Annotated in this window: 140 protein-coding genes, 2 tRNA genes and 2 pseudogenes; 70 read left to right on the top strand and 74 right to left on the bottom strand. The window is 70.9% G+C overall.

Annotation, left to right across the window (positions count from 1 at the left end; all coding sequences use genetic code 11):
- Positions 1-1,202: 1,202 nt before the first annotated feature.
- Positions 1,203-1,856, bottom strand: coding sequence for a TetR/AcrR family transcriptional regulator (locus tag MXD61_RS01575; protein WP_248811048.1), 654 nt, complete (start codon positions 1,854-1,856; stop codon positions 1,203-1,205).
- Between the two features lie 195 nt (positions 1,857-2,051).
- Between MXD61_RS01575 and MXD61_RS01570 the strand changes: the two genes are divergently transcribed.
- The 4 genes from MXD61_RS01570 (at position 2,052) to MXD61_RS01555 (ending at position 6,089) form a co-directional block, all read left to right on the top strand.
- Entirely contained in the window at positions 2,052-2,477 is a 426-nt protein-coding gene (locus MXD61_RS01570; protein ID WP_248811047.1) for an organic hydroperoxide resistance protein, read from the top strand.
- A gap of 284 nt (positions 2,478-2,761) precedes the next feature.
- The gene (locus MXD61_RS01565; RefSeq protein WP_248811045.1) at positions 2,762-4,213 is read left to right on the top strand and encodes a glycosyltransferase; all 1,452 of its coding nucleotides are present in this window, start codon (positions 2,762-2,764) and stop codon (positions 4,211-4,213) included.
- A gap of 9 nt (positions 4,214-4,222) precedes the next feature.
- Positions 4,223-4,963: a class I SAM-dependent methyltransferase gene (locus MXD61_RS01560; RefSeq protein ID WP_248811043.1), complete on the top strand. Its 741-nt coding sequence runs from the start codon at positions 4,223-4,225 to the stop codon at positions 4,961-4,963.
- Positions 4,950-6,089 carry a hypothetical protein gene (locus tag MXD61_RS01555; protein ID WP_248811041.1) on the top strand — a complete coding sequence of 380 codons (1,140 nt, stop codon included), beginning with the start codon at positions 4,950-4,952 and terminating at the stop codon, positions 6,087-6,089. Before MXD61_RS01560 ends, MXD61_RS01555 begins: the two co-directional genes overlap by 14 nt.
- Here the strand turns inward: MXD61_RS01555 and MXD61_RS01550 are convergent.
- From MXD61_RS01550 to MXD61_RS01535, 4 genes are all read right to left on the bottom strand, one after another.
- A complete protein-coding gene (locus MXD61_RS01550) occupies positions 6,072-6,689 on the bottom strand; it encodes a class I SAM-dependent methyltransferase (protein ID WP_248811039.1) in 618 nt (205 codons plus the stop codon). The genes MXD61_RS01555 and MXD61_RS01550 overlap by 18 nt on opposite strands.
- 50 nt (positions 6,690-6,739) lie before the next feature.
- Entirely contained in the window at positions 6,740-7,417 is a 678-nt protein-coding gene (def, locus tag MXD61_RS01545) for a peptide deformylase (protein ID WP_248811037.1), read from the bottom strand.
- 598 nt (positions 7,418-8,015) lie between these two features.
- Complete coding sequence (locus MXD61_RS01540) at positions 8,016-8,396, bottom strand: roadblock/LC7 domain-containing protein (RefSeq protein ID WP_163549515.1); 381 nt, start codon at positions 8,394-8,396, stop codon at positions 8,016-8,018.
- Between the two features lie 52 nt (positions 8,397-8,448).
- The gene (locus tag MXD61_RS01535; RefSeq protein ID WP_163549516.1) at positions 8,449-8,814 is read right to left on the bottom strand and encodes a hypothetical protein; all 366 of its coding nucleotides are present in this window, start codon (positions 8,812-8,814) and stop codon (positions 8,449-8,451) included.
- A 144-nt stretch (positions 8,815-8,958) separates the two neighbouring features.
- Between MXD61_RS01535 and MXD61_RS01530 the strand changes: the two genes are divergently transcribed.
- A complete protein-coding gene (locus MXD61_RS01530) occupies positions 8,959-10,098 on the top strand; it encodes a hypothetical protein (RefSeq protein WP_248811035.1) in 1,140 nt (379 codons plus the stop codon).
- Between the two features lie 28 nt (positions 10,099-10,126).
- Here MXD61_RS01530 and MXD61_RS01525 read toward each other — a convergent pair whose 3' ends face one another.
- The 3 genes from MXD61_RS01525 to MXD61_RS01515 form a co-directional block, all read right to left on the bottom strand.
- On the bottom strand, positions 10,127-11,005 hold the full coding sequence (locus MXD61_RS01525) for a Dam family site-specific DNA-(adenine-N6)-methyltransferase (RefSeq protein ID WP_248811033.1): 879 nt from the start codon (positions 11,003-11,005) through the stop codon (positions 10,127-10,129).
- Between the two features lie 513 nt (positions 11,006-11,518).
- A tRNA-Ile gene (locus MXD61_RS01520) sits at positions 11,519-11,592 on the bottom strand.
- Positions 11,593-11,657: 65 nt separating this feature from the next.
- Positions 11,658-12,155 carry a DUF3566 domain-containing protein gene (locus MXD61_RS01515; RefSeq protein WP_248811031.1) on the bottom strand — a complete coding sequence of 166 codons (498 nt, stop codon included), beginning with the start codon at positions 12,153-12,155 and terminating at the stop codon, positions 11,658-11,660.
- Positions 12,156-12,180: 25 nt separating this feature from the next.
- On the opposite strand from MXD61_RS01515, the gene MXD61_RS01510 reads away from it, so the two are divergent.
- Entirely contained in the window at positions 12,181-12,927 is a 747-nt protein-coding gene (locus tag MXD61_RS01510; protein ID WP_248811030.1) for a hypothetical protein, read from the top strand.
- 466 nt (positions 12,928-13,393) lie between these two features.
- Here the strand turns inward: MXD61_RS01510 and gyrA are convergent, their stop codons facing one another.
- From gyrA to dnaA, 6 genes are all read right to left on the bottom strand, one after another.
- Positions 13,394-15,898, bottom strand: a complete 2,505-nt coding sequence (gyrA, locus tag MXD61_RS01505; RefSeq protein ID WP_248811028.1) for a DNA gyrase subunit A — start codon at positions 15,896-15,898, stop codon at positions 13,394-13,396.
- A gap of 67 nt (positions 15,899-15,965) precedes the next feature.
- Positions 15,966-17,900, bottom strand: a complete 1,935-nt coding sequence (gyrB, locus tag MXD61_RS01500; RefSeq protein ID WP_163549569.1) for a DNA topoisomerase (ATP-hydrolyzing) subunit B — start codon at positions 17,898-17,900, stop codon at positions 15,966-15,968.
- Positions 17,901-18,100: 200 nt separating this feature from the next.
- Entirely contained in the window at positions 18,101-18,808 is a 708-nt protein-coding gene (locus MXD61_RS01495) for a DUF721 domain-containing protein (protein WP_248811026.1), read from the bottom strand.
- Complete coding sequence (gene recF / locus MXD61_RS01490) at positions 18,798-19,964, bottom strand: DNA replication/repair protein RecF (protein WP_248811024.1); 1,167 nt, start codon at positions 19,962-19,964, stop codon at positions 18,798-18,800. The genes MXD61_RS01495 and recF overlap by 11 nt, the downstream gene beginning before the upstream one ends.
- Position 19,965: 1 nt before the next feature.
- The gene (dnaN, locus tag MXD61_RS01485; RefSeq protein WP_248811016.1) at positions 19,966-21,147 is read right to left on the bottom strand and encodes a DNA polymerase III subunit beta; all 1,182 of its coding nucleotides are present in this window, start codon (positions 21,145-21,147) and stop codon (positions 19,966-19,968) included.
- A 1,177-nt stretch (positions 21,148-22,324) separates the two neighbouring features.
- Entirely contained in the window at positions 22,325-24,100 is a 1,776-nt protein-coding gene (gene dnaA, locus MXD61_RS01480; RefSeq protein ID WP_248811013.1) for a chromosomal replication initiator protein DnaA, read from the bottom strand.
- A 663-nt stretch (positions 24,101-24,763) separates the two neighbouring features.
- Here dnaA and rpmH point away from each other — a divergent pair.
- The 9 genes from rpmH to MXD61_RS01435 all read left to right on the top strand — a co-directional run bounded on the left by rpmH (position 24,764) and on the right by MXD61_RS01435 (position 32,875).
- Positions 24,764-24,901: a 50S ribosomal protein L34 gene (gene rpmH / locus MXD61_RS01475; protein WP_163549387.1), complete on the top strand. Its 138-nt coding sequence runs from the start codon at positions 24,764-24,766 to the stop codon at positions 24,899-24,901.
- Between the two features lie 30 nt (positions 24,902-24,931).
- Positions 24,932-25,312, top strand: coding sequence for a ribonuclease P protein component (rnpA, locus tag MXD61_RS01470; protein WP_248811011.1), 381 nt, complete (start codon positions 24,932-24,934; stop codon positions 25,310-25,312).
- Entirely contained in the window at positions 25,309-25,866 is a 558-nt protein-coding gene (gene yidD / locus MXD61_RS01465; protein WP_248811009.1) for a membrane protein insertion efficiency factor YidD, read from the top strand. Before rnpA ends, yidD begins: the two co-directional genes overlap by 4 nt.
- A gap of 5 nt (positions 25,867-25,871) precedes the next feature.
- Positions 25,872-27,152, top strand: coding sequence for a membrane protein insertase YidC (gene yidC / locus MXD61_RS01460; protein ID WP_248811007.1), 1,281 nt, complete (start codon positions 25,872-25,874; stop codon positions 27,150-27,152).
- A gap of 180 nt (positions 27,153-27,332) precedes the next feature.
- Positions 27,333-27,860, top strand: coding sequence for a protein jag (locus tag MXD61_RS01455; RefSeq protein WP_372511919.1), 528 nt, complete (start codon positions 27,333-27,335; stop codon positions 27,858-27,860).
- Positions 27,853-29,781 carry a hypothetical protein gene (locus MXD61_RS01450; RefSeq protein WP_248811005.1) on the top strand — a complete coding sequence of 643 codons (1,929 nt, stop codon included), beginning with the start codon at positions 27,853-27,855 and terminating at the stop codon, positions 29,779-29,781. The genes MXD61_RS01455 and MXD61_RS01450 overlap by 8 nt, the downstream gene beginning before the upstream one ends.
- Positions 29,782-30,088: 307 nt before the next feature.
- On the top strand, positions 30,089-30,931 hold the full coding sequence (gene rsmG, locus MXD61_RS01445; protein WP_248811003.1) for a 16S rRNA (guanine(527)-N(7))-methyltransferase RsmG: 843 nt from the start codon (positions 30,089-30,091) through the stop codon (positions 30,929-30,931).
- 28 nt (positions 30,932-30,959) lie between these two features.
- Entirely contained in the window at positions 30,960-31,889 is a 930-nt protein-coding gene (locus MXD61_RS01440; RefSeq protein WP_285223115.1) for a ParA family protein, read from the top strand.
- A complete protein-coding gene (locus MXD61_RS01435; RefSeq protein WP_248811001.1) occupies positions 31,886-32,875 on the top strand; it encodes a ParB/RepB/Spo0J family partition protein in 990 nt (329 codons plus the stop codon). The genes MXD61_RS01440 and MXD61_RS01435 overlap by 4 nt, the downstream gene beginning before the upstream one ends.
- Before the next feature lie 55 nt (positions 32,876-32,930).
- Here the strand turns inward: MXD61_RS01435 and MXD61_RS01430 are convergent, their stop codons facing one another.
- The 9 genes from MXD61_RS01430 to MXD61_RS01390 all read right to left on the bottom strand — a co-directional run bounded on the left by MXD61_RS01430 (position 32,931) and on the right by MXD61_RS01390 (position 47,506).
- Positions 32,931-33,569: a GNAT family N-acetyltransferase gene (locus MXD61_RS01430; RefSeq protein ID WP_248810999.1), complete on the bottom strand. Its 639-nt coding sequence runs from the start codon at positions 33,567-33,569 to the stop codon at positions 32,931-32,933.
- Positions 33,570-33,976: 407 nt separating this feature from the next.
- Positions 33,977-35,311, bottom strand: coding sequence for an N-acetylmuramoyl-L-alanine amidase (locus MXD61_RS01425; RefSeq protein WP_248810997.1), 1,335 nt, complete (start codon positions 35,309-35,311; stop codon positions 33,977-33,979).
- A 335-nt stretch (positions 35,312-35,646) separates the two neighbouring features.
- A complete protein-coding gene (trxA, locus tag MXD61_RS01420; protein WP_163547971.1) occupies positions 35,647-35,973 on the bottom strand; it encodes a thioredoxin in 327 nt (108 codons plus the stop codon).
- 118 nt (positions 35,974-36,091) lie between these two features.
- Complete coding sequence (trxB, locus tag MXD61_RS01415; RefSeq protein WP_374628250.1) at positions 36,092-37,162, bottom strand: thioredoxin-disulfide reductase; 1,071 nt, start codon at positions 37,160-37,162, stop codon at positions 36,092-36,094.
- Between the two features lie 215 nt (positions 37,163-37,377).
- Positions 37,378-38,685, bottom strand: a complete 1,308-nt coding sequence (locus MXD61_RS01410) for a hypothetical protein (RefSeq protein WP_248810995.1) — start codon at positions 38,683-38,685, stop codon at positions 37,378-37,380.
- A gap of 276 nt (positions 38,686-38,961) precedes the next feature.
- Positions 38,962-40,956 (bottom strand): protein kinase family protein, encoded by a 1,995-nt coding sequence (locus MXD61_RS01405; protein ID WP_248810993.1) that lies wholly within the window; start codon positions 40,954-40,956, stop codon positions 38,962-38,964.
- A gap of 363 nt (positions 40,957-41,319) precedes the next feature.
- Positions 41,320-44,262, bottom strand: coding sequence for a murein biosynthesis integral membrane protein MurJ (murJ, locus tag MXD61_RS27445; protein ID WP_248810991.1), 2,943 nt, complete (start codon positions 44,260-44,262; stop codon positions 41,320-41,322).
- Positions 44,259-47,039: a DUF6049 family protein gene (locus tag MXD61_RS01395; RefSeq protein ID WP_248810989.1), complete on the bottom strand. Its 2,781-nt coding sequence runs from the start codon at positions 47,037-47,039 to the stop codon at positions 44,259-44,261. Before MXD61_RS01395 ends, murJ begins: the two co-directional genes overlap by 4 nt.
- The gene (locus MXD61_RS01390) at positions 47,036-47,506 is read right to left on the bottom strand and encodes an NUDIX hydrolase (protein WP_248810987.1); all 471 of its coding nucleotides are present in this window, start codon (positions 47,504-47,506) and stop codon (positions 47,036-47,038) included. Before MXD61_RS01390 ends, MXD61_RS01395 begins: the two co-directional genes overlap by 4 nt.
- A gap of 110 nt (positions 47,507-47,616) precedes the next feature.
- Here MXD61_RS01390 and MXD61_RS01385 point away from each other — a divergent pair, with 110 nt between their 5' ends.
- Positions 47,617-49,098, top strand: coding sequence for a CCA tRNA nucleotidyltransferase (locus tag MXD61_RS01385; protein ID WP_248810985.1), 1,482 nt, complete (start codon positions 47,617-47,619; stop codon positions 49,096-49,098).
- Between the two features lie 33 nt (positions 49,099-49,131).
- Here the strand turns inward: MXD61_RS01385 and MXD61_RS01380 are convergent, their stop codons facing one another.
- From MXD61_RS01380 to MXD61_RS01370, 3 genes are all read right to left on the bottom strand, one after another.
- Complete coding sequence (locus MXD61_RS01380; RefSeq protein WP_248810983.1) at positions 49,132-50,505, bottom strand: MFS transporter; 1,374 nt, start codon at positions 50,503-50,505, stop codon at positions 49,132-49,134.
- 199 nt (positions 50,506-50,704) lie between these two features.
- Entirely contained in the window at positions 50,705-51,778 is a 1,074-nt protein-coding gene (locus tag MXD61_RS01375; protein WP_248810981.1) for an inositol-3-phosphate synthase, read from the bottom strand.
- 119 nt (positions 51,779-51,897) lie between these two features.
- Positions 51,898-52,623, bottom strand: a complete 726-nt coding sequence (locus tag MXD61_RS01370) for a PadR family transcriptional regulator (protein ID WP_225438128.1) — start codon at positions 52,621-52,623, stop codon at positions 51,898-51,900.
- A gap of 442 nt (positions 52,624-53,065) precedes the next feature.
- Here MXD61_RS01370 and MXD61_RS01365 point away from each other — a divergent pair, with 442 nt between their 5' ends.
- Positions 53,066-53,473, top strand: coding sequence for a DUF5318 family protein (locus tag MXD61_RS01365; RefSeq protein WP_248810979.1), 408 nt, complete (start codon positions 53,066-53,068; stop codon positions 53,471-53,473).
- A gap of 471 nt (positions 53,474-53,944) precedes the next feature.
- Here MXD61_RS01365 and MXD61_RS01360 read toward each other — a convergent pair whose 3' ends face one another.
- A complete protein-coding gene (locus MXD61_RS01360; RefSeq protein ID WP_248810977.1) occupies positions 53,945-54,385 on the bottom strand; it encodes a hypothetical protein in 441 nt (146 codons plus the stop codon).
- A 250-nt stretch (positions 54,386-54,635) separates the two neighbouring features.
- Between MXD61_RS01360 and MXD61_RS01355 the strand changes: the two genes are divergently transcribed.
- The 12 genes from MXD61_RS01355 to ilvD all read left to right on the top strand — a co-directional run bounded on the left by MXD61_RS01355 (position 54,636) and on the right by ilvD (position 70,078).
- Positions 54,636-57,452: a transglycosylase domain-containing protein gene (locus MXD61_RS01355; RefSeq protein ID WP_308222660.1), complete on the top strand. Its 2,817-nt coding sequence runs from the start codon at positions 54,636-54,638 to the stop codon at positions 57,450-57,452.
- 19 nt (positions 57,453-57,471) lie between these two features.
- Complete coding sequence (locus tag MXD61_RS01350; RefSeq protein WP_248810974.1) at positions 57,472-59,571, top strand: glycosyltransferase family 87 protein; 2,100 nt, start codon at positions 57,472-57,474, stop codon at positions 59,569-59,571.
- 106 nt (positions 59,572-59,677) lie between these two features.
- On the top strand, positions 59,678-60,808 hold the full coding sequence (locus tag MXD61_RS01345) for a glycosyltransferase family 39 protein (RefSeq protein WP_248811067.1): 1,131 nt from the start codon (positions 59,678-59,680) through the stop codon (positions 60,806-60,808).
- Between the two features lie 129 nt (positions 60,809-60,937).
- Entirely contained in the window at positions 60,938-61,243 is a 306-nt protein-coding gene (locus MXD61_RS01340) for a hypothetical protein (RefSeq protein WP_248810972.1), read from the top strand.
- Positions 61,244-61,529: 286 nt separating this feature from the next.
- The gene (gene rpsF / locus MXD61_RS01335; RefSeq protein ID WP_263864012.1) at positions 61,530-61,856 is read left to right on the top strand and encodes a 30S ribosomal protein S6; all 327 of its coding nucleotides are present in this window, start codon (positions 61,530-61,532) and stop codon (positions 61,854-61,856) included.
- 63 nt (positions 61,857-61,919) lie between these two features.
- Positions 61,920-62,504 carry a single-stranded DNA-binding protein gene (locus MXD61_RS01330; protein WP_248810970.1) on the top strand — a complete coding sequence of 195 codons (585 nt, stop codon included), beginning with the start codon at positions 61,920-61,922 and terminating at the stop codon, positions 62,502-62,504.
- A 50-nt stretch (positions 62,505-62,554) separates the two neighbouring features.
- Complete coding sequence (rpsR, locus tag MXD61_RS01325) at positions 62,555-62,791, top strand: 30S ribosomal protein S18 (RefSeq protein ID WP_009741495.1); 237 nt, start codon at positions 62,555-62,557, stop codon at positions 62,789-62,791.
- A gap of 11 nt (positions 62,792-62,802) precedes the next feature.
- Positions 62,803-63,252, top strand: a complete 450-nt coding sequence (gene rplI, locus MXD61_RS01320) for a 50S ribosomal protein L9 (RefSeq protein WP_175087939.1) — start codon at positions 62,803-62,805, stop codon at positions 63,250-63,252.
- Between the two features lie 479 nt (positions 63,253-63,731).
- On the top strand, positions 63,732-66,374 hold the full coding sequence (gene dnaB, locus MXD61_RS01315) for a replicative DNA helicase (RefSeq protein WP_308222659.1): 2,643 nt from the start codon (positions 63,732-63,734) through the stop codon (positions 66,372-66,374).
- A 201-nt stretch (positions 66,375-66,575) separates the two neighbouring features.
- Positions 66,576-66,935: an antibiotic biosynthesis monooxygenase family protein gene (locus MXD61_RS01310; protein ID WP_248810968.1), complete on the top strand. Its 360-nt coding sequence runs from the start codon at positions 66,576-66,578 to the stop codon at positions 66,933-66,935.
- A gap of 28 nt (positions 66,936-66,963) precedes the next feature.
- A complete protein-coding gene (locus MXD61_RS01305; protein WP_248810966.1) occupies positions 66,964-67,932 on the top strand; it encodes a hypothetical protein in 969 nt (322 codons plus the stop codon).
- A 295-nt stretch (positions 67,933-68,227) separates the two neighbouring features.
- The gene (ilvD, locus tag MXD61_RS01300; RefSeq protein ID WP_248811063.1) at positions 68,228-70,078 is read left to right on the top strand and encodes a dihydroxy-acid dehydratase; all 1,851 of its coding nucleotides are present in this window, start codon (positions 68,228-68,230) and stop codon (positions 70,076-70,078) included.
- A 115-nt stretch (positions 70,079-70,193) separates the two neighbouring features.
- Here the strand turns inward: ilvD and egtD are convergent, their stop codons facing one another.
- From egtD to egtA, 4 genes are read right to left on the bottom strand one after another with little or no spacing between them, the layout of a single operon-like run.
- A complete protein-coding gene (gene egtD / locus MXD61_RS01295) occupies positions 70,194-71,276 on the bottom strand; it encodes an L-histidine N(alpha)-methyltransferase (RefSeq protein ID WP_248810964.1) in 1,083 nt (360 codons plus the stop codon).
- Positions 71,233-72,210, bottom strand: a complete 978-nt coding sequence (gene egtC / locus MXD61_RS01290; protein ID WP_248810962.1) for an ergothioneine biosynthesis protein EgtC — start codon at positions 72,208-72,210, stop codon at positions 71,233-71,235. Before egtC ends, egtD begins: the two co-directional genes overlap by 44 nt.
- A gap of 19 nt (positions 72,211-72,229) precedes the next feature.
- On the bottom strand, positions 72,230-73,654 hold the full coding sequence (egtB, locus tag MXD61_RS01285) for an ergothioneine biosynthesis protein EgtB (RefSeq protein ID WP_374628242.1): 1,425 nt from the start codon (positions 73,652-73,654) through the stop codon (positions 72,230-72,232).
- The gene (gene egtA / locus MXD61_RS01280; protein ID WP_248810960.1) at positions 73,636-75,132 is read right to left on the bottom strand and encodes an ergothioneine biosynthesis glutamate--cysteine ligase EgtA; all 1,497 of its coding nucleotides are present in this window, start codon (positions 75,130-75,132) and stop codon (positions 73,636-73,638) included. The genes egtB and egtA overlap by 19 nt, the downstream gene beginning before the upstream one ends.
- Positions 75,133-75,532: 400 nt before the next feature.
- On the opposite strand from egtA, the gene MXD61_RS01275 reads away from it, so the two are divergent.
- The 3 genes from MXD61_RS01275 (at position 75,533) to arfB (ending at position 77,076) form a co-directional block, all read left to right on the top strand.
- Positions 75,533-76,324 carry a nuclease-related domain-containing protein gene (locus tag MXD61_RS01275; protein ID WP_248810958.1) on the top strand — a complete coding sequence of 264 codons (792 nt, stop codon included), beginning with the start codon at positions 75,533-75,535 and terminating at the stop codon, positions 76,322-76,324.
- 115 nt (positions 76,325-76,439) lie between these two features.
- Positions 76,440-76,586, top strand: a complete 147-nt coding sequence (locus MXD61_RS01270) for a DLW-39 family protein (RefSeq protein WP_163548719.1) — start codon at positions 76,440-76,442, stop codon at positions 76,584-76,586.
- A 55-nt stretch (positions 76,587-76,641) separates the two neighbouring features.
- Positions 76,642-77,076 (top strand): alternative ribosome rescue aminoacyl-tRNA hydrolase ArfB, encoded by a 435-nt coding sequence (gene arfB, locus MXD61_RS01265; RefSeq protein WP_248811059.1) that lies wholly within the window; start codon positions 76,642-76,644, stop codon positions 77,074-77,076.
- A gap of 39 nt (positions 77,077-77,115) precedes the next feature.
- On the opposite strand, the gene MXD61_RS01260 is transcribed toward arfB, so the two are convergent.
- Both MXD61_RS01260 and MXD61_RS01255 read right to left on the bottom strand, forming a co-directional pair.
- Positions 77,116-78,180 (bottom strand): ParA family protein, encoded by a 1,065-nt coding sequence (locus tag MXD61_RS01260; RefSeq protein ID WP_308222658.1) that lies wholly within the window; start codon positions 78,178-78,180, stop codon positions 77,116-77,118.
- Positions 78,181-78,342: 162 nt separating this feature from the next.
- On the bottom strand, positions 78,343-79,227 hold the full coding sequence (locus MXD61_RS01255) for a maleylpyruvate isomerase N-terminal domain-containing protein (protein ID WP_248810956.1): 885 nt from the start codon (positions 79,225-79,227) through the stop codon (positions 78,343-78,345).
- 167 nt (positions 79,228-79,394) lie between these two features.
- Between MXD61_RS01255 and MXD61_RS01250 the strand changes: the two genes are divergently transcribed.
- Together MXD61_RS01250 and MXD61_RS01245 are read left to right on the top strand one after the other, a co-directional pair.
- Positions 79,395-79,742, top strand: coding sequence for a molybdopterin oxidoreductase (locus MXD61_RS01250; RefSeq protein WP_163548713.1), 348 nt, complete (start codon positions 79,395-79,397; stop codon positions 79,740-79,742).
- Between the two features lie 201 nt (positions 79,743-79,943).
- Positions 79,944-80,016: transfer RNA gene (locus MXD61_RS01245), tRNA-Ala, on the top strand.
- An 801-nt stretch (positions 80,017-80,817) separates the two neighbouring features.
- Here the strand turns inward: MXD61_RS01245 and MXD61_RS01240 are convergent.
- Both MXD61_RS01240 and acpP read right to left on the bottom strand, forming a co-directional pair.
- Positions 80,818-81,438 (bottom strand): hypothetical protein, encoded by a 621-nt coding sequence (locus MXD61_RS01240; RefSeq protein ID WP_248810954.1) that lies wholly within the window; start codon positions 81,436-81,438, stop codon positions 80,818-80,820.
- A 535-nt stretch (positions 81,439-81,973) separates the two neighbouring features.
- Positions 81,974-82,210, bottom strand: coding sequence for an acyl carrier protein (gene acpP, locus MXD61_RS01235; RefSeq protein ID WP_248810952.1), 237 nt, complete (start codon positions 82,208-82,210; stop codon positions 81,974-81,976).
- Positions 82,211-82,529: 319 nt separating this feature from the next.
- Here acpP and MXD61_RS01230 point away from each other — a divergent pair, with 319 nt between their 5' ends.
- The gene (locus MXD61_RS01230; protein ID WP_308222657.1) at positions 82,530-82,958 is read left to right on the top strand and encodes an HIT family protein; all 429 of its coding nucleotides are present in this window, start codon (positions 82,530-82,532) and stop codon (positions 82,956-82,958) included.
- 93 nt (positions 82,959-83,051) lie between these two features.
- On the opposite strand, the gene MXD61_RS01225 is transcribed toward MXD61_RS01230, so the two are convergent.
- The 5 genes from MXD61_RS01225 to MXD61_RS01205 form a co-directional block, all read right to left on the bottom strand.
- Positions 83,052-83,513 carry an anthrone oxygenase family protein gene (locus MXD61_RS01225; RefSeq protein WP_248810948.1) on the bottom strand — a complete coding sequence of 154 codons (462 nt, stop codon included), beginning with the start codon at positions 83,511-83,513 and terminating at the stop codon, positions 83,052-83,054.
- Positions 83,514-83,756: 243 nt separating this feature from the next.
- On the bottom strand, positions 83,757-84,491 hold the full coding sequence (locus MXD61_RS01220) for a class I SAM-dependent methyltransferase (RefSeq protein ID WP_248810946.1): 735 nt from the start codon (positions 84,489-84,491) through the stop codon (positions 83,757-83,759).
- A gap of 9 nt (positions 84,492-84,500) precedes the next feature.
- The gene (locus MXD61_RS01215; RefSeq protein WP_248810943.1) at positions 84,501-85,715 is read right to left on the bottom strand and encodes a hypothetical protein; all 1,215 of its coding nucleotides are present in this window, start codon (positions 85,713-85,715) and stop codon (positions 84,501-84,503) included.
- Between the two features lie 64 nt (positions 85,716-85,779).
- Positions 85,780-86,451: a phosphoribosylanthranilate isomerase gene (locus tag MXD61_RS01210; RefSeq protein WP_248810941.1), complete on the bottom strand. Its 672-nt coding sequence runs from the start codon at positions 86,449-86,451 to the stop codon at positions 85,780-85,782.
- A gap of 861 nt (positions 86,452-87,312) precedes the next feature.
- Positions 87,313-87,627, bottom strand: coding sequence for an antibiotic biosynthesis monooxygenase (locus MXD61_RS01205; protein ID WP_248810939.1), 315 nt, complete (start codon positions 87,625-87,627; stop codon positions 87,313-87,315).
- A 1,045-nt stretch (positions 87,628-88,672) separates the two neighbouring features.
- Between MXD61_RS01205 and MXD61_RS01200 the strand changes: the two are divergent.
- Together MXD61_RS01200 and shc are read left to right on the top strand one after the other, a co-directional pair.
- Positions 88,673-89,329: pseudogene (locus tag MXD61_RS01200) on the top strand (TetR/AcrR family transcriptional regulator); the annotation flags it as partial.
- Between the two features lie 626 nt (positions 89,330-89,955).
- Positions 89,956-92,202, top strand: coding sequence for a squalene--hopene cyclase (gene shc / locus MXD61_RS01195; RefSeq protein ID WP_248810935.1), 2,247 nt, complete (start codon positions 89,956-89,958; stop codon positions 92,200-92,202).
- A 181-nt stretch (positions 92,203-92,383) separates the two neighbouring features.
- Here the strand turns inward: shc and MXD61_RS01190 are convergent, their stop codons facing one another.
- Positions 92,384-93,949, bottom strand: coding sequence for an MFS transporter (locus MXD61_RS01190; protein WP_374628262.1), 1,566 nt, complete (start codon positions 93,947-93,949; stop codon positions 92,384-92,386).
- A 307-nt stretch (positions 93,950-94,256) separates the two neighbouring features.
- On the opposite strand from MXD61_RS01190, the gene MXD61_RS01185 reads away from it, so the two are divergent.
- Positions 94,257-94,913 (top strand): TetR family transcriptional regulator, encoded by a 657-nt coding sequence (locus MXD61_RS01185; RefSeq protein WP_248810932.1) that lies wholly within the window; start codon positions 94,257-94,259, stop codon positions 94,911-94,913.
- A gap of 53 nt (positions 94,914-94,966) precedes the next feature.
- Here MXD61_RS01185 and MXD61_RS01180 read toward each other — a convergent pair whose 3' ends face one another.
- The 4 genes from MXD61_RS01180 to MXD61_RS01165 form a co-directional block, all read right to left on the bottom strand.
- Positions 94,967-97,225 (bottom strand): MMPL family transporter, encoded by a 2,259-nt coding sequence (locus MXD61_RS01180; RefSeq protein WP_248810930.1) that lies wholly within the window; start codon positions 97,223-97,225, stop codon positions 94,967-94,969.
- A gap of 416 nt (positions 97,226-97,641) precedes the next feature.
- The gene (locus tag MXD61_RS01175; protein WP_248810928.1) at positions 97,642-98,196 is read right to left on the bottom strand and encodes a TetR/AcrR family transcriptional regulator; all 555 of its coding nucleotides are present in this window, start codon (positions 98,194-98,196) and stop codon (positions 97,642-97,644) included.
- A gap of 180 nt (positions 98,197-98,376) precedes the next feature.
- Positions 98,377-98,982, bottom strand: a complete 606-nt coding sequence (locus MXD61_RS01170) for a TetR/AcrR family transcriptional regulator (RefSeq protein WP_248810926.1) — start codon at positions 98,980-98,982, stop codon at positions 98,377-98,379.
- Between the two features lie 134 nt (positions 98,983-99,116).
- Positions 99,117-99,554 (bottom strand): hypothetical protein, encoded by a 438-nt coding sequence (locus MXD61_RS01165; RefSeq protein ID WP_163550868.1) that lies wholly within the window; start codon positions 99,552-99,554, stop codon positions 99,117-99,119.
- Positions 99,555-100,393: 839 nt separating this feature from the next.
- On the opposite strand from MXD61_RS01165, the gene nifV reads away from it, so the two are divergent.
- The 17 genes from nifV to MXD61_RS01080 all read left to right on the top strand — a co-directional run bounded on the left by nifV (position 100,394) and on the right by MXD61_RS01080 (position 119,414).
- Positions 100,394-101,611 (top strand): homocitrate synthase, encoded by a 1,218-nt coding sequence (gene nifV / locus MXD61_RS01160; protein ID WP_248810924.1) that lies wholly within the window; start codon positions 100,394-100,396, stop codon positions 101,609-101,611.
- Between the two features lie 245 nt (positions 101,612-101,856).
- Entirely contained in the window at positions 101,857-102,720 is an 864-nt protein-coding gene (gene nifH, locus MXD61_RS01155) for a nitrogenase iron protein (protein WP_248810922.1), read from the top strand.
- Between the two features lie 56 nt (positions 102,721-102,776).
- Positions 102,777-104,237, top strand: coding sequence for a nitrogenase molybdenum-iron protein alpha chain (nifD, locus tag MXD61_RS01150; protein ID WP_248810920.1), 1,461 nt, complete (start codon positions 102,777-102,779; stop codon positions 104,235-104,237).
- Positions 104,238-104,519: 282 nt separating this feature from the next.
- The gene (gene nifK / locus MXD61_RS01145) at positions 104,520-106,079 is read left to right on the top strand and encodes a nitrogenase molybdenum-iron protein subunit beta (protein ID WP_248810918.1); all 1,560 of its coding nucleotides are present in this window, start codon (positions 104,520-104,522) and stop codon (positions 106,077-106,079) included.
- 349 nt (positions 106,080-106,428) lie between these two features.
- Positions 106,429-107,838 (top strand): nitrogenase iron-molybdenum cofactor biosynthesis protein NifE, encoded by a 1,410-nt coding sequence (gene nifE, locus MXD61_RS01140; RefSeq protein ID WP_163547954.1) that lies wholly within the window; start codon positions 106,429-106,431, stop codon positions 107,836-107,838.
- A complete protein-coding gene (locus MXD61_RS01135) occupies positions 107,838-109,619 on the top strand; it encodes a nitrogenase component 1 (protein ID WP_248810916.1) in 1,782 nt (593 codons plus the stop codon). Before nifE ends, MXD61_RS01135 begins: the two co-directional genes overlap by 1 nt.
- On the top strand, positions 109,613-110,047 hold the full coding sequence (gene nifX / locus MXD61_RS01130) for a nitrogen fixation protein NifX (protein ID WP_248810914.1): 435 nt from the start codon (positions 109,613-109,615) through the stop codon (positions 110,045-110,047). The genes MXD61_RS01135 and nifX overlap by 7 nt, the downstream gene beginning before the upstream one ends.
- On the top strand, positions 110,044-110,487 hold the full coding sequence (locus MXD61_RS01125) for a NifX-associated nitrogen fixation protein (protein ID WP_248810911.1): 444 nt from the start codon (positions 110,044-110,046) through the stop codon (positions 110,485-110,487). The genes nifX and MXD61_RS01125 overlap by 4 nt, the downstream gene beginning before the upstream one ends.
- Positions 110,477-110,695, top strand: a complete 219-nt coding sequence (locus MXD61_RS01120; RefSeq protein ID WP_163547950.1) for a CCE_0567 family metalloprotein — start codon at positions 110,477-110,479, stop codon at positions 110,693-110,695. The genes MXD61_RS01125 and MXD61_RS01120 overlap by 11 nt, the downstream gene beginning before the upstream one ends.
- A complete protein-coding gene (nifW, locus tag MXD61_RS01115; RefSeq protein WP_163547949.1) occupies positions 110,692-111,102 on the top strand; it encodes a nitrogenase-stabilizing/protective protein NifW in 411 nt (136 codons plus the stop codon). The genes MXD61_RS01120 and nifW overlap by 4 nt, the downstream gene beginning before the upstream one ends.
- On the top strand, positions 111,099-111,608 hold the full coding sequence (locus tag MXD61_RS01110; protein ID WP_248810909.1) for a nitrogen fixation protein NifZ: 510 nt from the start codon (positions 111,099-111,101) through the stop codon (positions 111,606-111,608). The genes nifW and MXD61_RS01110 overlap by 4 nt, the downstream gene beginning before the upstream one ends.
- Positions 111,605-113,134 carry a nitrogenase cofactor biosynthesis protein NifB gene (nifB, locus tag MXD61_RS01105; RefSeq protein WP_163547947.1) on the top strand — a complete coding sequence of 510 codons (1,530 nt, stop codon included), beginning with the start codon at positions 111,605-111,607 and terminating at the stop codon, positions 113,132-113,134. Before MXD61_RS01110 ends, nifB begins: the two co-directional genes overlap by 4 nt.
- Positions 113,131-113,751, top strand: coding sequence for an iron-sulfur cluster assembly accessory protein (locus MXD61_RS01100; RefSeq protein WP_248810907.1), 621 nt, complete (start codon positions 113,131-113,133; stop codon positions 113,749-113,751). Before nifB ends, MXD61_RS01100 begins: the two co-directional genes overlap by 4 nt.
- Before the next feature lie 208 nt (positions 113,752-113,959).
- Complete coding sequence (locus MXD61_RS01095; RefSeq protein WP_248810905.1) at positions 113,960-114,790, top strand: HesA/MoeB/ThiF family protein; 831 nt, start codon at positions 113,960-113,962, stop codon at positions 114,788-114,790.
- Entirely contained in the window at positions 114,787-116,160 is a 1,374-nt protein-coding gene (locus MXD61_RS01090) for a cysteine desulfurase family protein (protein WP_248810903.1), read from the top strand. Before MXD61_RS01095 ends, MXD61_RS01090 begins: the two co-directional genes overlap by 4 nt.
- A 120-nt stretch (positions 116,161-116,280) precedes the next feature.
- Positions 116,281-118,329, top strand: a complete 2,049-nt coding sequence (locus MXD61_RS01085) for a 2-oxoacid:acceptor oxidoreductase subunit alpha (RefSeq protein WP_248810901.1) — start codon at positions 116,281-116,283, stop codon at positions 118,327-118,329.
- The gene (locus MXD61_RS01080; protein ID WP_248810899.1) at positions 118,326-119,414 is read left to right on the top strand and encodes a 2-oxoacid:ferredoxin oxidoreductase subunit beta; all 1,089 of its coding nucleotides are present in this window, start codon (positions 118,326-118,328) and stop codon (positions 119,412-119,414) included. Before MXD61_RS01085 ends, MXD61_RS01080 begins: the two co-directional genes overlap by 4 nt.
- 842 nt (positions 119,415-120,256) lie before the next feature.
- Here MXD61_RS01080 and fdxA read toward each other — a convergent pair.
- Together fdxA and MXD61_RS01070 are read right to left on the bottom strand one after the other, a co-directional pair.
- A complete protein-coding gene (gene fdxA, locus MXD61_RS01075) occupies positions 120,257-120,592 on the bottom strand; it encodes a ferredoxin (RefSeq protein ID WP_248810897.1) in 336 nt (111 codons plus the stop codon).
- Between the two features lie 179 nt (positions 120,593-120,771).
- Complete coding sequence (locus MXD61_RS01070; RefSeq protein WP_248810896.1) at positions 120,772-121,728, bottom strand: low temperature requirement protein A; 957 nt, start codon at positions 121,726-121,728, stop codon at positions 120,772-120,774.
- Positions 121,729-122,052: 324 nt separating this feature from the next.
- Here MXD61_RS01070 and MXD61_RS01065 point away from each other — a divergent pair.
- Positions 122,053-122,481, top strand: a pseudogene (locus tag MXD61_RS01065) (response regulator); the annotation flags it as partial.
- Between the two features lie 238 nt (positions 122,482-122,719).
- On the opposite strand, the gene MXD61_RS01060 reads toward MXD61_RS01065, so the two are convergent.
- Together MXD61_RS01060 and MXD61_RS01055 are read right to left on the bottom strand one after the other, a co-directional pair.
- Complete coding sequence (locus tag MXD61_RS01060) at positions 122,720-125,446, bottom strand: GNAT family N-acetyltransferase (protein WP_248810893.1); 2,727 nt, start codon at positions 125,444-125,446, stop codon at positions 122,720-122,722.
- Positions 125,443-126,666, bottom strand: coding sequence for an acetoin utilization protein AcuC (locus tag MXD61_RS01055; protein WP_248811056.1), 1,224 nt, complete (start codon positions 126,664-126,666; stop codon positions 125,443-125,445). Before MXD61_RS01055 ends, MXD61_RS01060 begins: the two co-directional genes overlap by 4 nt.
- Before the next feature lie 242 nt (positions 126,667-126,908).
- On the opposite strand from MXD61_RS01055, the gene MXD61_RS01050 reads away from it, so the two are divergent.
- Complete coding sequence (locus tag MXD61_RS01050; RefSeq protein WP_248811054.1) at positions 126,909-128,903, top strand: acetoacetate--CoA ligase; 1,995 nt, start codon at positions 126,909-126,911, stop codon at positions 128,901-128,903.
- Between the two features lie 194 nt (positions 128,904-129,097).
- Here MXD61_RS01050 and MXD61_RS01045 read toward each other — a convergent pair whose 3' ends face one another.
- Positions 129,098-130,372, bottom strand: coding sequence for an RNA polymerase sigma factor (locus MXD61_RS01045; RefSeq protein ID WP_163547427.1), 1,275 nt, complete (start codon positions 130,370-130,372; stop codon positions 129,098-129,100).
- A 615-nt stretch (positions 130,373-130,987) separates the two neighbouring features.
- Between MXD61_RS01045 and MXD61_RS01040 the strand changes: the two genes are divergently transcribed.
- The 4 genes from MXD61_RS01040 (at position 130,988) to MXD61_RS01025 (ending at position 134,845) form a co-directional block, all read left to right on the top strand.
- Positions 130,988-132,325 (top strand): amylo-alpha-1,6-glucosidase, encoded by a 1,338-nt coding sequence (locus MXD61_RS01040; RefSeq protein ID WP_248810891.1) that lies wholly within the window; start codon positions 130,988-130,990, stop codon positions 132,323-132,325.
- Positions 132,326-132,788: 463 nt separating this feature from the next.
- Positions 132,789-133,112: a helix-turn-helix domain-containing protein gene (locus tag MXD61_RS01035; RefSeq protein ID WP_248810889.1), complete on the top strand. Its 324-nt coding sequence runs from the start codon at positions 132,789-132,791 to the stop codon at positions 133,110-133,112.
- Entirely contained in the window at positions 133,105-134,337 is a 1,233-nt protein-coding gene (locus tag MXD61_RS01030) for a type II toxin-antitoxin system HipA family toxin (protein WP_248810887.1), read from the top strand. The genes MXD61_RS01035 and MXD61_RS01030 overlap by 8 nt, the downstream gene beginning before the upstream one ends.
- Positions 134,338-134,530: 193 nt before the next feature.
- The gene (locus MXD61_RS01025; protein WP_308222656.1) at positions 134,531-134,845 is read left to right on the top strand and encodes a hypothetical protein; all 315 of its coding nucleotides are present in this window, start codon (positions 134,531-134,533) and stop codon (positions 134,843-134,845) included.
- Between the two features lie 151 nt (positions 134,846-134,996).
- On the opposite strand, the gene MXD61_RS01020 is transcribed toward MXD61_RS01025, so the two are convergent.
- The 3 genes from MXD61_RS01020 to MXD61_RS28280 form a co-directional block, all read right to left on the bottom strand.
- Entirely contained in the window at positions 134,997-137,900 is a 2,904-nt protein-coding gene (locus MXD61_RS01020) for a vitamin B12-dependent ribonucleotide reductase (protein WP_248810885.1), read from the bottom strand.
- Between the two features lie 290 nt (positions 137,901-138,190).
- Positions 138,191-138,817: a transcriptional regulator NrdR gene (nrdR, locus tag MXD61_RS01015; RefSeq protein ID WP_248810882.1), complete on the bottom strand. Its 627-nt coding sequence runs from the start codon at positions 138,815-138,817 to the stop codon at positions 138,191-138,193.
- A gap of 346 nt (positions 138,818-139,163) precedes the next feature.
- On the bottom strand, positions 139,164-139,622 hold the full coding sequence (locus MXD61_RS28280; RefSeq protein ID WP_248810880.1) for a LysM peptidoglycan-binding domain-containing protein: 459 nt from the start codon (positions 139,620-139,622) through the stop codon (positions 139,164-139,166).
- Positions 139,623-139,932: 310 nt separating this feature from the next.
- Between MXD61_RS28280 and lexA the strand changes: the two genes are divergently transcribed.
- The gene (gene lexA, locus MXD61_RS01005; protein WP_163547422.1) at positions 139,933-140,697 is read left to right on the top strand and encodes a transcriptional repressor LexA; all 765 of its coding nucleotides are present in this window, start codon (positions 139,933-139,935) and stop codon (positions 140,695-140,697) included.
- A 74-nt stretch (positions 140,698-140,771) separates the two neighbouring features.
- On the opposite strand, the gene hflX is transcribed toward lexA, so the two are convergent.
- Positions 140,772-142,232, bottom strand: coding sequence for a GTPase HflX (gene hflX, locus MXD61_RS01000; RefSeq protein ID WP_248810878.1), 1,461 nt, complete (start codon positions 142,230-142,232; stop codon positions 140,772-140,774).
- Between the two features lie 262 nt (positions 142,233-142,494).
- Between hflX and MXD61_RS00995 the strand changes: the two genes are divergently transcribed.
- Positions 142,495-143,307: an AraC family transcriptional regulator gene (locus MXD61_RS00995; protein ID WP_248810876.1), complete on the top strand. Its 813-nt coding sequence runs from the start codon at positions 142,495-142,497 to the stop codon at positions 143,305-143,307.
- 30 nt (positions 143,308-143,337) lie between these two features.
- On the opposite strand, the gene MXD61_RS00990 is transcribed toward MXD61_RS00995, so the two are convergent.
- The 7 genes from MXD61_RS00990 to miaB all read right to left on the bottom strand — a co-directional run bounded on the left by MXD61_RS00990 (position 143,338) and on the right by miaB (position 150,298).
- Positions 143,338-143,754 (bottom strand): VOC family protein, encoded by a 417-nt coding sequence (locus MXD61_RS00990; RefSeq protein WP_248810874.1) that lies wholly within the window; start codon positions 143,752-143,754, stop codon positions 143,338-143,340.
- Positions 143,751-144,749, bottom strand: coding sequence for a diaminopimelate epimerase (gene dapF, locus MXD61_RS00985; protein ID WP_248810872.1), 999 nt, complete (start codon positions 144,747-144,749; stop codon positions 143,751-143,753). Before dapF ends, MXD61_RS00990 begins: the two co-directional genes overlap by 4 nt.
- Before the next feature lie 41 nt (positions 144,750-144,790).
- Positions 144,791-145,732, bottom strand: coding sequence for an EAL domain-containing protein (locus MXD61_RS00980; RefSeq protein ID WP_248810870.1), 942 nt, complete (start codon positions 145,730-145,732; stop codon positions 144,791-144,793).
- Positions 145,733-145,833: 101 nt separating this feature from the next.
- Positions 145,834-146,733, bottom strand: coding sequence for a tRNA (adenosine(37)-N6)-dimethylallyltransferase MiaA (gene miaA, locus MXD61_RS00975; protein ID WP_248810868.1), 900 nt, complete (start codon positions 146,731-146,733; stop codon positions 145,834-145,836).
- A 253-nt stretch (positions 146,734-146,986) separates the two neighbouring features.
- A complete protein-coding gene (locus MXD61_RS00970; protein WP_248810866.1) occupies positions 146,987-147,895 on the bottom strand; it encodes an alpha/beta fold hydrolase in 909 nt (302 codons plus the stop codon).
- Complete coding sequence (locus MXD61_RS00965; protein WP_248810864.1) at positions 147,876-148,730, bottom strand: hypothetical protein; 855 nt, start codon at positions 148,728-148,730, stop codon at positions 147,876-147,878. Before MXD61_RS00965 ends, MXD61_RS00970 begins: the two co-directional genes overlap by 20 nt.
- On the bottom strand, positions 148,727-150,298 hold the full coding sequence (gene miaB, locus MXD61_RS00960; RefSeq protein ID WP_308222655.1) for a tRNA (N6-isopentenyl adenosine(37)-C2)-methylthiotransferase MiaB: 1,572 nt from the start codon (positions 150,296-150,298) through the stop codon (positions 148,727-148,729). Before miaB ends, MXD61_RS00965 begins: the two co-directional genes overlap by 4 nt.
- A 303-nt stretch (positions 150,299-150,601) precedes the next feature.
- Between miaB and MXD61_RS00955 the strand changes: the two genes are divergently transcribed.
- The 4 genes from MXD61_RS00955 (at position 150,602) to MXD61_RS00940 (ending at position 154,053) form a co-directional block, all read left to right on the top strand.
- Positions 150,602-151,336 carry an amino acid ABC transporter ATP-binding protein gene (locus MXD61_RS00955; RefSeq protein WP_163547414.1) on the top strand — a complete coding sequence of 245 codons (735 nt, stop codon included), beginning with the start codon at positions 150,602-150,604 and terminating at the stop codon, positions 151,334-151,336.
- 112 nt (positions 151,337-151,448) lie between these two features.
- Entirely contained in the window at positions 151,449-152,375 is a 927-nt protein-coding gene (locus tag MXD61_RS00950) for a glutamate ABC transporter substrate-binding protein (protein ID WP_248810862.1), read from the top strand.
- 164 nt (positions 152,376-152,539) lie between these two features.
- Positions 152,540-153,187, top strand: a complete 648-nt coding sequence (locus MXD61_RS00945) for an amino acid ABC transporter permease (protein WP_372512032.1) — start codon at positions 152,540-152,542, stop codon at positions 153,185-153,187.
- Positions 153,184-154,053: an amino acid ABC transporter permease gene (locus tag MXD61_RS00940; RefSeq protein WP_248810858.1), complete on the top strand. Its 870-nt coding sequence runs from the start codon at positions 153,184-153,186 to the stop codon at positions 154,051-154,053. Before MXD61_RS00945 ends, MXD61_RS00940 begins: the two co-directional genes overlap by 4 nt.
- Here MXD61_RS00940 and rny read toward each other — a convergent pair whose 3' ends face one another.
- The 4 genes from rny to MXD61_RS00920 all read right to left on the bottom strand — a co-directional run bounded on the left by rny (position 154,054) and on the right by MXD61_RS00920 (position 158,588).
- Positions 154,054-156,102, bottom strand: coding sequence for a ribonuclease Y (gene rny, locus MXD61_RS00935; protein WP_248810856.1), 2,049 nt, complete (start codon positions 156,100-156,102; stop codon positions 154,054-154,056).
- 383 nt (positions 156,103-156,485) lie between these two features.
- The gene (recX, locus tag MXD61_RS00930) at positions 156,486-157,166 is read right to left on the bottom strand and encodes a recombination regulator RecX (RefSeq protein ID WP_248810854.1); all 681 of its coding nucleotides are present in this window, start codon (positions 157,164-157,166) and stop codon (positions 156,486-156,488) included.
- Positions 157,167-157,169: 3 nt separating this feature from the next.
- Positions 157,170-158,228, bottom strand: a complete 1,059-nt coding sequence (gene recA / locus MXD61_RS00925) for a recombinase RecA (protein WP_248810852.1) — start codon at positions 158,226-158,228, stop codon at positions 157,170-157,172.
- A 168-nt stretch (positions 158,229-158,396) separates the two neighbouring features.
- Positions 158,397-158,588, bottom strand: coding sequence for a DUF3046 domain-containing protein (locus MXD61_RS00920; protein WP_248811050.1), 192 nt, complete (start codon positions 158,586-158,588; stop codon positions 158,397-158,399).
- Between the two features lie 103 nt (positions 158,589-158,691).
- Between MXD61_RS00920 and MXD61_RS00915 the strand changes: the two genes are divergently transcribed.
- The 3 genes from MXD61_RS00915 to MXD61_RS00905 are packed head-to-tail and all read left to right on the top strand — an operon-like array spanning position 158,692 to position 165,741.
- Entirely contained in the window at positions 158,692-163,389 is a 4,698-nt protein-coding gene (locus tag MXD61_RS00915) for an ATP-dependent helicase (RefSeq protein ID WP_248810850.1), read from the top strand.
- Positions 163,386-164,786: an MFS transporter gene (locus tag MXD61_RS00910; RefSeq protein ID WP_248810848.1), complete on the top strand. Its 1,401-nt coding sequence runs from the start codon at positions 163,386-163,388 to the stop codon at positions 164,784-164,786. The genes MXD61_RS00915 and MXD61_RS00910 overlap by 4 nt, the downstream gene beginning before the upstream one ends.
- Positions 164,773-165,741 (top strand): DNA-formamidopyrimidine glycosylase family protein, encoded by a 969-nt coding sequence (locus MXD61_RS00905; protein WP_248810846.1) that lies wholly within the window; start codon positions 164,773-164,775, stop codon positions 165,739-165,741. Before MXD61_RS00910 ends, MXD61_RS00905 begins: the two co-directional genes overlap by 14 nt.
- Here MXD61_RS00905 and MXD61_RS00900 read toward each other — a convergent pair.
- The 9 genes from MXD61_RS00900 to rimO all read right to left on the bottom strand — a co-directional run bounded on the left by MXD61_RS00900 (position 165,698) and on the right by rimO (position 173,035).
- Complete coding sequence (locus MXD61_RS00900; protein WP_163548889.1) at positions 165,698-166,249, bottom strand: RNA polymerase sigma factor; 552 nt, start codon at positions 166,247-166,249, stop codon at positions 165,698-165,700. The genes MXD61_RS00905 and MXD61_RS00900 overlap by 44 nt on opposite strands.
- A 473-nt stretch (positions 166,250-166,722) precedes the next feature.
- Complete coding sequence (locus MXD61_RS00895; RefSeq protein ID WP_248810844.1) at positions 166,723-167,490, bottom strand: hypothetical protein; 768 nt, start codon at positions 167,488-167,490, stop codon at positions 166,723-166,725.
- A complete protein-coding gene (locus MXD61_RS00890; protein WP_248810843.1) occupies positions 167,477-168,286 on the bottom strand; it encodes a PspA/IM30 family protein in 810 nt (269 codons plus the stop codon). The genes MXD61_RS00895 and MXD61_RS00890 overlap by 14 nt, the downstream gene beginning before the upstream one ends.
- A gap of 68 nt (positions 168,287-168,354) precedes the next feature.
- Complete coding sequence (locus MXD61_RS00885) at positions 168,355-168,549, bottom strand: hypothetical protein (RefSeq protein ID WP_248810841.1); 195 nt, start codon at positions 168,547-168,549, stop codon at positions 168,355-168,357.
- Positions 168,550-168,660: 111 nt separating this feature from the next.
- Positions 168,661-169,128, bottom strand: coding sequence for a DNA starvation/stationary phase protection protein (locus tag MXD61_RS00880; protein ID WP_248810839.1), 468 nt, complete (start codon positions 169,126-169,128; stop codon positions 168,661-168,663).
- 78 nt (positions 169,129-169,206) lie between these two features.
- Entirely contained in the window at positions 169,207-169,518 is a 312-nt protein-coding gene (locus MXD61_RS00875) for a helix-turn-helix domain-containing protein (RefSeq protein ID WP_248810838.1), read from the bottom strand.
- Positions 169,519-169,666: 148 nt separating this feature from the next.
- The gene (locus MXD61_RS00870; RefSeq protein WP_248810836.1) at positions 169,667-170,938 is read right to left on the bottom strand and encodes a competence/damage-inducible protein A; all 1,272 of its coding nucleotides are present in this window, start codon (positions 170,936-170,938) and stop codon (positions 169,667-169,669) included.
- Positions 170,928-171,563 carry a CDP-alcohol phosphatidyltransferase family protein gene (locus MXD61_RS00865; RefSeq protein WP_248810834.1) on the bottom strand — a complete coding sequence of 212 codons (636 nt, stop codon included), beginning with the start codon at positions 171,561-171,563 and terminating at the stop codon, positions 170,928-170,930. Before MXD61_RS00865 ends, MXD61_RS00870 begins: the two co-directional genes overlap by 11 nt.
- A complete protein-coding gene (gene rimO / locus MXD61_RS00860; RefSeq protein ID WP_248810832.1) occupies positions 171,560-173,035 on the bottom strand; it encodes a 30S ribosomal protein S12 methylthiotransferase RimO in 1,476 nt (491 codons plus the stop codon). The genes MXD61_RS00865 and rimO overlap by 4 nt, the downstream gene beginning before the upstream one ends.
- Positions 173,036-173,319 lie beyond the last annotated feature (284 nt).

The following is a 173,319-nucleotide window of genomic DNA, read 5'->3' as shown; positions in this document are numbered from 1 at the left end:
GAGACGGAGTGAGACCACCCCGCTCCTAGAGTGGGGAGGCGTCTGTCAGTGAAACAGGAAAACCTGCCCGCGAGGGTGGGAATCCCCGGTCTTCAGACCGGGGAGGATGTCAACATCCCGGTCGAGACGCACGGACGCGGTGTCCGTCCACGGCGATCGGGCAATGCGGTCGACAGGACGACGCACCCCGCCTGGTGGTCATCGCCGGGCCGTCCACAGGGCGACCGGCCGGACGTTCACGACGCTCTCCACGGACGGACAGCGAGCGTCCTGTGCATAGGGCTGGTCTGCTCGGCCACGGTGCCCGCCCGGGGACGGGGTCCCGTGCACGGTCCTGTCGGTGCTCGGCGATGGTGCCCGTCCGGAAGCGGGGCCCTGTGCACGGGTGACTGCGGGCACGGGGATGGCGGCTGCCGGCACGGTGCCCGTCCAGGGGCGGGGTTCTGGCTGCATGGATGGGGCGGTGCTCGTCATCGGGCAGGGTGCCGGGTGTGGACGCCGGCCCTCGGGACGGCCGGGGTCGAGTCGCGCGGTGCAGCCGCGGTTTCACGGTGACCGAGGCGGGGCGTCGCCGGGTGGTGCCCCTGTGCGCGCAGCGATGTGCGGCGATGTCATCGGCCGGCCGGTGGAAGGCGGGCACCGTGAAGGCGACGGTGCCCGGGCACTGTCAGCGCGGTCGTCGATGCGGTGCCCGTGCTGGATCAGGGTGCGGCCCGCCACGGTGACCATCGCCGTGGGTGGTGCCAGTGTGCTGCTGACGGTGACCGCTGAGGTTGAGGGGCACGTCAACGGCCGCGGACGCTGCCCATGTGCGTGACCTGGGGCAGGCCCCGTGATGTTACGGACGCTGTCCCCCTGGTGTTACGGACACCGCCTCCTCGGGAAGCACGCTGCCCCGGTGGGGAGAACGGGTGCGGTGGGTCTCCACAGGCGGCGCACAGTGCCCGTGGATGGGCATGGTGTGGTCGGACCGGCGCGCTGTGCACAGCCGGGGTGAGGCGTGACTGCGAGGCACGGGGCGTCCCGGTGGTCATGGTCAGCCACGGTGCTCGTCCACGGTGCGGCTCGTCAGGTGAGGGCGAGAGCGACTGGCTGCACCGCTGGGCTCGGCGGTACCCGCGGATGGGCAGGCACGAGCGAGGTCGGTGCCCATCGGCGGACGGTGACCCTGCGCGGCGATGACCCTGCGGGGATGGTGACCGTCAGGGGGCAGGGGGGTGTTCGGGGCGGACGGCGGCGAGGCAGAAGTCGACCAGGCGGCTGTGGAAGGTCTCGTGGTCGAGGGGCTGAGGGGCACCGAAGGCGTGGCGGGCCAGCAGCGAACCGAGGAAGGCGCCGGAGGCGAGGTCGGTGTCCAGGTCGGCACGGGCCTCACCGCGGGTCACCGCGTCGTGGAAGGCGTCCTCGATGGCGGCGGCGCAGCGGTCGACCGACTCACGGCGAAACGCCGCGTACATCGCCGGAAATCGGGGCAGTTCGGCCATGCAGCGGCCGAGGATCGACATCCGTGGCTCGGTGAAGACCGCATCCACCAGGGGGGCGAGTCGCAGGAGGTCACCGCGCAGGGCTCCGGTGCGGGGCGGGACGAGGCCGGCGGCCAAGGTGCCGAGGGCGGCCAGAACGAGGTCGTCCCGGTCGGGCCAGCGCATGTAGATGCCGCGCTTCGCGACTCCGGCGCGGGCGGCGACGCTGTTGACGCTGAAGCCGGCGACGCCGTTCTCGGCGAGCTCCGCGACGGCGGCGGTCAGCACCCGGGTGTCGATGGTCGCGTCCCGCGGTCGTCCCCGCCGAGGGCGGGATACCTCGCCGGTTCCGCCCGCTTCAGTGTGATTTGGACTGTCCGTGATGTCCGTCATGTCCGTCACGCTCACCGTGTCTGCCGGGTTTGCCATACCTGCTGCGTGCGACCTGTCCGGACCGGGATTTCCCGGCCGGCCCGGCTCGATGTGGCCTCCATGTGGGCAAGGCTAAGCCGAGGAGGGGTGTGGACGACTTCCTTTTAGGGCACCGATGTGGTTACTTAAATCTATCGCGCGACCTACGGAGGCAGCATGACGAACGCGCTCTACTCGGCCACCTCGACCGCCTGGGGTGGTCGGGACGGCCGGGTGGCATCCAGCGACAACCGGCTTGACCTGCAGCTGTCCATGCCCAAGGGGCTCGGTGGGGACGACGGTCCGGGCACGAATCCCGAACAGCTGTTCGCAACCGGTTACGCGGCGTGTTTCCACAGTGCGCTGAAGGCGGTGGCGCGCGGCCGGAAGATCGACGTCAAGGACTCCGCCGTGTCGGTCACCGTGTCACTCGGTCAGGCTGACGGGGGCCTCGGCCTGAGCACGCGGATCGAGGCGCAGGTCCCCGGACTCGACCGCGCCGTCGCGCAGGAACTGCTCGCGGCTGCCCACGAGATGTGCCCGTACTCCCGTGCTACCAGGGGAAACGTGCCGGCTGAGGTCGTTCTCGTCGACGAGGAGTGAAGCTGGCGCGGTGACCGCCCACGGCGATCGCCCGCTGCCCGTGCGGGGACGGGGCTCCACGCGGGGCACCGTCCCCGTGGGCACCGTCCCGGCCGCGCGCACGGTGCCCACGGCACAACGAAGCCGTGTCAACTCCAACGGTCTCCGTCTTTGCACAGCCTGGGAGCAACTGGGCGTCACGTGATTCGGGTGAAGATCCACCGCGAATGTCCTAGTGTCGAACTGCACCACCCCCTCAACGTCGAGGGACCAGCCATGGCCCGAAACGGACGAAGGGCGCACACTTGCGGATCGCGTTGTTGTCGTACCGGAGCCTGCCCACCTGCGGTGGCCAGGGGGTGTACGTCCGACATCTGTCCCGCGAACTGGTCGCCCTCGGCCATCACGTGCAGGTGGTCAGCGGACCGCCATACCCGGTGCTCGACCCAGGCGTCGAGCTGACCGAACTGCCCAGCCTCGATCTCTACGGCGAGGCGGACCCGTTCCGCTGGCCGAAGGCGGCCGAGCTGCGCTCGCTACCCGACGCCGTCGAGGTCGCGATGATGCGCACCGGTCAGTTCTCCGAACCCCTGTCGTTCAGCCTGCGCGCCTACCAGGCGCTGCGGCCACGCGCTGCCAGCGGGCGGCCACCGTTCGACATCATCCACGACAACCAGGGGCTGGGTTACGGCCTGCTGGCGCTGCGGTCGGCGCTGCGTCCCCACCGGATCCCCGTGGTGAGCACCGTGCACCACCCGATCACGGTGGACCGCCGGCTCAGCCTGGAGGCGACATCCGGCTGGAAGGCCCGCACCGGTATCCGCCGGTGGTACTCGTTCCTGCCGATGCAGGCACGGGTGGCCCGCGGACTGGACGGGATCGTCATCCCGTCCGAGAGCTCGCGCCGCGAGATCATCACGGATATGGCGCTGCCCACCGAGTGCATGCACACGGTGCCCCTGGGGGTGGACTCGGACATCTTCACCCCGGCGCCCGCCGGGGCGTCGCCGGTACCCGGCCGGATCGTGGTCGTGACCAGCGCCGATGTGCCGCTCAAGGGGCTCGGGGTGCTGTTGGAGGCGCTCGCCGCGCTGCGCCACGAGCGGCCGCTGGCTCACCTGGTCTGCGTCGGGAAGGTCCGCGAGGGTGGCCAGGCCCAGCGCCGGGTCGCCGAACTGGGCCTGGCGGACGCGGTGACCTTCCGTTCCGGCGTGCCGGAGCTGGAGCTCGTCGACCTGCTGCGTTCCGCCGAGGTCGCGGTCGTTCCCTCGCTGTACGAGGGCTTCAGCCTGCCGGCTGTCGAGGAGCTGTCCTGCGGGATCGCGCTGGTCGCGACGACCGCGGGCGCGCTGCCCGAGGTGGCCGGGCCGGACGGTGAGGCGGCGCTGCTCGTCCCACCCGGTGACCCGGTGGCGTTGGCCGGCGCGATCCGCCGGCTGCTCGACGACCCTGACCTGCGGGCCCGGATGGGTGCCGCCGGCCGCCGCCGGGTGGAGCAGCGTTTCTCCTGGCGTGCGGCGAGTGCTGCCACCGCGGCCTGGTACGCCGAGCGGATCGCCGCCGTGGGCGGCACCCCGACCTCGCCCTACCCCGGTGCGACCTGGCCGTGGATACCGCAACCCACGCCAGCCACGGGCACCGTCTCGTCCACAGGTTCGACGGTGCCCACCGGTGGGTCGGTTCCCATCACCGCCACGGTGCCCACCGGCGCCACCTCGTCGGCGACGGTGACCGGGCCGTCCGCGCCGGCGAACTGACCGGCCGCCATGCTCACCGTTGACTTCGACCGTTTTCCCGTGCCCGAGGGCACCCGACTGCTCGACCTGGGCTGCGGCGGTGGACGGCACACCTTCGAGGCGTTCCGCCGCGGCGCGCAGGTGATCGCGCTGGACTACTCCTTCTCGGATGTCCGGGACGTCCAGGCGATGCTCGGCGCGATGGCCCTGGAGGGGCAGGCTCCACCGGCGGGACGGTCCGCCGTGGTGCGCGGCGACGCGCTGGCTCTGCCGTTCGCGGACGACACGTTCGACCGGGTCATCGCCGCGGAGATCCTCGAACATCTGCCCGCGGACACCGCGGCGATGGCCGAGATCGCCCGGGTGGTGCGTCCGGGCGGGTGGATCGCGATCACCGTGCCCAACCGGCTGCCCGAGAAGGTCTGTTGGAGCCTGTCCTCGGCCTACCACACGGTGCCCGGCGGGCATGTGCGCATCTACCGGCGCTCCGAGCTGCGGGAGCGACTGATGAAGGTCGGTCTCGAACCGGTCGACACGCATTTCGCCCATGCGCTGCACTCGCCGTACTGGTGGCTGCGGTGTCTTGTCGGTGTCCATGACGACGACCATCCGGCGACGCGGCTTTACCACCGGATGCTGGTGTGGGACATGATGCGCAGGCCTCGCGTCACGCAGCTCGCTGAGCGGGTCCTCAACCCGGTGCTCGGCAAGAGCATCGTGCTCTACCTGCGTAAACAGTCAAACCAGGAGGCCACTCGTGCGGTCCGTTGAGTCTGCTCCGGTGCTGGATTCCGAGGCACTCACCGCGACCGCGAAGGCGATCGCCGCCGTCCAGGAAGCCGATGGTGCGATCCCCTGGTACCCGGGTGGGCACACCGACGCCTGGGACCATCTGGAGTGCGCGATGGCGCTCGACCTGTGCGGTCAGGTCGACGCCGCCGACGCGGCCTGGGACTGGCTGTGCCGCAACCAGCGGGCCGACGGTTCGTGGGCGACGAGCTACCTCGGGGGCGCGGTCCGGGAGGACTTCGTCGACAGCAACCAGTGTGCCTACGTCGCCGCCGCGGCCCTGCATCGGTGGCTGCTGTTCGGCGACGAGGAGTTCGTCACCGGGATCTGGCCGGTGGTCCGCCGCGCCCTCGACTTCGTGGCCGCGTTGCAGGCCCCCACCGGGCAGATCTGGTGGGCCCGGTCCGCCGACGGTGCCCACTACCCCGAGGCGCTGCTCACCGGCTGTTCCAGTACCCTCCACAGCCTGCGCTGCGGGATGGCCCTGGCCGCTGTCATCGACGAGATCGGCAGTGACGGCGGTAAGGGCGGCGGCCGCAGCGGCGAGAGTGGTCGGGGGCGGGCCGCCGAGGCCTCGGCACGCTGGGGGCGGGCCGCCGACGACCTGCACCACGCGCTGCTCGCCCATCCCGAGTACTTCCTGCCCAAGGACCGCTGGTCGATGGACTGGTACTACCCGGTCCTCGGGGGTGCGCTGCGTGGGTCCGCCGGCCAGGCCCGGCTGGCGTCGCAGTGGGACACGTTCGTCGTGACCGGCCTCGGCGCCCGCTGCGTCGCCGACGAACCGTGGGTCACCGGGGCCGAGACCTGCGAACTCGCGATCGCCCTGCACATGGTGGGCGAGACCGAGTCGGCGCGGCGGCTGGTCACCGACATGCAGTGCCTGCGCCACGCCGACGGCGGCTACTGGACCGGCTGGCAGTTCGCCGATGAGGTGTTCTGGCCGGTCGAGCAGTCCACCTGGACGGGCGCGGCGGTGATCCTCGCCGTGGACACGCTGGCCGGCGGGGTCACCGAGCAGCTGTTCCGCGGCGATGACCTGCCGGCGACCGCACTGACCGCACTGACCGCGCGCACCTGCGGCTGCCAGTCACAGGACGCGGCGTAGCGTCCGCAGCGAACCGGTCCGCGACTGCTCCTCGAAGCCCTCGGCCAGGGCGCGCAGCAGGACATGGTACGGCGCCTGGCCACCGTCGGCCGGGTCCGGGAACACATCGTGGATGAGCAGTGCCCCACCGGGCATGACATGCCCGACCCACGCCTCGTAGTCGGCCTGGGCCTGCGCCTCGGTGTGCCCGCCGTCGAGGAACAGCAGGGCGACCGGCGTCGACCACCATCGCCCGACCTGCTCGGAGCGGCCGACGACCGCGGTGACCACGTCCTCTACCTTGGCGTTCTCGAGGGTTCGGCGTAGATGGGGCAGCGTGTCCATCCGGCCGGTGCGGGGGTCGACCAGTGAGCTGTCGTGGTACTCCCAGCCTGGTTGGTTCTCCTCCGACCCACGATGATGGTCGACGGTGACCACCGTGGCCCCGGCGGCCCGCGCACCCGCGGCCAGGTAGAGCGTGGACTTGCCGCAGTAGGTGCCGACCTCGCAGATCAGCCCGCCGGCCGGCACCTGGGCGGCCGCCCGGTGCAACGCCGCCCCCTCGTCGGGGGGCATGAAACCCGTCGCCGCCTCGGCCAGCTCCCGCAACGCCGCGTCCACCGCATACTCCTCAGATCGACCGAACCCCTGCCAGCATCGGCGGTTCCAACCTAGCCGGCCGGCTGGCGGGCCGCCGCCCGCTCGGCCCGACGGGCGAAGATCTCGTCGCGGACCTCCTCCATCTCCTTGAGGGCCTTGCGCCGTCCACGGCTGGAGAGTCGGTCGATGTAGAGGCTTCCGTTGAGGTGGTCCGCCTCGTGCTGCAGGCAGCGGGCGAAGTAGCCGGTGCCCTCCAGCCGCAGCGGCGCACCGGTCTGGTCCTGGCCGCGCACGACGGCCCGCTCGAGGCGGGCGACCTCCTGCGACGCGCCGGGCACCGACAGGCAGCCCTCGTCGCTCCTGACGAGGCGCCGCTCGGTCGGGTCGGGCTCCTCGAGCACCGGGTTGGCGATGTGCCCCACATGGCGGACGCCGTCGTCGTCGGTGCAGTCGTAGACGAACAGGGAGGCATCGACGTCGATCTGGTTGGCGGCGAGCCCCACGCCCTCGGCGACGTACATCGAGGCGAACATGTCGTCGATGAGCGCGGCGAGTTCCGGTGTGCCGAACTCGGTGATCGGCTGGCAGGGCCGGTGCAGGATCGGCTCGCCGACAACGGTGATCCGCCGGGGGTTGCCACGCGCCGTCTCCGGAGGCAGCACCGGATAGCTCTCGACGGGCTCCCCCAGCACGCGGACCCGCGGGTCCGGATCCTGATCCGCGTGGTTGTGGCGGGTACGCGAGGCCATGGCGACCTTCTCCCTTCGTCCGACCGGACGTTCGCGCCGGCGGTCGGCGCCGTGCGGCCGGGCCAGCTCGGACGCCCGGGTGGCGGTCGTTTCGGGCCGCCATCGATCCTGCGCCGTGCAGTGAGATGAGCCTATGAGTTTGGCGGAACACCGGAGGGCAGGTGCGACGGCCCGGGCTCCGTGCCCGCCCCACGCCCGCGCCCACGGCACGGCTGCGCCCACCAGGCCGCGAACTCCTGCTCGGCCCGGCGCTGCCGATCATCCCGGCACGGCGGGCACTGGGTGTCCTGCGCGGGACGCTGACCGCAGGTGGCACACATCGGCTTGGCCCGTGCCGGCCCGGCGCCGCGCACCATCTCGGCGTGGGCCTCCTCCACCGTGCGCCGACAGTAGCAGCCCACCGAAAGAGACGTACATGTCACCCAGGGAGAAAGATCGCCCGATCCATGATGCTCCGCCCACTCATGGTCGCAGATCGAGCACGTGGACACGGACGTATTCGAGCACACCAACTGATCCACAGCCATCGGTTGTCCACAGCCATCAGACGTTGACCGTGGACGAGCACCCTGCCCGTCCACAGCCAGCCGTGCCGTGCTCAGGCGGCGAACGCCGCGTCGATCCGGCGCACGGTGCCCCTCGATCGCAGGTGCAGGATCTCCAGATCGAGCCCCTCATCGCCCAGGACGACGAGCAGCCGCGCCGCACCCACGGCGTAGACGACCGCATGGCCCTGCTGGCACCGGATGACCACCCCGTCCAGCGGACCGAGCCCGACCTCCTGGCCGGTCGATCTGCCAAGGCCCAGGGCGGCGGCCGCCATCGCGGCGATCACTTCGGGCCGGGTGCCCTCGGCGTCCGCGCAGAACAGCAGGCCGTCGGCCGCGGCGACGACGGTGCCGGTCACACCGGGGACCTGCGCGCGCAGGCCGTGCAGTTCGGTCAGTACCGCGTCAGTGATCGTGATTGCGGTGATCATCGAGGTCTCCTTGCAGGCGTCCGTCGGCGACAGCCACGGACGGGCGGGTCACTCAGAGGTCGAGTGCACGGGCGATGAGCCGCAGACTGTGCCGGGCGAGCGCGAGATTCGCGCGGGACCGATCCAGCACCAGGTAGAGGAACAGCGGACTGTCCGCTCGCTCGAGCAACCGGACAAGGTGATACTGCCGGTCAAGGCTGACGAGGATGTCCTCGATCCCGTCCCGGACACCCAGCACGTCCAGAGCGCGACGCATTGACCGCACCACCTCCGTGTTCCCGGCCGACGCCGTTTCCAGGTCGAACTCCCGGCTGCCACCGGCGGAACCGAGCATCATTCCGCTCTCCGCGTCGACCAGTGAAACACCGACCGCGCCGTCCACCTGCATGGCTTCCTTGAGCGCGGTCTCAATGTCCATAACCGTGTTCTCCTCAACCCGATGACCGGAGGATGTAATTCCTTCGCCAGCTTCGGCGATAACATGACACAGACCGCCGGCATATCGTGTGGACACAACGACCGTACCGTTGCCCGATCAGCCTGTCACACCAGGGATATCACCATGGACGATGAGACGGACACCATTCGGGGTTACATTTCCCCGACGAACGATCGACCCCGAACGGAGGTCATCGGCCTGCCGACCCGCCGCCCCGTCCCGCTCCAGGCATCGGCTCCGGAACCCGGTCCGGCATCGGCATCAGGTCCGGCATCGGGTCAGCGTTCGGGCGTCATCGGCGGCGCGGAGTGGTTGCTGACCGCCCTGGTCAGCGGCGCCGACGACGCGTTCACCGGCAGCCTGGACGTGTGTGGGGCCGCCAGCGGCCGGGTGACCTTCCAGGACGGGCTGATCATCGACGCCGGCACGTCCGCGGCGCCGGGGGTGGAGTCGGTGCTCCTGCGCTCCGGACGGGTCACGGCGCAGCAGTGGACCGCGGTGCACACCGCGGGGGCGGCGACCGGCCAGGTGCCCGCCCTCCTGGTCGAACGTGGCCTGCTGGGGCGTGCGGGCGTACAGATCCTGGCCCGGATCACCGTGATGGACGCGCTGTTCGCCCTGGCCAGCTCCGCACCCACCGCGGTGGCCCGCCAGCCGGCGCGGCCCGGCGCCGTGGCCGTACCGGCGCTGCTGCCCGCGCGGCCGGGGATCGACGCCAGGTGGGCGGTACGTGAGACCGCCCGGCGGCTGGCCGTCGCCGACCAGTGGAGCACCCAGTTTGGTCTGACCGCGCGGTCCCGGCCGCGGCCGGCGTCCGGTGCGGCCCGCATGCCGACAGTCGCACCGCAGGTCAGCCTGCTCGCATGGATGGATGGCCGGCGGACCGGTCGCGACCTCGCCTTCGCGCTGGGCCGCGGAACCTATCCCGTCCTGACCGATCTCGCGTTTCTCATCCATCGGGGCTGGATCGAGCTGGCACCCCCGCAGGGGCATCCCCCGGCGGACGTTCCCACGCGGATGGCCCGACCGCGCTCGACGCCCGCCGACCCCTCGGTGCCCCGCCCCTACGGTGACCGTTTCCACCGGGCGCCGGCCACGGCCGACACCGCGCTCTCGGACCACGCCCCGAGACGCCGCTACGAAATTCTGGTCGACAGCCCGCTACCCCGCCACCCGATTTCCACCGCGGCCAGAATCGCCGAACAGCGGCATCGGCCAGCCGTGGACATGTCGCACCGCCATGGCCAGGTGGAGGCCACCTGACCGCAGCGACCGAAACAGCACCTGTTTCCTACGGAACCATGGCCAGCCGCTCAGGAACAACGGGCTCGTAGTTGGTGAACACAAGATCCCAGCTGTTGCGCTTTCTTGAAACCAGATTTATGTCTCGGCGCGTCGCGAGCCGAGCCTCGCGGAAGTGCGCACCAAAAAGTTCGTGGACGAACTCGGTGTCACTGTTGGTGAGGGTGACGAAAACCCCCCTCGAGTCGGCGCGGCGCATGGCCACACAGAGTCGCACGTGATCATCTTCGCCGAACTGGCCTGGCGTGTAGCGCTTGAAATCCGCCCACCCACCGAGCGGAACATAAGGTGGATCCAGGTAGACCCAGTCGCCCGGCTGCGCCTGATCGATGGCGGCCTCGAAGTCGGATTCCACTATCGTGGCGTCCGCGAGCGCCCTGGACGCACGCAGCAGGGTGTTCCGGTTGTAGTAGGGTCGATCATATGCCCCGTACGGAGTGTTGAATCCGCCGCTCCTGTTCACCCGCCACAGGCCGCGAAAGCTGGTCTTGTTGAGATAGACAACCCGCGCCGCCCGCTCGAGATCGGAAAGATCGGCAGGGCTCCACCGCCGGACACCATCAAAGTACTCCGGCGTGTTCGGCATCGTGTCAAGAAGATCCATAACGTCAAGCGGGTTCTCTTTGACCTGCTGGAAGCAGACGACCAGCTCGCCGTTTGCGTCGCTCAGCGCGGAGCTCGTGGGTCGGAGCTCGAAATAGACGGCGGCGCTGCCCAGGAATGGTTCCCGATATGTGCCGGAGAAGTCGGGTGCGATTGCCACCAGAGTGCTGGCGTAGCGCGTCTTGCCGCCCACCCATTTCAGGAACGAGCGCTCGCTCGGCGCGAGACTCACAGTCTGTGGACGCATCGACCGCACGTCCAGCATGCTACCGGGCCTGTGGGAGAAGATCCGACAGCCGAGCCGGCTGATAGGTGCGGGGCATGTCCGGGCCTCGCCGCGGCGCCCTGACGGGGCGCTTCCCTCGCTCGCGAACCCGATGGGAACCCGAGGGCCGGCCGGGCTGGACCCGCGGGGCGTACGGCTACGTGGCCGCGCGGATGGACACCAGGAGCACCAGCGCGCGGCCGCGCGGAAGCGCCCGGGTGTACGCGCTCCTGGCGGCCTCCACGTCGTCGTCTGGGGATCGCCAGCTCGGCACCGCCCAGAGCGGGCCTGGCGCCACCTGACCGGACGGGCCTGGCGGGCGGCGTGGGAGAGGAACAGCCCGGCGTTCCTGGCCCCCGTCGAGAGCGAGCGGTGCGCCTGCGGCGCTCTCGTGCTGATCGCGCGGCGGACCGGGGAAGAACCATGCTACGAGCGCACCGAAAACGCACGTCGTGCGTTCGACGATCTCACGATGATCGATCGGACAGGCGATCGATGCGGGTGCGAAAAGTGTGGACCTAGGTGGACTTGAACCACCGGCCTCTTCCTTATCAGGGAAGCGCTCTAACCGACTGAGCTATAGGTCCGGACAACGACTGCAACCATACAGGACGGCGGCGCCGGGGTGGGTACCGGCGCCGCCCCGATCGCGCTACTGGTCGCTGAGGGTCACTTCGATACCGCCGATCATCTCGGCGCAGAGGTTGTAGAGCAGGGCACCGAGGGTGGTCAGGGCGGTCATCAGGATCACGTTGATCGCGCCGATGAGCAGGCTGATCTCCATGGCCCGACCGAACGACAGCCAGCCCCGCACGTCACCCGCGCTGCTGTCGGTGAGGGTGTCGGCCGCGTCGGTGACGCTGTCGAACACGCCGATCGAGTTCAGCACGAACCAGAGCACCGCGACGGCGACGAGCAGGACGACGAAGACACACAGCGAGAAGGCGAAGCTCAGCCGGGTCACCGTGATCGGGTTGACCTTGGACAGGCGCAGCTTCGCGCGTCGGCCGGCTCCCGGTGGGCGGGAGCCGCCACCGGAACCGCCTCCGCTGGGCCTGGTGCCCTCACCGCCGCGGGCAGCACTGCCCGGTCGGTCTCCGGGGGCGGTGTCGAACTGGCGGGCCAGCGCGTCGGGCGGGGTAGCGGTCATCGGACGGCCGGGACCGGCGGTGCCGGTGCGGGTGCCAGCGGCCGGGGTGCTCGTTGGTGCGGGGCCAGCGGTGGCCGCGGGGCCCGCACCGGTGCCTGGTCGTCCGTGCACGGTCGTCGCGGCGGACGCGGCGGGCGTCGCGGCCTGCACACGCGGCGGTGCGGCCGGCCGGACACCGTCAGGAGCGGCCCCGCGCGGCGGCGTGGCGCGGGTGCTGTCGGGCTTCGTGGCACGGCTCCTCGTCGTGGATGGCGGGCGGACCAGGGACATCGTGTCGTTGTCCCTGGTCCGTTCGGCCGGGGGCTCGGTACGGGCGCTGGGCAGGCCCGCGGTGGACCGGTCGATGCCGCCAGCGGGCGTCGACGCGGGGGACCTCGCGGGCGACGATACGGCGCCCGCCTCGAGTTTGCGGGTTGCCGAGGCCGAGGCCGCCCCCGAACTCACCCTGCCCGCGGATGACGTGCCCGCGGACGAGCTTCCCGGCGACGACTTGCCTGGTGACGACGTTCCCGCACCCGATGCTCCCGCGCCAGAGGCCCGAGCGGGCGGTGACTGGCGGGTGGTCGCCGCCGCGCTGGCGTTCGGCGGCTCCGCCTCGCCCCGGCTCGGGTTGCTCGCCCATGAACCGCCCTGGTCTCCCAGGCTGTCGGAGTCGTCCGTCGCCGACCGTCCCGACCGCTGGAAGAACGGGCTCGCGCTGGCTGACTCCGCCGCGCGGGACGCACCGGTTCGACCGGAGTCACCGTTACCGGCGCCCCCCGTGCTCCCCTGACCCCCCGTGCTCCCCTGACCCCCGGCGCCACCGGTGTCCGTGTCCCCGGAACGAGCGGGGCCCTCGGAACGAGCGGTTCGGCTGGAGCCCTCGGCGCCGGTGCCCCTCGCCAGGCCGCCCGATGACGGTCCAGAGTCGCCCGTCACAGGCATCACCATCGTCTCGCCGTCCCCGTCAGCCGTCCCACCACCACCACCGGACGCGCCACGACCGGGGCCGGCATCCTTCGAACCAGCACGATCGGAGCCGGCGGAGGCAGCGCCGCGCTGGGCGCCCGGCCGGTCAGGCCGGTCATCCTGACTGTCGCTCACGGACCACTCCCGGTTCGCTTCCGGGCGACGCACGCCGCTCGTGCGCCTGCCCCTGCCACGCGACCGCATCGCGCGGTGCCACCTGGACGCGTTGCCGGGGCCGGCACCGCGACGCGGACGGCCGCTGCCCGGCGTCGAGCTCCACGGTCCGGGACTCAGCCGTCCTGGGCCGGGGCACCGTCGCTGGCGTCGGTGTCCTCCGCATCAGCATTACGCGCCACCCCGACGACCTGCACACCGGATTCCAGATCGATGAGGCGCACGCCCATCGTCTGGCGCTGCGCTCGGCGGACGTCCTGGGCAACAGTGCGCAACACACCCCCGTTGGACGCGATCGCGTAGAGCTGGTCGTCCGGTTCGACGACCAGTGCGCCGACGAGCCCGCCGCGGGTCGAGACGATCTTAGCGGTGAGCACACCCTTGCCGCCGCGGCCCTGCACCGGATACTCGGCCAGCGGCGTCCGCTTGGCGTAGCCGCCGGAGGTCGCGACCAACAGGTCGGCGGTGCTGTCGGGGACGACGACGTCCATGGACAGCAGTTCGTCCTCGGCGTCGAAGCGCATGCCGATCACACCGGAGGTGGCCCGGCCCATCGGGCGAAGCTGGTCGTCGTCGGCGTGGAAGCGGATCGACTGGGCGTTGCGGCTGACCAGCAGCAGGTCGTCGCCGGGGGCGACCAGGCGGGCGGCGATCAGCTCGTCGTCGTCGCGCAGGTTGATCGCCACCAGGCCGCCGGCCCGGTTGGAGTCGAAATCGCGCAGCGAGGTCTTCTTGCACAGGCCACGCTTGGTGGCGAGCACCAGGTACGGCGACACCTCGTAGTCCTGCAGAGCGATGACCTCGGCGATCCGCTCGTCCTGGCCGAAGGCGAGGATGTTCGCGACGTGCTGCCCCTTGGCCGAGCGGGCCTGCTCGGGCAGTTCGTGCGCCTTCGCCCGGTACACCCGTCCCTTGTTCGTGAAGAACAACAGCCAGTGGTGGGTGGTGGTGACGAAGAAGTGCTCGACGATGTCGTCCTCGCGCAGCGCCGCGCCCTGCACGCCCTTGCCACCGCGACGCTGCGAGCGGTACAGGTCGGTCTTGGTGCGCTTGGCGTAGCCGCCGCGGGTGACGGTGACGACGACGTCCTCGCGGGCGATCAGGTCCTCGATGGACATGTCGCCCTCGAACGGCACCAGCCGGGTGCGTCGCTCGTCGCCGAACTTCTCGACGACCTCGGCGAGCTCCTCGCCGATGATCTCCCGCTGGCGGGACGGTGAGGCGAGGATCGCCTCCAGCTCGGAGATCCGGGCCCGCAGCTCCGCGGCCTCGTCGATGATCCGCTGGCGTTCGAGGGCGGCCAGGCGGCGCAGCTGCATGTCCAGGATCGCGGTCGCCTGGATCTCCGAGAGCGTGAAACGCTCCATCAGCTGGCCGCGGGCGGCTTCCGCCGACTCGGCGTTGCGGATGAGGCTGATCACCTCGTCCAGATGGTCGAGCGCGATCAGCAGACCGTCCAGGACGTGCAGCCGCTCGCGGGCCTTGCGCAACTGGTAACGGGTGCGCCGGACGATGACGTCGACCTGGTGCTCGACGTAGTAGCGGATCATCTGGTCGAGGCGCAGCGTGCGCGGCACCCCGTCGACGATCGCCAGCATGTTGACGCCGAAGGTGTCCTGCAGCTGGGTGTGCTTGTACAGGTTGTTCAGCACGACCTTGGCGACGGCGTCCCGCTTGAGGTCGATGACCAGGCGCTGACCGATACGGGCCGAGGTCTCGTCGCGGACGTCCGAGATGCCGGTGACCTTGTTGTCGCGGACCAGTTCGGCGATCTTCTCGGCGAGGTTGTCCGGGTTCACCTGGTAGGGCAGCTCGGTGACGACGAGCTGGGTGCGGCTCTTGTTCTCCTCGACGTTGACGACCGCCCGCATCCGGATGCTGCCGCGGCCGGTGCGGTAGGCGTCCTCGATGCCGCTGCGGCCGACGATCAGGCCGGACGTGGGGAAGTCCGGGCCCTTGACCAGGCCGAGCAGCGCCTCGAGCAGTTCCTCGTCGGTCGCGTCGGGGTGGTCGAGCGCCCACTGCACACCGGCGGCGACCTCACGCAGGTTGTGCGGCGGGATGTTCGTCGCCATCCCGACCGCGATGCCGCCGGCCCCGTTGACCAGCAGGTTCGGGAACCGGCTGGGCAGGACCAGGGGCTCCTGCGAACGGCCGTCGTAGTTCGGCGCGAAGTCGACGGTCTCCTGGTCGATGTCGCGCAGCATCTCCATGGCCAGCGCGGCCATCCGGGCCTCGGTGTACCGCATGGCCGCGGGCGGGTCGTTGCCCGGCGAACCGAAGTTGCCGTTGCCGTCGACCAGCGGATACCGCAGCGACCAGCTCTGCGCGAGCCGGACGAGGGTGTCGTAGATCGCCGTGTCGCCGTGGGGGTGGTAGTTACCCATGACGTCCCCGACGACACGGGAACACTTGAAGTACCCGCGGTCAGGGCGGTAGCCGCCGTCGTACATGGCATACAGCACGCGACGGTGGACGGGCTTGAGCCCGTCCCGTACCTCGGGCAGCGCGCGTCCGACGATGACCGACATGGCGTAGTCGAGATACGACCGCTGCATCTCGACTTCGATGCCGATGGGTTCGATGCGGTCAGCGGGGGGTGGCGGCAGGACGTCGACCACGGGGTCCTTCCAGGGCAAGAGGGATCAGTCGTCAGGGGGACGGGCAGCCGTCCCGGGGTGCGCTGGCTCAGATGTCCAGGAAACGCACGTCCTTGGCGTTGCGCTGGATGAAGCTGCGACGAGCGTCGACATCCTCGCCCATGAGCACGGAGAACAGTTCGTCGGCGACGGCCGCGTCGTCCAGGGTGACCTGCAGCAGGATGCGACGGTCCGGGTCCATGGTGGTGTCCCACAGCTCGGTCGCGTTCATCTCGCCGAGACCCTTGAACCGCTGGATGGCGTCCTTGGGCAGTTTGCGCCCGGCTTCCACCCCGCGCTGGAGCAGACCGTCGCGCTCGCGGTCGGAGTAGGCGTACTCCCAGTCCTCCCGACCCCACTTGATCTTGTAGAGGGGGGGTTGGGCCAGGAAGACGTGACCGGCCTCGACCAGCGGACGCATGAACCGGAACAGCAGAGTGAGCAGCAGCGTGCGGATGTGCTGACCGTCGACATCGGCGTCGGCCATCAGCACGATCTTGTGGTAGCGCAGCTTGGCGATGTCGAAGTCGTCGTGGATGCCGGTGCCCAGCGCCTGGATCAGCGCCTGGACCTCGGTGTTCTTCAGGACCCGGTCGATGCGGGCCTTCTCCACGTTGAGGATCTTCCCGCGCAGCGGCAGGATCGCCTGGAACTTGGAGTCCCGACCACCCTTGGCCGAGCCACCCGCCGAGTCACCCTCGACGATGTACAGCTCGCAGCGCTCCGGGTCGGTGTACTGGCAGTCCGACAGCTTGCCGGGCAGCCCTGTGCCACCGAGCAGACCCTTGCGCCGGGTGAGGTCCCGGGCCTGCCGGGCGGCGATCCGGGCCCGCTGCGCGTCGAGGGACTTGCTGACGATCGCCCGTGCCTCGGTCCGGTTCACCTCGAACCAGTCCTTGAGCGCCGAGTAGCACATCTCCTGGACGAACTTCTTCGCCTCGGTGTTACCGAGCTTGGTCTTCGTCTGCCCCTCGAACTGGGGCTGGGCGAGCTTCACCGAGATGATCGCCGTCAGGCCCTCGCGGATGTCGTCACCCGAGAGCCGCTCGTCGCCGCCGCGGGCCCCGGCCTTGACCGGCTTGAGCAGGTTCTGGTCCTTGGCGTAGGCGTTGACGGCGCTGGTCAGCGCGGCGCGGAAGCCCTCCTCGTGGGTGCCGCCCTCGTGCGTGTTGATCGTGTTCGCGAAGGTGTAGACCGACTCGGAGTAGCCGGCGTTCCACTGCATCGCGAGCTCGGCCTCGATGCCCGTGCCCTTGGACTCCAGCGAGATCACGCTGCGGTGGATCGCGTCCTTGGTGGCGTTGAGGTGGACGACGAAGTCGACCAGGCCGTTCTCGTAGCGGTAGGTGGACTGGAGCTCCTCCTCACCGCGCTGGTCGATCAGCGTGATCGACAGGCTCTTGTTGAGGAAGGCCATCTCCTGGAGCCGCCGGGAGAGCGTCTCGTACTTGTACTCGGTGGTCTCGAAGATCTCCGGGTCCGCCCAGAACGTGACGGACGTGCCGGTCTTCTTCGACGGACCGGTCTTGACCAGCGGCTTCGCCGGACGGCTGGCCACATACGGCTGGAACCAGACGTGCCCGTCCACCTGGATCTCGACGTCGAGCCGGGTGGACAGGGCGTTCACGACGCTGACACCGACGCCGTGCAGACCACCGGAGACCGCGTAGGACTGGCCGTCGAACTTGCCTCCCGCGTGCAGGGTGGTCAGCACCAGCTCGACCGTCGGCACCTTCTTCACCGGATGCATGCCGACCGGGATGCCACGGCCGTTGTCGACCACGCGGACGCCGCCGTCGGCCAGCAGGGTCACGGAGATCGTGTCGCAGTAACCGGCGAGCGCCTCGTCCACCGCGTTGTCGACCACCTCGTAGACGAGATGGTGCAGGCCACGCTCCCCGGTGGAGCCGATGTACATGCCCGGACGCTTGCGGACCGCGTCGAGACCTTCGAGAACCTTGATCGAACTAGCGTCGTAGGCCACGCTGCGGGTCCCCTCGTTCTGGGCGGAAGTATCCACCAGTCTACCTCGCGACCCGCTATGGCGGACGCAGGGTGACCCCTGACGCCGGCGCAGCGCCCCGAGCAAGGGGATGGTGAACTCCCCTACCCGACCGACGTCGTTCGGCCTTCCACGCCGTCACGAGGCCAGCCGACGCCCGATCGACGAGCGACTGGACGAGATCAACCGTAGGTGTCCCGGGGACCACGCCCGCCGGTCCGGATCGACCCGTGACGCCAGGACGGCGCCGTCGGCCCACGCACCGTGATCCGTTGGACGACCCGAGGGCCGAGCTCACGGTGCAGGATCGCGAGGATCTGCGGCGCCAGCATCCGCATCTGGGTGGCCCAGGCCGTCGACTCGGCGACCAGCTCCAACTGGCCATCACGCAGGGACACCGGGGTGCAGCGTTCGGCGATGTCCGGCCCCACGATGACGTCCCAGCGGCTGAGCACACTCGCGTCCGCCGCCTGCTCCCGCCAGCCACGCGAGGCGAGCAGCCGGCCGATCGCGGACCCGAACGCCAACGGCTCCCGCCACTGCCGCCCCGGCCGAGCGATCCCCGGCAGCTGCGCCAGCCGGGGCGGCTGGCCGTCGTCGTCCGCTCGACGCCGCCCACCGACACCGCCGCCGCCCTGGAAACGGCCTCCCGAGCCGCCGGGCAACGCCGCGCCCGTGACGCCGCCGGCCGCGTCACGGTCCTGGCCCGCCTGGCCGCCGCCGGCTCCGGACCGGTTCGGGTCCGGCGTCGGACGTCGGCCCCGGGCTCGATCCCGCGCGTCCTGCTTCGCCTGGGCGAGCACCTGCCGGGCGAGATCCGCCCCGCGCGCGGCGGCCGCCGCGGCCGCCGCCGGGGACACCTCGGACACCTCGGGCGGGTCAGCCGGCATGGCGCACCTGCGCGTCCAGAACCGTGTAGCGGGTACCGGCCAGTTCGACGGGCACGTCCTCCGCCACCGCGGCCGTCACCAGCACCTGTTCGGCGGGGGCGACCAGTTCGGCGAGCCGGGCCCGGCGTCGGGCGTCCAGCTCGGCGAAGACGTCGTCGAGCAGCAGGACCGGTTCGCGGTCATCGGCTCGCAGCAGTTCGAACGAGGCGAGCCGCAGCGCCAACGCCAGCGACCACGACTCACCATGGCTCGCGTAGCCGCGGGCGGGCCGGTCATTGATCGACAGCGCCAGATCGTCGCGGTGCGGTCCGACCAGGGTCATCCCGCGCTCGATCTCCCGGGAGCGGGCCGCGCCCAGAGCCTCGTGGATGGCCTGCGCCAGCCGAGCCCGGTCGCCACCGGCGGAACCGACCGTGGACGCGTCATCGCCGGGTGAGAGGGCGGCGCGGTAGTCGATGGAACTGGTGTACTCCAACGCGATCGGGACCTCGGCGCCGGCGACCGACCGGTAGGCGGTGGCCACCGCAGGCCGCAGCGCCTCGACCAGCGCCAGCCGGGCGGCGAGCACCTCGGCGCCGTGCGTGGCCAGGTAGCCGTCCCAGACGTCCAGGGTGCGCAGGTCACCCCGACCGCCGGAACGTCGGGCCGCGCCGGCCGTGCGCAGCAGCGTCGAACGTTGCCGGACCACCCGGTCGTAGTCGGCGAGCACCGCGGCCAGCCGCGGTGTGCGGGCGACCAGCAGTTCGTCGAGGAACTGCCGCCGTCCAGCCGGGTCACCCTTGACCAGCGCGAGATCCTCGGGTGCGAACAGGACCGTGCACAGCAGGCCCAGCACGTCGCGCGCCCGGGACACCGGTGCCCGGTTCAGCCTTGCCCGGTTCGCCCGTCCTGGAACGATCTCCAGCTCGACCAGCGCCGCCCGGTCGCCGCGCACGATCCGCGCCCGCACCACCGCCCGTGACGCACCGTCACGCACCAGGGCGGCATCGGCGGACACCCGATGGCTGGCCAGCGTCGCGACATAGCCGATCGCCTCGAGCAGGTTCGTCTTGCCCTGGCCGTTGCTGCCCACGAACGTGACAACCCCGGGACCCAGCGTCAGCTCCAGGGACGGGTACGACCGGAAATCGACGAGGGACAGATGGGTGAGATGCACGTCATCCGTTCAACCGGATCGGCATCAGCAGGTACCGGTAGTCGGGCAGTTCGCCGTTGTCGTCGGCGGCCAGCTTGCCCGTGAGGATCGCCGGCTTGCTCGCCGCGACGGTGGGATCGTCGGCGCTGGCGAAGCCGATCCGCACCACATCGGACTCCAGGGCGCCCAGCGCGTCCAGCAGGTACGACGGGTTGAACGCGACGGAGAGCTCCGGACCGTCATAGCTGACCGGCAGTGTCTCGGTGGCCTGCGCCTCACCGCCGGTGCCGGCCTCGAGCACCAGGTGATCCGGGGAGAACGACAGCTGCACCGGTGCCGTCTTCGCCGCGACCAGCGCCACCCGTCGGACGGCCTCCTGCAACGAGGCGATCTCCAGCTGGGCGATCAGCGGTGAACTGTCCGGCAGCAGCTTGCGAAACGGCGGGAACTGACCTTCGAGCAGCCGGGTGGTGGTCTGCCGGGTCGAACCCGCGAAGCCGGCCAGCGTCTCCCCGGACGGCCCGGCGCCCAGCGCGATGGACACCTCGACACCCGACCCGGACAGCGACTTGGCCGTGTCCAGCAGGGTGCGGGCCGGCACCAGCGCGACCGTGGCCGGGGCGCCGGCGAACTCGCTGGCCTCGCCGGCGGGACGCCACTTCAGCGTGCGCACGGCGAGGCGGTAGCGGTCGGTCGCGGCCAGGGTGAGGGAGTCGCCCTCGATCTCGATCCGCACACCGGTCAGGACCGGGAGGGTGTCGTCACGGCCGGCGGCGATCGCCACCTGCGCGACGGCCGCGGCGAAGGCGGAGCCCTCGATGTGCCCGGTGACCGGGGGCATCGCCGGCAGCGTCGGGTAGTCGTCCACCGGGAGCATCGGCAGCGCGAACCGGGCGTTCCCACAGGTCAGGACGAGCCTGGTGCCATCGACGGACAGGTCGACCGGAGCGGCGGGGAGGGCTCGGGTGATCTCGGCCAGCAGCTTGCCGTTGACGAGGCCGCGGCCCTCGTCCTCGACGGTGGCGTGCACCGTGCTCTGGGCGGCGACCTCGTAGTCGTAGGCCGCGACCTTGAGCAGCGGGCCGGTGGCGTCGAGCAGGAGTCCCGACAGCACCTGCAGCTGGGTGGTCGGCCGGCTCGGCAGCGTGCGGGCGGTCCAGGCGACCGCCTCGGTGAATTCGTCCCGTTCCACCCGGAACTTCATGGTTAGCCCCTCCTGTCGTTCCCACCGGCTCGTTCTCACCGGCGTTCGGAGTCGTTCCGTTGGGAACACCGATCAGCATCCCAGAGTGCCAGGCGCCACCGACGGGCGGCTGGTCCCAGCCCCAGGCGCTGGCAGGAGCCCGCGGCGGCGGACGGCCGACCTCCCCCCGGCCGCCTGATCGCGCTTTTGCTTCCTGATCAGAAGAAGCTTGATCGTCCAACGATCCGATCATGATCGTTCCAGATTCGCGATCTTGAAACGAGTTTTCCACATCCCCTAGTACTTGCAGTTCTTGATTTTTAAATTGGAGATCTTAAGAGCCGTCGTAGTAGGGGGTGTGGAAACTGGGGATAACTCGAGTTTTCGCAGGTCAGAGCCCCTGTAGGCCGGTGCAAAACCTGTGGGGGCCGCTGTGGATCGGCGCAGGAGATATCCACAGGCCGGGATCGCGTCCACAGGGACCACACTGTCCCTCCACACTGGATCCCCGAGTTATCCACAGTCTGTCCACGGCCGCTTCCACCGATTTAATCGCTTACTATCCACAACTTTTTCCACAAGCTGTGGGTGGACCACGCCGTGTTCCCACCGCATCCATCGGGCCGACCGGCCCACACCGGGCCCACGCCGGGCCCACGCCAAGCCATCACCGCGAGGCGCCCACCGCCGGACCACAGCCACCTCTCGCCAGCCACCTCTCGCCAGCCGGCTCCCGTCCTCATCCCCCGTCTGTGTCGGGTGATCCCTGGAGCGGGCTTGGCCGTGGGCCGGTGGCAGGCGAGGACGCCGCCCGCCCATCGGCAGCCGATCCTCTTCTCACGATCGAGCCCGACGTCGGCCCGCGGGAGATCCAGCCACTCGTCGTGGGACCCGCTGCCCTGTTTCTCCGATCGGGCGCGTTCCCTCGACGGAGACTCGTGTGGCGGAACCTGGCTCGGGGCCGGCCATGGAACTGAAAGCCGCATCAGCCACCGCAGGGCTGCGAGCCCGTCAGACATGCGGGCAGCCGACAGGGGCCCTGCCGCCGTCGACCTGGAACACCCCAGGGGACCCGTAGGTGGAATCAGGGCGGGAACCGCGGGCGGAATTCAGCACAGGCCCGCGGGAGAACCAGGGCGGACTGGTGGCTGGAATCAGAGCTGGCCGGCGGGTGGAACCCGCATGGCCGGCGAGCGGATCAGGGCTGGCGGGCCTGCAGACGGATACGGTTGGTCAGCTCGGTGACCTGGTTGTAGATGGCCCGTCGCTCGGCCATAAGGCCGCGGATCTTGCGATCGGCGTGCATCACCGTGGTGTGGTCACGGCCACCGAAATGCTGACCGATCTTGGGTAGGGAGAGGTCGGTGAGCTCGCGGCACAGGTACATGGCGATCTGCCGGGCGGTGACCAGGACACGGCTGCGGGAGGTGCCGCACAGGTCGTCCATGGAGACACCGAAATAGGCGGCCGTCGCGTTCATGATTTCGACGGCGGTGATGTCGGGGTTGCCGGCGTCAGGGATCAGGTCACGCAGAACGATCTCCGCGAGGGTGCGGTCGACCTGGGACTTGTTCAGGCTGGCGAACGCCGCGACCCGGATCAGGGCGCCCTCGAGCTCGCGGATGTTGCGCTCGATGTGGGTGGCGATGTACTCGAGGACGTCCGGCGGCACGGGAAGGCGTTCGGTGGCAGCCTTTTTCGACAGGATCGCGATGCGGGTCTCGAGGTCGGGCGGGGTGATGTCGGTCATCAGGCCCCACTCGAAACGGCTGCGCAGCCGGTCCTCGAGGGCGGAGAGCTGCTTGGGGGAACGGTCGGAGCTGATGACGATCTGCTTCTCGCCGTCGTGCAGGACGTTGAAGGTGTGGAAGAACTCCTCCTGCGTCCGCTCCTTGTTCTCCAGGAACTGGATGTCGTCGACGAGGAGAACGTCGACGTCACGGTAGCGGCGCTGGAATGCCTGCTGACGGTCGTCCCGAATCGAGTTGATGAAGTCGTTGGTGAACTCCTCCGAGCTCACGTACTTTACTCGGGTGTTCGGGTACAGCTTCAGGGCATAATGGCCGATCGCGTGCAGCAGGTGTGTCTTTCCGAGGCCGGAGTCACCATAGATGAAAAGCGGATTGTAGGCCTTGGCCGGTGCCTCGGCGACGGCGACCGCGGCGGCATGGGGAAAACGATTGCTGTCACCGATGACGAACGTCTCGAAAATGTAGCGTGGGTTGAGTCGGGCCTGGACCGGCTCGGCCTCCGTGGCGGGCGAGGGAGCCTCTCGGCCAAGGCCCGCACCCACGCGCATCGCGGGCATGCTCTCGGCCCGCCCATCGGTACCGCGGGAGTCCGTACCGCGGGAGTCCGTGCCGCGGGAGTCCGTGCCGGGAAAACCGGTGCCGCGGGCGTCCGTGCCGAAATAGCCCGTGCTGTGGGCGTCGGCCCCGCGGGCGTCCGCCGGCAGCGGATCGGCGCCGGCCGCCTCGGGGAAGGGCAGCTCGCCGTTGACCGGTGTGCTGCCTCTCGCGCCACCAGCGCCAGGGCCCTGGTGGCCACCGGAGGCCGGGAACGAGTCGCTCGCTGCGATCCCGCCGGGACTCACCGACGGGTCGGCGGCGCCAGCCCCGCCGGGGCGCACGATCCGGATCGGTCCGCTCATCGGTTCCGGATCGGGCAGGTGCTCGACCGTGACCGCGACCCTGATGTCACGTCCATAGGCTGTGGACAGGGCTGTGGACAGGAACGGGCGCAGCCGGGAGTCGAGCAGCTCCTTGGTGAACTCGTTCGGAGCGGCGAGCAGAGCCGTGTCCTGCACGAGGCCGAGCGGGCGGGTGAGGCGCAGCCAGGCCCGCTGCTGGGCGGACAGCGTGCCGTCCGCGACGCCGGAGACCGCCTGGCGCCAGACCGCGGCCAGATCCGGGTCACCCGCCGGCTCGTCCCCGAACGGCAGACCGGCGACGGAGTCGGCGCGGGAGTTGGACACGGGGGCTCCTCGGGCAGTTCGGTACGGTTGCGGGCGATACGGTCCCACGTGTGGGTGGGTTGGTCGGGCCGGCGACTGTGGTCCTGGTCCGGTGGTGACCGAGCGGCTTCATCCCGATGGTTCTCCACATCGTCGTCCACAACCTGTGCATGGCCGCGGTGGGGCACCCGGCGTGGCGCCGGCTGCCGGCATCGGGTGGGTCCCGGCGCTGCGGGCCGGCCCTCGGCCGCGGCGCCGCGCTGTGCTGGCGTTCGCCCTCTCCACAGGCGTTTCCACAGGTCAGGATGCCCGGCTCGCCGCCGGAGACGACCAGCACGAACCGAGCTGGTGTGGTCTGGCGCACGCCGACGAGTGTCCTGTCGTCTCTGGATCGTAAGGTGCGGGCTCACCCGCCGTGTCGGGGCCGTCGGTGTGGCGACGAATGTGCGCCGGTCCGGACACCGCCCGACCCCGGGTGACGCCGCGATGGCCCGCCGATCGGGGCGGCCACCGGGCCGGCGTGGGCGCGGGCATGTGTACGCTAGGTCGAACCGCGGTGTTAGACCGCTTCGTTTGTCGTGGGATGTGCCAGCGCGGCCGTGTGGAGTGGGGGCCGTGTGCAGCGGTCCGCCCCTCGGCCGCGAAGATCACCGCCCGCGTCCACCCTGCAGACGGAGTTCTCACGTGAGCAAGCGCACCTTCCAGCCGAACAACCGCCGGCGGGCCCGCACGCACGGGTTCCGTCTGCGGATGCGGACCCGCGCCGGTCGCTCGATCCTCTCCTCGCGTCGACGCAAGGGCCGCAGCGAACTCTCCGCCTGACGGCGGGTTCCTGTCGCAGCGCGACCGATCATGCTTCCCGTGGGTTCCCGCGTCCGGTCCAGGGCCGATCATGCCCTGGTCGGCTCCGCGGGCCGACGGGCACGCTCCGGTCCGCTGGTTGTCCACAGCGTGTGGACGGCCAGCGGAGAGCCGGCGCGAGCCGGATTCGTCGTCGGCCGTCGGGTGGGCAAGGCAGTCGTGCGCAACCAGGTGCGTCGCCGGCTGCGCGAACAGATGCGTACCCGACTTCGGTCGCTGCCGCCTGGCAGCATGATCGTCGTGCGCGCCCTTCCCGATGCCGCCACCGCCAGCTCCGACCGTCTCGGTCAGGCGCTGGACGACGCGCTCGCCCGGGCCGCACGCTCCACGGCCGGTCCCCGGCGGCCCGCCACCGGTGGAGATACCCGGTGACGGCGTGGCCGGTCGCCGCCATGGTGATCGCCGGGCTGATGGCCGCTGATCTGCTGCTGGCCAGTACTCCGGTCGAGCGCAGGCTGCCCCGGTTGGCCCGAACACCCGCCGGTGCGGTGCGCGGGCCGCTCGCGTGGACGCTTGGCTGGCTCGTCCGGTTCTACCGCGCGGCCTGGTCGGCGCGTAACGCCGGGATGTGTCGCTTCGAGCCGTCGTGCAGCGCCTACGCGCTCGCGGCCGTGCGTCGCCACGGTGGAGTGCGCGGCGGCCTGCTCGCCTGCGCCCGCCTGCTGCGGTGCCAGCCGTTGTCCGCCGGTGGTTACGACCCGGTTCCCGGTGCCGCGCAGGAGTCCGGCGGCGAGCGCGGGGTGCCTGGTGACCGGCCGGTGGGAACCATCGGGAGGTCGCGGCTCGTTCGCGACCCCAGGAGGGTTGAACCCGTGCGTGCGCTCGGTAACCGGGCGTGCCGTCCCGCGGGTGTGGACACCCGCCGAATGCGGGGACGCGGGCCGAGATCGTCAGTTCCGGTCGCGGACCGTGGGCGTGAGGAGTAGGAACGTTGCTGGACCCCCTTTACCATCTTGCCGCGAACGCGATTGTCTTCTTCCACAAGGGTTTTGGCCCGATCCTCGGCGAGAACAACTTCTTCGCCTGGGCCTTCTCGGTCGTCCTGCTGGTCGTCTGTGTGCGGCTGCTGATCTTCCCGCTGTTCGTCAAGCAGGTGAAGTCACAGCGCACGATGCAGATGATGCAGCCCCGGATCAAGGAGATCCGGGAGAAGTACGGGCACGACAAGCAGCGCATGCAGCAGGAGATCATGGCGCTGCAGCGGGAGCACGGCAATCCGCTGCTCGGCTGTCTGCCGATCGTGTTGCAGATCCCGCTGTTCATCGCGCTGTTCCACGTCTTCACCCACCTGGCACCGGTCGACGGGCAGTGGCGGCCGCGAGTCGGCCTGTCCGCGGACCAGGTGGAGCAGATCGCCTCGGCCAAGATCGGTGGGATCTCGCTTGCGAGCTCCTTCAACTCGGACTCCAAGCTGGTGGATCTGCTCCACATCAACACCACCAACGTCAGGGTGCTCGCGGTCATCCTGATCGTGCTGATGGGTCTCACGACCTACATGACCCAGCGGCAGATCATGGCCCGCAACGGCCCGGTCGACCCGCAGCAGGCCCTGGTCCAGAAGGTCCTGCTGTACGGCTCGCCGATCATGCTGGCGGTGTTCGGTTTCCGGTTCCCGATCGCCGTGCTGCTCTACTGGTTGACCACGAACCTGTGGAGCATGGGGCAGCAGTTCTTCGTCATCAAGAAGATGCCGCCGATCAAGCCGCTGTCCGCGAGTGGCCGTCCGGCCGGGGCTCGTCCGTCCACCGACGGCACGGCGGTCGCTGCGGCCCGGCCCGCACCCGGTGTGCGCGCCGGCGCCAAGTCGAAGAACCGGCCCAGGCCCGCGGCCGCCACGGCACCCAGCCTGACCAAGGGGTCCGCGGAGACGACCAGCGCGGCGGCGAAGTCGTCCACAGCCCCTCCCGGTACCCGTTCACGCAGCGGCGCGGCCCGTGCGGCGAAGAAACCGACCGAGGCGACAGCCGGTGCCTCCGGTGCGCCGGGCTCTGCCAGCTCTGCCAGCGCGGCCAGTTCCGCCGGCACGGGCACGGCAGCGGACGGTGGTTCGCAGCCGGCCGGCCAACCGAGTGCGGGTGCGGGTTCGAGCACGTCAGCGGACAGCACCAGCCGCACCGCGTCGGTGCCCGCCGGTGTCCGCCGGCAGGTCGGTGGATCCCGTCCGGCCAAAAAGCAGCGTGGCAAAGGCAAACGGCCCGGCGGGCGCCGTTGACCGTCGCTCCGTCCGGCCGCACGGTTGATTCGTGACCGGGAAAGGTCGGCCGGCCACCGGGAAGACCCCCACCGGCGACCCCGATGATGTCTCCGGGCGGGGGCATCCCGTAATCTCGGCTCCGCCGCCCCCCGTTCCCCTGGAGAAGCACTGATGACCGGTTCGGCACCCGACCTGGCTGTGGATGGAGCCGAGGTCACCGACGAGCAAACCGCCTCCGAGGCGGAAGCCTCCCCGCAGAAGCGACGCCTCGCGGATCTCGAGCAGGAAGGCGAGATCGCCGCGGACTACATCGAGGGTCTGCTGGACATCGTCGACATGGACGGCGACCTCGACCTGGACGTCGAGAGCGGCCGGGCAGTGGTGGCCGTGGTCGGTGACGGGCTGGACAAGCTGATCGGGACGGGCGGGGAGACACTCGAGGCGTTGCAGGAACTCACCCGGCTCGCCGTCCTGCAGCGGACCGGTAGCCGTAGCCGCCTGATGCTCGACGTCGGCGGTCACCGGGCCAGGCGCCGGATCGAACTGCGCAAGATCGCCACCAAGGTGGCAGCGCAGGCGCTGGAGCAGGGCAAACCGGAGACGCTAGCGCCGATGACGCCCTTCGAGCGCAAGGTCGTCCACGACGTCATCGCCGAGATCGATGGTGTGCACAGCGAGTCCGAGGGTGAGGAACCGAGCAGGCGGGTCGTCATCCTGCTTGACTGACGCCGCCGTGCGGCTGCGCCCCGCCCGGCGGGCGACGGCGCTGGCCGCGGTCGGCGTCGCGGCGGTCATCGTCGGCGTGCTCGGCCTGCTACAGGCCTACCTGAGCAGGCCGTTCTGGTACGACGAGATCTGGCGGGCCCATGTGGTCAGCGAGCCGGCCAGGTCGCTGTGGGCCGAGCTCGCGGTCGCGAACACCCCGTCAGCGCTGGGCTGGTTCGGACTCACCCGGCTGTCCGGGGACGTCTTTGGCTGGCACAGCTGGGCACTGCGCCTGCCCGGCTTCGTCGCCGTCCCACTGTTGGGCGCCGTGATCGTGATCGTGGCCCGTCGTTTCACCGGTGTCACCGCCGCGGTGGCGGCGGCCTGCTGGGTCTGTCTGAACTCGACCTTTCTCGATCTCGCGACCCAGCTCAAGCCGTACGCCCTGGAGACGCTGGCAGCCACTGCCATCCTCGCGCTGTGGATGGTCGACTCGCCGTCGGATCATGCGGGTGAGCGCGCCAGCCGGACGTATCGTCCGTCGCCGGGGTCGCCGGGGCTGGACAAGGGTCGGTTTGTGCGGCGGGCGGCGGCAGGTGTGCTCGCCCTGTTCGCCGTGCCGGGAATCTTTCTGATCGTGCCGCTGGCGGCGGTCGATCTGTGGCGGGGCCCGCGGCGACGATGGCGGCTGCTCGAGTGCTCGCCCGCGCTGGTGCTCGCCGGTCTGCACACAGTCGTGTTCGTCGCCCACCAGTCCAGCCAGCGCAACGGCGTCTACTGGGACCGACAGTTCCTGGCCGGCCGCGGACCACTCGACGCGATCCGCTTCGTCGCAGACCAGCTCCGCCTCACTCTGACCGGCTCCCCGCCGGGCATTGACCGCTTCGATCCGAGCCTCGTCCACGGCGCGCTGCCCCTGGGCTCCCTCAGCCCGTGGGTGGCGCTACTGCTTGGCCTGGTCATCGCCGGCACCGGCGCCATCGGCGGGTGGACCCTCGCCGGCCGTCCGGACGGACGGCTCCTGCTCGCGGCCCTCGCCGGCACCGAACTGATGATGTTGGCGGCGAGTGCCGGCCGTTACTGGCCCTTCGGCCCTACACGGACCAACGCGTTCGTCGTCCCCATGCTGATCGTTGTGGTTCTGGTGGGTGCCGAGCGGGTGTTGCGATGGCTCGTACTGTTCCTAAGGCAGCAAAGCCCTGGCAAGGCCCCTCAGATCGATGCTGAGGGGTCATCTGCTGTGGACCCTATCCCGACCCCCGGGTCAATCGTAATCTCGCGATCACTATCTGAGTTTTCGCCGCTTTTGCACGCTCCGGATGGCTCGGCGCGCCCCTTGGCGCCAAGCGCCGCGGCCCGGCCCGGCGCACCTGCGGGAGGTCGCGCGCTGATCGCCGTCGCCCTTGTCGCCGTCGCCTTGGTCGGGCTGGTCAGCTCCGGCGGGCTCCTCGCCGGGAACTCTCTTGCCGGCAGCCGGCTGCTGTGGGACCACCGCGACCGGATGCGCGGCCTGGATCTCATGGTCGACGCGGCGATCGCCACCCGCCGGGTCGCCGGCCCCGATGACGTGGTGGCCGTCGGTGGGCGCCTCGCCCGCCCCGGCTGGCTGTACGCGATGGAGGCCAGCGCCGACGGTTCGCGCGACCCGTCGGCGCTACCGCCCCGGATCTCCCGAGTCGAAACAATCTTCTTCGGGGGATCGACGCCTCCTCTGACCGCCCAGATCGCCGGCAGGGCGAGCCAGCCACGGCACCTGATCGTCTTCGTCTTCGACATCGAGCAGCGCGACCTGTCCGGCCAACTGGCCGCGCTGACCCGCGCCGGCTGGTGCACCGACCGGAGCTGGGCCTTCCACCTCACCGGCACCCTGACCCGCTACGACCGCTGCGCCCAGGACGTCGTTTCGGTCGCTGCCCAGGATGCGCGGCCCTCCCAGCACTGACCCGAGACGGACTCGCCGCCCGCGCCGGATCGCCGCGGTGGTCACGGTGCACGGCCTTGCGGCTCCGGCTTCGCTGGGCGACCGAATCGATCCTCAACCACGGCGGTTGTCGAAGGTCCAGACCCGTCGAGGATGCTGGTCGGGTGCATGGTTCATCGACTTCGTCTTCGGTACCTGTCGTGGTTGCCACCGCAGGCCACCGTCCGTTCGGACTCCCGCCGGGTTTCATCCACCGGCCCACGGCCTGTGGTGACGGACCTCTGGTGCAGGCCATCGGCCTGGTCGGGCGTACCCAGGCAGGTGTGCGATGAGCGACGCGGACCGAACATCCGGGTCATCCAGCCCTCAGTCACCGCCGTCGGAGACACCTCAGTTGCCCGTTCCGCCGGTCGCGGGGGAGATCTTCGGCGAACGTCTCGCGCAGGCGATCCGTTACACCGAGCTTCTCGCGACCGCCGGGGTGGAACGTGGACTGATCGGACCTCGGGAGACCGACCGGCTCTGGCAGCGTCACGTCCTCAACTGTGCAGTGATCGCTGAGGCGGTTCCGGCGGATGCCGACGTCGTCGACGTGGGCAGCGGGGCCGGTCTACCAGGCATTCCGCTCGCGCTGGCCCGATCCGACGTGCGGGTTGAGCTGCTCGAGCCGATGGAACGACGCTGCCTTTTTCTGCAGGAGGTGATCGCCGCACTCGACCTGGAAAGTCAGGTTTCGGTCCGCCGGGGCCGCGCGCCGGATGCCGGAATCGGCCCGGACGGTCGTAGATTCGGGGTGGTCGTCGCGCGCGCGGTCGCCCCGCTCGAGCGCTTGGGTGCAATCCTCCTGCCGATGCTGCAACCGGATGGTGTCATGCTGGCGATGCGCGGTTCGAGGATCCTGGCAGAGTTGCAGGACGCGCGCGGCAGTCTCGGAACCCAGGGTTGGCATCCAGTCGATGTCGTGGTGTGCGGGGAGGGCCGGGTGGACGAACCCAGCCGAGTCCTCCGTGCCGTGCGAGCGGCCGAGCTTGCCCGGGCCGAGAGCAAGAAAGGGCGCGGCGACGGTGAGCGACACGATGGCAGACAGGTCAGACGAACGGCGCGGGATTCGCGGCGATCACGAGAGGCCGGTCGCGACCGGCCGACACGTGGGCAGTCTCGTTCCACGTGAAACAGCGTTGATCGGTCGGGACGGATCGATGGGCGGGAGTGCTCGGAGCCACGGGTCTGCGCTCTCCTCGCTGGATCCCCTGGACCGGTCGACCCCGATCGGAGCGGCGGCGGCAGCAGCAGTGGAAGCCTTGGCGGCAGAACGACGACAACCATTCCCGCGACCCACCCGGCGGCGCATCATCTCGGTCGCCAACCAGAAGGGTGGCGTGGGGAAGACGACGAGCACGGTGAATCTCGCTGCGGCGCTCGCGTCGCATGGAGTACGGGTCCTCGTGATCGACCTCGACCCGCAGGGCAACGCGTCGACGGCGCTCGGCATCGAGCACCATTCCGGAGTGCCCTCGATCTACGAGGTGCTACTGGGCGACCGCCCGTTGGATGAGGTCATCGTCCCCTCGGCGGAGGCCCCGGAGCTGTACTGCGCCCCGGCGACGATCGACCTCGCGGGCGCGGAGATCGAGCTGGTGTCGCTGGTAGCCCGGGAGAACCGGCTGCGCCGCGCCATCGCGGGACTGCAACGGGAGATCGACTACGTCTTCATTGACTGCCCGCCGTCTCTCGGGCTGCTGACGGTCAACGCGCTGGTTGCCGCCCGGGAGATCCTCATCCCTATTCAGTGCGAGTACTACGCGCTGGAGGGCCTGGGCATGCTGCTGCGCAACGTGGAACTCGTCCAGGCACACCTGAACCAGGACCTGCGCCTGTCGACGATTCTGCTCACCATGTACGACTCACGCACCAGGCTGGCCGATCAGGTGGTCCAGGAGGTCAAGGAGCATTTCGGTGACCGGGTACTGAGCACGACCATCCCCCGAAACGTCCGGCTGGCTGAGGCCCCGAGCTATGGCCAGTCCGCGCTGACCTACGATCCGACGTCGCGTGGTTCGCTGTCCTACCTGGCAGCTGCCCGGGAGCTGGCGGAGCGAGGGGTACAGCCGACCGAGGTGCCGAGGTGAGCGCCCGCCGCAGCGGACTCGGCCGCGGACTCGGCGCGCTGATTCCGGTGGCGCCGCAGTCGGAGGAGGGACGGCTGGGTAGCGAGGATTATCTCGACTACTCCTCCGGCGGTTACGGCGGGCGGGATGATTCGGGCCGGCCAACTGACGGCGGCACTGGCCCCTTGCCGGTGCACGGAGCCACTTTCCGAGAGTTGTCCGTCGATGCCATCGATCCGAACCCACGTCAACCGCGGACGAACTTCGACGAGCAGGCGTTGGAGGAACTGGCCGCGAGCCTGCGCGAAGTAGGCCTGCTGCAGCCGATCGTGGTGCGGCCGACGTCTGGGGAGCGCTTCGAGCTTGTCATGGGTGAACGGCGTCTGCGGGCATCTCAGCTTGCCGAACTCACCGTGATACCTGCCATCGTGCGGGACACGACCGATGATGCGATGTTGCGCGATGCCCTCCTGGAGAACCTGCACCGGCAGCAGCTCAACCCTTTGGAGGAGGCAGCTGCCTACGAGCAGCTGCTCCAGGACTTTGGGGCGACCCACGAGGAGCTCGCGACCCGGATGGGCCGCTCCCGGTCGCATGTCACGAACACCATCCGGCTGCTGGGCCTGTCCCCCGCAGTGCAACGACGCGTGGCCGCAGGGGTGTTGTCCGCCGGGCATGCGCGGGCACTGCTGTCATTGCGGGATTCCGAGGCCCAGGATCGTCTGGCCACCCGCATCGTGGAGGAAGGTCTGTCGGTCCGGTCGGTAGAGGAGATCGTTGCGTTGGGCGAGGACACGCCCCGCAAACGAGCGCCGAGTGGGCCTCGGGCGGCCTCGCCTGTGCTCGCCCGGTTCGCTGATCGGCTTTCTGATCGGTTCGAGACCCGAGTGAAGGTCGATATGGGCCGGTCCAAGGGAAAGATCACCGTCGAGTTCGGTTCGATCGAGGACCTCGAGCGCATCGTGGCCGTGATGTCCCCTGGAGCCGACGACCTTTCTCGTCCCTAGCGGCGGGCCGGCCGCAGCATCCGCGGTGGATGGTGCGGCCGGCATGCGGAGTCGGTCAGGCTGGATGTCCCGCCTGACTCACCTTGCGTAGCACGCCCTCGGGAGTCATCGAGCCGAGCAGGCGCTCCAAGGCGACCTCCACGTCCTCACGCCAGCTGACGGCATTCTTGATCTCGAGGCGCAGTCGGGGCCACCGGTGGTGTGGCCGGACCGTCTTGAATCCCACGGACAGCAGGTAGTCGGCCGGAACCACACATCGGGCCCCCGAGTTCTGGCCGTCACCGAATGCCTCCACGGCCTTGAACCCTCGGCGTTGGATGTCCTTCGCGACTGCCTGCGTGAGGATGCGGCCGAGGCCCTGGCCCTGGAACTCCTCCAGGATGAGCGCGGTCATGAGGAGTACGGCATCCGGCGAGACCGGACTGGTCGGGAAGGCCGCAGATCTGGGAACGTACGCCGGCGGCGCGAACATGACGAAGCCGGCTGGCACTTCCTCGATATAAGCGATCTTTCCGACACTGCCCCACTCGAGAAGCGCCGACGAGACCCATGCCTCCTTCTCGATCTCCGAGGTGCCAGCCTCCTCGGCACGGCTACGGGCAACCGGGTCGAGTTCCCAGAACACGCATCGACGGCAGGGCAGCGGCAAGTCGTCGATGTTGTCCAAGGTGATGTTCGCGATGCGACGGCTCATCGAAAAGGCTCTCCAGTGGTCGGCCTCGGGACCACCGCCCCGGTCTTGATGGGCGGCAGCGTACGGGACTCAGCCTAGGCGGACCGGCCGTGATCCCGGGCCGGCCGCCGGGGGAGTTTCACGTGAAACCACTCTCCCCCGCCGCGGCCGAGTTCGCCGGGAACGCCGCCGACGTGCGTCGATCGGCGCTGGTCCTTGGGGGGTATCAGCGCCGGGACAGCAGATACGGCGATGTGAGTTCGGGCGTCGAGAGTCAGGGCGGCGCGAGGTCCGCTGTGAGCCCGAATGGCGCGGGGGAACCGGAACGTGGCCGGCCGAACGTGGCCGACTGGAGCGGCCTGAGCGGCGCGGGACCGGGCGGGGCGTGGACGTCTGGGACGAGGTGGGCGTACGGGCGCGATTGTCGTTCAGGCCCGGCCGGCGACGCGGGGGACGTGGAGCTGACCAGTGGGCGCGTCGAGTTCGGGCGGAAGGAACAGGCGCTGCGTCGCGGCCAGGACTGCCTCGGCTACCGCGGCGCGGAACTGTGCGCTCCCGAGCGCCTGGGCGTCATGTTCGTTGGTGAGATAGCCGAGGTCCAGCCGGACGGCGGGCATGCGGGTCCGGCGGAGCAGATCCCAGGCCTTGGGGTGAGTTCGGCAGTCCAGCATGTCGGTGCGCGAAACGATCTCACGCTGAACGAGCTGCGCGAAGCGCTCACCGACTGCCGACGATCCGCGGGTCGTCCCGTAGTAGTAGGCCGAGATGCCCTGGGCCTGCGGTGAGTCGCTGCTGTCGGCGTGCAGGGAGATCAGCAGGTCGGCCTCGAGGGAATTGGCACGGACCGCGCGTTCCTGTTCGGTCAGGGATTCATCCGGACCGTGGATGAGGACTGACTCCAGGCCGGAGTCGGTGAGCCTGATCGAAAGCCGGTCGGCCAGGTCGGCCATGAGGTCACGCTCGTACAGCCCGTTGCTGACAATGCCGGTGTCGCCGCCGCCGTGGCCGGGATCCAGGGCGATGACGACACCGAGCAGGGACGAACCACGGGCGAGCAGGCGCACGGACTCCCGTAGGACATCCGGACGGCCGCCGGTCACCGTGCGACGTAGGCGGGTCAGCTCGCCCAGGGTCTGCGGGCCGCACCGGCCGTCGGGCTGAAGGCCCCGGTTGCGCTGGAAGTCGCGCACCGCGCCTTCGGTGCGTGGGCCAAAGATTCCGTCGGTGCGTCCGACATCGAATCCCATGTTGGACAGGCGCTCCTGGAGCGCCGCCACATCGTCACCGACAAACGGGTGCGCGGCGCTGTGGTAGAGCAGCCGGTCGCCGAGGTTGCGCCGGGCTTCCTCCAGCGCGCGGGTGCTGTCCGGACCGAGGATGCCGTCGACGGACAGACCACGGCTCTGCTGGAAGGCACGTAGCGCCCGGTCGAGGGTCCGATCGAAGTGGTCGGGCGGGGTGCCGGGTGGAGCTGTCGTCGTCGGCGGGGTCGGCTGGCCCGGGGACGGGTCCACGGGTACCGCAGACGCCACCGAGCCGGACGGCACCGCGTCAGCTGGCTGGACCGTGTCGGTCGATGAGTCCGTGTCGGTCGATGAGCCTGGGTCGGTCGATGAGCCTGGGTCGGCAGCGCCGGGGAGAACGCCGGTCACCACCGGTCCACCGGTCTGTCGGGGTGTCGCCGGCAGGAATCCGAGGTGTGTCAAGGTCGCTCGAACCTCGGCGATGATCGGAGCCTGGTCTCCCAGCCGCAGCAGCTTCACGTCCATGAACCCTTCAGCTAGGCCGCCTCACCGTGCATGTGGATGAGACCGCAGCTCGCAACCACCGCATCGATGGACCGATCTCCCCACCCACGAATGCCGGATCTGCTGGATCTCAAGCCTAGGCCATGACCATGCGGTCCTGACCTGCCAGGAAGGGGAACCTCCGACACTGACCGGTGCGGGCGGGGTGTCGGAGAGGCGGTGAAGGTGCCGTCCATGTCGGTGAACGCCGACGGCCCGCCGGTGGTGAGGCACGGCGGGCCGTCGATGAAGCTCGACGCGCGCGGGAGAGCCCCTGCTCGGGGGCGCTGGTCCCGCGGCGCGCCGGTGGGTCAGATGTACTCGGAGAGATCGCGCAGCAGCGCGGCCTTCGGCTTCGCGCCGACGATGCTCTTGTCGACCTCGCCCTTCACGAAGACGGCCATGGTCGGGATGGACATGATCTGGTAGTTCCGCGCGGTCTGCGGGTTCTCGTCGATGTTGAGCTTGACGATGCGCAGCTTGTCGCCGTGCTCCTTGGCGATCTCCTCGAGGACCGGGGCGACCATCTTGCACGGACCGCACCACTCGGCCCAGAAGTCCACCAGAACCGGGAGTTCGCTCTTGAGAACCTCGCTCGCGAAGGTGTTGTCAGTGACGACAACGGTACTGCCTGCCATTATTGATCTCCCTGCTGATTCTGGTGAACGTGGTGGTGGTGTGGCTCGCGTGGTGCTGGGTGCGATGGTGGGGCAGAACGCGGGTCAGGGTGGGGCGGCGGGAAGTGGGACGGGCCTGTCAGGCCGGCTGTGACTGCGGGGCTCGGGGTGCCGCCGCGCTGGGGACCTCGGCCACCGCGGAAGCGGTCGCGGCGCTTTCGGTCGGACCCTCGCTGGCGGCGACGAAGCGCTCGGCGTCGAGGGCGGCCGAGCAGCCGGTCCCGGCCGCGGTGATCGCCTGCCGGTAGGTGTGGTCGACGACGTCGCCGCAGGCGAACACGCCATCCACGTTGGTGTGGGTGGTGGGGTGGGCGACCTGGACATAGCCGTCGTCGTCCAGGTCAAGCTGCCCACGCACGAGTTCTGTGCGCGGATCGTGACCAATAGCGACGAACAGGCCGGTCAGGGGAAGCTCGTCGGTCTCGCCGGTGACGGTGTCACGCAGGCGGACGCCGGTGAGCTTGTCGGCGCCGAGCAGGTCGGTGACCTCGGAGTTCCACTGGAAGCGGATCTTGTCGTTGGCGAACGCGCGCTCCTGCATGATGGCGCTGGCCCGCAGCTTGTCCCGCCGATGGATCACCGTCACCGAGCGGGCGAAGCGGGTCAGGAAGGTCGCCTCCTCCATCGCCGAGTCGCCGCCGCCGACGACCGCGATGTCCTGGTCGCGGAAGAAGAAGCCGTCGCAGGTCGCGCAGGCCGACACGCCGCGGCCGAGCAGGCGGTCCTCGTCCGGCACGCCGAGCTTGCGGTAGGCCGATCCGGTGGCGACGATGACCGTCCTGGCCCGGAAGACCTGGTCCTCCACCTTGACGATCTTCGGGGTGGCGGCGAGGTCAACCTCGGTGACGTCGTCCGGCACGAGCTCCGCGCCGAACCGCTCGGCCTGCTTGCGCAGGCTTTCCATCAGCTCGGGGCCCTGGATGCCCTCCGGGAAACCCGGGAAGTTCTCCACCTCGGTGGTGTTCATCAGCGCACCGCCAGCGGTGATGGCGCCCTCGAACACGAGCGGCCGCAGGTTGGCTCGGGCCGTGTAGATCGCGGCCGTGTACCCTGCCGGCCCCGACCCGACGATGATGACGTCGCGCACGTCGTCGGCGGACGCCTCTCCGCCTTGGCTGCCGACGTTCTGGACCTGCTGCTGGCCTGTCACACCCGCTCCTCTCACACTGCGTGATCCCGGTAGGCCCGGGGCGAACCACCAGTTCCCGTCGAGGCCGACCGGCCACGGTCGTCTCTCGGGAACTGGTCGGTGGCCTGGTCCGGCGAGACCGCGTCCCACAGCGACAACGGACTTGCACGGCATCTGATTCCATCGTCCACCCGCGGGTGGCGCACGCGCCGCGCAGGCCTGTGATCGACACCACGCTATTCGCGCTTGGCGATCACACTGTAAAGCGGCGCTGTCGACGAACGGGTCATTCCGCAGCTGGCATCGACGACGAGCAGCCGTCCCAGCGAAGGCTGGCTCGGGACCGACAGCACGATCAGCAGGGCGGCCTGGCCGTCGTAGCGGACCAGATCGATCCCGAGGATGGACCCGCCCGTCTGGGCCAGCAGGCTCTGGTAGCAGGTGCGTAGATCGGGGGTGTCCAGCAGTGCGCGCAGCCGACCGGCGGCGGTGGTGGCCAGCACCCGCACACCAGTGGCGTTGACTCCGGGCGCACCGCTGGTGGGCCCGGAACGGAGAACTCCCAACGGCGGGTCGGCGACCCCGGCGCGCGCGGCCTGGGCGGCCTGGGCGGCGGAGCCGATGGTCGGCACCCTGGTCAGCCCCATGGCGAGGGCCATCGAACCGGTGATGCCGCCATCGAGCAGAGCTTCGCCGTGAGGCACGATGGTGGTGGGCAGCACGGCCACGCGGCTGTTGGCCACCATCGTCATCGGTGGTGGCGCCGCGTCGGCGCCTGGCTCCTGCGCGGCCCGGGCCTCGGGAAGCGTCGAGGCGGTGCCGCCGCGTAGATCGCGCAGAGCAAACAGAGCTGCGCCGAAGGTGACGAAGGCGACGCAGACCGCCGCGATGGAGATCCAGTCACGTCGGCCGGAGGCCGGGTCGCACAACAGGCCCGCCCGCCGGCCAGGGCCTCGTTGGCCGGCCGGCCGGCGCGGCGCACATTTCGGCGGTGTTCGGGTCCGCACCGGGCGGGCGGTGTGGTGGGGTGCCCCGGCCGGGGTGGATGGCTCCGCCGGATCCAGGGGGCGGGCGGGAGCCGGCCCAGAGGTGCCTGAGGCGGGATCGGGCGTGTCCAACGGCGGTGCCGGCATCGGGACCTGTGCGGCGTGGCGTTCGCTCGCCGGGTCGGAGGCCGGCGGCCAGGACCGCGCGTCGGTCGGCGCCGACGGCTCCGGCACGGGTGGCACCGAGGTGTGCAGACGATGGGCGAGGGTGGCCTGAATCCGCTCGGCGACATCCCCGGGCATCGTCAGCCCCGCGAGCTGGGACAGTTCGGCCCGGACCCGACGCAGCGCGGCCACCGACTCGCGGCAGGCTGGGCAGGCGTCGATGTGTTCGCGGGCCGAACGGGCAACCGGCTCGCCGCCGGCGAACGCGTCGAGCAGCTCCACATCCGGATGCCGGTCGGTGCCGCGACCGCGGCGGGCCAGCGGACGACCCAGGGAGAACGCCGTCCGGTCCGGCTCGGCCCGGGGCCGGTCGTCCTGTGAATCCGTCACCACCAACGATCACCTCCTCCGGCCGCGGACCCCTCCGCGCCATGCTGCCCCTTCCTTCCAGACGGTGGACGACGCTCCCGGGTTCCCCGGTCCGTCCGGTCGTCCCATGTTCGGCGCGGCTCGAAGCCGCCCATCCGGGCAGCGCACAGGACATGGGACGGCGCGGCGAAGGGCCAGCCGCCGGGCGGCGAACGGCCAGGCGGCAGGCGGGAAACGGTCAGGCGGTGGCCGGGAGAACAGGACTACCAGCGAGCCGGGAACAGGAGCCGGGGCAGGCGGCTAGGAGTGGAAGGCGATCTCCGCGATCGAGCCTCGGTACCCGCCGTCAGCGGCGGGAAGGGCGGTCAGCCAGAGCACCCAGTACCGGGCCGGCTTGAGGTCGGAGGGCATCGGCAGCTGCACCATGCCACTGGTATCGGAGGCGGAGGCGGAGTGCGACACGACGGTCTGGTAGCCCTCGATCGAGTCGGACTGGGCCGACGCGCTGCGCAGCTCGAACGACACCGGGCCCTCCGGGCCGACCTGCACCGTCACATTGCTCGGTGTGATCGCCTGGCCGAAGTCGAAGCGCAGGCCCACCCCGGGCTTGAGCCCACCGAACTGCGCGGACACGTAGCTCTCGGTGTGCCAGACGGTCGCCTTGTCGCCGTCGGTGGCGTTCCTCACCTCGCCCGGCTTCTCGGTCTTGTCGCGTCCCTGGGAGTTCGGATCGAACGAGTCGACGACCGCCGGCCTGATCAGATCGCCGGTCGGGGCGAGCTGGCCTGGCGCGGTCGAGGTGGGGGAGACCTGGCCACCCTTGCCGTTGTCACCGTTGAGTGCGACCACTGCCACCACGGCGATCACGATCAGGATGACGACGAGCGCGATCCAGGGGAGCAGCCGGGTCAGCGACGAGCCTGACCGGCCGGGACCCCGGGTGGAGTGACCCCCACGGTCACGCCCCGGGCCGGAGCCCTGGCGGTCGCTGGGCGGGTAGCCGCCCCGCCCGGGCGGATAGCCCTGCTCGTTGTAGCCGCCGCGGGTGTCGAACCCGCCGCGGGAGCCGTCCTGGTAGCCGCCGCGGTCGTCGTAGCGGCCGCCGCGGTCGTCGTAGCGCCCACCCCGGCGGTCCTGGCCGGGCCCCGGGTAGTCGGTGGTGTCGGAGTAGCGGTTCTGCGACGGGTAGTTCGCCGACTGGTAGCCGGTGGAGTCGTAGGAGTCGACATCCATCGCCTCGGTGTTGGGCGGGGCGTCGCCGAGGCTCATCAGGCCGGTGTCGAGCACGGCGTCGACCGGGTTGATCGACTCCAGCTCCTCGACCAGCTCCGCCGCGGTGGTGATCGGCTCGCCGGCCCGGTCGTCCCCCAGTGCCGCCATGGTGATGGCGTCCAGATCGCGGGGAACGGTGTGGGTGAGCTGGCGGGGGGTGCGCAGCCGGCCGCCGGACAGCGGCGCCCCCGGCAGACTCGGGTCGTTGCCCAGCGGCCAGTGGCCGGTCAGCCCCGCGTACAGCAGACCACCCAGGGCACGCAGGTCGGACGCCGCGGCCTCGGCGGGTCCGTCCGGGCCGAGGGCGCCCGACACCTGCGTGGCCTCCGGATCGGATGCCTCGCCAGCCTCGGGGGCCGCCGCGTGATCGCCGTTGGACGAGGGCCGCCCGGCCCGTTCGAGCTGGGCGAGCACTCCCCCGATCTCCAGATCGATGATCTTGACGGTGCCGTGGCTGGAGACGATGACGTCGCCGGGGTTGAGGTCGCCGTGGTGGATGCCGCGTTCGTGGGCGGCGGCGATCACCCGGGCGGCGGCGAGCACCACGGCGCCGGCCTGCTCCGGGCGCAGCGGACCCTGCGCGGTCAGCTGCCGCAGCGTCCGCCCGTCCACCCATTCGGAGACGACGTAGGAGATGCGCCGGGACCCGGAGGTCGTCGTGGTGGCGTCGTAGGTGGACGCCGCCCCCGGATGCACCAGCCGACCGGAGTTGATGGCCGCGGCGAGCAGCCGGCGGGCGGCCTGCTCGTGATCGGCACCGGGGGGCGCGTCACCCGGGGCGAGCTGGTCGTGTTCGACGATGCGCACCGCGACCGGCCGGGTGAGCACGTTGTCGTCCCCCCGCCACAGGGTGACCGGGCCGCGGGTGGTGAGCGCGGACATCAGCCGGTAGCGGCGGTCCAGGACGGTCTCGGCGAGCACCGCGGTGCCCGCCGGTGTGCTGGCCCCGAGCGGGCCGGAGATGCTGGTGGCCAGGCCGTCGTCGACGTCCCCGACCTGAGGTCGGTTGCTTCCGTCGACCACAGCGCCTCCGTCGTCCACGGGCCCGACGAGGACACTTCCGGTGTCGGGCTTCCCTACCTCACCCGGGCAGGGTTCCGCCCAGAGTGCCGCAACCATGGGCAAAGCGCCCGCAGCTTCTCGCCGCGCGGCACACCTCGCGGCGCCACCGACGCTACCGGCGGGACACTGCGCCTGGTTCACCGGCGACGTTGGGCGGGGCCCGCGCACAGCGTGTCCAGTGTACGAGGATGGCCGGAGGATCTCGCGCATGTCTTGGGACAACTCGCCCTTGTGTACCGGGCGTGACGGGTGGGACCGATCAGGTCCGATCCGCCCGGCCACACCCGTTCGGCCCGATGGTGCCAGTACCGAGCGGCACCGGTGTCATCGGGGAGTGCTCCCGCCGCGTCGCCGCTGCTGGCCACCGGCGGGCTGACCGCTGGACTGACCGGCGGACTGACCGGCGGACTGACCGCCGGAGCGACCGCCGGAGCGGCGCGGTCGCAGGCGTGAACGGACGACCGCCAGCAGGGCGTTGACCTCGTGGATGTTCATCCGCACGGCGGCGGCGAGGAACAGCGCGCCACCGAGCGTGCAGGCGACGACCACGGCGAGGCCCGAGGGCGCCCAGCCGTCGCCGATGACACCGCGGATGCCCCGGGCCACCAGCGACGCGAGTACCGCCCCGAGCCCGGCGGCGACCGCCACCTGCGTGATCACCCGGGCGGTGCGGTTGCCGTCGATCCCACCGAGACGCCTGCGCAGCAGGGTCGTCGCCGCCGCGAGGCCGACCAGGTAGGCGGTCGCGAAGGCCAGGGCGAGGGCGGGTGCGCGGTGCTTCTCGGGCACCGCCACCGTGAGAATCAGGGCGCCGAGCACGTTCACCGCGACCACGCCCATGTTGACCAGCGCCGGGGTCCGGCTGTCCTGGTAGGCGTAGAAGGCCCGCAGCTGCACCTGGAACAGCGAGAACGGCACCAGGGCCAGGGCGAACGCGCTCAGCGTGTCGCCGATGGCGATCGCGTCGCCGTAGCTCACCGCGCCGTGGTGGAACACCGTCACCGCGATCGGCCGTCCCAGGGCCAGCAGGAACAGCGCCGCCGGGACGATCGCCGTGGCCGCGACCCGGGTCGCGGTGGAGATGTCGGCGCGGACCAGATCCCGGCGGTCCTGCGCGGCATGCCCGCTCATCCGGGGCAGCAGCGCCGTGATCACCGAAACGCCGATGATCGCGTAGGGGAGCTGGAAGATCTGGTAGCCGTAGGTGTAGATCGTGTACGCGGTCGACGCCGTCGACAGGTTGACGATCACCAGATAGCCGGCCTGGCTGACCACGACGAACAGCAGCGTCCACGCGGCGAGCCGGGCCGCCGAACGCAGCTCCGGATGCCGCAGGTCCAGGCGCGGCCGATACCGGAAACCGACCTTGCGCAGCGCGGGGAGCAGCGCGAGGGTCATCGCGACCACGCCGAGTGTGGTGCCGCCGGCGAGCACGGTGATCTGGGTGTCGGTGATCTGCTTCGGACCGTTCACCCCGGGTGGGCGCGGACCGGACACGAAGTAGATGAACGTCACGCAGGTCGCGATGACCAGCACGTTGTTCAGAATCGGCGCGAACATGGGCGCGGCGAACGAACGCCGGACGTTGAGGATCGCCCCGATGGTCGCCCCGATCCCGTAGAACACGATCTGGGGCAGGAACCAGCGCAGCAGGTCGGTGGCCAGCGCCTGCTCGGCCGGGTTCGCGTCCAGGTAGGCGTCGGTGATCCAGGGCGCCGCCACCATGCCGATCAGGGTCGCGACCCCAAGCCCGAGGATCATGAGGGTGAGCAGCGAGGACGCGAACGAGTCCCCGCCGTCCGGGTCCTCCTTCGCCGCGCGCACCATCACCGGGACGACGACGCTGGTCAGGATCCCACCCAGGAGCAGGTCGTACAGGATGTTCGGGGTGGTGTTGGCGACGTTGTAGGCGTCGCCGACCGGGCCGGTACCGATCGCGGCGGCGATGGCGACCGTGCGCAGGAAACCCGAGGCTCTGGAGGCGATCGTGCCGATCGCCATGATCCCGCTGGCCTGGCCGAGGCTTGGCCCGGCCTTGCCCCGCTTGCTCGTCCCGCGGGCGGTGCCGGTCCGGCTCGCGGCCGCGGCCGTTCTGGACGGCTGAGGGGGAGCGGACTCGCGGGCCGACCGCGGTGACCGTCCCGCCGGCTCGTTCGGACGCCCGCGTCGGCCGCGCACGGTCGCCGAGGTCGGCGGGGCGCCGGAACGTCCCAGCAGCGCCGTCGACGCCGCGTCGGCCTCCCGCGACGGGCGCCGCCGGGGCCGGTCCCGTGGGTCGGCGCGGTCGTCGGGACGGCCCTGGTCGCGGGGAGTGGGCATGCGGACGCGGGAACCGCCGCTGACGTCGTCGACGCCGCGCCTGTCGGGCCGTTCGGGCCGGTCGCGGTCGGGCCGGCCGCGTCCCTCGACGCCGCGCCTGTCGCGTCGTTCGGGTTGTGGACGGGGGTCCTGGTGCGGCCGCCGCGGTTGTGGCTGGCCGTCCCGCGACTCCCGCCAGCCGGTCGACTGTGGGTCACTCCCCCGCCGGTCCGCCCGGTCCGCCCGGTCCGCCCGGTCCGGGCGGTTCGGCGGGATGCGTCGTACGTTGCTGCGCGGCAGCGCCACGGTGGGGCGCGACTCGCCGAGTGAGGGGCGGCGACGCTCGGCGGGAGGCCGCCGGGGGCGTCCGCCGCGGTCCGGCTGCTCGGTCGCGGGCGGGTTGGAGGCCGGTGGTGGTGGGCCGGGCGGTCCGTGTTCCGGCCGCGAGGTGCCAGGTAGCCCTGAACCCGGCCGGATCAGCCCTGTCTCCGACGGCGGCGGCACACTGGGCGGGGGGGTGCGGGGTGGGGTCGGTAGCCGCCGGGTCGTGTTGCCCGCGCCGACCCAGGGATCAGCGTCAGCACGCCCGGTGTCATCGCGCGCGCCCGACCAGTGTTCGGGTTCGACGTCGCCGCCGGGTCGGCGCGGAGGGTCGTAGCCGGGCGGCGGGGTGGGCTCCCGGTCGTACCGGCGCGTCTCGCCGGGGTCGCCGTATCCACCAGGGTCGCCGTAGCCGGTGGGATCGCCGTATCCACCGGGGTCGGCGTAGCCGGTGGGGTCGCCGTAGCGGGCGGGGTCGGCGTACCGGCCGGGCCGGTCGCCGCGATCCGACGGGTCGTGGTCGGGCGCACGGTGGCCGTCCGGGGCGGTACGGGCGTGGCCGGGGGCCGTGTTGCCCCGTCGGTGTCGGGGGCCGGACGGTGGGCCTGACCGGGTGTCCGGTCGGGGATCGTCCTCGGGGGTGGTCACGGGTCGCTCCGCTGGTGACGGGGCGGGGGAGCGGCCGATCGGTCATAGGGCTGATCGACGGGGTTCACCGGAGCCGGGCCGCCGTGGTGGGCTGGCCGAAGCTCGCGGCGGGGGTCGACGTCCCGGGCCGGCTGGGCCGGGCCGCGCGTGGGGACGTGGCCGGGTTCGGGGCCGTCCAGCTGCGTCGTGCTGTACCCATGACCCGGGTCGTACCCCGCGGGAGCGGGGTACGCGGGGGCCCACTCGTCCGTGGGGGCCGGATCGTGCCGTCCGACCGGGTGGTGCCGATCGGACGGTGGATTCTGGTCGGCGGGCCGGTACTGGTCGGCCAGCGCCGGCGAGTCGACCGGATCGTACGGGTCATGGGGCGGCAGGGAGGCGTCCGGCGTGGGGTCCGGTCGGTGGCGGCGCGCGCTGGGGCGCAGGCGGCGGGCGAAGCGCAGCAGGACGGCCAGGCCCAGCAGACCGATCGCGACGAACGTGATGCCGGTGGCGATCGCGCCGTACACGGTGGAGCGAACCAGGACCCGGGTCGGTGGCTCGGTGGACAGTCGCTGGCCGTCGAGGTTGCGTCGATCGATCTCCAGCAGGAACGTGCCCGCTCCCTCGGCGTCCACCTCGAACTCGATCTGAGCCTTCTGCCCGGGTGGCAGCACGCGGACCTGCCGCACGGGTGAACGCAGCCGCGCCCGGTTGGTCGAGGAGAACATCAGCACGACGGTCACCTCACGCTGGGTGGTGTTCTCCAGGGTGAGGGGGACGAGTCCGTGCCGGCTGGTCAGATTGACGCTGCGGGAGGCGACGACCCGAATGCCGTTGCGGATGGCGCTGACGGCACCGTCCACCTGTTGACTCAGGGACACGCCGTCCACTCTGCCCGCCCCACGCCACCACACGGAGCTCGCTGTGACGAGTGCGTTGGTCATCGGGTTGATCTCCCGCTCGGCGCAGGTGGACGTCGCCCTGGGTGGGGCGCAGAGCACGGGGCCGAGCGCCTGGGCCTGCGACCAGACGGTGCTGACCGAGTCCAGGTAGCTCGCGGGCAGTTCGGCGCTATGGGCATCCGCGGAGTAGACGAGCCGGGAGACCGGCAGGACGGCCTGGGCGGTGGGGGTGAAGGCGGGGTCGTCCAGCGTGGTCGGCGCGGTGGCGGTGCTGGTCACGGCGCCGAGGACCTGCTCGGCCCAGGTGCCGGGGGCGTTCCAGTCCCGCGGCAGGATCAGCACCTGGGGGCGCGGGGTCGGGTTCTCCGCGCAGATCATGCCGAGTTCGGCGGCGAAGCGGGCGAGCTGCGCGCCGGCGGTCGGGTCGACGGTGCTCGCGGTGTAGGCGCCGGCGAGCGCGGTGAGGGTGTGGTCGGCGCGCAGCGCGCGGACGGGGCCGGCGGAGGTCGTGACGGTGACGGCGGCGGCCGGGGTGTACCTGCGCCCGGCGACGAGGGGGAACTCCCGGTCATCGAGCAGCACGGTGCCCGCCTTCAGCTGGCCCAGCACGTCCACGGTCTGGGAGTCGGCCTGGCCGTTCACCGGGTAGGTGACGGCACCGGCCGCCTGGGGCTGCCGGGACACGAGTTCGGCCACCACGGTCTCGCCAGTCTTGACGGCGTAGTTCACGATGTCCAGCTTCCGGGCGTGGACGAGGGCGGCCAGGTCCGCGTCGCCGTAGGGCAGCGCGATCACCGAGCCGCCGGCGGCCGCGTAGTCGGCCAGCCGGCGCAGGAAGTAGCTCGCGTCGCCGTTGGTCCTCGCCGTGACGCCGGAGGTGGAGCCGGGGCTGGCGTACGCGTACCCCTGCGAACGGCTCATCAGCATGAGTTCCTGGACCAGCGTCGGATCGACGGCGAGGGTGACCGGCGGGTGGGCGGTGGCCGCGTCCAGCAGCCGGGACAGCCGGCCGGTCGGGCTCACATCGGTGGCGAGCTGGTTGTCGGTGAGCAGGCCGTCCGAGCGCAGCCGGGGGCGGTCGGCGATCGGTAGCACGACCGCGACCGGGGTGCGCACCGCGGTGGGCCGCGAACGCACGACGAAGGAGTAGGCCGCGGCGGTCACCGTTCGCGCGCCCACCAGGCTCGAGACCCTGATCTGCAGGGGGTACACCCCGATGTTCGTGGCCGCCGTGGTGCCCAGATCACCGGTGATCTGGAAGGGCACCGGGCTCGCGCCCCGCACGGGCGGGTCGGTCAGCGACTGGGCGGTCTCGCCGTTGGGCAGCCTCAGCTTCTCGTACCGGCTGTGCCCGGCGGCCGCGCGGGCGTCGCCGGCGAGGGTGGCCAACTGGCCGCGGGACTGCACCGCGGTGCTGAGGGAGATGCTCATCCACAGGTCGCTGATCGGCTCCGTGGACGACGTGGAGAGGGTGCCGGACACCGCGACGGTGGAGCCGCCGGCGACCGGTTGCGTCACCTCCGTGATGGTGACCGTGATCGGGCCGGCCGGATCGGAGGACGACGACGAGGTGATCGTCGTCGCGATCGGCACGGCCGAGGTCGATGAGCCGGATCGTCCTGTGGACGAAGGTGTGGACAGCCCCGAGATTCCTGTGGATGAATCGGTGCCGTCGGTCGGACGAGCCGGCTCGGCGGTGGCCGCCGACCCGGGCAGCAGCTCCACCAGGACGACGAGGACGAGCACGGCGAGCGCGAGCACCAGCCGGTGCCCCGCCCGACCCCGCCCGGCCCGGCTGGCGTCCGCCGTCCACCGGGCTTGGCTGGCACCCGGTGCCCGACCGTCGCCGGATGGCTCGGGACCCGGCGCGGGGGCCGTCGTGCCGCGGGTCATGCCGTCGCGGCCAGCACGATGGGCACCTCGTCCAGCAGACGGCGCTCGTCGGCGTAGGCGAGCCGGTCGGCGACCTCGATCAGGGGTACCCAGGTGACCGCGTCGACCTCGACGTCGGTGTCCGACAGCGAGCCGAACAGGCGGACCAGCAGGAAGTGGTGCACGGTCTTGTGGATGCGTGCCCCTCCGGCGACGAACCAGAAGTCGATCGTGCCGAGGCGTCCGAGGATGCGGCCGGTCAGGCCCGTCTCCTCCCCGACCTCCCGCACGGCGGCCTGTTCGGCTGTCTCACCAGCCTCGATGTGCCCTTTGGGCAGCGACCACAACATCCGCCCGGATCGGTCGAGGCGGCCGATCAACGCGGCATAGGCGTTGGCCGACCGCTGGTCGAGGATAAGGCCGCCCGCGGAGGTCTCCTCCACCCGGCGCAGCCGAGTGCGGCCGGGGGCGGAACGCGACGGCGGCATGCGTTTGATCGTACGAGGCTGGTGCCGTCGAGCCGGGGCGAGTGCCCGAGGCGTCCACCTTTCGCGTACCAGGCGCACCGCGGTGGACCCCGTAATCTGATGGGGTGTCAGTGATCAGTCTGGACAACCCGCGGGACTCGGCCGAACGGGTGGTGAGTGAGCTGCTGAGGGTGCCGCCGGCCGCCGACGAGCTCGGGCGGATATTTGCCGATCATGGCCACCGGCTGCATCTCGTCGGTGGTTCGGTGCGCGACGCCCTGCTGGGCCGCACCAGTGCCGAGGGTGTGGCCGCCAAGGTCCCGGCGGATCTCGACTTCGCCACCGACGCACGCCCGGAGCGGGTGCTGGAGATCACCCGCGGGTGGGCGGAGGCGACCTGGAGCGCGGGGATCGCCTTCGGCACGGTGGGCCTGGCCCGGCGCGGCCTGCGCTTCGAGATCACCACCTACCGCAGTGAGGCGTACGACCGCACCTCCCGCAACCCGCAGGTCAGCTACGGCGACAGCCTGGAGGCGGACCTGTCGCGGCGGGACTTCACCGTCAACGCGATGGCGGTCTCCGTCCCGGAACACGACTTCGTCGACCTGTTCGGCGGGATGGCCGACCTCGCCCGTGGCGTGCTGCGCACCCCGGCGAGCCCGGAGGCGTCCTTCGACGACGACCCGCTGCGGATTCTGCGGGCCGCGCGGTTCGAGGCGGTGCTGGGGTTGACCCCGGGGCCGGAGCTGGTCGAGGCGATGCGGTCGCGGGCACAGCGGCTCACGATCGTCTCCCCCGAACGTGTCCGGGACGAGCTGCGCAAGCTGATCGTCGCCGCCGACCCGGTGGCCGGGCTCGAGCGGCTGGTCGAGGTCGGGATCGCCGAGATAGTCCTGCCCGAGGTGGCGGCGATGCGGATGGAGATCGACGAGCATCACCAGCACAAGGACGTCTACGCGCACACGATGACGGTGCTGCGTCAGGCGATGACGTGCGAGGAGCCCGGTGCGCCGGACGAGGTGCTGCGCTGGTCGGCGCTGCTGCACGACATCGGCAAGCCGCGCACCCGCAAACACATCCCCGGTGGACGGGTGTCGTTCCACCACCACGAGGTCGTCGGGCGGGACATGGCGCGGCGCCGGCTCGCCGCGCTGCACTTCCCCAAGGACGTCACCGACGCGATCTGCCAGCTGGTCTACCTGCACCTGCGCTTCCACGGCTACGGCAGCGGCGACTGGACGGACGCGGCCGTGCGCCGGTACGTGCACGACGCCGGGCCCCTGCTGGGCCAGCTGCACAAGCTGGTGCGGTCGGACTGCACCACCCGTAACCGGCGCAAGGCGGCGGCGTTGGCCCGCACCTACGACTCCCTTGAGGAGCGGATAGCCGACCTCTCCGCGCGCGAGGAGATCGCCTCGATCCGTCCGGAGCTGTCCGGGGACGACATCATGGCCCTGCTCGGGCTGTCCCCGTCCCGGCTGGTGGGTCAGGCCCGCGCGCACATGCTGGAGTTCCGCTTCGAACGCGGGCTGGTCGGACCGGAGGCGGCCGAGGCCGAGCTGCTGCGCTGGGCGCGGGAGCACGAGGTGGCGATCCCGGGCGAGCAGGAGTAGTCCGGCGTGCCGGGGCCCGGCTCGGGCTCCGGCCTAGGCCTGGCCCTGGACGCGGCCCTGGGCGAGCGGGGGGCCGGTCTGGGCGGGTGGCACCGCCGATGCCGGTGGCGGCGCGCCGACGGCGTGGATGACCTGTTCCTCGGGGTGGCGGCGGGTCACCCGGTAGTAGACCAGCCCGGACAGGGCGTAGCCCGCGCCGGCGATGACGACCACGGCGGGTGAGCGCCCGTCATCGGGCAGCAGGATGGCGGCGACGGCCGCCGCGGCCACGAACGCGACGTTGAACAGCAGGTCGTAGAGGGAGAACGCGCGGCCGCGGTAGGCATCGGCGGTCTGCTCCTGGACGATGGTGTCCACGCAGATCTTGCTGGCCTGGGCGGAGAACCCGATCAGCGCGCCGGCGATGATGAGCGGCACCGAGGAGAACGACAGCCCGAACACGATCTCGACGATCCCGCCGAACACCAGCGACAGCGACAGCCAGCTCGACTTCGGCATCCGGGCGGTGGCCCGTGGGGTCACCACGGCCGCGGTGATGGTGCCGACACCGCTGGCGGCGACGACCGCGGCGAGCCCGGGTAGTCCGCCGGTGTCCCCGGTGAAGTGGTTGCGGTAGAGCAGCACTGTCATGACGAGCACCAGGCCGTAGGCGGCCCGGGAGGCGGTCAGCGCGCTGAGCGCCCGGCGGGCCGGACCATGACCTGCCAGGTAGCGCGCACCGTCGGCGAGGTCCGCGAGGACGACGCCGGTCTGCCGCCAGGCGCCCTGCCAGCCGACGGTGACCATGGGGCCGAACGCCGTGCGTGACGAGCGGCCCGCGGTCGTCGCGGCCAGCAGATAGGCGAGGCCGGCCAGGCCCGCCACCAGCGCCACCGCGGAGTCGTCCCCGCCGGCGAGGCCACGCAGGCCACTGCCGATACCCGCGCCGACGAGCGTCGCGATCGTGCCGGAGGTGACCGACAGCGCGTTCGCCCCGACCAGCCGGTCGAGGCCCACGACGACGGGCAGCCCCGCCGACAGCGCGGACAGGACGAACCGGTTGACGCTGACCGAGGCCAGGGCCACCACGTAGAAGTCGGCCCCGGTGTGGCCGAACGCGATCAGCGCCACCAGGACGGCCATCAGCAGCATCCGGACCAGGGAGCACACGACCAGCACCCGCTGGCGGGAGACGCGGTCCAGCACGATGCCGGCGAACGGGCCGACGACGCTGAAGGGCAGCACCACGACCGCGAGCGAGGCGGCCAGCGCCCCCGCGGACGTGGCCCGTTCGGGGGAGAACAACACATAGCTGACCAGGCTGGCCTGGAAGACACCGTCCGCCGCCTGGGAGGTGAGCCGGGCTGCGTACAGCATCCGGAACCCACGGTCACCGAGCAACGCCCGGAGGTTCGCTGACCATCCCACATCCGTCAGCCTAGGGCCCCCACGAACAACGCGGGCGGCACGGTCCCGCACCCGGGTCGGGATCCGTGTGATCCCACCTGGGTACGGTCTCGTGCCGCCCGCGTGTCAGGCCCGATCGGGCCCCCGCTCAGATCCCCCGCTCAGGCCCCCGGCCTGCGCGGACGCTCTGTTCGCGTGGAGACCGCGACTGCCGGCTGGTTCAGATCTCGCCCCGGATGAAGGCCTCGACCTTGTCGTGCGCCTCGCTGTCGCGGTACTGCTCCGGCGGCGACTTCATGAAGTAGGACGAGGCGGACAGGATCGGCCCGCCGACCCCGCGGTCCAGGGCGATCTTGGCGCAGCGCACCGCGTCGATGACCACACCGGCGCTGTTGGGGGAGTCCCAGACCTCGAGCTTGTACTCCAGGTTCAGCGGGACGTCGCCGAACGCACGACCCTCCAGCCGGACGTAGGCCCACTTGCGGTCGTCGAGCCACGCCACGTAGTCGGACGGCCCGATGTGGACGTTGTCCTTGCCGAGGTCGTGGGAGACCTGGGAGGTGACGGCCTGGGTCTTGGAGATCTTCTTGGACTCGAGGCGCTCACGCTCGAGCATGTTCTTGAAGTCCATGTTGCCGCCGACGTTGAGCTGCATGGTGCGGTCCAGGATGACCCCGCGGTCCTCGAACAGCTTGGCCAGCACCCGGTGCGTGATGGTGGCGCCGACCTGCGACTTGATGTCGTCGCCGACGATCGGCACGCCGGCCGCCCGGAACCTCTCCGCCCACTCGGGTACCCCGGCGATGAAGACCGGCAGGCAGTTGATGAAGCCGACACCCGCGTCGATCGCGCACTGGGCGTAGAACTTGGCCGCGTTCTCGGAGCCGACCGGCAGGTAGCAGACCAGCACGTCGGCCTGGCTCTCGCGCAGCGTGGCGACGACGTCCACCGGGACCTCGTCGGACTCCTCGATCGTCTCGCGGTAGTAGCGGCCCAGGCCGTCCAGGGTGTGGCCGCGGGAGACGGTGATACCCAGCGGCGGCACATCCGCGATCTTGATGGTGTTGTTCTCGCTGGCGACGATGGCCTCGGACAGATCGCGACCGACCTTCTTCGCGTCCACGTCGAACGCGGCGACGAAGGTCAGGTCGCTCACGTGGTACTCGCCGAGCTGAACATGCATCAGGCCGGGGACCGGCGTCGACGGGTCGGCGTCGCGGTAGTACTCGACCCCCTGGACCAGCGAGGCTGCGCAGTTGCCCACGCCGACGATGGCGACACGTACCGAACCCATGACGGTCTACTCCTTGGCTGCGATGTATACGGATCTGGGAATCACCTGGGCATGCCGCGTCACCGCGGCGCCGTCCGGCCACTGGACCGAGTCGACAGGACGCCCCGCGGGGGTGCTGCTCACGACCCGGCCGGGACCTCGTTGTCCGGGGGGCTGGGGACGGGGCTGGTCAGCGGTGCGCCGTCATCCCGGGTGGGGGAAGCTGGTTGCTGGCCAGCGGCTGGACCCTCCGTGACCGGGGGAGTCGCCACTGTGGATGAGCCTGTGGACAACCCTGTGGATCCTGTGGACAACTGTGGGCTCACCGTGGCCGCGGCCGGGGTGGCGGCCCGCTCCGTCTCGATCAGCTCGTTGAGCCACCGGACCTCGCGTTCCACCGACTCGAGGCCGTGGCGCTGCAACTCGAGGGTGTAGCTGTCGAACCGTTCGACGGTGCGGGTCAACGCCGAGCGGACCTTCTCCCGGCGCTCCTCGAGACGCCCCCGGCGACCTTCCAGGATGCGCAGGCGCACGGCGGCGTCCGTCTTCGCGAAGAAGGCGAACCGCACACCGAACATCTCGTCCTCCCAGGAGGACGGCCCACCCTCACCGAGCAGTTCGGCGAGCTTCTCCTTGCCCTCGCCGGTAAGTGTGTAGACGACCCGGCTGCGCCCGCCCAGCCGGGTGGACGCCCCGACATCGTCGGCGGTCACGTACCCGGACTCGGCCAGGCGGCGCAGACACGGATAGAGCGACCCGTAGCTGAACCGGTGGAACGCGCCCAGCAGAGCGGCGAGCCGCTTGCGCAGCTCGTAGCCGTGCATCGAGCTTTCGGACAGGAGGGCGAGCACCGCCAACTCCAGCACGGCCCACCTCCCTGATCGTGTCTGCGGTCGCGCCCTGGTTCAGGCGGTCGTGCTCGTTCTGGTCCTTCTTGCTCGTGCTGGTCCCTGCGCTGATGGCCCTGTCAGACGTTCGCGATCTTTGTTATGGCCGTGCGAATGTCGCCCCGACATATCGAAGCGATACATCGAGGATAGACGTCTACGGACGACTACCGCAACCAGAAATGACCAACCGGCGACGCGGAGATGACCGCGAGGGGCGTAATTCGGGTCACAGTGGCCTGTTCGCCTCAGGTCGGCCACCCGTTCACCCGGCCGCCGGACACGGCGATCGGAGGGACGGCGGCCGCCTCCGACGTCCCTCCGGCGGGGCATCCCTCGAAGCCCTCGCGGAGCCGTTCCGTTCGATGCCGATCTGTCTGGAGCGTCTGCCAGCCGGACGTCCGCGGCGTACCGTTGGAACATGCGGTCGCGGTCGGTCATCGACTACGCGCTCGCCCGCCGGGCGACGCTCGCGGACCTTCGAGCGGGCAGACTCTCCTCGCTCGACGTGTGCGATGCGCAGCCCTACCTGCTGCGTGCGGCGAAGTTCCACGGCGAACCGACGAAGAAGCCGTGCCCGGTCTGTCGCTGCGGCGAGAAGCTGATCCACGTCACCTACACCTACGGTGACGAGCTCGGCGACAGCTCCGGTCGGGCCCGGGCCACCCGGGAGCTACCCGCGCTCGCGGCCCGCTACAGCGAGCTACAGGTGTATGTGGTCGAGGTGTGCCGCCCATGTGGGTGGAACCATCTGACCCTGTCCTACGCGATCGGCACCGGCGAACCGAAGGCCAGGCGGGCCTCGCGCCGCCAGGCCGCCGACCCCTGAGCCACCACCCTCTCCTCCTTCCCACCAGCCGGTTCACCCTGGCGTACCGCGCCTGTCCGTCCGCAACCCGGCGGTCGCCTCGGGCGTCTGCACTCCAGACGGGGGACCGCGGGTGCCTGATCGGGTCAGGCCGCTCGGCCGCCCGGCGCGAGAGGGTGGAATCTGACGTGAGATCCTGGTCTGCCATGTGGGCGTCACGGCGTGTCCAGAGTCCGCGCAATCCGCGTGTGGTCCAGTGCCGTGGTCCGCTTGGTGAACGCCCGCGGGGGGGTCCGGTAGCCGAGCAGGCCCGTAGCAATGGATGGAGCGGTCGGTGAGCTCTCCCCACGACCCGAGTGCCTATCGGCCCGACGCGGACCGACCCCTGCCCGGCGACGGAGCACCCCCGCCCCGCCGCCCGCTTCCCCCGGACCGCCCGCTTCCCCCGGACAGCGGGCCTGCGCCGGACCGTTCGCCCGCGCCGGGGCAGTCCTATCCCGCGCAGTATCGCGATGGAGCCCGGCCGGCCCGTGGGGAGCGACCCGCCCGGCCGAGCCGTCCGGTCGCGCCGCCAGCGGAGCGCACCGCGCTGGTCCCCCCGACCGTCCGAGCCGCTGCTGGCGGGGATGCCCGCGGCGCGTCCGGGCCACCCGCTTCGGTGCGGCCGGTGTCATCGACCGGCGGCCCGGTGCCGTCCACCTCCGAGCCACGACTGTCGCGGCCGCCGCTGCCGCTGCCGCCGCTGCCGCCGCTGCCGCCGCTGCCGCCGCTGCCGCTGCCGCCGCTGCCGCCATCGCCATCGCCTGGGCGGTCGCCGTCGCCCGGGTCATCGTCGCCCGGGTCATCGTCGCCGGGGCCGGTGCCGTCCGGGTCGGCGGCCCGGGAGAGATCCCTGCCGCCTGGCTCGCGGGGAGGCTGGGTCCCGGGGCGCACGGCACCGGATGATGCCGCCGGGGTCCGCCCCGAGGGTGTCGGACGTGGCGGCGCCGGCCGTGACGCGAGGGCGCCGGGCACCGGGCACGGGGCCGCCCCAGGTCACCCGGATCCGGGCGCGACCCGGGCCGTCGCCGCGCCCGCGTCGGACCTCCGAGGCGGGCCACGTCCCGAAGCGTGGCGCCTGGACGGCTCCGGCGGGGACGAGCCGGGTGCGGTCGCGGGCGGTCGGGAGGCTTCGCGTCCTGGGGTGACTGGCCGTGGCACGCCTGGCGACGGGCGTCGCGGGATCGTCGACCGGCGGCAGGCCAGTCTTGATCGGGGAACCGGTACGGACCTCATCCCGCGCGACAGCGGCCGCGGTGCCCGTCCGGGCTCGAAGCCGGGGCTGAGCGCGCCCAGCGTCGCCGCGGACGCGATGTACGACACCGTCGACCAGGCGGCGCTGCGTCGTGTCGACGTGCACGAACGGACAGCCGACGCGACCGTCTACCGCAAGGTGGACCGGCCCGGTCCCGAGGGCACCGCGGCGGAGCGCACCGCGGCCGTGCGGTCCGGGCGGCCACCGGTTGACGAGCAGCGATCGGCACCGGCCGCCGCCACCCGCCGGGTGGCGGGGCGGGGGCAGCGGGACCGTCCCACGCAGTTGACCGAGCGAATGGCCATGCGGGTCGGTGAGGTCGGTGAGGTCGGTGCGGCCGGTGCGGTGAGTGAGCGAGGGACCGGGGCGGCGGGACGTCCGGTGGCGGGTCGGGGCGGCTCGCGTCGTCCCGGCGCCGCACGAGAGGGACGGCCCGGATCCGCGGCGCCGTCGACCCCGCGGATGGCCCGTGCCCAGGCGGGTGGCCCCGGCGGGCCCGACGGCCCCGCGCCGAGCAGGCGCCGCGGTGGTGGCCGCTCGTCCCGGCCGGGCCAGGGCAGTCGTGGCCCGATGTGGTGGCGGCGTCGGCCGCGGTGGCTGCGCCGGTTGGTGCTGGCCGGGGTGTTCTCCTCGGTCCTGCTGTTCGTCGCCGGCATCGCGGTGATCTACGCGGCCACCCGGGTGCCGCTGCCGGACGAGGTCAAGACCGCCCAGACCTCGATCATCTACTACAGCCCGACGTCGGCCCAGCAGAGCAACGGGGACGAGATGGCGCGGCTCGGTACGGTGAACCGTACCGACGTGCCGTTGTCCCAGGTCTCGAAGGCGATGCAGCACGCGGCGCTGGCAGCCGAGGACAAGCGTTTCTACAGCGAGCCGGGTATCTCACCGAAGGGCATCGCCCGGGCGTTGTACGTCAACCTCACCGGCGGTGATCTGCAGGGTGGATCGACCATCACCCAGCAGTACGCGAAGAACGCGTATCTCACTCAGGAGCGCACGTTCACCCGCAAGATGCGGGAGATCGTGCTCGCGGTGAAACTGGACCGCAAGTACTCCAAGGACAAGATTCTCGAGTTCTACCTGAACACGATCTTCTTCGGTCGGAACGCCTACGGGATCGAGGCCGCGGCCAAGGCCTACTTCAACACCACGGCCGCGCAGCTCACACCCGAGCAGGGGGCGGTGCTGGCCGGCCTGATCCGGTCGCCGAACTACCTGGATCCGGTGAAGAATCCCGGCCCGGCCGCCACCCGGTGGCACGAGGTGGTCGCGACCATGGCCGCGGAGGGCTGGGCGCCGGCGTCGATCACCAGCGCCCAGCCGCCGCCCGTCATCCCCAAGCCCATCCAGAACACCGCGGACACCTCTGCCCAGGTCGCCTACATCCGCGACGAGGTCGTCCGGGAACTGACGGCCGCGGGGATCACGGAGCAACAGATCAAGCAGGATGGTCTGCGGATCACCACCACGATTGACCAGAGCCGTCAGATCGCCTCCTTCCAGGCCGTCAACCAGGTGCTGAGCTCGGCGTACGCGGCGGTACCGGATCTGCGGACCGGCCTGTCCGCCGTCGAACCCGGCACCGGGCGCATCCTCGCCTGGTACGGCGGTTCGCTCTACGGCAAGGACGCCCAGGGTCGTGAGGCGTACGAGGACAACGTCTCGGGGGCGCAGGTGCAGTCCGCCTCGACCTTCAAGACGATCACGCTGATCGCGGCGCTGCAGAAGAACATCAACCTGAAGTCGACCTACGCGGCCCCGGCGAAGGCGTATCTCCCCGGCTATGTGGTGGAGAACGACGAGAGCGAGGGCGGCGACCTGGGTTACAAGAACCTGATCGAGGCGACCGCGGCCTCGATCAACACGGTGTACGTCCCGTTGGGTCAGACGATCGGCGTCAACAACGTCATCGCCACCGCGCGCACCCTCGGTATCCGCGACAGGACGGCACTGAAATCCGAGGCCGGTATCACCCTGGGGCAGGACAGCGTCTACCCCATCGACATGACGTCGGTCTATTCGGTGCTGGCCAGCAACGGCGTGCGGGCGACCCCGCACATCGTGGACAAGGTCGTCGACGGCAACGGCCAGGTGATCTACAGCGGGGCCGTGCAGAATCCCAAGCAGGTCATTCCCGCCGCGGTCGCCCGGGACGCCACCTACGCGCTGCAGAGCGTCATCACCGACCCGTCCGGCACCGGTCACCGGGCCGCGCTCGAGGGCGGTCGTGAGGCCGCCGGCAAGACCGGCACCTCGACGGACTTCCGGTCGGCCTGGTTCTGCGGCTACACCAAGGAGATCGCCTCCTGCGTGGACATGTTCCGTGGCGAGGGGCTGGTGTCCGACCAGCTGCGCGGCATTCCCGGCGCACCCGACGGGGTGTACGGCGGAACGCTGCCGGCGCGGGTCTGGAAGGCGTTCATGGACGCGGCACTCAGGGGTGTACCGAAATCCACCTTCGATCCCCCGGCGTTCGGGGGCATGGTGCAGGACAACGCGCCGCCGAGCCCGTCGCCGACCATCACCGCGGCACCGGATGCCAGCCAGGGCACCACCGGCATACTGGGTGACCTGTTCGGTGGCGGGGACGGCGCTGGCGGCGGTACCGGCACCACGGGCGGTGGTCAGCAGCAGGGGGGCACCCGCGGCGGAACCCGTCCACGCCAGACCGGCATCATCGTTGACCCCTTCGCTGGCGGGTGACCGGGCCGCGGGGGTGAGAATGGCGCGCATGGCCACGACACAGGCGTCACCCGCCCGCGTCAGCCCGGCTCGGGAGGACCCGGTCGTCGGGGGCGCGAGCCAGCTGATCGGCGGGCCGCCCGGCGCACACGCGGTCCTGCCCGGGCGGCGTACCTGGCTGACGCCGCTGCGGGTGCTGATGGCGCTGGTCATCCTCGCGTCCCTGCTGGGCTACGCGCAGAAGGCCAGCTGCCGGGACACCCGCAACTGGACGCACGAGTACCAGTACAGCGCGCTGTGCTACTCGGACGTGGTCGCCCTGTACAGCCAGGAGGGCCTCGTCGACGGGAAGCTCCCCTATCTGGACTATCCGACGGAGTACCCGCCGCTGATCGGCGCGGCGATGGCACTGATCGCATGGCCCGCGGGGCTCGCCTCCGGGCCGAAACCGGTCTATCGGATGGACAACGGCCAGCAGGTCGTCGACCACTACACGATGGACCGGCGATCCGCCGTCTTCTACGACCTCACCGCGCTGCTGTTCCTGGTCGCGGCGTGCGTGGCGGTGTTCTGCACGGCGCTGACCGCCGGTTCGCGGCGGGTCTGGGACGCGGCGCTGTTCGCCATCGCACCCGCGCTGGCCCTGCACCTGCTGACGAACTGGGACATTCTGGCCGTCGCGTTCGCGGCGGGTGGTCTGCTCGCCTGGTCCAGACGGGCCCCCCGGCTGGCCGGTGTGCTGCTCGGGCTCGGCATCCTGACCAAGCTCTACCCGGCGCTGTTCCTGCTCGGCCTGCTGTTTCTGTGCCTACGCGCGGGCAAGGTCCGCGAGTGGCTGAAGGCGTTCGTGTCGGCCCTGGTCACCGTGGTGGCGGTGATGGTGCCGCTGTGGCTGGTCGCCGGCTACTTCGACAAGGAGGCCGACCGGACCAGCAGTGGCATCCTCGCCACGTTCTGGCACGGCGGAAGCTGGCTGCGGTTGCTGGGGGGCGGCCCGGACGGGGCCCGCAACGCCCTGGCCCGCTTCTTCGACCTCAACTCCGAACGAGGCGCCGACTGGGATTCGGTGGCCTTCGGCGCCACCTGGCTCGCCGACCGCCACGACCCGGCCTGGTTCGGGCCGATGCACCTGGTCATCTGCCTGGTCACCGCGGTGGTGCTGATCGCGGTGACCAGCGCGCTGGTCGTCCACCGGCCGGACACGCTACGGCTGGTCATCGCCTCGGCGGTGGCCGCGTTCGGGACGATCGCCGTCGCCGTGCCGTACGTCCTCCAGGGCATTCGGGACCACGGCCTGGCCGTCCACACGCTCAACATCGTCACCGCCGCGACGCTGGTCGTGGCGGTGCTCGCGATCGGGCTGCTCACCTGGCTCGCGCCGCGCCGTCCGCGGCTGCCCCAGGTGCTGTTCCTGCTCGTCGTCGCGTTCCTGCTCAGCAACAAGGTGTTCTCGCCGCAGTACACCCTGTGGCTGCTGCCGCTGGTGGCGCTGGCCCGGCCGCGGTGGCGCCTGTTCCTGATCTGGCAGATCTGCGAGTTCTGGGTGATGTTCACCCGGTTCATGCACTTCATCTACAACGACACGCAGGGACGCCACGGCGTGGACCGCGGCTGGTTCGTGGGTGCCGTGGCACTGCGTGATCTCGTTCTGATCGTGATGGCCGGGTTCGTCGTGCGCGAGATCCTGCATCCACGGATGGATGTGGTCCGCGCCGGCATCGCGGGCACGGTCGCGCAACGTTGCGCCGCGGACAGTCCCGATGCCGGCCTCGACCCCGACCTGCTCGACGACCCGGCCGGCGGCGTGCTCGACCACGCCCCCGACGTCCGCGGCGGATGGCGTGGTCGCCCGACCCACCCCGCCGCCACGTCCGCCACGTCCGCCACGTCCGCCACGTCCATCACCGACATCACCGACACCACGGACGCCGCCACGGCGATCCCGGAGGTCGCCGTCACCGCCGTGAGAGCGACGAACGGTCCGGACGAGGCGGACCGGGACGCCGACCGACCGGCGTTGCGCCCACTCGAGCCCGGCGCTCTGTTCCGGCCGCGGCACCGACCCGACGCGGACTCCCCCGACACCACCGCGAACGGCAGCACCCTGGGCGGTGGCGACCAGGGACCCGCTGGTGGCTAGTTCCGCGGTGGAGGGCCCCGCGGTGGACGGTCCACCGCCGGACGGTCCACCGCCGCGCGGTTCGTCGGCGCACCGCGCGGCGCCGGACGGCAGGCGCTGGTCGCCGGTGCGGTCGGGCTGGGGGCGGGTGCCGCGGGCGGTCACGGCGACCCTGCCGTTGTGGTTGGGCAGCCGGTTCGCCGTCGCGTTGCTGTCGCTGGCCGCGGCGCGGGCGCTGAGCTCGGGTCCGGCGCGCGACGCCCCGGGACTTCGTACCCTGTGGGACCGCTGGGACGTCGGCCTGTTCACCAAGGTCGCCCGCTACGGCTATCTGTCCCCGGCGTACACCGACCGCACCGAGGTCGACTTTCCCGGTCTGCCGATCGCCATCCGGCTGGCCCATCTGGTCCTGCGCGACTGGATCGTCGCCGGACTCGCGGTATCGCTGCTGGCCGGGGTGGTCACCGCCGCGGCCCTGTGGCGCCTGGCCGCGGACGAGGTCGGCGAGCCGGACGCGCGGTTCGCCGTGCTGAGCCTGATCTGCTTTCCGTACGCGGTGTTCCTGTTCGCCGCCTACTCGGAGGGTCTGTTCCTGGCCTGCGCGACCGCCTCGTGGCTGGCCGCCCGGCGGGGACACTGGTGGCTCGCCGGCCTGCTCGGTGCCGGCGCGGCATCCGCCCGGATCAGTGGGATCGCGTTCGGGGTGGCGCTGGTGGTGCAGTACGTCGTCAGCCGCAGGGAGCAGGGGCGGCCGGTGTTCGCCCGGCCGGCCCTGGCGCTCGCCCTGCCGCCGGTTCCGGTGCTCGGCTACCTGATCTACCTGCGGGCTCGTACCGGTGGATGGTCGTCCTACACCGACGCGATGCGGGCCGGCTGGCACCGCTGGACCGACTGGCCCTGGTCCGGATGGGCGGCCACCTGGTCGTCCGCGACGAACGGCGACGGCTCGTCGGCGTTCGTCTGGTTCTGGCGCGGTGAGCTGCTGGCCGTCGTCGTCGGCGTGGCAGTGACGATCATCCTGCTGGTCGGACGTCGATGGGGCGAGGCGACCTTCGTCGGCGTGATGACCGCCATCATGGCGTGCACGAACTACTACGCCTCCGGGATTCGCGGCATCCTCGTCGCCTTCCCGCTGTATCTGCTGCTTGCCCGGGCCGCCGCCCGCCGACGCTGGGTGGCGTCGGTGTACCTGGGCATCTGCGCGCCGGTGATGGCCGTTCTGGTGATCGCGTTCACCCAGGGCCAGTGGGTTGACTGATCGGCGCGCGCGGCGCGCGGCGCGGCGCGGCCGGCCGGCGCCGACGTGGGACAGTTCGTCGGTGGGGCAGGTGTCCGTGGGGCAGGTGTCGGTGGGGCAGGTGTCGGTGGGGCAGGGGAGACAACAGCGGTGAACGCCGCGGGAGATCCGGTCGGCCAGGCGACGACGCCGGTCCGGACGGGGGAGCCGGACATGGTCGGTTGGTCCGCGGCGCGTCGCCAGGCCTGCCTGGCCGGGGCGATCGCGCTGCTGGCCGCGTTCGTGATGCTGGGGCTCGCGGTCGCCGACCCGTCGCCGTCGCGCCATGTGCGCGGACTGCTCGTGACGATCGATGTCGTCCTGCTGGCCGGGGCGGCCACCGCCTGGCTGCGCGTGGTCCTCGCCCTCGGCGGGACGCGGCGCGAGCCGACACGGGAGGACACGCCGCGGGACTGACCGGTCGGCACGATCGAGTAGACTCGCCAGGACATGCCGTGCCCTGGCGCATGTGCCCGTTCGCTGGTCAACCCCGATGTGCGCGATCAAGTTCCGCTCGATCGCGCCCGTTGACGGGTTGATGCGGGTGGTCTCGTGTACCGCTGGTCGTCCGGATGTGCCGGTCGTGCGATCGCGCTGTGGATCGTGGGCGTCCGGCTCGTCCATGCCGATGCGGATCCGGAGCGCGGTCCCTCCTGCCACGGATGATCCGTGGCCGCTGAGTCCACAGGAGGTGGGTTCACCCTTGGCACGCCATTACGAGCTGATGGTCATCCTCGATGCAGACCTCGAGGAACGCACCGTCGCGCCGTCCCTCGACCAGTACCTCGGTGTCGTCCGACAGGGCGGCGGCGTGGTGGAGAAGGTCGACATCTGGGGTCGCCGCCGGCTCGCCTACGAGATCGCGAAGAGCCACGAGGGCATCTACGCGGTCATCGACCTGCACGCCGAGCCGGCCGTGGTCGCCGAGCTCGACCGGCAGCTCGTGCTGAACGAGTCGGTCCTGCGCACGAAGGTCATCCGGCTCCCCGAGCCGAAGCGGCCCCGCCAGAGCCGCCGAGTGGCGGCATGATCCGGTCCACGGCGACGGCATCGCGTCCGTCCGCCCTGGCCATCGACATCAGGGAGGGTGGGCATGGCCGGTGAGACTGTCATCACGGTAGTCGGAAATCTGACCAGCGACCCCGAACTGCGGTTCACGCCGAACGGCGCAGCGGTGGCGAGCTTCACCGTCGCTTCCACGCCGCGCACGCTGGACCGTCAGTCCAACGAGTGGAAGGACGGGGAGGCGCTGTTCCTGCGCTGCTCCGTCTGGCGGCAGGCGGCGGAGAACGTCGCCGAGTCGCTGCAGAAGGGCGCCCGGGTCATCGTGTCCGGTCGGCTCAAGCAGCGTTCGTTCGAGACCCGTGAGGGCGAGAAGCGCACAGTGATCGAACTCGACGTCGACGAGGTCGGCCCGAGCCTGCGCTACGCGACCGCCAAGGTCGTCCGCGCCGCCCGTGGTGGCGGCGGCGGTGGCGGCGGGTACGGCGATGGTGGCTACAGCGGCGGATCCGGTAGCGGATCCGGTGGCCCGGGTGGCGGCTTCAACGCGCCAGCCGCGGCTTCCGTGCCGTCCAGCGGTGGTTCCAACAGCGGCTACGGCAGCGGTGGAGCACCGAACGATGACCCCTGGTCGCAGCAGCCGGCCGGTGGCTACTCAGACGAGCCTCCGTTTTGAGCGGGCGGTCGTCGTCATCGAGGACGGCACAACGAGGTAGGAGCACATCCATGGCCAAGGCGGCCGTGCGCAAGCCCAAGAAGAAGGTTTGCGTGTTCTGCAAGGACAAGGTCGAGTACATCGACTTCAAGGACACGTCGCTGCTGCGTAAGTACATCTCCGACCGAGGCAAGATCCGCGCGCGTCGGGTGAGCGGCAACTGCAGCCAGCACCAGCGTGACGTCGCCACCGCGGTGAAGAACAGCCGCGAGATGGCGCTGCTGCCCTACACCGCCTCGGCGCGGTAGGGGGTTCCTCGATGAAGCTCATCCTGACTCAGGAGGTCCCCGGGCTCGGCAGCCCGGGTGACATCGTCGAGGTAGCGAACGGCTACGGACGCAACTTCCTGGTGCCGCGCAAGTACGCGATCCTCGCGACCCGGGGCGCGGAGCGCCAGGTCGAGCAGATCAAGCGGGCCCGGTCGGCTCGGGCGGTCCGCGACCTGGACCACGCCAACGAGATCGCCGGCCAGCTCGGCGGGCTCAAGGTCGAGCTGACCACCCGGGCGGGCAAGGAAGGCCGGTTGTTCGGTTCGGTCACGGCGGCCGACGTCGTCGCGGCTGTCACCGCGGCCGGCGGCCCCGAGCTGGACCGTCGTCGGGTCGACCTGACCACGCCGATCAAGACCCTCGGCGCGCACACCGTCTCGGTGCACCTGCACCCCGAGGTGACCGCGTCGCTGAAGGTCCAGGTCCGCAAGGCCTCCTAGCCGGCTGCCTGGCTCTGTTGTCCACAGGGCCCGGCGACGGTTTCGCCGTCGGGCCCCCGCATGCGGGGGCCCGACGCACAGGCACCAGCGAACTCCCCCGGGGTCGCCGCACCGCGCCGGTGCGGCCCCGGGGGAGTTCCACGTTGCGGGGAGAGATCGGGGAGTTCGGGGGAGGTCAGCGGTGTTTGGGCCGCGCTCGCCCGAAAATTTTTCCATGGATTGTTATCCACATGTCCGGCGCGGAAGGTGCGCGGTGTAGCTGGACTTCCGCCACCTTGCGGGAGTCGTTGTCCACAGCTACGCACCAACTGTCCCGAGCTTCTCCCCAGGATCCGGCCCGTTGTCCACATCTTATCCACAAGGCCCTGTGGATAACTCTTTGGCGGTGGTGGCTGCGATCCGTAGGGTCAGGCCCTGACACACCGCTCGGCGTGCCAGGTTGACCACCTCCCCAGAGTATACGAACATATGTTCGATACATGGGTGCGGTCAGATCGGAGCCGACTGGCCCGGTCGATTCGGGAGGGGGCCTCGTGAGCGTCACCGAGATCTCGCGCGGCGCGGGCGGTCCCGCGGAGTTCGACCGGACCCCGCCGCACGACCTCCCCGCCGAGCAGAGCGTGCTCGGCGGCATGCTGCTGTCGAAGGACGCGATCGCCGACGTCGTCGAGGTCCTGCGGATGACGGATTTCTACCGCCCGGCGCACGGCCTTATCTACGAGGTCATCGGTGATCTCTACGGCCGCGGCGAGCCAGCCGACGTGATCAGCGCGGCGGCCGAACTCGGCCGCCGCGACATGCTGGAGCGCGTCGGCGGCCCGGGTTATCTGCACACGCTGATCTCCAGCGTGCCCACCGCGGCGAACGCCGGTTACTACGCCCGCATCGTCGGCGAACAGGCGATCCTGCGCCGCCTCGCCGAGGCCGGCACCCGCATCGTGCAGCTCGCCTTCGGCGCCGCACCCGACGTCAGCGATGTCGTCGACCGGGCCCAGGCCGCCGTCTACGAGGTCACCGAGCGGCGCACGAACGACGACTATCTCCCGCTGGGTGACCTGCTCAACCCCGCCCTGGAGGAGATCGAGTCGATCGCGGGGCACGAGGGCTCGCTCACCGGTGTGCCGACCGGTTTCACCGACCTCGACGAGCTCACCAACGGCCTGCACGGCGGCCAGCTGTGGATCGTCGCGGCCCGCCCGGCCGTGGGCAAGGCGTTGGCGCTCGACACACCGCTACCCACGCCGAGTGGTTGGACGACGATGGGCCGCGTGGCCGTCGGTGACCAGCTGATCGGCGCCGATGGCCGGCCAACGCGGGTTGTGGCCGCCACCGAGGTGATGCACGGCCGGCCCTGCTACGAGGTCGAGTTCTCCGACGGGTCCGTGATCGTGGCTGACGCCCAGCACCAGTGGATCACCGAGACGAGGGCGGATCGCCGTCGCGTCATCGCGGATCGATCTGGCGGCCAGGTCCGAACGCTCACCCGGCCGGTCACGACGGAAGAGATCGCACGCACCCTCCGTTGCCAGCCGGCGGATGGTCGAGCCAACCACGCGGTGCGCAACGCCCGTCCTTTTCAGCTGCCGGCTGTCGAGCTTCCCCTGGACCCCTACCTGCTCGGGGCGTGGCTCGGTGATGACACGTCCGCCGCGGCCACGCTGACCTCCGCGGATCCCGAGATTCCCGCGGAGATCCAACGACGTGGTTATGACGTGCCAGCCAGCACCACGGCCAGGTATCGATACGGGCTGCAACGTCGTCGAGCGTCGCCGCAGGAGCGGACGTGCATGGTGTGTGGCCGTGCCTTCAGCAACGCGATGCCGCAGGTACGCACCTGTGGCCAGTCCTGCGGTGGCAAACCGCGCTTCCTCGCGGAGCCGCTGGCACCTCGTGCGTGCGTGGACTGCGGTGGGCGCACCACAAGCAATGGTCCGCGTTGCCGCTCCTGCCATGCGCGGGGCGGAACAGTGCAGGCCCGGCTGCGTTCGTTGGGCGTGCTGGGAAACAAGCACATTCCGGCTTCCTACCTGCGGGCCTCAGAGCAGCAGCGGCGCGATCTTCTGGCCGGCCTGCTGGACACCGACGGCACCATGTCAGCCAACGGATCGACTGCCCAGTACACGTCGACCAGCGCGCGACTTGCCCGAGATGTCCGTGAGCTCATCCTTTCGCTGGGATACCGGGCCACCATCTCGACCAGGCGGGTGCGGGGTAGCTCGGAGGCGAGTTCCACCTGTTATTCGATCAGTTTTGCGCCTCAGGACCAGGTCTTTCGGCTGGCCCGCACGGCACCGCGGCTGCAGCCGACCGGTTTTCCGGGGGTCGGGCTGCGCTACATCACAGCCGTCCGGCCGATCCCGTCAGTGCCGGTCCGCTGTGTCGAGGTCGATAACGCGGAGCATCTCTACCTGGCGGGTGAGGCCTGTATTCCGACGCACAACTCGACTCTGGGTCTCGATTTCGCCCGCGCGGCGTCGATCAAGAACGGGATGACCTCGGTCATCTTCTCGTTGGAGATGAGCCGCATGGAGATCACCATGCGGCTGCTCTCCGCCGAGGCGCGGGTGTCGCTGCAGAACATCCGCACTGGTCGGCTCACCGAGGAGGACTGGGGTCGCCTGGCCCGTCGGATGGGTGAGGTGGCCGAGGCGCCGCTGTTCATCGACGACAGCCCGCACCTGACGATGATGGAGATCCGCGCCAAGGCCCGCCGGCTCAAGCAGCGCAACGATCTGCGTCTGGTCATCCTCGACTACCTGCAGCTCATGTCGTCGCCGAAGAAGGTCGAAAGCCGCCAGCAGGAGGTCAGTGAGATCTCCCGGTCGCTGAAGCTGCTGGCCAAGGAGCTCGAGGTGCCGGTCGTCGCCATCTCGCAGCTCAACCGTGCCTCCGAGCAGCGCGCCGACAAACGCCCCCAGGTCTCCGACCTGCGTGAGTCCGGCAGCCTCGAGCAGGACGCCGACGCGGTCATCCTGCTCTACCGGGAGGACGCGGTGGAGAAGGAATCCGCCCGCGCCGGCGAGGCTGATCTGATCATCGCCAAGCACCGTAACGGCCCGACCGGCACCGTCACCGTCGCCTTCCAGGGGCACTACTCCCGCTTCGTCGACATGGCCAACTGACGCGGCCCCGCCGGTCCGGCCGGCCCGGCCGGGTTCCGGTCGCGCCTGCCTGCCCGGCTCACCGGTCGGGTCGCTGCCGGTTGTGCCCGGATGTCCGCCGTGGTGCCCACTGGACGCCGCTACGGTGACACACTGGACGCACCATGACCTGGGTGGCCGGCCAGGCCACCGGCCCGACCGTGGGACGCGAGGAGATGCCAGGTGAGTGACGACGCGAGCGGCGCGGCCGTGCAGGACTCCCCGCCACCGGCCACGTCGGCCGTGCTCGAGGTCGCCCGGTTCGAGATCCGACCCGGCACCGAGCGGGCCTTCGAGGTCGCCTTCGGGCAGGTGCGGTCCGAACTGCTGGGCACCTCCGGCTGCCGCGGCGCCCGGATGACCCGTGGTGTCGAGTCGCCGTCGACCTTCGTGTTGCTCGTCGAATGGGACACCCTCGACGCGCACCTGGTGAACTTTCGGGAGTCCGAGTCGTTCGTCCGGTGGCGGGCGGCCCTCGGGCCGTACTTCGCCGCGCCGCCGGATGTCGCGCACTTCGCCGACGTCCGACCGGATCCGTCCTGAACTCGGCTGACCGGGCCGGCCCCTGACCATGGCGAACTTCTTTGGCTTTCTGGTCGTCGCGCCGATGATGGCGGCGATCATCGGTTTCGGTATCTGGCTGTTCCCGGCGATCCTGATGCGCGACCGTGTCCGCGAGTTCCGCATCCGGCCGTTCGCCTTCTTCGTCACCGGCTATGTCGCCACCTTCCTGCTGAGCATCTACCAGATCTTCGCCGTCCACTCGGTGGGTCCCTTCGCCGGCACGGTCGCCTCGCTCGGGCTTGTCTGGGTGATCCGAGACCAGTGGCGTCGGCGTCGGCCGCCCTCCGATCGGCGCAAGGCCGCCGGACAACAGCAGCCCGGCCAGGCGGGGCCCGTCGGCTATCCAGGTCAGCCCGGCTTCCCTGGGCAGGCCGGCTTCCCGACAGGTCAGCCTGGCTATCCGGGTCAGCCTGGCTTCCCGGGTCAGTCTGGTTATCCGGGTCAGTCTGGTTATCCGGGTCAACCAGGATTCACGGGCCAGCCGGGTTACGGAGGCCAGCCCGGGACCGGTGGTTTTCCGGGGCAGACCAGCTCGCCCGGCCAGGCGGACGGGGCGGGACGGCCGTCCGGGCATGGAGCAGAGGCCGCTGATCGCGGCGGCTCGGAGACGCACGAGAACGCGTCCACAGGGTCCGGGGAATCCCGGCCGGCGGGCGTCGACCCGGCCCCGGAGTTGCCGCCACTCGACGAGATTCCGGAGATCCCGGACTTTCTGCCCGACTTTGATGCGCTGCCTGCCGCTCCCGACCCGCGGCGACCCGGCGGTTCCTCGTCTCGAGGCCCGAGCGGGGAGCGCCGCGAACCCGGCAAGGATGAGGGAACGTCCGCCGGCCAGAGCGATCCTGGCGCCGGACCCGGGCCGGCCGCCGACGGTCGCGGGTCCGGACGGCGGATCGCCGGCTATCCCTTCGCGGCTCCCCCTCCTGACGGGGCTGGTGGCACGCCGCCGCCGGATCCGATGGACCCGGACGACTGACGCCGCCACCGCCTTACTCCGCAACCGGTCCGAAGCAGGATCCGTCCACGCGGGTCGTCGCGGGAACAGGCCAACGGGATCGCTGGTCCCGGAAGATCTGTCAGGGGCGTGCGGCAACGTGATGGCGGGTCGCGTCGTCACGTCCGCCATGTGGCGTACCGTCGGGTCATCACCCATGACCGCGTCAGCGGCCGATCCGGACCATTGCGCGACGTGGCCGGTGGCACGTGGCTGTCGGCCCTGGTCGGTGCTGGTCGGGGTGATGCCCGTTGCCGATGTGATGCCCGAGGTCGAGATGCCTGCACTGCGTTCCCGAACGACCACGCACGGCCGGAACATGGCTGGTGCCCGTGCCCTGTGGCGGGCGACCGGCATGACCGACGACGACTTCGGTAAGCCGATCATCGCGGTAGCGAACAGCTTCACCGAGTTCGTCCCGGGGCATGTGCACCTGCGCAACCTCGGTCAGGTGGTGGCCGGCGCCGTGGCGGAGTCCGGTGGGGTGGCGCGTGAGTTCAACACGATCGCGGTGGACGACGGAATCGCGATGGGGCACGGCGGGATGCTGTACTCGCTGCCGTCCCGGGAGCTGATCGCGGACAGCGTCGAGTACATGGTGAACGCGCACTGCGCGGACGCGCTGGTCTGCATCTCCAACTGCGACAAGATCACGCCCGGGATGCTGCTCGCGGCGATGCGGCTCAACATTCCCACGGTGTTCGTCTCCGGCGGCGCGATGGAGTCCGGCAACGCGGTGATCTCCGGGGGCACGGCGCGGGCGAAGGTCGACCTGATCACGGCGATGTCAGCGGCGGTCAGCCCGGACGTCTCCGACGACGACCTGTCGTCGATCGAGCGGTCGGCCTGCCCGACCTGCGGCTCGTGTTCGGGCATGTTCACCGCGAACTCGATGAACTGCCTGACCGAGGCCATCGGACTGTCACTGCCGGGCAACGGGTCGACCCTGGCCACGTCGGCGGCGCGGCGCGAGCTGTTCCTCGAGGCCGGCCGGGTGATCGTCGATCTGGCCCGGCGGTACTACGAGAAGGACGACGAGGCTGTCCTGCCGCGATCGATCGCGTCCGTGGCGGCGTTCCGCAACGCCTTCGCCGTGGATGTGGCCATGGGCGGGTCGACGAACACCGTGCTGCACCTGCTCGCCGCCGCGGTCGAGGCCGGTGTCGGTGTCACGCTCGCCGACATCGACGAGATCTCCCGGCGCGTGCCGTGTCTGTCCAAGGTGGCCCCCAGCTCCACGCTCTACCACATGGAGGACGTCCACCGGGCCGGCGGAATCCCGGCCATCCTCGGTGAACTCGACCGGGCCGGCCTGGTCGACCCGAACACCCACTCGGTGCACGCGGCGAACCTGCGTGAGTTCCTCGACCGCTGGGACATCCGCGGGGCGAATCCGTCGCCGGACGCGATCGAGCTGTTCCACGCCGCTCCCGGCGGGGTGCGCACGATCGAGCCGTTCAGCTCGACGAACCGCTGGGAGTCCCTCGACACCGACGCCGAGAACGGCTGCATCCGCTCGGTCGAGCACGCCTATTCGTCGGAGGGCGGCCTCGCGGTGCTGTTCGGCAACCTCGCCGTCGACGGCGCCGTGGTGAAGACCGCCGGGGTCGACGAAAGCCAGTGGACGTTCCGCGGCCCGGCGCTGGTCGTCGAAAGTCAGGAGGACGCGGTCGACGCGATCCTGACCAAGCGGGTCAAGGCCGGTGACGTCATCATCGTCCGCTACGAGGGGCCCCGCGGCGGTCCGGGCATGCAGGAGATGCTGTATCCGACGGCGTTCCTGAAGGGCCGTGGCCTCGGTCCGAAGTGCGCGCTGATCACGGACGGGCGGTTCTCCGGCGGGAGTTCGGGCCTGTCGATCGGGCACGTCTCGCCGGAGGCGGCGCACGGCGGCACGATCGCCCTGGTCCGCGATGGCGACATCATCGAGATCGACATCCCGACGCGGCGCCTGGAACTGCTCGTGTCGAACGAGGAACTGGCCCGGCGGCGAACCGAGCAGGAAGCCGCCGGTGGCTACCGGCCGGTGGGCCGGGAGCGGCCGGTCTCCGCGGCGCTGCGTGCCTACGCGGCCATGGCCACCTCCGCCTCGACCGGGGCCGCACGGGACGTCTCCCTGCTCGGCTGATCCTGATCCTGGGTGGGGCCCGCCCGGTCAGGCGGGCCCCACCCACCAGGCCGGCAGGCCGAACGAGTCGGCGAGTGCCCGGGCAGGTCCGGTGCGGGGAGCCGTGGCCGGCCGGTCAGATCGGGGCGGCGGCGGGTGGCGAGGCCGGGGTGGCGAGGGTGAGCGCGAAGGCGCCGTCGGGGTCTGTCCACCGGGCCGCGCACGCCCAGCCGGCCTGCTGGAGCTCGGCGTCCAGGCCCGCCGGGACGAACTTGGCGCTGATCTCGGTCAGCACATCCTCGCCCCGGGTGAAGTCGATGCTGAGCTTCAGCGCCCTGATGGTGACCCGCTGGTCGCGCACGGCGCGCAGCCGCATCTCGATCCACGAGTCGGCGGCGTTCCACACCGCGATGTGCGCGAAGCCGCGGATGTCGAAGTCCGCATCGAGCTCGCGGTTGATCACCGTGAGGATGTTGCGGTTGAACGCGGCGGTCACGCCGGCACCGTCGTCGTAGGCGGCTACCAGCCGATCCGGGTCCTTGACCAGGTCGGTACCGAGCAGCAGCGCGTCGCCGGGCCCCGCCTGGTCGCGCAGCGCGGTCAGGAACTTGTGGCGGCCCGCGGGATGCAGATTGCCGATGGTGCCACCGAGGAAGGCGATGAGGCGGCGCCCGCCGGTGGGCAGCTGCGCCAGGTGCCGTTCGAAATCGCCGACCACGGCCTGCACGGACAGCCCCGGATAGTCGGCGAGGATCGCCTCCCCCGCGCTGGTCAGCGACGTCTCGTCCACATCGAAGGGGACGAAGCGGCGCAGGGTGCCGGTGTCGCGCAGCGCGTCCAGGAGCAGTCGGGTCTTCGCCGAACTGCCGGAGCCGAGTTCGATCAGGGTGTCCACCGGGCTGGCGGCGGCGATGTCGGCGGCATGCAGCTCGAGGATCGCCCGTTCACACCGGGTGGGGTAGTACTCCGGCAGCCGGGTGATCTCCTCGAAGAGGAGGCCGCCGTGGGCGTCGTAGAACCACTTCGGCGGGAGGGTGCGCGGCGGGGACGACAACCCGGTGAGGACGTCACGGGAGAGTGCGGAGATCCGGTCGTTCTCGCGGACGTGCCGTTGCACGGTCAGACCGGGGCCAGCGGTGACGGATTCACGTGGAACAGTGGTCGAGTCCACGGGCTCAGCCGTCCCGGCGGGGGCGGTCGTCGGAGTGCTCGGTGTCATCGTGGCGTCCTCCATCGACGGTGTGCAACCCACAGTAGCCATCTCCGCTGGTCAAGCTACGAAGAGTGACTTTGCGCGTGTCGGCCACCAATAGGTAGTGGTCGGGAACCTCGATCCAGCCTGCCCCATCGTCATCCGGCTCACTCGCGACGAGGACACCGTCCTCCTCGATCCGATAGACGAGGGTCTCTCCCCAGGCGGTCGCGACGAGCTGGGTTCCATCGGTTACCACCAGATTGAGGCGAGCCGCTGACGGCCGGTCTGCTCCATCTGATCGCGGTGACCCGGACGCCGCCGGTGCGGCCGGCGGGCCCGGCGGAGCTGGTGGGGCTGGGGCTGGGGCTGGATCTGGGGGCGGGGTCGTCCAGTCGCCGGCCCAGGGGCGTAGGGCGCCGGGGCGGGAGTCGGCGAGGCCGGCGTCGCCGAGGGCGGTCACCACCTGGGCGACGGCGTCGGCCAGGGGCTGACGTGCGGCATGCTCCCAGACCAGCGCGGCCAGCAGCGCCGAGTCGCAGGCGGAATCGGGCGCGGGGGCCTCGGGATGCTGCGCGAGCAGGGCGCGGACGGCGGCGGGGTCCACCCGGCCGTTGTGACTGAGCAGCCGGGTGCCGTCGGTGAAGGGAGCGGTCGCGGACTCCTCGACCGGCATGCCGACGCTCGCGCTGCGCACGGCGGCCAGCACGCAACCCGAGGCGATCACCCCGGCCATCGACGCGTAGGAGGCGTCCGTCCACATCGGAACCGCTCGGCGGTAGCGGGCCGGCCCGGAGCGTAGCCGCGGGGCGTACCAGCCGACACCGTAACCGTCGGCGTTGATCGTGCCGTGCCGCATCCGCCGCGGCGCCCAGGACTGACGCAGCAGGCCGTGCGGCCGTGCCATCGTGAGTTCGGCGAGCGTGCGGGCAGCACCGATCCAGGCGAGATGACGACACACCGTCGGCTCCCTCGGGTCGTCAGTCGGCGTCGCGGGCCAACCGGAAACCGGCGAAGATCTGGCGCCGGATCGGGTAGTCCCAGTTGCGGAAGGTGGGCCGGCAGGCCGGTGCGCCGGTCGCCCAACTGCCACCGCGCAGGACCCGGAACGCGGACGACTCCCCGTCCTTCGGGAAGAAGACCTCGCTGTACTCGCGGTAGGGATGGGAGCGGAAACCCGGGTGGGGCGTGAAGCCGCTGGCCGTCCATTCCCACACGTCCCCGATCATCTGCTCGGCTCCGCAGGGACTCGCACCCGCGGGGTAGGCCCCCAACGGTGCGGGGCCGCTCGTGCGATGCCCCAGGTTGGCACGGTCCGGAGTCGGCGCGGTATCACCCCATGGATAGCGGTGTGAACGTCCGGTTGCCGGGTCGTGGGCGGCGGCCTTCTCCCACTCGGCTTCGGTGGGTAGCCGTCGACCGGCCCAGCGGGCGTGTGCCTCGGCCTCGTACCAGCACACATGTTGGACGGGCTCGTCCAGGGGCACCGGTTCGACATGGCCGAGCCGACGCCGTAGCCAGGTGTCGCCGTCGCGCCACCAGAACGCCGGGGCGGTGAGTCCCTCCCGCTGACGCCAGTCCCATCCGGCGCTCGACCACAGCCGTTCGTCGTCGTAGCCGCCGGCCTCGAGGAAGGCGAGCTGCGCGCGGTTGCTGACCGGGAGGGTGTCGATCCAGAACGCGGGCAGGTCCACCCGGTGGGCGGGGCGTTCGTTGTCGTACGCCCAGGGATCGTCGCTGGTGCCGAAGGTGAACGGTCCTGCCGGCACCAGCACCTCGCGTCGCGCCACCGGCCGACCCGGTGGTGCCGGCAGGCCCGCGGCGAGCAGCGCGGCGCCGATCCGCAGCTGGTGGGTGGCCAGCATCGTCTCGTCGTGCTGATGTTCGTGCTGGATGACCATGCCGTAGACGAACCCGCCGGTCAGCAGCCTCGCCCGGGTGTCGTCGTCGCCGTGCGCCAGCGCCGGGTCGAGGTGGTCGAGCAGCTCGAACGCGCGGGCGCGGACCTCACGCAGGTAGGCCCGGGAACCCTCCGGGCCGAGCAGGGACAGGCGGGCCCGGCTGGCCCGGTCGTGGCGGAACGCGTCGTAGACGCCGTCGAGGCCCGGCCGGGTCGCGGCCGCCTGGCCGAGCGCCCGGACCAGCCAGAGATCCTCGTAGTTGCCGATATGCGCCAGATCCCAGACCAGGGGCGACATCAACGGCGAATGCTGGCGGACGAGCTCGTCCTCGTCGACGTCGGTGTACGCCAGCGAACGCCGTCGGACCGCCTCCAACTCGCTGACCACCCGCGTCCGCAGGTCAGGGTCGCGCGGCTCGGGGCCTCGCGGCTCGGGGGCGTGGTCGTGGTCGGGGTCGTGCAGGTCGGGTTCGGAGGGGGGCTCGGTCAGGCGGCCGGGACGCACGACTGGGCCTCCTCCCGCAGCAGACCGGCCGGGCCGTTCTGGGCCAGCCGCTCGGACAGGTCGTCCGCCGGGCAGCGGCCGCGCAGCGTGTACCGCTGGGCGAATCGTTCGACGGCACCGAGGAGCTCCTCGGTGGAGCCGGCGCGGCGCAGGGCGTCCACGGCGAGGGCCAGACAGTCGGCGCCGGCCCGGGCCAGCGCCGGGTCGCCCATCGCGACCGTCGCGGCGGCCGACCAGTGTCGGGTCACCGGTTCGCAGGCCACGGCCGCGCCGGCGCTGGCGACCGGGTCGGTGAGCAACGCCGTGGTCACCGCCACCGCCACCTGCCAGCCGTCCCCCGGCTGCGCGTCCAGGTAACGGATCTCCCACCAGCCCCGCGGCCGGACCGGCGGGAACAGCGTCGTCGCGTGGTAGCGGAGGTCGTCCACCGTGGGCGGACGGTCGACGGGACCGTGCCCGTCGAGCCAGTCGGCGAGGGTGTGGCCCGCGGTGGACGCGACGAAGTGCTCCTCATGGTCCGCCCGGTGACCGTCCGCGTCCCGCCGGCCCGGGATCGCGGTCATCATCAGCGGGGCGGCCAGCAGGTAGCGGGCCCAGCGGGCGGCGAGACCGGAGTCGGTGTCGGGGGGTATGTCGAGCACGGAACCGGTGCGGCTGGCGTCGATACCGGCCCAGATCGACTGCCGGGTGCAGTGCCAGCCGGTGCGCCGCCCGGCGAGCGCGGGTGAGGCGGCGAACATGGCTGTCAGCACCGGTCCGACGGTGTGGGCGAGCTGGAAACGCCGCTCGGCGTCGACCGGGTCCGCCCCAAGGTCCAGGTTGACCTGGACGGACGCCGTCGAGAACATCATCGCCTCCCCGGCCGCGCCACCGCCGGCCCGGAAGTGATCACCCATCGCCGCATAGCGGGACGCGGTGGTCTGGCAGATCCCGGCGCGCAGCGGATCGGTGCCCATGCCGATCAGGGCGAGGCCGTCCTGCGCCAGGGCGGCGCGGACCAGCCGCAGGTCGGCGGCGGTCGCCGCGAGGGCCGCGGACAGCGTCGCCGGCGGGCCGGACAACTCCAGCTGGCCACCAGGTTCGAAGGTGAGTCGGCTGCCACCTGGCAGCACCGTTCCGACGAGATCCGCGCCCCCCGCGTCACCGGGGCTGCCCTTGCCGCCGGCATCGCCGGTGTCCTGCGCGGTGTCGGCCGGCGCGTGGGCGATCGCGGCGAGGGCACGTCCGGTGCGTTCCGGTGGGACGGGACGGTCGACGGCCCGACGGTCGACCACGAACCACTCGGTCTCGATTCCCACCGTCTCGTCCCGTTCTTCGCGGGAAGCGGTGGGCGGCGTCACGCAGGCGAGTGCAAAGGAGACAACCCCGGCACGGTCGAGCGGTTCGTCACCGAGCGGGACGGTGGGGTCGACCGGACCGTGGTGATGCGGTGCGATGTCCTCGTTGCCCGCCGCCCGAGATGGCGCGTGACCTGGCATCCTGCGGCTCCTTCGGGGTGCGGCGACCGTCGGCGCCGCGCTCGACGGTGGTTGTTGGGTTGTCTCCTCCCCATCGACAGCGCCGACTATCCGAGTGGGCCACGCGGTGTCGTCTCGGCGACCTTGGCGACGGGTGGTATAGATGTGGGTTCAACGTGGTTCTCTCTCGCATATTCCACACCCTGACCCTGTCACGACTCTGGCGTTATGACCCTGTCGGTGTTGTGCATTCGATGGAATGGTGCCCGGGATGGCCCACAAGCCGGTTGCGTGGCGTAATCGCCTGCGAGCCGGCCCGGTTCCGGACCGGAGACAAGCGCCGAACCCAGCGGCGTCGAGACGGCGCCGGGAGGTGGTGACCGCGGACGTGTCCGACCGACAGTCAGCGGGACGTTCGGCCATGGCCGAGTACCTGCGGCGCCGGGAGTTGTACTGCGCCGAGCGGGCCGACCACCGGCGGCGCTTCTGCGTCGTCGCGGGCGGCATCGCCGTGGCGGCGGTCCTGGTCGTGGTGGTGCTCTGCGCCCTCGTCGGGCTGCCCACGGGGGTGGCCGCCCAGCTCGGCGTCGTCGCGGCGCTGGTCGTCGGGGTGGTCGCGGCGGTGCGGTTCCTGCGGACCCCACCCGAGATCGAGGCGTGGCGCCAGGACGCCGAGGCCGAACGCAGCACTGCCCGGGCGCTCGACCGCCTGGTCCGCGCCGGCTACACGGTCCTGCACGACCGGGCCCTGGCGGATTCGGCGAGCAACATCGACCATCTGGTGATCGGTCCGTCCGGCGCGTGGGTGATCGAGACCGACGCCCACGAGGGCCCCGTCCGGCAGAACGCCGCCGGCGTCTGGGCTGGCAAGGTGCCCCTTCGGGCCATGTTGGGCCTGGTCGCGTGGATGGGCGAGGAGGCCACCGCCCAACTGCTCGGCGAACTGCCGGCGGGTTGGCAGCTCGAGGTGCAGCCGGTGGTCGGATTCGCCCGGGCCGAGGTGCCGGCCGGGCTCGCCCTGATCGACGGCGTCCTGCTGCTACCCGCGTCCGGTGTGGCGGACTATGTCCTTTCCGCCGGGGTTGTCCTGCGTCCGATCGACGTCGCGATGCTGGTGGACGTCGCCGAACGCGCCTTTCCCGCCTACGAGGTGACCAGTCCACCGCGGTCCTGGCCGGCGCGCTCCCGGCTGCGTGGCCTGCTTCGACGCTGAGAATCCGCTGCTTGGACGTGCCGTCCGGGATGGGCGGGATACCGTGGAGGACGTCGCGAACAGTGGCGCCCACGGCCGCAGGCGGCCGATGGCGGGCCGGACGAGGGGAGTCGACATGGCGCGCAAGGTGACGGTGCTGGCGCTGCTGGCAGGAGCCGGTGCGGCCCTGACCGCCGCCCGGCGGCGCTCCCGCGGCGGCGAGGAGATCGACCTGTGGCGCGAGGCCACCTCCACCGCCGGTACCGCCGCGACCCCGCACTGACCATCCGGTCGCAAGTCAGCTGACGGATGGCCCCGGGTCGGGCACCATGAAGGGCATGCTGCCCCGGGAGATCTCGATTCAACCGGGGTTCGTGCTGCCCGCGGATGAGCTGAACTGGCGCTACTCGCGTTCGTCCGGGCCGGGTGGCCAGTCGGTCAACACCTCCGACTCGCGGGTCGAACTGGCCTTCGACGTCGCCGGCTCGCCGTCCATCCCGGAGGTGGCCCGCGAACGTGCCCTGATCCGGCTCGCCGGCCGGTTGCACGGCGGGGTCCTCACCGTCGTCGCCAGCGAGCACCGTTCGCAGCTGCGTAACCGCGAGGCCGCCCTCGAACGCCTGGTGGACGCCCTGCGCACCGCGACCTCCCGTCCGCCGCGGCCGCGCCGGGCGACCAAGCCGTCCCGCGGCTCCGTCGAACGTCGCCTGAAGGCCAAGAAGCAGCGTTCCGTGACCAAACGCGATCGCCGCTCCGCCCCACCACACGACTGACCGGGCACCCCGGCCCAGGTCAGCGCGGGTCAGCGCGGGTCAGGTGGGGATGCGCAGGGTGGGGTCGATGTAGGCGAGGCGGGCGCGGACCTTGAGGGCCAGGTCGCGGAAGTCGGTGTAGCAGCGGCGGACGGCGGTCTGGGTGCCGCCGAGGGCGCCGTCACCGGCGCGCAGCTCGAACATGGGCTTGCGGGCGTCGTGGGCCAGCGGGACCAGGTTGGCGTAGTTGCGCATGGTGGCGATCTCGAAGGACCGGTCGTGCGCGTCGGGATGACCGGCGCCCAGCACCGAGGTCGAGAAGACCTCGGGGATGCGGTCGAGCCACCGGTCGTGGGACTTCGCGGGCCGGTCGGCGCGGGTGGGCGGCTGCATCACGATGTAGCCGATCGGCATCATCAGGCCGCGCGGCGCCGCGATCCGCTCGGGGACCTTCGGCAGCACGGTCCCCTGCCAGGTCGAACGCCAGTCCCGCAGGGTCGGGCCGAGGTTACGCAGACCGCGCAGGGAGAACAGGTCGGCGGCGATCGGCATGAGGACGGTGTCCGCGGACAGCAACGCCGCGCGGTTGATCGCGCCCAGGTTGGGGCCGACGTCGATCAGCACGATCTCGGCGCCGACCGCGCGGGCACCGTTCTCGATGGCGCGGTGCAGCGCGGTGGTGGTGCGCAGGGCCGCGACATCCTTGCCGAGGAAGCTGTTCGGCCAGGCGGCGGACAGCCGGTCCTCGAACACGCTGAGTTCGACGTCCCCCGGCAGCAGCCACAGGCCGTCCTCGATGGTCACCGGCGTGATCAGGTCGACGTCGCCGACGCCCTCCATGATCGGCGCGATGGCGCTGGCCATCGTGCCGGAGTGCCGGTTCGTGCGGGGGGTACGCGTGTCGAGGTCGAAGGGTTTCGGTGCCGAGGACGCGGTGTCCTCCGGCTCGCCCCACAGGATGGTCAGCTCCTCCTCGTCGAGGAACTGCGCGGTGAGGTTGGCCTGCGGGTCAAGATCGACGGCGAGTACCCGGTGGCCCATCCGTTGCAGCATGTGCGCGAGATGGTAGGCCAGGGTGGTCTTGCCGACGCCACCCTTGTTGTTGAACAACGCCATCGTGATCACGCGGCGGCCCGCCGGTCGCGCTCGTGACGCGGGGCTACCCGGAGGTTGTCCGTATTGTCCGACACGGCGGGCATTCTCTCGCCCGCCGTGGTGCACCCGATCGCCGGGCGCACCCGATGTGTCGCTACTCGCCCGCCCGACTACTCGCCGGCGCCACGCGCCTCACATCCAGGGCCCGAGGGACGGCCAGTCGTCGGCACCGCGCTCGCGGCCCGTCAACCAGGCCAGCGCCGGGACGGTCGGGACGTCCACGATGACCAGCCGCTCCCCACGTCCCACCGCGGTGGACGGCCGATCACCCGGCGCCAGCAGCACGGTGTACTCCGGCGGCACCCGGTCGGGCAGGCCACGCACCGTCCAGGCCCATTCGAGGTCGAGGTACGGCGCGTCGAGATCCATCCAGCGGGGTCCACCGCGGTCGGCCAGCTCCAGATCGACCAGGTGCACCTCGACCTCGCGCCACCGCAGGAAGAGCAGATCGGCCAGCGACGTGACGCCGTACGAACTCACCCTGCCGTACCCGGTCCGCCAGCCGTCGACGGTGACCGCGTCCCACGCCCGCTCCAGGCGAGCCACCGAATCCGCGATCGCCACCCGGGCGACCGCGGCGGGCACGTCCCGTCCGGCCTCGATGTCGCCGTCGCGCTGCGCCCGCCCACCCGGATACTGATCGCCGACCCCGCCAGCGGACGCGGCCTCCACCATCCCCGCATGGCCCTCGGCGTTACGGGCCAGATGGGTGAGCAGATGCGCCACACTCCACCCCGGCAGCCCGCACGGCCGCCGCAACACCTCGTCCTCGACATTCGCGAGCAGCTCCACGAGCCGACGGTGGGCCGCCGTCACCCCCGCCAGCAGATCATGCGGGACGACCGAGGGTCGATACCCCGAGCCCGCCGGCCCCGCGCCCGGCCCCGCCGCCGCCAGCGCCGCGGCGACACCGGACTCCTGCACCGGACCAGGGTCCGCCAGGTCGGTCGGCCTGCTCGGATCGGCCGGCCGGCCATCGGAGGGTCGGTCAGGACGGTAGGAGGTGGGGGCAGCCATAGCACCACGGTCCCCCCTTCCGCCAGCCGACGCCAGACGAAAACGCCGTACCGGGGAAGATCGGTGGTCCGTCCCGGCGTGTGACCGACGGGACCGGCCGAACGGCCGACACCGTGACCTACCCTGGGCGTGACGACGTTCGCGGGACAGCCGGTGGGAGGCGGATCATGTTCACCACCGCACGTTTCCTCCAGGGCATCGTCGCGTTCGAGGGCCGCGGCCTGGCCACCCCGTTCTCCCTCGGCCCCACCTTCACCTACGTCGTCCCGGACGGCACCACCGCCCAGCCCCTGTACTTCCGCGGCGGCAACTCCACCGACGAGCTGATCTGCGCGATCCTGCAGCGGGACAGCCGCCCGATGCGCTACTTCCCGATCGGCGCCCGCGCCTCGGTGCACATCCCGCTGCGCGTCATCGAGGATCTCCCGCCCGCCACCCGCGTCGACCTGTACCTGGCCGCCCCCGAAGGCCTCACCGGCACCCTCGTCCTCGACGTGGGCATCGTCGAACTCTGACCCCGCCCCGACCCCCGCCCTCGCCGACCAGCGATCTCAGCCCACCCGCGGTCCCAGCCCACCGGGGTTCCGGCCCAGGCCCGTCGAAGCCCATCGGCCGGGATGCTGGACGGATGCCGTAGTCTGTAGAGGCGTTCCGCTCCGAGGATCGCGCTCTTCCGCGTCGCGCGGGATGGTGCGGTGGTCGGGTGGTGCGGCTAAGGGGGCGTAGCTCAATTGGCAGAGCACTGCCTTTGCAAGGCAGGGGTTCGGGGTTCAAATCCCCGCGTCTCCACGCGCTGATTTCTCGTAGTTGCCGTCCTTTGGGCGGCTTCTCGCCTGCCGCGATACTGGTCCGGGGGGCGATCCCCGGACCCCCTTCCTGGCGTGGCGTGGCAGCTTCCTGAGGTCGCTGTGTAGCCAACCGGAGTCTGTTTTCTTCGGCTTCGTCGATCTCGTTGGCCAGGAAGGCGTCCAGCGCGGCGGCGTGGAGGCATTCGGGGAAGGCATCGCCGTAGCGCTTCGTGGTCATCCGAGGTGTGATGGGGCCGAGGATCTCCATCGTGGTGCGTGGTCCGACGTCGGCCATCAGGAGGACCGTGGCACAGACGTGGTGAAGGTCGTGCAGCCGTAGCCACGGAAGATCATCCTTGGCTCGAAGCTCTTCAACACGTCGTGCGCCGCGGTGGGGACGGAAAGAGGACGCCGTGAGGTCCGGGTCTTCGGTTGGACGAGCCGGAGTTCATCGTTCTCGCGTTGCACCGACCACTGAACCCGCAAGGTCCGGGCGTCCGGGTCGACATCCGACCAGCGCAGGCCAGCGCCGGCCGGGACGTGGGCGTGGACGTGGAGACTGGGGCGATGGTGGGCGCTGTGCGGTCGGATTCCGAGGTGTTGCTGCGGTTCCTGCGCTCCGGCTCGGAAGAATGGCCTGAGCTCGCGGGTCCGGGCCGGGTTGTCCGGCCCCGACCGTTGCCCACCCGGCCCTGATCCCAGGGCCACGCGTCACGTGGGCCTTCAACGCCGGCGGCACGCGGCCTTCAGCGCCGGCGCATCGGCCCCCCGTGGTGCCTGATGGCCGCGGGTCGGGCTGGGGTCAGGACGTTGTCCGGCTCACCCGAACCAGGAGATGGTGGAAGCCGGCGAAGCCGCCGAACAGGCCGCTGATCTCCTTCACCTCGACGCGGCTGAGGGCATCGGGGTGCGGTGGCTTGCCGGCGGATGGCAGGTTCGCCAGCGCCTTGGCGAACGCGTCGTCAAAGCTGAGCGTGGGAGACAGCCCGACGGCCTCGTCCGCCGCGGCCAACGCTGTGGTCGAGGTGCCGCTGTCGGACGTGGCGCCACCGGAGTTGCTGCTGGCAGGGTCTTCGCGCCCGGATGTGGCGCGGACGGCGGCCGCATAGCCGGCGAGCTCGGGTCCGCAGGGCTCGATCTCGACATGGTCTGCACCGTCGGCGTGGATGACCGTGATCGTGTTCTGGTCCTCGGGGAAGCGGACCGCCTCCGCGTACCGGTACGGCGTGACGATCTGCGGAAAGATGCCGGGCCGGGCGTATCGCCGGAGTTCGAACTCCGGCGGAGAGATCTTCAGTGGGCTCGGCGTGATGTCGACGTTGAACCCGGGAGTGGGTAGATCGCCCTCGGCGACCAGCAGCACATAATGACCCTCGCGGAAGGCGCGGATCTGCCTGCGGCTCGCCAGTGCACTGCGACTCATGGTTCCTCCTGTTTGCTCTCACCAATGCCTGCTCTCACCACGGTCTCCGGGTGGGTGGGGCGGAAGCGCGGAGAAGAAGCGGCGGGTCTGCCCGACCATGGTGGCGCCTTTATTTTTCCACCGCCGTCATCGGATGGGCAATGTCGGTAAGCGGACAGGAAATGGCCTGGCCATGATTTCGGTGAGATCAGGGATCGGATACCACTGGTGATTCGTCGCGGATGGCAGCGAATTTCCGCGGGGCACCGTTTTCTGGCTGTTCCTGCCGAGTGCGGCACGCACGCGTTTTGGGCCACCGAGGTCGGCGGCTGGGCGACCGGGGAGAAGACCCTGGCCCGCGGCCTGCTCCTGCGGTTGAACCGCGACGAGATACTGACCGCCGACCGTGGGCTCTACTCGTTCGACAACTGGTCGCCGGCGGCCGGCACCGGCGCAGTCCCGCGCCGCCCGCAGGCGGCAGCAGGATCCCCTCCATCAGGTCCGAGGAGCCGTCGTCCCACGGCGTGCGGATCGCGGTGGACAGCCCGACAGCGCCCTACCGTCGGTGTGCGTTGATCCAGTTGATGGCATCCTGCACGGTGTTGATCTCCTCGGCGTCCTCGTCGGAGATACCGATGGAGAACTCCTCTTCCAGGGCCACACCCAGCTCGACAAGGTCCAGGGAGTCCGCTCCCAGGTCCTCGACGAACGACGCGCTGTTCGTCACCTCCTCCGACGTGACGTTCAGCTGCTCCACAACCACGTTCTTGACGCGATCCTCGACGGTGGACATTCCGCGGCCTCCTGCTCCGGTGTGCATGGGAACGGACACGACCCGCATATTCTCTGATCGGTCCACGCAGTGGGTTCCGTCGCCCACCCCTGATGTGACGCCCGCCACGCAGACCCTGTCTCGTCTGGCGCCATGCCCGCCCGGCGAGGGGTGATCGAGCATGCCCACACGGTGCTGAGCCCGATGCCGGCCTGTCTCAGGTAGATCCACGTGTCCACCCGGCTGCGGGAGATCCGTCACCCGGCAGCGGCGCCGTCGCGAGTACGCACCACTGCTGGGACTGTTCGCATGAGCGGGTCCGCGTGGGAGAGTCCAGCCGGTGGACCCGAAAACTCGACAGTGCATTTTCTGTGCCATCGTGGCGGGTGCCGCGCCGGCGTGGATCATCGACCAGGACGACTGGACGGTGTCCTTCCTCGACATCTCGCCGGCGGCGCCGGGGCACACCCTGGTCGTGCCCAGAACGCATGCCGACGATCTGTGGAGTATCAGCTCCGAGGACGCGCAGAAGGTGATGGCGGCAGCCCATCGGGTTGCCGGGCGGCTGCGCGACCGGCTGCGGCCCGACGGGCTCTCCCTTACCCAGGCGAACCGTGCCGCGGCCGGCCAGGAGGTCTTTCACCTCCACGTCCACCTGGTACCCCGCTATGTCGGTGACCAGGTGCGCCGTGCAGGGAGTGCCGTCCAGGCCGGTCCGGAAGAACTTGCCGCCACCTGGGAGTCCCTGCGGTCGCCGGCCGATTCCTAACCCGACCGGGGCCCGATCGGAAGCGCGCTGCCGGGGCAGGGGCCAGACGGCGTCCTCGCGGTCTTCGGGACGCCCGGAGATAAGGAAGACGCGTCAGGTCGTGGTGGCTGCCAGGGCGAGCAGGACCAGGGCGGTGAGAGCGGCGATCGTGCGGATGGAGTTGAAGAAGTCCCAGCGGGCGCGGTGGGACTGCCAGTCGCTGGGGGGCGCGTCCGGAGTCCAGGTGGCCATCGCGTTGTTGATGGGGAGGTCGCCCCGGACGGTGACGATGATGTTGGTGAAGACGGCCACCGCGGCGATGGCGGCGAGGATGGCGCTGGTGGTGGGGCCGGCCACAGCGGCGGCCACGGCGAGGGCGACCGTCGAGAACAGACTGGTGATCTGCAGGGGTTTCATGAACTTCGGGTAGCTGACGTCGAACGCCTGCTTGACGGTCACGTAGGTGGTCGCGGGCAGGGTGTGCATCGCGGGCCGCACGGCGACCAGGCCGATGGTCATCGTGCCGGCGACCAGGCCGGTCAGAACGAGGGAGATCACGACAAGGGCCGAGACCATGATTGTTCGGCTCTCCATCCATCAGGCGCGGCTGAGTGGATGCGTTCCTACCAAGGTGGGCAGGTCGTCGTGACCCGTTGGCCACTTCCTGCCGGGCGCGGACCCTGCCCGGTGGCGGAACGGGCGGACGGGAAGGGCTTGGGAGACGGTCGCTCCTGTCCATGTCGGTCTCGAGCGAGCACCCGCCCGAGTGCCGGTGGGCCAGCTGTGAGGAGTACAAGCCATCCGAGGGCTTCGAAGCGGCTACGTCCCGGTGGCCGGAAGGCTCACCTTGCGACCACGAATATGCAGGAAGCGAGGGTTTCTCCGCATGTCGGCGAGGCCGGGGTATTTTTGCACCATGGCGGCGCTTGGCCTGGGCTCGGCCATGTAGTCACACACGAGACCGGCGTCCGCGAGCATCAGGAAATAGCTGCTGACGGTCCGGTGCGCGCTGTGCAGATGTATGGATTTTTCACCTATATAGACGTTTTCGTCGTAGTCTCTCTCCTCGAAATAGCTGGTGTGATCGCTGTCCGGTCGAGAGGAGATGGCCTGCCACGACGAGAGCGGATGGACGACGGAGAGGCACAGCACGCCACCGGGTTCGAGGACGCGGCTGGCTTCGCCGATGGCCTTCGGCGCATCGGTGATGTCCTGGAGGGACATCGATGCGACGACAAGATCGAAGACGCCACTACGGAAGGGGAGATCGGTTCCGTCGGCGAGGATCGTCCGAAGGGGCGGATCTCCGTCCAGGGCCTTGCGGACCAGATACGGAGAGATGTCCAGTCCGACGACGTCGACTCCGGCCCGGAGCAGATGCCTGCTCACCCTTCCCTCGCCGCAGCCCAGATCGAGTGCCCGCTTCGCCTCGGGTGGAACCATCCTCAGCAGCGACGGCAGATTGAAATGCCAGAAGTAGAAGTCGTGGCCGGGGTCGCGCGCCCAGGAGGACCAGTCCTCGGCAAGGTTCTTCCATCTCTCGAGCAGTGACATCTGGCATCCTCAGGTGACGAGATACGTGACGATGGGCAAAGCTACCGCAGTGACGGCGCCATAGATCGACAGTGCGATGTTCCGATTTGGTGTACGTGGCAGCCGGGCGGCCAGATAGCCGTACCATCCGATCGCGAGGAAATATACGAGAGCGCAGGCGAGGACCTTGCGCGATATGTCGGTGAGGGTGATTCCGCCCAGCATGAAGGCGGCGAAAATAGAGATCGTCATCGTGAACAGTATGCCGACGGCAAGACCGGCCGTGCTGTTCATGATGACCGCGTTCCCGCCGAGGGCGGGAGTGATCTGCTGGGCGTCGGTGTGATGGCGCCCGTCGATTCGGCAGAAGAGCTCGAGCACATCGCCGGGTGACGCCTGTGCGAACGCCTGCTTCACCATCACCATCGTCTGTATGCCATGGGTGGTGGAATAGGTGGTCGCCGGTCCTGCTTCGTTGAGTGCGAAGGCTCCCTCCTCGCCTGGGGTTCCAGTACGTTGATGCCGCATCAGTTCGCCAAAATGCTGGCGAACTGTCGGGTTGAAAAGCAGTGAGGGTTCGATTCGCAGGACCGCCTGAATGACGACCGCCAGGTTCGGATGCCGCCACTTGTCTCGAATCGGCCCACGCGAGAACTGTTCTTCCTCGACCGGGATGGGGCCAGCCAGTGCGTCGAGCAACCGCTGCAGGCCCATCTTCACGGCGCGCCGGTAGGCGCTGTTCCGCCACTGTGAGAAGGCGGGTTCCGAGAGAGCCAGCAGCGCCCACGATGTGTGCGCGATGGCGCAGTCCAGGTTACTGGGACGACTCAGATCTGCCAGGAGCCACTGCCAGGCCGCCATGTAGTGCAGCGCAAGCGCCGGTACGGACTCGCGGACGGACAACTCGCCGACCGCGAGGAGGACCACCGCGGTCGCGAACGAGGACTCGCCGAGGGTCGGTGCGAGAGACCAGCCTCGGCCGGTGAACTTCCTCCGCAGATCGCGAAGCGTTCGGCTTATGTGCTGGTCGCGAGCTCGCGTCTTCGGTAATCGGCACAGTCCACGCAGGCGCCAGGCCTGGTCGATGGGTGTGTCGAACACCCATTGCCGGCCGTCCGGCCAGACGACCTCCCACCTGGCCAGCGCATCCAGAAGACGCTCGAGTTCCGTACCCGGGCTTCCGGTGTGCGAGAGCGCCACCACGACCTCGGCCGTGTTCTGCGGGTTGGGGCTGACATCGGCCACCCACCCCCATCCGCCGGCTGGCGACTCGGCCTCCTCGAGCCAGCGGCAGGCGAGATCGATCCTTCTATCTATTGATATCTGCATTGGCACTCCGCACAAAACCTTCGACCAGGTCGAGAATCTTGGCGCCGTTCCGCTCGACCCCGCTGTTGACATTCACTCCCCAGGGCCGCACGGTTCGGACGGCTTCTCCGACGTTCTCCGGGCGAATCCCTCCCGCGAGAATGACCGGGATGCGAGATTCCTTGACTATTCCTGCCGAGACCGACCAGTCGTGGGTGAGTCCGGTGCCCCCGATCCGGTTCTCCGTGTAGTTGACCGAGTCCAGCACCAGACCATCCACCAGTGAGCTCCATGGTTCGCTGGCCGGGGTGTCGCGGTCATCGACGACATGAATGGCCTTGAGTAGACGTATGTGTGGGGCGGCGCCGCGGAGCGCGGGAATCACGGCGGGATCCACATCGCCGTGAAGCTGGATGGTGTCGATGGGAAGCTGGGCGAGGTCGAGTATCTCGTCGACGGTGGTCGCGTGGGTGACTGCGTATCGGCCCACATACGGGGGCACGCGGAGCAGGAGCTCCGCGGCCGTCGCCAGGTCCACCGCGTCCTCGGCGCGGTGCCTGACCTGGACGAGCACTCCTACCGCGTCTGCTCCCCCTTCGACACAGGCGATGACGTCCCGATGAGTCTGATTGGCACAGATAGAAGTACGTATGCGGAGCGTGGGTAGGGTCATATCTCCTCCTGTGGTGTTCCTTTGGTTCCGAAACGTCCGTCTCTGATTTCCCGGAAACCTGGTGGTTCATTCTCCCACCGGGGTGCCGGAGTGGTTCGTCGGCGTCGTGTGGTCGTGCGGAAAAAGCTGGAAAATGACATTGTGGTGAATGAGGAGCACTGCTGCGACACCGCTGGGTCCCGTCTCCCCCAACCTGCCCGGTGGCGCCGGGCGGTCCTGCGCCGGCTGCTGGCTTTTGCCTCGGCCCCTGTGTATCGGTACGGCACCGAAATTCGCCGAACGAAGTTCGCCGTAGGCGCGGCGCGGCCATTGTTTCCGTCTCCGCCCTGGCTGACTGCCATCACGGGCGTCCACCTCCCCCGAGGAGCCACCTCAGTGACTGACAACGATGCCAGCTGAATGGTGCCGCTTCGCAGCCAAACGCCCATGACATGGGATGGACACTGTCGGGATGCTTTGGCGGGACGTGTCCGGTCGTCACGGACAGCAGGCGACGCGTTTTTCGGGCGGTGTGTGTCTACGCCCCGAACGGGAGCCGGGGGTTCCAGACGAGCCGCGCGAGGACAGGCGCAAGCCGCTGACGTTGCAGAAGGCAATGACCGGCCGCGTGAACAGACTTCCGATGGCCGGATCATGACATGGACCGCCGGGCCGGATCGTAACTCTCCGTAATGGAGGGCGTCGGGTGTGGCGGCGGGTGCGTGCGATCACCTTGCTGCCGCTATCGGGCCATTCACCGAGAGCGGACTGTGCAGGTGCCGCTCAGGGCGTGCGGAACCACCTGCTGACGTGCGGGGAAATTCACCGTGAACGGGGAGTCCCGGCCGGCCGGCGCGTGGCCGGCCGGCCGGTGCGCCAGTACTACGCGGAGTCGCCGGCCACCGAGCGCTGGACGACCTCGAACTCGAGCAGGGACGCGCCGGAGGAGACCGGGCGGGCACGCTCGCCGGAGTGGGCCTCCATGGCGGGGCCGGTGAGCCACGCCTGGAAGGACTCCTCGCTGTCCCAGTGGGTCACGACGAAGTAGCGGTTGTCGCCCTTCACCGGACGCAGCAGCTCGAACGAGACGAAGCCGGGCTGGCCGTCCACCGCGTGCAGGCGGTTGGAGAAGCGCTTCTCCAGCTCGGGGCCGGCGCCCTCGGGAACCTCGATGGCATTGATCTTCACAACGGTCACCCGTCCAGCCTAGGCCCAAATCCGGCCACGGTCGGGCGTGGCGTCCGGCCGAGGACACACGTCTCAGACGCGAGGCGCGGGTCGACGCAGCGGGATGGCCGCGCCTGTGAACCTCGCCGCGGTAGGTCCGGCCCGCGCCGCCCACGGGAAATCGAAAGGCCACAGATCCATCGCCGAGCTGGCACACTTCGGCATGCCGGTATTGAACCTGATGCGCCCGGGACGCGGAAACTCGTGCATCGCCTGGACGAACCGGGGGTGTTGTTCGGCAGTGGCGAGGCCACGAACCCGGCCGCGGTACGGACGGCCTGATGCCCCGAACCCGCCGCGGTGGCCGCGGGTGGCCGGGACGGGCAGACCACGATCACGGCCGGCCGGCGAGACCTCAGTCGACCACCTTGACCAGGTCTTTTCCACCCGAGCCACCGCACCCACAGCCGGATGGCACGTGCCACCGTGGCGGGCCCGCTGCCCGCGGCGCGGCCGTGCGCCAGGGCACTGTCGCATCCGATGCGCCGGCGCCGCGCGCGATTGTCCGGGTGGAGACGAGGCCGATGTCGTGTCCGGATTCTGACGGCACTCAGGGCGCCGGCCACGTGAATGACGACCTACTGTGGCGACGTGGCCAGAACGCGAATGCTCATTGTCAGGATCGATCCGAACCTGATTCCAGGTATTGACTCCGCGGCGGTCGAGCGCATTGTCGACGCCGGTGGGGAAGCGAGCGCCGCGGCCCTGTGGCGGGTGCCATCGCCCGGCTGAGGCGGCGGGGTCGGGTCCGGCCGGGTGGCGGCGTCGCATCCTCGGCTGGTGGCCTTGTTGGCACCTATCGGTGTTGTCGAGGCCGATGGGACGCCCGTCACGTTCGACCGAGATCTGGGACGCGGTCCGCGTCCTGGCTGGTTGGGATGGGTGTACCCGGCCGACGGGGGGTGCGCGGGCGGGTGTCAAGATAGTCAGAAAACTGTCAGTCGGTGCCAGTTGCCGGTTGCCGGCGTACGTTGAGCGGGGGCTGCGGCCAGGACGCGCAGGTGGGGGGATCACAGTGTCGACAGGGAACGCGGAGGGCCTGCGGGAGCGCAAGAAACGGCGCACCAGGCAGGCGATCATCGAAGTCGCGCACGAGCTGTTCACCGAGAAGGGCTTCGAGGCGACCACGGTCGAGGAGATAGCCGCGGGGGCGGATGTCTCCGTGCGGACGTTGTTCCGCTACTTCACCAGCAAGGAAGCCATCGCCCTCGCACCACTGGAGGAGATGGGCGACCTCACCGTCGCCGCCCTGCGCCGTCGGCCGGTGGACGAGCCGCCGCTGCTCGCCCTGCGCAACGCGGCCCTGAGCGCCTGGGGGCTGATGTCCCCGGACGGACCCTCCCTGCGTCACTACGCCGATCATCTGATGCCGGTCAGCGGCGCGTCGCCACTGGCCGGCGCGGTCCTGCACCGGCTGATCGCCATCGGTGACCGGCTGGCCGCGGAACTGGCCGTCAGTGAACCGGTCGGCGACGGTGACAGTGCCACACCGGCACCGGCACCGGCACCGGCACCGGCGTCGGTGGCGTTGCCGTTCGCGGAGTTGGACGCGCGGCTGACCGTCTCGGTCTTCCTCGCGGCGCTGCAGGTGGCGATCCGCTCCTGGTGCGCGGCCGGCAGCACGGACCTCCAGGTTCTGCTCACCACGGTCGAGACCTGCCTCGACCGGCTCGGCCCCACCGCCGTCCCACGTCCCGCTGCCACCACGACGGACGGGTCCCTCGGGTCCACAGGGGAGGCGAGACCGCCGGTCGATCAGGGCCCGGGCCAGCCACCCGCCGCACCCGGGCCGGAGCCGGAGCCGGAGCAGCCATCCATCGCGGCGAAGGCGCAGCGACCCCCCGCCTCCCCGACTCCCGGCCGGCCACCGAGCTCACGAGGTCGAGATCCTGGCCGAGATCGGCCCCCGACCCCGCCCGGACCAGGGCGATCACCGGCCCTCCAGGGGGCGTCCGGCCGGTTGACCCCACCAAGGGTCGCCCTGGCCGCCGCCAGTACCTAGGGCATCGGGCAGTACCCACCAGGCCCGCCCCCAGCGCTCCCGCCCCCAGCCCCCGCCCCCACCCCCAGAGCACCCGAAGCCTGGCATCCGGAGCCCGGTCCTTGGAGCTCCCGGAGCCTGAGCCCCGGGTCAGGCCCGAACGAGGCGGACGTACCGCCGACCATCCCGCGACATCAGGGTGCCCCACCCGTGGCACCGTCCATCCGTTTTGTTCGGGTCTGGACCACTCTGACCAGCCCGCCTGCGGCGGATCCCCAGCCCACATCCGCTCGACACAGGTACAAGGACGAAATCCCATGGCATCCCCTGAGACCACCGGCACCGCGATCACGCCCATCCCCGAGCAGGGCAGGGCGCACGCGATGCCCGCCCCCGCGAGGCCCAGCGCCGAACCGCCTGCCGATGCGATGCCTGCCCACGACGCGATGCTCGCGGCCGAGGACGCGTCCGTCCGGGCGGAGATGGAGCACGGCGGGTCCGCGCGGCGGGCGCCCGCGAACACGCTGGGGCAGACGCTGCAGCGTGGGGTCGAGCATCTGCTGAGCCTGCAGGACAAGGCCGGCTGGTGGAAGTTCGACCTCGAGAGCAACACGACGATGGACGCCGAGGACCTGCTGCTACGGGAGTTCCTCGGCATCCGGACGGAGGCCGCGACCGAGGCGTCCGCCCGGTTCATCCGGTCGCGGCAGCGTCCCGACGGCGCCTGGCCGCTGTTCTACGGCGGCCCCGGTGACCTGTCGGCGACGCTCGAGTCGTACATCGGCCTGCGGCTGGCCGGCGACGACCTGGACGCCGAGCACATGCGGCTCGCCGGCGCGTGGATCAGGGCGCACGGCGGGATTCCCCAGACGCGCGTGTTCACCCGCATCTGGCTGGCGCTGTTCGGCTGGTGGCGGTGGGAGGACCTGCCGGTCATCCCACCGGAGATCATGTTCCTGCCGCCGACCGCGCCGCTGAACATCTACTCGTTCTCGACCTGGGCGCGTCAGACCATCGTGCCGCTCACGATCGTCCAGGCGCTGCGTCCGGTGCATCCCGCGCCGTTCGGCCTCGACGAACTGGACGTCCCCGCCGAGGACGCCGCCGGTGTCCGGACGTCCGCCGACGCGGATGCCGGCGCGGGTACCGGTGACAAGGCCGACACCGACGCGGTCGCGGTCGCGGTGGCCGACGAGGTCGTCGTGAAGGGCACGGTGACCAACGCGGCGGGGACACCCGTCAGGCAGCGTCGGGACGGCGGCTGGGCGGCGAAGCTGCGGGCGAAGGTCGGCTGGCGGGAGGTGTTCGTCGGCGTCGACAAGGCGCTGCACCGCTACCACTCGATGCCGGTGCGGCCGCTGCGCACGCAGGCGATCCGCGCGGCGGAACGGTGGATCGTCACCCGGCAGGAGGCGGACGGATGCTTCGGTGGGATTCAGCCGCCGGCCGTCTACTCGATCATCGCGCTGCACCTGCTCGGCTACTCGCTCGACCATCCGGTGCTCACCGCCGCGCTGCAGGCCCTCGAGGACTACAGCGTCACGATGCCGGACGGTGCGCGGATGGTCGAGGCGTCGCAGTCGCCGATCTGGGACACCGCCCTCGCCGGGATCGCCCTGGCCGAGGCGGGGGAGACCGCGGGGATCGCCGGCGACCACCCGGCGCTGCTGCGCACCGCCGACTACCTGCTGGGCCAGGAGATCCGGGACAAGCGCGGCGACTGGGCGGTGAACCACCCCGACCTTGAGCCCAGCGGCTGGGCGTTCGAGTTCGAGAACGACACCTACCCCGACACCGACGACACCGCGGCGGTGCTGCTGGCGCTGCGCAAGGTGCGTCATCCACGGTCCAGGGAACTGAAGGCGTCGATGGAGCGGGGCATCACCTGGCTGTTCGGGATGCAGTCCAGCGACGGTGGCTGGGGCGCCTACGACTCGGACAACACCTCCACGCTGGTCTACGAGATCCCGTTCGGGGATTTCGGGGCGCTCACCGACCCCCCGTCCGCCGACGTCACCGCGCACGTCGTCGAGCTGCTCGCCGAGGAGGGGCTGGCCGACGACCCGCGTACGCGCCGGGGCGTCCAGTGGCTGTTGGACGCGCAGGAGACCGATGGTTCGTGGTTCGGCCGGTGGGGCGTCAACTACGTGTACGGCACCGGGAACGTCCTGCCGGCGTTGCGGGCGGCGGGGGTCGCACCGTCCGACCCGGTCATGCGGGCCGGCGCCGACTGGCTGCTCGCCCACCAGAACGCCGACGGCGGCTGGGGTGAGGACGTGCGTTCCTACGACGACCGGGACTGGGCCGGTCGCGGGGAGACCACCGCGTCGCAGACCGCGTGGGGAATGCTCGGCCTGCTCGCCACCGACCGGCGACCCGAGGTCGTGGAAGCCCTGGCCCGCGGCGCCCGCTGGCTCGCCGAGAACCAGCTGCCGAACGGCACCTGGGACGAGCCGTACTTCACCGGCACCGGATTCCCCGGCGACTTCTACCTCAACTACTACGGCTACCGGCTGCTCTGGCCGGTGATGGCGCTCGGCCGCTACCTGCGCGAGTGCGGTTAGGACGCGGGAGACGGCCCGGACCGGCGGGCGGTGACCCCCGGCGCAAAGAAGGACGCGGAGACGGAACGGGACGGGCCCGGTGAGGCGGCGGGCCCGTCCCTCGTGATGTGACGCGGGCCAACTGGCGGCAAGGTCGACTGGCGGCAAGGTCGACTGGCGGCAAGATCGACCGGCGGCGAGGTCAGCCGGCCGCGAAGGCGCCGCTGTCGGTGGGACGGCCGCTGGCGCGGATGAACGGGGCGGCGCACGCGCCGATCAGGGTGACGATCGCGCCGACGAGCAGTGCGACGTGCAGGCCGGACATGAACGCGGCATGCGAACCGGCGGCCAGCGCCTCACCGACACCGGCGGACGTGCCGGGCGGCGGTGTGAGGGCGACACCCTGGCTGACGGTCTCGGCCGAGTCCGCGAGCCGGGTCGCCAGCCGCTCGGGCGCGCCGGCCCCGACGAGCTTGTCGACGAGGACACCGCTGATCCGGGCGGTCAGGATCGAGCCGAGCACCGACGTCCCGATGGCGCCGCCAAGCTGCATCGCGGTGCTCTGCAGGCCACCGGCGACCCCGGACAGTTCCAGCGGGGCGTTGCCGACGATCGCCTCGGCGGAGGCGACGGCGACGAACGCGATTCCGAGGCCAAGGGCCAGCAGCGACGGCCACAGCCGCAGGTAGGACGAGTTCGCGTCCAGCTGCGTCAACCCGAACAGCGCCGCGGACGTCACCAGCAGACCGAGCCCGATCGGGACCCGCGGGCCGTACCGCGTGGTCAGACTCGCACCGATCGGACTGCCGACCATGAACACCGTGGTGAGCGGCAGCAGCCGCACCCCGGCGCCGACAGCCGAGTAGCCGTGCACGTTCTGCAGGTACAGCGTGACGAAGAACAGCACACCGAACATCGCGAAGAAGTTCACCAGCACCAGGACGCTGCCCAACGTCACCGTCCGGTTGCGAAACAGCGACAGTGGTAGCAGGGGCTGGGCGACCCGGCTCTCGGCGAGGACGAACAGCGCCAGCAGGGCGACCGAGCCCCCGAGGAACCCGAACGTCAAGGGGCTGCTCCAGCCCCAGGTCTGTGCCTTGACCACCCCGAAGACCAGGGCGAACAGTCCGCCGGAGAGCAGGACGAGGCCGAGCGGGTCGAAGCGCTGCCCGGGCCGGTCGTCCCGGCTCTCGCGCACGACGGCGATGCCGACCAGCAGCGCGATCACGCCGACCGGGACGTTGATGTAGAACACCGACTCCCAGGAGACGTTCTCGACGAGCAGACCGCCGATGATCGGGCCGGCCGCGATCGAGATGGCGGAGCTCGCTCCCCAGATCCCGATGGCGGAGTTCAGCTTCTCGGCGGGGAACACCGAACGCAGCAGCGCCAGCGTGTTCGGCATCAGCAGCGCGCCGAACACTCCCTGGAACGCCCGCCACAGAATGACCTCGCCGATGCTGCCGGACAGACCGACCAGCAGCGACGTGAGCGCGAAGCCGATGATGCCGGTGAGGAAGACCTTCTTGCGGCCGAACCGGTCGCCGAGCTTGCCGCCGACGACGAGCAGGACGGCCAGAGCCAGCAGATACGAGTTGGTCACCCACTGCAGGCTTTCGAGGCTGGCGCCGAGGTCACGGGCGATGAACGGGTTCGCGATCGAGACGACCGTGCCGTCCAGCCCGACCATGACCACCCCGAGCGCGACGCTGATCAGCGTCAGCCACGGGTTGGACCGCAGCTTCTCGAACCGCCCGGCCGCCGCCACCCCCGCTTCCGGTGGGCGCGGCGGCGATCCCGACCCGGTGCTCGTGGTGGTGCCTGTGCTGGGAGCTGCGGACACAGCGACCTCCACGTCGACGGCACACCGTCGCGGTCTGGACAGAAGGGCTAAAAGTGGCATTCAAATGCCAGTTAACACTCGGGTGACAGATTTTGAGCCTACCGTCAGCGGTGCCGGGTGCCAGGCCATGAGGTCGGGAGAGCCCGAGGTCACAGCCCCGCGGCGCGGGCCGGTTCCCGAGGGAGCGGCCCCGCGGCGTGGACTGTCCACAGACAGGGACGGACAAGCGCACATGGCCTCACCAGCACACGTGTCGGTACCGGCGGGCCCCGCCCCGGCGGTGGGCCTGGGACTGCGGGAGCGCAAGAAGGCGCGGACCAGGGAGACGCTCGTCCACGCGGCCGGCCGGCTGTTCGCCGAACGGGGGTACGAGGCGACAACCGTCGAGGACATCGCCGCCGCCGCCGACGTCTCGCCGCGGACCTTCTTCCGCTACTTCCCGGCCAAGGACGACGTGGTCAGCGCGATCTTTCGGTCCGCCGGCCTCGGCCCGCTCGTGGACGCCCGTCCACCGGCCGAGCCGGCCGCCCGGTCACTGCGGGCCATGGCGTTCCTCGTGCTGCGTGCCTGCGCGGACAACCGGGAGAAGTCCCTGGCCGTGCTGCACATGATCGCGACCCGGCCCGAGTTGCGGGCCCGGTTCGCCGAGGTGCAGCAGGAACGGATCGACGAGCTGGCCGGGCAGGTCGCCCGCCGCCTCGGCGCCTCACCGGATCCGCTGCGGGCCCGGCTGATGGCCAGCTGGACCCTCGCCACCATTGACGTTCTCCTGCTGGACTGGGCCGCCGCCGGCGGCGGGCCGGACCTGCTCGCCCGCGCCGAGGCGGCCTTCGAGCAGCTCGCACCCGCCCTCGCCGAAACGACCACGGACGGCCGGGTCAACCTCTGACCTGGCCGTCCGTGGGCATCGCTACCAGCCTTGCGGGTACTGCGGGTGCCCGACTACCGTCGGCGCGGCCCGGTCTGCTCCGGCTGCTGGTTGAACCATTCGGCGTCGGGCTGTGCGGGTGGGCCATCCGCATGCTCGCCCGCACCGCCGGTGTCCACGACGATGGCGCCGGTCCGTGCGCCGGCCGGCTCGGAGGCGCCCGGCTGGTGGACGGCGGTGAGGTGGCTGCCCTCAAGGTCAAGGTCGGGCAGGATGCGGTCCAGCGACTTCGGCAGCGCCCAGGCGACATGCCCGCTGAGCTTGAGGATCGCCGGGACCAGCGTCATCCGGACGATGAACGCGTCCACCGCGACACCGACGGCCAGGGCCAGGCCGATGGACTTGATGACCGAGTCGTCACCGAAGATGAAGCTGCCGAACACGGCCATCATGATCAGGGCCGCGGCGGTGATGACCCGGGCGGTGGACGCCATGCCCTCGGTGATGGCGTTCGACGGGTCACGGTGGTGCACGTAGTGCTCACGGATCCGGGAGACCAGGAACATCTCGTAGTCCATCGCCAGGCCGAACAGGATGCCGATCAACAGCACCGGCAGGAAGCTGACGATCGGCCCGGGCGCCTCGACCCCGAACAGGCCGCCGAGGTGGCCCTGCTGGAAGACGTAGACGGTGATGCCCAGCGACGCGCCGATCGAGAGCAGGAAGCCGAGCACCGCCTTCACCGGCACGAGCAGCGACCGGAACACCAGCGTGAGCAGCACCAGCGCCAGACCGACGATCAGCAGCAGGAACAGGGGCAGCGAGCTGGACAGCTTGTCCGACACGTCGATGTTGGACGCGGTGTTGCCGGTGACGTAGGCACGGCCACCCCGCTCCTTCTCGACCCGGTCCGCGGCTGTTCGGATCGTCTTGACCAGGTCCTTCGTCTCCTGCGACGACGGTCCCGACCTGGGGGTGACGGCGATGATCGCGACGTCGCCGGCCTGGTTCGCGGTCGGCTCGCCGACGGCGGCGACGTCGTCGGCGTCGCGCAGGCCCTCGGCCCCGGAAGCGGCGGCGGCCTTGGCCCCGGCGCTGCCAGGGGTCGAGATCACCAGCGTGAGCGGGCCGTTGAAGCCGGTTCCGAAGCCGTTGGTGAGCAGGTCGTAGGCGCGTCGCTCGGTGGTGGAGGTGGGCTGGCTCGAGTCATCGGGCAGGCCGAGCTTCATCCCGGTGAGCGGGATCGCGAGCACCCCGGCGACCACCAGGCAGGCGACCACGGTCAGCCACGGCTTGGCCGTGACGATGCCGGCCCAGCGGTGACCGAACGGCTGCCGGTTCGCCGCGGCGGCCCTGGCCGTCCGACGGGTCAGCGGCTTGATGCGTCCGGCGTTCACCCGCGGTCCGAGTACGGCGAGCAGGGCGGGGACCAGGGTCAGCGCGATCACCACGACGACGGCGACGGTTCCCGCGGCCGCCAGACCCATGACGGTCAGGAACGGAATGCCGACCACGGCCAGACCGGACAGGGCGATCACCACGGTGAGCCCGGCGAAGGTCACCGCGCCACCGGCGGTGGCGGTGGACAGGGCGATCGATTCGTTGATCTCCATCCCCTCGGCGAGGTTCTGCCGGTGCCGGGTCAGGATGAACAACGCGTAGTCGATGCCGACGGCCAGGCCCAGCATCAGCGCCAGGATGGGCGCGGTGTCGCTCAGCGAGACGATGCCGGAGAGCGCCTGGATGCCGAGCAGCCCGATCGCGACCCCGATCAGCGCGATCACCATCGGCATACCCGCGGCGACCAGACCACCGAAGGTGATCGCCAGCACGACGAACGCGATGATGATGCCGTAGATCTCGGTGCTGCCCGCCCCACCTTCGGTGACGAAGACCCCACCGGAGAAGTCGACCTGGAGCCCGACGGCGCGGAGCTCGTCGGCGATCTTCTGGATGGCGTCCTTCGACTCGTCGCTGACGTTGTCGGCGACGACGGAGTAGCGGATGTCGCTGAACGCGACCCGTCCGTTGTCGCTGACGGTCGCCTTGTCCCAGGTGGTGACACCGACGACCTCAGGCGCCTTGGCCACCTCGGTGAGTGCCTTCTCGGCCGCCGCCTGGTACCCGGCGTCGGTCACCTTGTGCCCGTCGGGCGCGGCGATCACCATCCGGGCGGTGGCGCCGCCGGTGCCGGGGAACTTCGCGTCCAGCAGGTCGATGGCCTGCTGCGACTCCGTGCCCGGGATCTTGAAGGCGCTGCTCGTCGGGCCGGAGAAGGCCGTCGCGCAGAGGGCGATGCCGGCCAGGACCACCACCCAGAAACTGATGACCAACCTTCGTCGTTCGACTGCGAAACGGCCTAGTCGGTGCAGGAACGCTCCCATGCCCACTCCCAATCCCAGCTCGATCGGAGCCGGTCGTTGACCGCCGGCGCCAGGGCCGCCGTTCGTTGTCGGGCCGCGGCGCGAGCCACGGCGTCGTGGTTGGTTGACGGTCGGTCAGGTAAAGATCAACTCAATGGCCATGGGTGTTCATCACATCACCTGGAGTAATAATTATGGATGTGGACGGTCCCGATGGCAACAAAGTCGACTGTGTCGAACACGATGGATCTATCGGGGGATAAACGGATGCGTCCGGGGGCTACCAGGAGTAGCGCCTGAGGGGATGCGCCGACCGTGGGCGCGATCGCCCGGCCGGAGAACGTGGCCGTACCCACCGCGGGTGCGCACGCCGGCCGAGGACGGTCTCAGGTCGGGCGCAGGACGCGCAGCGCGCTGGTGATCAGTTCCTGGCGGGTGAGCTCGGTGAACGTCTCGGTATCCGACGATGTGGCGGCCAGGGTGATCGCCCCGATCGCCATCCAGGACCGCAGCCGAGCGGACGGGTCAGGGTCGCGTCCACTGAGCGCGTGCACCAACAGGTCCGTGCGCTGCTCGCTGATGACGCCTTCCTTGTCGGCCTGGGCCGTGGCGGCCTCAGCCGCCTGTTGGAGCACCATCGTGATCTGCCGCCGGTAACGGATCATCACGTCGACGAAGCCCTCGACCGCACGGCGCGCCACGTCGGACGTCGGCACGTCCTGCAACAGGTCGTTCAGATCGTCGAGCGCGTCCTTGCAGGGCGTCAACAGCTCGACGAAGATCGCTTCCTTGCTGTGGAAGTGGTACAGCAACGAGGCCTTGGAGCATCCCGCCTCCCTGGCGATGTCCTGCAGCGACGTACCCCGAAAGCCCCGCTGACCGAAGAGTCCAAGCGCGGCGTCGAGAAGCTGGCCGTGGAGCACGGCACCCGATCGGGCCATGAGGAGACCTTAACTGTCCGATCGGACAGTTTTGACCGATCGGACAGGAAGGCGACTGGTGTCACACCGGTCGGGGGGTGTCTGCACCCCTGACCTGCCCTGACCTGCCGCGGGCCTGGTGGCGCGGGCGGTGGCGGCTGGGGGCGGCTCGTTGTCCGTGCGGACGCGTGGTGCCCGGCGTCAGGGTGTCCTGGCGGGTACCGAGGCGTCCGCGGGCCCCAGGGGGATGGTCTGGGGTGGGTGGAGGATGCGCAGGGTGCCGTCCACCAGCTCGCGGCGCAGCCAGGCGGGGGAGTCCTCAGCGTCCGGTGACGTGGCGGCCACGACGACGGCACCGATGGCCATCCAGGATCGCAGGCGGACCTGCGGGTCCCAGCTGCCGCCGCCGAGGGCCAGCACCAGTCGCTCGGCGCGCTGGTCGCTGGCGACAGTGGGGGCGTCAGCCGAGGCCGCGCTGGTCTCGGACACCTCCGCCAGTACCAGGGAGATCTCCTGGCGGTACTGGATCACCACGTCGACGAAGCCCTCGACCGCCCGACGGGCCATCTCGGACGTCGGTACCTGCCGCAACGAGTCGGCCAGCGCGTCGAGCGCGCTCGTGCACGGCGTCAGCACCTCGACCAGGATCGCTTCCTTGCTGGTGAAGTGGTACAGCAGGGAGGCCTTGGAGCAGCCGACCTCGCGCGCGATGTCCTGCAGCGAGGTACCCCGGAACCCACGCTGCTGGAACAGCCGCAACGCGGCGTCGAGTAACTGGCCGCGCAGGGCGGCTGCCGATCGAACCATGCCAACACTTTAACTGTCCGATCGGACAGATTTTCCGATCGGACAGTTGTGCTGGCATGGTCAGGGACCTGCCCCGCCGGCCCGGGCGGAGGTGGTGTCGCCGCCTGCGCCCGGGCCGGCGGGCGCGCCCGGGCCTATCGCAGCGGCTGGGCGCAGTTCTTGCAGCGGTCGCTGAGGATCGACAGCAGCTCGACCGCCTTGAGGGATGCGTCGCGCACCTTGGCGATGTCCTGCGACGAGTTCAGCCGGATGAGCGCGGTCTCGGCACCGTCCGAGGCGCCTTCGCGGACCGCCTCGATGATCTCGGCCGCGGGGGTGCCGTACTGGAAGAGCAGGATCTCCTTCTCCTGGTAGGCGGGCAGCTCCACCGGCAGATGCCCCAGGCCGATCCCGGCGAGGTTGCGGCTGAGGATCTGCCGGACGTTCGTGCCGAGGCGGCCGTAGCCGCCGATCTCCCGCAGGTGGCCCATCGAGGTCCGAAAGACCCCGTTGTTGCCGACCACCGCGGCCCGCAGGTCCTCCCAGGTGCCGGGGCTGTCAGTGGACACGCCGATCATCTGCGCCTCCGACATCCCTACCATCCCAGCTGGCAACCGACGTACCCCGTGCCTACGTGTACCGACACACCCAGCTCCTTTCGCCTCCCCGGGAGGAAAACCACAGCGTGCCGCCGGGGCCGGCGCCCGGTGCCCGTCGGCATCACCGAAGACCGCACCGCCGACATCACCGTCGGCAGCGCCGCCCAACTGGCCCGGTCCTTTTCCTTATCCAAAACAATATCCAAGCCCCCCGGACGGGTCCAACCGCACGATCACTTTCGAGGGTTTCGATGTCGTTAACCCTTGCTGCACATTCCGATGGTGGTGTCGTCCGGCCGTGTCGGACATTGCGTGCCGGTGCACCGTCGAACCGGTGGCCGGACAGTGGAAGGCGTTCCCGCGGTGAACCCGTTCGTAACCCGGACCGCCGACAAACCGCTCCGACGGGCGTCGGTGGTGGTATCACCGACCTGTGTCGTGGCGTCCGCACGTGCGGACGGTCCGACCCTGGGTCGCCCTTTCGTCCGGCAGGCTCCCGGGCCCTCGGTCGGGCCTGGCCGCAGGGGCCCTGACGTCCACTTTCGTGATACCCCGCAGGGTGAAGCGGCAGTCGCGGCAGCCGCTTCACCTCGTCGGACGGCCCGCCGCCCAAGGAAAAAAACAACCTTGGACTTTTCTTTGCGGATATCCTTGCGGACATCACTTCAGAAAAGCTCTCGGCTATCTGCGAAGAATACCTGTTAACCGGGACGTTACCCGCGCTTGCGAGTGCGAAATATTCGGCTCCTAGTCTGATCCATGTCGCCGCAGAACAAACGGTGAACCGCAGTTCGCGGCGCGGCCCATGGTCTTCTCATCCGGAGCGACGGCTGGTGATGACAGTGCGAGACGAACGTTTTCCCAGCTCATCCCCCACGGCGATGCAGGCGGACGCGGCGGTCAGATTCTGTGACACGACGCTGCGCGACGGCGAACAGGCGCCTGGCGTCGCATTCACCGCGGTCGAGAAACTCGCCATCGCCGCCGCTCTGGATGCCATCGGTGTACACCAGATCGAGGCCGGTATCCCGGCGATGGGTGTCAGCGAGCGGGACGTGTTGCGGGAGATCCTCGCGACCGATCCCCGGGCGGAGATCGTGGGCTGGTGCCGGGCCGACCACCGCGACGTCGAGGCCGCGGCCGCCTGCGGCCTGATGACCGCGCACCTGACCATTCCCGTCTCCGACCTGCACCTCAAGAGCAAGTTGGAGAAGGACCGGGCCTGGGCGCGGCTGCGGGTCCGCGACTGTGTCAAGGACGCGACCGACCGGGGCCTGCGGGTCAGCGTCGGCATGGAGGACGCCTCCCGCGCCGACGACTCGTTCGTCATCGACCTGGCCGGCGAACTGCGGGAGCTGGGCGTCACCCGGTTGCGCTGGGCCGACACGGTGGGCCTGCTCGACCCGGTGAGCGCGTACGACCGGCTCGGGCGACTGGTCCGGGCGGTCCCGGGGCCGTGGGAGATCCACGCCCACGACGACTTCGGCCTGGCGACGGCCAACACCATCGCCGCCGTCCAGGCGGGGTTCACCTGGGTCAGCACCACCGTGCTGGGGCTGGGTGAACGCGCCGGGAACGCTCCGATCGAGGAGGTCGCCATGGCGCTTCGGCACCTGCTGAAGCTGCCGGTGGACCTCGACACCACGTCGTTTCGCACGCTGGCCCAGCTGGTGTCACGGGCGGCTGGCCGCCCGCTGCCGGCGGGCAAGGCGGTGGTCGGGGAGTCGGTGTTCGCACACGAGTCGGGCATCCACGTGCACGGCATCCTGCGTCACCCGGCGACCTACGAGCCGTTCGACCCCGCCGAGGTCGGTGGGCGCCGCCGGTTGACCGTCGGCAAGCACAGCGGCCGGGCGGGTGTGCGACACGCACTGGAGCAGTGCGGCATCACCGCCGCCGAGGAGGAGCTTGAACCGCTCGTCGAGCAGGTTCGGCTTGCCGCCACCCAGTACAAGCGCGGCCTGCAGGGCCGCGACTTCCAAGAGCTTCTCGGGCGGGTCGACATGCCGGCCCCCCGAGCTGGGGTCCAGACGCGTGAGGAACCGGTCTGATCGACCGCGCCTCCGCGCCGACGGACTCGCACCACAAGGCCCGAACCCGGCTCCGAACCCGGCTCCGCCTCGGAGCGGCACCACGGGTTCGGTCCAGTCGCACCACGGTAGTGCCGATGTCCCGGTCCACCCCGACCGGCGGCACGTCCGGCAGCCCGCGGACCCGCGTCCGATGGCCGGCCCGATCGGCCTGGCCATCAGCGGTGATCCGCGAGCCGGATGACCGTTCCTAGGAGGAGCTCCACATGCGCCAGATCGCGTTCTACGGCAAGGGTGGTATCGGCAAGTCCACCACCCAGCAGAACACCATGGCGGCCATGGCCGAAGCCGGCCAGCGGGTCATGATCGTCGGCTGTGACCCCAAGGCCGACTCCACCCGGCTCATCCTGCACTCGAAGGCGCAGACCTCCGTCATCCAGCTCGCGGCGGAGAAGGGCTCGGTCGAGGACCTCGAGCTCGACGAGGTTCTGGTCGAAGGTGCCTGGGGCATCAAGTGCGTCGAGTCCGGTGGCCCGGAGCCGGGCGTGGGCTGCGCCGGCCGTGGCGTCATCACCTCCATCACCTACCTGGAGGAGGCCGGCGCCTACGAGAACCTCGACTTCGTCACCTACGACGTCCTTGGTGACGTTGTGTGTGGTGGGTTCGCGATGCCGATCCGCCAGGGCAAGGCGCAGGAGATCTACATCGTCACCTCCGGCGAGATGATGGCGATGTACGCGGCGAACAACATCGCCCGAGGCATCCTCAAGTACGCCCACACCGGCGGTGTCCGCCTCGGCGGCCTCATCTGCAACAGCCGTCAGACCGACCGCGAGGACGAGCTGATCATGGAGCTCGCCCGGCGGCTGAACACCCAGATGATCCACTTCATTCCGCGTAACAACGTCGTGCAGCACGCCGAGCTGCGCCGGATGACGGTCATCGAGTACGACAAGGACAACAGCCAGGCCAACGAGTACCGGACGCTGGCCAACAAGATCATCAACAACGAGATGAAGACCATTCCGACCCCGATCGAGATGGACGAGCTCGAGCAGCTGTTGATCGACTTCGGAATCATGGAGGTCGAGGACGAGTCCGTCATCGGCAAGACCGCCGCGGTCGCCTGACGTCCTCCCTTTCCCGACTCTTTTTTCCGCCCACCGTCGAGGATGAGGTCCCGATCATGACGACGACGCCGGTACCGACCCGGGCCGAGACCGAGGCGATGATTGCCGATGTCCTGGCTCAGTACCCGAAGAAGGCCGCGAAGTTCCGGGCCAAGCACATCAAGGCCAACGACCCCGAGGGGTCGAAGGAGTGCGAGGTCAAGTCCAACATCAAGTCCCGCCCCGGGGTCATGACGATCCGTGGCTGCTCCTACGCCGGTTCCAAGGGCGTGGTGTGGGGACCGGTGAAGGACATGGTCACCATCAGCCACGGTCCCGTCGGCTGCGGTCAGTACTCCTGGGCAACGCGGCGTAACTACGCTCACGGCCACCTCGGCGTGAACAACTGGACCGCGATGCAGGTCACGACCGACTTCCAGGAAAAGGACATCGTCTTCGGTGGCGACACCAAGCTGGAGAAGGTCCTCGACGAGATCGTCGACCTGTTCCCGCTGGCCAAGGGCATCTCGGTGCAGTCCGAGTGCCCGATCGGCCTGATCGGTGACGACATCGAGGCCGTGTCGAAGAAGTCCTCGAAGAAGCTTGGCCTGCCGATCATCCCGGTCCGCTGCGAGGGCTTCCGCGGCGTGAGCCAGTCGCTCGGCCACCACATCGCGAACGACGCTGTTCGCGACCATGTCCTTGGTACCGGCGAGGGCACCTTCGAACAGACCGACTACGACGTCGCGCTGATCGGTGACTACAACATCGGCGGAGACGTCTGGGCGTCCCGTCGGATTCTGGAAGAGATGGGCCTGCGGGTCATCGCCCAGTGGTCCGGCGACGGCACGATCAACGAGATGGCCTCGACGCACCTGTCGAAGCTGAACCTGATCCACTGCTACCGCTCGATGAACTACATCTGCACCACCATGGAAGAGCGCTACAACACCCCCTGGACCGAGTTCAACTTCTTCGGTCCCACGAAGATCGTCTCTTCCATGCGCAAGATCGCCGAATTCTTCGATGACGAGATCAAGGCGAAGACCGAAGCGGCGATCGCCCGCTACCAGGTCCGCTTCGACGAGATCATCAAGGCGTTCCGGCCGCGCCTCGAGGGCAAGCGCGTCATGCTCGCCATCGGCGGCCTGCGCCCCCGGCACACCATCGGTGCCTACGAGGACCTCGGCATGGAGGTCATCGGGACCGGCTACGAGTTCGCCCACAAGGACGACTACGCCCGGACCTACGGCATGCTCAAGGAAGGCGTCGTTCTCTACGACGACCCGACCGCCTTCGAGGTCGAGGAGTTCGCCAAGCACCTCAAGCCCGACCTGATGGGCGCGGGTGTGAAGGAGAAGTACGTCTTCCACAAGATGGGCATCCCCTTCCGGCAGATGCACTCCTGGGACTACTCCGGGCCGTACCACGGCGTCGACGGCTTCGCGGTCTTCGCCCGGGACATGGACCAGGCCGTCAACAGCCCGACCTGGGACCTCCTTGAGGCGCCCTGGTCGAAGGCCGGCGAGGTCGCCTAGTCCTCGGTGGGCTCCACCCCACCGCCGCCCCGGCGGCACCCGGGCGCATGACGCCCCAGCAGTAGACGCCCGTTCAGGGCAGCAGTAGTCAGCCAGGTCCGGCCGCAAGGCAGCCGCCAGTGACCCGGCACCCCCGTGAGCCAGCCGGCTCGAATGATCCACGTGAAACACGGCCGGCGCAGGCGATCGGAACGGGTGCTGGCGGCTGCCGCGGCCGGCATCAGCCCCGCCGGGGACGCAGATCCCCCCGGGTCATCCCCCCAGGGGAGAGGAGGACGTCCGGTGACGACGCCCGAGCACACCAGCGCGATCCCACTGCAGGTTCTTGACCACAACGACGTCTTCCGGGACGAGGTCTACCAGGAGCAGTTCGAGAACAAGCGCGAGTTCGAGAACGGGGCCTCCAAGGAGGAGGTCGAGCGCGTCCTGCAGTGGACCCAGACCTGGGAGTACCGGGAGAAGAACTTCGCTCGGGAGAGCCTGACCGTCAACCCGGCCAAGGCATGCCAGCCGCTCGGTGCCGTGCTGGCCGGGCTCGGATTCGAGGGCACGCTGCCCCTGGTCCACGGCTCGCAGGGCTGCGTGTCCTACTTCCGCAGCCACTTCGCCCGGCACTTCAAGGAGCCGGTGCCCGCCGCGTCCACCTCGATGACCGAGGACGCCGCCGTGTTCGGCGGGATCAACAACCTCGTCGAGGCGATGGACAACATGTCCGCGCTCTACAAGCCGAAGCACATCGCGGTCAGCACCACCTGCATGGCCGAGGTCATCGGTGAGGACCTGTTCTCCTACATCGGCGCGGCGCGCGAGCAGGAGGCGATCAGCCAGGACTTCCCGGTCTCCTACGCGCACACCCCGAGCTTCGTGGGTTCGCACATCAACGGCTACGACGTGATGCTCAAGGGCATCCTCGACTCGCTGTCGAAGTCCGCCGACGCGGACGCCTCGAAGATCGAGAAGTCGGACAAGGTCCGCCTCAACATCATCCCGGGCTTCGACACCTATGTCGGCAACCACCGGGAGTACCGGCGGATGCTGGAACTGATGGGCGTCCACCCGATCATCCTGGGCGACCACTCCGCGTCGCTGGACTCCCCGGCCGACGGTGAGTACGACCTCTACCCGGGTGGCACCACCCTGGTCGACGGCGCGCAGGCGAAGTTCAACCGGGCGAGCTTCATCCTGCAGGAGTCCACCCTGCGCCGCACCGCCGAGCTCATCAACGACGTGTGGAAGCAGGAGCTGGTCACGCTGGAGACCCCGATCGGGGTCACCGGCACCGACGCGTTCGTCACCGCCGTCGCTCGTACCGCCGACGTCAAGGTGCCCGCCGAGCTGACCCTCGAGCGCGGCCGGCTCGTTGACGCGATCACGGACTCGAGCGCCTACGTGCACGGCAAGCGGGTGGCCATCGCCGGCGACCCCGACCTCGTCGTCGCGCTGACCCGTTTCGTGCTCGAGCTCGGCATGGTCCCGGTGCACATCGTGAGCACCAACGCCGACTCCACGTTCAAGGCGCGGATGGAGAAGGCGCTCTCCGCCAGCAAGTTCGGCGACGCCGCGACCGTGTGGCCGGAGAAGGACCTCTGGCACCTGCGCTCGCTGGTCTTCACCGAGCCGGTCGACCTGCTCATCGGGTCGATGCAGCTCAAGTGGATCGGCCGGGAGACCAACACGCCGCTGTTCCGGGTCGGTTTCCCGATCTTCGACCGGCACCACCTGCACCGGTTCCCGATCATCGGATACACCGGCGGGCTGCACCTGCTCACCGGGCTCGTCAACACGATCCTCGACGAGCTCGACCGCAACGCCCCCGCGCACAGCTACGACGCGGTCCGCTGACCGTCCGTCCCCGCTAGCGCAGGACCCGACTCCGGACGGTCGACGGCCCGCCGCCGACCGTCCGGACCAGACGTGGTCGACCGGCCGCGCCCACCGCGCTCCCTGCGGCCGGCCGACCACTCCCCGGCGGGTCGAGTCCGCGCAGCCGCATCCGCGCCGACTCCCCGCCCCCGGGGCGGGTCGGTCGACTCCCTCCCGGGTCGGCCGGCCCCCCCGCCGCAGCGAGTCCCAGCTCCACCGAAGTCCAGCTCCACCGAAGTCCAGCTCTACCGAAGTCCAGCTCTACCGAAGTCCAGCTCCACCGCAGTTCCAGCCTCACCCGAGGACCGCCCCCTCCCGAGGATGGCCTATGTCCGCATCAGATCGCGCGGCTCTGTTCACCGAGTCGGGCTGCGAGACCAACAACACCAAGAGCACCAAGGAGCGCAAGGCCGGCTGCCCCAAGCCCAAGCCCGGCGGCACGTCCGGCGGCTGCACCTTCGACGGTGCGATGATCACCCTCGTCCCGATCGTGGACAGCGCCCACCTGGTCCACGGCCCGATCGCCTGCGCCGGCAACTCCTGGGACAGCCGAGGCAGCCTGTCGTCCGGGCCGACGCTCTACAAGCACGGCTTCACCACCGACATGACCGAGAACGACGTGGTCCTCGGCGGCGAGCAGCGGCTGTTCGACACGATCTGCGAGATCGTCGAGCGGTACGCGCCCCCCGCGGTCTTCGTCTACTCCACCTGCGTCACCGCGATGATCGGCGACGACCTCGGTGCGGTGTGCGCCTCCGCCGCCGAGCACACCGGCGTGCCGGTGATCCCGGTCGAGGCCCCCGGTTTCCTCGGTAACAAGAACCTCGGCAACAAGATCGCTGGTCAGGCGCTGCTCGACCATGTCATCGGCACCGTCGAACCCGAGGACGCCGGCGCGTTCGACATCAACCTGATCGGCGAGTACAACATCGCCGGCGAGCTGTGGGACGTCCTGCCGGTGCTGAACCGCCTGGGCCTTCGGCTGCGGGCCTGCATCAGCGGGGACGCCCGGTACCGCGACGTGGCCGCGGCCCACCGGGCGAAGGCGACCATGGTCGTCTGCTCCCGCGCCCTGCTCGGACTCGCCCGCGGGCTCGAGGACCGTTACGGCATCCCCTGGTTCGAGGGCAGCTTCTACGGCACCAGCGCGATGGCCGACACCCTGCGCGGCTTCGCCCGTCTGCTCGACGACGACGACCTCACCCGGCGCACCGAGGAGCTCATCGCCGTCGAGGAGGCGGCCACCAACGCCGCGCTCGAGCCCTACCGGGCCCGGCTGACCGGACGCAAGGCCGTGCTCTACACCGGCGGTGTCAAGAGCTGGTCGATCGTCTCGGCGCTGCAGGACCTCGGGATCGAGGTGGTCGGCAGCGGTATCACCAAGAGCTCCGACGGTGACGTCGAGAAGATCCGTGAGCTGCTTGGCGACGCGAAGATGATCGGTGAGGGCAGCCCGCGGGAACTGCTGCGGGTGGCTGAGCAGACCGGGGCCGACATCCTCGTCGCCGGTGGTCGCAACCTGTACACCGCGCTCAAGGGCCGGCTGCCGTTCCTCGACATCAACCAGGAGCGGCACATCCCCTACGCGGGCTACACCGGCATGGTCGAGTTCGCCCGCCGCCTGGACATGGCCATCTCCAACCCGGTCTGGGACCAGGTCCGCCGGCCCGCCCCCTGGGACGCCCAGGTGGCCGGTACCCCCGGCGCCCCCGGGACGCTCGTGGCGGGGGTGGCCTGATGGCGCGGATCGTCACGACCGAGCGGGGCGCGACGATCGACCCGCTCAAGCACAGCCAGCCGCTGGGCGCGGCAATGGTCTTCCTCGGCCTCGCCGGCTCCATGCCGATCATGCACGGTTCGATGGGCTGCGCCTCGTTCGCCAAGGCCCTGCTGACCCGGCACTTCAACGAGCCGATCCCGTTGCAGACCACGGCGATCAGCGAGGTGACCGCGGTCTTCGGTAGCGGCGAGTCGATGGTCGCCACCCTCGACGCCATCCGCAAGAAGCAGCGCCCGGAGATCATCGGCCTGTTGACCACGGGTGTCACCGAGGTCTCCGGTGAGGACATCGGCGGTCAGCTGCGCGCCTACCTCGCCGCCTGGGCCGACGCGGACGCGGACACGGGCGCGGCGGCCGAGGCGGGGGTCGAGGCCGACGCCGCACCGCTGATCGTCGGGGTGTCGACCCCGGACTTCATCGGCGGACTGTCCGACGGCTGGTCCGCCGCGCTCGAGGCCCTGATCCGCGCGGTGATCCCGGCGGACGAGCTGGTCCTCGGCGACCCCGACGAGCTCGCCGAGGATCTGGACGACCGGGCTGAGGGCCGCACGGCTCTGCTCGCCGCGTCCGCGGCCAGCCCCCCCCGACCGGCCGACGCCGTCCGCGCGATCCCCGCTGCGGCGTCGGTCCGTACCACCACCGCGCACACCCACCCAGCCGTACCGGACCAGCCCGTGACCCGGCGGTCCGGGGCGACCGGCGAGACCGGTAGCGCCGGCGAGGAGGGCACCCCAGACCTGGTCGCCGTCCTCGCCGGTCCCGGTCTCACCGCCGCCGACCTGGACGAGCTCGCCGAGCTGATCCGCTCGTTCGGCTTCACCCCGCTGCTGGTCCCGGACCTGTCCAGCTCGGTCGACGGTCACCTCGCCCCCGCCTGGCAGCCGACGACCACCGGTGGTACGACCGTCGCCGACCTGCGCCGACTGCCGCGGGCTCGGGCCGTCGTCGCCGCCGGCGGGTGCGCGGCGCCCGCGGGGGAGCTGCTCGCCGCGCGCACCGGCGCCCGGCTGTTCACCCACCCGCATCTGTCCGGCCTGACCGAGATGGACGCGCTGGTCAGCGAGCTGATGTCGCTGAGCGCCCGGACCGCGCCGACGATGGTGCGCCGAGCCCGCGAACGGCTCGCCGACGGACTGCTGGACGCGCACTTCGTCCTCGGGGGAGTGCGGGTGGCGATCGCCGCCGAGCCGGACACCCTGGTCGCCGCCGGTTCGCTGCTGCGCGACGTCGGCGCCGAGATCGTGACCGCGATGGCGCCCACCTACGCCCCGGTCCTCGACGACGCGCCCTTCGACGAGGTCGTGCTCGGTGACCTGACCGAGTTCACCACCCGGGCCCGGGCCGCCGGTGCCCAGCTGGTGGTCGGCTCCAGCCATCTGCGCGAGGTCGCCCACCGACTCGGCGCGGCCTACCTGCCGGTCGGCTTCCCGATCGTCGATCGCCTGGGAGCGGCGCTCGCCGGCACCGCCGGTTACACCGGCAGCCTGCGCCTGCTGCTGGACGCGGCCAACCGTGTGCTCGACCACACCGCCGCCAGCCATGGCGCTGCCAGCCATGGCACCGCCGGACATGGCACCGCCGGACATGGCACTGGCGGCCACAGTGCCGCTGGCCATGGCACTGCGTCGACCGAATCCGCGGCGAGCGGTGGGTGGTCCGAGACGGACCTGCCCCACCAGGCCCGCGCCACGGCCGACCCCGATGAACTCGACGATCTGTTCCAGGAGTCACCGTGTTGAAGATCGCCTTCGCGACCGGCGACGGCACCGCAGTGGACAGCCACTTCGGCTGGTGCCGACGGTTCGACATCTACGAGGTCAGCCCCGAGGGGTCGCGGCTGCTGGAGAGCCGGCTGCTCGACGAGGCCTCCGAGGACGAGGAAAACAAGATCGAGACGAGGCTCTCCGCGGTCCTGGACTGCGCGATCCTCAACATCTGCGACATCGGTGGCACGGCCGCCGCCCGGGTGATCAAGGCGAAGATCCACCCGGTGAAGGTGCTCAAGGGCACGCCGATCCCGGAGCTGCTCGACCGGTACGTCACCACCCTCGCCGGCACCCCGCCGCCCTGGCTGCGCAAGGTGATGAAGGGCCGTGAACCGCAGACGCCACCCGCCCAGAACTGGACCCGCAGCGTCAGCGCGGTGCTCAAAGGAGATGCCGCATGACTGAGATGTCCGGATTCCTGCGTGACCTGGTCGCCCAGACCCGCGCCGGTGACACCTACGGCCAGCTCAGCCGGTTCAGCGACGAGCAGATGCTCGCGCCCTTCGTCCTGACCAAGGAGCAGCGCCGGGCGATCCCGGCGGCCTGCGACCTCGAAGCGGCCACCGAGGCCCGGGTGCGGTCGTTCTACCAGGCGGTCGCCGCCGCCACCGAGAAGGCGACCGGTGCGTTCACCGTCGCGATCCTCGACCTGAACCACGAGGGCTTCGGCCGGGTGATCATCTTCGCCGGCCGTCTCGTGGTCGTCGACGAGGCCCTGCGCGACATCCAGCGCTTCGGCTTCGACTCGCTCGACAAGCTCGGCGCCCGCGGCGAGTCGCTGGTCATCGGCGCGACCAAGGTCATCGACCAGTACCGCGAGGTGACCCGCGATGACGCCTGAGACCGCCGCCGAGGAGCTCAAGCGGCTGCGCAAGCTCAACTCCAGGGCCTCGCAGCTCAAGCTCGACCTGCACGACCTGTCCGAGGAACTGCCGTTGGGCTGGGAGAACATCCTCGACGTCGCCCAGCGCACCTATGACGCCTACGCCGAGATCGCCGTGCTGCAGAACAAGCTCGACGCCCAGGCCACCAAGGGGGCGTCGGCATGACCGCCACCGCCACCCCGGCCGAGCGGCTCGCGCACTTCTACCGGTGCACCACCGCCGAGCAGTACTTCGACCTGTTGGAGGTCGAGGTCGACCCGCGGGTCGTCGCCGTCAACCGGCTGCACATCCTGCGGGTGTTCGGCGGCGAGCGAGTGAAGGTGCTCGAGGCCGCCGGCGGCGACCAGGCCGACCCGGAGACGTTGCTGGCCGCGTACCGCGCCGCGCTCATCCGGTCGTACGAGTCGTTCCTCACCGCCACCGCGCTCGACCACCGCGTCTTCAAGGTGCTCAAGGACCGCGCACCGCAGGGGTCCTTCGTGCCGTCATCCGAGATCACCGTGCAGCGGCCGGGACAGACCCCGCCGCCCGCACCGTCCGCACCGACCGAGCAGCCGGAGGAGGCCCGATGACCAGCAACGTCTACAACGTCGGCGACGTGGTCTGCACTGTCAAGGACCTGCGCAACGACGGGACCTACCCGGACCCTGAAGTCGCCATCGGCGAAGTGATCGTCGAGGCCGGCACCATCGGCGAGGTCATCAACGTCGGCCTCTACCTCCAGGAACACATCGTCTACGCGGTGGCGTTCCGCAGCGGCCGGATCGTCGGCGCCCTGGAGCGGGAGCTCGCGGTGCCCGTGGACGATGACGGCGCCCCGCTCGCCGCCCAGGCCTCCACACCGTCGACCCCGCCGTCGCGCACCCCGGCCGAGGCCGGATCGGCGCAGCCCCCGGCCATCATCGAGCTCGCCACCGTCCAGGGCACGGGCCACGGGGATGGCCACGGCGCTGGGCACGGCGGTGGGCACGGCGACGGGCATGGTGGTGGCTGCAAGCACGGCTCGTCCAACTGCAGGAAGGACGGGGACGCGGTCGCGGTGTCGGCGGTGACCGGTTTCGACGAGGACCAGGTATGAGCGGCCAACCGCTCGCCATCGCGGACCCGGCCACCGGCTGTAAGAGCACGAGCAGCTGCGGCACCAGCCGGCCGGCGGCCGACCCGGAGATCGCGGAGAAGATCGCGAACCATCCGTGCTACAGCGCGGAGGCGCACCAGTACTACGCCCGCATGCATGTCGCGGTCGCGCCGGGCTGCAACATCCAGTGCAACTACTGCAACCGCAAGTTCGACTGCGCCAACGAGAGCCGACCGGGCGTCACCAGCGCCCTGCTGACCCCCGAGGACGCGCTGGCCAAGGTCAAGCTGGTCGCCAGCGAGATCAAGCAGATGAGCGTGCTGGGCATCGCCGGGCCGGGCGACCCGTTGGCCAACCCGAAGCAGACGTTTCGCACGATGGAACTGGTGGCCCGGGACTGCCCGGACATCAAGCTGTGCCTGTCGACGAACGGGCTGCGCCTGCCCGAGTTCGCCGACCGGATCGCCGACCTCGGCGTCGACCACGTCACGATCACGATCAACATGATCGACCCGGCGGTCGGCGAGCGGATCTACCCGTGGGTCGTCTACAAGGGCAAGCGGTACACCGGCCGGGAGGCCTCGAAGATCCTCACCGAGCAGCAGCTCGAGGGGCTGGCTGCGCTCACCGAACGCAAGGTGCTCTGCAAGGTCAACTCGGTGCTGATCCCCGGGGTCAACGACGAGCACCTGGTCGAGGTCTCCAAGACCGTCAAGGACCTCGGCGCCTTCCTGCACAACGTGATGCCGCTGGTCTCGGCGCCCGAGCACGGTACCCACTTCGGGCTCACCGGCCAGCGCGGACCGTCCCCGCAGGAGCTCAAGCTGCTGCAGGACCGGTGCGAGGAGCACGACGGCGCCGAGATGAACATGATGCGCCACTGCCGGCAGTGCCGCTCCGACGCGGTCGGCCTGCTCGGCGAGGACCGCGGCGAGGAGTTCTCCCCGGAGACCTACCAGGGCCGCGAGATCGGCTACGACCTCGCCGGACGCCAGGAGGCCCACGCCGAGATCGAGCGCTGGCGCTCCGAGGTGGCGGCGACCCGCGACAGCCTCAACATCTCCACCGGCGCCCCGGTGCCGGGCGGCCGCACCCTGCCGACCGGTCCCGCGGGCGGGCTGGTGCAGGTGGTGGTGGAGGCCAGCCGACCGGAGCAGACGGTGCTCGTCGCCGTCGCCACCAAGGGCAGCGGGGTGGTCAACCAGCACTTCGGCCACGCCAGCGAGTTCTGGATCTACGAGGCGGGACCGCTGTGGGCGCGTCTCGTGCAGACCCGCGACGTCGACCGCTACTGCACCGGGCCGTCCGAGTGCGACGAGGAGGAGTCGAAGCTCGACCGCACCCTCACGATGCTCAGCGACTGCGCCGCCGTGCTCTGCAGCAAGATCGGGCCGGCCCCGAAGGAGGCGCTGACAGCCGCCGGGATCGAACCGGTGGAGGTCTACGACCTGATCGACAAGGCGGTGGCCGAGGTCGGTGGCCGCATCATCGCAAACCGTGCACCCGCGGAGGTTGGCACCCCATGACCACGACCGCCACCATCGTCGAGCTGACGGACCGGGCCCGCAAGCAGGTCCATCACCTGCTGAGCTCCACCGCCGGCACCGAGAACTTCGCGCTGCGCATCGGGGTCGACCCGGGCGGCTGCTCCGGCTACACCTACAAGCTGGCGCTGGTGCCCGGCCCCGAGGCTGACGACCTCGTCTTCACCCAGGACGGTTTCGACGTCGTCGTCCACACCTCCATGATCGACCTGCTGCGCGGGATGCGCGTCGACTACGCGGAGACGCTCACCTCGTCCGGGTTCACCTTCACCAACCCGAACGCGAAGAGCTCCTGCGGCTGCGGCTCGTCGTTCGGCTCGTCGGAGTCCCCCGAGCGCACCGAGGCCGACGCGCTGCTGCGCGCCCAGGTCGAGGACGTCATGCAGGAGATCCGACCGTTCCTGCGCGGTGACGGCGGGGACGCGGAGATCGTCGCCGTCCTCGCCGGCGGCGGCCAGCCGGGGTCGGCCGAGGTGCACCTGCGCCTGACCGGTGCCTGCGGCGGCTGCTCCAGCGCCGGCGCGACGCTGTCCGGGGTGATCGAGGCCCGGCTCAAGGAGGCCCTGCCCGAGATCGGTCGGGTCGCGCTCGTCCCCTGAACCCGCCGTCGGCGGGTGGACCAGTCCGCGGATCAGTCCACCCGCCGGCCCGGCCCGGCTCACCGCACCGCCCGCCGGCGTCGCCGCCGGCACCGGCACCGGCACCGGTGCCCACCCGACGCCCACCACCTGACCGCCCGAACACCTGGCCGCCGACGTCGGTCATCCCTCATCCGTCATCCGTCCTGCCGAATCCGCGGAGCGCACGATGGTCACAGCCCGGTCCCACCCCCACCCGCTGCTACGCACGATGTGTCCGGGCCCGTCGGCGCGGGCGGTGCCCGTGCAGACGGCCCCGCCCGGGTCGGAGGCGACCCGTCGCTACGACCGGCAGATGATCATCCCTGGCTTCGGGGTCGCCGCCCAGCGGCGGCTGAGCCAGGCGACGGTGCTGGTGGCCGGGGTGGGCGGGGTCGGTGGGGCGGCGGCGACCTACCTGGCCGCCGCCGGAGTCGGCCGGCTCATCCTGGTGCATCCCGGTGACCTGGAGGAGCCCGACCTCAACCGGCAGACGCTGATGCGTCCGGACCGGGTGGGGCGCTCCCGGGTGCACAACGCCGCGGACACGCTGCGGGCGCATCATCCGGCGGTCGAGGTCGTCGCCCTCGACCGGCCACTGGACGACGAGGCGGTGCCCGAGCTGATCGCCCGGGCCGACGTCGTCGTCGACGCCCGGCACAACTTCCCCGAGCGGTATCTGATCAACCGGCTGTGCGTGCGTTCCGCGGTGCCGCTGGTCATCGCGGCGATGAACGCCACCGAGGCGTCCCTGCTGGTGGTGCGGCCGGGGGAGCCGTGCCTGCGGTGCGTGTTCCCCGAGGGGGACCCGTCCTGGGAGCCGTTGGGCTTCCCGGTGCTCGGTTCGGTCGCCGGCACCGTCGGCTGCCTGGCGGCCACCGAAGCGCTCAAGATCGCCGGCGGGTTCGCCGAGCCCGCGGTCGGCCGGCTCATCCACCTGGACCTGTGGGACGTCGACCTGCGCGCCCTGCGGACCCGGCGCGACCCGCACTGCCCCGACTGCGGGCCGGGCCCGCAATGATCTACCTGGACCACAACGCGACGACCCCGGTCGACCCGGAGGTCCTCACCGCGATGCTGCCACTGCTGCGTGAGCACTACGCGAACCCGGCGAGCCGGCATCCGGCGGGGGAGTCCGTCGCCCGGCTGGTCGAGGCGGCCCGCCGTGACATCGCCACCCTCGCCGGCGCCCGGCCCCGCGACATCGTGTTCACCAGCGGGGCGACGGAGGCGGCGAACCTCGCCATCCACGGGGTGCTCGCCACCGCCCCGCCGGACGCCCGACGGGTGCTGGTCGGGGCGACCGAGCATCCGGCGATCCTGGGGGCCGCGCACGCCGCCGCCGAACGTTTCGGTGGCAGCGTGCAGACCATCCGGGTGCGGCCCGACGGCAGCCTCGACCTCGCCCACCTGCGGGCACTGCTGCGGCCGTTGCCGGTCGGGGGGCCGGCGTCGGCGCGCGGTCCGATGCCGGCCGGCGGCCAGGTGGCGCTGGTCGCGGTGATGGCGGCGAACAACGAGACGGGCGCGCTCACCGACCCACGGCCGGTGGCCGCGTTCGCCCAGGAGGTCGGCGCGCTGTTCCTGTGCGACGTCACCCAGGCGTTCGGCCGGATTCCGGTCGCCGTCGCCGAGACGGGCATCGACCTCGCGGTCGCCTCCGCGCACAAGGTGTACGGCCCGAAGGGCGTCGGCGTGCTGATCGCCTCCCGGTCGGCCCGGGGACGGCTCTCCCCGCTGCTGCACGGCGGCGGTCAGGAGCGCGGCCTGCGTTCGGGCACCCTGAACACCCCCGGCATCGTCGGGTTCGGCGCGGCGGCCCGGATCGCCGCCGCGGTGTTCGCCGACGAGGCGGTCCGGACCCGGGCGCAGACCGACCTGCTCTACGACCAGCTGGTCGGCTGGCTCGGCGCGGACGCCATCGAGGTCAACGGTCCCCGCGAGGACGCCAGCCGACGGCCCGGGCTGGTGCGGCTGCCGAACACGCTGAGTCTGCGGTTCGTCGGCGCCGACGCCGACGCGGTGCTGGCCTGCCTGCCCGATGTCGCGGTGTCCGCGGGTTCGGCCTGCCACGGCGGGGCGGACGAACCATCGCCGGTGCTGCTGGCGATGGGGCGCTCGGCGGCCGCCGCCCGGGAGAGCCTGCGGTTCAGCGTCGGCCGGTTCACCACGGTCGACCAGATCCACACCGCCGCGGCGGCGGTGGCCCGCGCGGTGCTGCGGGTGCACTCCCTGCACGCCACCGCGTCCGGTGACCTGGCCGTCAGCGGTCAGCCAGGTACGTCCGGCGAGCTCGCGGGACGCGGGTTGCCGCCGGACCCGCGAGGCCTCGCCAACCCGGGCAACGGCCAGTTCCCCGAACTACCCGTCCCACGATCCGCCTTGCCCTGATCCACCGACGCACCACCGATCGGCGCCGCCGGACTCGCCGTCACGTCCGCGGCTTGACCCGCGGGCCTTCGAGCCCGGACGAACGGCGCGCAGGTCGCGACGCCAGAGATGAGGTCTCCCATGCCCACCGACCAGTTGCCCGAGCGGCCCGACGGGGTCAGACGACTGGAGAACGTGGTGATCCGTTTCGCCGGCGACTCCGGCGACGGAATGCAGCTCACCGGTGACCGGTTCGGCGCCCAGGCCGCCGCGATCGGTAACGACGTGGCGACCCTGCCGAACTATCCGGCGGAGATCCGGGCCCCATCGGGGACCGTGGCCGGTGTGTCCAGCTACCAGCTGCACATCGCCGACCATGACATCACCACCCCCGGCGACCAGCCGGACGTCCTCATCGCGATGAACCCGGCGGCGCTGCGGGCCAACATCACCGAGCTGCGCCCCGGCGGCGTCATCATCCTGGACACCGACTCGTTCACCGAGCTGGGTCTGGACAAGGCCGGCTACGAGGTCGACCCGCTGACCGACGGATCGCTGGACTCCTACCAGCTGTTCGCGATCAACCTGACCGGGCTCGCCTCCGCCGCCGTCGCCGACCACAACCTCAAGCGCAAGGACGCGGCGCGCACGAAGAACATGTACGCGCTCGGCCTGGTGTCCTGGATGTTCTCCCAGCCGATCGAGGACACCGCCGACTACCTGCGCAAGCGCTTCGCGTCCAAGCCGGACGTGCAGGCCGCGAACATCGCGGCGCTGCGCGCCGGGTGGATCTACGGTGAGACCACCGAGGCCTTCGCCACTGTCTACGAGGTGAAGCCGGCGGCCCTGCCGCCGGGCACCTATCGGCACATGAAGGGCAACAAGGGCATCGCGTACGGCCTGGTCGCCGCCGCCCACCAGGCGGGGATGCCGCTGTTCCTCGGCGCCTACCCGATCACCCCGGCCTCCGAGGTGCTGCACGAGCTGTCCCTGCTCACGTCCTACGACGTACGGTCGTTCCAGGCCGAGGACGAGATCGCCGCGATCGGTGCGGCGATCGGCGGGTCGTTCGCCGGGATGCTCGGCGTCACCGTCACCTCCGGACCCGGCATGGCGTTGAAGTCCGAGGCCATCGGCCTCGCTGTGATCATGGAACTGCCGCTGGTCATCGTCAACGTGCAGCGCGGTGGCCCGTCCACCGGTCTGCCGACCAAGACCGAGCAGTCCGACCTGCTGCAGGCGCTCTACGGCCGCCACGGCGAGGCGCCGCTGCCGGTGATCGCGGCCCGTTCGCCCGCGGACGGTTTCGCCTCGGCGCTCGAGGCCGCCCGGATCGCGCTGGCCTACCGCACCCCGGTGATCCTGCTGTCGGACTCCTACATCGCCAACGGCAGCGAGCCGTGGCGGGTGCCCGAACTCGACGAGCTGCCCGAACTCGGCATCGAGCTCGCCACCGAGCCGAACGCGGTCGACGAGGTCGGCAACCCGGTGTTCCTGCCCTACGCCCGTGACCCGGCGACCCTCGCCCGGCCGCTGGCGATCCCCGGCACCCCGGGCCTGGCCCATCGCATCGGTGGCCTGGAGAAGCAGGACCTCACCGGCGCGGTGTCCTATGACGCGGACAACCACGACCTGATGATCCGCACCCGCCAGTCCAAGATCGACGGCGTGGACGTCCCGCCGCTCGAGGTGGACGACCCCGCCGGCCCGCCCGGCTCCGGTGCGGACGTCCTCGTGATCGGCTGGGGCTCGACCTGGGGCCCCATCGGTGAGGCGTGCCGCCAGGTGCGTGCCGACGGGCTGAAGGTCGCCCAGGCGCACCTGCGTCACCTCGCCCCGCTGCCGGCGAACCTGGCATCGGTGCTCTCGGAGTACCACACCGTGCTCGTCCCCGAGATGAACCTGGGGCAGCTCGCCGGCCACCTGCGCCGGGAGACCCTGATCGACACCGTCGGTTACAACCAGACCCGCGGTATGCCGTTCCAGGTGTCGGAGCTCGCCTCCGTCATCACCCGGGTGATCCAGGGCGTCGTCGACGCCGACGACACCCCCGAGCAGGCCGCCGTCGGCGGCAACGGCGCGGCGAAGGTCGTCGGTGACGTCACCGCGCGCCTGACCGCGGCCAAGGCCGGCGTCGGCGGCAGGACCACCGTTACCCACAGCGACGCGACTCGGGAGGCAGGACGATGAGCCCTACAGGCGAGACCGAGGGCGCCGCGCGCGCCGAGGAGCCGGCGGGCACCGCCGGCCGGCGGGCCCCCACGGTCGCCGACTTCACCACCGCCAACGAGGTCCGCTGGTGCCCCGGCTGCGGTGACCACGCGATCCTGTCGACGATGCGGGGCCTGCTGCCCGCACTCGGCGTGGCCCCCGAGAACACCGTGGTGGTGTCGGGCATCGGCTGTTCCTCGCGGCTGCCCTACTACCTCGACACCTACGGCATCCACTCCATCCACGGGCGGGCCCCGACGTTCGCGACCGGTGTCTCCATCAACCGCCCCGACCTGTCGGTCTGGGTCGTCACCGGTGACGGCGACGCGCTCTCGATCGGTGGCAACCACCTGATCCACGCGCTGCGCCGCAACGTGAACCTCAAGATCCTGCTGTTCAACAACCACATCTACGGTCTGACCAAGGGCCAGTTCTCGCCCGCGTCCAAGGTCGGCACGGTCAGCCCGTCGAGCCCGCACGGCTCGCTGGACTATCCGTTCAACCCGATCGCGCTCGCCCTGGGCGCCGGCGCCACCTTCGTGGCCCGCACCATCGACACCGACCGGCGGCACCTGACCGCGACCCTGACCGCCGCGGCCGCCCACAAGGGCGCCGCCCTGATCGAGATCCGTCAGGGTTGCCCGACGTTCAACAACATCCCTCGCCAGCCGCGTGGCTCGGGTGATGCCACCACCGAGAACGACCCCGCGTCGCCCGAGCTCGGACCGATCCGACTGTCCCCCGGACTGCCGATCGTCTTCGGCCCGAACGACCAGTGGGGCATCGTCCGCGACCCGAACACCGGTGAGCTCGTCGTCGGTAACGGTGGCGACCCCCGGGTGGTCGTCCACGACCCCGGCACCCAGAACTCCACCTATGCCTACGCGCTGTCCCGCCTCGCGGAGACGGCCCTCGGCGAGGCGCCGATCGGTGTCTACCGCTCGGTGTCCCAGCCCAGTTTCGATCAACTCTTCCAGGAGCGTCTGGCTACGGCCCGGCCCGGTGGACGTGGTGAGCTGCGCTCCCTGCTCACCGGCTCCGACTCCTGGGTGGTCGCCGGTTAGGGGCCTGTGCCCCTGACCGGAGCGTGACGGGCGGCCGGGCGGACCGCCCGTCGAGCGCAGCGAGGGGATCAGGCCAGCTGTTCCCATGGCCTGATCCCCTCTGTTGTCCGGTAATCCCTGCTCCTTCACCCTCCCCGACCTGCTCGCGGGCCTGCCCGCAGGGGTGATCGTGCAATGCCGAGGGATGTTCGAGAATCTCGGCCTCGACACGCCGAACAACCCTCGGCAGGCGGCCGAACAACCCTCGGCCCGAGGCCCGCGGCCGATCAGCCCTCCCCGACGTTCTCGGCCCGCGACCGTGGGTGTGTCGGCGCGGGCCTGGGGGAATCGGGTACGTCCGCCGGGGTGGTCCGCCGGGGCATCTGTGTCGCGGGTGACATCGGCGAACGGACACACCGCGGCACCGTCCCGGCCTTTTGGACGTTCGAAACACCGCGTACGGGGGGCGCCGTCGGAGAACGTGCCGGATACGGGGAATCACGCGTCTCACGGCCGCGGCCGGGGAAGGTGCCGCGCGCGGGAAATCGTGCATCGTGCGACACGTGGCCCGGGATCATGGTGTGCGGCGTGGCTCGCTTTTCACGAGGTGCGTTCCACGGAAACGTCACGCGGGTCGCGGGTGACCACCGGAGGAAACGGCCTTCGTGGAACGGCCGCTGATGTGTGGGTGGCAATCCTGGGGTGGTAGGACGGGGTTGGCGGTACGGGGCTCGCGAAGAAATGCCCGAAAGGGAGACGATTGAAAGGCCGGTGCCCGGACGGGGGTGGTCCTGGGCACCGGCCGTAGCCGGCGGTCCCGCTGACGCCGTGGCCGCGTCAGCCTTCGCCGGCGGTCTGTGCCATCAGCGCTCGTAGGCGGCGACGAAAGGGGTGTCGACCCTGAGCGGGCCGATCTTCCCCGCGCCACCCGGAGTGCCGACGGGTGTGTTACGCCCCGGTAGAAGGGTGTGGAAAAAGCGAGCCTCGTCCGCGATGAACTCGGCTTCCCCCTCCGGAACCAGTTTCAGGTTCATGATCGCGTCAACGGGGCAGGCGGCCGCACAGGCCCCGCAGTCGATGCACTCATCCGGATGGATGTACAGCTTCCGGTCGCCCTCGTAGATACAGTCCACGGGGCACTCGCTCACACAGCCGGTGTCCTTCACGTCGATACAGGCTGACGTGACGACGAACGTCATGAGTGCCTTCTCCACGGTGCGCCGGAACTTGCGGCTTCCAGGCAAACAGTAACAGCCCGTCCGCCGGATGGGCCGATGTGGCTGTAAAGGAAGAGTAAAGGTGGTGACGGCCGCCCGGAAAACATGTTCGAGGCGCTGCCGGGCCGGGAAAAGACCGGGGATGGTCGCCGGGGGACGCCCTATTTCCTGGTCAGTGGGTTGCCGTGCAGGAGGGTGACGGCGGCCAGGAAGACGGCGACCGGTACGGCCACGGTGGCGACGGCGGCCAGGGCGCCGAGTTCGCTGTGGTGGCTGATCTGGTCGACCAGTGCCGCGAGGCCGGCGCCGACGGCCGCCGCCGACGCGAACACGAAGTAGTGGCCGTACCCCCACCGGAAGGCGGCCGCGCTCGACACCAGCACCTCGTGCGCCGGCCGGGCGAAGTACACCCACCACATCGCGAAGACGATCAGCAGGCCGCCGCCCGCCACGGCGAACAGGGCGGCGCCCAGTTCGTGCTCGTCCAGCGCGACCTGGACGGCGACCGTCGCAGACAGGATCGACTCACCCAGCACGATGATCGTGAACAGGCCGTATCGCTCGGCGATGTGGTGCGGATGCCAGGGCGTTTGGCCACGTCGCTCGGCGAGGATCGGTACCGCGAGTTCGGCGAGCACCATCACGGCGAAGCCGGGGGCCCAGCCGGCGTCCGGTAGGAGCAGCAGCAACGCCCAGCCGACCATGCACAGGGAGATCCCGAGCGCGTAGGCGCGGGCGGTGCGCGCTCCGTCCGGTCCGGCGCCACGGGCGGCGCGCAGCCACTGGGCCACCAGGCCGATCCGCATCACCGCATAACCGAGGGTCACGATGGCGAAGTCGTGGTCGTCGAAGGCCCGCGGCACCCCCGCGGCGAGCACGAGCACCCCGATGACCTGGACGAACATGGCGAGACGGTAGGGGACGTCGTCCACGTCGTAGGCGGAGGCGAACCAGGTGACGTTCATCCACGCCCACCAGATCGCGAAGAACACGCAGCCGAAGGCAGCGACGCCGCTGCCCGCGTGCCCCTCGCTCAGCGCGTGGTGCAGCTTCGTCGACGCCTGGGCGACCGCGACCACGAAACAGAGGTCGAACAGCAACTCCAGCGGTGTCGCCACTCGATGATCCTCGGTGACTGATCGCGGCCGCATGGGCCGGTACCAGGGGCGATGTCCACTCCGGCCCGCCTGCGTCGTCATGACCGGAAGCTACCGGCTGCCCCCGCGCGGGGATACACCAAGGGGGCGACAAGCGACGGCGCAGGGCGTAACGTCAGCTCACCCTGGTTCCGTGCATCCAGATCGCGGGCCTGGCCACGGGCTCGGTGACAGGACTGGTTCCCGCCCGGCCGTGGGTCTGCCCCCGCTGCCTGCTCATCTCGTCTTCTCCGCCCTTCCCCCACTGTCTGATCCCGACGTGGCTTCGAACCGCGAGGTGCGCCTGTGACCACCAGTCTGCTGCCCCACTCGTTCGATGTCCTGCTGGTCGAGGACGACCCGGGCGATGTCCTGATGGCCCGGGAGGCGTTCGCCGACGAGCGGATCGGCGGCAACCTCCATGTGGTGAACGACGGTGACGAGGCGCTCGCGTTCCTGCGCCATGAGGAGCCGTTCGCCGACATGCCCAACGCCGACCTGGTCCTGCTTGACCTCAATCTGCCGCGCCGCAGCGGCATCGAGGTGCTCGCCGAGATCAAGGCGGACGAGCGGCTGCGCCGTATCCCGGTCGTGATGCTCACGACGTCGGACGCGGCCGAGGACATCGAACGCAGCTACCAGCTGCACGCCAACGCCTACGTCACCAAGGCGGTCGACTTCGACCGGTTCGTCGACGACATCCGCTCCATCGACGACTTCTTCGTCACCGTGGTGGGGGGGGGGGCGGGGGCGGGGGGGGGGGGGCCCGCCGCTGACGCCGCGGCGGAGATCGAGGGTGCCGCCGCCGGACCCGGCTCGGGGTTACCCGCGGGCACCCGTCCGGTCGACCCCGGACCGGGTCCCCCGGACCCGATCACATCCATGGCCCGAACCGGCCATCCGGGCTCGCGGTGGGGACCCCCGAATGCTCCGGAAGCCGGCCAGACGGGGGGCTGCTCGGAGTGCGGCGACGTCATGGGAGACGATTGTGGCCGGTGTGACCATGTTGTGCAGAACCGCCCCAGGTCGGCGCCGGTCCGGCGGCGGGCGGCAGCGCCTCGGGCGCGGGACGCCGCGGGTTGCCGGTGGGCGCCGCGCCATCCTCGACCGGCAGGGCCGGCGTCCAGAAACGACGTGGCCCGACGTCTGCCCGGGGTACCGACGGCCCGATGACGATCTCGCTGGACAGCACGGTCAGCCCCACCGTCGACACGACGACCGGATCGAGCGTGAGACTGACCACGTCGGGCAGATCGTCGGCCAGCCGCCCCACCCGCAGGAGCAGATCCTCGAGCGCCGCGACGTCCAACGGCTGCGCGCCGCGGTAGCCGAGCAGTAGCGGTGCGGCCCGCACCGTGCGGACCAGTTCGGCGGCGTCCACGTCGGTCAGCGGCAGGATGTGATGCGCACGGTCACCGAGCAGATTGGTGGCGGGACCGGACAGACCGAAGGACACCAGCGGTCCGTAACGGGGATGTTCCTCCGAGCCGACGACGACCGGCACCCCCGCCGGTGCCATCGGCTGCACGGCCAGCGGCGACCCCGGGCCGAGCTGGGCCCGCAGCGACTCCCAGGCGCCGCGCACGGCGGCCGCGTCGGCCAGGTCCAGGCGCTGGCCGCGCAGGTCGGGCCGGTGGCGGTAGGGCTGGGCCAGCGACTTGAGTACCACCGGGTACCCGAGCGCGTCGGCGGCCGCCACCGCCTCCGTCGCCGAGGTGACCACCGGCGCCGCGAGCACCGTGATGCCGTAGAGGGCGAGCAGCGCCGTGGCCCGCTCGTCGGAGAGCCGCCGGGACGCGCCGGGCTCACCGACCGGCGCGGCGACCTCGGGCGCGGTGAGCACGGCCCGGACGTCCTCGGCGCGTGTCGGCAGGCCGGGCAGGGTCGGCACGACACCCCCGGGCCGGGACCGCCACTCGGCGTAGCCGACGACGCGGCGTAGCGCCGCCACCGCCGCCTCCGGGGACGGGTAGGCGGGGACACCGGTCAGGCTCTCCGGGAGCGCGACCCCGCGCATCGCGGCCAGCACCGGCACCTCGATCCGCCCGACCGCCCGGGCCAGCCCGTCCAGGGCCGAGGTGGGTGAGGCGACGGGAAGCTGCACCACCGCCACGATCAGCGCGTCGGCCCGACCCGCGGCGTCGACCAGGGCGGCGGCGAACATCGCCGGGTCGCCGTCGGCGGGCAGCAGCACCTCCTCGGCGTGCAGGCCCGCGGCGCCCGCGGCCCGTGCGGTCAGGCGCACCAGGGCCCGTGAGTCCCCGACGACACACACCCGCCGACCGGCCGGCAGCGGCTGGGAGGTCACCAGCAGGGCGACGTCGAAGGCCTGGGAGAGCCGGTCGACGCCGATCACGCCGGCCTGGCGCAACAGGGCGTCGTCGAGCACGGAACGTCCCGAGTAGACCGTCACCACCGGCTTGCGCCGGCCCACCCGGCGGGCGAGGCGGACGAACTTGCGTGGGTTGCCGAACGTCTCCAGGTGCATGATCACCGCGCTGGTGGCGTCGTCCTCCTCCCAGTACTGGAGCAGGTCGTTGCCGCTGACGTCACCGCGGTCACCGGCGGAGACGAAGCCGGAGAGCCCCACCCCGCGTGCCGCCGCGGTCTCGATGATCGCCCCGCCGAACGGACCGGACTGCGCGTAGCAGCCGATCCGACCGGCCGGCGGCATCCACGGGACCATGCTCGCGTTCAGGCCGGCGCGCGGGTTCTGCACACCCATGCTCGCCGGCCCCACCACCCGCATGCCATCGGCGCGCGCCTCGGCGACGAGCATCTCGTCGGCGGCGTCGTCGCGCTGGTCGGTGATCACCACGATGCCCCAGACGCCGGCCAGCCCGCAGGCCGCGACGACCCCGGGCACCGCCCCCGGCGGCACGCACACCACGGCCAGGTCCACCGGTCTGGGCACGTCGGCGATGCTCGCGAAGGCCCGGATGGAGGCGACCGAGGTGCCGGCGGCCGCGGCGGCGGGGTTGACCGGGTACACCGGGCCGTCGAAGCCACCGGCGAGCAGATGGCGCAGCACCGCGTTGCCGACCGATCCGGTGGAACGGCCCGCGCCGAGCACGGCGATCGCCCGTGGATGCAGCAGCCGGCGGATGGAGGCCGCCTCCGCCCGGTGCTCGCGGGCCCGCATCACGTCGACGGACCGTTCGGTCGGCGCGATCTCGAACGACAGCCGCACCGCGCCGTAGTCGAACGTCCGCGCCACCGTGTAGCCGGCTTCGATGAACACCCGGATCATCTGCCGGTTCTCGCTGAGCACGTCCGCGTCGAACCGGCGCACCCCGCGGTCACGCGCGGCGGCCGCCAGGTGCTCGAGCAGGATCGACCCGAACCCACGGCCCTGCTGGTCGTCCTGGACCAGGAACGCGATCTCGGCCTCACCCGGCCCGGACGCCGCCCCCTCCCAGTGCGCGAGCGCGACCAGATCGTCGCCGATCATCGCGACGAGGGCGCCGCGGCGACGCTGGTCGACCACGGTCATCCGGTGGATGTCCTCGTCGGTCAGGGATCGGCGGGCGGCGAAGTAGCGGTAGTAGATCGTCTGCGGGGAGAGTCTGGTCCAGAACGCCCGTAGCAGCGGCCCGTCCGAGGGCAGGATCGGCCGGATGTGGGCCGTCCCGCCGTCGGTCAGGATGACGTCGGCTTCCCATTCGGCCGGATAGACCACCGGCGGTACGGGGTCGCTCACCGGTCGCGCGACGGGTCGAGGCCGTGCAGCGGCAGCACCTCGAGGCGGGTCCGGGCGACCGCCCGGTCCAGCGGACTGTCCGGGTCGCCGTCACCGGCGTCCCAGGGCCGGTAGCGCACGCTCGCGCCGTCCCCGAGGGTGCGCGGCATGCCGTTGACGGAGCCGACCGACTCGAGACCGGTGGCCGCCCGGACCCGTTCCGGCGCGGCGGCGCGCCACTGCACCGGAAGCACCTCGCTGGGTTCGAGCGGATGGTGCGCGGCGATCGCGAGCAGCTGCGTCCAGGCCCGGGGCACCACCGCGTCCAGCGCGTACCCGCCGCCGCCGCAGGCCAGCCAGCGGCCCTCGCACAGATCATGGGCCAGCGTGTGCAGCGCCTCGTAGGAGGCACGCTGCCCGTCCACCGACAGCTCCAGATCGGCCAACGGATCGAGGCTGTGGGTGTCACAGCCATGCTGGGTGACGAGCACCTGCGGCCGGAACGCGCGCAGCAGCACCGGCACGACCCCGGAGAACGCGCGCAGCCAGCCCGCGTCGCGGGTGCCCGCCGGCAGCGCGACGTTCACGGCGCTGCCCGCCGCCTGCGGCCCACCGGACTCCTCGGGGAATCCGGTGCCGGGGAACAGGCTGTGCCCCGACTGGTGCAGCGAGATCGTGAGCACCCGCGGGTCGTCGTAGAACGCGGCCTGCACACCATCGCCGTGGTGGACGTCGATGTCGACGTAGGCGACCCGGTCGACGCCGGCCGACAGCAGCCAGGCGATCGCGACCGCCGGATCGTTGTAGACGCAGAAGCCGCTGGCCGCCCCGGGCATCGCGTGGTGCAGCCCACCGGCGATGGCGACCGCGTGCCGCGGCGGGCCACCCCACACCGCCCGGGCGGCGTCGAGCGTCCCACCGGTGATCAGCGCCGCGGCCTCGTGCATCCGGGCGAACACCGGATTGTCACTGCCGCCCAGCCCGAAACGGGCGGCGAGGCGGGCGTGCACCGGTTCGGGGGCGACCCGTACCGCGGCGACATAAGCCGGATCATGGACGAGTTCGAGCAGGTCGTCGGGTGCGAGGCTGGGGGCGGCGACCTGCACCCCGGCGGCGTCGAGCACACCCAGCTGCCCGGCCAGGTCCATGGTCAGGCCCAGTCGCACCGGGTGCAGCGGATGCTGCGGCCCGAAGTCGTAGCGGGCCATCGCGGGATCCCAGGCCAGCAGCGTCGGCACCATCACGCCTCGACGGTAGCCCCAACGGGCGTTGTCGGGCAGCCGCACGCGGACGGTGCGGGCCGTCGGTGCGGCCGGCGAGGGTGGCGGGCGAGGTGGGTCGGGGGCGCGCACGCCGGCCGCCTCGCCGTGTGCCCAACGGAAATACCCTAGGGTCATTGCCCGTGGCAGCTGACGGATCAGTACCGCTCACGGCGACGGCCGACGGGGAGGCCCACCAGCCCGACGCCCCGTCCCGGACACCACTGGGCGCACCGCTGTGGCGTCCCTCCCCCGAACGGGCCAGGCAGGCGGTAGTGACGCACTACCGGGACTGGCTCGCACAGGAACGCGGGGTGGTCCTCGACGACGACGCCGCCCTGTGGCGATGGTCCGTCGACGAACTCGGCGCCTTCTGGGAGTCGATCTGGGAGTTCTGCGCCGCCGTCGGTGACCGCGGCCCGGGTCCGGCACTGGCCGACCCCGCGATGCCCGGCGCCAGCTGGTTCCCGGGCGCACGGGTGAACTACGCCGAGAACGCGCTGACCCGCCGTGGCCCGGCCGCCGCCCTCATCGGCGTGCGCGAGGACGGCGCCACCGCCGTCGTGTCCTGGGACGAACTGCGCCGCCAGGTCGCCCGCGCCGCCGCGGGGCTACGTGCCCTGGGCGTCACCGAGGGCGACCGGGTCGGCGCGGTGCTGCCGAACACCGTCTACGCGGCGGTCGCGATGCTGGCCACGGCGAGCATCGGAGCGGTGTGGTCGTCCTGCTCCCCCGAGCTCGGCCCGACGGCGCTGGCCGCCCGCCTGGCCCAGATCTCACCCACGGTGCTGGTGGGCGTCGACGGTTACAGCCACCGCGGCCGCGCCTACGACACGGTGGGGGCGTTGGCCGCCGTCGCCGCGGACCTGCCGGACCTCGCCGCGACGGTGATCGTGCCCTACCTGGCACCCGACGCCTACACCCGCGCCCGGGAGGCCGGTGTGGCGAACCTGCTCACCTGGGACGAACTTCTCGCCACCGACCCCGGCGAGCTCACCTTCACCCGCGTCGCCTTCGACGCCCCGCTGTGGATCCTGTTCTCCTCGGGTACCACCGGCCCGCCCAAGGCCCTCGTCCACGGGCATGGCGGCATCCTGCTCGAACATCTCAAGGCCCTCGCCCTGCATCTGGACGTCGGCCCGGACGACCGCTACTGCTGGTTCACCACGACCGGCTGGATGATGTGGAACTTCCTCATCTCCGGCCTGCTGGTCGGCGCCACCGTGGTGCTCTACGACGGCGCGCCGGGCTATCCGACGCTCGGCACCCAGTTCGGGCTCGCCGAGGCGCTGGAGCTCACCGTGCTCGGCACCTCCGCCGCCTATCTGCACGCCTGCCGGGACGCCGGGCTGGTACCCGGCCAGAACGCGGACCTCTCCCTGCTGCGCACGATCGGGTCGACCGGCTCGCCGCTGTCGCCGTCGGGCTACGCGTGGGTGTACGACGCGGTGCGCGCGGACGTGCTGCTGTCCTCGATCAGCGGCGGCACCGACGTGTGCACGGCGCTGCTGGCCGGCCTGCCCACCCAGCCGGTGCTCGCCGGGGAGATCAGCGGCCGGGCGCTGGGCTGCGCCGCCGTGGCCTTCGACGCCGCGGGCACACCGCTGGTCGGCGAGGTCGGCGAGCTCGTGGTGACCGCGCCGATGCCGTCGATGCCGGTGGCCCTGTGGAATGATCCCGGCGGTGACCGGCTGCGGGAGACCTACTACGCCGCCTATCCCGGGGTCTGGCGACACGGTGACTGGGTGCGTTTCACCGCCGCCGGTGGGGCCGTCGTCGAGGGGCGTTCGGATGCGACGCTGAACCGACACGGGGTCCGGATCGGCACGGCGGAGCTCTACGGCGTCGTCGAAGCGCTCCCCGAGGTGCTCGACAGTGTCGCCGTGGACGTCTCGGACGCCGCGGATGACGCCGGGCTCCTGCTGTTCGTGGTGCTCGCCGAACCGGGGCTGACCGAGCGGACCGCCGAGCGGATTCGCACGGCGCTACGCACCGAACTGAGCCCCCGACACGTGCCCGACGAGATCATCGAGATCGGTGCCGTGCCACGCACCCACACCGCCAAGAAACTCGAGGTTCCGCTCAAACGGCTGCTCACCGGCGTGCCGCTGGCCGATGTGGTCAGCCTGGACGCGGTGGCCAACCCACAGGCGCTGGTGGCGTTCGCGTCGGCCGCCGACGCCCGCCGACGGGGTGTCCGGCCGGCTCCCACGCGGTAGCCGGCCAGGTGGCAGACAAAAAGCCGGATCTTCGCTGCTGATCAGCGAAGATCCGGCTGCCATCGGTCTCCCGGCGCCGCGGTCACCCTCCACCGCGGTTTCGGGCGGGTGCCACCCGAGACCTCGAACGCGTGCCCGCCACAGGGCGGGGATCACCTCGACCGCCGGCGGGGGGTGGTGCCGGCGGTCGGCGATCAGTCGAGGAACTCGCGCAGCCGGCCGGCGACCGCGGGCTTACGCAGCTCGCGCAGCGTGTCCCGCTCGATCTGGCGAATGCGCTCACGGGTCAGCCCCAGGCGGTTACCCACCTCGGCCAGGGTGTGCTGCTTGCCGTCGGCCAGGCCGAACCGCAGGCGCATCACCTCCCGCTCCCGCGGGTTGAGCCCACCGAGCACGTTGTCGATCTCGTCCTGCATGGCGCCGTAGGAGGCGGCGTCGGCCGGCGAGGTCGCGTCCGAGTCCTCGATGAAGTCACCGAGCACGGAGTCGCCGTCGTCACCGACGGACGTCTCCAGGCTGACCGTGTCCTGCGCGTAGCGGCGCAGTTCGACGACCTGCTCGATCGGCATGTCGAGCTCGAGCGCGAGCTCCTCGTCGGTCGGTTCGCGACCGAGTGTGGAGACGAGCTGGCGCTGCAGCCGGGTGATCTTGTTGATCTGCTCGACCACGTGGACCGGGATGCGGATCGTGCGGGCCTGGTCGGCCAGCGCGCGGCCGATGGCCTGGCGGATCCACCAGGTCGCGTAGGTCGAGAACTTGTAGCCCTTGGCGTAGTCGAACTTCTCCACCGCGCGGATGAGGCCGAGGTTGCCCTCCTGGACCAGGTCCAGCAGGGTCATCCCGCGACCGCTGTACTTCTTCGCGACGGAGACGACCAGGCGCAGGTTCGCCGAGACGAGCTGCTGCTTGGCAGCGTGCCCGTCCTTGACAAGCAGGGCCAGATCCCGGCGGAGATCCGCGGGGAGCTCGGGAACGGCCTCCAGCTTGTGCTCGGCGAACAGGCCGGCCTCGACCCGCTTGGAGAGCTCTACTTCCTGAGCGGCGTTGAGCAGCGGCACCTTGCCGATCTCGCGCAGGTACATGCGCACGAGATCCGCGGTGCCGGCGTGCTCGGCGGTGGCGCGGGTGGCGGCGGTGACCTCGTCGGCCGCTTCGCCGTCCTCCTCCTCGAGGAGTTCGACGCCGGCGGCGTTCAGCCGCGCGATGAGCGCCGGGAGCAGCTCAAGGCCGATGTCGGCGGCCTCGAGGGCGTCCCTCAGCTCGGAACGACTGATCTCGCCGGCCTCGCGACCGCGCGCGATGACATCGGCGACCGCGCTCACGTCAAGCTCGTCGATGTCATCGGACACGGCCGCCAGAGAGCGACTGGTAGAGGTACGGGCAGAGGTGGCGGACCGGCGAGTACGCCGCGGGCTACGCGGGCGGTTCTCGTCGGTACGCTCGGCAAGGTCCAGGGCAGGCAGCGTCATCAGTGGCAAATCCGATGGTCGGTGCGGGTGGGACGTCTGTTTCCGTGCACAAGGGAGGCAACGAACGATGCTGCGGAACCATTCCCTGTGCAGGGCGCACCCGGACATCAGCGATCGCCGGGCCTACCGGCAGTGTAGACCCTGGCCTTCGAGACGCTGAACCCGCTGTCGCGAAGACTACCTGTCAGATCCCCTCGTGTGGCGTGTTCAGCGAACTATCTTGACCGTCTTGCGTACCCGGACCCCCGTCGCGACCCCACATCTTCAACGAAGAGTAGTCCCATAATTACGGATGGCGAGAAATTTACGGCGACTGCCGCGCGCGCCACATTTCCGGTTCGCTACCGCCATCGAGCCGCTCCGGCGCGTGCGCCCCACCACAAGGTGCCGACAACTCCCCCGGACGGCGACCCCCACCCGGGCGCGCCCTCGCACCGTCCGAGAACTGTCCCGCCGCTGTCCCGCTGCCGTCCCGTGACCGTCTGCTCCCAGCATGTCGTCGGCGTGTCGGCGGCGCCACCCGAACCGGCCACGGTCCGCACCCGCCCAGGTAATGCGGGCCACACCCGGGGCGGCCTACCAGGGCGCACAGGGTGTGACGGCTACTCTCACACGATGGTTGCACCCAGCCTCCCGGCAGAGCTGGCGGCGCTACGCGAGACCGCGGTCTCGGTGCTGCGCGGCAACGACCTCGGCGACGTGACCCGGCCATCGCCGACGTTGTATCCGCACCAGTGGCTCTGGGACTCGTGTTTCATCGCGATCGGGCTGCGCCATCTCGACCCCGACCGGGCCGCGGCCGAGATCCTGTCGCTGCTGCGCGGCCAGTGGCCCAGCGGCATGATCCCCCACGTGATCTTCGCCGAGACCACGGACTTCTACCACGCCGGCCCGCAGCGCTGGCGCTGCGACCGGGTGACGACGACGGCCGGCGGCATGCAGAGCACCGGCGTCACCCAGCCACCGATGATCGCCGAGGCGGCGGTGCGGGTGGGCGAGGTGATGACCGGCTCCCAGCGGGCCGCGTTCTACCGCGCGCTCTACCCGGGGCTGCTGCGCTTTCACCAGTGGCTTTACGACGAGCGCGACCCGGACGACGACGGGCTGGTGGCGCTCGTGCACTCCTGGGAGTCGGGGATGGACAACACCCCGACCTGGATGGAGATCACCCGCCCGGCCGCACCGCTGGGAGTCCGGGTACTGCGCCGCGTCAACGGCGACGACGCGCTCGACGCGCTGCGCCGCGATTCCAAGGAGGTCCCCCCGGACGAACGGCTGACCTCCGGCGACCTGTTCACGCTCTACCGGATCGTGCGCGAGCTGCGCCGATCCCACTACAACTTCCGCGAGATCCGGCGCACCATCGTCCCACTGGTGCAGGACGTGGCGTTCAACGCGATCCTGGTCCGGGCGAACGAGCAGCTGGCGACGATCGCGGCGGAGATCGGCGAGGTCATCCCGCCCCGGCTGCGCCGCTCGATCCGCCGTTCCCGCGAGGCCATCAGCCAACTGGCCGTGGACGGGCTCTACTACAGCCGCGACTTTCGCAACCACACACTGTTGCGGCACGAGACGATCGCCGGCCTGCTACCGCTGTACGCCGGGGTCGTTCCCGACGACCGGGTCGACGCGATGGTCAAGATGATCAGCTCACCTCGGTACTGGTCGCGGTTCGGTGTGGCCAGCGTCCCGGTGGACGACCCGGCCTTCCTGCCTCGCTGCTACTGGCAGGGCCCGGTCTGGGTGAACATGAACTGGCTGATCGCCGACGGCCTGGAGCGTTACGGCCGCCTCGACGCCGCCGACGACCTGCGCCGCAACACCGTCGACGTGATCGCCGCGTCCGGCGCCATGTACGAGTACTACTCCCCCCTGGACGGCTCCGGCGCCGGCAGCAACCGCTTCTCCTGGACCGCCGCCCTGCTCATCGACCTGCTCGCCACCCAGCGCTGACCTGCCTGTCCCGCGCGGTCGCCCAGCTCCGGGCGGCCGCGCGCAACCGCCCGCCCGTGATCTCAGCCCGGCAGGGCTTCGGTCCGGTTGTCGGGAAGCGGTGGGACGGTCGGCCTCGCGATGGTCACTGTGTGACCTGACGCGCTGGTCCGCGTCTCCAGCGGGCCGTCCCTGTCCGGCCCGGGTTGAGGACGCTGATCGAACAGGACGACGTACCCAGCTGACAGGCCGAGGTGGTTCAGGTAGCCATCCAGCTCCGACGGACGCGCCGAAGCCGGGATCATGTAACACCGCCCCGCGGTGTTGAACCTGCGTCCTGCCACAGTCTGGCCTCCACCACCAACCGCCATCCCGATCACCGCAGCTTTACGGAGCACACCACGTCGATAGCTACGCCAGGCGTGGCGACTTCGATATAGTAGTCAACGGCCATGACGGTCATATCGAAGTCGACAACGTGGAGATGGCGGTTGGTGCGATGGCGTACACCGGGAAGGTCACGAGTGCCGAGTCGCTGGGACGCATCCTGGCGCAGGCCCGCCTGCTGTCTGGGCTGAGCCAGCGCGAGCTCGCCCGCAGGTTGGGAACCACGCAGAAGTACATCTGGGAACTGGAGGCCGGCAAGCCATCGATCGTCATGGACCGCCTGTTCGCCGCCATGCGCGCCACCGGGATGGAACTGGCCGCCACCATCACACCCCCGGACGACGCTGCGACCGGCAACCACGCCGACCACCGTGCCAGCGACGTCCCCAGCTCCGATCAGACCGGTCCAGGCGATGGCTGACCTGGTCGTCGATCTGTACGGAACTCGAGTGGGGGTACTCGCCGGCCCTTCGCACACCTTCGACTTCCTGACCGATCCGGCCGCCGTCACCGCCTTCGGTCTCGACAGCACCGTTCTCTCCGCGGCGATCCCGTTCACGGCGGTACCCACCCGAACACGCAGGGACCGGCGGCAGAACTTCTTTCGAGAACTGCTTCCCGAGGGACGGATGCTCACCCGGCTCGCCGAGCAGGCTGACGTCGCCGAACGGGACGTCATCGGCCTGCTGCGCCGGTATGGCCGCGATGTCGCCGGCGCCCTGCAGATCTGGGACCCGGACCTCCCCGGCGAACCAAAACAACCCACACTGGAGCCACTGTCCGCCGCCGGCGTTGCCGACATGCTCACTCATGTCAGGCGTGAGCCGCTCGGCAACCATCCATCCACCGGGAAGACCTCGCTGGCCGGCGTTCAGGACAAGATCGTGCTCGCCAGGACCGGTGGTGGCTGGAACCGAGTGATCGATGGATGGCCGTCCACCCACATCCTCAAACCGCGATCGCAGGACCATCCAACAACGATCTACGACGAGGAATACGGCGCACGTATCGCCCGCGCCACCAGCCTGACCAGCCACGACACGTGGATCGAACAGTTCGACGGCGTGCCCGCCGTCGTCATCGAACGCTACGACCGTGCTTCGGACGCCCCGCAGGGTCGCCTCCACCAGGAGGACTTCAACCAGGTCCTCGGCGCGTCCGGCAACCAGAAGTACCAGAAGTACGGCGGACGGGTCAGTCTTGAACGCATCGCCCGCGTGTTCGCGGTGGCCGGTGACAGCGACTCGCTGCGGCGCCTGTTCATCCTTGTCGTCGTCTCGGTCGCCGTCGGCAACCTCGACCTGCACGCGAAGAACATCTCGCTGGTACACCGCCCCGACAGCTCGATGACGCTCAGCCCCGCCTACGACGTCGTTCCGCAGGCGCATCTACCCACCGACGGAGAGGTCGCCCTCGCCATCAACGGCGAGTACCGCCACTCCGCGCTCACCCTCGATCACCTCACGTCAGAGGGTCATACCTGGGGCCTCGCCGACGCGAACAGCATTGCCGACGCAGCGCTGGCCACGGTGCTCGCCCTCACGACATCGCAGGACCCGCACCCCGAGGCCCACCCCGAACTTGCTCACGACATCGCCAGGTTCACCACCAACCTGCTTTCCGGCCGCGCCGTCAGTGGCGAGTGAGACACTCCGTCACTCACCAGCCCGATCACCGCAACTCCACGGACCACACCAACCAGACCGACCGGCCAGGTCGCCACCGACCGCCAACGTGTACACGTGCGATCGCTGACCGATGAACCCGCGATGAGAAAGGTGCCGCGAGTTGACTCCTGGTCCCCACGACTCGGTGGTGCGGGCACTCGCTGACCTGTTGGTGAGCACGTTTGCGGACCGAGTACTGCGGGTCGCGATCGATGGGCCCGATGCCGCCGGCAAGATCATCCTGGCGGACGAGACGGCCGGTGTGGTCGCCAGCCTGGGCCGGCCAGTGATCCGCGCCGGCGTCGACGGCTTCCACAACCCCCAGGTCATCCGCCGGCGCCGAGGATCACATTCTCCGGACGGCTACTTCCTCGACGCCTTCGACTACACCGCCGCGCGGCATCTCCTGATCGACAACGAGCACCCGGATGTTCCCCGCGTCCTGCGCTGGGAGGCTGACGCCGCTGGACGCACCTGCCCGCCGTAGCCGGTGAGTAGCACGGTTGGCGCCATCCACGACTGGCACCGGAGTGGACCTGCGACCCAGCGGGGCGACCGCCCGGAAACGACGCTGGTCGGTCGTCAGGATCGGCTGCCCGGGGACAGGCCCCGGGCAGCCGCGCGAGGACAGGCCGCGGTCAGCTGCAGCCGCTGGTGGAGCCGCACTGCTCGCAGACGTAGCAGCTGCCGGCCGGGCGCATCGTCACACCGCAGGTGAAGCACAGCGGGGCGTCGACGACCGTCTGGGCGATCAGCGACTCACCGGGCGAAGCGAGACGCAGTTCCCGGGCCACGTACTCCGGCCCGTGCCCGTGCCCGTGCCCGTTCGCGTGCGCCACCCCGTTGCTGTGCGCGGTCGGCGCGGTCGGCGCGGTCGGGGCCTCGTCGACGGGAGCGGCCGGGACGACGGAGGCGCCGTACTGGCCGGCGACGGCGCGGGTGCGCTCGGCGGCGGTGGAGATGCCGAGTTCGGCGCGATGGTCGGCGTCGAGGTAGTCCAGGGCCAGGCGACGGAACAGGTAGTCCATGATCGACTGGGCGATCCGGACGTCCGGGTCGTCGGTCATGCCGGCGGGCTCGAAGCGCATGTTGATGAACTTGCTGACGTAGGCCTCGAGCGGCACGCCGTACTGCAGACCGATGGAGATCGCGATGGCGAACGCGTCCATCACACCGGCCAGTGTGGAGCCCTGCTTCGACATCTTGATGAAGACCTCGCCGAGGCCGTCGTCCGGGTAGGAGCCGGCGGTCAGGTAGCCCTCGGCGCCACCGACGGCGAACGACACCGTCTGGGACGGGCGGGTCTTCGGCAGTCGACGGCGCACCGGCCGGTACTCGACGTCAGCCGCGAAGGCGACGGGTGCCGCCTGCACGGCACCGGCACCGGACACGGCGGCGCTGGCGGCGGCCGCGTCCGCGTCCCGCCTGGCGCCCCTGACGTCCGTCAACGGCTGGCCGACCTTGCAGTTGTCACGGTAGATGGCCAGGGCCTTGAGGCCGAGCCGCCAGCCGGCGAGGTAGATCTCCTCGACCTCCTCGACGGTGGCCGTCGAGGGCATGTTCACCGTCTTGGAGATCGCACCGGACAGGAACGGCTGCACCGCGGCCATCATCCGGACATGCCCCATCGGGGAGATCGCCCGCTCGCCGATCGCGCAGTCGAACACCTCGTAGTGCTCCTGGCGCAGACCCGGGGCGTCGACGACATGCCCGTGCTCGGCGATGAACTCGACGATCGCCTCGATGGTCTCCTCGGTGTATCCCAGGGCGCGCAGCGCCGCCGGCACCGTCTGGTTGACGATGCGCATGCTGGCACCGCCGACCAGCTTCTTCATCTTGACCAGGGCGAGGTCCGGCTCGATACCGGTGGTGTCGCAGTCCATCGCGAGACCGATGGTGCCGGTCGGGGCGAGCAGGCTGACCTGGGCGTTGCGCCAACCGTGCTTGTCACCGACGGACTGTGCCTTCGCCCACTCCCTCGACGCGGCGGCCAGCACGCGGGTGTCCTCACCGTGCGCGGCGCGGACGGTGTCACTCGCGGCGGCGTGCTTGCGCACGACCCGGCGGTGCGCGTCGGCGTTGCGGGCGAACCCGTCGTAGGCGCCGACGATGGCGGCGAGCTCGGCGGAACGGCGGTAGGCGGTGGCGCTCATCAGCGAGGTGATCCCCGCGGCGAGCGCCCGTCCGCCGTCGGAGTCGTACGCCCGGGCGCTGGCCATGAGCAGCGCGCCCAGGTTCGCGTAGCCGATACCGAGCTGCCGGTAGGCACGGGTGACCGTGGTGATCTCGGGCGTCGGGAAGTCCGCGAAGCAGATCGAGATGTCCATCGCGGTGATGATCAGTTCGACGGCGGCGACGAACGCGTCGGCGTCGAACGTCCGGTCCGGGCGCAGGAACTTCAGCAGGTTCAGCGACGCCAGGTTGCAGCTGGAGTTGTCCAGGTGGACGTACTCGCTGCACGGGTTGGACGCGCTGATCCGGCCGGTCTCCGGGCAGGTGTGCCAGTCGTTGATGGTGCCGTCGTACTGGATGCCCGGGTCGGCGCAACCCCAGGCCGCGTCGGCGATCGTGCGGAACAGCTTCCTCGCGTCGATCGTCTCGATCGTGCGGCCGTCCAGCCGGGCGCGCAGGGCGAAGTCCTGACCGTCGACGACGGCGTTCATGAACTCGTCGGTGACCCGCACCGAGTTGTTGGCGTTCTGGTACTGCACCGAGGCGATGTCGCGCCCACCGAGGTCCATGTCGAAGCCGGCGTCGCGCAGCGCCCGGATCTTGTCCTCTTCCCGGGCCTTCGTCTCGACGAACTCGACGATGTCCGGATGGTCGACGTCCAGCACGACCATCTTGGCGGCCCGCCGGGTCGCCCCACCCGACTTGATCGTCCCGGCCGACGCGTCGGCGCCCCGCATGAAGCTCACCGGCCCGGACGCGGTGCCCCCCGAGGAAAGCAGCTCCTTCGACGAGCGGATCCGCGACAGGTTCAACCCCGCCCCCGACCCTCCCTTGAAGATCAGCCCTTCTTCCCGATACCAGTTGAGAATCGACTCCATCGTGTCATCAACTGAAAGAATGAAACAGGCCGAGACCTGCTGTGGTGCCGAGGTGCCGACGTTGAACCAGACCGGCGAGTTGAAGCTGAAGACCTGGTGGAGCAGCATCCAGGCCAGTTCGTGCTCGAAGATCTCGGCATCGGCGTCACTGGCGAAGTAGCCGTGTTCCCGTCCGGCGGCGGTGTAGGTGAGCACGACCCGGTCGATGAGCTGGCGCAACGAGGACTCCCGGACCGGCGTGCCGATCGCGCCGCGGAAGTACTTGCTCGTCACGATGTTGGAGGCGTTGACCGACCAGAAGTCGGGAAACTCCACCCCGCGCTGCTCGAAGTTGACCGAGCCGTCCCGCCAGTTGGTCATGACGACGTCCCGGGACTCCCAGGTGACCTCGTCGTACGGATGGACCCCGGCGGTCGTCCGCGAACGGCGAATCCTCAGCCCGGACGGCCTGGCCGCCGCCTTGCTCGCCTTCGTGCCGCGGCTTTCGGTCATGACGCTCCTCGTGGTGTCCTTGTGCTCTTCGGCGCACTGCTTTTCGGCGCGGGCCGGCTCGCCATGACGCGGCGGCCGCGCTGTGCCTGAGATGCCCGCGCACCACCGACCGCGGCGGCTACTCGGCCGGCATCCCAGGACGGGCGGGCCGTAGCGGCATAGCGAATCGGGGCATACGGAATAAATCCACGTCGGCGGGGTCAGGTCGTCCCGGAACTCACCGGGGCGGACCGGCGTGGCGAGGTCGTGCTTCCAGAACTCGAGCTACGAGCGATGCGAGCCGGGCGCGGTCAGCCGTGCTCGGCCGCGACCTCGACCAGGGGGCCGGGCGCCCGCGCGCCGCCGCCCGGCGGACCAGCACCGTTCGGGCCGGTGCCATGGAGCGCGGAACGGGACGAGCCCACGCCGAACGGACGCTCACCCGCCGGGTCAACGGGACTGGCCGGGTGAACGGGCTCGCGGCGGGAGGTGGATGTCTCCGCCCGCAACGCCGAGATCGCGTTCTCGAAGTCAGTGAGCGACTCGAAGGCGAGGTACACCGACGCGAACCGCAGGTAAGCCACCTCGTCGAGCTCCCGCAGCGGGCCGAGGATCGCCCGGCCGATCGCCTCGGCGGGAACCTCCGCGGAGCCCGCGGAGCGCACCGCGTCCTCCACGCGCTGCGCGAGCAGGGCGAGATCGTCATCGCGTACCGGCCGGCCCTGGCAGGCCTTGCGCACACCGGCGACCACCTTCGCCCGGCTGAACGGCTCAGCCACCCCGCTGCGCTTGACCACCCGCAGCGAGGCCTCCTCCATCGTCGTGAACCGACGCCCGCACGACAGGCAGGAACGCCGCCGGCGGATCGCCGAGCCTTCTTCGGCTTCCCGGCTGTCGACGACACGACTGTCCGGGTGCCGGCAGAACGGGCACCGCACGCGTTGACGCCTCCTCAGCCCGGACCGGCACGACCACTCTCGACGCCACTCTCGACGCCACTCTCGACGCACCAGATGTTGTGCCCAACCCTAGCGCACCACACCATGGCTGGGACAACGACCCCCCGCAGTGCCACGCTGGGACACCCGTGCGCGGATGGTCCGCAACCGTCCGCGAGCACCGCCGTGCCGGCCGGGACCGTGGGATACCGGCAGGTCACCGCGACAACCGGCCGGCCGCCAGGCCGAGGACTCAGGGTGTTCGACCCGTCGGGGGTACCCGGCCGCCACGCCCCGCCACGACCGGCACAGCCCGCTCCAGCCGGCGTTCGCGACCGCGCCGACCTCATTCCAGCAGCAGGAACTCACCGGGCACGAGATCGGGCGAGGACAGGTGGTTGACCCGCATCAGCCGATCGACCACGGCCCCGGTGTCGGCATCGGGATCGAGCGCGACGGCGATCTCCCGGAGGGTCTCCCCCGCCACGACCAGATGCCCGCGCCGCGGCTCATCCGCCCGCACCAGCGACGCACGCGGCACCATCACCGTGAGCGCGGCCGCGACACACAGCGCGATGACCGCGACGACGACCGCCCGACCCCGCCGGGTCAGCCTCAACGGCGGCTCGGCGCCACCCCCGACCCGGGAACCCGCCACGCCCCCGGACGCCGCCACGGCTGCGGAAGCCCCCATCGCGCCCCGGAACCCCGTGGACGGATGGCACGCCCACCCGCCGGCGCCACCGCGCCGCTGGGCCCGCACCACCGCCAGATCGACGACCCGCGTCGCGTGGTCCACACTCACGACAACCTCCCGGAGCGAGCGGACAGGAGCCGGTTACGAACTCCCGTTCGATCGAACTACTGGTCGATTGTGACACGGGCCCGCGGGGAGAGGAAGAGACACGCTCGAACAGACGTTTGAGATTCCGCGACCATCCGGTTACCGTCAAGACGATCAGGTGTGGACCGGACGATCCCCCCCGGTCGCGGACACTGCACGCCGTGGCGAGGCTGGGCACCCCAGGTGACCAGCGATCGCGTGGAATCACGGTCCGCGACCTGGGGTTGCCGTCCGGCCACTACGCGGTATGCGACGAGGAGAGCGGTAAGCGATGACCACCCAAAGCAGGGGAACGCGCCGAGGCGGTGCCCGCGGCAACGTGCGGCCCTTCCCGGACAACCCCGCGGACGCGCCCGGACTGACCCCCCGGCAGCGCAAGGTGCTCGAGGTCATCCGGGCGGCCGTGGAGCGGCGCGGATACCCGCCCAGTGTGCGGGAGATCGGCGAGGCAGTCGGGCTCACCAGTACCAGCAGCGTGGCGCACCAGCTGAAGATGCTGGAGGAGAAGGGCTACATCCGGCGCGACCCGAACCGGCCGCGGGCGATGGAGGTGCTCGGCGCCGACCGCCCGCGCCGCGCCGGTGGCGGTGGGAGCGCCGCGACAGTGGTGCCGGCGTTCCCCGGCGAGGCGCCGGCCGCCCCCGGTGCCGCCAGCGATCCGCAGGCGACATACGTGCCCGTGCTCGGGCGGATCGCCGCCGGTGGGCCGATCCTGGCCGAGCAGGCCATCGAGGACGTCTTCCCGCTGCCGCGGGAGATCGTCGGCGAGGGCACCCTGTTCCTGCTGCGGGTCGTCGGCGAGTCGATGGTGGGCGCGGCGATCTGCGACGGCGACTGGGTGGTCGTGCGCCAGCAGCCGGTGGCGGACAACGGCGAGATCGTCGCCGCCATGATCGATGGTGAGGCCACGGTCAAGCGCCTGCGGGTGCGTGACGGCAAGGTGTGGCTGCACCCGGAGAACCCGAGCTTCAGTGACATCCCGGGTGAAGGCGCGTCCATCCTCGGCCGGATCGTCGCGGTGCTGCGCCGGGTCTGACGGGCGATGGCCGGCCGCCTGGGGGCGGCCGGCCAGTTCGGGTGGAGGTCAATGCCGGGGTGCCCGGCCCCCGCTCAGGCGCGGAACATGTCGAGATCCGCGGCGAGCGCCGGTGAGACCCGAGCCGTCAGGCGCGTGCCGTCACCGGTGTGTTCCTGACTCAGAACCTCGCCGATGGCGTGAATCCGCGAGACGAGGTCACCCCGCGTGTACGGGAGCAGGACCGTGAGCTCCACGTCCGGATGTGGCACCCGCAGGCTCAGGGCCTCGACGAGCGCGTTGAGGCCGTCTCCGGTGCGCGCGGAGATGAACACCGCGTCCGGAGCGAGCTGACGCAGTTCGGCCAGCACCGTCGGTTCGGCCGCGTCGACCTTGTTGACGACGATCAGCTCGGGTACGCCGCCCGCGTCGATGTCGTTGAGGACCTCCCGCACCGCCGAGATCTGCCCGGCCGGATCCGCGGCGGAGCCGTCGACCACGTGCAGGATGAGATCGGCATCGGCGACCTCCTCCAGAGTGGAGCGAAACGCCTCGACGATCTGGTGCGGCAGGTGACGGACGAACCCGACCGTGTCGGTCAGGGTGAACGCCCGCCCGTCGGGCAGGGTCGCCCGGCGCACGGTGGGGTCGAGGGTGGCGAACAGCGCGTCCTCCACCAGCACTCCGGCACCGGTGAGCCGGTTGAGCAGCGAGGACTTGCCGGCGTTGGTGTAGCCGGCGATCGCCACCGACGGCGCCTCGCCGCGGCGCCGCGACGAACGCTTGGTCTCCCGCACGGTCGACATCTCGGCCAGGTCACGACGTAGCCGGGCCATCCGCGCCCGCAGCCGACGCCGGTCCGTCTCGATCTTGGTTTCACCGGGGCCGCGGGTACCGATGGGTGCCCGACCACCGCCGCTGGCGGCGGCCCGGGACATGGATTCACCCCAGCCACGCAACCTCGGCAGCATGTACTGCAGCTGGGCGAGTTCGACCTGAGCCTTGCCCTCTCGGGACGTGGCGTGCTGGGCGAAGATGTCGAGGATCAGCGCCGTACGGTCGATCACCTTGACCTTGACGATCTCCTCGAGCTGACGGAGCTGGCCCGGGGTGAGCTCACCGTCGCAGATCACCGTGTCGGCACCGGTCGCGGCGACGACCTCGGCCAGTTCCCGCGCCTTGCCCGAGCCGACATAGGTCGCGGCGTCCGGCCGGTCGCGGCGCTGCACGAGGGCGTCGAGCACGGCCGAACCCGCCGTCGTGGCCAGGGCCGCGAGCTCCGCCATGGACGCCTCGGCCGCCCGCAGCGAGCCCGACGTCCACACCCCGATGAGCACGACCTGCTCCAGTCGGAGCTGCCGGTACTCGACCTCGGTGACATCTTCGAGTTCGGTCGCCAGGCCCGGCACGCGGCGCAGAGCCACGCGATCCGCCAGGTCGAAACCATCACCCGAATCGGCGAAGAAACCAGAAAGCGCCGCCGTATCGTCGTCGGCGAGTTCGATGAGTGATCTGTCCATGGTGGACGCATCCAGGGCGTCGGCAGGAAGTGTCATACCATCCGTTCTCAACGCGGCCCGCTGCCGCGGCATTCCGCGTCGCTTCGTTTGGCCAGGTCACGCGCGTGTGCGGCGACCATCGGAAGGGCTGCGCGACCCGCGTACCGCGGGCGGCGGTCGTCCTTCCGTCGTCTGCCAGGGTCCCACGCCGACGCGGCGATCGCGAATGGTTTCGGGCGGATCTCCGGCGGTGTTCGATCCCGGTCGATGCTTCGTGCCACGCCGCCGGTCGGCCGAGATGGCGCGTAGCGTCGGGCTCGTGTATCGCGAGCGCCGCGCCATCGGGCTGCCGGCCACCGTCTGGATCGCCCGATCGGACCGGCCCGATCGGGCGATCCACGCCGGCCCGGGTGGTCAGGCCGGCGAGGCGCACCGGGTGCTTCCCGACGGCGGCATCGACATCATCTGGAGCTCGGATGGCCGGCTGATCGTCGCCGGTCCGGATACGGCCGCCACCGTCGTGCCCTGGGCATCCGGGGTGCACCACGTCGGCGTCCGGTTCGATCCCGGTCACGGTCCGGCCCGGCTGGGCACCCCGGCCGCGGCGCTGCGCGACAGCCGGATCGACCTGGCCGCGCTGTGGGGCGACGGCCCGGCCCGGCGTCTCGCCGACCAGGTCGCCGCCGCCGGGCCGCAGACCGCGGCCCGGGCGCTGGCCATCCAGACGGCGCTGCTCGAACGGCAACCGGATACGCGGCTGTCCGACCCGATGACGCCGGCGATCGTGTCCGCCGTGCGGGCGCGCGTGACGGTGGGCGCGCTGGCACGGTCGGTCGGGTTGAGCGAACGCCAGTTGCTGCGCCGCAGCCGGCGGGTCTTCGGCTACGGCCCGAAGACCCTGGGCCGCGTCCTGCGTCTGCAGGAGGCGTTGCGCACCGCCCGGTCCGGCCACGGACTCGCCCTGACGGCCGCCCTGTCCGGCTACGCCGACCAGGCCCATCTCGCCCACGAGGTACGGGCGCTCACCGGCCTCACCGCCACCGACCTGCTCGCCTCCGCCAGGGTCACACCGACCGTGGACGCACCGAGCAGCGTGGACGCACCGACCGTGGACGCGCCGCCGCCGCGTTGACGGCCCACGAACCAGGTGGACGAGCCGTGGTCAGGAACTCGCCGGGACGGTGGCCGCGAGCGGTGCGTACAGGTCGACGGTGTTGCCGTCGGGGTCGACGACGCTCGCGTAACGCTGGCCCCAGAAGGCGTCCCACGGCGCCAGGTGACTCTCGTACCCGGCAGCGACCAGATCCCCGTGGACGGCGTCGACCTCGGCCGGGCCCTCGCAGGCGAAGGCGAGGCTGATCCGACCCTGACCGGCGCTGGCCGGCGCCCAGGCCGGATCGAAGGAACGGATGGTGGCCTCGGTGTCGAACAACAGCCGTTGCCCGCCGGGCAGGACGACCTCGACGTGCGGTTCGGCGTCGGCGTCGGCCGGGATGGCAAGCCCCAGCCGACGATAGAAGGCCAGGCTGCGGGCCAGGTCGGAGACGATCAGTCCAGTGCCGTTGAAGGTGGCTGTCATGACCGCAGGCTAGGCTCGCCCGCCGGCGCCGGTCTTGTCGGAATCGGACCCGTACCGCCGAGCATCCCGATCCGCACCGCCCCGTCGAAGACCAGCTCGGCCGGCCCCCGCAACAACACCGTGTCGGCCCGCCACCGAACGTTCAGCACCCCGCCGGGCACGTCCACCGCCACCTCGACCTCACCGCCACCAGCACCGGCACCGGCACCGGCACCACCGCCGTCGCCCGCAGAAGCAGCCGTCGCCCCGGTGGGGCGGCGACCATGGCGGTCGGCCCAGGCCACGGCCACGGCGCAGGCCCCCGTGCCGCAGGAGGCCGTCTCCCCGACCCCGCGCTCGTAGACCCGCATCGCCACGCCGCCACCCGGGCGATCCACGACGATCTCGACGTTGACTCCCTCGGGGAAGTCGTCGGCGCGAAACCGCGGCGCCCGGCTCAGGTCGAGGCCACGCAGCGCCGCGACGTCCAGATCGTCGGCGAAACAGACGGCGTGCGGGTTGCCCATCGACACGGCGACCGCGTCGAACTCCCGCCCGGCGACGCTGACCGGCGGCGCGGACGGGCCCGCCGCGGCCCGCGCGGAGAAGGACGGCGGGCCCATCTCCACGGTGACGTCCCCGACCGGCGGCACCTCGACGCGGCGCAGGCCCGCCCGGGTCGCCAGCACGAAGCCGCCGGGGCGGACATAACCGGCCTCGACGAGGTAGCGGGCGAACACCCGGGCCCCGTTGCCGCACATCTGGGCGAGCGAACCATCGGCGTTGCGGTAGTCCATGAACCAGCGGGCCGAACCGACGAACGGCACCGCCTCCGGTGCCGCGGCCGACAGCACGACCCGCAGGACACCGTCCGCGCCGATACCGGTACGCCGGTCACACAACGCCCGGACCAGCTCCGGGGTCAGGTTCAGATCGCCGTCCGGATCGGGCAGGATCACGAAGTCGTTGCCCGTGCCCTGCCCCTTGACGAACCGCAGCTGCTGGTCATCGCGCACCGGCACATCGTACGGGCGTGCCCGCGGCCGCTCAGCCCGGCTCAACGCGGTTCAGCCCGCTGCGGTTCGGTCTGGCTGGGTTCGGCTCCGCTTCGTGGTCCGGCGGCCGACACCCAGGCTCGCAGCCGCTCGTCGGTGCGTTGCGACGGACGGTGCCAGCGCTCCGGGCGGCCCCGGCCGAGCGCGATCATCCGGGCGTCCTCGACGGGGACCGGCGGGCAGAACACCGGGCCGATGGCACGGTCGCAGCCCAGGTCATGGACCCGGGTGGCGAGGCGGGCGGAGTCCACGCCGTCGGCTACGACGGTCAGCGCCCGGCTGTGCGCGAGGCGGACGATCGCCGCCACGACCGCCTCCCCCTCCAGGTCACGCATGGTGGCCTGGAGATACAGACCGTCCAGCTTGACGAGGTCGAGCGGCAGCAGATCGAGCACGGCCAGGGAACCGAACCAGGTTCCGAACGACTCGACCGCGAGCGCGACGCCGAGGGCGTGCAGGTGGGCCAGCAGGCCCGGCACGACCGGAGCGGCCAGGCCCAGCGCCCGTTCGCTGAACTCCAGGCCGATCGCGCCGGCGGGCAGCAGCCGCCCGGACATCAGCCGGTCCACCTCGGTGACGAAGGCGGGGCTGGCCAGCTGGCGCCCGTCGATGTTCACCCAGAGCCGAGGCGGACGGATCGGGGTGCCGACCGCCATCCGATGCCAGGTCCGGGCCTCGGTCACCGCCATCCGCAGCACCCACTGGTCGACCTGGTGGACAAGCCCGGCCGCCGCGGCGATCGGCATGAACTCCGCGGGACCCAACACCCCCCGCTCGGGATGCTGCCACCGCGGGTGCGCCTCCATCCCGGGCACCGAACCGTTGCGCAGATCCACCTCGGGCTGGAAGTGCAGCCGCAGCGAGCCATCGTCGAAGGCCGCGTAGAGCGCGGGGACGAGAGCCAGGTCAGGTGGCAGACCACCGGCGGTGGCGGGCACGGTCACAGCGATCTCTCCAGACGCCGCGCGGGACAGGCCGCCGCGGGCCGGATTCCACGCCGCCGCGGCCCTGCGACGACCACGTCTCCGGCGATCGGACGAACCGGTCACCCGTCAGATCGAACCACCAGCCGCAGCGCCTGTGTGACGTCCGGTTGGTTCAGCCACGATATCCGGTTATCCCGGCGAAACCAGGATCTTTGCCGCCTGGCGAAACGCCGCGTCGCGGAAATTGTGGCCAGCTTGGCCTGATCTGTGGACTCCATTGCGCCGTCCATCCAGGCGAGGAGTTGAGCGTATCCGAGCGCACGTGACGCCGTGCGACCTTCCCGAAGACCGCCCTCCACCAACTGACGCACTTCATCGGGAAAACCCGCGTTCCACATTCTGTCCACCCGTTGGGTGATGCGCTCGTCGAGATCGTCTCGGTCCACGCCTATCTGGACGACGTCATAGACCGCGCGTTGTTCCGGCAGGGTCGCCGCGTAATCCCCGGTCAGTTCGACGACCTCAAGGGCCCGCACGATCCGCCGACCGTTGCTGGGCAGGATCGCCTCGGCGGCCCGCGGCGCCCGACGGGCCAGCTCCGCGTGCAGCTCCCCCGAGCCGCGGCGGGTCAGCTCGGCCTCCCACCGGGCGCGCACCACCGGGTCGGTGCCCGGAAAACTGAGATCATCCAGGGCGGCCCGCACGTACAGTCCCGAGCCGCCGACGAGCACCGGGACCCGTCCGGCCGCCAGCAGCGCGTCGATCACCCGCCGGGCGTCCAGCTGGAAACTCGCGACATCGGCGGCGTGCGTGACGTCCCAGACATCGAGCAGATGGTGCGGCACGCCGCGGCGCTCGTCCAGGCGGACCTTGGCGGTACCGATGTCCATCCCACGGTAGAGCTGCATCGAGTCGGCGTTGACGACCTCACCGCCGAGCGCGAGCGCGAGCTCGATGCCCAGGTCGCTCTTGCCCGCCGCCGTGGGCCCCACCACCGCCACCACCGGGCCCCGTGGCACCGGCCGCCGCGTACCTCCCGCGCCCGCCGTGCTCTCCGTACTCCCCGCACTCGCCGACCCGTTCGTCACGATCAGGATCGTGCCACGGCCACCGGATGCCGGCGGGCCCAGGCCGCTCCCGGTGGATCTCCGGCCAACCCCCACCGCCGATAACGGACCCCCGGGCACCGACAGTCACCCGTCCGGCCAGAAGATCACGATATGTGATGGTCGCCCGGGCCGTGCGCGGCGGCCGGGAGCTACGCGGGGCGGTTCAGGCCGCTCCGGACACCTGGGCCTGGGCATGGCCCTCGGCATGGGCCCGAGTCTCGGCCTGGGCTTCGGCCTGGGCCTGGTTGTCGGGTTGCCAGAAGCGGATGAGGAGGTCGGCGAGGGCCTGCGGGCTGTCGGCGGCCGGGTCGTGGCGGGCGGCGGGAATCACCTCGTAGAGGGCGGCGAGTCGCCGGGCCATGTCGGCCTGGACGGTCGCCGGCCAGCCATCGTCGCCGTCACCATGTGCCACCAGGACGGGCAGCCCCGCCAGGCGGGCCACCGCGGCCAGTTCGTCCACCTGGTCGGGGGCCGACAGCAGCTGGTCACTGACCGCGACCAGGCCCGCGCGGTGATGCGCGAAGAAACGTCGGCGCAGAAACGCGTCGGTGTGGTCGGGGCGGGGGCGTGCGACGGCCTGCAACGTCGCCCACACCGCAGGCTGCCCATCCTGGCGCAGTACCCGCGCGACCCTGCGCAGCGCCGCGCGGCGGCGTCCCACGATACCCGCGGGCCCGGAGGACAGCAGGGTCAGCGTGCGCACCGCGGTGGGTTCGGCGAGTACCGCGGCCCGCGCGACCAGACCACCGAAGCTGTGCCCCACCAGGTGCACCGGTCCGCCACCGAGCGCCGCCGCCACCCGGTGGACGTCCCCGGCGAGCGCGGTCAGCGCATAACCCTCGACATCGTCCGGCCCGGGCGATTCGTACTGGCCGCGCTGATCCAGAGCGGTCACGTCGAACCCGGCGGCGACCAGCGCCGGCAGGACCGGCAGCCAGTCCTCCTTGCTCGCGGCGAACCCGGCGAGCAGCAGCACCACCGGACCCGCCGGCACCTCGGCCCGCAGTGCGGCCAGCCCCGCTACCTCGGTACGCCGAATCCCCGCTGGCAGGTCACACGCGCAATTCCTCACGACCCGCATCCCCCCGGATCCACACGGCTACTAGATAACCGACACCGTAGGGCGCGTCGTCGTATCGAAGCTCGCCGTTCCACACCGCGCGGCGCGTGTCGTCCCGACTCACGGCGGTACCAGCCGATGCGGCGCTCGCGGTGGTACCGGTGGTCGCGGCGAGCAGGGCGCCGGCCAGGACCTGCCAGGATGCGCGTCCGGCCGCGAGCAGGTCGCGGGCGAGCACCGGGTCGAGGTCGAGCAGGCCGGCCGGGTCGACGCCGGCCAGGGCGGCCGCGACGGCCGCGTCGAAGGGCGCCGCCCGCTCGTCCAGATGGCCGGGGGCCTTGATGCCGCGGCGGGCGGAACCGTCGCCCATCACCAGCAGTCCGAGCCGCTCGTCCGGCGCGCTGCCCGTGACCAGACGTTCCCCCAGCTTGGCGGCCTGGCTCGGTGAGTACGCCGCCGGCACGCCCAGCGCCGTGCGGGCACCCGTGAAACCACTGTTCGCCAACAGCCAGGCACCAGCGGTGAGGGACAGGGGCAGCGACGGGTCGGGGTTCGCCTCCGGCGGTGCCGCCTGGCCGTGGGCGAGCGGGACGACGAGGTCCACGCCGTAGCCGGCATACGTGCCGGTGGCGGTGGGACCGTACTCGATCCCGCCGGTCTCGGGCGCGGCCACCGTCACGGCCTCGGAGCCGGTGTCGCCGACGATGACGATCCGGTCCAGGCCCGCCGCGGCCAGCCGGCGCACCGCGTCGAGTGCGATCGGACGCACCGCCACCGGCTCGGCCCCACCCACTTCGGGGACGAGCAGCGGCGGATGCGGGCAGACCGCCGCGGCGACGAACGTCACCGCGGACCAGCCGCGGGAACGCCGACGCGGCAGGCGTCCACCGGCGCGGCGTCCGGCGGCTGCGGTGAAGTCGGGTCGGGTCGGCGGGCCGGCATGCCGAGCGAGACGCCCGGCCGGTTCGCCGCCGTGGGCGTCGTCGCCTGGTTGGACTGCTCCCAGGCGTCCCCGGCGCGGGTCCGCCGCCAGGCGAGCACCGGCCCGTCCGCCGTCAGGTGGTGCGGTGCGCCCCTGGTCACGACGGTCTCCACCACGTCCCCGGGACGGATGTCGCCCGCCGCGATGGCCCTCGGGTGCTCATCCAGCGGGCCGGTGGCGAGCTCGGCGGCGCGGAAGTGGACGAGCCGGCCGTCGCGGGCACGCCCGGACAGTCGCCCGGTGGCGTCGTCCTTGCGACCCTCGCCCTCGGCGACCACCAGCTCGACCCGGCGCTCGACCAGCGCGCGGTTGTGCGCCCAGGAGATCTCGTCCTGGAGGGCGACCAGCCGGGCGTAGCGTTCGGTGACCGTGGCCCGGTCGACCTGCTCGTCCATGGTGGCCGCGGGGGTGCCGGGGCGCGGCGAGTACTGGAAGGTGAACGCGCCGGAGAAGCGCGCCTCGCGCACGACGTCCAGCGTGTCGCTGAAATCGGCCTCGGTCTCGCCCGGGAAGCCCACGATGATGTCGGTGGTGATCGCGGCGTCGGGCATCGCGGCGCGGACCCGGCTGATGATGCCGAGGTAGCGGTCCCGCCGGTAGGAGCGGCGCATCCGGCGCAGCACCGCGTCCGAACCGGACTGCAAGGGCATGTGCAGCTGGTGGCAGACGTTCGGGGTCGTGGCCATCGCCTCGATGACGTCGTCGGTGAAGTCCCGTGGATGCGGCGAGGTGAACCGCACCCGCTCGAGGCCCTCGACGGCGCCGCAGGCCCGCAGCAGTTTCGCGAACGCGCCCGGATCACCGAGGGAGCGGCCATAGGAGTTGACGTTCTGGCCGAGCAGGGTGATCTCCAGAACGCCCTCGGCGACCAGCGCCTCGACCTCGGCGAGCACGTCGCCGGGCCGACGGTCCCGCTCGACGCCGCGCAGACTCGGCACGATGCAGAAGGTGCAGGTGTTGTCGCAGCCCACGCTGATGCTGACCCACGCCGCGTGATGGCTGGCCCGCCGCGTCGGCAGGGTGCTGGGGAAGACCTCCAGGGCCTCGGCGATCTCCAGCTGGGCGGTGGCGTTGTGTCGGGCGCGTTCGAGCAGCACCGGCAGCCGGTGCAGGTTGTGCGTGCCGAAGACCACGTCGACCCACGGGGCGCGGCGCAGGATCGTCGCCCGGTCCTTCTGCGCCAGGCAGCCGCCGACGGCGATCTGCATGCCGGGGTGGCCCTTCTTCACCGGCACGAGCTGGCCGAGGTTGCCGTACAGCCGGTTGTCGGCGTTCTCCCGGACGGCACAGGTGTTGAACACGACGACGTCCGGCTCGGCGCCGCTGGCCGCCGGGACGTAGCCGGCGGATTCGAGCAGCCCGGCGAGCCGTTCGGAGTCATGAACGTTCATCTGGCATCCGAACGTGCGTACCTCGTAACTGCGGCCGGTCACACCTACCAGCCTACGGGGACCCGAGCGGGCACATCATGACAGCGCCCACCGACGACGGCGCGTCATCGCGACGTTTGCGGGAACGATCGACATACTGCCGACATCACGTGCACTTGCTCGTGTTTGCGACAGGTCGGCTACGGCACGCGCATCCACCCGGTGGTCGGGACACCGCCGGGCCGTGCCGTCACCCGCCGGCTGTCGGGATCGCGACTCCTGCGCGCGTCTGGCGGCATGGTTCGCCGTGGATCGGGATTATCGACCCATCACCCACCGTTTCCGTTTCCGCGTCAGGAGGATCGAGTGCCCCTGGTGAGCCTGGAAGGGGTCGGCAAGTCGTTCGGCGCCAACCGTGTGCTGTCCGACATCAACCTGTCGGTGGAATCCGGTGAGGTGGTCGTCGTCATCGGGCCGTCCGGTTCCGGCAAGTCGACGATGTGCCGGTGCATCAACCGGCTTGAGACGATCGACGAGGGCCGCATCCTGTTCGAGGGCCGGCCGCTACCGGCCGAGGGGCGCGAGCTGGCCCGGATGCGTGCCCGGGTCGGGATGGTGTTCCAGTCGTTCAACCTGTTCGCGCATCGGACGATCCTCGACAACCTGACACTCGGGCCGGTCACGGTGCTCGGCCGCAAGCGATCCCAGGCCGAGGAACGGGCCCGGGAGCTGTTGGAGCGGGTGGGTATCGCGGACAAGGCCGACCAGCTGCCCCGGCAGCTCTCCGGTGGCCAGCAGCAGCGGGCCGCGATCGCCCGGGCCCTCGCGATGGACCCGGTCCTGATGCTGTTCGACGAACCGACCTCCGCCCTTGATCCGGAAATGATCTCCGAGGTGCTCGACGTCATGCGGGCGCTGGCCAGCAGCGGCATGACCATGATCGTCGTCACGCACGAGATGGGCTTCGCCCGTTCCGCCGCCGACCGGGTCGCGTTCATGGCCGACGGCCGGATCGTGGAGACGGCCCCGCCAGCGACCTTCTTCGACGCACCGACCTCGGAGCGGGCCCGGGATTTCCTCGGCCGCGTGCTGCGGCACTGAGCGGCGCCGCCCGCATCCCCCGCTTCCTGCCTCCAGTCTCCTGCTTCTTTCCCGCTTCGGCAGCCCGACGGCTCGCGTACCACGCCCCGCTCCCCCACGGAAGGAATGGTTCATGCGCACAGTGTTCAGGCAAGGTCGACCGGCTGGTCGAGGTCATCGGTCGTACCGGCGAGGTGGCGCGCTCGCCCTCGGCGTGGCGCTGCTGGCCACGCTGGGGCTGTCCGCCTGCGGCAGCGACGGCGACGACACCGCGGCCGCGCCGAGTGCCACCGCCAGTTTCGCGCCCGGCACGACCATGGCCCGCCTGCACGACGCCGGCAAGATCACCGTCGGTACCAAGTTCGACCAGCCGCTGTTCGGCCTGAAGAACCTCAGCGGCAAGCCCGAGGGCTTCGACGTCGAGATCGCCAAGATCATCACTGGCGCCCTGGGTGTTCCCACGGACAAGATCAACTTCGTGGAGACCGTGTCCGCGAACCGGGAGCCCTTCATCGAGCAGGGCCGGGTCGACCTGGTGGTCGCCACCTACACCATCAACGACAAGCGCAAGAAGGTCATCGACTTCGCCGGTCCGTACTACGTCGCCGGACAGTCGATCATGGTGAAGAAGGACAACACCGATATCACCGGCAAGGAATCACTGGCCGGCAAGAAGGTCTGCTCGGTCAGCGGCTCGACGCCAGCCGAGAACATCCGCACCCAGGTACCGACCGCCCAGCTCGTCCTGTTCGACGTCTACAGCAAGTGCGCGGACGCCCTGAAGAACGGCCAGGTCGACGCGGTCACCACCGACAACGTGATCCTGCTCGGCCTCATCGACAAGGACCCGGACGCGTTCAAGCTCGTCGGCGAGCCGTTCACCAGGGAGCCGTACGGCATCGGGATCCGCAAGGGCGACACCGCGTTCCGAACCTTCATCAACGACACCCTCGAGGCGTCCTACCGCGACGGCCGCTGGGCGAAGGCGTTCAGCAGCACCGTCGGCAAGGTCGAGAAGTCCACGCCGACGCCGCCGCCGGTGGACCGCTACACCTCCTGACCCTCCGCGACACCTGGCTCTCCGCAACACCTGACTCGCCGCAACTCCTGACTCCCCGCAACTCCTGACTCGCCGCGCCACGCGGCAGCTCGACGCGGGCGGAGACGGCTGCCCGAACCGTCTCCGCCCCAACCGTCTCCGCCCGCAGCGACAGGGAGTTCGCGATCGACACCGTCCTCGACAACCTCGACATCTTCGCCGAAGGCTTCCGCCGCACGGTGGGGCTGAGCCTGTTCGCCGCGGTGGCGGCGCTGATCGGCGGCACCCTGCTCGCGACGATGCGGGTCGGGCCGGTCCCGCCGCTGCGCTGGGCCGGTACGGCCTATGTGCAGCTTGTCCGCAACACCCCGCTGACGGTGGTGTTCTTCTTCGTGGTGTTCGTCCTGCCGCGGCTGGACATCGTGTTCTCGTACTTCGCCTTCGCCGTCCTCGCGCTGTCGATCTACCATGCGGCGCTGGTCTGCGAGGCGGTGCGCGCCGGCATCAACGGCGTGGACGTCGGTCAGGCGGAGGCGGCGCGGGCGCTGGGCCTGACCTTTCGGCAGAACCTGCGCCTGGTCGTGCTGCCCCAGGCGCTGCGGGCCGTCCTGCAGCCACTCGGCAGTGTGATCAGCGCGCTGATCCGCAACACCTCGATCGCCGCGGCCTTCGGCGTCCAGGAACTGACCGGGGTGGTGCAGCGGCTGACCACGGCGAATCCGGACGCCGTGGTCGCCGTCCTGCTCGGCGGCGTCGTCGGCTACCTGATCCTCACCCTGGCGCTCGCCGGCGGACTGGCGATCACCGAACGACGGCTGGAGCGGACGCGATGAGTGCAACACCGCTGGTCCTCGCCGACCCGCCCGGACCGCGGGGACGACGACGGATTCTGTACGGCAGCCTGGTCGCGCTGGCGGTGTTCGCGGGACTGCTCGCCCTCGCCCTGACCCGCCTGGCCGACAAGGGCCAGCTCGACGGTGAGCTGTGGCGGGTGTTCCTCGACCAGCCGGAGCTGCGCACCCTGCTGTGGAAGGGGCTGCTCGCGACGTTGCGCGCCGCCGCCACCGGCATGGTGCTCGCCGTCGCACTCGGCCTGCTGCTGGCTCTGGGCCGGATATCGAAGCGCCGTGTGCCACGCTGGGCCGCCACCACCGCGGTGGAACTGCTGCGCAGCCTGCCGGTGCTGATGCTGATCCTGTTCGCCTACCTGGGGCTGCCGGCGCTCGGCTGGCAGATCTCGACGTTCTGGGCCCTGGTCATCGGCCTGACGGCCTACAACGGCGCGGTACTCAGCGAGATCTTCCGAGCCGGGGTCCGTTCGATCGACCGTGGTCAGACGGAGGCCGCCGCCGCCCTCGGCCTACGTCCGCTGCAGGTGTTCCGGCTCGTCCAGCTGCCGCAGGCGGTGCGACGGATGAGCCCGACCCTGATCAGCCAGCTGGTCACCCTGCTCAAGGACACCTCGCTCGGGTTCGTCATCGCCTACAGCGAGCTGCTGCGCTCGGGCCGCGGTGCGGTGGAGTTCCTCGGGAGCAGGTACGCCCTGCCCATCTACACGGTGATGGCGCTGATGTACATCGTGACCAACGGCCTGCTGTCGTTGCTGGCCCGGTGGCTGGACCAGCGACAGAGCCGCCGCCTTGGCACCGGGCGGTCCACCGTGGCGCTGGACGCCGCGGCCGGCAGCGCCACGAGCTGATCAGCGGGCGGTACCCACCGCCCTGGTCTCCCGCACGACGGTCACCCGGATCTGGCCGGGATAGGTCAGCTCCTCCTCGATCTGGCGGGCGACGTCCCGGGCGAGCAGATGGGCGGCCGCGTCGTCGACCTCCTCGGGTACGACCATGACCCGGACCTCCCGTCCGGCCTGCATGGCGAACACCCGGTCGACGCCCGGCCGGTCGCCCGCGATCCGCTCGATGCTTTCGAGGCGCCGCACATAGGACTCGAGGCTGGCCCGACGGGCACCGGGCCGACCACCGGAGATCTGGTCGGCGGCCTGGGTGAGCACGGCGCACAGCGACCGCGGCGCCACCTCGTTGTGATGGGCCTCGATGGCGTGCACGACCTCCTCGGACTCGCCGTACCGACGCGCCACATCCGCGCCGACGAGCGCGTGGGAACCCTCCGCCTCGTGGGTCAGCGCCTTGCCGAGGTCGTGCAGCAGCGCGGCCCGCTTGGCCAGGGGCAGTTCCAGCTGCAGTTCGGCGGCCATCAGGCCGGCCAGATGCGCACTTTCGATCAGATGCGCGAGCACGTTCTGGCCGTAGCTGGTCCGGTAGCGCAGGCGTCCGAGCAGCACGATCAGCTCCGGGTGCAGCTCGGAGACTCCCGTCTCGACCAGGGCGTCCTCCCCCGCTCGCACGCAGCGGGCCTCGACCTCCACCTGGGCGCGGGCGTGCTCCTCCTCGATCCGGTGCGGATGAATCCGCCCGTCGGCGACCAGCGCCGCGAGCGTGATCCGTCCGATCTCGCGGCGGACCGGATCGAAGCAGCTCAGCAGCACCGCCTCCGGGGTGTCGTCGATGAGGACGTTCACCCCGGTCACGGACTCGAACGTGCGGATGTTGCGGCCCTCCCGGCCGATGATCCGCCCCTTCATCTCATCGCCCGGCAGCTGCAGGACGGTCACCACGGACTCGGTGGTCTGCTCGGAGGCCACCCGCTGGATCGCCGTGGTGACAATGCGCCGAGCCCGCTGTTCGCCCTCCTCCTCGGCTCGGGTCTCGATCTCCCGGACCCGCAGCGCTGCCTGGCGGCGGGTGTCCTGCTCGATGCTGGTGATCAGCTCCGCCCGGGCCTGCGCGGTGGTGAGCCCGGCGACGCGTTCCAGCGCCTGCCGCAGCCGCTTGTCACGTTCGTCCGCCTCGGCGGTGCGGCGGGCGCACTCCGCTTCCCGCTCGCGGAGCTCCTGGTCTCGGTGTGTCACCCGTTCGGACCGCTGGTCAATGTCCGCGACCCGCTCGTCGAGTTCGGCCACCCGCTGGTCAAGGCGCTGCTCCCGGGCCTCCAGCGCCTCCGCCCGAAGCCGCTGCTCGGCCCGGATCGCCGCCGTCTCCACCCGGACGGACTCCGCCTCGGCACGGGCCGTGTCGCGGGCGGCGGCCTCCAACCGCCGCGCCTCCGCGGTGGCCTGCGCCCGAGCCCGGTCACGCAGCGCCGCGGCCTCCTCGGCTCCCCGGCGCCGGATCTGCGCTGCCTCCCGCTCCGCCCGGACCAGCCGCTCCTGCGCCTCCCGCTCCGCCCGAGCCAGCACCGGCGCGGACTCGCCCGCCCCAGCTTCGATCGCCTCGACCTCGGTGCTCGCGGTCTCGGTGCTCGCGGTCTCGGTGCTCGCGGTCTCGGCGGTCGCGGTCTCGGTGGCCGCTGCCTCGGCGGTCGCTGGCTCGATCGGCGTCCCAGGCGGACCCGCGGAGGATGCCAGCGCCGGCTGTGACCTGTCGTCGGCCGGCTGTCGCTGCACGGGGCCTGCCGCGGCGGACGCGGGGAGCACTCGAACGGTCGGCTCTTCGTCCGCCCCGTCGGGAACGTCCGCCGTGGGGGGCAGGACACCGCCCGATTCCAGGGGCAGGGACCTGGAACCGATGCCGAACCCACGCACAACGTCGCCGATCGCGGGCAACCTCGATCGCGCGCGCACCGGGCGCGGCCGCCGACCGTCGGGATGGGTGAGCCGGGCGACCATCACGACCAGCCCGGCGAGCACGAGTACAACGACGGACAGGACGATGATCAGGACGCCTTCCACCGCTGCTCCCTCCGCTGTCGTCCGGCTCGCGGGGGCGAGCTGAACCGAAGCGGCGAAGGATCCACGACCTGGCGCGGACACGGCCGTGGTGGGCGGCAGGCGAACGCCCCCACCGACCGGTGGGCTCGCTTCGACGCGCCCACACCAGACCATCAATGATGGACGGACGGTGAAGCGCACCGGCCTGGGCATCTGCCGAAGACGGATGCCCACGTGTGAAGGTGGATCGGCTGTCTACATCGCGCTATCTGCACCGCGTCGCCGCGGGACCCTGTCACCTTTTCGACCCGAAGGGTAGATCATGACGGATTACCGCGTCAAGAAACTGTGGATATAGCCGGTCACGGGCCATCCGTCGCAATCGCGCCGTCGGACACGCCGGGTTACCAGTTCGCCTCCTCGCCCTCCAGGTCCAGCCCCAGCCCACCCGGGTCAGGGCCATCGGGGCCAGGAGCATCGAGATCGGGGCCATCGGTATCCGTGCCGCCGCGGCGCGCGCCACCGATGTCATGATCATCTGCCGCGAGCTCCTCACGCACGACCCGCGAAGCCAACTGCGCCGAGTAGCCACGTCGAGCCAGCAGAGCCAGCAGCCGCCGGGCCCGCACCGGCGCGGGCAGCCCGCGCATCGCCGCGGACCGACGCCGCACCAGATCTCGGGCGACGTCCTCTTCCTCCGCGTCGCCCACGGCCTCGGTCGCGACCTGCACGACGTCGGCCTCCACTCCACGGCGCCGAAGCTCCGCCGCCAGCGCCTGACGCCCCAGACCACGATGAGTGCGCGCGGAGGAGACGTAGGCCGCGGCGAAAGCGCTGTCGTCCACCAGACCGACCGCGGTCAGCCGGTCGAGCACTGTCTCCGCGACGTCGTCCACCACACCGCGGCGGCGCAGGGTCGTGGCGAGCTCGGCCCGACTTCGTGCACGGGTGGTGAGCTGACGCAGGCAGATCTCCCGCGCCACCGCCACCGGGTCGACGGCTCGGCCACCGCTGTCAGCCGGATCACGCCCGGCAACACCAGCGGAGGTCGGGCCACGTTCGGCGTCCTGCCGACCCGTACGCATCCGCTAGAGGTCGACGGGGACCGGCGCCGCGACCGCGGCCTCGGCCTCGGCCTCGGCCTCAAGCGTCGGAATGATGCCCAGCTTTTCCTTGATCTTCTTTTCGACCTCGTTGGCCAGGTCGGGGTTGTCCCGCATGAAGGAGCGGGCGTTCTCCTTGCCCTGACCGAGCTGGTCGCCGTCATAGGTGTACCAGGCACCGGACTTGCGAATGATGCCGTGCTCGACACCCATATCGATAAGGGAGCCCTCACGGCTGATTCCACCGCCGTACACGATGTCGAACTCCGCCGTACGGAAAGGCGGGGCAACCTTGTTCTTCACGACCTTCACCCGGGTGCGGTTACCCACCGCCTCGGCACCGTCCTTGAGAGTTTCGATCCGGCGGACGTCCAGCCGCACCGAGGCGTAGAACTTCAGCGCCTTTCCACCGGTCGTCGTCTCCGGCGAGCCGAACATGACCCCGATCTTCTCCCGCAGCTGGTTGATGAAGATGGCGGTGGTGCCGGAGTTCGCCAGCGCCCCCGTCATCTTGCGCAGCGCCTGCGACATCAGCCGGGCCTGCAGCCCGACATGACTGTCACCCATCTCGCCTTCGATCTCGGCACGCGGCACGAGCGCGGCCACCGAGTCGATGACGATGATGTCCAGCGCGCCGGAGCGGACCAGCATGTCCGCGATCTCCAGGGCCTGCTCACCGGTGTCGGGCTGGGAGACGAGCAGCGCCTCCGTGTCCACCCCGAGCTTCCCGGCGTACTCCGGATCGAGCGCGTGCTCGGCGTCGATGAACGCCGCGATGCCCCCCATAGCCTGCGCGTTGGCCACCGCGTGCAGGGCGACCGTCGTCTTTCCCGAGGACTCCGGGCCGTACACCTCGATGATGCGCCCGCGAGGGAGCCCGCCGATGCCCAGCGCTACGTCCAGCGCGATGGACCCGGTGGGGATGACCTGGATCGGCAGCCGGGTCTCGTCCCCCAACCGCATGACAGATCCCTTGCCGAACGCCTTGTCGATCTGTGCGAGGGCGTTCTCCAACGCCTTCTCACGGTCAAGTCCTGCCGCCATCGGAGTAACTCCATGCTGAGGTCGTCGATTCTTGGCCACGGGACTGACGCTAGGCCCTGGGTCCGACAGTTTCGAGGGCCGGGACTGATCTGTGGACAAGTTGGCGCATGGGGACAACATACCCGAACAGGAGTTCGATAGCGGAGCGACACGCCGCCGGGGACCCCCTCAGTACTCCCGGGCGGGCACGTCGAACTCCTCGCACACAGCCCGCCACACGACCCGGGCATCATCCCCGCGAGCCAGCGCGGACTCCACCGTGGCGCCGAGGCCGGCCAGCACATGATCGCGGGCGAATGACTCCGCGTAGCTCGATCCGAACTGTGTGTTCATTCTTGCCCAGAACTCGGTCAGCCGCACCCGTCCAGTGTGCACCGTGGCGCACCGAACGTCGGGACGGGGCGTCGCCGACGTTCGACCCGGCCGACGAAAACTGTCGGAGCCCCGTCGCAGACTGGACGGCATGCTGGATGACATGGCCGCCGACCCGCTCGCGCCGTTCTCCGCACCGACGCGGGCGTGGTTCCAGGCAGCCTTCGCCGCGCCGACCCCGGCCCAGCGCGGCGCCTGGGAGGCCATCCGCGGCGGCGGTAACACGCTCGTCGTCGCGCCGACCGGCTCCGGGAAGACACTCGCGGCCTTCCTGTGGTCGCTGGACGCGATCGCCCGCTCGCAGGCACCGCCGGAGCGGACCCGTCGCTGCCGGGTGCTCTACATCAGCCCGTTGAAGGCGCTCGCCGTCGACGTGCAGCGCAACCTGCGCGCCCCACTCGCCGGGATGCGGGCGGCGGCGCAGCGTCTGGGTCTGCCCCAACCCGAGGTGGACGTCGCCATTCGCTCGGGCGACACCCCGGCCACCGAACGACGCGGCTTTCTCACCCGTCCGCCCGACGTGCTCATCACGACGCCCGAGTCGCTGTTCCTGATCCTCACCAGCGCCGCCCGCGAGTCGCTGCGCGGGGTGCGCACGGTGATCGTCGACGAGGTCCACGCGGTGGCCGGCACCAAACGCGGTGCGCATCTGGCGGTGAGCCTGGAGCGGCTCGACGCGCTGCTCGACGAACCGGCGCAGCGGGTCGGCCTGTCGGCGACGGTCCGCCCGATCGACGAGGTCGCCCGGTACCTCGGTGGGAGTGCGCCGGTGGGCGTCGTGCGCCCACCGGCGGCGAAGACCCTCGAGATCGAGGTCGTCGTCCCGGTGGAGGACATGACGAACCTCGGTGGGCCAGCCGCCGAGGCCGACGCCGGCGGCTCCGCCGCGGCGGAGCCCACCCGGGCGTCCATCTGGCCGGCGGTCGAGGAACGGGTCCTTGACCTGGTCCTGGCGCACGCGTCGACGATCGTGTTCGTGAACTCCCGCCGCCTGGCGGAACGGCTGTGCGCCAGACTCAACGAGCGCTACGCGGATCGGTTGGCGGCGGCGGGCCCCGTTCCCGGGCCGCTCGACGCGGATTCCGACGATCCCCTCGGTGACCCTGCCACCCGCGGCGCCGGCCCGCCGGGTGGGCTGCCGGCCGAGGTGATGGGCGCTGCCGGGCTTGCCCGCGTCGACCCCGCCTGGCCGGAGGTGGCCCGTGCCCATCACGGCAGTGTCAGCCGCGAGCAGCGGCAGCTGATCGAGGAGGACCTCAAGGCCGGCCGGCTGCCCGCGGTGGTGGCCACGTCCAGCCTGGAACTCGGCATCGACATGGGCGCGGTCGATCTCGTTGTCCAGATCGGGTCACCGCCGAGCGTCGCCGCCGGCATGCAGCGGGTCGGCCGCGCCGGGCATCAGGTCGACGCGCCAAGCGTCGGCGTGGTGCTCCCCCGCCACCGTGGTGACCTGCTCGAATGCGCGGTCGTCGCGGAGCGGATGCGGGCCGGGGAGATCGAGCGGCTGCGCTGTCCGCGTAACCCGCTGGACGTGCTCGCCCAGCAGATCGTGGCGATGACGGCGATGGAGGACTGGTCCGTCGACGATCTCGGCGCGCTGGTGCGGCGGACGTTCACCTTCGCCTCCCTGCCGGCCTCGGTGCTGGAGGGAGTGTTCGACATGCTGGCCGGGCGCTATCCGTCCGACGACTTCGCGGAACTGCGGCCCCGGATCGTCTGGGACCGGACCACCGGCCTGTTGCATGGTCGGCCCGGCGCGCAACGGCTCGCGGTGACCAGCGGCGGCACCATCCCCGACCGCGGCATGTTCGGCGTGTTCCTGGTCGGGGAGAAGAGCAGCCGGGTCGGCGAGCTCGACGAGGAGATGGTCTACGAGTCCCGCGTCGGTGACGTGGTGCTGCTCGGCTCGTCCAGTTGGCGGATCGAGGAGATCACCGCCGATCGGGTGCTGGTCACGCCGGCCCCGGGCCGGCCGGGCCGGCTGCCGTTCTGGCACGGCGACACGCCCGGGCGTCCGGCGGAGCTCGGCCAGGAACTCGGCGCGTTCGTGCGCCAGCTCGGCCAGCTCGACGCCACCGCGGCCGACGCCCGGCTGCGCGCCGCGGGGCTCGACACCTGGGCCGCCGCGAACCTGCTGCGTTACCTCGACGAACAGCGCGCCGTCGCCGGCCATCTCAGCGATGACCGCACGATCGTGGTCGAACGTTTCCGCGACGAACTCGGTGACTGGCGACTCGCCGTGCACTCGCCGTTCGGCGCGCCGGTGAACGCGCCGTGGGCGCTCGCGCTCGGCGCCCGGCTGCGCGAGCAGTACGGCACCGAGGTGCAGATCATGCACACCGACGACGGCATCGTCGCGCGCATCCCGGACGGAGCGCAGGAACCCGGCGCCGAGCTCGCCGTGTTCGACCCCGACGAGATCGACGCGATCGTGCGAGCCGAGATCGGCGGCAGCGCCCTGTTCGCCAGCCGCTTTCGCGAATGCGCCGGTCGGGCGCTGCTGCTGCCGCGGCGCACCCCCGGGCGGCGCACACCGCTGTGGCAACAGCGCCAGCGCAGCGCGCAACTGCTGTCGGTGGCGGCGACGTTCGGTGACTTTCCGATCGTGCTGGAAACGATGCGGGAGTGCCTACAGGACGTGTTCGACACCCCGGCCCTGGTCGATCTGATGCGCAGGATCGCGGGCCGCTCGCTGCGGGTCGTCGAGGTGGCGACGCCGACACCGTCCCCGTTCGCCGGCGCCCTGCTGTTCGGCTATGTCGCCGCCTTCATGTACGACGGGGACGCCCCGCTGGCCGAACGGCGCGCCCAGGTTCTCTCGCTGGACAGTTCGCTGCTCGCCGAACTTCTCGGCGAGGCCGACCTGCGTGAGCTCATCGACCCGGCCGCGCTCGCCCAGGTGGAGGCCGACCTGAGCCGGCGCAGCCCCGAGCGCCACGCCCGCGACGCCGAGGGTGTCGCCGACCTGCTGCGCCTGGTCGGCGATCTGACCCTCGAGGAGGCCGTCGCCCGCGGCGCGACGTCACAGTGGCTCGCCGAACTCGAACACGCCCGGCGCGTTCTGCGCGTGCGCATCGCCGGCGAGGAACGCTTCGTCCCGGTCGAGGACGCCGGGCGACTCCGTGACGCGCTCGGGGTCGCCCTGCCGATGGGCGTGCCCGACGCCTTCACCGCACCGGTCGAGGATCCCCTCGGCGATCTGCTGTCCCGCTACGCCCGCACCCACGGGCCGTTCGACGCCACCGAACCCGCCCGCCGTCTGGGCCTGGGCGTCGCCGTTGTCACCACGGTGCTGGACGCGCTGACCGCCCGCGGCCGGCTGGTGCGCGGCGAGCTGCATCCCGCCCGCGCGGGCGAGCAGTGGTGCGACGCGGAGGTGCTGCGGATGCTGCGGCGGCGCAGCCTCGCCGCGCTGCGACGGGAGATCGAACCGACCCCGGTCCGCGCGCTCGGTGCGTTCCTGCCCGCCTGGCACGGCATCTCCAGGGCCGGGCAGCGGGCCGCCCGCGGTGTCGACGGTGTGCTGCAGGCCATCGAACAGTTGCAGGGTGCGCTCATCCCGGCCAGCGCCTGGGAGCGGCTGGTGCTGCCGGCGCGGGTGCGTGACTACTCTCCGGCACTGCTCGACGAGCTGTGCTCGGCCGGCGAGGTCCACTGGGCCGGTGCCGGTGCCCTGCCCGGCGGGGATGGCTGGCTCACCCTCGTCACCGCCGACGCCGCGCCGCTGCTGCTGCCCGCACCCGACCCGGACGCCGCGAGCAGCCCGCTGCACCTCGCACTCCTGGACACACTGAGCGATGGATCGGCGCTGTTCATGCGTGCGCTGTCCGACCGGGTCGGGTCGCTGGACGACACCGCGCTCACCGAAGCGCTGTGGGATCTGGTCTGGGCTGGTCAGATCACCAATGACACGCTGGCACCGCTGCGCGTGCTGCTCTCCGCCGGCCGCGGGCCCACCGGTGGCGCCGGGCCCGGCGCGGCTCGCGTTCGGCGGGCGCCGGGGGTCCGTCCAGCGCGTTACGGTCGACCGGCGCTGCCGCGACGCACCGGGCCGCCGACCGCGGCCGGTCGATGGTCGGCGCTGCCAGCCCGCGACGACGACCCCACCCGGCGGGCCCACGCCCAGGCCGAGGCGCTGCTCGAACGGCACGGCATCGTCACCCGCGGGGCGGTCACCGCGGAACATCCACCGGGCGGCTTCGCCGCGGTCTACCGGGTGCTCAGCGCGTTCGAGGACGCCGGACGGGCGCGGCGCGGGTACTTCGTCGAATCGCTCGGCGCCGCGCAGTTCGCCGTGCCCGGCGCGGTCGACCGGCTGCGGGCGATCGCGGCGACCCAGCGCGATGACGCCGACGCCCCGGCCTGGGCACCCGGGCCCGGCCGTCGGGACCCGCAGGGCGCCACGTCCGACGCGGTCGTGCTGGCCGCGACCGACCCGGCGAACCCGTTCGGCGCGGCGCTGCCCTGGCCGGACCGGCCGACCGCCGGGCCCGACCTGCCCGCCGGGCACCGGCCGGGCCGCAAGGCCGGCGCGCTGGTGGTGCTGGTCGAGGGCCACCTCGTCCTCTACGTCGAACGCGGTGGACGTTCCCTGCTGACCTGGACGACCGACGACCAGCTCACCGACCGGGCCGCCGGCGCGCTGGCCCGGGCGGTCGTCGACGGGGCGCTGGGCGCCCTGCATGTCGAGAAGTCCGATGGGGCTGCCGTCACGGGTAGCCCCATCGGCGTCGCGCTGACCCGGGCCGGATTCGCGCTGACCCCACGCGGGCTGCGTCTGCGCAGGTGAACGAACCGGCTGTCGTCTCCACCTGGGACCGGCGGGTGCGGGCCCTCACGGTCGGCCTGGTCGCGATCATCACGCTGGTCGCGTTCGAGGCGCTCGCCGTGGTCACGGTCCTGCCCGAGGTCGCCGCCGACCTGCGCGGCTTCACGCTGTACGGCTGGGCCACCAGCGCGTTCTTCCTCGGCACGACGATCGGCATCGTGCTGGCCGGCGGTGACACCGATCGGGCCGGCCCCGCCCGACCCTTCACCGTCGGCCTGGTGTGTTTCGTGATCGGGCTGCTGATCGCCGCGATGGCGCCGACGATGCCGGTACTGGTCGCCGCCCGGGCCCTCCAGGGCGTCGGAGGGGGCACGATCCCCGCCGTGGCCTACGCCGCCATCGGCCGGACCTATCCCCACGAGCTGCATCCTCGGGTCTTCGCCGTGCTGTCCACGGCGTGGGTGGTGCCGGGGCTCGGCGGTCCGGCGCTGTCCAGCCTGATCGCCGAACACCTCGGCTGGCGGTGGGTCTTCGGCGGCCTGCTTCCACTCACCATCGTCTTCGGCCTCATCCCGCTGCGCGCGCTTCGGGCGTTGCCCGCCGTCACCCGGGCAGACGGCGCCGAGGGGCCCAGCTCCGCTGTCCCGGGCGGCGGTGGCGGGCTGACGGTGGCGGCGGTACGGGTCACCCTCGGCGCCGGACTGGTGCTCGCCGCGTTGACCAGCCGGTCCCCACTGGGACTGCCGTTGCTGGCGGCGGGACTGGTCTGCGCGGGCGGGCCACTGCGGCGGCTGCTCCCGGCCGGCACGCTGCGGATGCGTCCAGGCATCCCGGCCGCTGTGGCCAGCAGGGGCTTGCTGACCTGCGCCTTCTTCGGGGCGGACCCGTTCGTACCGCTGTCGTTCACCGCGGTGCGCCATGAATCGACCATGGTCGCGGGAATCGCCGTGTCCGGCGCGACCCTGTGCTGGGCCGCCGGGTCCTGGACCCAGGCGCGCCTTGCCGGACGAGTGCAGATGCGCAGCGTCGTCACCGCCGGGCTGGTCCTCGTCGCCGTCGGGACCGGGGGGTTCGCCACGGTCCTGCTCGAGGGGGTGCCGCTGGCTGTCCCGGTCGCCTGTTGGGGCGTGGCCGGCTACGGTATCGGCCTGTCGTACTCGACGATCGTGACGCTGGTCCTCGCGCTGACCCCGCCGCAGCGTCAGGGCGAGGCCAGCATGGCGGTCTCGCTCACCGACAACCTGGGCACGGCGTTCGGCGCGGGACTCGGCGGCGTGGCGGTGGCCGCGAGTCAGGCCACGGGCGGGGCGCCGACCACCGGGCTCGCCGCCACCTTCGCCCTGACCGTGTCACTTGGCCTGGTGGGTGCGCTGCTGGTCGCCCGCAGACTCCCGGAGGACGGACATGCCGGAGGGTGACATCGTGTGGCGGGCGGCGCGGCGGATGGACGCGGCACTCGCCGGCGAGACAGTGCTGCGCAGCGACCTGCGAGTACCAGCGCTCGCCACCGTGGACCTGTCCGGACAGCGGATCAGCGGCGTCACCGCACGCGGCAAACATCTGCTGACCAGATTCGACGGTGGGCTGAGCCTGCACACGCACTTTCGGATGGAGGGCAGCTGGCACCTCTACCCACCGCAGGCACGGTGGACCGGCGGGCCGGACTGGCAGGTTCGCGTCGTGCTCGTCACCGCGCGACAGACCGCGGTCGGTTACCGGCTGGCCATCGTCGAGCTGCTACCCGGCGACCGTGAACACGAGGCGGTCGGCCATCTGGGACCGGATCTCCTCGGCCCCGACTGGGATCTCGAGGCGGCTCTCACCCGGCTGCGGGCCCGTCCACGGCGCTCCATCGGCGCCGCGTTGCTGGACCAGCGCAACCTGGCGGGTCTGGGCAACATCTGGCGGACCGAAGCCTGTTTCGTCGCTGGCGTCTCGCCATGGACGGCGGTGCAGGACGTACCCGACCTCGCCGGGCTCATCCGCCGAGCCCAGCTGATGATCTCCGCTGGTGCTCGGGGCGGCCATCAGACGACGACCGGGTCCCCACGTGCGGGGCAGGAACACTGGGTCTACGGCCGGGCGGGACGGCCCTGCCGGCGGTGCGCAACCCGCATCCTCGTCGCCGACAGCACGGACGGGGACGATGAAGGGGACGGTCACCTGGCCGATGGCGATGGCGGCGGGCCCGGGCGCGGCCACGGCGAAGGTCGCCGAACCACGTGGTGCCCGCACTGCCAGCCATCTGGTACTCGCTATACGCAACGTGCGCCGATCAGCCCGACGGGGGCGGGACGTGAGCTCCGGGCGAACACGGGTTCCGCAGGGATCAGTTTCGGGAGAAGGAGATCAGGCGGGCCCGGCCACGGGTGAACGCGCCCTCGGCCGCCTTCAGGCTGATTTCAAGATCTGCGGCGGCTTCCCGGGTGCTCATTCCCGCCGCACGCGCCATGATCACCTGACGTTCCCGGCCGCGCAACGTGCCGGCTCGAGCCAACAACCAGCGCGCCTCGGCCCGGTCGCAGACCGCGTCGTCCGGCGCCGGCTCCCACGGCTGCAGATACCCACGGACCACGGCCCGCTCGGCCCGCTGGCGGGCCCGGTGATGGTCGACGCACAACCGCAACACAGTGGTCGTCAGGAACTGACCGACCCGACTTGCATCAAGATCACGAAATCCCGCGGCGCGAATGAACGCCTCGTGCACGCAGTCCTCCGCGTCCGCCTTGCTGGGCAGTCGACGGCGGGCGATGTGGATCAGCCGCTCCCGGTGCGGGAGAATCAGCGACCAACGCTGCTCGCTGTAGGGCCGGTCCAGCTCGGCGACGCCTGCGCCGACCACGGAACCGACCGAGGGAATCTCCTCGGTTGGGCATGTCACGGTAAGTCCACCTCTGACCTGCTAGGACCGCGCCACCCCCCAGCGCCCTACGGGCCGATCCGGTACGCGCCAGTACCGGGGACCGCAACGCGCCTTGGTCTTGTGTGCCTGCTGTGTGCCAGACAGCGAGCCTTGGACAAGCCGGACATTACACATCCACTCCTGGGCAGGCCAGTGTCGTCCGACCTAACCCGCTCGCAGACAAGCACAACACTTACGCACAGTGTGCACGACAGGGGCGGATCTGTTGACTTTGCAGCGACCCAACGCCACCAAACGGCGATAAATCGCCTCGCGGACCGGCCAGATGGTTGCGCAGCCCCCCACATGACCTATGACGGATTGCCATGTACTACTCTCCGTAATCAATGAACCGGGCGTAAACGTGACGATCTCTCCCCCGTAAGTGCCACCCAGTTGGATAGCTGACACTGTGGGGGACGCCCTGTCCGCCGTACTGGCCCGAGCAGCCCTCAACCGGCCAGCGAACGCAGCGCACGCGCGTACTCGCGCAGCAGGTCGGTGTCGGCGTGCAGGCGCGCCAGATCCGCCGTGGGAGCCGCCGAGCCACCGACCACGTCGACGGCGGCCACCAGCAGATCGTCGAGCCCGGCGGCCGACGCCACCATCGCGGCGGCCAGCTCGTCGCGGGTGCGGACGAGCCCGGCTCGCCGCTGCGGATCGGTCATCGCCCGCATCGCCGTCTCACATGCCACCATCCGCACCGCCCCGAGCCGCAGGCCGTCCACCACCTCGACCGCGCCGGTCACCGCGCCTCGCAGCAGACCGCCGGACGGGCCGGCCGAGCCGCCCAGCGAGCGGGCGAGTGCGACCAGAGTGCCCAGCGCCGCCTCGCCTCGGCGCAGCGGCGCCGCGGCAGCGGATCCGCGCAGCGCCCACGGGCTCGGCGCGTTCGCGCCCGGCAGACGCAGCGCCGCGTCATCGCGACGCAGCTCCGCGAGTTCCCGACCACCAAGCCCGGCCCGGGCGAGGGCCGCCGCGCCCAGCAGAAGCCACTCCCAGCCACCGAGCACCGCACCCACCGGCGAGAGCGCCGCGAGGGCGCTCCATCCTGTCGTGGTCACCGCCACCCACCGTCCCACCCAGCGCCGCCCCCGCACCTCACGGCGCTGGACCCGGCGCAACGAACGGCGTTCCACCTCCGCACCGACCCAGTCCGGTAACGCGGGCACGGTCGCCGCGGCGGCGTCGAAACGGCGGGTGCGGCTAGGACCGTCCATCGCCGGCCGGCCCCTCCCCCGCCGTGGGATCGCCCTTGGTCAGCGACGGCGGCACCAGCGATTCGCCCTCGGCGCCGGCCGTGAGCGCACCACGCAGCTCGGCGAGGCGGGTCTGCGCACGCGCGTCCAGCGTCGCCCGACGCACCTCGACCATGCGGGCCTCGGTGCCTCGCGAGGCAAGCTCGTGGCGGCCGAGCGCCACCGCGTAGCGGTGCTCGACCTTGTCCCGGATCTCGGCGAGGGTCGGTGTGTCACTGGCGGGCGCGAGGGTCGACATCCCCTCCATCGCCCGGGTCATCTGCTCCTGCATGGCGGCATGCTCGATCTGGGTCAGCAGCCGGGATCGTTCGGTGAGATGCCGCCGCATCCGCACCTCGTTGTCCTCCACCGCTGTGCGGGCCTGGGCCGCGGAGGCCACCGCCTGCCGGTGCAGGTTCCGCAGATCCTCCAGCGACGACTCCGCGGTGAGCAGCTGGCTGGCGAAGGCCTGCGCGGTCTCCTCGTAGCTGGTCGCACCAGCGAGATCACCGGCGGCGCTGGCCCGATCGGCCAGCAGCAACGCCGAACGCGCCGACTCGGTGAGGTTCGTGACCTCATCCGCCTGACGGGCCATCTGCATCTCAAGCTGGCGCTGGTTACCCAGCACCAGGGCGGCCTGCTGGATCAGCGCCTCATGCTGACGGCGGGCATCCTCGATAGCCTGGTCGATCTGGACTCGCGGATCCGCTCGCTCGTCAAACTTCCGGTTCGCTGACGCGGACAGGTAGCGGGCAATCCTGCGAACCACATTCGCCATACATCGATCGTCGCACGAGCCGGCCCCGTCGGCGGCTCCACCGTGGAGGCAATCGAGTCGGCCTCATGTCAGACCGGCGGACTCAGCGTCGTACGACCGCGGCCCGCGCAGATCAGGCAGGGCCGGCACGCCGGAACGAACCCACCGCGCGCGGTCGCGAACACCACGAGCTGCTCGCCGAGCCCGTTACAGCCCTTGCACACCTGGATGGGCCGATGCCCGGGCTCGACGTCCTCCTCCTCGGGTCGTGAGGCGGTGCTCACGTCACCTACTCTCTCTGGCCTTCTCGCCGCAGTGCCTGTAACCGGGGACAGTGGCAGATCCACGGGCCAGCCGCCACTGCGCTACCCCTTCCGGGCCAGCACACGCCCGGGTCAGACCATGGCCTGGAACATCCAGTGCTGCTGCTCGAGATCACGCACGATGCCAATGATCAGGTCCTGGGTGACCGGATCGGGTTGCCCGGTGATGTCCATTCTTGTCCGCATCCTGGTCACGGTCGCGGCGAGGACCTCCGTCACCAGCCGCAGCACCTTCTCATCCGCGACATAGCCGACCTCGACGCCGGGCAGATGGGTGCCGCGGGCGACGGTCGCCGACTGACCGTCCGGATTGATCCCGATCGCCACGGCCCGTTCGGCGACGTCATCGGCGTAGCGTCGAGCCAGCGTGACCACTTCGTCGAGCTGAAGATGCACGCTACGAAATGTCCGGCCCGTCACGTTCCAGTGCAGCTGCTTGGCGAACAGGCTCAGGTCGATCAGATCGACCAGAGCGCCCTGCAGCGCCTCGCCGGCAATGATGCCAGCCTCGTCGGACAGTGGGCTTCGGATTGCACTCATGGCTCGGTGGCCCCCTCACTCTCAGGCGTTCGCCTGCATACACAGACGTGCCCGGGATCGAGGTGCGTAAGCCGACGGTCAGGCCGCCCGTTCCACCACCGTCGGACGAGCCGGTACTACCACCGTGGCACCGCCCACTGTCGCGCCGACCGCGAGCTCGGCGAGCTCCAGGTCCTCGCTGACCTCACGCAGCAGATCGGCGAGCCGGACCCCGAGGGCCTCGCAGATCGCCGCGAGCAGCTCGGAGCTCGCTTCCTTCTGGCCGCGTTCGACCTCGGACAGGTAGCCGAGCGACACTCGGGCCGCCGACGACACCTCCCGAAGCGTGCGGTGCTGATCCTGACGGCGGCGGCGCAACGCCTCGCCGATCATGCGTCGGAGCAGGACCATCGAGCCTCCTCCTTCGTCCGCGGGATGCGTTCACCGTATACCCACCACCACGGCCCTCGGGCCGTCGTTGATGGGACTGTAACTGTGTAAGCACCTCGGGTCCGGCGATTACTCCCGTGTCTCGTCGAGAGTCCATCACCGAGTGCGTTCAGACTGCCACATCCGACCCCACGGTCAACGTCCGACGGAGCAGATCCAGCGCGGACACGACAGCGAACATCCGTACCCGGGCCCGATCGCCGGGCAGCCGCACCAGCCGGGTGATCACACCCCGCGGGCCGGCGAGACCAAGATGCACCGTCCCCGGCGGATGCCCCTGCGCGCCGCCCGGGCCGGCCACTCCGGTCGTCGACAGACCATAGTCCGCACCCAGCCGGTCGCGGACCCCGGTAGCCATCGCGGCCGCCGTCTCCGCCGACACCGGCCCCCGTGTCGCGAGCACATCGGCATCCACACCCAGCACCGATGCCTTCACCTGCGTCGCGTAGGACACCACGCCCCCGCGGAACACCGCACTCGAGCCCGGCACCTCGGTCAACCGGCCGGCGAGCAGCCCACCGGTGATCGACTCGGCCACCGCGAGCGTCGCCGAGCGCACGCCGAGCAGGGCAAGGACGACGCCCTCAAGCGTGTCGTCGTCGCTGCCGTACACCCCGTCCCCCAGCGCTGCCCGGGCCGCCGTCTCCACCGGAGCGATCAACGCGTCGGCCTCGGCCCGATCCCGCGCGCGGGCGGTGATCCGGACCCGGGTCTGCCCCTCGCTGGCCAGGAAGGCGATCCTCGGATTGCCGATCGGAGCGAGCCGATCGACCTCCTCGGCCAGCGCCTGGGCCACGGAGGACTCCCACATACCCGCGGTGCGCAGCACCCGGTGCACGACCACCGCCGGCTGGCCGGCCCGGCGAAGCAGATCCGGCAGGACACTCGCGGTGAACATCGCCGTCATCTCGAACGGCACGCCCGGCATCGCGTAGACAACGCCGGCGCCGATCTCCATCCGCACACCGGGCGCGGTCCCCGCGAGGTTCGGCAGCGGCTCCGCACCGACCGGCAGTTCAGCCTGACGGAAGTTCATGCTCGGCAGCGCGTCGCCGCGACCCTGGCGCTCGTAGCGACGGGCCAACTCGTCGGCGAGCGCCTCCACGCGGCGCACCTCGACTCCACCCGCTGCGGCGGCGACGCCCTCGCGGGTCAGGTCATCCTGGGTGGGCCCGAGGCCACCGGTGATCAGCACGGTGTCCGCGCGGTCCAACGCCGAACGGATCGCGGCAGCTATCGTCTCCACGTCGTCACCGACGACCACCGACCGTTCGAGGGTCACCCCGACATCGGCGAGCTGGCCACCGAGCCAGGCGGCGTTGCCGTTGACGATGTCGCCGTAGAGCAGCTCATCGCCGACAGCCAGCAGTTCAGCACGCATCGGCATACCCCTCGCGGTCCGTGGGAGTCTCCCCGTGCGGCTGCCGCAGCAGCCGTTGGGCCGCGGCCTGCCGGCGCAGGGCCAGCGCCCGGTAGACATAGTCGACCCCGGTCGCCACCGCCACGATCACTCCGGCCGCGAGAATCACCGCACGGCTGGTCGCCGCCACCCCCGACAGCGGCAGCACGTACAACCCGATCGCGACGTTGAGCAGCAGGGTCTTCGCCTTGCCACCTCGGCTGGCGGCGATCACTCCGAATCGGATGACCCACAGCCGCAGCAGGGTCACGCCGATCTCCCGCACCAGGATCGCCACCGTGACCACCCAGGGAAGTTCACCCAGCGCGGACAGTGAGATCAGCGCGGCTCCGGTCAGTGCCTTGTCGGCGATCGGATCGACAAGGATGCCGAAATCGGTCACGAGATGCCAGCGGCGGGCGATCAGCCCGTCGATCTGGTCCGTGATCGCGGCCACGACGTAGGCCGCGAACGCCGCGTACCGCCAGCTGTCACTGTCCGGCCCGGCAAGCAGGAAGGCGACGAAAACCGGCACCAGCACCAGACGTGACACCGTGAGCACATTGGCCACGTTGAGCACCGGAGCACCGTCGGGAGTGGCTGTCACGTCTCGACGGCCGCGACGGCGCCGCGCGGCGCCCGGTCGAGCACCGCCTCGAACTCGGCGATCAGATCCACGCCTTCGGTCGCCACCACCCGCGCCTCCACCAGATCACCGACCCGCACCGGATCCTGTCGCGCTGGACCGGACAGGCGCACGACACACGCCCCATCGACCTCGGGCTGCTGGTGGCCCGCGCAGCCATGGGCCAGCCCATCCGTGACCTCCTCGATGAGCACCTGAACCCGTTGCCCGAGGCGCCCGGCCGCGCGATCCGCGGTCAGCTGCTCGACGAGATCGGTGATCCGCACCCGGCGACGCTCGATCTCCTCGACCTCGATCTTCCCTGGCAGACCGACCGCTTCGGTACCGTCCTCATCCGAGTAGCCGAACACGCCGACCGCGTCCAGCTCCGCCTCGACGAGAAACTCGGCGAGAACATCCACGTCGGCCTCGGTCTCGCCCGGAAAGCCCACGATGACGTTGGATCGCGCGCCGAGTTCCGGGTTCAACGCACGGCCGCGGCGAAGCAGGTCAAGGAAGTGCTCGGCGCCACCGAAGCGTCGCATGCGGCGCAGCACACCCGGACTCGCGTGCTGAAACGACAGGTCCAGGTACGGCGCCAGACCCGGGGTGGTCAGCAGCACCTCCACCAGCGACGGTCGCAGCTCCGCTGGCTGCAGGTACACCGTTCGCACCCGCACGATGCCCGGCACCGCCGCGAGCCGCGGCAGCAGCCCCTCCAGCGCACGCAGATCACCGAGATCCTTGCCGTAGGACGTCGAGTTCTCGCTGACCAGCACCAGCTCACGCACCCCCTCGCCGGAGAGCCACTCCGCCTCGGCAAGCACATCCTGCGCTGGCCGCGACACATGCGAGCCACGGAACGACGGGATGGCGCAGAACGCGCATCGCCGATCGCATCCGCTGGAGATCTTCAAGGCCGCGACCGGACCTGCCGTCAATCGCCGACGCTCCACGGCCACCTGCGTCACAGCGCCATGCCCGGGCACATGAACCGCGGCGGCGGATCGATCCACCGGAGTGATCGGCAGCAGACTCCGGCGATCACGCGGCCGGTGGGCCGGCACCTCGGCCCCCGCCAGGACCGCGTCCAGGTGCTGGCCGATGCGCGGGTACGCGTCGAAACCGAGCACCGCATCAGCCTCGGGAAGGCTCGCCGCGAGATCACCGCCATACCGCTCGGCCAGGCATCCGACAGCCACAACCGCTTGCGGTCCGTCGATGCCTTCCTGACCGCGCAGATCGTCAGCGGCAAGCAGGGCGTCGATCGAATCCTTCTTCGCGGCGTCGACAAAACCGCAGGTGTTCACCAGCACGGCGTCGGCATCGGCGGCCTCGTCGACCAACTGCCACCCCTGAGTGGCAAGGCGGGCCGCCAGCTCCTCCGAATCCACCTCGTTACGGGCGCAACCGAGCGTGATCAGAGCTACCCGGCGAGATGCACGTGTGGACACGAGGTCAGGCTACCGGGGCAGCGGCGACCGGCGCCGCACCAGCCCGACATGGCCGACAGCGACAGCCTCGCCACGCGCTCTCGATTCACTTGATCCTCGGCACCCGACACCGCCGCGGCGCGGCATCTGGCGCAGGGCTGCATCGATCCGTCCCTTCTTTCGATCATCATCGGTATGGCCGCGGGATCCGTGCGGCGGTTCCGCGGAACCGCCGCCCCACCCCCCCGGCGCGCCCCCCCCCCCCGGGCCCCGGGGGGGGGCCAGCCCCCGGCGGCCCCCGGCGC

The organism is Frankia sp. AgPm24, from assembly GCF_023243055.1.
In the GTDB taxonomy this organism is placed as follows: Bacteria; Actinomycetota; Actinomycetes; order Frankiales; family Frankiaceae; genus Frankia; species Frankia umida.
This window is presented reverse-complemented; position numbering and strand designations above follow the sequence as displayed.

Excerpts from the sequence above, each read along its gene's own strand:
- MXD61_RS01495 (WP_248811026.1), bottom strand. The coding sequence starts at position 18,808 with ATGCCGGCTGACCCGCCCGAGGTGTCCGAGGTGTCCCCGGCGGCGGCC.
- MXD61_RS01530 (WP_248811035.1), top strand. The coding sequence starts at position 8,959 with ATGGACGATGAGACGGACACCATTCGGGGTTACATTTCCCCGACGAAC.
- nifH (WP_248810922.1), top strand. The coding sequence starts at position 101,857 with ATGCGCCAGATCGCGTTCTACGGCAAGGGTGGTATCGGCAAGTCCACC.
- recA (WP_248810852.1), bottom strand. The coding sequence starts at position 158,228 with ATGGCGGCAGGACTTGACCGTGAGAAGGCGTTGGAGAACGCCCTCGCA.
- acpP (WP_248810952.1), bottom strand. The coding sequence starts at position 82,210 with ATGTCCACCGTCGAGGATCGCGTCAAGAACGTGGTTGTGGAGCAGCTG.
- MXD61_RS01330 (WP_248810970.1), top strand. The coding sequence starts at position 61,920 with ATGGCCGGTGAGACTGTCATCACGGTAGTCGGAAATCTGACCAGCGAC.
- MXD61_RS00905 (WP_248810846.1), top strand. The coding sequence starts at position 164,773 with ATGCCGGAGGGTGACATCGTGTGGCGGGCGGCGCGGCGGATGGACGCG.
- MXD61_RS01525 (WP_248811033.1), bottom strand. The coding sequence starts at position 11,005 with ATGCTGGACGTGCGGTCGATGCGTCCACAGACTGTGAGTCTCGCGCCG.
- MXD61_RS01350 (WP_248810974.1), top strand. The coding sequence starts at position 57,472 with ATGGCGCGCATGGCCACGACACAGGCGTCACCCGCCCGCGTCAGCCCG.
- MXD61_RS01165 (WP_163550868.1), bottom strand. The coding sequence starts at position 99,554 with ATGTCGGAGGCGCAGATGATCGGCGTGTCCACTGACAGCCCCGGCACC.
- fdxA (WP_248810897.1), bottom strand. The coding sequence starts at position 120,592 with ATGACGTTCGTCGTCACGTCAGCCTGTATCGACGTGAAGGACACCGGC.
- nifE (WP_163547954.1), top strand. The coding sequence starts at position 106,429 with ATGTCCGCATCAGATCGCGCGGCTCTGTTCACCGAGTCGGGCTGCGAG.
- MXD61_RS01175 (WP_248810928.1), bottom strand. The coding sequence starts at position 98,196 with ATGGCCCGATCGGGTGCCGTGCTCCACGGCCAGCTTCTCGACGCCGCG.
- MXD61_RS00915 (WP_248810850.1), top strand. The coding sequence starts at position 158,692 with ATGCTGGATGACATGGCCGCCGACCCGCTCGCGCCGTTCTCCGCACCG.
- MXD61_RS01220 (WP_248810946.1), bottom strand. The coding sequence starts at position 84,491 with ATGTCACTGCTCGAGAGATGGAAGAACCTTGCCGAGGACTGGTCCTCC.
- MXD61_RS01440 (WP_285223115.1), top strand. The coding sequence starts at position 30,960 with ATGGGCGGGAGTGCTCGGAGCCACGGGTCTGCGCTCTCCTCGCTGGAT.
- recX (WP_248810854.1), bottom strand. The coding sequence starts at position 157,166 with ATGCGTACGGGTCGGCAGGACGCCGAACGTGGCCCGACCTCCGCTGGT.
- MXD61_RS01125 (WP_248810911.1), top strand. The coding sequence starts at position 110,044 with ATGACTGAGATGTCCGGATTCCTGCGTGACCTGGTCGCCCAGACCCGC.
- MXD61_RS00870 (WP_248810836.1), bottom strand. The coding sequence starts at position 170,938 with ATGCGTGCTGAACTGCTGGCTGTCGGCGATGAGCTGCTCTACGGCGAC.
- arfB (WP_248811059.1), top strand. The coding sequence starts at position 76,642 with ATGCTGCCCCGGGAGATCTCGATTCAACCGGGGTTCGTGCTGCCCGCG.
- MXD61_RS01270 (WP_163548719.1), top strand. The coding sequence starts at position 76,440 with ATGGCGCGCAAGGTGACGGTGCTGGCGCTGCTGGCAGGAGCCGGTGCG.
- MXD61_RS01210 (WP_248810941.1), bottom strand. The coding sequence starts at position 86,451 with ATGACCCTACCCACGCTCCGCATACGTACTTCTATCTGTGCCAATCAG.
- lexA (WP_163547422.1), top strand. The coding sequence starts at position 139,933 with ATGACCACCCAAAGCAGGGGAACGCGCCGAGGCGGTGCCCGCGGCAAC.
- MXD61_RS01040 (WP_248810891.1), top strand. The coding sequence starts at position 130,988 with ATGGTTGCACCCAGCCTCCCGGCAGAGCTGGCGGCGCTACGCGAGACC.
- MXD61_RS01110 (WP_248810909.1), top strand. The coding sequence starts at position 111,099 with ATGACCAGCAACGTCTACAACGTCGGCGACGTGGTCTGCACTGTCAAG.
- MXD61_RS01515 (WP_248811031.1), bottom strand. The coding sequence starts at position 12,155 with ATGACCGCTACCCCGCCCGACGCGCTGGCCCGCCAGTTCGACACCGCC.
- MXD61_RS01090 (WP_248810903.1), top strand. The coding sequence starts at position 114,787 with ATGATCTACCTGGACCACAACGCGACGACCCCGGTCGACCCGGAGGTC.
- MXD61_RS01100 (WP_248810907.1), top strand. The coding sequence starts at position 113,131 with ATGACCACGACCGCCACCATCGTCGAGCTGACGGACCGGGCCCGCAAG.
- MXD61_RS01275 (WP_248810958.1), top strand. The coding sequence starts at position 75,533 with ATGGCCGAGTACCTGCGGCGCCGGGAGTTGTACTGCGCCGAGCGGGCC.
- MXD61_RS01020 (WP_248810885.1), bottom strand. The coding sequence starts at position 137,900 with ATGACCGAAAGCCGCGGCACGAAGGCGAGCAAGGCGGCGGCCAGGCCG.
- MXD61_RS01570 (WP_248811047.1), top strand. The coding sequence starts at position 2,052 with ATGACGAACGCGCTCTACTCGGCCACCTCGACCGCCTGGGGTGGTCGG.
- MXD61_RS01135 (WP_248810916.1), top strand. The coding sequence starts at position 107,838 with ATGGCGCGGATCGTCACGACCGAGCGGGGCGCGACGATCGACCCGCTC.
- MXD61_RS00950 (WP_248810862.1), top strand. The coding sequence starts at position 151,449 with ATGCGCACAGTGTTCAGGCAAGGTCGACCGGCTGGTCGAGGTCATCGG.
- MXD61_RS01535 (WP_163549516.1), bottom strand. The coding sequence starts at position 8,814 with ATGGACATTGAGACCGCGCTCAAGGAAGCCATGCAGGTGGACGGCGCG.
- MXD61_RS01095 (WP_248810905.1), top strand. The coding sequence starts at position 113,960 with ATGGTCACAGCCCGGTCCCACCCCCACCCGCTGCTACGCACGATGTGT.
- MXD61_RS01390 (WP_248810987.1), bottom strand. The coding sequence starts at position 47,506 with ATGCCGCCGTCGCGTTCCGCCCCCGGCCGCACTCGGCTGCGCCGGGTG.
- ilvD (WP_248811063.1), top strand. The coding sequence starts at position 68,228 with ATGCCTGCACTGCGTTCCCGAACGACCACGCACGGCCGGAACATGGCT.
- MXD61_RS01430 (WP_248810999.1), bottom strand. The coding sequence starts at position 33,569 with ATGAGCCGTCGCATCGCGAACATCACCTTGGACAACATCGACGACTTG.
- MXD61_RS01375 (WP_248810981.1), bottom strand. The coding sequence starts at position 51,778 with ATGGGTTCGGTACGTGTCGCCATCGTCGGCGTGGGCAACTGCGCAGCC.
- MXD61_RS01540 (WP_163549515.1), bottom strand. The coding sequence starts at position 8,396 with ATGATCACCGCAATCACGATCACTGACGCGGTACTGACCGAACTGCAC.
- MXD61_RS01045 (WP_163547427.1), bottom strand. The coding sequence starts at position 130,372 with ATGACGCTGCCTGCCCTGGACCTTGCCGAGCGTACCGACGAGAACCGC.
- MXD61_RS00875 (WP_248810838.1), bottom strand. The coding sequence starts at position 169,518 with ATGGTCCTGCTCCGACGCATGATCGGCGAGGCGTTGCGCCGCCGCCGT.
- MXD61_RS01575 (WP_248811048.1), bottom strand. The coding sequence starts at position 1,856 with ATGACGGACATCACGGACAGTCCAAATCACACTGAAGCGGGCGGAACC.
- dnaN (WP_248811016.1), bottom strand. The coding sequence starts at position 21,147 with ATGAAGTTCCGGGTGGAACGGGACGAATTCACCGAGGCGGTCGCCTGG.
- dnaB (WP_308222659.1), top strand. The coding sequence starts at position 63,732 with ATGGGTGCGGTCAGATCGGAGCCGACTGGCCCGGTCGATTCGGGAGGG.
- shc (WP_248810935.1), top strand. The coding sequence starts at position 89,956 with ATGGCATCCCCTGAGACCACCGGCACCGCGATCACGCCCATCCCCGAG.
- rnpA (WP_248811011.1), top strand. The coding sequence starts at position 24,932 with ATGCTTCCCGTGGGTTCCCGCGTCCGGTCCAGGGCCGATCATGCCCTG.
- rpsR (WP_009741495.1), top strand. The coding sequence starts at position 62,555 with ATGGCCAAGGCGGCCGTGCGCAAGCCCAAGAAGAAGGTTTGCGTGTTC.
- nifB (WP_163547947.1), top strand. The coding sequence starts at position 111,605 with ATGAGCGGCCAACCGCTCGCCATCGCGGACCCGGCCACCGGCTGTAAG.
- MXD61_RS01185 (WP_248810932.1), top strand. The coding sequence starts at position 94,257 with ATGGCCTCACCAGCACACGTGTCGGTACCGGCGGGCCCCGCCCCGGCG.
- MXD61_RS00890 (WP_248810843.1), bottom strand. The coding sequence starts at position 168,286 with ATGGCGAATGTGGTTCGCAGGATTGCCCGCTACCTGTCCGCGTCAGCG.
- MXD61_RS00880 (WP_248810839.1), bottom strand. The coding sequence starts at position 169,128 with ATGAGTGCAATCCGAAGCCCACTGTCCGACGAGGCTGGCATCATTGCC.
- MXD61_RS01240 (WP_248810954.1), bottom strand. The coding sequence starts at position 81,438 with ATGAGTCGCAGTGCACTGGCGAGCCGCAGGCAGATCCGCGCCTTCCGC.
- MXD61_RS01365 (WP_248810979.1), top strand. The coding sequence starts at position 53,066 with ATGCGGTCGCGGTCGGTCATCGACTACGCGCTCGCCCGCCGGGCGACG.
- nifD (WP_248810920.1), top strand. The coding sequence starts at position 102,777 with ATGACGACGACGCCGGTACCGACCCGGGCCGAGACCGAGGCGATGATT.
- egtA (WP_248810960.1), bottom strand. The coding sequence starts at position 75,132 with ATGCCAGGTCACGCGCCATCTCGGGCGGCGGGCAACGAGGACATCGCA.
- MXD61_RS00940 (WP_248810858.1), top strand. The coding sequence starts at position 153,184 with ATGAGTGCAACACCGCTGGTCCTCGCCGACCCGCCCGGACCGCGGGGA.
- MXD61_RS01255 (WP_248810956.1), bottom strand. The coding sequence starts at position 79,227 with ATGGCTGCCCCCACCTCCTACCGTCCTGACCGACCCTCCGATGGCCGG.
- MXD61_RS01225 (WP_248810948.1), bottom strand. The coding sequence starts at position 83,513 with ATGGTCTCGGCCCTTGTCGTGATCTCCCTCGTTCTGACCGGCCTGGTC.
- MXD61_RS01120 (WP_163547950.1), top strand. The coding sequence starts at position 110,477 with ATGACGCCTGAGACCGCCGCCGAGGAGCTCAAGCGGCTGCGCAAGCTC.
- nifW (WP_163547949.1), top strand. The coding sequence starts at position 110,692 with ATGACCGCCACCGCCACCCCGGCCGAGCGGCTCGCGCACTTCTACCGG.
- MXD61_RS01305 (WP_248810966.1), top strand. The coding sequence starts at position 66,964 with ATGGCGAACTTCTTTGGCTTTCTGGTCGTCGCGCCGATGATGGCGGCG.
- hflX (WP_248810878.1), bottom strand. The coding sequence starts at position 142,232 with ATGACACTTCCTGCCGACGCCCTGGATGCGTCCACCATGGACAGATCA.
- MXD61_RS01035 (WP_248810889.1), top strand. The coding sequence starts at position 132,789 with ATGGCGGTTGGTGCGATGGCGTACACCGGGAAGGTCACGAGTGCCGAG.
- MXD61_RS01055 (WP_248811056.1), bottom strand. The coding sequence starts at position 126,666 with ATGGTGCCGACGCTGCTGGCCTGGGATCCCGCGATGGCCCGCTACGAC.
- trxA (WP_163547971.1), bottom strand. The coding sequence starts at position 35,973 with ATGGCAGGCAGTACCGTTGTCGTCACTGACAACACCTTCGCGAGCGAG.
- MXD61_RS01395 (WP_248810989.1), bottom strand. The coding sequence starts at position 47,039 with ATGACCCGCGGCACGACGGCCCCCGCGCCGGGTCCCGAGCCATCCGGC.
- rplI (WP_175087939.1), top strand. The coding sequence starts at position 62,803 with ATGAAGCTCATCCTGACTCAGGAGGTCCCCGGGCTCGGCAGCCCGGGT.
- MXD61_RS01085 (WP_248810901.1), top strand. The coding sequence starts at position 116,281 with ATGCCCACCGACCAGTTGCCCGAGCGGCCCGACGGGGTCAGACGACTG.
- MXD61_RS01560 (WP_248811043.1), top strand. The coding sequence starts at position 4,223 with ATGCTCACCGTTGACTTCGACCGTTTTCCCGTGCCCGAGGGCACCCGA.
- def (WP_248811037.1), bottom strand. The coding sequence starts at position 7,417 with ATGGCCTCGCGTACCCGCCACAACCACGCGGATCAGGATCCGGACCCG.
- MXD61_RS01170 (WP_248810926.1), bottom strand. The coding sequence starts at position 98,982 with ATGGTTCGATCGGCAGCCGCCCTGCGCGGCCAGTTACTCGACGCCGCG.
- egtD (WP_248810964.1), bottom strand. The coding sequence starts at position 71,276 with ATGACACCGAGCACTCCGACGACCGCCCCCGCCGGGACGGCTGAGCCC.
- MXD61_RS01080 (WP_248810899.1), top strand. The coding sequence starts at position 118,326 with ATGAGCCCTACAGGCGAGACCGAGGGCGCCGCGCGCGCCGAGGAGCCG.
- MXD61_RS01250 (WP_163548713.1), top strand. The coding sequence starts at position 79,395 with ATGTTCACCACCGCACGTTTCCTCCAGGGCATCGTCGCGTTCGAGGGC.
- MXD61_RS01030 (WP_248810887.1), top strand. The coding sequence starts at position 133,105 with ATGGCTGACCTGGTCGTCGATCTGTACGGAACTCGAGTGGGGGTACTC.
- rsmG (WP_248811003.1), top strand. The coding sequence starts at position 30,089 with ATGAGCGACGCGGACCGAACATCCGGGTCATCCAGCCCTCAGTCACCG.
- MXD61_RS00990 (WP_248810874.1), bottom strand. The coding sequence starts at position 143,754 with ATGACAGCCACCTTCAACGGCACTGGACTGATCGTCTCCGACCTGGCC.
- MXD61_RS00895 (WP_248810844.1), bottom strand. The coding sequence starts at position 167,490 with ATGGACGGTCCTAGCCGCACCCGCCGTTTCGACGCCGCCGCGGCGACC.